The organism is Streptomyces sp. cmx-4-9, from assembly GCF_046548835.1.
Taxonomy (GTDB): Bacteria; Actinomycetota; Actinomycetes; order Streptomycetales; family Streptomycetaceae; genus Streptomyces.
Genome location: NZ_JAEBEE010000011.1, coordinates 113,914 through 325,211 on the forward strand (window position 1 = coordinate 113,914; position 211,298 = coordinate 325,211).

At 73.5% G+C, this 211,298-nt stretch carries 161 protein-coding genes, 1 tRNA gene, 1 pseudogene and 1 riboswitch (1 of these 164 running past the window's edge); of the genes and pseudogenes, 77 read left to right on the forward strand and 86 right to left on the reverse strand.

Annotated features, from left to right (window positions below):
* On the forward strand, positions 1 to 1,292 hold the 3' portion of the coding sequence (locus tag ACLJTM_RS30800) for a bifunctional salicylyl-CoA 5-hydroxylase/oxidoreductase (protein ID WP_411107055.1). The gene continues 976 nt to the left of window position 1, outside the view; 1,292 of the gene's 2,268 nt are visible here — the last part of the coding sequence; the start codon falls outside the window, past its left edge; its stop codon occupies positions 1,290 to 1,292.
* 13 nt (positions 1,293 to 1,305) lie between these two features.
* On the opposite strand, the gene ACLJTM_RS30805 is transcribed toward ACLJTM_RS30800, so the two are convergent.
* Genes ACLJTM_RS30805 through ACLJTM_RS30815 form a run of 3 tightly spaced genes read right to left on the reverse strand, consistent with a single transcriptional unit; the run spans position 1,306 to position 4,615 of the window.
* Positions 1,306 to 2,145 (reverse strand): GNAT family N-acetyltransferase, encoded by an 840-nt coding sequence (locus ACLJTM_RS30805; protein ID WP_411107056.1) that lies wholly within the window; start codon positions 2,143 to 2,145, stop codon positions 1,306 to 1,308.
* Between the two features lie 45 nt (positions 2,146 to 2,190).
* Positions 2,191 to 2,988, reverse strand: coding sequence for a PaaX family transcriptional regulator C-terminal domain-containing protein (locus tag ACLJTM_RS30810; RefSeq protein WP_411107057.1), 798 nt, complete (start codon positions 2,986 to 2,988; stop codon positions 2,191 to 2,193).
* Positions 2,989 to 2,992: 4 nt separating this feature from the next.
* Positions 2,993 to 4,615, reverse strand: coding sequence for an AMP-binding protein (locus tag ACLJTM_RS30815; protein ID WP_411107058.1), 1,623 nt, complete (start codon positions 4,613 to 4,615; stop codon positions 2,993 to 2,995).
* 118 nt (positions 4,616 to 4,733) lie between these two features.
* On the opposite strand from ACLJTM_RS30815, the gene ACLJTM_RS30820 reads away from it, so the two are divergent.
* Together ACLJTM_RS30820 and ACLJTM_RS30825 are read left to right on the forward strand one after the other, a co-directional pair.
* The gene (locus tag ACLJTM_RS30820) at positions 4,734 to 5,861 is read left to right on the forward strand and encodes an acyl-CoA dehydrogenase family protein (RefSeq protein WP_411107059.1); all 1,128 of its coding nucleotides are present in this window, start codon (positions 4,734 to 4,736) and stop codon (positions 5,859 to 5,861) included.
* Positions 5,858 to 6,256: a RidA family protein gene (locus tag ACLJTM_RS30825; protein ID WP_411107060.1), complete on the forward strand. Its 399-nt coding sequence runs from the start codon at positions 5,858 to 5,860 to the stop codon at positions 6,254 to 6,256. Before ACLJTM_RS30820 ends, ACLJTM_RS30825 begins: the two co-directional genes overlap by 4 nt.
* Positions 6,257 to 6,332: 76 nt before the next feature.
* Here ACLJTM_RS30825 and ACLJTM_RS30830 read toward each other — a convergent pair whose 3' ends face one another.
* Positions 6,333 to 7,634 carry an aminopeptidase P family protein gene (locus ACLJTM_RS30830; RefSeq protein WP_411107061.1) on the reverse strand — a complete coding sequence of 434 codons (1,302 nt, stop codon included), beginning with the start codon at positions 7,632 to 7,634 and terminating at the stop codon, positions 6,333 to 6,335.
* Positions 7,635 to 7,935: 301 nt separating this feature from the next.
* Between ACLJTM_RS30830 and ACLJTM_RS30835 the strand changes: the two genes are divergently transcribed.
* From ACLJTM_RS30835 to ACLJTM_RS30900, 14 genes are all read left to right on the forward strand, one after another.
* A complete protein-coding gene (locus ACLJTM_RS30835) occupies positions 7,936 to 10,347 on the forward strand; it encodes a collagenase (RefSeq protein WP_411107062.1) in 2,412 nt (803 codons plus the stop codon).
* An 80-nt stretch (positions 10,348 to 10,427) separates the two neighbouring features.
* A complete protein-coding gene (locus tag ACLJTM_RS30840) occupies positions 10,428 to 11,600 on the forward strand; it encodes an NAD(P)/FAD-dependent oxidoreductase (protein ID WP_411107063.1) in 1,173 nt (390 codons plus the stop codon).
* Positions 11,600 to 11,926: a (2Fe-2S)-binding protein gene (locus ACLJTM_RS30845; RefSeq protein ID WP_411107064.1), complete on the forward strand. Its 327-nt coding sequence runs from the start codon at positions 11,600 to 11,602 to the stop codon at positions 11,924 to 11,926. The genes ACLJTM_RS30840 and ACLJTM_RS30845 overlap by 1 nt, the downstream gene beginning before the upstream one ends.
* Positions 11,907 to 13,385: an FAD-dependent oxidoreductase gene (locus tag ACLJTM_RS30850; RefSeq protein WP_411107065.1), complete on the forward strand. Its 1,479-nt coding sequence runs from the start codon at positions 11,907 to 11,909 to the stop codon at positions 13,383 to 13,385. Before ACLJTM_RS30845 ends, ACLJTM_RS30850 begins: the two co-directional genes overlap by 20 nt.
* 74 nt (positions 13,386 to 13,459) lie before the next feature.
* Positions 13,460 to 14,377 (forward strand): dihydrodipicolinate synthase family protein, encoded by a 918-nt coding sequence (locus ACLJTM_RS30855; protein ID WP_411107066.1) that lies wholly within the window; start codon positions 13,460 to 13,462, stop codon positions 14,375 to 14,377.
* 20 nt (positions 14,378 to 14,397) lie between these two features.
* Positions 14,398 to 15,402 (forward strand): proline racemase family protein, encoded by a 1,005-nt coding sequence (locus tag ACLJTM_RS30860; protein ID WP_411107067.1) that lies wholly within the window; start codon positions 14,398 to 14,400, stop codon positions 15,400 to 15,402.
* Entirely contained in the window at positions 15,399 to 16,427 is a 1,029-nt protein-coding gene (locus tag ACLJTM_RS30865; protein ID WP_411107068.1) for a proline racemase family protein, read from the forward strand. The genes ACLJTM_RS30860 and ACLJTM_RS30865 overlap by 4 nt, the downstream gene beginning before the upstream one ends.
* Positions 16,424 to 17,404 (forward strand): ornithine cyclodeaminase family protein, encoded by a 981-nt coding sequence (locus ACLJTM_RS30870; RefSeq protein ID WP_411107069.1) that lies wholly within the window; start codon positions 16,424 to 16,426, stop codon positions 17,402 to 17,404. The genes ACLJTM_RS30865 and ACLJTM_RS30870 overlap by 4 nt, the downstream gene beginning before the upstream one ends.
* A 57-nt stretch (positions 17,405 to 17,461) precedes the next feature.
* On the forward strand, positions 17,462 to 18,172 hold the full coding sequence (locus ACLJTM_RS30875; RefSeq protein ID WP_411107070.1) for a GntR family transcriptional regulator: 711 nt from the start codon (positions 17,462 to 17,464) through the stop codon (positions 18,170 to 18,172).
* A gap of 164 nt (positions 18,173 to 18,336) precedes the next feature.
* The gene (locus tag ACLJTM_RS30880) at positions 18,337 to 20,082 is read left to right on the forward strand and encodes an ABC transporter substrate-binding protein (protein WP_411107071.1); all 1,746 of its coding nucleotides are present in this window, start codon (positions 18,337 to 18,339) and stop codon (positions 20,080 to 20,082) included.
* A gap of 27 nt (positions 20,083 to 20,109) precedes the next feature.
* Complete coding sequence (locus ACLJTM_RS30885; RefSeq protein WP_411107072.1) at positions 20,110 to 21,150, forward strand: ABC transporter permease; 1,041 nt, start codon at positions 20,110 to 20,112, stop codon at positions 21,148 to 21,150.
* The gene (locus ACLJTM_RS30890; protein WP_411107073.1) at positions 21,147 to 22,133 is read left to right on the forward strand and encodes an ABC transporter permease; all 987 of its coding nucleotides are present in this window, start codon (positions 21,147 to 21,149) and stop codon (positions 22,131 to 22,133) included. The genes ACLJTM_RS30885 and ACLJTM_RS30890 overlap by 4 nt, the downstream gene beginning before the upstream one ends.
* Positions 22,133 to 23,152: an ABC transporter ATP-binding protein gene (locus ACLJTM_RS30895; protein WP_411107074.1), complete on the forward strand. Its 1,020-nt coding sequence runs from the start codon at positions 22,133 to 22,135 to the stop codon at positions 23,150 to 23,152. Before ACLJTM_RS30890 ends, ACLJTM_RS30895 begins: the two co-directional genes overlap by 1 nt.
* The gene (locus tag ACLJTM_RS30900) at positions 23,149 to 24,129 is read left to right on the forward strand and encodes an ABC transporter ATP-binding protein (protein WP_411107075.1); all 981 of its coding nucleotides are present in this window, start codon (positions 23,149 to 23,151) and stop codon (positions 24,127 to 24,129) included. The genes ACLJTM_RS30895 and ACLJTM_RS30900 overlap by 4 nt, the downstream gene beginning before the upstream one ends.
* A 71-nt stretch (positions 24,130 to 24,200) precedes the next feature.
* On the opposite strand, the gene ACLJTM_RS30905 is transcribed toward ACLJTM_RS30900, so the two are convergent.
* A complete protein-coding gene (locus ACLJTM_RS30905; RefSeq protein WP_411107076.1) occupies positions 24,201 to 26,276 on the reverse strand; it encodes a prolyl oligopeptidase family serine peptidase in 2,076 nt (691 codons plus the stop codon).
* Positions 26,277 to 26,359: 83 nt separating this feature from the next.
* Here ACLJTM_RS30905 and ACLJTM_RS30910 point away from each other — a divergent pair, with 83 nt between their 5' ends.
* Positions 26,360 to 27,907, forward strand: a complete 1,548-nt coding sequence (locus tag ACLJTM_RS30910; protein WP_411107077.1) for an MFS transporter — start codon at positions 26,360 to 26,362, stop codon at positions 27,905 to 27,907.
* 16 nt (positions 27,908 to 27,923) lie between these two features.
* Here ACLJTM_RS30910 and ACLJTM_RS30915 read toward each other — a convergent pair whose 3' ends face one another.
* From ACLJTM_RS30915 to ACLJTM_RS30925, 3 genes are all read right to left on the reverse strand, one after another.
* The gene (locus ACLJTM_RS30915) at positions 27,924 to 28,145 is read right to left on the reverse strand and encodes a hypothetical protein (RefSeq protein ID WP_411107078.1); all 222 of its coding nucleotides are present in this window, start codon (positions 28,143 to 28,145) and stop codon (positions 27,924 to 27,926) included.
* Positions 28,146 to 28,258: 113 nt separating this feature from the next.
* Positions 28,259 to 29,788: a helix-turn-helix domain-containing protein gene (locus tag ACLJTM_RS30920; protein WP_411107079.1), complete on the reverse strand. Its 1,530-nt coding sequence runs from the start codon at positions 29,786 to 29,788 to the stop codon at positions 28,259 to 28,261.
* 335 nt (positions 29,789 to 30,123) lie between these two features.
* A complete protein-coding gene (locus ACLJTM_RS30925; RefSeq protein ID WP_411107080.1) occupies positions 30,124 to 30,561 on the reverse strand; it encodes a nuclear transport factor 2 family protein in 438 nt (145 codons plus the stop codon).
* Positions 30,562 to 30,650: 89 nt separating this feature from the next.
* Here ACLJTM_RS30925 and ACLJTM_RS30930 point away from each other — a divergent pair, with 89 nt between their 5' ends.
* Together ACLJTM_RS30930 and ACLJTM_RS30935 are read left to right on the forward strand one after the other, a co-directional pair.
* Positions 30,651 to 31,220, forward strand: coding sequence for a PadR family transcriptional regulator (locus ACLJTM_RS30930; RefSeq protein WP_411107081.1), 570 nt, complete (start codon positions 30,651 to 30,653; stop codon positions 31,218 to 31,220).
* Complete coding sequence (locus tag ACLJTM_RS30935) at positions 31,207 to 32,031, forward strand: SGNH/GDSL hydrolase family protein (protein WP_411107082.1); 825 nt, start codon at positions 31,207 to 31,209, stop codon at positions 32,029 to 32,031. The genes ACLJTM_RS30930 and ACLJTM_RS30935 overlap by 14 nt, the downstream gene beginning before the upstream one ends.
* Before the next feature lie 30 nt (positions 32,032 to 32,061).
* On the opposite strand, the gene ACLJTM_RS30940 is transcribed toward ACLJTM_RS30935, so the two are convergent.
* A complete protein-coding gene (locus ACLJTM_RS30940) occupies positions 32,062 to 32,910 on the reverse strand; it encodes a transglutaminase domain-containing protein (protein WP_411107083.1) in 849 nt (282 codons plus the stop codon).
* Between the two features lie 477 nt (positions 32,911 to 33,387).
* On the opposite strand from ACLJTM_RS30940, the gene acnA reads away from it, so the two are divergent.
* From acnA to ACLJTM_RS30960, 4 genes are all read left to right on the forward strand, one after another.
* Positions 33,388 to 36,102: an aconitate hydratase AcnA gene (gene acnA / locus ACLJTM_RS30945; RefSeq protein ID WP_411107084.1), complete on the forward strand. Its 2,715-nt coding sequence runs from the start codon at positions 33,388 to 33,390 to the stop codon at positions 36,100 to 36,102.
* Between the two features lie 298 nt (positions 36,103 to 36,400).
* Entirely contained in the window at positions 36,401 to 37,852 is a 1,452-nt protein-coding gene (ngcE, locus tag ACLJTM_RS30950; protein WP_411107085.1) for an N-acetylglucosamine/diacetylchitobiose ABC transporter substrate-binding protein, read from the forward strand.
* A 70-nt stretch (positions 37,853 to 37,922) separates the two neighbouring features.
* Positions 37,923 to 38,867: a carbohydrate ABC transporter permease gene (locus ACLJTM_RS30955; RefSeq protein ID WP_411107086.1), complete on the forward strand. Its 945-nt coding sequence runs from the start codon at positions 37,923 to 37,925 to the stop codon at positions 38,865 to 38,867.
* Between the two features lie 13 nt (positions 38,868 to 38,880).
* Positions 38,881 to 39,816, forward strand: a complete 936-nt coding sequence (locus ACLJTM_RS30960) for a carbohydrate ABC transporter permease (protein ID WP_411107087.1) — start codon at positions 38,881 to 38,883, stop codon at positions 39,814 to 39,816.
* 40 nt (positions 39,817 to 39,856) lie between these two features.
* Here ACLJTM_RS30960 and mgtA read toward each other — a convergent pair whose 3' ends face one another.
* Positions 39,857 to 42,577 carry a magnesium-translocating P-type ATPase gene (mgtA, locus tag ACLJTM_RS30965; RefSeq protein ID WP_411107088.1) on the reverse strand — a complete coding sequence of 907 codons (2,721 nt, stop codon included), beginning with the start codon at positions 42,575 to 42,577 and terminating at the stop codon, positions 39,857 to 39,859.
* A gap of 604 nt (positions 42,578 to 43,181) precedes the next feature.
* Between mgtA and ACLJTM_RS30970 the strand changes: the two genes are divergently transcribed.
* From ACLJTM_RS30970 to ACLJTM_RS30995, 6 genes are all read left to right on the forward strand, one after another.
* A complete protein-coding gene (locus tag ACLJTM_RS30970; protein ID WP_411107090.1) occupies positions 43,182 to 44,396 on the forward strand; it encodes an ROK family protein in 1,215 nt (404 codons plus the stop codon).
* Between the two features lie 117 nt (positions 44,397 to 44,513).
* The gene (locus tag ACLJTM_RS30975) at positions 44,514 to 45,629 is read left to right on the forward strand and encodes a sugar ABC transporter substrate-binding protein (protein ID WP_411107091.1); all 1,116 of its coding nucleotides are present in this window, start codon (positions 44,514 to 44,516) and stop codon (positions 45,627 to 45,629) included.
* Between the two features lie 171 nt (positions 45,630 to 45,800).
* On the forward strand, positions 45,801 to 46,589 hold the full coding sequence (locus tag ACLJTM_RS30980) for an ATP-binding cassette domain-containing protein (protein WP_411107092.1): 789 nt from the start codon (positions 45,801 to 45,803) through the stop codon (positions 46,587 to 46,589).
* A 26-nt stretch (positions 46,590 to 46,615) separates the two neighbouring features.
* Positions 46,616 to 47,905, forward strand: coding sequence for a sugar ABC transporter permease (locus ACLJTM_RS30985; RefSeq protein WP_411107218.1), 1,290 nt, complete (start codon positions 46,616 to 46,618; stop codon positions 47,903 to 47,905).
* A gap of 277 nt (positions 47,906 to 48,182) precedes the next feature.
* Positions 48,183 to 50,099 (forward strand): 1-deoxy-D-xylulose-5-phosphate synthase, encoded by a 1,917-nt coding sequence (dxs, locus tag ACLJTM_RS30990; RefSeq protein WP_411107093.1) that lies wholly within the window; start codon positions 48,183 to 48,185, stop codon positions 50,097 to 50,099.
* Between the two features lie 102 nt (positions 50,100 to 50,201).
* A complete protein-coding gene (locus ACLJTM_RS30995) occupies positions 50,202 to 51,698 on the forward strand; it encodes an amino acid permease (protein WP_411107094.1) in 1,497 nt (498 codons plus the stop codon).
* A 43-nt stretch (positions 51,699 to 51,741) separates the two neighbouring features.
* Here ACLJTM_RS30995 and ACLJTM_RS31000 read toward each other — a convergent pair whose 3' ends face one another.
* The 6 genes from ACLJTM_RS31000 to ACLJTM_RS31025 form a co-directional block, all read right to left on the reverse strand.
* A complete protein-coding gene (locus ACLJTM_RS31000) occupies positions 51,742 to 52,779 on the reverse strand; it encodes an LCP family protein (protein ID WP_411107095.1) in 1,038 nt (345 codons plus the stop codon).
* A 92-nt stretch (positions 52,780 to 52,871) separates the two neighbouring features.
* Positions 52,872 to 55,010 (reverse strand): 3-hydroxyacyl-CoA dehydrogenase NAD-binding domain-containing protein, encoded by a 2,139-nt coding sequence (locus tag ACLJTM_RS31005; protein WP_411107096.1) that lies wholly within the window; start codon positions 55,008 to 55,010, stop codon positions 52,872 to 52,874.
* A complete protein-coding gene (locus ACLJTM_RS31010) occupies positions 55,007 to 56,233 on the reverse strand; it encodes a thiolase family protein (RefSeq protein ID WP_411107097.1) in 1,227 nt (408 codons plus the stop codon). The genes ACLJTM_RS31005 and ACLJTM_RS31010 overlap by 4 nt, the downstream gene beginning before the upstream one ends.
* A 307-nt stretch (positions 56,234 to 56,540) precedes the next feature.
* Positions 56,541 to 57,821, reverse strand: coding sequence for an HRDC domain-containing protein (locus ACLJTM_RS31015; protein WP_411107098.1), 1,281 nt, complete (start codon positions 57,819 to 57,821; stop codon positions 56,541 to 56,543).
* A 149-nt stretch (positions 57,822 to 57,970) separates the two neighbouring features.
* Positions 57,971 to 58,633 carry a helix-turn-helix transcriptional regulator gene (locus tag ACLJTM_RS31020; protein WP_007267191.1) on the reverse strand — a complete coding sequence of 221 codons (663 nt, stop codon included), beginning with the start codon at positions 58,631 to 58,633 and terminating at the stop codon, positions 57,971 to 57,973.
* Between the two features lie 273 nt (positions 58,634 to 58,906).
* Positions 58,907 to 59,563, reverse strand: a complete 657-nt coding sequence (locus ACLJTM_RS31025) for a DUF3000 domain-containing protein (RefSeq protein ID WP_411107099.1) — start codon at positions 59,561 to 59,563, stop codon at positions 58,907 to 58,909.
* A 91-nt stretch (positions 59,564 to 59,654) separates the two neighbouring features.
* On the opposite strand from ACLJTM_RS31025, the gene hemE reads away from it, so the two are divergent.
* From hemE to ACLJTM_RS31045, 4 genes are all read left to right on the forward strand, one after another.
* Positions 59,655 to 60,719 carry a uroporphyrinogen decarboxylase gene (hemE, locus tag ACLJTM_RS31030; protein WP_411107100.1) on the forward strand — a complete coding sequence of 355 codons (1,065 nt, stop codon included), beginning with the start codon at positions 59,655 to 59,657 and terminating at the stop codon, positions 60,717 to 60,719.
* A gap of 205 nt (positions 60,720 to 60,924) precedes the next feature.
* Positions 60,925 to 61,902, forward strand: coding sequence for a hypothetical protein (locus tag ACLJTM_RS31035; RefSeq protein WP_411107101.1), 978 nt, complete (start codon positions 60,925 to 60,927; stop codon positions 61,900 to 61,902).
* A gap of 303 nt (positions 61,903 to 62,205) precedes the next feature.
* On the forward strand, positions 62,206 to 64,068 hold the full coding sequence (locus ACLJTM_RS31040) for an HSP90 family protein (protein WP_411107102.1): 1,863 nt from the start codon (positions 62,206 to 62,208) through the stop codon (positions 64,066 to 64,068).
* Complete coding sequence (locus ACLJTM_RS31045) at positions 64,069 to 67,089, forward strand: hypothetical protein (protein WP_411107103.1); 3,021 nt, start codon at positions 64,069 to 64,071, stop codon at positions 67,087 to 67,089.
* Between the two features lie 54 nt (positions 67,090 to 67,143).
* Here ACLJTM_RS31045 and ACLJTM_RS31050 read toward each other — a convergent pair whose 3' ends face one another.
* Positions 67,144 to 68,526: an FAD-dependent oxidoreductase gene (locus ACLJTM_RS31050; protein WP_411107104.1), complete on the reverse strand. Its 1,383-nt coding sequence runs from the start codon at positions 68,524 to 68,526 to the stop codon at positions 67,144 to 67,146.
* Positions 68,527 to 68,620: 94 nt separating this feature from the next.
* Entirely contained in the window at positions 68,621 to 69,646 is a 1,026-nt protein-coding gene (locus tag ACLJTM_RS31055) for a DUF4349 domain-containing protein (RefSeq protein ID WP_411107106.1), read from the reverse strand.
* Between the two features lie 139 nt (positions 69,647 to 69,785).
* Here ACLJTM_RS31055 and hemG point away from each other — a divergent pair, with 139 nt between their 5' ends.
* Both hemG and hemQ read left to right on the forward strand, forming a co-directional pair.
* On the forward strand, positions 69,786 to 71,243 hold the full coding sequence (gene hemG / locus ACLJTM_RS31060; RefSeq protein ID WP_411107107.1) for a protoporphyrinogen oxidase: 1,458 nt from the start codon (positions 69,786 to 69,788) through the stop codon (positions 71,241 to 71,243).
* 23 nt (positions 71,244 to 71,266) lie between these two features.
* Complete coding sequence (hemQ, locus tag ACLJTM_RS31065) at positions 71,267 to 71,980, forward strand: hydrogen peroxide-dependent heme synthase (RefSeq protein ID WP_411107108.1); 714 nt, start codon at positions 71,267 to 71,269, stop codon at positions 71,978 to 71,980.
* Positions 71,981 to 72,093: 113 nt separating this feature from the next.
* Here the strand turns inward: hemQ and ACLJTM_RS31070 are convergent, their stop codons facing one another.
* The 4 genes from ACLJTM_RS31070 to ACLJTM_RS31085 form a co-directional block, all read right to left on the reverse strand.
* Positions 72,094 to 73,767 carry an alpha/beta hydrolase gene (locus ACLJTM_RS31070; RefSeq protein WP_411107109.1) on the reverse strand — a complete coding sequence of 558 codons (1,674 nt, stop codon included), beginning with the start codon at positions 73,765 to 73,767 and terminating at the stop codon, positions 72,094 to 72,096.
* Positions 73,768 to 73,901: 134 nt separating this feature from the next.
* On the reverse strand, positions 73,902 to 74,933 hold the full coding sequence (locus ACLJTM_RS31075; RefSeq protein ID WP_411107110.1) for a TIGR04222 domain-containing membrane protein: 1,032 nt from the start codon (positions 74,931 to 74,933) through the stop codon (positions 73,902 to 73,904).
* Positions 74,930 to 76,237 carry a DUF692 domain-containing protein gene (locus ACLJTM_RS31080; protein WP_411107219.1) on the reverse strand — a complete coding sequence of 436 codons (1,308 nt, stop codon included), beginning with the start codon at positions 76,235 to 76,237 and terminating at the stop codon, positions 74,930 to 74,932. Before ACLJTM_RS31080 ends, ACLJTM_RS31075 begins: the two co-directional genes overlap by 4 nt.
* A 131-nt stretch (positions 76,238 to 76,368) precedes the next feature.
* Entirely contained in the window at positions 76,369 to 77,118 is a 750-nt protein-coding gene (locus tag ACLJTM_RS31085; protein WP_411107111.1) for an aminoacyl-tRNA hydrolase, read from the reverse strand.
* A gap of 71 nt (positions 77,119 to 77,189) precedes the next feature.
* On the opposite strand from ACLJTM_RS31085, the gene ACLJTM_RS31090 reads away from it, so the two are divergent.
* From ACLJTM_RS31090 to ACLJTM_RS31100, 3 genes are all read left to right on the forward strand, one after another.
* A complete protein-coding gene (locus tag ACLJTM_RS31090; RefSeq protein ID WP_411107112.1) occupies positions 77,190 to 77,861 on the forward strand; it encodes an AIM24 family protein in 672 nt (223 codons plus the stop codon).
* A 128-nt stretch (positions 77,862 to 77,989) separates the two neighbouring features.
* A complete protein-coding gene (locus ACLJTM_RS31095; RefSeq protein ID WP_411107113.1) occupies positions 77,990 to 78,412 on the forward strand; it encodes a GAF domain-containing protein in 423 nt (140 codons plus the stop codon).
* 55 nt (positions 78,413 to 78,467) lie between these two features.
* Complete coding sequence (locus ACLJTM_RS31100) at positions 78,468 to 78,659, forward strand: hypothetical protein (RefSeq protein WP_411107114.1); 192 nt, start codon at positions 78,468 to 78,470, stop codon at positions 78,657 to 78,659.
* Positions 78,660 to 78,685: 26 nt separating this feature from the next.
* Here ACLJTM_RS31100 and ACLJTM_RS31105 read toward each other — a convergent pair whose 3' ends face one another.
* The 5 genes from ACLJTM_RS31105 to zapE all read right to left on the reverse strand — a co-directional run bounded on the left by ACLJTM_RS31105 (position 78,686) and on the right by zapE (position 83,811).
* Entirely contained in the window at positions 78,686 to 79,591 is a 906-nt protein-coding gene (locus ACLJTM_RS31105) for a polysaccharide deacetylase family protein (RefSeq protein ID WP_411107115.1), read from the reverse strand.
* Between the two features lie 17 nt (positions 79,592 to 79,608).
* The gene (locus tag ACLJTM_RS31110) at positions 79,609 to 80,439 is read right to left on the reverse strand and encodes a PPK2 family polyphosphate kinase (RefSeq protein ID WP_411107220.1); all 831 of its coding nucleotides are present in this window, start codon (positions 80,437 to 80,439) and stop codon (positions 79,609 to 79,611) included.
* 222 nt (positions 80,440 to 80,661) lie between these two features.
* Positions 80,662 to 82,005 (reverse strand): alkaline phosphatase PhoX, encoded by a 1,344-nt coding sequence (locus ACLJTM_RS31115; RefSeq protein ID WP_411107116.1) that lies wholly within the window; start codon positions 82,003 to 82,005, stop codon positions 80,662 to 80,664.
* A gap of 208 nt (positions 82,006 to 82,213) precedes the next feature.
* On the reverse strand, positions 82,214 to 82,639 hold the full coding sequence (locus tag ACLJTM_RS31120) for an OsmC family protein (protein WP_411107117.1): 426 nt from the start codon (positions 82,637 to 82,639) through the stop codon (positions 82,214 to 82,216).
* A gap of 62 nt (positions 82,640 to 82,701) precedes the next feature.
* A complete protein-coding gene (zapE, locus tag ACLJTM_RS31125; protein ID WP_411107118.1) occupies positions 82,702 to 83,811 on the reverse strand; it encodes a cell division protein ZapE in 1,110 nt (369 codons plus the stop codon).
* A gap of 36 nt (positions 83,812 to 83,847) precedes the next feature.
* Here zapE and ACLJTM_RS31130 point away from each other — a divergent pair, with 36 nt between their 5' ends.
* The 6 genes from ACLJTM_RS31130 to ACLJTM_RS31155 all read left to right on the forward strand — a co-directional run bounded on the left by ACLJTM_RS31130 (position 83,848) and on the right by ACLJTM_RS31155 (position 90,759).
* Positions 83,848 to 84,621 carry a pyrimidine reductase family protein gene (locus ACLJTM_RS31130; protein WP_411107119.1) on the forward strand — a complete coding sequence of 258 codons (774 nt, stop codon included), beginning with the start codon at positions 83,848 to 83,850 and terminating at the stop codon, positions 84,619 to 84,621.
* A 134-nt stretch (positions 84,622 to 84,755) separates the two neighbouring features.
* Complete coding sequence (locus tag ACLJTM_RS31135; protein ID WP_411107120.1) at positions 84,756 to 85,223, forward strand: indole-3-glycerol phosphate synthase; 468 nt, start codon at positions 84,756 to 84,758, stop codon at positions 85,221 to 85,223.
* Positions 85,224 to 85,277: 54 nt separating this feature from the next.
* Complete coding sequence (murC, locus tag ACLJTM_RS31140) at positions 85,278 to 86,675, forward strand: UDP-N-acetylmuramate--L-alanine ligase (protein ID WP_411107121.1); 1,398 nt, start codon at positions 85,278 to 85,280, stop codon at positions 86,673 to 86,675.
* 15 nt (positions 86,676 to 86,690) lie between these two features.
* Complete coding sequence (msrB, locus tag ACLJTM_RS31145) at positions 86,691 to 87,098, forward strand: peptide-methionine (R)-S-oxide reductase MsrB (protein ID WP_411107122.1); 408 nt, start codon at positions 86,691 to 86,693, stop codon at positions 87,096 to 87,098.
* A gap of 645 nt (positions 87,099 to 87,743) precedes the next feature.
* Positions 87,744 to 89,804 carry a phosphocholine-specific phospholipase C gene (locus ACLJTM_RS31150; RefSeq protein ID WP_411107123.1) on the forward strand — a complete coding sequence of 687 codons (2,061 nt, stop codon included), beginning with the start codon at positions 87,744 to 87,746 and terminating at the stop codon, positions 89,802 to 89,804.
* Between the two features lie 199 nt (positions 89,805 to 90,003).
* Positions 90,004 to 90,759, forward strand: coding sequence for an alpha/beta fold hydrolase (locus ACLJTM_RS31155; protein WP_411107124.1), 756 nt, complete (start codon positions 90,004 to 90,006; stop codon positions 90,757 to 90,759).
* A gap of 70 nt (positions 90,760 to 90,829) precedes the next feature.
* On the opposite strand, the gene ACLJTM_RS31160 is transcribed toward ACLJTM_RS31155, so the two are convergent.
* The 5 genes from ACLJTM_RS31160 to treY all read right to left on the reverse strand — a co-directional run bounded on the left by ACLJTM_RS31160 (position 90,830) and on the right by treY (position 99,916).
* Positions 90,830 to 90,902 (reverse strand) — tRNA-His (locus ACLJTM_RS31160).
* Between the two features lie 184 nt (positions 90,903 to 91,086).
* Entirely contained in the window at positions 91,087 to 93,684 is a 2,598-nt protein-coding gene (rph, locus tag ACLJTM_RS31165; protein WP_411107125.1) for a rifamycin-inactivating phosphotransferase, read from the reverse strand.
* 236 nt (positions 93,685 to 93,920) lie between these two features.
* The gene (gene treZ / locus ACLJTM_RS31170; RefSeq protein ID WP_411107126.1) at positions 93,921 to 95,681 is read right to left on the reverse strand and encodes a malto-oligosyltrehalose trehalohydrolase; all 1,761 of its coding nucleotides are present in this window, start codon (positions 95,679 to 95,681) and stop codon (positions 93,921 to 93,923) included.
* Between the two features lie 163 nt (positions 95,682 to 95,844).
* On the reverse strand, positions 95,845 to 97,239 hold the full coding sequence (locus tag ACLJTM_RS31175) for a M14 family zinc carboxypeptidase (protein ID WP_411107221.1): 1,395 nt from the start codon (positions 97,237 to 97,239) through the stop codon (positions 95,845 to 95,847).
* Between the two features lie 283 nt (positions 97,240 to 97,522).
* Complete coding sequence (treY, locus tag ACLJTM_RS31180) at positions 97,523 to 99,916, reverse strand: malto-oligosyltrehalose synthase (RefSeq protein ID WP_411107127.1); 2,394 nt, start codon at positions 99,914 to 99,916, stop codon at positions 97,523 to 97,525.
* 82 nt (positions 99,917 to 99,998) lie between these two features.
* Between treY and ACLJTM_RS31185 the strand changes: the two genes are divergently transcribed.
* Complete coding sequence (locus ACLJTM_RS31185; RefSeq protein WP_411107128.1) at positions 99,999 to 101,306, forward strand: MFS transporter; 1,308 nt, start codon at positions 99,999 to 100,001, stop codon at positions 101,304 to 101,306.
* Here ACLJTM_RS31185 and glgX read toward each other — a convergent pair.
* Positions 101,291 to 103,405, reverse strand: a complete 2,115-nt coding sequence (gene glgX, locus ACLJTM_RS31190; RefSeq protein ID WP_411107129.1) for a glycogen debranching protein GlgX — start codon at positions 103,403 to 103,405, stop codon at positions 101,291 to 101,293. The two genes, ACLJTM_RS31185 and glgX, sit on opposite strands and share 16 nt — an antisense overlap.
* Before the next feature lie 282 nt (positions 103,406 to 103,687).
* On the opposite strand from glgX, the gene ACLJTM_RS31195 reads away from it, so the two are divergent.
* Together ACLJTM_RS31195 and ACLJTM_RS31200 are read left to right on the forward strand one after the other, a co-directional pair.
* Complete coding sequence (locus ACLJTM_RS31195; protein WP_411107130.1) at positions 103,688 to 104,962, forward strand: SAV2148 family HEPN domain-containing protein; 1,275 nt, start codon at positions 103,688 to 103,690, stop codon at positions 104,960 to 104,962.
* A 218-nt stretch (positions 104,963 to 105,180) separates the two neighbouring features.
* Positions 105,181 to 105,894, forward strand: a complete 714-nt coding sequence (locus ACLJTM_RS31200; RefSeq protein ID WP_411107131.1) for an exonuclease domain-containing protein — start codon at positions 105,181 to 105,183, stop codon at positions 105,892 to 105,894.
* A 106-nt stretch (positions 105,895 to 106,000) separates the two neighbouring features.
* On the opposite strand, the gene ACLJTM_RS31205 is transcribed toward ACLJTM_RS31200, so the two are convergent.
* On the reverse strand, positions 106,001 to 106,864 hold the full coding sequence (locus ACLJTM_RS31205; RefSeq protein ID WP_411107132.1) for a phosphotransferase enzyme family protein: 864 nt from the start codon (positions 106,862 to 106,864) through the stop codon (positions 106,001 to 106,003).
* A 71-nt stretch (positions 106,865 to 106,935) separates the two neighbouring features.
* On the opposite strand from ACLJTM_RS31205, the pseudogene mgt reads away from it, so the two are divergent.
* The 3 genes and pseudogenes from mgt to ACLJTM_RS31220 all read left to right on the forward strand — a co-directional run bounded on the left by mgt (position 106,936) and on the right by ACLJTM_RS31220 (position 109,489).
* Positions 106,936 to 108,254, forward strand: a pseudogene (mgt, locus tag ACLJTM_RS31210) (macrolide-inactivating glycosyltransferase).
* Entirely contained in the window at positions 108,251 to 108,835 is a 585-nt protein-coding gene (locus ACLJTM_RS31215; protein ID WP_411107133.1) for a DUF1697 domain-containing protein, read from the forward strand. The pseudogene mgt and the gene ACLJTM_RS31215 overlap by 4 nt, the downstream one beginning before the upstream one ends.
* A 228-nt stretch (positions 108,836 to 109,063) precedes the next feature.
* The gene (locus ACLJTM_RS31220; RefSeq protein ID WP_411107134.1) at positions 109,064 to 109,489 is read left to right on the forward strand and encodes a lipocalin/fatty-acid binding family protein; all 426 of its coding nucleotides are present in this window, start codon (positions 109,064 to 109,066) and stop codon (positions 109,487 to 109,489) included.
* A gap of 30 nt (positions 109,490 to 109,519) precedes the next feature.
* Here ACLJTM_RS31220 and ACLJTM_RS31225 read toward each other — a convergent pair whose 3' ends face one another.
* On the reverse strand, positions 109,520 to 110,365 hold the full coding sequence (locus tag ACLJTM_RS31225) for an aldo/keto reductase (protein WP_411107135.1): 846 nt from the start codon (positions 110,363 to 110,365) through the stop codon (positions 109,520 to 109,522).
* Positions 110,366 to 110,410: 45 nt separating this feature from the next.
* Between ACLJTM_RS31225 and ACLJTM_RS31230 the strand changes: the two genes are divergently transcribed.
* Positions 110,411 to 111,412, forward strand: coding sequence for a ketopantoate reductase family protein (locus tag ACLJTM_RS31230; protein WP_411107136.1), 1,002 nt, complete (start codon positions 110,411 to 110,413; stop codon positions 111,410 to 111,412).
* 65 nt (positions 111,413 to 111,477) lie between these two features.
* Here the strand turns inward: ACLJTM_RS31230 and ACLJTM_RS31235 are convergent, their stop codons facing one another.
* The 14 genes from ACLJTM_RS31235 to ACLJTM_RS31300 all read right to left on the reverse strand — a co-directional run bounded on the left by ACLJTM_RS31235 (position 111,478) and on the right by ACLJTM_RS31300 (position 125,154).
* Entirely contained in the window at positions 111,478 to 112,251 is a 774-nt protein-coding gene (locus tag ACLJTM_RS31235) for a sirohydrochlorin chelatase (protein WP_411107137.1), read from the reverse strand.
* Between the two features lie 5 nt (positions 112,252 to 112,256).
* Positions 112,257 to 113,159 carry an ABC transporter permease gene (locus ACLJTM_RS31240; protein ID WP_411107138.1) on the reverse strand — a complete coding sequence of 301 codons (903 nt, stop codon included), beginning with the start codon at positions 113,157 to 113,159 and terminating at the stop codon, positions 112,257 to 112,259.
* Positions 113,146 to 113,943, reverse strand: coding sequence for an ABC transporter ATP-binding protein (locus ACLJTM_RS31245; RefSeq protein ID WP_411107139.1), 798 nt, complete (start codon positions 113,941 to 113,943; stop codon positions 113,146 to 113,148). The genes ACLJTM_RS31240 and ACLJTM_RS31245 overlap by 14 nt, the downstream gene beginning before the upstream one ends.
* Before the next feature lie 34 nt (positions 113,944 to 113,977).
* Entirely contained in the window at positions 113,978 to 115,129 is a 1,152-nt protein-coding gene (locus ACLJTM_RS31250; RefSeq protein WP_411107140.1) for an aliphatic sulfonate ABC transporter substrate-binding protein, read from the reverse strand.
* A 214-nt stretch (positions 115,130 to 115,343) separates the two neighbouring features.
* On the reverse strand, positions 115,344 to 116,684 hold the full coding sequence (locus tag ACLJTM_RS31255; RefSeq protein ID WP_411107141.1) for a sulfate adenylyltransferase subunit 1: 1,341 nt from the start codon (positions 116,682 to 116,684) through the stop codon (positions 115,344 to 115,346).
* Between the two features lie 2 nt (positions 116,685 to 116,686).
* Entirely contained in the window at positions 116,687 to 117,628 is a 942-nt protein-coding gene (cysD, locus tag ACLJTM_RS31260; RefSeq protein WP_411107142.1) for a sulfate adenylyltransferase subunit CysD, read from the reverse strand.
* The gene (cysC, locus tag ACLJTM_RS31265) at positions 117,625 to 118,170 is read right to left on the reverse strand and encodes an adenylyl-sulfate kinase (RefSeq protein ID WP_411107222.1); all 546 of its coding nucleotides are present in this window, start codon (positions 118,168 to 118,170) and stop codon (positions 117,625 to 117,627) included. Before cysC ends, cysD begins: the two co-directional genes overlap by 4 nt.
* A gap of 53 nt (positions 118,171 to 118,223) precedes the next feature.
* Positions 118,224 to 118,925, reverse strand: coding sequence for a phosphoadenylyl-sulfate reductase (locus tag ACLJTM_RS31270; protein WP_411107143.1), 702 nt, complete (start codon positions 118,923 to 118,925; stop codon positions 118,224 to 118,226).
* Positions 118,922 to 119,101, reverse strand: a complete 180-nt coding sequence (locus tag ACLJTM_RS31275) for a hypothetical protein (protein ID WP_411107144.1) — start codon at positions 119,099 to 119,101, stop codon at positions 118,922 to 118,924. Before ACLJTM_RS31275 ends, ACLJTM_RS31270 begins: the two co-directional genes overlap by 4 nt.
* Positions 119,098 to 120,801 carry a nitrite/sulfite reductase gene (locus ACLJTM_RS31280; protein WP_411107145.1) on the reverse strand — a complete coding sequence of 568 codons (1,704 nt, stop codon included), beginning with the start codon at positions 120,799 to 120,801 and terminating at the stop codon, positions 119,098 to 119,100. Before ACLJTM_RS31280 ends, ACLJTM_RS31275 begins: the two co-directional genes overlap by 4 nt.
* A gap of 185 nt (positions 120,802 to 120,986) precedes the next feature.
* On the reverse strand, positions 120,987 to 121,070 hold the full coding sequence (locus ACLJTM_RS31285; RefSeq protein WP_323181889.1) for a putative leader peptide: 84 nt from the start codon (positions 121,068 to 121,070) through the stop codon (positions 120,987 to 120,989).
* 234 nt (positions 121,071 to 121,304) lie between these two features.
* Positions 121,305 to 121,868, reverse strand: coding sequence for a GNAT family N-acetyltransferase (locus ACLJTM_RS31290; protein ID WP_411107146.1), 564 nt, complete (start codon positions 121,866 to 121,868; stop codon positions 121,305 to 121,307).
* A 5-nt stretch (positions 121,869 to 121,873) separates the two neighbouring features.
* Positions 121,874 to 123,163: a GAF domain-containing protein gene (locus ACLJTM_RS31295; protein ID WP_411107224.1), complete on the reverse strand. Its 1,290-nt coding sequence runs from the start codon at positions 123,161 to 123,163 to the stop codon at positions 121,874 to 121,876.
* A 347-nt stretch (positions 123,164 to 123,510) separates the two neighbouring features.
* Positions 123,511 to 125,154 (reverse strand): acyl-CoA dehydrogenase family protein, encoded by a 1,644-nt coding sequence (locus ACLJTM_RS31300; RefSeq protein ID WP_411107147.1) that lies wholly within the window; start codon positions 125,152 to 125,154, stop codon positions 123,511 to 123,513.
* 17 nt (positions 125,155 to 125,171) lie between these two features.
* Between ACLJTM_RS31300 and ACLJTM_RS31305 the strand changes: the two genes are divergently transcribed.
* Complete coding sequence (locus tag ACLJTM_RS31305; RefSeq protein ID WP_411107148.1) at positions 125,172 to 126,287, forward strand: YihY/virulence factor BrkB family protein; 1,116 nt, start codon at positions 125,172 to 125,174, stop codon at positions 126,285 to 126,287.
* A 91-nt stretch (positions 126,288 to 126,378) separates the two neighbouring features.
* Positions 126,379 to 127,113, forward strand: a complete 735-nt coding sequence (locus tag ACLJTM_RS31310; RefSeq protein ID WP_411107149.1) for a helix-turn-helix domain-containing protein — start codon at positions 126,379 to 126,381, stop codon at positions 127,111 to 127,113.
* Here the strand turns inward: ACLJTM_RS31310 and ACLJTM_RS31315 are convergent.
* Positions 127,044 to 127,445 (reverse strand): VOC family protein, encoded by a 402-nt coding sequence (locus ACLJTM_RS31315; RefSeq protein ID WP_411107150.1) that lies wholly within the window; start codon positions 127,443 to 127,445, stop codon positions 127,044 to 127,046. The two genes, ACLJTM_RS31310 and ACLJTM_RS31315, sit on opposite strands and share 70 nt — an antisense overlap.
* Before the next feature lie 166 nt (positions 127,446 to 127,611).
* Between ACLJTM_RS31315 and ACLJTM_RS31320 the strand changes: the two genes are divergently transcribed.
* A complete protein-coding gene (locus ACLJTM_RS31320; RefSeq protein ID WP_411107151.1) occupies positions 127,612 to 128,106 on the forward strand; it encodes a very short patch repair endonuclease in 495 nt (164 codons plus the stop codon).
* 150 nt (positions 128,107 to 128,256) lie between these two features.
* A complete protein-coding gene (locus ACLJTM_RS31325; RefSeq protein ID WP_411107152.1) occupies positions 128,257 to 130,269 on the forward strand; it encodes a DUF262 domain-containing protein in 2,013 nt (670 codons plus the stop codon).
* Between the two features lie 43 nt (positions 130,270 to 130,312).
* On the opposite strand, the gene ACLJTM_RS31330 is transcribed toward ACLJTM_RS31325, so the two are convergent.
* The 3 genes from ACLJTM_RS31330 to ACLJTM_RS31340 are packed head-to-tail and all read right to left on the reverse strand — an operon-like array spanning position 130,313 to position 134,401.
* On the reverse strand, positions 130,313 to 131,137 hold the full coding sequence (locus ACLJTM_RS31330; protein WP_411107153.1) for a DUF3883 domain-containing protein: 825 nt from the start codon (positions 131,135 to 131,137) through the stop codon (positions 130,313 to 130,315).
* 19 nt (positions 131,138 to 131,156) lie between these two features.
* Positions 131,157 to 132,989, reverse strand: a complete 1,833-nt coding sequence (locus ACLJTM_RS31335) for a DEAD/DEAH box helicase (RefSeq protein WP_411107154.1) — start codon at positions 132,987 to 132,989, stop codon at positions 131,157 to 131,159.
* Positions 132,989 to 134,401, reverse strand: a complete 1,413-nt coding sequence (locus ACLJTM_RS31340) for a transposase (RefSeq protein WP_411107155.1) — start codon at positions 134,399 to 134,401, stop codon at positions 132,989 to 132,991. Before ACLJTM_RS31340 ends, ACLJTM_RS31335 begins: the two co-directional genes overlap by 1 nt.
* A 123-nt stretch (positions 134,402 to 134,524) precedes the next feature.
* Here ACLJTM_RS31340 and ACLJTM_RS31345 point away from each other — a divergent pair, with 123 nt between their 5' ends.
* Positions 134,525 to 135,214: a hypothetical protein gene (locus ACLJTM_RS31345; protein ID WP_411107156.1), complete on the forward strand. Its 690-nt coding sequence runs from the start codon at positions 134,525 to 134,527 to the stop codon at positions 135,212 to 135,214.
* A gap of 238 nt (positions 135,215 to 135,452) precedes the next feature.
* Positions 135,453 to 136,811 carry a DNA cytosine methyltransferase gene (locus tag ACLJTM_RS31350; RefSeq protein WP_411107157.1) on the forward strand — a complete coding sequence of 453 codons (1,359 nt, stop codon included), beginning with the start codon at positions 135,453 to 135,455 and terminating at the stop codon, positions 136,809 to 136,811.
* A gap of 33 nt (positions 136,812 to 136,844) precedes the next feature.
* Here ACLJTM_RS31350 and ACLJTM_RS31355 read toward each other — a convergent pair whose 3' ends face one another.
* Complete coding sequence (locus ACLJTM_RS31355) at positions 136,845 to 137,432, reverse strand: hypothetical protein (protein ID WP_411107158.1); 588 nt, start codon at positions 137,430 to 137,432, stop codon at positions 136,845 to 136,847.
* A gap of 97 nt (positions 137,433 to 137,529) precedes the next feature.
* A complete protein-coding gene (locus tag ACLJTM_RS31360) occupies positions 137,530 to 138,963 on the reverse strand; it encodes a PIN-like domain-containing protein (protein WP_411107159.1) in 1,434 nt (477 codons plus the stop codon).
* 330 nt (positions 138,964 to 139,293) lie between these two features.
* Between ACLJTM_RS31360 and rsgA the strand changes: the two genes are divergently transcribed.
* Positions 139,294 to 140,409 (forward strand): ribosome small subunit-dependent GTPase A, encoded by a 1,116-nt coding sequence (rsgA, locus tag ACLJTM_RS31365; protein ID WP_411107160.1) that lies wholly within the window; start codon positions 139,294 to 139,296, stop codon positions 140,407 to 140,409.
* 227 nt (positions 140,410 to 140,636) lie between these two features.
* Here the strand turns inward: rsgA and ACLJTM_RS31370 are convergent, their stop codons facing one another.
* From ACLJTM_RS31370 to ACLJTM_RS31380, 3 genes are all read right to left on the reverse strand, one after another.
* A complete protein-coding gene (locus ACLJTM_RS31370; protein ID WP_411107162.1) occupies positions 140,637 to 141,065 on the reverse strand; it encodes a VOC family protein in 429 nt (142 codons plus the stop codon).
* Positions 141,066 to 141,159: 94 nt separating this feature from the next.
* On the reverse strand, positions 141,160 to 141,645 hold the full coding sequence (locus ACLJTM_RS31375) for a DUF456 domain-containing protein (RefSeq protein WP_411107163.1): 486 nt from the start codon (positions 141,643 to 141,645) through the stop codon (positions 141,160 to 141,162).
* A 24-nt stretch (positions 141,646 to 141,669) separates the two neighbouring features.
* Positions 141,670 to 142,647 (reverse strand): helix-turn-helix domain-containing protein, encoded by a 978-nt coding sequence (locus ACLJTM_RS31380; protein WP_411107225.1) that lies wholly within the window; start codon positions 142,645 to 142,647, stop codon positions 141,670 to 141,672.
* A gap of 209 nt (positions 142,648 to 142,856) precedes the next feature.
* Between ACLJTM_RS31380 and ACLJTM_RS31385 the strand changes: the two genes are divergently transcribed.
* The 4 genes from ACLJTM_RS31385 to ACLJTM_RS31400 all read left to right on the forward strand — a co-directional run bounded on the left by ACLJTM_RS31385 (position 142,857) and on the right by ACLJTM_RS31400 (position 150,598).
* Entirely contained in the window at positions 142,857 to 146,621 is a 3,765-nt protein-coding gene (locus ACLJTM_RS31385) for a S8 family peptidase (protein WP_411107164.1), read from the forward strand.
* A gap of 102 nt (positions 146,622 to 146,723) precedes the next feature.
* A complete protein-coding gene (locus tag ACLJTM_RS31390) occupies positions 146,724 to 148,199 on the forward strand; it encodes a protein phosphatase 2C domain-containing protein (RefSeq protein WP_411107165.1) in 1,476 nt (491 codons plus the stop codon).
* 88 nt (positions 148,200 to 148,287) lie between these two features.
* Entirely contained in the window at positions 148,288 to 150,030 is a 1,743-nt protein-coding gene (locus ACLJTM_RS31395; protein WP_411107167.1) for a pyruvate dehydrogenase, read from the forward strand.
* Between the two features lie 196 nt (positions 150,031 to 150,226).
* The gene (locus ACLJTM_RS31400) at positions 150,227 to 150,598 is read left to right on the forward strand and encodes an ATP-binding protein (protein ID WP_411107226.1); all 372 of its coding nucleotides are present in this window, start codon (positions 150,227 to 150,229) and stop codon (positions 150,596 to 150,598) included.
* Positions 150,599 to 150,629: 31 nt separating this feature from the next.
* On the opposite strand, the gene ACLJTM_RS31405 is transcribed toward ACLJTM_RS31400, so the two are convergent.
* Together ACLJTM_RS31405 and ACLJTM_RS31410 are read right to left on the reverse strand one after the other, a co-directional pair.
* Entirely contained in the window at positions 150,630 to 151,697 is a 1,068-nt protein-coding gene (locus ACLJTM_RS31405; protein ID WP_411107168.1) for a DUF2637 domain-containing protein, read from the reverse strand.
* Positions 151,698 to 151,888: 191 nt separating this feature from the next.
* Positions 151,889 to 152,761 carry a (2Fe-2S)-binding protein gene (locus ACLJTM_RS31410; RefSeq protein ID WP_411107169.1) on the reverse strand — a complete coding sequence of 291 codons (873 nt, stop codon included), beginning with the start codon at positions 152,759 to 152,761 and terminating at the stop codon, positions 151,889 to 151,891.
* 110 nt (positions 152,762 to 152,871) lie between these two features.
* Between ACLJTM_RS31410 and ACLJTM_RS31415 the strand changes: the two genes are divergently transcribed.
* On the forward strand, positions 152,872 to 153,537 hold the full coding sequence (locus ACLJTM_RS31415; protein WP_411107170.1) for a GntR family transcriptional regulator: 666 nt from the start codon (positions 152,872 to 152,874) through the stop codon (positions 153,535 to 153,537).
* A gap of 107 nt (positions 153,538 to 153,644) precedes the next feature.
* Here ACLJTM_RS31415 and ACLJTM_RS31420 read toward each other — a convergent pair whose 3' ends face one another.
* Together ACLJTM_RS31420 and ACLJTM_RS31425 are read right to left on the reverse strand one after the other, a co-directional pair.
* Positions 153,645 to 154,415: a hypothetical protein gene (locus ACLJTM_RS31420; RefSeq protein ID WP_411107227.1), complete on the reverse strand. Its 771-nt coding sequence runs from the start codon at positions 154,413 to 154,415 to the stop codon at positions 153,645 to 153,647.
* Between the two features lie 180 nt (positions 154,416 to 154,595).
* The gene (locus tag ACLJTM_RS31425; RefSeq protein ID WP_411107171.1) at positions 154,596 to 156,275 is read right to left on the reverse strand and encodes a PucR family transcriptional regulator; all 1,680 of its coding nucleotides are present in this window, start codon (positions 156,273 to 156,275) and stop codon (positions 154,596 to 154,598) included.
* A 254-nt stretch (positions 156,276 to 156,529) separates the two neighbouring features.
* Here ACLJTM_RS31425 and ACLJTM_RS31430 point away from each other — a divergent pair, with 254 nt between their 5' ends.
* The 6 genes from ACLJTM_RS31430 (at position 156,530) to ACLJTM_RS31455 (ending at position 164,839) form a co-directional block, all read left to right on the forward strand.
* Positions 156,530 to 157,423, forward strand: coding sequence for an FAD binding domain-containing protein (locus tag ACLJTM_RS31430; RefSeq protein WP_411107172.1), 894 nt, complete (start codon positions 156,530 to 156,532; stop codon positions 157,421 to 157,423).
* Positions 157,424 to 157,425: 2 nt separating this feature from the next.
* The gene (locus ACLJTM_RS31435) at positions 157,426 to 158,034 is read left to right on the forward strand and encodes a (2Fe-2S)-binding protein (RefSeq protein WP_411107173.1); all 609 of its coding nucleotides are present in this window, start codon (positions 157,426 to 157,428) and stop codon (positions 158,032 to 158,034) included.
* Between the two features lie 2 nt (positions 158,035 to 158,036).
* On the forward strand, positions 158,037 to 160,439 hold the full coding sequence (locus ACLJTM_RS31440) for a xanthine dehydrogenase family protein molybdopterin-binding subunit (RefSeq protein WP_411107174.1): 2,403 nt from the start codon (positions 158,037 to 158,039) through the stop codon (positions 160,437 to 160,439).
* 318 nt (positions 160,440 to 160,757) lie between these two features.
* Positions 160,758 to 162,221, forward strand: coding sequence for an NCS2 family permease (locus ACLJTM_RS31445; RefSeq protein WP_411107175.1), 1,464 nt, complete (start codon positions 160,758 to 160,760; stop codon positions 162,219 to 162,221).
* An 82-nt stretch (positions 162,222 to 162,303) separates the two neighbouring features.
* Positions 162,304 to 163,455: an XdhC family protein gene (locus tag ACLJTM_RS31450; RefSeq protein WP_411107176.1), complete on the forward strand. Its 1,152-nt coding sequence runs from the start codon at positions 162,304 to 162,306 to the stop codon at positions 163,453 to 163,455.
* 139 nt (positions 163,456 to 163,594) lie between these two features.
* Entirely contained in the window at positions 163,595 to 164,839 is a 1,245-nt protein-coding gene (locus tag ACLJTM_RS31455; protein WP_411107177.1) for a YncE family protein, read from the forward strand.
* Between the two features lie 78 nt (positions 164,840 to 164,917).
* On the opposite strand, the gene ACLJTM_RS31460 is transcribed toward ACLJTM_RS31455, so the two are convergent.
* The 5 genes from ACLJTM_RS31460 to cobN form a co-directional block, all read right to left on the reverse strand.
* On the reverse strand, positions 164,918 to 167,143 hold the full coding sequence (locus tag ACLJTM_RS31460) for a terpene synthase family protein (RefSeq protein ID WP_411107178.1): 2,226 nt from the start codon (positions 167,141 to 167,143) through the stop codon (positions 164,918 to 164,920).
* A gap of 236 nt (positions 167,144 to 167,379) precedes the next feature.
* Complete coding sequence (locus tag ACLJTM_RS31465) at positions 167,380 to 168,522, reverse strand: hypothetical protein (protein WP_411107180.1); 1,143 nt, start codon at positions 168,520 to 168,522, stop codon at positions 167,380 to 167,382.
* Complete coding sequence (locus tag ACLJTM_RS31470; RefSeq protein WP_411107181.1) at positions 168,519 to 169,103, reverse strand: sigma-70 family RNA polymerase sigma factor; 585 nt, start codon at positions 169,101 to 169,103, stop codon at positions 168,519 to 168,521. Before ACLJTM_RS31470 ends, ACLJTM_RS31465 begins: the two co-directional genes overlap by 4 nt.
* Positions 169,100 to 169,351: a hypothetical protein gene (locus tag ACLJTM_RS31475; protein ID WP_411107182.1), complete on the reverse strand. Its 252-nt coding sequence runs from the start codon at positions 169,349 to 169,351 to the stop codon at positions 169,100 to 169,102. The genes ACLJTM_RS31470 and ACLJTM_RS31475 overlap by 4 nt, the downstream gene beginning before the upstream one ends.
* 226 nt (positions 169,352 to 169,577) lie before the next feature.
* The gene (gene cobN, locus ACLJTM_RS31480) at positions 169,578 to 173,186 is read right to left on the reverse strand and encodes a cobaltochelatase subunit CobN (protein ID WP_411107183.1); all 3,609 of its coding nucleotides are present in this window, start codon (positions 173,184 to 173,186) and stop codon (positions 169,578 to 169,580) included.
* Between the two features lie 53 nt (positions 173,187 to 173,239).
* Positions 173,240 to 173,318: riboswitch (cobalamin riboswitch) on the reverse strand.
* Positions 173,319 to 173,534: 216 nt separating this feature from the next.
* Between cobN and cobG the strand changes: the two genes are divergently transcribed.
* Genes cobG through ACLJTM_RS31495 form a run of 3 tightly spaced genes read left to right on the forward strand, consistent with a single transcriptional unit; the run spans position 173,535 to position 177,045 of the window.
* The gene (cobG, locus tag ACLJTM_RS31485) at positions 173,535 to 174,908 is read left to right on the forward strand and encodes a precorrin-3B synthase (protein WP_411107184.1); all 1,374 of its coding nucleotides are present in this window, start codon (positions 173,535 to 173,537) and stop codon (positions 174,906 to 174,908) included.
* The gene (locus ACLJTM_RS31490) at positions 174,905 to 175,552 is read left to right on the forward strand and encodes a precorrin-8X methylmutase (protein WP_411107185.1); all 648 of its coding nucleotides are present in this window, start codon (positions 174,905 to 174,907) and stop codon (positions 175,550 to 175,552) included. Before cobG ends, ACLJTM_RS31490 begins: the two co-directional genes overlap by 4 nt.
* Complete coding sequence (locus ACLJTM_RS31495; RefSeq protein WP_411107186.1) at positions 175,549 to 177,045, forward strand: precorrin-2 C(20)-methyltransferase; 1,497 nt, start codon at positions 175,549 to 175,551, stop codon at positions 177,043 to 177,045. Before ACLJTM_RS31490 ends, ACLJTM_RS31495 begins: the two co-directional genes overlap by 4 nt.
* Before the next feature lie 103 nt (positions 177,046 to 177,148).
* Here the strand turns inward: ACLJTM_RS31495 and ACLJTM_RS31500 are convergent, their stop codons facing one another.
* Genes ACLJTM_RS31500 through cbiE form a run of 3 tightly spaced genes read right to left on the reverse strand, consistent with a single transcriptional unit; the run spans position 177,149 to position 179,917 of the window.
* On the reverse strand, positions 177,149 to 177,928 hold the full coding sequence (locus ACLJTM_RS31500) for a cobalt-precorrin-6A reductase (RefSeq protein ID WP_411107187.1): 780 nt from the start codon (positions 177,926 to 177,928) through the stop codon (positions 177,149 to 177,151).
* On the reverse strand, positions 177,918 to 178,667 hold the full coding sequence (gene cobM / locus ACLJTM_RS31505) for a precorrin-4 C(11)-methyltransferase (RefSeq protein WP_411107188.1): 750 nt from the start codon (positions 178,665 to 178,667) through the stop codon (positions 177,918 to 177,920). The genes ACLJTM_RS31500 and cobM overlap by 11 nt, the downstream gene beginning before the upstream one ends.
* Positions 178,664 to 179,917 carry a precorrin-6y C5,15-methyltransferase (decarboxylating) subunit CbiE gene (gene cbiE / locus ACLJTM_RS31510; RefSeq protein ID WP_411107189.1) on the reverse strand — a complete coding sequence of 418 codons (1,254 nt, stop codon included), beginning with the start codon at positions 179,915 to 179,917 and terminating at the stop codon, positions 178,664 to 178,666. The genes cobM and cbiE overlap by 4 nt, the downstream gene beginning before the upstream one ends.
* A gap of 393 nt (positions 179,918 to 180,310) precedes the next feature.
* Between cbiE and ACLJTM_RS31515 the strand changes: the two genes are divergently transcribed.
* Positions 180,311 to 181,258: an oxidoreductase gene (locus ACLJTM_RS31515; protein WP_411107190.1), complete on the forward strand. Its 948-nt coding sequence runs from the start codon at positions 180,311 to 180,313 to the stop codon at positions 181,256 to 181,258.
* Positions 181,259 to 181,315: 57 nt separating this feature from the next.
* Here the strand turns inward: ACLJTM_RS31515 and ACLJTM_RS31520 are convergent, their stop codons facing one another.
* The gene (locus tag ACLJTM_RS31520) at positions 181,316 to 181,603 is read right to left on the reverse strand and encodes a hypothetical protein (RefSeq protein ID WP_411107191.1); all 288 of its coding nucleotides are present in this window, start codon (positions 181,601 to 181,603) and stop codon (positions 181,316 to 181,318) included.
* Between the two features lie 343 nt (positions 181,604 to 181,946).
* On the opposite strand from ACLJTM_RS31520, the gene ACLJTM_RS31525 reads away from it, so the two are divergent.
* Entirely contained in the window at positions 181,947 to 183,512 is a 1,566-nt protein-coding gene (locus tag ACLJTM_RS31525; protein WP_411107192.1) for a hypothetical protein, read from the forward strand.
* A 242-nt stretch (positions 183,513 to 183,754) separates the two neighbouring features.
* Positions 183,755 to 185,170 (forward strand): NAD(P)/FAD-dependent oxidoreductase, encoded by a 1,416-nt coding sequence (locus ACLJTM_RS31530; protein ID WP_411107193.1) that lies wholly within the window; start codon positions 183,755 to 183,757, stop codon positions 185,168 to 185,170.
* Between the two features lie 56 nt (positions 185,171 to 185,226).
* Here ACLJTM_RS31530 and ACLJTM_RS31535 read toward each other — a convergent pair whose 3' ends face one another.
* Positions 185,227 to 186,183, reverse strand: a complete 957-nt coding sequence (locus ACLJTM_RS31535; RefSeq protein WP_411107194.1) for a trypsin-like serine peptidase — start codon at positions 186,181 to 186,183, stop codon at positions 185,227 to 185,229.
* Between the two features lie 450 nt (positions 186,184 to 186,633).
* Here ACLJTM_RS31535 and ACLJTM_RS31540 point away from each other — a divergent pair, with 450 nt between their 5' ends.
* Positions 186,634 to 186,912 carry a hypothetical protein gene (locus ACLJTM_RS31540; RefSeq protein ID WP_411107195.1) on the forward strand — a complete coding sequence of 93 codons (279 nt, stop codon included), beginning with the start codon at positions 186,634 to 186,636 and terminating at the stop codon, positions 186,910 to 186,912.
* Positions 186,913 to 187,020: 108 nt separating this feature from the next.
* Here ACLJTM_RS31540 and ACLJTM_RS31545 read toward each other — a convergent pair whose 3' ends face one another.
* From ACLJTM_RS31545 to ACLJTM_RS31610, 14 genes are all read right to left on the reverse strand, one after another.
* Positions 187,021 to 187,773 (reverse strand): 4'-phosphopantetheinyl transferase family protein, encoded by a 753-nt coding sequence (locus tag ACLJTM_RS31545; protein ID WP_411107196.1) that lies wholly within the window; start codon positions 187,771 to 187,773, stop codon positions 187,021 to 187,023.
* A 10-nt stretch (positions 187,774 to 187,783) separates the two neighbouring features.
* On the reverse strand, positions 187,784 to 189,058 hold the full coding sequence (locus ACLJTM_RS31550) for an MFS transporter (protein WP_411107197.1): 1,275 nt from the start codon (positions 189,056 to 189,058) through the stop codon (positions 187,784 to 187,786).
* A 74-nt stretch (positions 189,059 to 189,132) separates the two neighbouring features.
* Positions 189,133 to 189,339, reverse strand: coding sequence for a hypothetical protein (locus ACLJTM_RS31555; protein WP_411107198.1), 207 nt, complete (start codon positions 189,337 to 189,339; stop codon positions 189,133 to 189,135).
* 440 nt (positions 189,340 to 189,779) lie between these two features.
* Entirely contained in the window at positions 189,780 to 191,093 is a 1,314-nt protein-coding gene (locus ACLJTM_RS31560) for a glutamate synthase-related protein (protein ID WP_411107199.1), read from the reverse strand.
* Positions 191,090 to 192,073 (reverse strand): asparagine synthetase A, encoded by a 984-nt coding sequence (locus ACLJTM_RS31565; protein WP_411107200.1) that lies wholly within the window; start codon positions 192,071 to 192,073, stop codon positions 191,090 to 191,092. The genes ACLJTM_RS31560 and ACLJTM_RS31565 overlap by 4 nt, the downstream gene beginning before the upstream one ends.
* Positions 192,074 to 192,174: 101 nt before the next feature.
* The gene (locus ACLJTM_RS31570; RefSeq protein ID WP_411107201.1) at positions 192,175 to 193,485 is read right to left on the reverse strand and encodes a methylaspartate mutase; all 1,311 of its coding nucleotides are present in this window, start codon (positions 193,483 to 193,485) and stop codon (positions 192,175 to 192,177) included.
* On the reverse strand, positions 193,482 to 193,910 hold the full coding sequence (locus ACLJTM_RS31575; protein WP_411107202.1) for a cobalamin B12-binding domain-containing protein: 429 nt from the start codon (positions 193,908 to 193,910) through the stop codon (positions 193,482 to 193,484). The genes ACLJTM_RS31570 and ACLJTM_RS31575 overlap by 4 nt, the downstream gene beginning before the upstream one ends.
* A 141-nt stretch (positions 193,911 to 194,051) precedes the next feature.
* Positions 194,052 to 194,258 (reverse strand): MbtH family protein, encoded by a 207-nt coding sequence (locus ACLJTM_RS31580; RefSeq protein WP_411107203.1) that lies wholly within the window; start codon positions 194,256 to 194,258, stop codon positions 194,052 to 194,054.
* The gene (locus ACLJTM_RS31585) at positions 194,255 to 201,394 is read right to left on the reverse strand and encodes an amino acid adenylation domain-containing protein (protein WP_411107204.1); all 7,140 of its coding nucleotides are present in this window, start codon (positions 201,392 to 201,394) and stop codon (positions 194,255 to 194,257) included. Before ACLJTM_RS31585 ends, ACLJTM_RS31580 begins: the two co-directional genes overlap by 4 nt.
* 180 nt (positions 201,395 to 201,574) lie before the next feature.
* Complete coding sequence (locus ACLJTM_RS31590) at positions 201,575 to 206,869, reverse strand: condensation domain-containing protein (protein WP_411107205.1); 5,295 nt, start codon at positions 206,867 to 206,869, stop codon at positions 201,575 to 201,577.
* A 4-nt stretch (positions 206,870 to 206,873) separates the two neighbouring features.
* Positions 206,874 to 208,709, reverse strand: a complete 1,836-nt coding sequence (locus tag ACLJTM_RS31595; protein ID WP_411107206.1) for a non-ribosomal peptide synthetase — start codon at positions 208,707 to 208,709, stop codon at positions 206,874 to 206,876.
* A 5-nt stretch (positions 208,710 to 208,714) separates the two neighbouring features.
* Positions 208,715 to 209,755 carry a TauD/TfdA family dioxygenase gene (locus ACLJTM_RS31600; protein ID WP_411107207.1) on the reverse strand — a complete coding sequence of 347 codons (1,041 nt, stop codon included), beginning with the start codon at positions 209,753 to 209,755 and terminating at the stop codon, positions 208,715 to 208,717.
* 87 nt (positions 209,756 to 209,842) lie between these two features.
* Positions 209,843 to 210,637 carry a thioesterase II family protein gene (locus ACLJTM_RS31605; protein ID WP_411107208.1) on the reverse strand — a complete coding sequence of 265 codons (795 nt, stop codon included), beginning with the start codon at positions 210,635 to 210,637 and terminating at the stop codon, positions 209,843 to 209,845.
* Positions 210,634 to 211,298, reverse strand: a 665-nt coding sequence (locus ACLJTM_RS31610) for a phosphopantetheine-binding protein (protein WP_411107209.1), incomplete at its 5' end; no start/stop codon positions are given. The genes ACLJTM_RS31605 and ACLJTM_RS31610, both read right to left, overlap by 4 nt.

Sequence of the window (211,298 nt, forward strand, 5' to 3'; positions counted from 1 at the left end):
GCACCCAGCGGGCCGCGGCCGCCAGCATGCGCTGGTTCGAGGAACTCCAGGGCTACGTCGGCCAGAGCGCCCGGCAGTTCGCCTTCAACCTGCTCACCCGCAGCCGCCGCGTCACCCACGACAACCTCCGGCTGCGCGACGAACGCTTCACCCGCGCCGTGGAACGCGACTTCGGCTGCCCGGACGAGCACACCCCGCCGATGTTCACCCCCCTGACCCTGCGCGGACTGACCCTGCGCAACCGGGTCGTGGTCTCCCCGATGGACATGTACTCGGCGCAGGACGGGGTGCCCGGCGACTTCCACCTCGTGCACCTCGGCGGACGCGCCCTCGGCGGCCCCGGCCTGGTCATGACGGAGATGGTCTGCGTCAGCGCCGAGGGCCGGATCACCCCCGGCTGCACCGGCCTGTACACCGAGGAGCAGGCGGCGGCCTGGCGGCGGATCACCGGCTTCGTCCACACCGCCTCCCCCGGCACCGCGCTCGGCGTCCAGCTCGGGCACGCGGGCCGCAAGGGCTCCACCCGGCTCATGTGGGAAGGCATGGACGACCCGCTCCCCACGGGCAACTGGCCGCTGCTGGCCGCTTCCGCCCTGCCCTACCGGCCGGGCGTCTCGGCCGTCCCGCGCGCCGCCACGATCGAGGACCTCGCCGCGGTCCGGTCCGACTTCGCCGCGGCCGCGGTCCGCGCCGCCGACTGCGGCTTCGACCTGCTGGAACTGCACTGCGCCCACGGCTACCTGCTGTCCGGCTTCCTGTCCCCGCTGACCAACCGGCGCACCGACGCCTACGGGGGCTCCCTGGAGAACCGGCTGCGCTTCCCGCTGGAGGTCTTCGACGCGGTCCGCGCCGTCTGGCCCGAGGAGCGGCCCATGACGGTCCGCCTGTCGGCCGCCGACTGGGCCCCCGGCGGCACCACCCCCGAGGAGGCCGTGCGGATCGCGGCCGCCTTCGCCGCCCGCGGCGCGGACGCCGTCGACGTCTCCACCGGCCAGGTGGTCTCGGACGAGGCCCCCGAGTACGGGCGCTCCTACCAGACCCCGTACGCCGACCGGATCCGCAACGCGCTGGGGATCCCCGTCATCGCCGTCGGCGCGATCTCCTCCTGGGACGACGTCAACTCCCTGCTGCTGGCCGGACGCGCCGACCTCTGCGCCCTCGCCCGCCCGCACCTCTACGACCCGCACTGGACCCTGCACGCCGCCGCCGAGCAGTCCTACGAGGGCCCCGCCGCACCCTGGCCCGCGCCCTACCGGGCCGGCAGCCGCCCCCCGCCGACCGGCCGCGGCTGACGCCCGGACCCGGTCAGGCGGCCAGCACCTCCGTACGGTCCTCCACGGCGACGAAGCCCAGGCGCAGGTAGACGCCGTTGCTGGTGGCGTTGGCCAGGTCCGTGAAGAGCAGCACCTGCCCCGCGCCGGCCGCCATGGCCGCCCGGCTCGCCGCGTGCGTGACCGCGGCCGCGTAGCCGCGGCGGCGGCAGGCGGGCGGGGTGTACACCGGGCCGATGCGGCAGCCGCGGCCGCCCGGCCGGGTGAAGGAGGCCAGCGCCACGGGCGCACCGGCGTCCTCCCACAGCAGCGCCCCGCCGTACCCGATCCGCTCGCGCAGGGCCGCGGGCGAGGCGGCCCCGGGCTGCCCCGCCTCCCGGTTGAAGGCCTCGACCCACTCCAGCAGCAGCGGCAGGTCGCCCTCGCCGGCGGCCCGGGCCCGCCCGGCCGGCGCCGGGTCGGGGTCCGTGAGGCGGCCCAGCCGGTACAGGCGGTTGCGCACCGCGACCCGGGAGGGCCGCCGCCAGGCCGCGGCCAGTACCCCGGCGTCGGCGCGCCGGGCGTTGAACCCGCTGATGTCCGCGAGCAGCGGTTCGGTGTCCAGGCACGCGGCCAGCGCCCGCACCGCCCCCTCCGGCAGCGCCCCGACCAGCAGGGGGAACGGCGGGGTGCACAGCAGGCCGCCGGCGACGGACCCGTCCGGCCCGGTCCACCAGCCGAAGAAGGGGTCCGCGCGGCCGAATGCACGGGGGCCGCGCCGCTCCAGGGCGTCGGCCGTGGTCAGCAGCACGGTGTTCGACACGGGCTGCGCGGCCACGCACGGGCCCGCCGCGCTCAGGTAGGCCGCCAGGTCACGGGTGAAGGTCCAGGTCATGGCCCATCCTGGCGCCCGCGCGGGCTGCGCGCACCCGGTTTGCGCTCAGGGGCGGGCGAAGGTGGCGCCCCGGTCCCGCAGCCGCGCATGGAGCTCGGCGAACACCGCCGCCGCCCGGTCGCCCGGCCAGTCCGCGGGCAGCAGTTCGCGCGGCAGCCCCGGATCGGCGTACGGCAGGCGCCGCCAGCTGTCCAGGGCGAGGAGGTAGCCGCGGTAGGCCTCCTCCGCCGTCGGCTCCGGGCCCGACTGCAGGGCGCGCAGGGCGGGTTCGTGCAGGTCGAGGAATTCCTCGTGCTGCTTGGCCAGGGAGGTCAGGTCCCACCAGCGGGCCACCGCCTCGGCGGTCGGGGCGAAGCCGAGGTGGGCGCCCCGGAACAGCTCCACGTACGGGGTCAGCTGGAGCCGCTCCAGGGTGTGCCCGGTCTCCAGCGACAGCTGGGCCGGGGCGATCCACACCCCCGGGGCCACCGCGCCGAACCCGAGCCGCGCCAGCCGGGAGCGCAGCAGGTGGCGCTTGCTGCGCTCCTGCTCCGGCACGGAGAACACCGCCACCAGCCACTCGGGGGAGCGCTGCGGGGAGCCGTAGATCCGCCGGTCGCCGTCCTCCAGCAGCCGGCGGGCCTCCCGGGACAGCTCGTACGCCGCCGACCCGTCCGCCGCGCGGCCGGGCAGCAGGAAGCCGCGCCGCTTCAGCCGGGACACCGACGAGCGGACCGACGGGGCGTCCACACCGGCCGCGCCGAGCAGCCGGATCAGGGCGGACACCGGCACCGGGCCCTCGAAGGCCCGCCCGTAGGCGCCGTAGAACGTGACGATCAGGGATCGCGGGGTGTGCTCGACCACGGATTCACTCTAGATCCCTCAGCCGGAAGCGCTGCAGTTTGCCCGTGGCCGTGCGGGGGAGGGCCGGCAGGAAGACGAAGGAGCGCGGGCACTTGTGGGGGGCCAGCTCGGCCCGCATGAAGGCGCGCAGCTCCTCCTCCGCGAGCGTCACGCCCTCCCGGGCGACGGTGTAGGCCACCACCACCTGCCCGCGCCGCTCGTCGGGCCGCCCCACCACGGCCGCCTCCACCACGTCCGGGTGGCGCAGCAGGGCCTCCTCCACCTCCGGGCCCGCGATGTTGTGGCCCGCAGAGATGATCATGTCGTCGGCCCGGGCGACGTAGCGGAAGTAGCCCTGCGCGTCCCGTACGTAGGTGTCGCCGGTCAGGTTCCAGCCGTCCCGCACGTAGTCGGCCTGCCGCGGATCCGCCAGGTAGCGGCAGCCCACCGGGCCGCGCACGGCCAGCAGCCCCGGCTCCCCGTCCGCGACCGGCCGCCCGGCGCGGTCCACCACCCGGGCCTGCCAGCCCGGCACCACCCGGCCGGTCGTACCGGGCCGGATGTCCTCGTCGGCGGCGGAGATGAAGATGTGCAGCAGTTCCGTGGCCCCGATGCCGTTGATGATCCGCAGGCCGGTACGGGCGTACCAGGCCTGCCAGGTGGCCTCGGGCAGGTTCTCCCCCGCGGACACGCAGCGGCGCAGCGCGGAGAGGTCGTGCGTGCCCACGTCGTAGGGGCCCAGCGCGTCCAGCATGGTCCGGTAGGCGGTCGGCGCGGTGAACAGCACCGACACCCGGTGCTGCGCCAGCGCCGGCAGCAGGGCGCGCGGCCCGGCCTCCTCCAGGAGCAGCGCGCAGGCCCCGGCCCGCAACGGGAAGACGACCAGCCCGCCCAGGCCGAAGGTGAAGCCGAGGGGCGGGCTGCCCGCGAAGACGTCGTCGGGGCGGGGGCGCAGCACCGTGCGGGAGAAGGTGTCCGCGACGGAGAGCAGGTCCCGGTGGAAGTGCATGCAGCCCTTCGGCCGGCCGGTGGTCCCCGAGGTGAAGGCGATCAGCGCGACGTCGTCGGCGGAGGTGTCCACGGCGGTGAACGGCTCCGCCGTAACGGCCTCGGCCAGACGCAGCAGGTCGTCCTGCGCGCCGCCCCCGTACACGGTGGTCCGCAGCCCCGGCACCTCCGCCTTGACCAGGTCGTCGAGGACGTCGGCGTGGCACAGTGCGTGCCCGATCCGGGCCATCGCGCAGACCGTGGCCAGCTCCTGCGCCCGCTGCCGGGGCAGGACGGTCACGGCGACCGCGCCCGCCTTCACCACCGCGAGCCAGCACGCCGCGAGCCAGGGGCCGGTGGGCCCGCGCAGCAGCACCCGGTTGCCGGGGACGACGCCCAGATCGACAGTGAGCACGTGGGCCAGCCGGTCCACGCGCTCGCGCAGCACCCCGTACGTCCACACCTCGCCCGCGCCGGTCCGGAAGGCCGGCCGGTCGGGGCCGAACCGGGCGATGGTCGCGTCGAGCAGCTCGGCTGCACAGTTCAGCCGGTCCGGATAGGCGAGTTCGGGCAGCTCGAAGAGGAGTTCCGGCCACGAGCCGACGGGCGGCAGATGGTCGCGGGCGAAGGTGTCGGTGTGAGCGGAGGGCTTGAGGTCCAAGGCGTTCGCCCCTTTGCGACGGTCCGGATTGGGGTGGAGCCGGCCGTGCGACAGCGGTACGAGCGTATCGTGATGGTGACGGCAGTCAACAGGACGCGATAGATGCGGGGACATTCGGATGACCGGATTCGCGCTCGGGGCGGACCAGGAAGAGTGGTGCGGGCAGTTGCGCGCACTGTCGGCACGGGAGCTGAGGCCGCTGGCCGGGAAGGGGGAGCCGGGCCGGGTCAACCGGCCGCTGCTCACGGCACTGGGGGAGGCGGGTCTGCTGGAGCGGGTCTTCGCCGCGGGCGCGCTGGAGCTGTGCCTGCTGCGCGAGTCCCTCGCCTACGGGTGCACGGAGGCCGAGACGGCCCTCGCCCTGCAAGGGCTGGGCGCCTACCCGGTGCTGCAGGCGGGCAGCGAGGCGCAGCGCGAGCGCTGGCTGCCCGCGGTCCGCGCGGGCCGCGCGGTGGCGGCCTTCGCGCTGAGCGAGCCGGGAGCCGGATCGGACGCGGCGGCGCTGGCCCTGGAGGCGGCCCCGGACCCGGCGGGCGGCTGGCGCCTCAGCGGCGAGAAGCGCTGGATCTCCAACGCCCCGGAAGCGGATTTCTACACCGTGTTCGCCCGGACGGGTGAAGGGCCGGGCGCCAAGGGGGTGTCGGCCTTCCTCGTCCCGGCGGACCGCCCCGGCCTGTCCGGCGAGCCCTTGGACATGCTCTCCCCGCACCCCATCGGGGCACTCGCCTTCGACGGGGTCCCGGTCGCCCGCCGGGACCTGCTCGGCGGGCCCGGGCAGGGCTTCCGCGTCGCGATGGACACCCTCAACCGCTTCCGGCCCAGCGTCGGCGCGTTCGCGGTGGGCATGGCCCGGGCCGCACTGGACGCGACCCTCGCCCACACGGCCGGCCGGTCCGCCTTCGGCGGGGTGCTGCGCGACCTCCAGGCGGTGGCGCACCGGGTGGCCGAGATGGCCACCCGCACGGAGGCGGCCCGCCTGCTGGTGTACGCGGCCGCCGGGGCCTACGACCGGGGCGCACCGGACGTGCCCCGCCGGGCGGCCATGGCGAAACTGCTGGCCACCGAGACGGCCCAGTACGTGGTGGACCACGCGGTCCAGCTGCACGGGGCCGTCGCCCTCCAGCGGGGCCACCTGCTGGAGCACCTCTACCGGGAGGTCCGCGCCCCGCGGATCTACGAAGGGGCCAGCGAGGTCCAGCGCACGATCATCGCCAAGGAGCTGTACCGGGAGGCGGATGCCCGATGAGCCTGGAGCGGATCAACCCGGCGCAGCTGTCCCCGCCGACGGGCTTCTCCCACGCCGTCGCGGCGACCGGTTCGCGGCTGGTGTTCCTCGCCGGCCAGACCGCGCTCGACGCATCGGGCACGGTGGTGGGGGAGAGCCTGCCGGAGCAGTTCGAGCAGGCCCTGGGCAACCTGCTGGCCGCGCTGGCCGCATCCGGCGGCACCCCGGCGGACCTGGCCCGGGTGACGGTGTACGCGGTGGACGTGGCGGCGTACCGGGACTGCGCGGCCGAACTCGGCCGCATCTGGCACCGGTTGGCCGGGCGCGACTACCCGGCGATGGCCGTCGTCGGCGTGGCCCGCCTGTGGGACGTCCAGGCGCAGGTCGAACTGGACGGGGTCGCGGTCCTGCCCTGAACCGGTCCTGCCCTGAGCCGGCCCTGCCCTGAGCCCGTCCCGCCCCGGGGCGAGACGGGAGGCCCGGCAGCCCGGCTCAGCGGGCGTCGAGGAGACGTCCCATCCACTCCTCGATGCCCGCCACCGTCCTCGGCAGGGCGCCCGACATCAGCCGGGCCCCGTCCGCGGTCACCACCAGGTCGTCCTCGATGCGCACGCCGATGCCGCGCAGCTCCGCCGGGAGGGTCTCGTCGTCGGGCTGCAGGTAGAGGCCCGGCTCCACGGTGAGCACCTGGCCCTCCTCCAGCACCCCGTCCAGGTAGGACTCCGCGCGCGCCTTCGCACAGTCGTGGACGTCCAGACCGAGCATGTGGCCGCTGCTGCACAGGGTGTAGCGCCGGTGAAGGTCGCCCTCCGCGTCCTTCAGGACGCCCCAGTCCGCGAGCCCCTCGGCGATCACCCGCATGGCTGCGCCGTGGAAGTCGCGGAAACGGGCACCCGGCCGCAGCGCGGCCATGCCCGCGTCCTGGGCCGCCAGGACCAGTTCGTAGACCCGGCGTTGGACGGGGGAGAAGCGGCCCGACAACGGGAGCGTGCGGGTGATGTCGGCCGTGTACAGGCTGTCCGTCTCCACACCCGCGTCCAGGAGCAGCAGTTCGTCCCCGGCCAGCCGGCCGTCGTTGCGGGTCCAGTGCAGGACGCAGGCGTGGGCGCCCGAGGCCGCGATGGTCTCGTAGCCGGTCCCGTTGCCCTCGGCGCGGGCGCGCAGGCCGAAAACCCCCTCGATCCACCGCTCGCCGCGCGGGTGCTCCAGGGCGCGGGGCAGGGCCCGTACGACGTCCTCGAAGCCGGCCGTCGTGTGGTCCACCGCGAGCTGGAGCTGTCCGACCTCCCAGGCGTCCTTGACCAGGCGCAGTTCCGCGAGGGCGGTGGTGAGCGCCGTGTCGTCGCCGGCCCGCCGGCCCGCCGGGGTGCCGAGGGCGTCCAGGTGCGTGCAGCGGATCCCGGTGAGGCGCTCGGCCTCGGCGAGGTCGGGGCGGCGGCCCACCCAGAACTCCCCGTACCGGCGGTCCCGGTAGAACTCCTCGCTCCCGTCCGTCCGCGGCGAACGGGGCCGCAGGTACAGCACCGCCTCGTGGCCGTGCGGGCCCGACGGCTCCAGGACCAGGACATGGCCCGCCTGGTCCTCCCCGGTCAGGCCGGTCAGCCAGGCGTAGGCGCTGTGCGGGCGGAAGCGGAAGTCGCAGTCGTTGGAGCGGACCCGCAGCTCCCCGGCCGGGACGATCAGGCGTTCGCCGGGGAAGAGCGCCGAGAGCCGGGCGCGGCGGGCCGGGGTGAGCGCGCGGACGGCCGGGGCCGCGGACGCGGGCAGCGGGGAGGCCGCCCAGCCGCCGGCCATGGAGCGGGACAACTCCGTTGAAGCGGGGAGGTCATGGCTGCCCGTGTGGAGGCGGGAGGAGGTGTCGGTCACGGGGTCTCCCTCAAGAGGATGCGAACTGGTGGGCGCACAGGGCTTGTCAGTGCAATTTCACATTACTATGTTACAGCTCACACCGCGGCACGTTAATCCCCGTCAAACGCCGTGTGACGCAGGCCGGTTCGCGCGGCACGGCGCAGACGTGCGCCGTCCTCGGCCCCGGACCTCCTGCGTGCCCCTCCCGCGCCATGTCCCCCACCTCCCCTTCCCACAGGAGTCCTTGGTGTTCCAGCACAGAGCTGTGCGTTCGTCCCTCCTCTCCGCCGCCGTGGCGGTCACCCTCCTCGCCACCGCGGGACAGGGCGTGACCCAGGCCGCCGACACCGGGACCGGCACCACCGCGGCAGGCCCGTCGGCGCCCGGCACCTTCTCCTCCGGGGCCCCCGCCGTGAACCCCTTCGACGAGGTCGACCGCCTCGCCGACGCCGCGGACGCCACCCCGGCGCCCGCGCCCGCCCCCGGCGCGGGCCAGACCGCCGCCGGCGCCGGAGCCGAAGCCTCCGGCCGGGTCCCCGGCCCCGCCCGGTCCGCCGCGACCGCCGCAGACCGCCGCAGCGAGAAGTACGGCACCGGGCAGGCCGCGCCCACCGCGCGGAGCCTGGCCGCCGCCGTCCCCTGCACCCTCGACGGGATCACGGGCCTCGGCCCGGAGCAGTTCGCCGACTTCCTCGCCGACCGGGCCGTCACCGCCGACGGCTGCCTGCGCGGCCTGATCTGGACCTGGGACGCCCGGCTGACCCCCGTCATGTCCGATGCGCACGTCCAGGCCGTCTCCCGCCGGATATCCGCCCTGGCCGCCGCCCACGACGGCCAGAACTCCTCCCACCTGGAGGAGATGTTCACCTACCTGCACGCGGTGGCCTACCACGACTACGCGCGCTCGGAGATCGACGTCACCGACGCCCCGACCGTGAACGCGATGCGCCAGGCCGTCGCCGACTTCGGCGCCGCCGCCCGCACCTTCGACGCCACCGCCTCCAACGCCCGCACCCTGCGCGAGGCCCTCTACGCGGCCAGCGCCCCCGGCCTGCGCCACCACCAGCTCGGCCTGGTCAAGAAGGTCCTGGCGACCATGGACCCGGCCCACCCGGCCACCCACCTCGACGCCTCCTGGGCGGGCGCCGCCCTCGCCGCGCTCTCCGTCAACTACCTCGGCGTCTACCCGGGCAACCAGGACGCCGCCTTCCACGCCGCGGTCGCCGCCGACCCCTCCTACCGCGCCGTCTTCAAGGCCTTCGCCACCTACACCCACCTCAAGGGCACCGGCAACGCCTGGGTGGTGCGGGACGCGCTCAGCGAGTTCGGCCGCTTCGGCCAGGTCGACGGTCTGCGCGCGCAGACCACCGCCGACCTCGGGGCCCTGCTGGAGCCGGTCAGGGCCGCCTTCGGCGACGGCAGCCAGCCGTGGGCCAAGGTCGTCACCTGGCTGAACTTCTACGAGGCCTGCAAGCCCTACGGCGTGTGCAAGGAGGACATCGAGAAGCGGATCTTCCCCCACACGTACACCTACGACAGCGGCGCCATCAAGGTCCGCACCGGCCTCGACCGGGCCACCGTCGACCAGCTGTACTACGCCAGCAAGCAGGTCAAGGCCCAGTTCCACCGCGTGCTGGGCACCGAGCAGCCGCTCGCGGGCGACCCCAACACCACGCTGAACATCGTGCTCTACGCCTCCCGCGCCGACTACGAGAACTACCACCCGATCCTGACCGGCTACGACACCAACAACGGCGGCATCTACATCGAGAACGGCGCCACCTTCTACACCTACCAGCGCCGCGTCCCCCAGGACTCCTCCCTCACCCTCGAAGAGCTCTTCCGCCACGAGTACACCCACTACCTCAACGGCCGTTACGCGGTGCCCGGCTTCTTCGGCGAAGGCCCCTGGTACGAGGGCGACCGCACGACCGCCATGGACGAGGGCACGGCCGAGTTCTTCGACGGGGCCACCCGCGACAACGGCATCGCCGTCCGCAAGTCCCTGGTCAAGAGCATCATCGGCGACACCGCCGGCGGCGGCCCCCGCATGACGGTGGAGCAGCTGCTGAACGCCACCTACGACGGCGACGGGTTCCGCTTCTACAGCTACGCCGGCACCTTCTTCGAGTTCCTGTGGACCGAGAAGCCCTCGCTGCTGCGCGAGATGTACACCCACCTGCGCAACAACGACGTGGCGGCCTTCGACGCCTGGCGCCACCGCACGGGCGCCGACAGCTACCTCCAGCGCGACTACAACCGCTTCCTGGACGCGCAGATCGCCAAGGTGGACCAGCTGTACGTGCCGAACACCACCTTCACCCCGACCGACCGGCTGAAGGACTCCGTGCTCTCCTCGGTGAAGTCCTCCTTCGCCGCGGCCACCTACAACACCCCGGACTGCGTGGAGAACGGCGAGCCCGGCAAGCGCCGCTTCACCTGCACCGGCAGGATCAGCGCGAACCTGAAGAACTGGCGCAGCGAGGACCAGAACTTCAAGGACATGTCCGAGACGGTCGACTACTTCATCCTCGACCGCGCGGGCGCCGCCTCCGACAACCTCGCCGACATGAACTGCTCCTTCAGCCCGGTGGAGGTCTGGACCGACAAGAAGGCCGGCTCGTCGAACTACCGCTGCGAAGGCCCGCTGCGCGGCTGATCCCGACCGGACCGGTCCCGCCGCCGCGAAGGTGCGGGACCGGTCTGGGCAGGTACTAGAGAATGTGACATATTACTGCCGTGCTCAAGAGACATCCTCTGGACGCCGTGATCATCGGCGCCGGCGTCGTCGGGGCCGCTTGCGCCCACCAGGCGGCCCGGGCCGGCCTGCGCGTGGCCGTCGTCGACCGCGGCCCCGTCGCGGGCGGCACGACCGGCGCGGGCGAGGGCAACCTGCTCGTCTCCGACAAGGAAGCGGGACCCGAGCTCGACCTCGCCCTGCTGTCGAACGGGCTCTGGCGCGAACTCGCCGCGGACCTGCCCCGGGAGGCCGAGTACGAGGCCAAGGGCGGCCTGGTCGTCGCCCCGGACGAGACCACCCTCACGGCCCTGCGCGGCTTCGCGGACCGCCAGCGCGCAGCCGGCGCCGAGGCGGTGGAGGTGGCCGCCGGGGAGCTGCGCGAGCTGGAGCCCCACCTCGCCCCCGGCCTCGCCGGGGCACTGCACTACCCCCAGGACGCCCAGGTCCAGCCGGCCCAGGCGGCGGCCCGGCTGCTGGCCGCCTCGGGTGCCGAGGTCCACCTCGGCGAGGAGGTCACCGCCGTCCTGCTGGACGCTTCGGGAGCCGTACGGGGCGTGCGCACCCCGCGCCGGGACCTGCTCGCACCGGCCGTGGTCAACGCGGCCGGGACCTGGGGCGGACGCATCGCCGACCTGGCGGGCGTGCACCTGCCGGTCCTGCCGCGCCGCGGGTTCGTCCTGGTCACCGAGCCGCTGCCGCGCGTGGTGCGGCACAAGGTCTATGCCGCCGACTACATCGCCGACGTGGCCAGCGGCTCCGCCGCCCTGCAGTCCTCGGCCGTGGTCGAGGGGACCCCGGCGGGCCCGGTGCTCATCGGCGCCACCCGGGAACGCGTCGGCTTCGACCGGTCCTTGTCCACCGAGGCCCTGCGCCGGCTCGCCGCGCAGGCGGCCGCCCTGTTCCCGGTCCTCGCCGGCGTCCGCGTCCTGCGCACCTACCACGGCTTTCGGCCCTACCTGCCCGACCACCTGCCGGCCATCGGCGCGGACCCGCGCCGCCCCGGGCTGCTGCACGCCTGCGGGCACGAGGGCGCGGGCATCGGCCTGGCCCCGGCGACGGGCCTGCTGATCGCCGCCGCGCTCACCGGGGCCCGGCCACCGCTGGACCCCGCCCCCTTCCGCCCGGACCGCTTCGCGCGGTCCGCGCCCGACACCCCCGAGGAGCAGCGCTGATGGGCCACCGCACTGCCAGGACGCCCCGTTCTCTGGTCGGCGGCTCCCCGGCGGCCACGTACGCCGTCACCTTCGACGGCCGCGAACTGACCGCACAGGACGGCCAGTCGCTCGCCGCCGTGTTCTGGACCGCCGGGATCCTGTCCTGGCGCACCACCCGCGGGGACAGCGCCCCGCGCGGGGTGTTCTGCGGCATCGGCAGCTGCTTCGACTGCCTCGTCACCGTCAACGGCGTCCCGAACCAGCGGGCCTGCCTGGTCCCGGCCCGCCCGGGCGACGCCGTCACCACCCAGGAGGGGACCGGCCGTGCCGACCTCGCCGTCTGACCCCCGCGCCGGCGCCGCGCTCGGCCGCCTCCCCGCCGCCGACGCCGCCGACACCGCCGAGCCCGCGGACCTCGCCGTCGTCGGCGCGGGACCCGCCGGGCTGGCCGCCGCCGTCACCGCCGCGGACCTCGGGCTGACCGTCGCCGTCCTGGACGCGGGGGACCGTCCCGGCGGCCAGTTCTACCGCCACCCCGCCCCCGGCCTGGGCGCCGCCCGCCCCGAGGCCCTCCACCACGACTGGCAGGCCTTCACCGCACGCGAGAGGGCCCTGCGGGCCCACATCGCAGCGGGCCGCGTCACCCACCTGCCCGGCCACCACGTCTGGTCGGTGGTCCAGGACGGCGGCGCCGGGCCCGGCCGCGGCCGCTGGGTGCTGCACGCCACCGCCGGCCACGGAGCCGCGGAACGGTCCGCGGCCGTCCGGGCGCGGGCCGTGCTGCTCGCCACCGGCGCCCACGAGCGGCACCTGCCCTTCCCCGGCTGGACCCTGCCCGGCGTGGTCGGCGCCGGCGGGGCGCAGGCCATGGTCAAAGGCGGCCTCGTGCTGCCGGGCCGGCGGGTGGTCGTCGCCGGGAGCGGGCCGCTGCTGCTCGCCGTGGCCGGCACGCTCGCCGCCGCCGGGGCGGCCGTGCCCGCAGTGGTGGAGGCCGGCTCCTACCCCGCCTACGCGGGCCACCTGCCCGCCCTGCTGCGCAACCCGGGCAAGCTCGCCGAGGCCGCCGCCTTCGGCGGGGGACTGCTGCGCCACCGCGTCCGGCTCCTGACCCGCAGCGCCGTCCTGGAAGCCCACGGCACCGACCGGGTCGAAGCGGTCACCGTGGCCCGCCTCGACCGGGACTGGCGGCCGCTGCCGGGCACGGCCCGCCGGATCCCCTGCGACGCCCTGGCCGTCGGGCACGGGCTCCTGCCGCAGCTCGAACTCGCCACCGGCCTCGGCTGCGCCACCGTCCGCGGCCCGGACGGGACGCCCGTCCTCGACCTGGACGCCCGGCAGGGCACCTCCGTCCCCGGGGTCTGGTCCGCGGGCGAGACCGGCGGCACCGGCGGCGCCCGACTGGCGCTCGCCGAGGGGGAGATCGCCGCGTACGCCGTCGCCGGACGGCCCGCCCCCGCGCGCACGGCCCGCCGGCGCGAGCGGCTGCGGGCCTTCGCCCGGGCGATGGCCGCGGTGCACCGTCCCGGCCCCGGCTGGACCGCGTGGCTGGGCGAGGACGACCTGGTCTGCCGCTGCGAGGAGGTCCCGGCCGGCCGCATCAGGGAGGCCGTGCGGGACCTGGGGGCGCGGGACGCCCGTACCGTCAAACTGCTCACCCGCGCGGGGATGGGCTGGTGCCAGGGGCGGATGTGCGGACCGGCGGTCTCGGCCCTGGCCGGTGAGGAGCCGGGACCCGACCGGCGTCCGCTGTCCTGCCCGGTGCTGCTGCGCCACCTCGCCGAACTTCCGCCCGCGGACGGCTGATCCGCACCGCCGCGGCCCTTGTGGCCGCATCGCGTCCGCTAGTAAAATGTCACACACTATACGAGGGAGTTGTCATGACCCACGCGCACACCCCCGCGCCCGTCCGCACCCGCCCCTGGCACGGCATCATGGTCGCCACCACGCTGCCCCTGCGCGAAGACCTCAGCGTCGACCACGACGCCTACGCCGAACACGTCGCCTGGCTGATCGCCAACGGCTGCGACGGCGTGGTCCCCAACGGCTCCCTCGGCGAGTACCAGACCCTCACCGACCAGGAGCGGGCCCGCGTCGTGCGCACCGCCGTCGAAGCCGCGGGCGACGGCGCCCGGGTCATGCCCGGCGTCGCCGCGTACGGCAGCGCCGAGGCCCGCCGCTGGGCCGACCAGGCAGCCGAGGCCGGCGCCGGGTCCGTCCTGCTGCTGCCCCCCAACGCCTTCCGGGCCGACGAGGCAGCCGTACGCGCCCACTACGCCGAGGTCGCCCGAGCGGGCCTGCCCGTCGTCGCGTACAACAACCCCGTCGACACCAAAGTGGACCTGACCCCCGCCCTGCTCGCCCGGCTGCACGCCGACGGCTCGGTCGTCGCCGTCAAGGAGTTCAGCGGCGACGTGCGCCGCGCCTACGAGATCGCCGAACTGGCTCCCGGGCTCGACCTGCTGGTCGGCGCCGACGACGTCCTCCTCGAACTCGTCCTCGCCGGCGCCGTCGGCTGGATCGCCGGCTACCCCAACGCGCTGCCCCGCTCCTGCGCCACCCTCTACCGGGCCGCCGCGGCCGGCGACCTCGCCACCGCCCTGCCGCTCTACAAGTCCCTGCACGCGCTGCTGCGCTGGGACTCCAAAACCGAGTTCGTCCAGGCCATCAAGCTCTCCATGGACCTGGCCGGCCGTCCCGGCGGCCCCACCAGGCCGCCGCGCCTGCCCCTCGCCGGGGAGGCCGAAGCCGCCGTCCGCGCCGCCACCGGGAAGGCCCTCGCCGAGGGCCTCAACTAGCCGCCACCAGGGGATACTCCATGCGCACGCGCCACGTCTACCACGCGGTGGACTCGCACACCGAGGGCATGCCGACCCGGGTGGTCACCGGCGGGGTCGGCGTGATCCCCGGCGCCACCATGGCGGAGAAACGGCTCCACTTCGCCGAGCACACGGACCACGTCCGGACCCTGCTCATGTACGAGCCGCGCGGCCACGCGGCGATGAGCGGCGCGATCCTGCAGCCCCCCACCCGGCCCGACGCCGACTTCGGCGTCCTGTACATCGAGGTGTCCGGCCTGCTGCCGATGTGCGGGCACGGCACCATCGGGGTGGCGACCGTCCTCGTCGAGACCGGCATGGTGCCCGTCGTCGAGCCGGTCACCACCGTCCGGCTCGACACCCCGGCCGGCCTGGTCAGCGTCGACGTCCGCGTCAAGGACGGCGCGGCCACGGCCGTCACCCTCACCAACGTCCCCTCCTTCTGCGTCGGGCTCGACCTCACGGCGCAGGTACCGGGCCACGGCACGGTCACCTACGACCTCGCCTACGGAGGCAACTTCTACGCCTTCGTCGAACTCGACGCCCTCGGCCTGCCCTTCGACCGCGCCCGCAAGGACGACCTCCTCGCCGCCGGACTCGCCCTCATGGACGCCGTCAACGCCTCCGACGACCGGCCCGTCCACCCCGAGGACCCGTCCATCGCCGGACTCAAGCACGTCTACCTCGCCGCCCCCGGCTCCGACGCCCGCCGCTCCCGGCACGCGATGGCCATCCACCCCGGCTGGTTCGACCGCTCTCCCTGCGGCACCGGCACCAGCGCGCGCATGGCCCAGCTGCACGCCCGCGGCCTGCTCGGGCTCGGCGCCGACTTCGTCAACGAGTCCTTCATCGGCACCGAGTTCACCGGCCGGCTGGTCGCCCGGACCACCGTCGGGTCCCGGCCGGCCGTCGTCCCCACGGTGACCGGCCGGGCCTGGATCACCGGCACCGCCCAGTTCTTCCTCGACCCCGCCGACCCCTTCCCCGGAGGCTTCCTCCTGTGACCGGCCGCCCCCTCGTCCGCACCACCGACTACCACACCGCCGGCGAGCCCTTCCGGATCGTCGACACCGCCGCCGGGGGCCTGCCGCCCGTCCCCGGCGACACCGTCGCCGAACGCTGCGCCACCGCCGTCGGCCCCGGGGGGTCGGGTACGGCTCCGCGCCGGGGCCCGCTGGACGACGTACGGCGCCTGCTGGTGCAGGAGCCGCGCGGACACGGCGGGATGTACGGCGGGTTCGTCGTCCCGCCCGACGACGACGGGGCCCATTTCGGCGTGCTGTTCTGGCACAAGGACGGCTACTCCACCGCCTGCGGCCACGGCGCCATGGCGCTCGGGGTCTGGGCCGTGGACACCGGCCGGGTCCCCGCCCCCGACGAGGGGGACGTGCCCGTGCGCATCGACGTCCCGTCGGGGCGGGTCACCGCCACCGTGCACCGCGGCGGCGGCCGCACCACCGGGGTCACCTTCCGCAACGTCCCCGCACGGGTGGCCGCCCGCGCGGTGCCCGTCGCCACCTCGCTGGGAGTCGTCGAGGCGGACCTCGTCCACGCCGGGGCCTGCTACGCCTCCGTCCGGGCCCGCGACCTCGGCCTGGAGGTGTCCCGCGCGGCACTGCCCGACCTGGTCCGCGCCGGCCGGGAGGTCCGGGCCGCGCTGGCCACCCACCCGGCCACCTGGCACCCCGGCGGGGCCCTGCTCTCAGGGGTCTACGGCGTGGTCCTCCACGAGGAGCTGCCCGACACCCCGTTCGGGCCGCACCAGCGCAACGTCACCGTCTTCGCCGACGGGCAGGTCGACCGCTCGCCCTGCGGCTCCGGCACCTCGGCGCGGCTCGCCCTGCTCGCGCAGGACGGGCGGCTGGGACCGGGGGAGGACCTGCTGCACGAGTCGGTCACCGGCACGGTGTTCACCGGCCGCATCCTGCCCGGCGGGGTCACCGAGGTCACCGGCACCGCGTACCGCACCGGCGAACACGCCTTCCTGGCCGACCCGTACGACCCCCTCGGCGCCGGATTCCTGCTGTGAAAGCGGCCGGCGCGCAAGCCCCCCGGGCCCGGCTCCCGCAGCTGGGCGCCGGGGAGATCGCCCGGCTGCTCTCCCCGGCCGGGGCGGCCGACGCGCTGGCGGCGGCCCTGCTCGGCGGCCTCGACCCGGAGAACTGCCCGCAGCGCACCGCCCTGCCCGTGCCGGGCGGGGGCGAACTGCTCCTGATGCCGGCCGCGTCCGGTACCCACGCCGGAGTGAAGATCGCCGGGATCGCGCCCGGGAACCCCGCCCGGGGCCTGCCCCGCATCACCGGGTCCTACCTGCTGCTGGACGGGCCCACGCTGAGCCCGCTCGCCCTGCTCGACGGAGCCGCGCTCACCGCCCTGCGCACCCCGGCCGTCTCCGCCCTCGCCCTGCGCCACCTGGCCCCGGCGGGGCGCCCGCTGCGGATGCTGCTCTTCGGCTCGGGACCGCAGGCGTACGGGCACCTCGAAGCGGCGTTGTCGGTGCGGGAGTTGGCCGAGGTGGTGGTCGTCGGCCGGAATCCGGCCGGGGCGCGCGGCCTCGTCGCCCACGCCCAGGGCCTCGGCGTGCCGGCCCGGACCGGCAGGGCCGCGGAGGTGGCCGAGGCCGACCTCGTCGTCTGCTGCACCACCGCCCGCGAGCCGCTCTTCGACGGACGCCTGGTCAGCTCCGGCGCCACCGTCGTCGCCGTCGGCTCGCACGAGCCGACGGCCCGTGAGACGGACACGGAGCTGGTGCGGCGCTCGGCCGTGTACGTGGAGTCGCGGGCGGCGGCCCTGCGCGAGGCGGGGGACCTGCTGGTGCCGCAGGCGCAGGGGGCGATCGGGCCCGGTCATATCACCGGTACCCTCGGCGACCTGGTGTCCGGCCGGACGCGCGTGGGCGCTGAGCCGAGTTGTCCACAGCTCTTCAAGAGCGTGGGCATGGCCTGGGAGGATCTTGCCGTGGCGGTCGCGTTGTGCGAGGCCGCCGGGGTGAGCAGCGCAACGTGACATTGTACGCTGTTCCTCTGCTCGTCAGCAGGTGTCGGGGGTCTCGGAGGAAATGCAATGGGTGACCTGAAGCAGCACAGTCTCATCAAGGCCCAGGAACGGCTCCGCGACCAGGTCGGCCACGCCCTCCGAGCAGCCCTGATAGCGGGAGAGCTGCGTCCCGGCAGCGTCTACTCCGCGCCCGGCCTCGCGGCCGAACTCGGCGTCTCGGCCACGCCGGTGCGCGAGGCGATGCTCGACCTGGCCCGCGAAGGCCTCGTCGAACCGGTCCGCAACAAGGGCTTCCGCATCACCGAGGTCAGCGAGCGCGACCTGGACCAGTACACGGAACTGCGCACCATGATCGAGGTGCCGACCATCGGCCGGATCACCCGGACCGCCACCGCCGAGCAGCTGGAAGCCCTGCGCCCCGTCGCGCAGGAGATCGTCACCAGCGCCCGCGAGCACAACCTCATCGGCTACCTGGAAGCCGACCGTCGCTTCCACCTCTCGCTGCTCGCCCTCGCGGGCAACGACCGCCTGGTGGAGACCGTCGGGGACCTGCGCAAGCGCTCCCGCCTGTACGGGCTGACCGGCCTGGACGAGGCGGGCAAGCTGGTGTCCTCGGCGGAGGAGCACATCGAGCTGCTCGACCTGATGATCAGCGGCGACGCGGACGCGGCGCAGGCCTGCATGACCCGCCACCTCGGCCACGTCCGCTCCCTGTGGGCCCAGGGCCGCGACGAACCGGTGGGCCGCCCCCAGACGGGCCTCGGCTCAGGCGTCTAGGCCACCCCGCCCCGGCCTTCGCCGCCGGCGCCCCCAACCGCCCTGCTCGCGGGCGGGATTTGGCTACGGCTGGATAACGGGGGCGCCTGGCTCTTGTCAGTGCAATTTCACATTACTATGTTACCGGTCACATCATAGAGCGCAGCCCTCCACTGGAGTGACCCATGAACAAGCGCACCCACATCGCCCTCGCCACCGCCCTGGTGGCCGCTCTCGCACTCGGCGCCTCGGGCTGTACCGGCGCCGCGACCCCGGGCAAGGGCGGCGCGGGCGCCGAGAACCCGGCCGCCGCCAACGACGGCAAGGTCCTCGGCGGCACCCCGGTCAAGGGCGGAACCCTGACCGTCCTGTCCAACCAGGACTTCGCGCACCTCGACCCCGCCCGCAACTGGGTCATGCCGACCATGGACTTCGGCACCCGGCTGCTCTACCGGACGCTGGTCACCTTCAAGGCCGAGCCCGGCAAGGCCGGCAGTGAGCTCGTACCCGACCTCGCCACCGACCTCGGCACCCCCTCCAACGGCGGCCGCACCTGGACCTTCACCCTCAAGGAAGGCGTCAAGTACGAGGACGGCTCACCGGTCAGAGCCCAGGACATCAAGTACAACGTCGAACGCTCCTTCGCCCCCGACCTCACCGGCGGCCCCGACTACGCCGCCCAGTACCTGGCGGGCACCGAGGGCTACAAGGGCCCCCTGGACGGCAAGCACCTCGACTCGGTCAAGACTCCCGACGACCGCACCCTCGTCTTCGAACTCAAGCGGCCCGTCGCCGAGTTCTCCGCCACCGCCACCCTGCCCACCTTCGCCCCGGTGCCCGAGTCCCAGGAGAAGGGCACCCGGTACGACGCCCGCCCCTTCTCCTCGGGCCCGTACAAGATCGAGTCGTACGACCGCGACAAGAAGCTGGTCCTGGTCCGCAACGAGCACTGGGACGCCGCCACCGACCCGGTCCGCAAGGCCTACCCGGACCGGTTCGTCGTCGTGATGGGCCTCAAGGGAGGCCAGATCGACGACCGGATCATCGCCGGGGAGGGCGTGGACGCCTCCACCGTCCCGTACGCGGACATGCGGCCCGAGAGCGCCCCGAAAGTGCTGCCCAAGCCGGAGGTCAAGGCCCGCCTGCTCGCCGAGTCCCAGGGCTGCACCGAGATGCTCCACCTGAACAACTCCCGGGCCCCCTTCGACGACCCCAAGGTCCGCGAGGCCATGCAGTACGCCGTCGACAAGGAGGCCGTGATCACCGCGGGCGGCGGACCGGCCCTCAACGAGGTCGCGACCGCCTACCTGCCTCCGGCCCTGTCCGGCGGCAAGCAGGCCGACACCCTGAAGATCGCCCCGGCGGGCGACCCCGCCAAGGCCAAGGAACTCCTGAAGGCCGCGGGCAAGGAGAAGCTGAAGGTCTCCCTCGCGGTGTCCACCGGGGACAAGGCCAAGGCCGAAGCCCTTCAGCAGGGCCTGTCCCGGGCGGGCATCGAGGTCGTCGTCGACACCGTCGACCCCGGCGCCTACTACGACGTCATCGGGGACCTCTCCACCACCCCCGACATGAGCCTGTCGGGCTGGTGCCCCGACTACCCCTCCGGCTCCACCTGGATCCCCTTCGTCTTCGACGGCCGCACCATCAAGGAGAAGGGCAACCAGGGCAACTACAGCCAGTTCCGCGACGAGGCCACCATGAAGCGGATCGACGAGATCAACGCCATGGCGGACGCCGGGGAGGCCGCCCGGGCCTGGGCGGACCTGGACGCGGAGCTGATGAAGAAGTCGCCGGCCGTGCCGGTCCTCCTGGAGCGCAAGCCGCTGCTGGTCGGCACCAACATCGCGGGGGCCTTCGGCCACCCCGTGTGGACCGGCACGATCGACTACGCCACGATCGGCCTCAAGGACCCCGCGAAGGGCCAGGGCTGAGGCCGGACGAGCCACCCGCAGCCCGTCATGGCCACCACCGCATCCGGAGCCCCGACACCCCGGGCCTCCGCCCCCGGAACCCCCGGCACCCCCGCCCCGCCCGCCCCCTCCGATCCCGGCACCCCCGGCGCCGGAGCAACCGCCCCCGGCGGCCCGGCGACGGTTGCGCCCGGCAGCAGCCCCTGGCAGCTCGCCCGGCGGGAACTGCGCCGCCGCCCCGCGGTCCGCGTCAGCCTCGGCCTGGTCCTCCTCTTCGTCCTGATGGCCGTCACTGCCCCCTGGCTGAGCGCGCTGGGCGGGTGGTCCCCCGAGGAGTTCGACAAGACCGCCGTCGACCCCTACCTCGGCGGCCGGCCCCTCGGCCCGCTCGGCGGGATCAGCGCCGAGCACTGGCTGGGCGTCGAACCCGTCACCGGCCGCGACCTGTTCGCCCGGGTGGTGCACGGCGCGCAGGTCTCCCTCCTCATCGCCTTCGCCGCCACCGCGATCGTCGTGGCCGCGGGCACCGCCGCCGGGATCGCCGCCGGGTACTTCGGCGGCCGCACCGACACGGTCCTGTCCCGGCTGACGGACCTGACCATGTCCTTCCCCTCGCTGATCTTCATGATCGCCATGCTGTCCGTGGCCAAGGACGTCAACCGGATCGTCCTGATGACGGCCGTCATCGGGGTCTTCGGCTGGCCCGGGGTCGCCCGTGTGGTGCGCGGCCAGACCCTCTCCCTCAAGCACCGCGCGTACGTGGACGCCGCCCGTGTCGGCGGCGCCGGCCCCTGGCGGATCCTCACCCGCGAGATCCTCCCCGGCGTTTCGGGCCCCGTCATCGCCTACACCACCCTGCTCGTCCCCGGCATGATCAGCACCGAGGCCGCGCTGAGCTACCTCGGCGTCGGGGTCCGCCCGCCCACCCCGTCCTGGGGCCAGTTGATAGCCGAGTCCGTCGCCTTCTACGAGACCGACCCCATGTACTTCGTCGTCCCGAGCCTCTTCCTCTTCCTCGCCGTGCTGGCCTTCACCCTCCTCGGCGACGCGCTGCGCGACATCCTCGACCCGAAGGGCGGCCGCAGTTGATCCTCTACCTCGCGCGCCGCCTGCTGGGCGTCGCCGGCGTGCTGCTCGCCATCGCCGCCGTCACCTTCCTCATCTTCCACGTGCTGCCCGCCGACCCGGCTGCGGCCGCCTGCGGCAAGACCTGCAGCCCCGAGCGGCTGGCCGACGTCCGTGCCCACCTGGGGCTCGACCAGCCCCTGGGGCACCAGTTCGGCGGCTTCCTCTCCGGCATCTTCACCGGCCGCACCCTCGGCACCGGCCCGTACGCCGTCCGGTGCGACTTCCCCTGCCTGGGCTACTCCTACGAGAACTCCCTGCCCGTCTGGGACCTGCTGACGGACCGGCTCCCGGTCTCCGCCTCCCTCGCCGCCGGGGCGGCCGTACTGTGGCTGCTCCTGGGCCTGGGCGCCGGGGTCACCGCCGCCCTGCGCAAGGACACCGCCACCGACAAGGCCCTGATGGTGGGCGCGGTCGCCGCCGCCTCCCTGCCGGTCTACTTCACCTCCGTGATGCTGATCCACGGGGTCATCCGCACGGCCGGCCTCCTGCCCTACCCCAGCTACCGGCCCCTCACCGAGGACCCGCTCGGCTGGGCCTCGAACCTGCTCCTGCCCTGGACCGCGCTCGCCCTGCTCTACGCCGCCATGTACGCACGCCAGAGCCGGGGCTCGATGATCGAGGCGATGGCCGAGCCGTACATCCGCACGGCCCGCGCCAAGGGCATGCCCGAACGCACCGTCGTCGTCAAGCACGGCCTGCGGTCCGGGATGACCCCGGTCCTCACCCTCTTCGGCATGGACCTGGGCGGCCTGCTCGCCGGAGCCGTCATCACCGAGTCCCTCTTCGGACTCCCCGGCGTGGGGCGGCTGTTCTACGGCGCGCTGGTCAGCTCCGACCAGCCGGTGGTCCTCGGGGTCACCCTGCTCGCCGCGTTCTTCATCGTCGTCGCCAACCTCGTCGTCGACCTCCTGTACGCCGTCATCGACCCGAGGGTGAGGTACTGATGGGCGCCCCCCTGCTCGCCGTACGCGACCTGCACGTCACGTTCACCACACCCCGAGGGACCGTCCGGGCCGTCGACTCGCTCGCCTTCACCGTGGAGGCCGGGCGCACCCTGGGCATCGTCGGCGAGTCCGGCTCCGGCAAGTCGGTCACCTCCCTGGCCGTCATGGGCCTGCACCGGGGCGCCGCCCAGGTCACCGGCTCCGTGGCGCTGGCCGGACGCGAGCTGACCGGGCTCGGCGAACGGGAGCTGGCCACGGTGCGCGGCCGCCGGATGGCCATGGTCTTCCAGGACCCGCTCTCCAGCCTCCACCCCTACTACACGGTCGGCGAGCAGATCGCCGAGCACTTCCGGGTGCACTTCAAAGCCGGCCGGGCCGCGGCCCGCAGACGGGCCGTGGACATGCTCGGCGAGGTGGGCATCCCGGAACCGGCCCGCCGCGCGGGGGAGTACCCCCACCAGTTCTCCGGCGGCATGCGCCAGCGCGCCGTCATCGCCATGGCCCTGGCCTGCGAACCCGAGCTGCTGATCGCCGACGAGCCCACCACCGCCCTGGACGTCACCGTGCAGGCGCAGATCCTGGAGCTGATCGCCCGGCTCCAGCAGGAGCGCGGGCTCGGCGTCGTGATGATCACCCATGACCTGGGAGTCATCGCCCGCGTCGCCCACGAGGTGCTGGTCATGTACGGCGGCCGGGCAGCCGAACAGGGCGCGGTCGAGGCCCTGTTCGCGGAACCGGCCCATCCCTACACCCGGGGCCTGCTCGACTCGCTGCCCCGCCTCGACACCCCCGACGACCAGCCGCTGCCCTCCATCCCCGGGACACCTCCCTCGCTGCTCGACCCGGCCCCCGGGTGCGCCTTCGCCCCGCGCTGCCCGCGGGTCCGGGCGCGCTGCGGGGAGCAGCGGCCGGAGTTCGCCGCGTACCCGGACGGGCCGGGCGGCGGGGCGGGCGGCCACCGGCGGGCCGTGGCCTGCCACTTCCCCGGAGCGCGCACCCCCGAGGAGGCCTCGCGATGACCACCGCCGAGCCGCCGCTCCTGTCCGTCCGGGACCTCGCCATGTCCTTCCCCGGGAAGCGGTCGGCGACCGGGCGCCGGGGGGCGCCCGTGCGCGCCGTGGACGGGGTCTCCTTCGACCTCGCGCAGGGCCGGACGCTGGGCCTGGTCGGCGAGTCCGGCTGCGGGAAGTCCACCACCGGCCGGATGCTGGTCCGCCTGCTGGAGCCCACCGCCGGCCGGATCTCCTTCGACGGCCGGGACATCACCCGGCTCTCCCAGGGCGCCCTGCGGCCGCTGCGCAAGGACGTCCAGATGGTCTTCCAGGACCCGCACTCCTCCCTCAACCCCCGGCAGACGGTGGCCCGGATCATCTGCGACCCGCTGCTGGTGCAGGGCTGGAGCGCCCGGGACGCCCGCCACCGCGCGGCGGAGCTGATGGAACTCGTCGGCCTGATCCCCGAGCACGCCGACCGCTACCCGCACGAGTTCTCCGGCGGCCAGGCGCAGCGCATCGGGATCGCCCGGTCGCTGGCCACCGCGCCTCGGCTGATCGTCGCCGACGAACCGGTCTCCGCGCTGGACGTCTCCGTACAGGCCCAGATCGTCAACCTGATGGAACGGCTGCGCGCAGAGCTGGGACTCGCGTACGTGTTCATCGCGCACGACCTGTCCGTGGTCAAACGGGTCAGCGACCGGGTCGCCGTCATGTACCTGGGCCGGATCGTCGAGATCGGCGACAAGGGGTTGCTGTACGAGGACCCCCAGCACCCGTACACCCGGGCCCTGCTGTCCGCCGTACCGCTGCCCGACCCGGTGGCGGAGCGGCGGCGGGAGCGGATCGTGCTGCTCGGCGACCCGCCGAGCCCGGCCGCGCCTCCGCCGGGCTGCGCCTTCCACCCGCGCTGCCCCAAGGCCCGGGAGCTGTGCCGTACCGAGCGGCCGCTGCTGCGGCCCGCCGCCTCGCGCGAGGTGGCCTGCCACTTCCCGGGTGACTGACGGGGATCACGGGAAGAGGAAGGGCCCCGCAGCCGATGGCGTCTGCGGGGCCCTTCCGCGCGCACCGGCCCCTACGCCGAGGCCAAAGCCTGCCGGAAGAAGTCGAGTTCCTGCGCCATCACCTTCTCGGCGGTGCCCCCGGGGGTCATGTGGGTGACGCCCGGCAGGGCCAGCAGCCGGTGCGGGCGGCCCGCGTCCGTCAGGGCCCGGGACAGGCGCAGGGTGTGCGAAGGGTGCACGTTGTCGTCGGCCAGGCCGGTGACCAGCAGGAGGGGCCGGGTCAGCCGCGGGGCGTCGGAGAGCAGGCAGTCCCGCTCGTAGGCCTCGGGGTGGTCCTGGGGCAGGCCCAGGTAGCGCTCCGTGTAGGCGGTGTCGTAGTGCCGGAAGTCGGTGGGGGCGGCTCCGGCGGCCGCCGCGTGGTAGACGTCGGGGCGGCGCAGCACCGCCATGGCCGACAGGTAGCCGCCGTAGGACCAGCCGCGTATGCCGACCCGGCCGAGGTCGAGGTCCGGGTGCCGGTCCCCGAGTGCGCGCAGCGCCGCGACCTGGTCGGTCAGCGTGACCTCGGACAGGCCCCGGTACACGGCGTGGGTGAAGGCGGGGGAGACGTACGGGGTGCCGCGGTTGTCGACGGTGACCACGGCGAAGCCCTGGTCGGCCCACCACTGCCTGGCCTGCCAGCGCCGCGGTTCGGCGCTGACGTCCTGGTGTCCGGGGCCGCCGTACGCGTCCACCAGGACCGGGAGGCGGCGGCCGGGGACGTGGCCGCGGGGCAGGACGAGGGCGGTGGGCACGCCGTGCTCGGTGACCCGCTCCAGGACGGGCACGACCCGGTGGGGCAGCGGCTGGGAGAGGTCGCGGGGGACACTCTCGCGCCCGTCGGCGGTGCGTACGGTCCGGCGGATCCCGTCGGCGTCGGCCGAGGTCAGCAGCAGCGCACCGGCCGAGGCCAGGACGGTGTGCACGCCGGGTCCGTCGGCGAGGGCGGTCCGCTCGCCGGTGGCCGGGTCGAGGAGCAGGACCTGCTGTTCGGCGGGGTCGCGCTGCCCGGCCTCGACCAGCAGCCGGCCCTTGTGCAGACCGGCGAACCGGCGGACCTGGAGGTCCTCCCCGGTGAGCAGGCGGCCGTCCACGGCGAGGGCGCGGGCCGCGCCGCCCGGGGTGTCGGCGGCGGTCAGCATCCGGCCGTCGGGCAGGCGGGCCGGGGTTCCCGGCACCATCGGGTCCACCCACTGCGGGTGCGTGGTGCGGGACAGCTCCCGGGAGCGCCCGGTGGCCGGGTCGGCGCAGAGCAGCAGCACGGTCTGCTGGAGCCGGTCCTGCACGGTCAGCAGGACCTCCCCGGCCGACTCCCAGCCCGCGTCGGAGAGGTAGGGGTACTCCTCGGCGTCCCAGGACAGGCGTACGGGGTCGCGGCCGGGGCCGAGCACCCACAGCTGCACCTCGGCGTTGGGCCCGCCCGCCTCGGGGTAGGCGAAGTCCTCGGGCGGGAGTTCGGGGTGCGCGGGGTCGGTGAACCAACGGCGTGGCAGGGCGCTCTCGTCGACCCGGGCGGCCAGCAGGCGGGTCCCGTCGGGGGACCACCAGTGGCCCCGGCCGCGGCCGAGCTCCTCGGCGGCGGCGAATTCGGCGAGCCCCCAGCGGGCCCCGTCGTCGGGGCTGATCCGGCCGCCCGGGGCCAGGTGGAGGGCGTCTTCGCAGACGTAGGCGGTGCGGGACCCGTCGGTGTCGGCGCGGGGGTCGACGGCCGGCCCGGCGGCCGGGACCGCTTCGGGCGCCCCGGCCGGCCGGCCAGGACCCGCGTAACGGACCCGGTAGAGGCGCCCGTACAGGGCGAAGACCGCGCCGAGGCCGTCGCCGGTGAGCGCGTACGAGCCGATCCCGTCGGCGGTGAGCCGCATCCGCTCGCGCAGCCGGCGTTCGGCGGCGGGGAGGGGGCCGGGGACGGGGCACAGGACGCGGGGATCGGCCAGCCGGACCTCCGTGCCGGTGGCGGTGTCGAGCACCCAGAGGCTGTCGAAGGGGTCGGCGGGACCGTCGGAGCGCAGGAACCAGAGCAGCCGGCCGGCATCTCCGAAGGCGAAGGCGCGGGGGGCGCCGCGGGTGAAGCGGGCGGTGCGCGCGGAGAGGCTGAGGAAGTCATCCATCCTCGAAGTGTGACATGTGAAATGTCACTGGGATTAGGCTGTTCGAGTGGTGACCCCCGGAGTGCGGGCTTAGCGTCGTGAGGGTGGACCGGAACGCATCGCCGACCAGAACCGGGACCGACGGCAAGGTCCGAGGGGGCGGGAACGGGCTTGCACTGTTCGTCATCGCCTCCTGCCAGCTCATGGTCGTTCTCGACATCACCATCGTGAACATCGCGCTGCCGCACATCCAGACCGCCCTCGGCTTCTCCACCGAGAGCCTGTCCTGGGTCGTCAACGCCTATACCCTCACCTTCGGCGGACTGCTGCTGCTCGGCGGCCGGACCGGCGACATCCTCGGCCGCAAACGCGTCTTCATCTTCGGCGTCCTGCTCTTCGGACTGGCCTCGCTGCTCGGCGGGTTCGCCCAGAACGAGGGCCAACTGCTGGCCGCGCGCGCCCTCCAGGGCGTCGGCGGAGCCATCGCCTCCCCGACCTCCCTCGCGCTGATCACCACCACCTTCCGCGAGGGCCCCGAACGCAACCGGGCCTTCGGCGTGTTCGCCGCGGTGTCGGCGGGCGGCGGCGCGATCGGCCTGCTCGCCGGCGGGATGCTCGTCGAATGGCTGAACTGGCGCTGGGTGCTCTTCGTCAACGTCCCCATCGCGGTGCTCATCGCCCTGGTGGGCTCGAAGGTGATCCGCGAGTCCGAACGCCACCCCGGGCACTTCGACTTCCCCGGTGCGCTGCTGTCCACCCTCGGCATGGTCTCGCTGGTCTACGGTTTCATCCGCGCCTCCCAGGAAGGCTGGCGGGACGCGATCACCCTCGGCTCCTTCGCGGCGGCCGTGGTCCTGCTGACCCTGTTCGTCCTCAACGAACGCCGCTCGCCCCAACCGATCACCCCGCTGCACATGTTCGCCGACCGCAACCGCGCCGGGACCTACGGGATGATGCTCTTCCTGGCCTGCGCGATCTTCGGGATGTTCTTCTTCCTGACCCTGTTCGTGCAGAACGTCCTCGGCTTCAGCCCCCTGCGGGCCGGCCTGGCCTTCCTGCCGATCAGCGTCATGATCGCGCTGGCCGCCGGGGTCACCTCCCAGCTGCTGCCGAGGTTCGGGCCCAAACCCTTCATGGTCACCGGCGCGCTGTGCTGCGCGGCCGGGCTGGCCTGGCTGACGCAGACCGACATCCACTCCACCTACCTGGGCAGCATCCTCGGCCCGATGCTCGTCTTCGCCACCGGCATGGGCCTGCAGTTCGTCTCGCTGACGCTGATGGCCCTGTCCAACGTGCCCGACCGGGAGTCGGGCGCGGCGTCCGGGCTGCTCAACACCATGCAGCAGGTCGGCGGTTCCCTCGGCCTGTCGATCCTGGTGACCGTCTTCGGCACGGCCAGCCGCAACGAGGCCAAGGAGCAGGTCCCGTCCTTCCTGCGCTCGGCCACCCCCGAACAGCTGGCCTCCTTCCGGAGCACCGGACAGCTGCCGAAACCATGGGCCGACCAGGTGCTCACCTCCGGCGTGAGCGCGGCCTTCGTGGTGGCGGCCGCGTTCACCCTGGTCGCGGCGGCCATCGCGGTGTTCGCGATTCAGGTCCGCCCCTCCGACCTCGCCCGCCTCCAGGGCAGCCACGCGCCGACGGCGGTGTAGCCCGGCGCCACGGGTGTCAACTGCCGCGGAGCTCGCCGGTCCGCGCGGCCTTCCCGACCACGCCCACCACCTGCTGCACGTCCTCGGGCTCCGGCACCACCTGCGCGGCCACGGCGCCGGAGTCGGCCAGCGGCTTCGCCAGCCCGGCGAGGGGGCCGTCGGCGACGGCGGGCGAGGAGAACGCGGCAGCGGCGCCCCCGGCGAGCAGGGTCAGGACCAGCTTCTTCGTGATCGTCACACCCACCCCAACGATCCCCCGCCGCGCCGGTACCGGGAGCGCGGCCCTCCCGTCCGCGGAGCGCGGAGCCCCGCCCGCCCGACCGGGGCGGACGGGGCTCGGAGAGGGATCCGCTAGATGTCGCGGAAGATCTCGATCTGGGCGCCCACCGAGTTGAGGCGCTCGGCCAGTTCCTCGTAGCCGCGGTTGATGACGTAGACGTTGCGGAGCACCGAGGTGCCCTCGGCGGCCATCATCGCGAGGAGGACGACCACCGCGGGGCGCAGGGCCGGAGGGCACATCATCTCCGCCGCGCGCCAGCGCGTCGGGCCTTCGACCAGGACGCGGTGCGGGTCCAGGAGTTGGAGGCGGCCGCCGAGGCGGTTCAGGTCGGTCAGGTAGATGGCCCGGTTGTCGTACACCCAGTCGTGGATCAGGGTCTGGCCCTGGGCGGCCGCGGCGATGGCCGCGAAGAACGGGACGTTGTCGATGTTCAGCCCGGGGAACGGCATCGGGTGGATCTTGTCGATCGGGGCTTCGAGCTTGGACGGCCGCACGGTCAGGTCCACCAGTCGGGTGCGCCCGTTGTCCGCGGGGTACTCCGCCGAGCGGTCGTGGTCCAGGCCCATCTCCTCCAGGACCGCGAGCTCGATCTCCATGAACTCGATCGGCACCCGGCGGATGGTCAGCTCCGACTCCGTCACCACGGCGGCGGCGAGCAGGCTCATCGCCTCGACCGGGTCCTCGGAAGGGGAGTAGTCCACGTCCACGTCGATGTTCGGGATGCCGTGGACGGTCAGCGTGGTGGTGCCGACGCCCTCGACCCGGACCCCGAGCGCCTCCAGGAAGAAGCACAGGTCCTGGACCATGTAGTTGGAGGAGGCGTTGCGGATGACGGTGACGCCGTCGTGGCGTGCGGCGGCCAGCAGCGCGTTCTCGGTGACCGTGTCCCCGCGCTCGGTCAGCACGATCGGCCGGTCGGGGGAGACGCCGGGCTCGACCTTGGCGTGGTAGATGCCCTCGGTGGCCGTGATGTCCAGGCCGAAGCGGCGCAGCGCGATCATGTGGGGCTCGATGGTGCGGGTGCCGAGGTCGCAGCCGCCCGCGTACGGCAGCCGGAAGCTGTCCATCCGGTGCAGCAGCGGTCCCAGGAACATGATGATGCTCCGGGTCCGGCGTGCGGCGTCGGCGTCCATGGCCGCCATGTCCAGGCGGGCCGGCGGGATCAGCTCCAGGTCCACGCCCCCGTTGATCCAGCGGGTCCGGACGCCGATGGAGTTCAGGACCTCCAGCAGGCGGTAGACCTCCTCGATGCGGGCCACCCGCCGCAGGACCGTACGGCCCTTGTTGAGCAGGGAGGCGCAGAGCAGGGCGACGCAGGCGTTCTTGCTCGTCTTGACGTCGATGGCGCCGGAGAGGCGACGGCCGCCCACGACCCGCAGGTGCATCGGGCCGGCGTAGCCCAGAGAGACGATCTCGCTGTCGAGCGCTTCGCCGATGCGGGCGATCATCTCAAGGCTGATGTTCTGGTTGCCGCGCTCGATCCGGTTGACGGCGCTCTGGCTGGTGCCGAGCGCCTCGGCGAGCTGACTCTGTGTCCAGCCCCGGTGTTGCCGGGCGTCACGGATGAGCTTGCCGATGCGTACGAGGTAGTCGTCTGCCATGGGTGCACGGTATCTCAGATATGAGATGTGGTTCGCGTCGGGTGTGGCGGACGGGTGTTACCGACCGTCAGCTCCCATGGTGGGGCGGCGTGCCGAGCGGGGCGCGGCGGGGCGGCCGTGCGGGTGAACGGCTGCCATCCGGCGCCCTCGGCGGCAGCCGGGGGAACTCCCGGTGTGCGGCGCGGCCTTCGGGGAGCGCGCAGGTGCGCGAGCCGGAAACCGGACAGAGTTTCCTCCGGCGCGCAGGGGGAGGCTCTGTCCGGTTCGCGGGGGTACGTACCTCCGAACGGGGGAGGGGCGGGCCCTGCGGTCCGCCCCCCCCTGAACGCCACGTCTCAGGCGGCGTCCTGCGGGACGTCCGGAGCGAGTCCGTCCGCGACCAGGCCGGCGAGGACCGCCTGGCCGAGGGCGTGCACGGCCGACTGCGGGCGCACCATCACGGTGAACTCCCGGACCCGGCCCGCCCCGTCGAACTGGAGCAGGTCGATGCCGTGGATCTGCTTGCCGTCGACCGTGGCCCGGAAGGGCAGGATCACGCCCGGGGCCTCCTCGCCGTCGCTGCTGGTCTCGGCGGCCCCCTCGAAGCGGCCGACGTAGCGCAGATCCTCGAAGACCCGCAACAGGACCCCGAAGAGCCCCAGCACGGCGGGCCTGCCCTCGAAGGGGGTGAACTTCACCGGGCTGTACAGCCGGATGTCCTCGGTGAAGAGGTCCTCCAGTGCCGCGAGGTCCCGCTTCTCCACGGCGGCGCGGAAGCGTTCGGCAGTCTCCATGACCGGTTCTCCTCATAGTCAAGAATGTGACTAGTCAATTGCATGAGTATGATGCAGGCGCGATCGACAAAAGGGAACGGCGGCTTCCGATGGCCTTGCGGCATGCGGTACTGGCAGCGCTGCTGGACGGCGAGTTCAGCGGCTATGAACTGGCGAAGTCCTTCGACATCGGCGTCGCGAACTTCTGGCACGCCCTGCCCCAGCAGCTCTACGCCGAGTTGGCCAGACTGGAGCGCGACGGGCTGGTCGAGGGCCGCCAGGTGGTCCAGGAGACCCGGCCCAACAAGCGCCTCTTCCGCGTCACCGAGGCCGGGCGTGCGGAGTTGGAGGAGTTCGCCGCGGCCGCATCGAAGCCGTCCGTCATCCGCGACGACCTCCTCGTCAAGGTCCAGACGGCCGACCGGATCGGGAGCGCCGCGGTGATCGGACAGCTGGAGGAGCGGGCGTCCGCCGCCGACGCCAAGATCGAGCTCCTCGGCAAGGTGCTGCGCAAGATGCGCGGCGACAGGGACGAAGCAGAGTTCCTGCTCCGGGGCGAGCGGATCGGCGGGTACCTCACCTGCCTGCGCGGCATCGCCTTCGAGCAGGGCCACCGGGACTGGTGCCGCCGTAGCGCGGCCGTCCTCAGGGAGAGGCGGACACATCGTGACGAACCGTGAAATCCTGCGCTACGTCGCCCTGGGCGACAGCCAGACCGAGGGCCTCGGCGACGGGGACGACACCGTGGGCCTGCGCGGCTTCGCCGACCGGCTCGCCGCCCTCCTCGCGGAGGCCCATCCCGGCGTGCAGTACGCCAATCTGGCCGTCCGGGGGCGTCTCGCCGGCCAGGTCCGCGCCGAGCAGTTGGGCCCTGCCCTGGCCCTGCAACCCGACCTGGCCACCGTCGTCGCCGGGGTCAACGACGTGCTCCGCCCCCGGTTCGACGCCGCGGAGGTCGCCGGGCACCTGGAGGCGATGTTCGCCGCGCTGACGGAGGCCGGGGCCCAGGTCGCGACGGTGACCTTCCCGGACCTGGGCAAGGTCGTCCCGATCGCCCGGCCCGTCAGTGCGCGGGTGGCCGGCCTGAACGAGCGGATCCGCGCCGCGGCCGCCCGGCACGGGGTGTTCGTCGCGGAGACCGCCCTGCCCGCCGCGGTCGCCGACCCGCGGATGTGGACCACCGACCGGCTGCACGCCAGCCCGATCGGCCACGAGCGGATCGCCGCCGCCCTTGCGCACGCCGTCGGCCTGCCCGGCAGCGACGACAGCTGGACGCTGGCGCTGCCGCCGCAGCAGGCCCTGGCGCGCCGGGCTGCCGTGGCCGCCGAACTGCGCTGGGCCGCCGCGTTCCTCGGCCCGTGGCTGGGGCGCCGGCTGCGCGGCCGCTCCTCCGGCGACGGCCGGACGGCCAAGCGCCCGCTGCTGCTGCCGCTGGACAACCCGGCTCCCGCCGGGGACATGGGCGACCCCGGGGCCGTGCGTACGTCCTGACGGGGGTACTGCGCCGCGCCGGCGGGTGTACTACGCCGCGCCCGCCGCGCGGCGGCCCAGGACCGGCTCCGCGACCAGCCTGGCCACGGCGCACAGGGTCTGCCCGTGCCGCGCGAACAGCGCGTCCCGCGAGTCGTGGTGGCCGAGGTCCGCCAGGACGTACGCGGACAGGTCGCAGGCGGGGCCTGCTCCGGCGCCCGCCGGCCCGGGCGCGGCGGCGGAACCCGCGGCGGGGCAGGCCGGCGGCGCGTCCCAGTCGATGGCCGTCCGGGACAGTGCCTCGAAGAGGGTCTCCGTCCCGGCGTTGGTGAATCCGCCGCCGGCCGCCTGCGCCGGGCGCAGCCCGCCGAAGAGCTCCGAGACCGTCAGCCAGCCCCCGGACTCCCCTGCGAGCCGGAACTCCGGCCAGGCCAGCAGCACCTGGTCCGGGACGATGCGGCGCAGCCGCGGGAAGCGCGGGTACCAGAACGCGCCGTCCACCAGCAGGCCGCGCACCCGGGTGGGCACCCCGCCGGCCCGGGCGACCGCCTCCAGCACGGCCAGCCGCTGGCTGCACGACCCCCGGCCGCGGCGCAGCACCTGCGAGACGGGCCGCTCGTCCTGGACCGAGTACACCGGCCGGACGGCGGCGGAGATCCACCGGTGGGCCCGGTGCAGTGCCTCGACCTGCCGGGCGGGGTCGGCCGGGTCCCCCGGGGCCGGGGCCGCGCCCAGCCCGCGGACCAGCGCGGCCACGCGCGGGTCCGGCCAGTCGAGGATCCGGGTCGGGGCGGTGCTCCCCTCCGGCGCCGCCCCTCCCGCACCGGCGCCCGCACCCGCGGCGGCGCGGGCGACGGCGGCGCGGGACCGGCCCCGCGGTCGGAGCAGTGGGCTCGTCATGGCGGGAGTCCTCTCGTCGGGCCGCCCCCCGGGCGGGTCGGATGCATCCTGACAGAGAATCTGAACGCGTTCAAGAGTGCGTCCGGCCAGGCCTGCGGGGTAAGGGACCGAGGGAGAGGCGAGGCTGTGGCCCCTCCCGGGCGGCCGGCAAGGCGGCCTCGGGCCGCCCGCCACCGTTCACGCCGCCAACGCATTCCGGGCGCAACCGGACAGAGTGCTGCCGCAATCCGGGAGGAACCGGAGCAGGGGGCAGCCGCCCCCGGAGCGCGGACCCGGGCGGGCGCGCAGGCGCGCCTCGTCCCCAGGCCCGGTCATGTACTAGAGTTATCTCGACATCGAGATATCTGCCGAAGGCGAACCGCAGCCGCCCCCGCTGGTAAGGGCTACCTAACTTAGCCTGACCTCAGCGGATTGGCCAAGGGGCGTGGCGGCAGGATTGCGGCAATACGCGCGAATTCATGCATGAAGGAGACTGTCGTGTCGGCGAACAGCTTCGACGCCCGCAGCACGCTGCAGGTGGGCGACGAGTCCTACGAGATCTTCCGGCTGGACAAGGTCGAGGGCTCTGCCCGCCTTCCCTACAGCCTGAAGGTTCTGCTGGAGAACCTGCTCCGTACCGAGGACGGCGCGAACATCACCGCCGACCACATCCGGTCGCTCGGCTCCTGGGACTCCCAGGCCCAGCCCAGCGAGGAGATCCAGTTCACGCCGGCACGCGTGATCATGCAGGACTTCACCGGCGTGCCCTGCGTCGTGGACCTCGCCACCATGCGCGAGGCCGTCAAGGCCCTGGGCGGCGACGCCTCCAAGATCAACCCGCTGGCCCCGGCCGAGCTGGTCATCGACCACTCGGTCATCGCCGACAAGTTCGGCACCCGCGACGCGTTCGCCCAGAACGTGGAGCTGGAGTACGGCCGCAACAAGGAGCGCTACCAGTTCCTGCGCTGGGGCCAGACCGCCTTCGACGAGTTCAAGGTCGTCCCCCCGGGCACCGGCATCGTCCACCAGGTCAACATCGAGCACCTGGCCCGCACGGTCATGGTCCGGGGCGGCCAGGCGTACCCCGACACCCTCGTCGGCACCGACTCCCACACCACGATGGTCAACGGCCTGGGCGTGCTGGGCTGGGGCGTCGGCGGCATCGAGGCCGAGGCCGCGATGCTCGGCCAGCCGGTCTCCATGCTGATCCCGCGCGTCGTCGGCTTCAAGCTGACCGGCGAGCTGCCGGCCGGCACCACCGCCACCGACCTCGTGCTGACCATCACCGAGATGCTCCGCAAGCACGGTGTCGTCGGCAAGTTCGTCGAGTTCTACGGCGAGGGCGTCTCCGCGACCTCCCTGGCCAACCGCGCCACCATCGGCAACATGTCGCCGGAGTTCGGATCCACCGCCGCGATCTTCCCGATCGACGACGAGACCCTGAAGTACCTGCGCCTGACCGGCCGCGACGCCCAGCAGGTCGCGCTCGTCGAGGCGTACGCCAAGGAGCAGGGCCTGTGGCTGGACCCGGCCGCCGAGCCGGACTTCTCCGAGAAGCTGGAGCTCGACCTCTCCACGGTTGTCCCCTCCATCGCCGGCCCGAAGCGCCCGCAGGACCGCATCGTCCTCGCCAACGCCTCGCAGCAGTTCGCGCAGGACGTGCGCAACTACGTCAGCGACGACGAGGAGGCCGGCAAGGAGTCCTTCCCGGCGTCCGACGCCCCGGCCTCGGCCAACGGCGTACCGACCAAGCCCACCCTGGTCACGCTGGCCGACGGCACCTCCTTCGAGATCGACCACGGCGCCGTCACCGTCGCCGCGATCACCTCCTGCACCAACACCTCGAACCCCTACGTCATGGTCGCCGCGGCGCTCGTGGCCAAGAAGGCGTCCGAGAAGGGCCTGACCCGCAAGCCGTGGGTCAAGACCACCCTGGCCCCGGGCTCGAAGGTCGTCACCGACTACTTCGACAAGGCCGGCCTGACCCCGTACCTCGACAAGATGGGCTTCAACCTCGTCGGGTACGGCTGCACCACCTGCATCGGCAACTCCGGTCCGCTGGACGAGGAGATCTCGAAGGCGATCAACGAGGCCGACCTGGCGGTCACCTCGGTGCTCTCCGGCAACCGCAACTTCGAGGGCCGCATCAACCCCGACGTCAAGATGAACTACCTGGCCTCCCCGCCGCTGGTCGTCGCGTACGCCATCGCGGGCTCCATGAAGGTGGACATCACCCGGGACGCGCTGGGCACCGACACCGACGGCAAGCCGGTCTTCCTGGCCGACATCTGGCCGTCGGAGGCCGAGGTCAACGACGTCGTGGCGAACGCCATCGGCGAGGACATGTTCAACAAGTCCTACCAGGACGTCTTCGCAGGCGACGCCCAGTGGCAGGCGCTGTCGATCCCGACCGGCAACACCTTCGAGTGGGACCCGCAGTCCACCTACGTCCGCAAGCCCCCCTACTTCGAGGGCATGACGATGGAGACCACCCCGGTCTCCGACATCGCCGGCGCCCGCGTGCTGGCGAAGCTGGGCGACTCGGTCACCACCGACCACATCTCCCCGGCCGGTGCGATCAAGGCCGACACGCCGGCCGGCAAGTACCTCACCGAGCACGGCGTCGAGCGCCGCGACTTCAACTCGTACGGTTCCCGCCGCGGCAACCACGAGGTCATGATCCGCGGAACCTTCGCCAACATCCGCCTGCGCAACCAGATCGCGCCGGGCACCGAGGGCGGCTTCACCCGCGACTTCACGGTCGACGGCGCGCCGGTCTCCTTCATCTACGACGCCTCCCAGAACTACCAGGCCGCCGGCATCCCGCTGGTCATCCTGGCGGGCAAGGAGTACGGCTCCGGCTCCTCCCGCGACTGGGCGGCCAAGGGCACCGCGCTGCTCGGCGTCAAGGCCGTCATCGCCGAGTCCTACGAGCGCATCCACCGCTCGAACCTGATCGGCATGGGCGTCCTCCCCCTCCAGTTCCCGGAGGGCGCCACGGCCGCCTCCCTGGGCCTGACCGGCGAGGAGACCTTCGCCTTCACCGGTGTGGAGGAGCTGAACAACGGCACCACCCCGCGGACCGTCAAGGTGAGCACCGACACGGGCGTGGAGTTCGACGCGGTCGTCCGCATCGACACGCCGGGTGAGGCGGACTACTACCGCAACGGCGGCATCATGCAGTACGTGCTGCGGAACCTCATCCGCGGCTGAGCCTGACCTTCGGCACCAAAGGGCCGTATCCCCGTTAAGGGGGTACGGCCCTTCCGCTTTTCGTGGTGCCGGTGTCAGATGACGGACAGGTCTCAACTCGGAAAAGCCGGTGGCCATCCTTGCGCATGATCTTGCTCACACCAGCCGGAGTGGACTATACCTGTGCCCGTCCGGATCACCGCGGAACGAGCGGCCCCGGGCCGGGGGAGAGCGGGGACCTGCGGCGTTGCCCGCATGTGCGGCAGCTGCCTGACGGTCCTTCCTCCCTCACACCCCTGACGAAGGCGAGGACTTGAGCATGGGATCCACCTCAGCCCACGGCGTGAAGGGCAACGGCACCGGCCTCGGCCGCCGCGACCTGATCAAGCGCTCCGCGGCACTCGGCCTCATCACCGTGCCGACCATGGGCTTCCTGTCCGCGTGCGCCTCCGGCGGCGAGGAGAACTCCACCAAGGGACCGGACAAGGGTGCGGTCACCAAGGAGAACCCCTTCGGCGTGGCCAAGGGCGGCAAGCTGGACGTCGTCGTCTTCAAGGGCGGCTTCGGCGACGACTACGCGAAGGCCTGGGAGGCCGCCTTCGACAAGAAGTGGGGCACCACCAGCTCCCACCTGGGCACCCAGGAGATCACCGCCAAGCTGCAGCCCCGCTTCAACGGCGGCAACCCGCCGGACGTGGTCGACGACGCCGGCGCCCAGCAGATCAAGCTCGACGTGCTCGCCAAGGGCGGCCAGCTCGCCGACCTCGCCGCGGTCCTCGACGCACCCTCGCTCGACGACCCCGCCAAGAAGGTGCGCGACACCCTCATCGCCGGGACGGTGGAACAGGGCACCCAGGGCGGCAAGTTCGTCGCGCTGAACTACGTCTACACCGTCTTCGGGTTCTGGTACTCCGGCAAGCTCTTCAAGGAGAAGGGCTGGGCGCCCCCCAAGACCTGGGACGAGTTCCTCGCGGTCTGCACCAAGGCCAAGGAGGCGGGCCTCGGCGGCCTCGCCCACCAGGGGAAGTTCCCGTACTACATCAACGTCGTCATCATGGACCTGATCGCCAAGAAGGGCGGTCTGGACGCCATGAAGGCGATCGACAACCTGGAGCCCAACGCCTTCGAGGGCAGCGCCGCGGCCCTCGCCGCGGTCGAGGCGGTCTACGAGGTGGTCGAGAAGGGCCTGCTGATGCCGGGCACCAACGGCCTCACCCACACGGAGTCCCAGACGGCCTGGAACCAGTACAAGGCCGCCTTCATCCCCTCCGGGTCCTGGCTGGAGAACGAGCAGCTGAAGCAGACCCCCGAGGACTTCGACATGAAGTTCCTGCCGGTGCCCGTGCTGGCCGACAGCAAACTGCCCGTCGAGGCCATCCGGGCCGGCGCCGGCGAGCCGTTCATCGTCCCGGAGAAGGCCGCCAACAAGGCGGGCGGCCTGGAGTTCCTCCGCTCGATGCTCTCCCGCGAGTGGTCGACGATCTTCGCCCAGCAGGCGAACTCGCTCACCGTCGTCAAGGACGGCGTGGACCCGACCGTCAAGCTCCGGCCGGGCACCCAGTCGGCGGTGGAGGCGCTCAAGGGCGCCGGTGACCACACCTTCAACTACTTGTACACCGAGTGGTACAGCGAGATGGGCACCGAGATCGAGAACGCGTCCAATGAGCTGATGGCACAGCGGATCCAGCCCAAGGAATGGATCAAGCGGGCCCAGGCTGCGGTAGACAAGGCGGCGAAGGACCCGAACGCCAAGAACAACCGCCGCAGCTGACGCCGCGTCCACCGGTCACCCCGGTGGGGGCACCACCCGGCGCCAGCCGGGGGAACCAGGGACGGACACCATGAGCCACGTAGCCTCGGGGAGGGGGAAGGGCGGCTTCATCGCCGGCTTCCTCATCGCCCCCCTCGCGCTGTACCTGACCTTTGTGACCTGGCCGTACATCCAGACGTTCGGCTACTCCTTCACCAACTGGACGGGCCAGTCCCCGACCTTCGACTTCGTCGGACTGGACAACTACTCGACCCTGCTGGAGGACGAGGTCTTCCGCGGCGCGCTCTGGCACAACCTGCTGCTCCTGGTGTTCGTCCCGGTGGTCACCATCCTGCTGGCCCTCTTCTTCGCCTTCATGGTGAACGCGGGAGGGCGCAGCGGGGCCGGCGGGGTCCAGGGGGTCGCCGGCTCGCGCTTCTACAAGGTCGTCTACTTCTTCCCGCAGGTCCTCTCCCTCGCCATCCTCGCGGTGCTCTTCGGCGCCGTCTACCGCAGTGACGAGGGCGGCCTGCTCAACGGCTTCCTCATCAAGACCGGCCTGGTCTCGGCGCAGCACCCCGTCGAATGGCTCAACGAGCCCGCCTTCGTGCTGTGGTGCCTGCTCTTCGTGGTCGTCTGGTCCGGCGTCGGCTTCTACCTGGTCCTGTTCTCCGCGGCCATGCAGTCCGTGCCCAAGGACATCTACGAGGCCGCGCTGCTGGACGGCGCCGGACGCGCCCAGACCTTCTTCAAGGTCACGCTGCCCCTGCTGTGGGATTCTGTGCAGACCGCCGCGGTCTACCTGGGCATCGCCGCGATGGACATGTTCGTCCTGGTGTCGACCATGACCTCCGGCCAGTTCGGCGGCGGCCCCGACCACCACAGCGAGGTCATGGCGACGGTGCTGATGCGCAACTTCCTGTACTTCGGCAAGAGCGGCTACGCCTGCGCCATGGGCGTGGTCATGCTCGTCCTGACCATGGCCCTCTCCGTCATCACGCTGCGCGCCACCCGCCGCGAGCGCATCGAGTTCTGAGCGGAGTACCACGATGACCGCAGAGTCCACAGTCACCAAGGTCGAGAACGAGCCGGCCGCGCGGCGGTCCGCCGGACCGGGACGGGACGGGGAACGCGACGGGCGCCGCTCCGAGGGCGTGGTCCTCAACGTCTTCTCGCACGGGTTCCTCGCCCTCTGGGCGATCATGATCGTCCTGCCCCTGATCTGGCTCGTCCTCGGCTCCTTCAAGACCGACGCGCAGATCGGCGGCTCGGCCCTGAGCTGGCCCGCCAACTGGCACTTCGACGCCTTCTCGCGGGCCTGGACCAAGGGGATCGGCGGGTACTTCGCCCACACGCTGATCGTGCTGGTCTTCTCGGTGCCGCTGACGATGCTGTTCGGCTCGATGGCCGCGTACGTGCTGGCCCGCTACCCCTTCCGGGGCAACCGGGCCGTCTACTACTTCTTCGTCAGCGGGGCCATGTTCCCCGTCTTCCTGGCGCTGGTCCCGCTGTTCTTCATGGTCAAGCGCTTCGACATGCTGAACACGTACCACGGCCTGATCCTGGTGTACGTCGCCTACTCGATGCCGTTCACCGTCTTCTTCATGCACTCCTTCTTCCGGACGCTGCCCACGGCGGTCCACGAGGCGGCGGTCATCGACGGGGCGTCCGACACCCGGATCTTCTTCCAGGTGATGCTGCCCATGGCCAAGCCCGGCCTGATCAGCGTCGGGATATTCAATGTCCTGGGGCAGTGGAACCAGTACATCCTCCCCGCCGTGCTGATGCAGCCGCAGACGAGCGGGGACCCCGAGCGCTACATGCTCACCCAGGGCCTCATCCAGCTCCAGCAGCAGATGGGGTACGAGACGGACCTGCCGGTGCTGTTCGCCGGCGCCACCATCGCGATCATCCCCATGCTGGCCGTGTACCTGTCCTTCCAGCGGCAGATCCAGGCCGGCCTGACCTCGGCCACCCTGAAGTAGCGCCGCCGGGCACCCCGGCGGCGAGGAGGCGACGGGGTTCCTACAGCCAGGTCTTGAACCTGCGGACATAGGCGCTCTTCACGAGCTGGGTGAGCGTGCAGTAGGCGAGCAGGACGCCGGCCAGCCACGGGAAGTAGGCCGCGGGAAGCGCCGTGAAGCCCAGCGACGGGGCCAGCGGGGAGAACGGCAGCCACAGCCCGGCCAGCACCGCGAGGACGGTGGTCAGCAGCACCGGCCAGGAGGCGCGGGACTGAAGGAAGGGGATCTTCCGGGTACGGATCATGTGGACGACCAGGGTCTGCGAGAGCAGGCCCTCGACGAACCAGCCGGACTGGAAGAGCGCCTGGTGGGCCTCGCTGTTCGCCCCGAACACGTTCCACATGATCGTGAACATGGCGATGTCGAAGACCGAGCTGACGGGGCCGATGGTGACCATGAAGCGGAGGATGCCCCGGGCGTCCCAGTTGCGGGGCGTGCGCAGGTACTCCTCGTCCATCCGGTCCCACGGGGTGGCCAGCTGGGAGATGTCGTAGACCAGGTTCTGCACCAGCAGCATGATTGCGAGCATCGGCTGGAAGGGGATGAACGCACTCGCCACCAGGACGGAGAACACGTTCCCGAAGTTCGACGAGGCCGTCATCTTGATGTACTTGACCGTGTTGCCGAAGGTGGTCCGGCCCTGGACGACGCCCTGCTCCAGGACGGTCAGGTCCTTCTCCAGCAGGATGATGTCGGCGGACTCCTTGGCGATGTCCACGGCCGTGTCCACCGAGATGCCGACGTCCGCGGTGCGCAGGGCGGCCGCGTCGTTGATGCCGTCGCCGAGGAAGCCCACGGTGTGCCCCTCGGCCTGCAGGGCCCGGACGATCCGGGCCTTCTGGACCGGGTTGGCCTTCGCGAAGACCGTCGTACGGGCGGCCAGCGCGCGCAGGTCCGCGTCGTCGAGGCCGTCGATCGCGGGGCCGCAGACCACGCGGCCCACGTCGATGCCGACGTCGGCACAGACCCGGGCGGCGACGAGCCCGTTGTCGCCGGTGACCACCTTCACCGCCACGCCCTTGTCGGCCAGGCCCCGCAGGGCCCGGGCCGCATCGGCCTTCGGCGGGTCGAGGAAGGCGAGGAAGCCGACCAGGGTCAGCCGGTCCTCGTCGGCGACCGTGTAGGCCGCCCGCGGGGAGGTGAGCGTGCGGGTGGCGACGGCCAGGACCCGCAGCCCCCGCCGGTTGTGCTCCTCGGCGGTCCGCAGCGCGGCCCGGCGCCGCTCCTCGGTCAGCTCCACCGTCCGGCCGCGGTCCGCCATGCGGGTGCACAGGCCCAGGACCTCCTCGACCGCACCCTTGGTGATCATGACGTGCCCGGGGCGGGCGTCGCCGGCCACCAGGGGGTTGCGGCTCAGGACCACGGACATCCGGCGCCGGGCGAAGTCGAAGGGGATCTCGTCGACCATCGAGAACCGTGCGTCGACGACAACCTCCTCGGCCTCGTCGACGCGGTCGATGACCGCCTGGTCCATCAGGTTGCGCAGCCCGGTCTGGAAGTGCGCGTTGAGGTACCCGTACTCCAGCACCTCGCCGTCCTCGCTGCCGTGCACGTCCAGGCAGCGGTCCAGGGTGATCCGGTCCTCGGTGAGGGTGCCGGTCTTGTCGGTGCAGAGCACGTCCATGGCGCCCAGGTTCTGGATCGCGTTGAGCCGCTTGACGACCACCTTGCGCCGGGACATGGCGACGGCCCCGCGCGCCAGGTTCGCCGAGACCACCATCGGCAGCATCTCGGGGGTCAGGCCGACGGCGACGGCGATCCCGAACAGGAAGGCCTGGTTCCAGTCGCCCTTGGTGAACCCGTTGACCACGAAGACGACCGGGACCATGACCAGCATGAAGCGGATCAGCAGGAAGCTGATCTTGCGCACGCCGTGGTCGAAGTTGGTCGGCGGGCGCTCGCCGACCAGGGAACCGGCCATGGAGCCGAAGTAGGTGTCGGCGCCGGTGGCGACGACGAGCCCGGTGGCGGTGCCGGAGATGACGGAGGTGCCCGTCAGGCACAGGTTGTCGGCCTCGACGGGGTCGGCGCTCTCCGGCCGGCCGAGGTCCTCCGTGAGGGTGTCCGCCTTGGCGACGGGCAGGGACTCGCCGGACAGTGCGGCCTGGCTGACCATCAGGTCCTTGGAGCCGAGCAGGCGCAGGTCGGCCGGGACCAGGTCGCCGGCGGCCAGCCGGACGAGGTCGCCCGGGACGACCTGGTCCATGGGCACCTCGAAGGTGGTCGGGGCCGAGCCGCTGTCGGCCCGCCGCTGCACCGCGCAGGTGGTGGTGACGAGGTCCTGCAGCGCGTCCGCGGCCCGGCCGGAGCGGAACTCCTGCCGGAAGCGCAGCAGTCCGCTGATCCCCACCATCGCGCAGAGGATGACGACGCCCGGGTCGGCGGGGTCCTGCCAGTACATGACGGCGGCCAGGAAGACCAGGACGCCGATGAAGGGGTTCCAGAACGCCTTGCCCAGCTGGACGAACCAGCGCGGGGCGCGCTCCCGGGCGACGGCATTGGGGCCGCAGCGCTCCAGGCGCAGCGCGGCCTCGGCGTGCGTGAGGCCGCTCCGCGAGGAGTCCACCTGCTGCAGGGCGCGCACCGCCGGACCGGCGCTGACGGCGGCGAGCCGCTCACCGACGAGCCGGGTACGGGCCTCCAGCTCGGCGGCCTTGCGCTCACGGCGGCCGCGGCCCGGCGGTGCCAGGGTGGCCGGGGGGCGAGGGGTGAGCATGGTCATGACGACTACCTCCTTCCACGGGTCCGGACGGCACGGAGCCGGGCGGTCACGCGGAGTGGTCACGGGTCGGCGCGCGGCGGCGCGGGAGGCCGCCGGGCACGCCGAGGACATGGATGACGCACGCCCGGCGAGGAGGCCCGGGCATGCGGAAGGAGAGGGGCGGGGCGCAGCTGCCGGACGCGCGCAGGACGAGGCGGACAGCGGAGTACCGCGGTCGGTGCACAGCCGTGCGGACGGTCAGCCGGTCACCGGGACGGGCTGATCAGGCGATCAGCGGACGCGTGCGCTGCAAAGACTTCGATCGGGACTCATCCCGAACACCTCCTTGCGTCGCGCCGGTCATCAGGGGCGCCCGGTCCGGCCGGAAAGGCCGCAGAGGACCGGCGCCTCAGCGACCGTAGCACGATCTCGTGGGGGGCTCCCTCCCTCTTTCGGCGGATAGTGTCCGATTCGCGCTGTGTCAGCCTCTTGACGTCTGGAGGCCCAAAGGCTCGACTTAAGGTTCACAAGTTGGAGAGACGCCGGGGTCTCGGAGTGTGCAGCCGCGACGGCCCGGCCGGGGGGCGACGGCTTGCCGTCGCTTATGGGCAGGAGTGGATGAGTCGTGCAGACTCCCGGATCGCAGTCCTCGCTGCATCGGGCGAACCTCGAACGGGTCGTGCGTGCGGTACGGATCGAGGGTTCGCTGACCCAGGCGGAGATCGCGCGGGCCACCGGCCTGTCGGCGGCCACGGTCTCCAACATCGTCCGCGAGCTCAAGGACGCCGGGACCGTCGAGGTCACCGACACCTCGGCCGGCGGCCGCCGCGCGCGCAGCGTCTCCCTCAGCGGGGATGCGGGCATCGTCATCGGCGTCGACTTCGGCCACACCCACCTGCGGGTCGCCGTCGGCAACCTCGCCCACCAGGTCCTGGCGGAGGAGTCCGAGCCGCTGGACGTGGACGCCTCCTGGGCGGAGGGCTTCGACCGGGCCGAGGCGCTGGTCGGGCGGCTGATCGCGGGCATCGGCGTGAGCCTGCAGAAGGTCATCGGGGTCGGCCTCGGCGTCCCCGGCCCCATCGACGTGGAGTCCGGGACCCTCGGCTCGACCGCGATCCTGCCGGGCTGGGCCGGCATCAACCCCCGTCAGGAGCTCTCGCAGCGCCTCGGGGTGCCGGTGTACGTGGACAACGACGCGAACCTCGGCGCGCTGGGCGAACTCGTGTGGGGGAGCGGCCGGGGAGTGAAGGACCTGGCCTACATCAAGGTCGCCAGCGGCGTCGGCGCGGGCCTGGTGATCAACGGCCGGATCTACCGCGGACCGGGCGGCACGGCGGGCGAGATCGGGCACATCACGCTGGACGAATCGGGCCCGGTGTGCCGCTGCGGCAACCGCGGCTGCCTGGAGACCTTCGCCGCCGCCCGGTACGTCCTGCCGCTCCTGCAGGGCACGCACGGACCGGAGTTGACGATGGAGCGGGTGGTCGAGCTGGCCCGCGACGGTGATCCGGGCTGCCGCCGGGTGATCACGGATGTGGGCCGCCACATCGGCAGCGGAGTCGCCAGCCTGTGCAACCTCCTGAACCCCAGCCGGGTGGTCCTGGGCGGCTCGCTCGCGGACGCCGGTGAACTCGTCCTGGCCCCCATCCGTGAATCAGTGGGGAGGTACGCCATCCCGAGCGCGGCCCGCCAACTGTCGGTGCTCACGGGGTCCCTGGGCGGCCGGGCCGAGGTGCTGGGGGCACTGGCCCTGGTGCTCAGTGAAATGGGCGATTCGACGCTTTTGTCGGATCATGGAAGTGGAGTGCGAGCACCAGCCGTCTTGTCTTCAGGTAGATAACGGATGGCACCGTTGTCATCTCGTTAAGGATTCACTCCTTGACGGCAAAACGCGGCCGGGGTTGACTCACATCCACCTCGGCCGCAGTGTTGCGGCCTCGTCAGGGAGGTTCAAGTAATGAACACGCGTATGCGTAGAGCCGCCGTAGCCGTCGCCGCCGGTGCCATGGCCGTTTCCCTCGCCGCCTGTGGCAGTGCGAAGGAAGCCGGAGACAAGACCAAGGAGTCGGGCGCCCCCGCCGCGGGCGACGCGATCAAGGTCGGGCTGCTCCTGCCGGAGAACCAGACCGCGCGCTACGAGAAGTTCGACAAGCCGCTCATCGAGAAGAAGGTCGCCGAGCTCACCGGCGGCAAGGGCGAAGTGGTCTACGCCAACGCCAAGCAGGACGCCACCACGCAGAACTCCCAGGTCGACACGATGATCACCAACAAGGTGAACGTCCTCATCGTCGACGCGGTGGACTCGAAGGCGATCGCCGGCGCGGTCAAGCGGGCGAAGGACGCCGGCATCCCGGTCGTCGCCTACGACCGCCTGGCCGAGGGCCCGATCGACGCCTACACCTCCTTCGACAACGAAGAGGTCGGCAAGGTCCAGGGCAAGGCGCTCCTGGAGGCGCTGGGCGACAAGGCCAAGGACGGCCAGATCGTCATGATGAACGGTTCGGTCACCGACCCGAACGCCAAGCTCTTCAAGTCCGGTGCGCACTCCGTCCTCGACGGCAAGGTGAACATCGGCAAGGAGTACGACACCGTCGAGTGGAAGCCGGAGAACGCCAACACCAACATGGCGGCCGCGCTCTCGGCGATCGGCAAGGACAAGGTCGTCGGCGTCTACTCCGCCAACGACGGCATGGCGGGCGGCATCATCACCGCCCTCAAGGCGGCCGGCCTGGCCACCCTGCCCCCGGTCACCGGCCAGGACGCCGAACTCGCCGGTGTGCAGCGCATCGTGGCGGGCGAGCAGTTCATGAGCGTCTACAAGCCGTACGCCCCCGAGGCGGAGGCCGCCGCGAAGATGGCCGTCGCCCTCGCCAAGGGCGAGAAGGTCACCGGCGTCACCACCTCCACGGTCGACAGCCCGACCGCCAAGGGCGTCCCGTCCGTGCTCATCCCGGTCGTCTCGCTCACCAAGGCCAACATCAAGGACACCGTCATCAAGGACGGTGTCTACACGGCCGACGAGATCTGCAGCGACAAGTACGCGGCCGCCTGCTCGGCCGCCGGCCTGAAGTAGGGCCCCCCGTCGCCCTCCGAGGCGACCCCCGCGCCTGCCCGGCGCCCCGCCACTCCTTTCCCCGCCACCTGCGGGGCGCCGGGCAGAAACGATGCACCCCCTGCCTTACCCCCCATTCGCCCCGCTCCTGCTCTTTTGCACGACATCCCCGCCGGTCAGGCGGCGAAGGAGATGGTTCATGTGTCCGCTGCGCCCGTGCTGGCGTTGCGAGGGGTCTCGAAGCGGTTCGGCGCCGTCCAGGCCCTGACCGACGTAGAACTCGAGATCCACTCCGGTGAAGTGGTCGCCCTTGTCGGCGACAACGGCGCCGGCAAGTCCACGCTGGTCAAGACGATCGCCGGCGTGCACCCCATCGATGACGGCGTCATCGAGTGGGAGGGCCGCCCGGTCTCCATAGGCAAGCCCCACGACGCCCAGAACCTGGGCATCGCGACGGTCTACCAGGACCTCGCGCTGTGCGACAACATCGATGTCGTCGGCAACCTCTTCCTCGGCCGCGAGCTCAAGCGCCGCGGCATCCTGGACGAGGTGGAGATGGAGCGCCGCGCCCGCGAGCTCCTGACCACCCTGTCCATCCGGATCCCCAGTGTCCGGATCCCCATCGCCTCGCTCTCCGGCGGTCAGCGCCAGACCGTGGCCATCGCCCGCTCGATGCTCGGCGAGCCCAAGCTCGTGATCCTCGACGAGCCCACCGCCGCCCTCGGCGTCGAGCAGACCGCACAGGTCCTCGACCTCGTCGAGCGGCTGCGCGAGCGCGGCCACGCCGTGATCCTCATCAGCCACAACATGGCCGATGTGAAGGCCGTCGCCGACAAGGTGGCGGTCCTGCGGCTCGGCCGCAACAACGGCGTCTTCACCGTCGCCGACACCTCGCAGGAAGAGATCATTTCCGCCATCACCGGAGCCACGGACAACGCCGTGACCCGCCGGGCGGCCCGCACCGGGGAGGCTCGCAAGTGAGCACCGAGAACCCAGCCGCCGACCCGCTGCGCAAGGCGGCCGAGAACGACGCGGCGGGCCACGAGGTCGTGAACCCGGCCGCCGCGGCGGACGCCATCCCCGCCGTGGACCCCCGCCTGCTCGTCCGCGAAGAGGGCCTGTCCGGGTACCGGCGCGAGTTCGGCCGCAAGATGAAGGCGGGTGACCTGGGCTCCATACCCGTCGTCATCGGTCTGATCATCATCTGGTCGATCTTCCAGGGCCTGAACTCGAACTTCCTCTCCCCGGAGAACCTGACCAACGTCGCGATCACGATGGTCGCCACCGGCATGATGGCCGTCGGCATCATCTTCGTGCTGCTGCTCGGCGAGATCGACCTCTCGGTCGGCTCGGTCAGCGGTGTCTCGGGCGCGATCGTGGCCGTCCTCGCCGTCACCCACGGCGTGAACGAATGGCTGGCCATCCTCGCGGCCGTCGCGGGCGGCGCGCTGATCGGCTCGATCCACGGCTTCTTCTTCGCCAGGATCGGCGCCCCGGCCTTCGCGGTCACCCTGTCGGGCCTGCTCTTCTGGTCCGGCGCGATGCTGCAGATCCTCGGCAGCAACGGCACGATCAACCTGGACTCCGAGGGCGTCGTCGGCCAGCTGACCACGTACTTCTTCTCCGACGTGGCCATCGGCTACGGGCTGGCCGCGGTCGCGGTGGTCGGGTACTTCCTGGCCTCCTTCTTCGACGCGCGCCGCCGCGAGGCCGCCGGGGTGCCCTCCCGGCCGCTCACCGAGATCCTGCTGCGCAGCGGCCTGCTCGCGGTGTTCACCTTCGGCCCCGCCGTCGTGTTCAACCAGTACAAGGGCCTGCCGCTCGCGGTGGTGCTCTTCCTGCTGGCCCTGGTGCTCACGGACTTCGTGCTCCGCCGCACCACCTTCGGCCGCCAGGTCTTCGCCCTCGGCGGCAGCGTCGAGGCCTCCCGGCGCGCGGGCATCAACGTCAACCGGGTCCGGATCACGGTCTTCGCGATCGCCGGCACCTTCGCCGCCATCGGCGGGCTCTTCTGGGCCTCGAAGATCGCGGCGGCCAACCAGAGCGCCGGCGCCGGCGACCTGCTGATGAACGTCATTGCCGCGGCCGTCATCGGCGGCACCAGCCTCTTCGGCGGCCGGGGGCGCACCTGGAACGCCCTCCTCGGCGTCATGGTGATCACCTCGATCCAGTACGGTCTGGCACTGGAGGGCATCGCGACCCCGATCCAGTACATGATCACCGGAGCGGTGCTGCTGGCCACCGTGGTGATCGACTCGATCACCCGCAAGACGCAGAAGTCGGCCGGCCGCGCCTGACCGCGGGCCCGCCCCGCGGGCCCGCGTCCCGGTCCGCATCCGCGGACCGGCGGTAAGACCGGTCACAGTGCCCGGTGCCACTCCCTGTGGCACCGGGCACCTGTGCGTACGTGGACAGGTACGTCTGTGCGGGTATACGCCCGAATGAGATGTGTGGGTTCGTCCCCGGGCGTACATGTATGACAAAGGTGTGACCCGCTCGGGACGGCCCGATGACGGGTCCCGCGAGCGGAACATTAGACTCGACAGACCAGCAAGCAACTGCAAGGAGGCACGGGTGCTGCTGACCCGCATCAAGGGACCGCGCGATCTGGACCGGCTCAGCCTGGACGAGCTCGACCAGCTCGCCGCGGAGATCAGGTCCTTCCTCGTCGACGCCGTCTCCAAGACCGGCGGGCACCTCGGCCCCAACCTCGGGGTGGTCGAACTGACCATCGCGCTGCACCGGGTCTTCGACTCGCCGAAGGACAAGGTCCTCTTCGACACCGGCCACCAGGCCTACGTGCACAAGCTGCTCACCGGCCGCCAGGACTTCTCGGACCTGCGCTCCAAGGGCGGCCTGTCCGGCTACCCCTCGCGCGCCGAGTCCGACCACGACGTGATCGAGAACTCGCACGCCTCCACCGTGCTGGGCTGGGCCGACGGCATCGCCAAGGCCAACGAGGTGCTGGGCCGCGAGGACCACCACGTCGCCGCCGTCATCGGCGACGGCGCCCTGACCGGCGGCATGGCCTGGGAGGCGCTGAACAACATCGCCGCCGCCAAGGACCGCCCGCTGGTGATCGTCGTCAACGACAACGAGCGCTCGTACGGCCCCACCATCGGCGGTCTCGCGAACCACCTGGCGACCCTGCGCACCACCGACGGCTACGAGCGCTTCCTGGCCCGCGGCAAGGACCTGCTGGAGCGCACGCCGGTCGTCGGCAGGCCGCTCTACGAGACCCTGCACGGCGCCAAGAAGGGCCTGAAGGACTTCATCGCCCCGCAGGGCATGTTCGAGGACCTGGGCCTGAAGTACATCGGGCCCATCGACGGCCACGACATCGAGGCCCTGGAGTCCGCCCTGCAGCGCGCCAAGCGCTTCAGCGGCCCGGTCATCGTCCACTGCCTCACCCAGAAGGGCCGCGGCTACACCCCGGCCCTGGAGCACGAGGCGGACCGCTTCCACGCGGTCGGCGTGATCCACCCCGACACCGGCCTGCCGGTGAAGACCGCGGCCGCCAGCTGGACCTCCGTCTTCGCCGACGAGATGGTCAAGCTCGGCCACGAGCGCCCGGACATCGTCGGCATCACCGCGGCGATGCTCCACCCCGTCGGCCTGAACAAGTTCGCCGACGCCTTCCCGGAGCGCACCTTCGACGTCGGCATCGCCGAGCAGCACGGCGCGACCTCGGCGGCGGGCCTGGCGACGGCCGGGGTCCACCCGGTCTTCGCGGTCTACGCAACCTTCCTGAACCGCGCCTTCGACCAGGTCCTGATGGACGTGGCCCTGCACAAGTGCGGAGTCACCTTCGTCCTGGACCGCGCCGGGGTCACCGGCGACGACGGCGCCTCCCACAACGGCATGTGGGACATGTCCATCCTCCAGGTCGTCCCCGGCCTGCGCCTCGCCGCCCCGCGCGACGCCGAGCAGCTGCGGGCGCAGCTGCGCGAGGCCGTCGAGGTCGAGGACGCCCCCACCGTCGTGCGCTACTCCAAGGGCGTCGTCGGCCCGGCCGTCCCGGCCGTGGGCCGCATCGGCGGCATGGACCTGCTGCGCACCCCGGCCGCCGAGGTCACCCGTCCGGACGTACTGCTCGTCTCGGTCGGCGCCCTCGCCCCGATGTGCCTGGAGATCGCCGACCTCCTCGACAAGCAGGGCATCTCCACGACCGTGGTCGACCCCCGCTGGGTCAAGCCGGTGGACGAGGCCCTGCCGCCGCTCGCCGAGCGCCACCGGGTGGTCGTCACCGTCGAGGACAACGGCCGCACCGGCGGTGTGGGCGCGGCCGTCGCGCAGGCCCTGCGCGACGCGGGCGTCGACGTACCGCTGCGCGACTTCGGCATCCCGCAGCGCTTCCTCGACCACGCGCTCCGCAAGGAGATCATGGCCGAGATCGGTCTGACCGCCCCGGACATCGCCCGGCAGGTCACCGGCCTGGTCGCGAAGCTGGACGGGCGCTACGACAGCGAGCCGGCCGCCACGGTCGACTAGCCCCGGCGCCGATGCGCGGTTGCACGGCACGGGCCGGGAGATCACCCTGTAGGGGGTGGGCCTCCCGGCCCGTTCGTGCGTCGTCACCTCTCGGAGGCGTCGGTGAGCAAGGATCTGAACAGCCCGTTCCGTACCAAGACGGTGGAGCAGTCCATCCGCGACACGGAGGAGCCGGAACACGCGCTCCGCAAGTCGCTCTCCGCCTGGGACCTGACGGTCTTCGGTGTGGGCGTCATCATCGGCACCGGCATCTTCGTCCTCACGGGCATCGCCGCCCGCAACAATGCCGGTCCCGCCACCGCCCTGGCCTTCGTGGCGGCGGGCGTCGTCTGCGCCCTGGCGGCGCTCTGCTACGCCGAGTTCGCGTCCACCGTCCCGGTGGCCGGTTCGGCGTACACCTTCTCGTACGCCTCGATCGGCGAACTCCCCGCCTGGATCATCGGCTGGGACCTGGTGCTGGAGTTCGCGCTCGGCACCGCCGTCGTGGCCGTCGGCTGGTCGGGCTACGTACGCCACCTCATGCACACCAACCTCGGCTGGGACCTGCCCGTCGGGCTGTCCGGGCCCGATGCCGGCGGCACCTTCGACCTGCTGGCCTTCCTGCTGGTCCTGGTGCTCACCGCGATCCTGGTGGTGGGCACGAAGCTCTCCGCCCGGATCACCGCGGTCGTCGTCGCCATCAAGGTCACCGTGGTGCTGCTGGTCATCATCGCGGGCCTGTTCTTCATCAAGGCCGACAACTACAGCCCGTTCATCCCGCCGGCCCGGCCGCAGGAGACGGGCGGCGGACTGCACGCGCCCCTGGTCCAGCTGCTCTTCGGCTACGAGCCGACCAACTTCGGCGTCATGGGCATCTTCACCGCGGCCTCGCTCGTCTTCTTCGCCTTCATCGGCTTCGACGTCGTGGCCACGGCCGCCGAGGAGACCAAGAACCCGCAGCGGGACATGCCCCGCGGCATCCTCGGCTCGCTCCTCGTCTGCACGGTGCTGTACGTGGCGGTGACGCTGGTAGTCACCGGCATGCAGAAGTACGCGGAGATGTCGCCGACCGCGCCGCTCGCCGAAGCCTTCAAATCGGTGAACCAGCCGTTCTTCGCCGGCGCCATCAGCCTGGGCGCGTCCGTCGGGCTGATCACGGTCTGCATGATCCTGCTGCTGGGCCAGACCCGCGTGTTCTTCGCGATGAGCCGCGACGGACTGCTCCCGCGCGTCTTCTCCGTCACCCACCCGAAGTACCGCACCCCGTACCGGGCCACCCTGCTGCTCGGCTGCATCATCGCCGTGGTGGCCGGCTTCACCAGCCTGGAGAAGCTCGCGGAACTGGTGAACATCGGCACGCTGTTCGCCTTCGTGGTGGTCGCGCTCGGCGTGATCGTCCTGCGCAGGACCCGCCCCGACCTGCACCGGTCCTTCCGCACCCCGTGGGTGCCGGCGGTCCCGATCCTGTCGATCGCGGCCTCCCTGTGGCTGATGCTCAACCTGCCGGCCGAGACGTGGATCCGGTTCGGCATCTGGATGGTCATCGGCTTCGTCGTCTACTTCGCCTACGGCTACCGCAACAGCCGGCTGCACAAGGCGGGCCAGGACGCACGGTTCTGACCGCGGGCCGCGGGCCACAGGCCCCGGGCCGCGGGCCGTGCCGTCAGCCCTTGGCGGGGGAGTCCTTCGCGGACGCCGGGATCTTCCGGTCGTTGCGCAGGGCCTCCCACAACTGCCCGGCCTGCGGCTCGGCCACGACCACGCGGTTCGGGTCGACCTTGTCGTAGGCCACCGGCAGCATGATCGTCTCCATCGTGTCCGGGTCCACGCCCTGCATGCTCCGGGCGAAGTCCGACAGGGCGGTGAGGGAGGCGAGGTCGGAGTCGGTGGTGAGCGACCGGGTGGCGGAGTCGGCGAGCTTGTACAGCCGCGCCGGGTTGCCGAAGGCGTCCTGCTTCTTGATCTCGGACAGCATCGCCATCATGAACTGCTGCTGCAGACCTATGCGCCCGAGGTCGCTGCCGTCCCCGTAGCCGTAGCGGGTGCGGACGAACTTGAGCGAGTCGGTGCCGTTCAGCCGGTGCGTGCCCGCGTCCAGCTTCAGGCCGCCCTTGGCTCCGCTCATCGGCTTGTCCAGGGTGACGGTGACCCCGCCCAGGGCGTCGACCAGGTCCTTGAAGCCGGCGAAGTCCACCTCGACGAAGTGGTCCACGCGGACCCCGGACAGCTGCTCCACGGTGTTGACCACGCAGGCGGGCCCGGCCAGCGAGTAGACCGAGTTGAACATGACCCGCTTCGCCGGGGGAACGGTCTTGCCGTCCTCGCCCCTGCACTCGGGCCGGGTCACCAGGGTGTCGCGGGGGATGCTGACCGCGGTGGCCTTGGCCCGGCCCTCGGGTATGTGCACCAGCATCGCGGTGTCCGAGCGGGCACCGCTGACGTCCCCGTGGTCGAGGTCGCCGTTGGCCCCGGCGCGCGAGTCGGAGCCGAGCACCAGGATGTTCTGGGCGTTGGCGACGACCTTCGGCGGCCGGTTGTCGCCGATCGCCCGGTCGAGGTCGACGCTGTCGATGTTCCCGTTGAGGTGGCTGTACGCCCACCAGCCCGCCCCGGCCGCGCCCAGGATCAGCACGGCGACCAGCAGCAGAGTGATCCGCAGAATGCGGCGGCGGCGCCTGGGCCGCGCGTGCTTGTCCGTCATGGGGGTGAATCTTAGACACGTATGCGAATGGCCGAAGCCCGCCCCCGGGAAGGGGGCGGGCCGGGCCGCCACGCGCCTGTCTGCGGGCCGTACTAGGCGGGAACGCTCGCCAGTCCGGGAGCCAGGAACTTCTTGCCGTTCACGCGCTCCGAGACGCCTTCACGGTCCAGGTACGGGGTGATGCCGCCCAGGTGGAAGGGCCAGCCCGCACCGGTGATGAGGCAGAGGTCGATGTCCTGGGCCTCGGCCACGACACCCTCCTCCAGCATCAGACCGATCTCCTGCGCCACCGCGTCCAGGACGCGGTCGCGGACCTGCTCCTCCGTCAGGACGGAGTCGCCCTGGACCAGGAGCGCGGCGACCTCGGGGTCGAGCTCCGGCTTGAAGCCGTTCTCCGCGTTGTAGACGTAGAAGCCGCGCTTGCCGGCCTCGACCACGCGCTTGAGGTTCGGCGAGACGGTGAAGCGCTCCGGGAAGGAGCGGTTCAGGGTCTCGGAGACGTGCAGGCCGATCGCCGGTCCCACCAGCTCCAGCAGCACCAGCGGGGACATCGGCAGGCCGAGCGGCTCGATGGCCTTCTCGGCGGTGGCCACCGGGGTGCCCTCGTCGATGACGTTCTGGATCTCGCCCATGAAGCGGGTCAGGATGCGGTTCACGACGAACGCCGGGGCGTCCTTGGTGAGGACCGCGGTCTTCTTCAGCTTCTTGGCGACGCCGAAGGCCGTGGCCAGCGAGGCCTCGTCGGTCTGCTCGCCGCGGACGATCTCCAGCAGCGGGAGGACCGCCACCGGGTTGAAGAAGTGGAAGCCGACCACGCGCTCCGGGTGACGGAGCTGGGAGGCCATCTCGGAGACCGACAGCGAGGAGGTGTTGGTGGCGAGGATCGCGTGCGCCGGAGCGACCGCCTCGACCTCCGCGAACACCTTCTGCTTGACGGACATCTCCTCGAACACGGCCTCGATGATGAAGTCCGCGTCCGCGAAGCCCTCGGCCTTGTCCAGGACACCGCTGACCAGGGCGGTCAGGCGGTTCGCCTTGTCCTGGTTGATGCGGCCCTTGCCGAGCAGCTTCTCGATCTCGGCGCGGACGTAGCCCACGCCCTTGTCCACGCGCTCCTGGTCGATGTCGGTGAGGACCACCGGCACCTCCAGGCGGCGCAGGAAGAGCAGCGCCAGCTGCGAGGCCATCAGGCCCGCGCCGACGACGCCGACCTTGGTGACCGGGCGGGCCAGGGACTTGTCCGGGGCGCCGGCCGGGCGCTTGCCGCGCTTCTGGACCAGGTTGAAGGCGTAGATGCCCGAGCGCAGTTCGCCGCCCATGATGAGGTCCGCCAGGGCGGTGTCCTCGGCGTCGAAACCGGCCTGGAGGTCGCCGTCCTTGGCCGCGGCGATGATGTCCAGCGCGCGGTAGGCGGCCGGGGCGGCGCCGTGCACCTTGGAGTCCGCGAAGGCGCGGCCCTTGGCGACGGCCGCGTCCCAGGCCTCGCCGCGCTCGACCTCGGCGCGGACGACCTCGGTGGTGCCGTTGAGGACGTTCGCCGTCCACAGGAGCGACTGCTCAAGGAAGTCGGCGCCTTCGAAGAGGGCGTCGGCGATGCCGAGTTCGAAGACCTGCTTGCCCTTGAGCTGGCGGTTCTGGTTCAGCGAGTTCTCGATGATGACCGAGACCGCGCGCTCCGCACCGATCAGGTTCGGGAGCAGGGCGCAGCCGCCCCAGCCGGGGACCAGGCCGAGGAAGACCTCGGGCAGGGAGAAGGCCGGGATGGCCTTCGAGACGGTGCGGTAGGTGCAGTGCAGGCCGACCTCGACGCCACCGCCCATCGCCGCGCCGTTGTAGTAGCCGAAGGTCGGGACCGCGAGGGCCGCCAGCCGCTTGAAGACGTCGTGGCCGCCCTTGCCGATGGCGAGCGCCTCGTCGTGGTTCTTCAGCAGCTCGACGCCCTTGAGGTCGGCGCCGACCGCGAAGATGAAGGGCTTGCCGGTGATGCCCGCGCCGACGATGGAGCCCGCGATGGCCTCCTGCTCGACCTGGTCGATCGCCGCGTTCAGGTTGGCGAGGGACTGCGGGCCGAAGGTGGTCGGCTTGGTGTGGTCGAAGCCGTTGTCCAGCGTGACGAGCGCGAAGCGCCCGGCGCCGAACGGCAGGTCGAGGTGGCGGACGTGCGCGGACGTGACGACCTCGTCCGGGAACAGCTCGGCCGCGCCCTTCAGGAGCTCAGCGGTGGTGCTCACTTGGAGTCTCCCTCGGCGTTGAAGTTCGGGTTCTCCCAGATGACCGTGGCGCCCATGCCGAAGCCGACGCACATGGTCGTCAGGCCGTAGCGGACGTGCGGCTGCTCCTCGAACTGGCGGGCCAGCTGCGTCATCAGGCGCACGCCCGAGGAGGCGAGCGGGTGGCCGAAGGCGATGGCCCCGCCGTACTGGTTCACGCGGGAGTCGTCGTCGGCGATGCCGTAGTGCTCCAGGAACGCGAGGACCTGGACCGCGAAGGCCTCGTTGACCTCGAAGAGGCCGATGTCGTCGATGGTCAGGCCGGCCTGGGCGAGGGCCTTCTCGGTGGCCGGGATCGGACCGTAGCCCATGACCTCCGGCTCGACGCCCGCGAAGGAGTACGAGACCAGGCGCATCTTGACCGGGAGGTTGTTCTCCCGGGCGAAGTCCTCGGACGCGATGATCGCGGCGGTGGCGCCGTCGTTGAGACCGGCGGCGTTGCCCGCGGTGACCCGGCCGTGCGTACGGAACGGGGTCTTGAGGCCGGACAGGTTCTCCAGCGTGGTGCCCGGGCGCATCGGCTCGTCGGTGGTGACCAGGCCCCAGCCCGTCTCACCGACCTCCGCGTTGGTGTTGCGCACCGAGATCGGCACCAGGTCCTGCTGGATCTTGCCGTCGGCGTACGCCTTGGCGGCCTTCTCCTGCGAGCGCACGGCGTACTCGTCGGCGCGGAGCTTGGTGATCGTCGGGTACCGGTCGTGCAGGTTCTCGGCGGTCATGCCCATGAACAGAGCGGACTCGTCGACCAGCTTCTCGGAGACGAACCGCGGGTTCGGGTCCACGCCCTCGCCCATGGGGTGGCGCCCCATGTGCTCGACACCACCGGCGAGGGCGACGTCGTACGCACCGAAGGCCACCCCGCCCGCGACGGCGGTCACGGCGGTCAGCGCGCCGGCGCACATGCGGTCGATGGAGTAGCCCGGGACGGACTGCGGGAGGCCCGCGAGGATGCCGGCCGTACGGCCCAGCGTCAGGCCCTGGTCGCCGATCTGCGTGGTCGCGGCGATGGCGACCTCGTCGATCTTCTTGGGGTCCAGGTCCGGGTTGCGGCGCAGCAGCTCCCGGATCGCCTTCACGACGAGGTCGTCGGCGCGGGTCTCGTGGTAGATGCCCTTCGGGCCCGCCTTGCCGAACGGGGTGCGGACGCCGTCGACGAAGACGACGTCCCTGACGGTACGAGGCACGTTGGCTCTCCTCCAGGTGCGGGGGTGCACTGCTGCGCGGGGGGCGTGCTCGGCATGCATTGCTGAGCGCCCGCTCACCCGGCCCATGCTACTTGCGGGTAACCCTTGTGCACACCCCCTCCCCGAGGAGCGGCGAAGGTCACACTGCCGCAGACGCCGCCGCGGGTTCGCACGCCGGGCCGTCCGCCCGGCGCGGGCCACCGGTCCGCAGGAGCGGACCACCGGACCCGCGTGCGGTCCGGCCGGGCCCCGGCCGCATGCAAAGACCCCCGGCCGGGGCCGGGGGTCCGTCGTTGCGTCTGCGGTGTCAGGCGGTCGCGGCCAGCGCCGTGACCAGCGCCTGCGTCACCTGTTCGATCTGCCAGGGGCGGGCGCCGTAGCCCGCCAGCGCCTCTGCCACCGCCTCCGGCTCCAGCCGCCGCGGGGGCTCCCAGCAGAGCCGGCGGACGGTGTCCGGGGTGATCAGGTTCTCCTGCGGCAGGTTCAGCCCCTCCGCGAGCTCCGAGACGGCCGCGCGGGCCGCCGACAGCCGGGCCGCCGCGGCCGGGTCCTTGTCGGCCCAGGAGCGCGGAGGCGGCGGACCGGACGGGCTGGCGCCCGGCTGCGGCAGTGCGTTCTCGGGCAGGGCCTTCGCCCGGTCCACGGCCGCCATCCACTGCTCCAGCTGGCGCCGCCCCATGCGCTGCCCGTATCCGGGCAGGGCGGACAGGGCCTGCGCGTCGGCCGGCAGGGCGAGGGCCGCCTCGACGATGGCCGCGTCGCCCAGCACCTTGCCGGGGGACACGTCGCGGCGCTGCGCGATCCGGTCCCGTGCCTCCCACAGCTCCCGTACGACCGCCATCTGGCGGCGCCGGCGCACCTTGTGCATGCCGGAGGTACGCCGCCACGGGTCCTTGCGCGGCGGGGCGGGCGGGGCCGAGGCGATGGCCTCGAACTCCTGGCGGGCCCAGTCCAGCTTGCCCTGCCGGTCCAGCTCCTTCTCCAGCGCGTCCCGCAGGTCCACCAGCAGCTCGACGTCCAGGGCCGCGTAGCGCAGCCAGGGCTCGGGGAGCGGACGGGTGGACCAGTCGACGGCGGAGTGGCCCTTCTCCAGCGCGTAACCCAGCACGCCCTCGACCATGGCGCCGAGGCCGACCCGCGGGAAGCCCGCGAGGCGTCCGGCCAGCTCGGTGTCGAACAGGGAGGTGGGCACCATGCCTATGTCGCGCAGGCACGGCAGGTCCTGGGTGGCGGCGTGCAGGATCCACTCGGTGCCGGACAGGGCTTCGCCCAGCGACGAAAGGTCGGGGCAGCCCACCGGGTCGATCAGCGCCGAGCCCGCGCCCTCGCGGCGCAGCTGCACCAGGTAGGCGCGCTGGCCGTAGCGGTATCCGGAGGCGCGCTCGGCGTCGACGGCGACGGGGCCGGTGCCCGCGGCGAAGGCCGCGACCACCTCGGCGAGCGCGTCCGCGTCGGCGACCACCGGGGGGATTCCCTCGCGCGGCTCCAGCAAGGGGATCGGCAGCCCATCGGACGGAGCTTCGTCGTCCGGGGGGCCGCCCCCGGTGGTGGTGCGCAGGTGTGCTGCGGTCTCTTGGGCGTCGGTCACCGGTCAAGGGTATCCGTGGATGCGACGCGCCCGTCGCCGGAACGTTCCGTCGACGGGCACGCGGTGGAGGTGCGGGCGTCACCCGGGGTTCTCCCGGGCCTACCGGCGGGCGGCGGCCGGCGGAGTGCGCCCGGCAGCCGCGGGCGGGGTCAGTGGATGATCCCGGTCCGCAGCGCGACGGCGACCATCCCGGCCCGGTCGCCGGTGCCCAGCTTGCGGGCGATGCGGGCCAGGTGGGACTTGACGGTGAGGGCGGACAGGCCCATCGAGACGCCGATGGCCTTGTTGGACTGGCCCTCCGCGACGAGGCGCAGGACCTCGACCTCGCGGCCGGAGAGCTCTCGGTAGCCGCCCGGGTGGCTCGGGGCACCCGGGGGGCGGCGGTGCATACGGGCGGCGGCAGCGCCGATGGGGGCGGCGCCGGGCCGGGTGGGGAGCCCGATGTTCGTCCGCGTACCGGTGACGACGTAGCCCTTCACTCCGCCCGCGAGGGCGTTGCGCACGGCACCGATGTCGTCGGCGGCGGACAGGGCCAGGCCGTTGGGCCAGCCGGCGGCGCGGGTCTCGGAGAGCAGGGTGAGACCGGAACCGTCGGGCAGGTGTACGTCGGCCACGCAGATGTCGCGCGGGCTGCCGACGCGGGGGCGGGCCTCCGCGATGGACGACGCCTCGATCACGTCACGTACCCCGAGGGCCCACAGATGGCGGGTCACGGTGGAACGCACGCGCGGGTCGGCCACGACGACCATGGCCGTCGGCTTGTTCGGGCGGTAGGCGACCAGGCTTGCGGGCTGCTCGAGAAGAACGGACACCTAGGCCTCCTGGGGGAGTGGCGGGACGGCCGGCTGGGGGAAGGGAGCCGGTGCGAACCGTGCGGATGGTCACTGACTCCTTCGGCACGTCACCCGCCCGGCTTTAGGGAATGATCACGATTTGGTGAGTAACAATTCGGGCAATTCGGACGCACGATCGATCATAGGGTGATCAGAAGCCCGCAACGGAGGCCTCGATCCGACACATGGTCGTGTCCTTCGCTCGTCCGTTCCTGCTTCCGGCCGCCGGCCTGCGGCCGTACGGCCCCGCGGCTACGGGTGGTGCGGACCCCGCCGCTGTGGCAGGGAGACCACGCCCGTGGCGGTGTCCGTGGGCCCGGCCGGGGGCAGCCCCGCGATCTGGCACAGCAGCTCGCACCAGGCCGCCAGGTGCGAGGCGGTGTCCGGGACCCCGCCCACCGCCTCGCGGGGCGTCCAGGAGGCCCTGATCTCGATCTGCGTCGCGGGCCGCCGCTCCGCGAGCCCGCCGAAGTAGTGCGAGCCGGCCATGGTCACGGTCCCGCTCGCCTCCCCGTACGCCAGCCCGCGCGCGTCCAGCGCGCCCTTGAGCCAGGACCAGCACACCTCCGGGAGCAGCGGGTCCGCGGCCATCTCCGGCTCCAGCTCCGCCCGGACCAGCGTCACCAGCCGGAACGTCCCGTGCCAGGCCTCGTGGCCGGCCGGGTCGTGGAGCAGGATGAGGCGGCCGTCGGCCAGGTCGTCCTCGCCGTCGACGACCGCCGCCTCCAGCGCATAGGCGTACGGCGCCAGTCTCCGCGGCGGCTTCGTGGGGTCGATCTCGATCCCCTGGCGCAGCCGCGCCTTCTTCAAACCCTCGACCGCCCGGCGGAAGGGGAGCGGGACGGAGTCCTCCTCCGCGCTGTCCATACCGTCAGCGCCATCTGAAAATCGTCCCTGAGCCGCAGCCATGCGGGGAAGACTAGGCGGAACGAGCGGCCGTACGGCGCAGGGACACCCGCACCGGGCCGGGCACTTCTTCATACGTGCGAAGATTTGGGTCGTGAGCGCCAACCACCGCCCCGCGGGCCCGCCGAGTCAGACGTACGATTCCGCCTTCCTGAAGGCGTGCCGACGCGAGCCGGTGCCGCACACGCCGGTGTGGTTCATGCGGCAGGCCGGCCGCTCGCTCCCCGAGTACCGCAAGCTGCGCGAGGGCACCCAGATGCTCGAGTCGTGCATGCGCCCCGACCTGGTCACCGAGATCACCCTGCAGCCCGTACGCCGCCACAAGGTGGACGCGGCGATCTTCTTCTCCGACATCGTGGTCCCGCTGAAGGCCATCGGCATCGACCTGGACATCAAGCCGGGCATCGGGCCGGTCGTGGCCCAGCCGATCCGCCGCCGCGAGGACCTCGCACAGCTGCGCGACCTCACCCCGGAGGACGTCTCGTACGTCACCGAGGCGATCGGCATGCTGACGGGTGAACTCGGCTCCACGCCGTTGATCGGTTTCGCGGGCGCACCGTTCACCCTTGCGAGCTACCTCGTCGAGGGCGGCCCGTCGAAGAACCACGAGCACACCAAGGCCCTCATGTACGGGGACCCGGAGCTCTGGGCCGATCTGCTGGACCGCCTCGCGGAGATCACCTCCGCCTTCCTGAAGGTCCAGATCGAGGCGGGGGCCTCCGCCGTCCAGCTCTTCGACTCCTGGGTCGGCGCGCTGGCCCCGGCGGACTACCGCCGCTCGGTGATGCCCGCGTCGGCGAAGGTCCTGGAGTCCGTCGCCTCCTACGGAGTCCCCCGCATCCACTTCGGCGTGGGCACGGGCGAGCTCCTCGGCCTCATGGGCGAGGCCGGCGCGGACGTCATGGGCGTCGACTACCGGGTCCCGCTGGACGAGGCCGTCCGCCGGGTGGGCCCGGGCAAGGCGCTCCAGGGCAACCTGGACCCCGCGGTGCTCTTCTCCACCCCCGAGGCGGTCGCGGCCAAGACCGACGAGGTCCTCGCGGCCGCGGCCGGCCTGGAGGGACACGTCTTCAACCTGGGCCACGGCGTCCTCCCGACGACGGACCCCGACGCACTGACCCGCCTGGTGGACCACGTCCACACCCGGACCGCCCGCTGAGCCGGACGGGGCCGGGCAGGACCGCAGACGACACGCCGGTGGGCGGGACCTTCGGGTCCCGCCCACCGGCGTTCGCGTCGGCCGCCTCGCCGGGGCGACCGCACGACAAACGGCTGTGCGAATGTCGGTCGCGCGTGATAGTCACTACCTTCACGTGGGAGTGATCAACAGCCTCCCCGTTCGCAGGCATCAAGGGGTGGGGGAGATGGCGTTGCTCCGTGACTGGGGGCTCGCCCTGGGGAAGTGGGCCGGTCGGCCCCTTGCGCAGGTGCAGAAGGATTCCGGGGATCCCGAGGTGCAGCGCGTGCGGCACGCGGCCGCCGCGGGCGACTGGAGCGCCGTACGGCAGGTGCTCGAAGCGCGCCCGGAGAGCGAGGACCGCACGGAACTGCTGTGGGCCGTCGGCGACACGGCGGGCGTCGAGCGGTGGATCGACACGGTCCTCGAAGCGGAACCCGACGCCGCGCTGCCCCGGCTCGTCGCCGGAGTCCGGTACATCAGCTGGGGGTGGGAGGCCCGGACGGGGGCGCGGGCGCAGCACGTCTCCCGCGAGAAGTTCGAGGTGTTCCACGCGCGGCTGCGCACGGCCGAGCAGTGGCTGTACGAGGCGGCGGAGCGCGAGCCGCAGTGGACCTCGCCCTGGTGCGGCCTCCAGACCACCGGGCGCGGCCTCCAGGTGGGCCAGAGCACCGCCCGACGCCGCTTCGAGGCGACCGTACGGCGCGATCCGCACCATCTGCGGGCCCACCAGCAGCAGCTGCAGCAGGTCTGCGACAAATGGGGCGGATCGCACGAAGAGATGCACGCCTTCGCCCGTACCTCCGCCTTCGGCGCGCCCGGCGGCACGCTCCTGGGCCAGCTGGTCGCGATCGCGCACCTGGAGCACTGGCTCTCCCTCGACGCGGGAGCGGACCGCGTGTACATGCACCGCTCCGAGGTGGCGGACTCCCTGCACGAGGCCGCCGAGCACTCCTTCCGCCACCCGGACTTCGTCCGCCGGGGCGCATGGATCCAGGTCCTCAACACCTTCGCCATGGCCTTCTCGCTGGCCGGGGAGCGCGGCGCGGCCCGGGAGTGCTTCCGGGCCACCGAAGGCCGCGTCACCGAGTTCCCCTGGTACTACCTGAACGGGGCCGACCCGGCTGCCGCCTACCGGCAGCACCGGTCGGCCACCGGACGCTGACACCGGGCCCCCACAGCGCCGCGCACGGCGGACCGGCCCGTCCGCGCCCCCGCGGCGCAGCCGGCAGGCGACCCCGCCCCGTCCGCGGGCCGTCCGGGCCGCACGCCCGGGGGACCCGGACCGTCCGCAGCGCCCGGCCCTCTCCGGCGCCGGGGCCGGCCCCGCTTCCCGACCGCGGTGCACGGCCCGGCGCGGCCCCCGGTGCAGTCGCCCGACGGCACCCCTTCGTATCCGCACCCTCCCGTCCGTCTTCCCGCCGGCGTCGTCCTCGGCGCGGGCGCGCCCACCGAAAGGCGCCACCAGGTGCCCCCTGCCGAATCCGCCCACACCTTCCAGGTCGACCTGCGCGGCCTCGTCGACCTGCTCTCCCACCACCTCTACTCCAGCCCCCGCGTCTACCTCCGCGAACTGCTGCAGAACGCCGTCGACGCCATCACGGCCCGGCAGGCGCTCTCGCCGGGCTCCCCCGCCGCCATCACGGTGCACACCGGTGACACCCTCACCGTCACCGACACCGGCATCGGCCTGACCGAGGCCGACGTGCACCGCTTCCTCGCCACCATCGGGCGCAGTTCCAAGCGGACCCCCGACGGAGTCCTGGACGGCGCCGGGCTCGACGCCGCCCGCGGGGAGTTCATCGGCCAGTTCGGCATCGGCCTGCTCGCCTGTTTCGTCGTGGCGGACGAGATCACCGTGCTCAGCCGGTCCGCGGCCGACCCGGCGGCGCCCGCCGTCGAATGGCGCGGCCACAGCGACGGCCGCTACACCATCCGCACCCTGCCGGCCTCCGCCGTGCCCGAGCCGGGCACCACCGTCCGGCTCGTCCCCCGCGCGGACAACGCCGAGTGGACCCGGCCCGACCGGGTGGTCTCCCTGGCCCGGCACTACGGCGGCCTCCTGCGGTACGAGGTCAACGTCGTCGGACCGCGCGGCGAGACCCACCGGGTCGACGAAACGCCCCCGTGGGAGCAAACCCACCGCTCCCCCCTGGCCCGTCGTGAAGCGCTGACCGCCCACTGCCGCACCCTCTTCGACTTCACCCCGCTCGACACCATCGAGCTGGACCTTCCCGCAGCCGGGCTCCGCGGCGTCGCCTACGTCCTGCCCACGGCCGTGAACCCGGCGCAGCGCGCGGGCCACCGGGTACACCTGAAGGGCATGCTGCTCACGGACCAGGCACCCGAACTGCTCCCGGAATGGGCCTTCTTCGTCCGCTGCGTGGTCGACACCACCAGCCTGCGCCCGACCGCCTCCCGGGAAGCCCTGTACGAGGACGGCACCCTGTCCGCCGTACGGGACGCCCTCGGCGACCGGATCCGGGACTGGCTCACCGGCCTCGCCGCCAGCGACCCCTCCCTGCTGCACCGCTTCATCGACACCCACCACCTCGCGGTCAAGGCCCTGGCCCGCTACGACGACGAACTGCTGCGCATCGTGCTGCCGTGGCTGCCCTTCGAGACCACCGACGGCAACGTCACGCTGGAGGAGTTCGCCCGGACGCACCCGACACTGCTGGTCACCCGCAGCGTCGAGGAGTTCCGCCAGGTCGCCCCCATCGCCTCGGCCGCCGGACTCGGCGTCGTCAACGGCGGCTACACCTACGACCGCGACCTCGTGCACCGGCTTCCCGAGGTCCGCCCCGGCACCAGCGTCACCGACCTCGACCCGGCCACCGTCACCGCGCACCTCGACGGCGTCGACCCGGCCGCCGAACTGCGGGCGGCGGCCTTCCTCGCCGTGGCCCGGGAGACGATGGCCGGCCACGACTGCGACGTCGTCCTGCGCGACTTCCAGCCCGTCACTGCTCCCGCGCTCCTCCTCGACAACCGGGAGGCGCGCCACGAGCGGACCCGGTCGAGCGTGGCCGCCGACAGCGACGGCCTGTGGGCCGACATCCTCGGATCCCTGCGCCAGGAGACCCCGAGGGCCCAGCTCGTCCTCAACCACCTGAACCCGCTGGTCCGCCAGGCGATCACGATCGCCGAACGCGGACTGGCCGTCACGACCGCCGAAGCCCTCTACGGCCAGGCCCTGCTGCTCAGCCGCCGCCCGCTGCGGGCGAGCGAGAGCGCCCTGCTCAACCGGGCCTTCATGGGCCTGCTCACCCACGCCATGCACCACCCCGGCACGGCGGCACCCGGCTCCGAGCCCCGGAAGGAACTGTAGATGCTGGACACCCCCGAGGCCGTGGTCGAAGCGCTCCGCGAGAACGACGAGCGCCCGCACGGCCTGCTGCGAACCGTCACCGCCGAGGAACTCGTGCTGGGCGCCGAGCCCTTCGAGCAGCCCGACGTCCTCGTCACGGCCCTGCTCGAACTCATGACCGCGTACGAGTTCACCGGCGAGCACCGCAAGTCGCCCGTCGTCTTCGCCCGGCTGCTCCAGCTGTGGGACACCGCCCCCGAGTCCTTCAGCCAGTGGGAGGCCCACCAGGTCTTCTGGCGCTTCAAGTGGGTGACGACCTCGCTGCTGCAGGTGCCCGAGGTGCCCCTGGACACCGTCCGGGGGTGGATCGACCGGATGCGCACCCGCTACGCGGAAGCCGGCCACGCCATGCAGCCGGTCGCGGCGATGCACTACCACCTCGCCTTCCACACCGGCTCCGCCGTCGACGACGCCTACGACCTGTGGGTCACCCGCCCCCGCAGCGAGCTGAGCGACTGCGAAGCCTGCGAGATCCGGCACCTGGCCTGGCACCAGGTGGCGTCGGGTGACGACGCCGCGGCGCTCGACACCTGGCGGCCGGTCCTCGCCGGGAGCCTCGCCTGCACCGAGGAACCGCAGATGAGCCAGGCCCGGGCGCTGCTGCCGCTGCTGCGCTCCGGCCGGGCGGACGAGGCCCGGTCCCACCACCTCACCGGCTACCGGCGGGTCCGGGGCAACACCGGCATGCAGGACGAGGTCGGACTGCACCTGGAGTTCTGCGCCCTGACCCGCAACGAGGGCAGGGGCCTGGAGATCCTCGCCGAGAACCGCCCGCTGTTCGAGTCGACCGGCGCGCCGCTGGCCCGCCTGGGCTTCCTCACCGGTGCGCAGGTGCTGCTGACCCGGCTCGTCGAGGACGGACACGCGGACACCGCCGTCGCCGGGCCGCCCGGACGGCACTGGAACGCCGGCGAACTCCTCGCCCACGTACGGGCCGACGGGGACCGGCTGGCCGCTGCCTTCGACGCGCGCAACGCCACCACGGCCGTCGGTGACCACCGCCGGACGCGCCTCGCGCGGCGCCCGCTGCTCGACGAGCCGCTGCCCCTGGGGCTGCGGACCACCGTCCCCTCTCCCTCCGCGGCGGGCAGCGCGGTACCCGCCGTGCCCGGCCCCGCCGGGCAGGAGGTCCCCGAGGACTTCGCCGACCTGGTCCGCGAAGCGCGCCGGACGGCGGCGGCCGGGCATCCCGGGGCGAACAGGCTGTGGAGCCTCGTCGCCCGGCGCATGGCCGACGACCCGGCCGCGCACGACGACCGGCTGGGCCCGGAGGAGCTCCTGCACGCCGAACTGGCCGAACACCGCGCGGACCGGCTCCTCAGGGAGGACCGGGAGGCGGAGAGCGCCACCGAGCTGACCCGGGCCGCCGGGCTGTACGCGCAGCTCGGCATGGACTGGCACGCGCTCTCCGCCCGGGCCCGCGTCCTCGCCTGGTCGGGCTTGCCGGAAGGGGAATCCGACGGCGCGGCCGACGGCCCGGCCGCGGACGCCGCGCCGGACGCCGGGCGGTCCGCCGCGGACGCGGCCCGCACCGGCCTCGACGACATCCTGAAGGAAGCGGAGCACCTGAAGGCACGGGTCCCGCTGACGGGGGAGGACCCCGCCGAGGGCGAGTCGGCAGCCGGCACCGAGGTGCGGACGCAGCGGGTCACGGAATACCTCACCGTGCTCTTCTCCTGCACCTACGCCGCCTACCGGCAGGCGCGGCAGGAGGGGCCGCAGGCCCCGGAGCACGTCGTCGAGCGCTTCGAGGCGAGGGCCCGGACCCTGCACGCCGAGGCCGAACGGCTGGGCGTACCCCACCACGTGGCCAACGCGCGCCAGTTCGTCGCGGACCTGGCCGCCGTACGCGGGGACACCGGCCGCGCGGAGGCCGAGCTCCGTGCCGCCCTGAAGGACGTGGACGCCTCCGAACGGCCCTGGCGGGGCTCACGCGTACGGGCCCTCCTCGCCCAGGTCCTGCTGTCCGAGGGCGAGCCGGCGGAGGCGGTCGAACTGCTGCACCGGGCGCTCGCCGATGCGGCCCGCCACGACGACACGGACTTCGCCCAGGCCCCCACCCACGCCCTGCTCGGTCACGCGGCCTCCCACCTCGGGGACTCCGGCAGCGCCGTGCGCCACTTCTCGGAGGCGGCCGCCCGCTTCGACCGTGACGGGTCGCACGACGAGGCAGCGGACATGCGGCTGCAGCTCGCCGGCGTCCTGACGCGCAGCGGACAGCAGGCCGACGCCGTCGCGGTGCTGGAGTCCGTCGTCTCCGACGAGGCGGCCGGTGTGCTCGACGAACGCCTGCTCGCACAGGTCCGGCTGTCCCTGGCCCGGGGGTTGCGCGAGCTCGGGGAGCACCTGGCCTCGGCAGAGGAGTTCCTGCGGCTGGCGGACACCGTCGCCGGCTGGGACGACGACCGGGAGGTCCGGACCCTGGTGGCGGCGGAGGCGGCCACCACGCTGGCGATGGCGGACCGCTGGGACGCGGCGGCCACCGCCTACGAGCGCGCCGTCGCCGCGCACGCGCAGGCACCGCACACGCATCTGATCCTCCACATGATGTGCGAGTTCGCGCGTCTCACCGTGCACTCCCGGGGCGCGGACGGACTCGCCGCGGCGCTGGACCACCTCGCACAGGCCGACGCGGTCCTCGCCGCCGTGCCGGAAGACACCGAGGACCTGCTGCCCTGGTACGAACAGGGCACCGTCCACTACCGCCGCGCCCGGGTCCTGGCGGAGGCGGAGCGCTTCCCGGAGGCCCTGGCCGAGGCAGAGGCCGCCGTCGCCCTGCACGAACGGGGCGGGGAGCAGGGCGAGGTGCCCCGAGCCGAGGCGGTCCGGATCGCCGCGCTGATCGAGGGCAACGGCCTCGGCCGCCACAAGGAGGCCGTCGCCCGGCTGGAGACGGCCGCGGCCCGCTGCCGCGCGGCGGACCTCCCCGAAGCCGCCGGCATCCTGGACGCGCTGCGGCAGGACTACACGACCCGGCGGTGACCGGGCGCCGCCGGCCCCGCTTCCCGTACCCGGCCCCGGCCGGTGGAACGCTGTTCAGACCCCCGCCGAGCGGACCGCGGTGACCGCCTTGCGGGCCGCCACCAGGACCGGGTCCCAGACCGGGGAGAACGGCGGGGCGTAGCCCAGGTCCAGGGAGACGACCTGTTCCACCGTCATGCCCGCCGTGAGGGCCACCGCCGCCACGTCCACCCGCTTCGCCGACCCCGCGCCGCCGACGATCTGCACGCCGAGCAGGCGGCCCGTACGGCGCTCCGCCAGCATCTTCACCGTCATCTCCACCGCGCCGGGGTAGTACCCGGCGGTGTTGGTGGAGGTGATGGTGGCGGTCACGAAGCGCAGGCCCGCCTCCCGCGCGTCCCGTTCGCGCAGGCCCGTACGGGCGATCTCCAGGTCGCAGACCTTGCTCACCGCCGTCCCGACCACGCCGGGGAAGGTGGCGTAACCGCCGCCCACGTTCGAGCCGATGACCTGGCCGTGCTTGTTGGCGTGCGTGCCCAGCGGGATGTGCCGGGGGCGGCCCGCGACGAGGTCCAGGACCTCCACGCAGTCGCCGCCCGACCAGATGTTCTCCTGGCCCCGGACCCGCATCGACAGGTCGGTCAGCAGGCCGCCCGCGGTCCCGAGCGGAAGTCCCGCGCTGCGGGCCAGCGCCGTCCGGGGCTCCACGCCGAGGCCGAGCACCACCACGTCCGCCGGGTACTCCTCGCCCGCCGCCGTGGCCACCGACCGGGCCCGGCCCTCCTCGTCGGTGAGGATCTTCGTGACCTCGGCGCGGGAGACCGTACGGATCCCCATGCCGTTCATCGCGCGGTGCACCAGCCCGCCCATGTCCGGGTCGAGGGTGGCCATCGGCTGCTCGCCGCGGTGCAGGACCGTCACCTCGTAGCCCCGCAGGACGAGGGCCTCCGCCATCTCCACGCCGATGTAGCCCGCGCCGACGACCACCGCCCGGCGGCCCTGCGTGCGCTCCAGGGTGTCCATCAGCCGCTGGCCGTCGTCCAGGGTCTGGATGCCGTGGACCCCGTGGGCGCCGATGCCCGGCAGCCGGGGGCGGACCGGGCGGGCGCCCGTCGCCAGGACCAGCTTGTCGTAGCCCGTCCAGGACTCGGATCCGCCGTCCAGATCGCGGGCGCGGACCCGGCCGCCCTCGACGTCCACCTCCAGGACCTCCGTCCCGGTCCGCAGGTCGATGCCGCGCTCGCGGTGCTCCTCGGGAGTGCGGGCGACCAGGTCGTCGCGTCCGGCGACCTGCCCGCCGACCCAGTACGGGATCCCGCACGCCGAGTACGAGGTGAAGTGCCCCCGCTCGAAGGCGACGATCTCCAGCTCCGCCGGGCCCTTGAGCCGCCGGGCCTGGGACGCGGCGGACATCCCCGCCGCGTCACCGCCGACCACCACCAGTCGTTCCGTCGCCATCGTCCGCACCGTCCTCCGCCGTCGTCGTGTCGGGGACACGCTACGGGCCCGGTGACCGTCCGCCGGAGCAGCGTCCGGCCCGGGCGCCGCGGGCTCAGCCGCGGGGGCCGCCCTCCTGGTCCCCCGGGGCCTCCTGCGCGGCAGGCTCCGCCGGCGGTGCGGCGGGCCGCGACCCGGCCCGGGCGGCCGGGACCGTACGCGGTACCGGGCCGGTCCGCGGCTTCGCCGGCCGCAGCCGCCGGTACAGCCGGAACGCCAGCGCCAGTACGGCGGCGGCCGCGGCGAACGGCAGGACCGCGCCCAGCGCCAGCGTCAGCAGGCGCACGGACGTGGTGAAGACCTCCCAGCCGCCGCGCAGGGCGTCCGTGAAGGACGGCTCCTCCTCCTTCTCCTTCACCGGCTCCCGGGCCGGCTCCGAGACCTCCAGCGTGATCGTGCCCAGCGAGGTCTGGTCCTTCAGGGCGTTCTGCTGGGCCTGGAGCGACTCCAGGTCGGACTGCCGCTTGCTCAGCTCGCCCTCCAGCATGACCACGTCGCCCAGCGCCGTGGCCTTGTCCATCATCTCGCGCACCCGGACCACGCTGGCCTGCTGCGACGCGACCCGGCTGCCGATGTCGGCGACCTTCTCCGTCACGTCCTGCGCGTCCACCGTGCGGTGCAGGAGCTTCCCACTGCCCTCCATGGCCCCGAGCACGGAGTCGTAGCGCTCGCCGGGCACCCGCAGGGTCACCGTCGAGGTCACGCGGCCGTCCGCCCCGCGCCGGGTGGACTCGTTGCCCACGTAGCCGCCCGCGCCGTCGGCCGCGGCGCGGGCCGCGGCGAGGGTCTTCTGCACCTCGGCGGTCTCGATGCCCAGCGTGGCCGTGCGGATCACGTTCGGGCGCACGGCGGCCGGCGGCGGGGCGTTCTTGTCCGTCCCGGCGGAGCCCGCCGAGGGAGCGGCGGCGGCTCCCGGCGCCCCCTCCTGGGCCTTGCCGCCCTGCGCGGGCGCCACCGCCGCCTTGTCGGCCGAGGAGGACCCGCTCCCGCCGTCGGCGCCGCAGCCGGTGAGCGCGACCGCCCCGGCCAGGGAGAGCGCGGCCAGGGCGGCCGCCGAACGGTGTCTGTTCACGGTGTGCATCGCGGTAAACCCCCGGAGTTCGGCTGGTGTTGCCGGTTCGACGTACAGGGTCCCCGCGGGGGTTTCACCTCCACGGTTCCGGGCCGGTTCCGAAGCGGTCACGGTCCGGCCTCGCCCGACGGTCTGCGACGATGTGTCCATGGACGAAGCGGACATGCGTACGGACCGGCCGGCGGCCGGCGGGGCCCCCCGCCACGTCGTCGTCATCGGCGGCGGCATCGCGGGCCTCGCGGCGGCGCACCGGCTGCTCGCCGGCGGTGTCCGCGTCACCCTGATCGAGGCGGGCCCGCGGCTCGGCGGCAAACTGCGCGCAGGCGAACTCGCCGGGCTCCCCGTCGACCTCGGAGCCGAGTCGGTGCTGGCCCGCCGGCCCGAAGCCGTGGACCTCGCCCGCTCCGTGGGTCTCGGCGCGGCCCTGCAGCCGCCCGCCACCGCCACCGCCCACCTGTGGACCCGCGGCGCGCTCCGGCCGATGCCGCGCGGGCACGTCATGGGCGTCCCCGGGGACCTGGGCCCGCTCGCGGCCTCCGGGGTGCTCTCCGCCGAGGGCCTGGCCCGGATCGGGGCCGAACGCGACCTGCCGCCCGCCGAGATCGGCGAGGACGTCGCCGTCGGCGCGTACGTCGCCGCCCGCCTCGGCCGCGAGGTCGTCGACCGGCTGGTGGAGCCGCTGCTCGGCGGGGTGTACGCCGGCGACGCCTACCGCATCTCCATGCGGGCCGCCGTGCCCCAGCTCTTCGAGGCCGCCCGGACGCACGCCCTCCTCGGCGACGGCGTACGCGCCCTGCAGAGCCGGGCGCAGTCGGCGCCCCAGTCGGCCGGACCGGTCTTCGCCGGCATCGACGGCGGCATCGGACGGCTCCCGCTCGCCGTGGCCGAGGCCTGCCGGGCGGCCGGGGCGCGGATCCTCACCGACACCCCCGTCCGCGAGCTCGTCCGCACGGCCGGGGGCTGGCGGGTGGTGGCCGGCGCCGAAGCCGTCGAGGCCGACGGGGTGGTCCTGGCCACCCCGGCCGGTCCGGCCGCACGGCTCCTGGAGCGGCCGGCGCCCGCGGCGGCGACCGTGCTGCGCGGGGTCGAGTACGCCTCCATGGCCCTGATCACGATGGCTTTCCGCCGCCGCGACCTGCCCGAGGCCGTCTCCGGTGGCGGGACCAGCGGATTCCTCGTGCCGCCGGTCGACGGGCGCACGATCAAGGCCTCCACCTTCTCCAGCAACAAGTGGGCCTGGGCCGGGGCCGACCCCGAGCTCTTCCTGCTGCGCACCTCGGTGGGCCGCCACGGCGACGAGGCCGAACTGAAGCGTGAGGACGGCGAACTCGTCGCCGTGTCGCTCGCGGACCTCGGCGAGGCCGTCGGCCTGTCCGCCCGGCCGGTCGCCTCCACCGTCACCCGCTGGGACGGCGGACTGCCCCAGTACCCCGTGGGGCACCTGGACCGGGTGGCCCGGATCCGCGCCTCCGTCGCCGCCCTGCCGGGCCTCGCCGTGTGCGGGGCGCTCTACGACGGAGTGGGCATCCCGGCGTGCATCGCGAGCGCCCACGCGGCCGCGGACGCGGTGACCACGGCTTTCGGCACCCCTGGCACCGACCACTGATCAGCACACGGGACAATGGGCACATGACTGCACCAGAGAAGATTCCCAACGCGGGGAAGAAGGCGAAGGACCTCAACGAGGTCATCCGCTACACCCTGTGGTCCGTCTTCAAGCTGAAGGACGTCCTCCCGGAGGACCGCGCCGGTTTCGCCGACGAGGTCCAGGAGCTCTTCGACCAGCTGGCCGCCAAGGACATCACCGTCCGCGGCACCTACGACGTCTCCGGCCTGCGCGCCGACGCGGACGTCATGATCTGGTGGCACGCCGAGACGGCGGACGAGCTGCAGGGTGCCTACAACCTGTTCCGCCGCACCCGCCTGGGCCGCGCCCTGGAGCCGGTGTGGTCGAACATGGCCCTGCACCGCCCGGCCGAGTTCAACAAGTCGCACATTCCGGCCTTCCTGGCCGACGAGAACGCCCGCGACTACGTCAGCGTGTACCCCTTCGTCCGCAGCTACGACTGGTACCTGCTGCCCGACGAGGACCGCCGCCGCATGCTCGCCGACCACGGCAAGATGGCCCGCGGCTACCCCGACGTGCGCGCCAACACCGTCGCCTCCTTCTCCCTGGGCGACTACGAGTGGCTGCTGGCCTTCGAGGCCGACGAGCTCTACCGCATCGTGGACCTCATGCGCCACCTGCGCGCCTCCGAGGCCCGTATGCACGTCCGTGAAGAGGTGCCCTTCTACACCGGGCGCCGCAAGTCCGTCGCCGACCTGGTCGCCGGACTCGCCTGATACCTCCCCCGGGGGGAAGTGCCGGAGGACGACCGCACCGTCAGGTGAGTTCCTCCGGCGGATCGGGAGGCCCTGCCCCCGAGACGACGCAGCCGGAGATCCCGCCCGGAAGTTCAGACGACAGGCGGCAGCAGCGCCCCGCGGGCGCCCGCTGCCCGGTCGTCCAGCGACACCGGTGCGGGCTCCGGATGCGGCGCACACGCGGCCGCGCGGCCCGGGGTCCGGCCCGTCAGCAGGTAGTGCTCGACGTGGCGGTCCACACAGGCGTTGCGCCCGCCCACCACCCCGTGGCTGCCGGCTCCCTCCTCCGTCACCAGTGAGGCCCCGGCGCCGAGGCGCCGCTGCAGTTCCAGGGCGCCCGGATACGGGGTCGCCCCGTCCCGCTCCGCCGCGACCACGAGCGTCCGCGGCAGCGCGCCGGGCGCGGCGCCCACCTCCACCGGCTGCTGCCGCCGGTGCACCGGCCAGTACGCGCAGGGCAGGTGCAGGAAGGCGTCGGCCCAGGCCGCGAAAGGGGCCGTCCGGGCCAGTTCCGTGTGGTCGCGGTCCCAGGTCTCCCAGTCCCCGGGCCAGGGGGCGTCGTTGCACAGCACCGCCGTGTAGACAGCCGTGGCGTTCTCGGCCTCCGCCGCCGGGGCCGGGCCCGGGGCGGCCTGCTGCACCAGCGGGCCCGGATCGCCGCGCAGGAAGGCGGCCAGGGCCGCGGCCAGCTCCGGCCAGGTGTCGTCGTGGTACACGGCCCGGACGTAGGCGGAGTGCAGCTCGCCGGTGCCGACTTCCCCGCCCGCCGGGTCCGCGGCCACCGAGGCCCGTACCCGTTCCCAGCTCGCCCGGACGGCCGCCGGGGAGGCGCCGAGCCGGTACGTGCCGTGGTGCCGGGCCACCCACGCGCGGAAGTCGTACCAGCGGCGCTCGAAGGCCGGCCCCCGGCCGAGGGTGTTGCGGTACCAGATGCGGCGCGGGTCCGGGTCGACCGCCGAGTCGAGGACCATCCGCCGGACACGGTCCGGGTACAGCGTCGCGTAGACCGCACCGAGGTAGGTGCCGTACGAGCCGCCGGCGAAGTTCAGCTTCGGCTCGCCGAGGGCGGCGCGCAGGACGTGCAGGTCGCGGGCGTTGTCCCGGGTCGTGTAGTGCGCCAGGGCCGCGCCGGCCCGCCGCGCACAGCCCTGCGCGTAGGCCCGGGCGGCGGCGATCCGCTGCTGCTTGTACGCCGCGGAGGGATCGGCCGGGAGCCGGGTGGGGCCCGTGGCCGGGGCGGCCGGGTCCCGGCAGGTCAGCGGGGCGGGGCCGGCGACCCCGCGGGGGGCGTAGCCGACGAGGTCGTAGGCGGCGGCGATGCGTTCCCATCCGGGCATGCCGGCGACGAGCGGGAAGGCCGTGCCGGAGGCACCGGGACCGCCGGGGTGGTGGACGAGCGCGCCCTGGCGGGCGGCCCGGCCGGCGCCGGTTGCGGCCATCCGGCTCACGGTCAGGGAGAGCTGCGGGCCGTCGGGGCGGGCGTAGTCGAGCGGGACCCGCAGGGCGGCGCAGCGGACGGGGGAGGGCAGCCCCTCGGCGGCCGGGCAGGCCTCGAAGCGCAGGGCCGGCCCGGAGCCGCCCGCAGCGGCTGCCGCCGCGGCGGCGCGGCGGGCGACGCGCTCGGCCCCGGCGTCCTCGGCCGCGGAGCGGGTGCCTCCCTCGACCTGCGGCCGGGCGGCCTGCGCGGCGCGGGCCGGGGGAGCGGCGCACAGGAGGAGGGAGAGCGCCGCGGCGGCGGCGGCGCGACGTGCGAGCGTCCCGGGCATGGCGGGCCCTGCCTCTCATCGGATGGACCGATGAGATCCCCGGGCGGGGAGGCTGTAAAGGACCGCCGCCCGGTGTCGGCGCGCGTACCCCGGTTGCCGCACGCCGCGGCCCGGCCGCCGGGCCTGACAGGCGCTCAGGAACTGCTGGAGCAGCTGGAACCGGAGGAGCTGCTGCAACTCGAACCGCTACTGCTGCAACTGCTGCCGGATGAGGAGGAGCAGCCGGAGCCGGAGGACCCTGCGCAGCCCGAACCGGAGGAGCAGCTCGTACCGGATCCGCAGGTGGAACCGCCCCCGCAGCCGGACCCGCCCGAGCCGTCGCTGCCTGCGCACCACAGCACCGGCAGGTACGCGGCGCCCGGCGTGTGCCCGGAGTCCGTGCCGTGCGGCCGCGACCGTGACTGGGCCGCCGCCAGCCGGGTCCCGCGGGCCGCCGGCACCAGCTGCGCGCGCAGGAAGGGGTCGCGCAGGCCGCGCAGCCCGGACAGGGCGGTCTGCACGGACGGGTCGGGGTCGTGCAGGCGCCCGGCCCGCACCTCGCGCAGCGCCCGCCGGCCCGCCGCGGTGATCGGCCGCCCGGCCCGCCTCGCGCCGACCACGCCCACCGCGACGCCGCCGATCAGCACGGGCAGCACCTTGACGACGAACGGCACCTGCGCGCCCGGGTCCAGGGCGAAGGAGACGATGGTGGCCACCACCGCCATCGGCACCATGAACCCGCACACCAGGGCCTGGGTGATCGCCCAGCGCCGCAGCGGCCGGCCGGAGCCGGGCCTGCGGACCAGCCCGCGCTCGGCCAGAGCCTCCCCGGTCTCCTGCACGGCCGGGTCGCGCATGGCGGCGTACCGCACCTGGTAGAGCCACCCCGAGGGGGCGCCCGCGCAGGCCTGGAGCACGGCCCGCTCGGCGTGGTCGCGGGCCCGGGCCCCGGGGCGCACCTGGACGATGCCCGGGCCGCCGACGATCAGCCGGCCGTCGCCGAGCAGGGAGACGAGCGCGGCGTCCACCACATTGCCGGGGCCGCCCGCGAGGAAGGCCGCCTCGGACAGGTCGTGGAGCTGCCCGGCGGCGCCGTGCGATGCGGGCCGCGACCGGCGCAGGGCGAGCAGCAGCAGCACGCAGGAGGCGAGGACGGCGGCCCAGACGGCCAGGGCCAGCAGGTTCATGCCGCTCTCCCGGTCAGCGCGCGGGCCCAGCGGACGATCCGGTGCGGCGGCCGGGCCCCTGCCCGGTCCTGCCACCAGCGGGTGAGCCGGCGGCGGGCGGCCGGGTCGGCCGGGAGGTCCCGGACCAGCAGGTGCTCGGCGAAGTCCAGGGCCTCGCGCCGGTATCCGGCGGCGGCCATGGGGCGCCCCCTGGCGTAGCGGAGGTAGGCCTCGCGGTACGGTCCTTCGCCGCCCAGGATCTCGGGCAGCTCGGGAGCCAGCCCGGCCACCACTCCGGCCCGCTTGGCGGCCAGCGACCGGGCCTGCACCCGGATCCGCTGCCGGTCGAAGCCCTCGGGCACCGGGGTCCCGGCCACCAGCGCCGACAGCAGTGCGGCCTGGCCCAGCGCCACCCGGGTGCGGGCCGCCTCGCCGGCGGCCTCCGGCCCGGCCGCCCCGCCGCTCCCGGCCGCCGGGGGCCGGGGCGTGGCGCGGCGGGGCGCCGTGGCCCGGTCCGGTGCGGCGCCCGCCACGGCCCGGATCCGGGCCAGTTCGTCCGCCAGCTCCGTCTCCGGCGGGAAGGCGTCGTCCCGTTCCAGGAGCACGCCGGGCGGGTCGACCCGCGCGCGGAGGCCGGCCAGGACGTCCAGGACCACGGCGGGAACGGGGTGCGCGTGCGTGTCGTGCCAGACGCCGCCGCGTTCCACCCCGCCCGCCACGTGCACGTAGGCCAGCGCCTCCAGCGGGATCGCGTCGAGCACGGCCGCGGGGTCCTCGCCGCGGTTGACCCGGTTGGTGTGCAGGTTGGCCACGTCGACGAGCAGCCGCACCCCGGTCCGCTCGACCAGCTCCGTCAGGAACTGCCCCTCGGTGAGCTCCTCGCCGGGCCAGGAGATCAGGGCGGCGATGTTCTCCAGCGCCAGCGGCACGGGCAGCGCGTCCTGGGCGATGCGCACGTTCTCGCACAGCACGGCCAGCGCGTCCCGGGTCCGCGGCACGGGCAGCAGGTGGCCGGCCTCCAGCGCGGGCGAGGAGGTCCGGACGAAGGCGATGTGCTCGGTGACCAGCGGCGCCCCCAGCGCCACCGCCCGCTCGCCGAGCGCCGCCAGCTTCGCCGGGTCCGGCCGGTCGGCGCCGCCGAGACCGAGCGAGACCCCGTGCGGCACGACGCGGGTGCCCCGGTCGAGCAGCCGCTGCAGGGCTGCCGGCAGATGGCCGGGGCAGATGTTCTCGGCCACCACTTCGACCCAGTCCAGGCCGGGCAGCCGTTCGACGGCGTCCGCGATCTCCGGCCGCCAGCCGATCCCCACCCCCAGGTGTGCCATGGGCTTCATGTCCCCCCGCCCCCTCTCTTCGGACCGTGTGCCGGTGTGATGGCCCCGGCGGGGTCCGGCCAACCGCACGGGGCGGCGTTTCAGAGCAACATTTGAGGTTCGGGCGCAGCCGCGGGACGGTCTCAGAGCCGGGTGCGCAGCGCCGGATGGTCGGCGACCACGGTGGCGCTGCCGGGGGCGACCTCGGTGAAGCCCGCGTCGCGCACCACCGGCAGACCGCTCCCGCTCAGCTGCGCCCACTGCTGCCCGGTGGCCGTACGGACGGCCAGCCGGAAGCCGGAGTCGCGCCACCGCTCCCGCTCCGGGGCGCTCAGCTCCCACCAGGCCAGCTGCGCCGCGTGGCCGGCCTGGGCCATCGACTTGCCGGCCGACATCCCGACCCCGGGGTTGAACCACAGGACGGGCAGGCCCGGCCCGGGCGGCCCGGCGGGAGCGGGGTCGTCCAGGTCCGTGCCCGACACCTGGAGCTTCGCCAGCTCCTTGGGCCAGCCGTCCAGCGGCACCGGCGGGAAGACCCGTACCTCGGCCGTGTCTCCGTGCACCGTGATCCCGGGCAGCGTTCCCGCCTTGTGCCACTCCGCCCCGCGCGCCCGGCGGACCACCTTGCGGATCCGGGCGTCCTGCCAGTCCCGTACGGCGCCGGCCCATTCGCCCTCGCCCTGCGCCCGCTCGTCCGTCAGGAGGAGCAGTACGGCGCGGGCCGCCGTCTCCAGCGCATCCGTCCGGGCGGGCGGTCCGGTCTTCTCGATCCGGACCACCAGCGGCAGGACGAACTGCGGGGCCTCGTCGCGCGCGCGGTGCTCCTGCCGGAAGGGGCTGTCCGCACCGACCGCGGGGGCCTCGGCGGAGTCGGGGGTGTGCTGGCTGCTCATCGGGCCAAGGATGCCAGCCTCCGCCTTCAGGATGATGCCGCGGGGGTCGGCCGCGGGCGAGGATCGGGCCCATGAAGAGTGATCTGTTCGCGTCCGAGAACCTCGCCGGGGCAGCCGTCGCCCCGGGCATGGTCCTGCAGAACGCCAAGTCCGTGAAGTACACCGTCAACGGCGAGGTGCTGGCCCGCCAGGGCTCGATGGTCGCCCACCGGGGCAGCCTCCGGTTCGAGCGCAAGGGCCAGGGCATAGGGGGCATGCTCAAGCGCGCCGTCACGGGCGAGGGCCTGGCGCTGATGTCGGTGCGCGGGCAGGGCGAGGTCTGGTTCGCCCACCAGGCGGGCAACTGCTTCATCGTCGACTTCGAGCCCGGCGACGCCCTGACGATCAACGGCCGCAACGTGCTCTGCTTCGACCCGACCCTCTCGTACGAGATCAAGATGCTCAAGGGCGCCGGCATGACCGGCGGCGGCCTCTTCAACAGCCTCTTCACCGGCACCGGCAAACTCGCCCTGGTCTGCGACGGCAACCCGATCGTCATCCCGGTCACCGCCCAGGCCCCGGTCTACGTCGACACGGACGCGGTGGTCGGCTGGAGCGCCCGCCTGGAGACCGGGCTGCACCGCTCCCAGTCGGTCGGCTCGATGATCCGGGGAGGCTCCGGGGAGGCCGTGCAGCTGGAACTGCGCGGAGAGGGCTTCGTCATCGTCCGCCCCAGCGAGGTCACCGAGACCGCCGCCAACTGAACCCCACCGCGCCGCCCGTCCGGTCGGACCGGACAGGCCCGCGGTCGGCTGCACGGCCGCCGCAGGAGGGGTGGAGGCCGGCTCGAAGGCGCGGGGCGGCGGCCGGGGGCGGTGGCACACTCCCGCCCATGAGCGCATCGGAGAAGACCGGGACCTGGCTGCGGCAGTGGATCGAGGCCCACGGCGGGGCGGCGGGCACCGTCCACGTCCGCCGCGGCGAGGACATGGTGCTGGCCGCCGCCGTGAACATCCCGCCGCCGGTTGTGGAGATCGTCCGGGTCGTCCCGCGCGGCAAGGGCATGGCCGGCCTCGCCTTCGAGCGCGACGAGCCCGTGTCGACCTGCAACCTGAAGACCGACACGAGCGGTGACGTCCGGCCGGGCGCCCGCGCGGTCGATGCGCACGCGGCCGTCGCCATTCCGGTCCACGACGGATCCGGGCAGGTCCAGGGCGTCGTCGGCATCGCCTACGCGGGCGAACGCGCGATGGACGAGCAGGAGCTCGCCGTGCTGACGGGCGAGGCCGAGGCCGTGCCCCTCAGCACGGGCTGACCCCGGCCGGGGCCGGACCGCCGCGGACTGCTGGTCCATGCGTACCCTCGTACGCATGGACCAGCAGCAGGACAGCCCGTCGTACTGCCCCGCCCCGGGGGCCCCGGCGGTGCGGGCCGAGGGGCCGCCGTGGGCGGACTGCCTGGAGTGCGGCAAGCCCACCGAGTACGGGAGCGCCACCCCGGGCGTGGTGCTGTGCCCGGTCTGCGAGTGGCAGGAAGCGCAGCGCACGGCCTGCTCCGGCTGACCCGCCGGGCCCGGCCGGTCACCGCACTAGGTGCCGATCAGCTCCGAGACCTTGACGAAGCGGTAGCCGCGCCTGCGCAGCTCGGGGACGACCTTGCGGACGGCCTCCTCGGTGACGGGGGCGGCGCTGCGCGTGCAGTGCATGACCACCACGGAACCGGGTTTCACCCCGGCCAGCACCTGCTCGGCCACCGCGTCCGGGTCCTTCGCGAAGGCGTCCCCGCTGACCACGTCCCACTGGACGGCCGTCACCTTCGCCTGGGCGAGGGAGCGCAGGGCCTGGTCGTCGTAACAGCCGCCGGGGAAGCGGAAGTAGGGGACGGTGTTGACGGCGCCCGCGGTGCGGAAGGCGGCGAAGGCCTGCTCCACGTCGGCCCGCGCCTGCTCGCCGTCGAGGGCCGGCAGCCCGTAGCACGGGGTCGTGAAGGCGTGGTGGCTGTACGAGTGGTTCGCCACCTCGAAGTTCGGGTCGGTCCCGATGGACTTGGCCTGGTCCGGGTACTCCTGCGCCCACCGGCCCGTCATGAAGACCGTCGACGGGACCTTCAGGGCGCGCAGGGTGGCGATGAGCCCGGGGTTGTCGAAGCGCTCCCCGCCCGCGGCCCGCGGGCCCTGGTCGGAGGTCATGTCGGCGTCGAAGGTGAGCGCCACGGTCTTGTCCGTGGTCTGCTTCGCCCGCTCGAAGACGGCGGTCAGGCCGTTCGGTCCGGGCGCCACCGTCGGGGCCCGGCCGGGAGCCCCGGGCTGCGGGCTCGACTGCGGGGCGGCGGAGTGGCCCGGGAGTGGGGCGGAGGAGGCGGCCCCGGGGGAGCCGAGGCGGGCTTCGCGGCCGGCCTCCGACGGGCCGGCGCCGCCCCCGCATCCGGTGAGGGCGGCGGTGAGGGCGGCACTGAGCGAGGCTGCGGCCACTACTTTGCGCACAGGGATGGTCACGTACGCAAAATATATGACTATGTGGCAATCAGACGTGCACGGCACTCGTCCACGTCGAAGTCACCCTCGGGATAGCGCGGGGCCAGCTCCTCCAGGTGCTCCAGCAGGAGCTGAGCAATGGCCCAGTTGCGGTACCACTTGCGGTCGGCGGGGACGACGTACCAGGGCGCGGCCGCGGTGGAGCAGCGCTCCAGCGCCAGCTCGTACGCATGCCGGTACTCCGGCCACAGGGCGCGCTCGTCGATGTCCCCGGGACTGAACTTCCAGTGCTTGTCCGGGTTGTCGAGCCGCTCCAGCAGCCGGGCGCGCTGCTCCGCGCGGCTGATGTGCAGGAAGGCCTTCACCACGGTCACGCCCTCGTCGGCGAGGGACTGCTCGAAGCGGTTGATCTGGCCGTAGCGGCTGCCCAGCCGGCTGCGCGGCACCAGCTCGCGGACCCGGGCGATCAGGACGTCCTCGTAGTGCGAACGGTCGAAGATGCCGATCTCCCCCGGCCGGGGCACCGCCCGGGCGATGCGCCAGAGGAAGGGGTGGGCGTGCTCCTCGGGCGTGGGCGCCTTGAAGGCCGTGATGCGGCACCCGGAGGGGTTGAACATGCCGATCACGTGCTTGACGGTGCCGCCCTTGCCGCTGGTGTCCATCCCCTGGAGCACCAGCAGTACCCGGCGGCCGTCACCCGCCGTGCTCGCCGCGTAGAGCCGCTCCTGGAGGGAGGCGAGCCGCTGCTCCATCGGGCCGGCCGCGGCGAGGGCCGCCGCCTTGTCCCGAGGGCCGCCCGGGGTCGCACGGGGGTCGAAGCGGCGCAGGTCGATCCGGTGGCCCTGCGGAACGCGCAACAGCTCCCGCAGGCCGGGCCCGGCCTCCTGCCCGCCCCGGCCGGCCTTCGCCGTCTTGTCCGGCTTCCCCTCCTTCCCCTGCTTCTTCCCCTTCTCCCTTTCCTTCTTCTTCTCCTTCGTCTTCCGGTCCCCGCCCTCGTCGCCGCTCCGCTTCCCGGCCACTGGTGACCACCCCAATCCCGTCGGTTGCGTCGATCCTCCAGGAGATCGTGCGCAGCCGCGACGCGACCGGGGTCAGTGCCAGGGGCCGGTCACCGCGAAGGTGGTCCCCGGGGCGTAGGCGTTGACGTACATCGTCCGGGTGTCGGGGGAGAAGGTCACCCCGGCGAACTCGCCCCACTCCGGGGCGCCGGGCAGGCCGATGTCCTGGGCGTTGCGCGCCATCGGGTAGACCGTCCCGTCCGGTGTCACACCGAAGACGTACTGGGCGCCGCCGCCGTCCTCGCAGACCATCAGCCCCCCGTCCGGAGCCAGGCAGATGTTGTCGGGCGAGTCCCCGGGCAGCCGGATGTCGGCCGCCGGGCCGAACAGCACGTCCAGCCGGAGCCGGCCGCGCCGCGGGTCGTAGTGCCACACCTGCCCGTGGTGGTCGGCGGCGGCGCCCTCGCCGCTTCGGGCGAAGCTGGACACGAAGTGCACGCCGTCCCCGCCCCAGTAGCAGCCCTCCAGTTTCTGCGCGTGGGTGATCCCGCCCGGGCCGAAGTCCTGGAGCCGGATCGGGGTCCCGGCGGCCGAGGGGTCCGGCACGGGCACCCACCGCGCCGGGAACTCGGCGCCGGGCTCGTCCACCTCCGCGAGGTCCGCCACCCCGGGCACGCGCAGCGCCTCCAGGGCGCCGCCGGCCCGCAGTGAGCCGGGCCCCCCGAGCGGGCGGTTCGGCAGGAAGCGGTAGAACAGCCCGAAGGGCGCCACGAAGGCGTCCTCGGTCTCGTAGACGACCCCCCGGTACGGGTCCACGGCGACGGCCTCGTGGGCGAACCGGCCGAGGGCGGTGAGCGGGACCGCGCCGGAGCGGTGCGGGTCGGCCGGGTCCACCTCGAAGACGTGGCCGTGGTCGCGCGTGTAACCGGAGGTGCCGGCCCGGTCCTCGGTCTCCTCGCAGCTCAGCCAGGTGTTCCAGGGGGTCCGCCCGCCCGCGCAGTTGACGGCCGTACCGGCGAGGGCGACGCGCTCGCCGGTCACCGAGCCGTCCGCGGCGAGGTCCAGGACCGTGCAGCCGCCGAGGGCCCCGGGATCGTAGGTCAGACCCGGTACGGCGGGGACGCGCAGGGCGGCGGTGGTGCGGTTCTCGTGGTTGCGGACCAGCCGGACCCGGCCCCCGCCCGCCGCGAAGGCGGCCATCCCGTCGCAGTTGGCCGGAACGGTCCCCTCGCCGGAGCGGAGCGGATCGCCGGCGCGGGAGAGCACCCGGTAGGAGAATCCCTCGGGCAGGTCGAGCAGTCCGCGGGGATCCGGTAGCAGGGGCCCGTACCCGAGGGTGCTCCGGGCGGCGCCGGCGCTGCCGGAGAAGAGGGCGCCGAGCGCCCCGCTGAAGGCGATCGTGCCGGCGGCGAGCAGGCTGCGGCGGGGGACGGACATCGGCAACTCCCGGCGGCGGAGGCGGGGACGGGACCGGCCCGTCGTACCACGGCCCCGCGCCCCGGACGCGCCGACGCGTGCGCACCGGCCGAGGTGTCACACCACCGGGTCGCCCGCGGGCGGCGGCTCGCCGTCCCCCGCCCGGTCGATCCCGCGGGAACGGCCCGGGCAGGCAGACGGGGAGCGGGCCCCGCAGGGGCGCCGCGGATCAGACGAGCTCGGCGCTCAGGGTGATCGTCGTACCCGTCAGCGCCTGGCTGACCGGGCAGTTCTTCTTGGCGTCCTCGGCGGCGGCGGTGAAGGCCTCCGCGTCCAGGCCGGGGACCTCGGCGCGCACGCTCAGGTGGATGCCGGTGATGCCCTCACCGGGCTGGAAGGTGACGTCGGCCTTGGTCTCCACGCGGGTGGGAGGGGTGCCCGCGCCGGCGAGGCCGTGGGAGAGGGCCATCGAGTAGCAGCTGGAGTGCGCGGCGGCGATCAGCTCTTCCGGGCTGGTCTTGCCGTTCGCCGCCTCGGCGCGCGAGGGCCAGGAGACGTCGAACGAACCCTGGCCCGAGGAGTCCAGGGAGACGACGCCGGAACCCTTGAGCAGGTCGCCTTCCCAGACGGTGTGGGAGGAGCGCGTGGTGGCCATGGTGGATCCCTTCGCAGAAGTGGAAACGGCCGCGCCGCGAAAGCGACCCGGCCGTGCCCAACCTACTGGGAGACCAGGGGCTTTGCGTCGCGTGCCAGGGCGGTGAGCCGCGATATGGCGCGGAAGTATTTCTTCCGGTAGCCGCCGTTCAGCATGTCGTCACTGAACAGTCCGTCGAAGGGGGCCCCGGAGGCCAGGACCGGGATCTCGCGGTCGTACAGCCGGTCGGCGAGCACCACCAGCCGCAGCGCCGTCGACTGGTCGGGCACCGGGCCGACGCCGGTCAGGCAGACGGCCGTGATCCCGTCGGTCAGCGCGCCGTAGCGGCTGGGGTGCACCCGGGCCAGGTGTTCGAGGAGGCCGGGGAAGTCGTCCAGGCTCGCGCCCTCGGTGGCGTACGCGGCCTTGGTGACCTGCTCGTCGGAGAAGGGCGCGGGAGCCTGCGGCAGGCCGCGGTGGCGGTAGTCCTGGCCGTCGATCCGCAGCGGCCGGAAGTGCGCCGAGAGGCCCTGGATCTCCCGCAGGAAGTCGGCGGCGGCGAAGCGGCCCTCGCCGAGCTTGCCGGGCAGCGTGTTGGAGGTGGCGGCCAGCGCCACGCCCTGCTCGACGAGGCGGCTGAGCAGGGAGGACACCAGGACGGTGTCGCCCGGGTCGTCCAGCTCGAACTCGTCGATGCACAGCAGTCGGTGGTGGCCGAGCGTCTGCACGGTCTGCTGGAAGCCGAGCGCGCCGACCAGGTTGGTCAGCTCCACGAAGGTGCCGAAGGCCTTGAGCGCCGGCTCGGCGGGGGTGGCGTGCCACAGCGAGGCCAGCAGGTGGGTCTTGCCGACACCGTAGCCGCCGTCGAGGTAGACCCCGCGGGGGCCGGCCGCGGCGGCGGGCTTGGCGCCCCTGCCGAACCAGCGACGCTTGCCGGAGCCGCTCGCGTGGGCGCCGCCGAGTCCGGCGGCGAAGCCGCTGAGCACGGTGACGGCCTCGGCCTGGCTCGGCTGGGCCGGGTCGGGCTCGTACGTGTCGAAGCGCACCGCGTCGAAACGGGGTGGCGGCACCATCTCGGCGACCAGCCGTTCGGCGGGCACCCGGGGCTCGCGGGCACACAGGGCCAGGGGCCCCGCATCGGCTGTCAGGGGCCGGCCGGAGGCGGCGCCGGGAGCGGAGAGAGATGTCGACACAGCTCTTCACTCTACGGGGCGTGGCACACTGCATCGATGCGACGCCTGTTCCCTGTGACCGATCAGACACCAGCCGCCCGGGCCGACCGGGAGTGGTCGCTGGACGAGCTGGCCGAGGCCTACGCCTACCCCGAGCAGGCCGCCCCGGCTTCCTGGCTGCGGGCGAACATGGTCTCGACCCTGGACGGCGCGGCCCAGCACGACGGCCGCTCGCAGCCGATCTCCGGCGAGACCGACATGCGGATCTTCGGCACGCTGCGGGCCCTGGCCGATGTGGTGGTGGTCGGCGCGGAAACGGTTCGCCAGGAGGGCTACCGCCCGGCCCGGGCCCGCGAGGCCTTCGCGGCGCGCCGGGCGGCCGCCGGGCAGGGCCCCGCCCCCGCCGTCGCGGTGGTCACGGCCGGCCTGGACCTGGACTTCTCCCTCCCCCTCTTCACCTCCCCCCTGGTGCCGACCCTGGTGGTCACCGGCGCGGGCGCACCGGCCGACCGGGTCGCCGAGGCGGTCAAGGCGGGGGCCGAGGTCGTGGTGGCGGGCGACGGCGCGGCCGTGGACCCCGCCCGCGCCCTGCGGGAGCTGGCCGGGCGGGGGCTGCGCCGCCAGCTCACCGAGGGCGGGCCCCGGCTGCTGGGCCAGTTCGTGGCCGCGGACGTCCTGGACGAGCTGTGCCTGACGATCTCGCCGATGCTCACGGCCGGTGGCGCCCAGCGCATCGCCGGCGGCCCGTCCGTCGCGGTTCCGCAACGGCTCGTGCCCGCCTGCGTACTGGAAGAGGCCGGGTTCCTGTTCACGAGCTACCGTCGGATCTGACAAGGGGCGGAATTTATCGTTCCGCTTAGCTTCCGCTGGGCACATATACCTGCGCAGGCCCCGTGCGACAGCGGGGCAGGATGGTTTCCGCAGGGGCCGCCAGCCGGCCTCGGCCCATGAAGGAGAGGGCGTCCGTGTTCACGAGCGTATTGATGATCGAGCAGCCGCTGACCACGGTGGACGTGGACTTCGTCACGACCCTGCACGGGGACGACCAGGTCTCCTTCGTCGTCCTCATGCAGCCCCGGGGAGACCAGGACCGCCTGCTGCGCGCCATCGACGACGTCGCGCTCGGTGAGCTTCCCGAAGCCGTCCACGAGGGCGAGGAGCCCGAGGGCGATGCCGCGCGAGGGCCTGCCGCGCAGGCCCTCGCGCACTCCCTGAACGCCCTGCGCGGCAAGGGGGCCAACGCCACCGGTCACATCGTCGGCCGCCACCCCCTCGACAAGCTCAAGGCGGTGGTGGAGGAGACCGGCGCCGACGAGGTGATCGTCCTGACCGCTCCGCACTTCGTGGAGGAGTTCTTCCACCGCGACTGGGCCTCCCGCGCGCGGCACAAGGTCGGGGTTCCGGTGCTCAAGCTCTTCGCCCACAACGAATAGGCTGGGGCCAGACCGACGCGTACAAGCACCGCACTCGATCCTGGAGCGACCTGAATGAAGCCCGGCCTGCCGACCGCGATGGAACGGCCCCACTTCATCGGCATCGGCGGCGCCGGCATGTCCGGCATCGCCAAGATCCTCGCCCAGCGCGGCGCGCAGGTGGCCGGCAGCGACAGCCGCGGCGACTCCGAGACCGTTCAGGCGCTGCGCGCCCACGGCGTCGTGGTCCACGGCGGGCACGCCGCGGACCACCTCGACCCCGCGACCACCTGCGTGGTCGTCTCCAGCGCCATCCGCGCCGACAACCCCGAGCTGGCCCGCGCGGCCGAGCTCGGCATCCCCGTCGTGCACCGCTCCGACGCCCTCGCCCGCCTGATGGACGGCCTGCGCCCCATCGCGGTCGCCGGCACGCACGGCAAGACCACCACCACCTCCATGCTGGCGGTCTCCCTGTCGGCGCTGGGTCTGGACCCCTCGTACGCCATCGGCGGCGACCTGGACGCCCCCGGCTCCAACGCCCACCACGGCGACGGCGACATCTTCGTGGCCGAGGCCGACGAGAGCGACCGCACCTTCCACAAGTACGCCCCGCAGGTCGCGATCATCCTCAACGCCGAGCTCGACCACCACGCGAACTACGCCTCGATCGAGGAGATCTACGAGTCCTTCGAGACCTTCGTCTCCAAGGTGGTGCCCGGCGGCACCCTCGTCGTCGCCCACGGCCAGGCGGGCGCGGCCGAGATCGCCGCCCGGGTCGGCGGCAACCCCGACCTGGAGATCGTCACGTACGGCGAGGAGGACACCGCCGACGTCCGGATCGTCAAGATCGTCCCGCGCGGCCTGACCAGCGAGGTCACCGTCCTCCTGGCCGGCCGGATGCTCACCTTCACCGTCTCCGTGCCCGGCCGCCACTACGCGCACAACGCGGTGGCCGCCCTCGCCGCCGGCGTCGCCCTCGGCATCCCGGTGCACAACCTGGCCTCCGCCCTCGGCAAGTACACCGGTGTCAAGCGCCGCCTCCAGCTCAAGGGCGAGGCCGCCGGCGTGCAGGTCATCGACTCCTACGCGCACCACCCGACCGAGATGGCCGCCGACCTGGAGGCCATCCGCGGCGCCGCCGGGGACTCCCGCATCCTGGTCGTCTTCCAGCCCCACCTCTTCTCCCGCACCCAGGAACTCGGCAAGGAGATGGGCCAGGCCCTCGCCCTCGCGGACGCCTCCCTGGTCCTGGACATCTACCCGGCCCGCGAGGACCCGATCCCGGGCGTCACCAGCGAGCTGATCATCACCGCCGCCCGGGCGGCGGGCGCCGACGTCACCGCCGAGCACGCCAAGGACGCCGTCGCCGACGTCATCGCGGGAATGGCCAAGCCCGGTGATCTCGTTCTCACCATGGGCGCGGGAGACGTCACGGACCTCGGTCCGGCCATCCTCGCCCGTCTGGCGAACTGAGGGAGCGGAAGAGTCATGGCGTACGAGGTCCAGAAGACGGACGAGCAGTGGCAGGCGGAGCTGACCCCGTCCGAGTACCAGGTGCTGCGCCTCGCGGGCACCGAACCGGCGTTCCGCGGTGAGTACACGGACACGCGGACGGAGGGCGTCTACTCCTGCCGGGGCTGCGGGGCCGAGCTGTTCCGGTCCTCGGAGAAGTTCGAGTCGCACTGCGGCTGGCCGTCCTTCTTCGACCCGAAGGACACCGAGGCCGTCGAACTGATCGCGGACACCTCGCACGGCATGGTCCGCACCGAGGTGCGCTGCGCCAAGTGCGGCTCCCACCTGGGCCACGTCTTCGAGGGTGAGGGCTACCCCACGCCCACCGACCAGCGCTACTGCATCAACTCGATCTCACTGCGGCTGGTCCCGGCCGAGGGCTGAGCCCCCCGGCGGGCCCCCGAGCACCGACGGGATCGCCGCCGCTGCCTGCGAGAACCTGCCCGGCCGCCCCGCCCCGGCGGCGGCCGGGCGGCCTCGACTGCATCACCACGCCCCCGACGGGAAGCCGTTCGGCCCGGACGGGACCGCCTGTGCCTCGCGTACGGCGTCGGGGCGGACGGGCGCCGGCGCAACGGGTTCACCGTCCGCGCGTCACCGTCCGCGTGCCCGCCCGGCTGCTGCGCCCGCTGCCCCGGCCGGGGAGCCGGCCACCGCACGGGTGCGCTGCGCCGCGGCATGCCACAGGCGGGCGGGGACGGGCCGGTCGGTAGGGAGCCGGCGGGGCCGGACAGCCGATCCCGCCGTCGGGGCGGGACCGGGCGGCAGGCGTCAGGGGGAAGGGGGCTGATCGCGGGTGGCGGGAACCCGCCCCCGTGCCCCGTGGCGGGTTCCCGGGGCCTGTTGTGCGCAGGCGCGGGCCCGTACCCTCCCACCAGCCGCCGGCGGGGGAGGTCCGGGGCCGGCCGGGAGGGCCTTTCGTTCTCCAGCTGTACGGCGAGGTGTCACCGGCCCACCCCCGCCCGGTACCCCGGGACCGCTGTCCTTGGGGCGCCCCTGACACCCCCGACATCCCAGAGGTCGTCACCCATGACAGAACTCAACCGCCGCAGGTTCCTGCAGATCGCCGGAGGCACCGCGGCCCTCTCGATGCTGAACGAGAGCATCGCGAAGGCCGCCGCCATCACGGCGCAGGGCAGCACGGGAACGATCCAGGACATCGAGCACGTCGTCGTCCTGATGCAGGAGAACCGTTCCTTCGACCACTACTTCGGGGCGATGAAGGGGGTACGGGGCTTCGGGGACCCCCGGCCGGTGCTCCAGGACAACGGGAAGTCCGTCTTCCACCAGTCCAACGGGACCAAGGACATCCTCCCCTTCCACCCGCAGGCGGCCGACCTGGGCATGCAGTTCCTGGAGGGGCTGGACCACGACTGGGCCGGCGGCCACCAGGCGTACAACAACGGCAAGTACGACAAGTGGGTGCCGGCCAAGACGGCCACGACCATGTCGTACATGACGCGGAACGACATCCCGTTCCACTACGCGCTGGCCGACGCCTTCACCGTGTGCGACGCCTACCACTGCTCGTTCATCGGGGCCACCGACCCCAACCGCTACTACCTCTTCTCGGGCCACACCGGCAACGACGGCGCCGGCGGCGGCCCCGTCCTCGGCAACCAGGAAGCCGGCTACGGCTGGAAGACCTACCCCGAGCGGCTGGAGGCGGCCGGGATCTCCTGGAAGGTCTACCAGGACATCGGCGACGGCCTGAACGCCGCCGGCTCCTGGGGCTGGATCAGCGACGCCTTCCGCGGCAACTACGGCGACAACTCCCTCCTCTACTTCAACGCCTACCGCAACGCCCAGCCGGGCAGCGCCCTGTACGAGAAGGCCCGCACCGGCACCAACGTGAAGGCGGGCGGCACGTACGTCGACAAGCTGCGCGCGGACGTGCAGAACGGGACGCTGCCCGCGGTCTCCTGGATCGCCGCCCCCGAGGCCTTCAGCGAGCACGCGAACTGGCCCACGAACTTCGGCGCCTGGTACATCTCGCAAGTCCTGGACGCGCTGACGGCGAACCCGGCGGTGTGGGCGAAGACCGCCCTGTTCATCACCTACGACGAGAACGACGGCTTCTTCGACCACGTGGTCCCGCCGTACCCGCCGGCCTCCTCCGCCTGGGGCCTGTCCACGGCGGACGTGACCCGGGACCTGTACGCGGGCGGCGGGGGCTACGCGGCCGGGCCGTACGGCCTCGGCCCCCGCGTGCCGATGATCGTGGTCTCGCCGTGGAGCAAGGGCGGCTACGTCTGCTCCGAGACCTTCGACCACACCTCGGTGATCCGCTTCATGGAGAAGCGCTTCGGGGTGCAGGAGCCGAACATCTCGCCGTGGCGCCGCGCCGTCTGCGGCGACCTGACCTCGGCCTTCGACTTCACCCGCGCCGACGCCGCGCCCGCCGCGCTGCCCTCCACGGCCGGTTACCTGCCGCCGGACAGGAACCGCCACCCCTCCTACCACCCCACCCCGCCGGCCACGGGCACCCTCCCCCGTCAGGAGGCGGGCGCCAAGCCGACCCGCGCCCTCGGCTACCAGCCGTACGTCGACGGCCGCGCCACCGTCTCCACCGGCAAGTTCACCCTCACCTTCGCCGCCGGACCCGCCCTGGGCGCCCACTTCCACAGCACCTCGGGCAACCGCACGGACGGCCCCTGGCCCTACACGGTCGAGGCCGGCAAGACCCTTTCGGACACGTGGAGCACCAGCAGCTCGACCGGCAACCGGATCGACCTGACGGTCTGGGGCCCCAACGGCTTCCTGCGCACCTGGAAGGGCCCGGCGAAGAAGGCCGGCCCCGAGGTCACCGCCCGGCATGTGGCGGCCACCGGCAATCTGGCGCTCAGCATGACCAACTCCGGCGCGGCCGCGGTCAACCTGACGGTGTCCCACGCGTACGGCGGCGCGGCCCAGACCTTCAAGGTCAACCCCGGCGCGACCGTCTCCCACACGGTCGACCTGCGCGCCTCCGGCCGCTGGTACGACGTCACGGTGGTCTCCGACGCCGAAGCCGCCTTCCTGCGCCGCTTCGCCGGCCATGTGGAGACCGGCGCACCGGGTGTCTCCGACCCTGCGATCAAAACCGTCTGAGCCCTTCCCGGACGGGTACATCCGTTCGCCCGGACCGCCCGCGAAGCCACTGCCTGCCGTGACTTCGCGGGGGGACGGGCCTCGGCCCGGACGCCGGGTGCACGGTGGCCCGAGGTTCCGTCGTGACGGTGTGATGGTAGGCCCGGTGGGCAGAACGTACGGCGTCGGTTCTTCCGCCTTCGTCACCGAGGGAGAATGCATGGCCATCGCCCACCGCAGGATCGGCACCGGACCCGTCCGCGTCATCGTGCTGCACGACTGGTTCGGCTCCTGTGCCAACTGGGGTTCCGTGCTGGACTACCTCGACCCCGAGGGCTTCTCGTACGCCTTCCTCGACTACCGCGGCTACGGCGGGCGCCGGGACGTCCCCGGCCGCTACGACCTCGCGGAGATCGCCGACGACGTCCTCGAACTCGCCGACCAGCTGGGCTGGGACACCTTCTCCCTGCTGGGCCTGTCCATGGGCGGCAAGGCGATGCAGCAGGTCCTGATCCGGGCGCCCGAGCGCATCGAGAAACTGGTCGGCGCCGCCCCCGTCCCGGCCTCTCCCTACGAACTGGACGACGCCGGCCGCACCCTCTTCTACGGCGCACCCCAGGACCCCGGCAAACGGCGGACGATCATCGACCTCGTCACCGGCCACCGCGTCAGCCGCCACTGGCTGTCCCGGATGGTCGCGCACTCCGTGGCGGACTCCCGGCCCGAGGCACTCGCCGGGTACCTCGCCGGCTGGCAGCCCGTGGACCTGTCGGCGGCGGTGAAGGGCAGCACGGTCCCGGTGCTGGTCCTCGTCGGGGAGCACGACCTCGCGCTCACCGCCGATGTGATGCGCGCCACCTGGCAGGTCTGGTATCCGAACTGCCGGGTGACCACGCTGCCCGGCGCCGGCCACTACCTGCCGCACGAGAGCCCGGTCGCCTTCGCCACCGAGGTCGAGGCCTTCCTCCGGACGTGACCCGCGGGCGGCGAACGCATGAAAAAGACCCGTGGGGTACGAGGAGACCTCGTACCCCACGGGCCGGCAGGGTGAGTGACGGGACTTGAACCCGCGGCCACCTGGACCACAACCAGGTGCTCTACCAACTGAGCTACACCCACCACGAAGGGCGGCGGACCACCCGTTCGACGTGCAAGCACAGCATAGCCGATCAGCGGGGTGGTCCCGCGACGCGCGGCGCCCCGCCCGCGTCGGCCGCGGCTGGCGTCCCGACCCCCGGCCCCGGCCGTGACCCCGGGCTCCGGCCCCGGCCCCGGGCTCCGGCCCCGGGCCCCGGCGCGGAGGTCAGGGCAGGATCTCGACGTACCCGTCGGTCCCGTGCACGCGGATCCGCTGCCCGTCCCGGATCAGCCGGGTGGCCCGGTCCACGCCCACGACGGCCGGCAGGCCGTACTCCCGGGCGATCACCGCACCATGGGTCATCAGCCCGCCCACCTCCGTGACCAGGCCGGCGATCCCGACGAACAGCGGGGACCAGCTGGGGTCCGTGAAGGTGGTGACCAGGATGTCGCCCGCTTCGAGGTCGGCCTGCGCCATGTCGAGGATGACGCGGGCCCGCCCCTCGACGGTCCCCGCGGAGACCGGCAGCCCGGTCAGGGCGCCGGCCGGCACGTCCTCGCGCCGGTAGGCCCCGGTGAGGGCCTCACCGTCCGAGGTGAGCACCCGGGGCGGGGTGAGGGCGTGGTACGACCGGAACGCCTCCTCGCGCTCCCGGATGAGCCGGGCGTCCACCCGCTGCGTGCGCACGGCCTCGTGGAACTCCTGGAAGGTGAGGTGGAAGGCGTCCTCCTCCGCGGCGAGCACGCCGGCCGCAACCAGGCGCCGGGCCTCCTCCAGGAGGGCCTGCTTGTAGAGGAAGTAGCGGCTGATGATGCCGTACTTGGGGTACTCCCGGTACCCGATGAAGGTCCTGACCCGGTCGATCATCCGCTTGGTCTCGTCGGCTTTGCGGTCCCCGTCCGGCAGCGCCCGCAGACGCTCCAGGACGTCCCGCTCCTTCGCCTCCGCCTTTCGCCGCCCCTCCTCGAAGCGCCGCGCGGCGGCGCCCGGCTCGAAGATCCTGACGTTGTCGAGGATCACGGGCACGAGAGTGCCGGGGCGCTCGCGCCAGCGAGGCCGCGTGATGTCGATCTCGCCGACGCAGCGCATCCCGTACCGGTCGAGATAGGCCTCCAGGGCGTCGCGGGCCTCGGCTCCGCCGGGGAGCTTCGCGAGGTCGTCCAGGAAGTCCCCCTCCCCGACGCCCTGCAGGAACGCCACCACCTCCGGGTGCGGGCGGACCACGTCCGCGACGTCCAGCAGCGCCAGTCCCATCTCCGACGTGATGTTGTCGGGGGCGGACAGCGTCAGCGTGTCCGCCGCGTTCTTCTCGCCGAGCCACTCCTGCAGGGTGTCGTTGAGCCACCAGGTGGCCTCCATCCCCGCCATGACCGCCTGCATGCTCAGCGGATCGCCGAGAACGCGCTTGTGCTCCTCGAAGGCCTCCAGCAGGAAGTCGAACAGCGCCGGACCGCTCTTCGTCCGGATCTCACGCTCCAGGGCGGCGACGGACGCCCGGCTCCGCTCGATCAGTCCGGTGACGAGGGCCGGATCGGTGGCGACCGGTGCGGGCGCACCGCCGGGCGGCGGTCCGCCGGGAGCCGGGTCGGGAACCGTCGGGACGAAGTCCTCGCGGCTGAGGACCGTCTCCAGCGCATCCCTGACCAGCGGGTCCTGCTTCCCCAGGGCGTCCAGCAGCCCGGCCCGGCTCGCGGGCGAGGCCAGCCGTGGGGTGACGTCGACGAACAGCCTCCCGCCGGCCTCGTGCATCGCCACCATGGCCGTCAGCTGCCACATGGAGAACCCCAGGGACCGCATGGGGTCGGTCATCATCTGCCCGTGGCCGACGGACACGTAGACGCGGCTCTCGTCGTCGGCGGCCGCGGGGACGGGGAACAGCGTGGTGACGGGCCGGCTCTGGACGATCTCGAAGCCGTCGTCGACCAGGCACCACTCGATGTCCTGCGGGCGGCCGAAGTGCGCCTCGATCCGCCGCCCCAGCCGCACCAGCCGCACGGCCTGCTCGTCCGTCAGCGCCGGCTGCCCCTGCTGCCCGGCCTCGACCGCCACGTCCCGGGTGCCGCCCCCGGGCACGGCGCGGACGGCACGCTCCTTGACCGCGACGGTCCGGGCGACGACGCGGCCGTCGCGCACCGTGAAGACGTCCGGGTTCACCAGGCCGGAGACCAGGGCCTCGCCGAGGCCGAGGCCGGCGTCCACGGTCGCGACCTTCCGGTTGCCCGTGACGGGGTCGGCCGTGAACAGGACCCCGGCCGCGTGCGGGACCGCCATCCGCTGCACGACCACGGCCATCCGCACCGTGCGGTGGTCGATGCCGGCCCGCTGGCGGTAGGCCACCGCCCGCTCGGTGAACAGCGAGGCCCAGCAGCGGCCGATGTGCCGCAGGACCTCCGCCGGCCCGATGACGTTCAGGTACGTGTCCTGCTGGCCCGCGAAGGAGGCCGTCGGCAGGTCCTCCGCCGTCGCGCTGGACCGGACCGCGTAGGCGCAGTGCGCGCCGAACCGGCCCAGGGCGGCGGTGACCTCCGCCGCCACGTCGTCCGGGACGGCGATCCCCTCGACGGTCCGGCGGACCTGCGCGCTGAGCGCGCGGACCGCCTCCCGGTCGTCCGGGTCCACCTGCGCCAGCCGGTCCAGCTCCTCGCCGGCCGACGGCGACTGCGCCATGATCCGCCCAAACGCCTCCGTCGTCACGCAGAAGCCGTCCGGCACGCGGACGCCCTCGATCCGCGACAGCCCGCCCAGCTGGGCGCCCTTCCCGCCGACCAGGGCGACCTGCGTCTCGTCCACCTCGCGGAGGTCCCGTACGTACGTCCCGGTCACTGCGACACCTCCGCGGCGGCCGATCGGGTCACCGGCGTCCCCGCCCCCGGCCGGAAGGCACCGCGTGCCCCGTACGTCGACAACAGCACATGCACGTCGCGCCCCGTTTCTGCAGGTTGTGGCTCAGGCCGACGATTCTGCGCCGTCACGGGGGGCTTGTGGCAAGCCCCCCGGTGCGCTATACGTTGAGAGTGGCAAGGAGAGGCGTCTCTCCTTGCCTTCGTCGTTTCCCGCCCCTAGGGGCTCAGGAGCACCGCGGACTCGCCGGGGACGTGCAGCCGGCCGTCCTGACCCGGGTGGTGCACGGGCTCCCAGGAAGCCAGCACGCGGACCCCGTTGCGACCCAGCGCGATCGTCGCCGGCTCCGGGGCGAAGTTCACCACCACCCGTACGTCGCCCCGGCGGAAGGTCAGCCAGCGCCGCTCCTCGTCGTAGGCCACCCGGACCGCCGCGAGGTCCGGGTCGCGCAGGTCCGGGTGGGAGCGGCGCAGGGCCACGAGAGTGCGGTACCAGGCCAGCAGCCGTGCGTGGCCGGGCTGTTGCGGTTCCCCCCAGTCCAGGCAGGAGCGGTCCCGGGTGGCGGGGTCCTGCGGGTCCGGGACCTCCTCCGCCTTCCACCCGTGCTCCGCGAACTCCCGGCGGCGGCCGGTGCGCACCGCTTCCGCCAGCTCCGGGTCCTGGTGGTCGGTGAAGTACTGCCAGGGCGTGCCCGCGCCCCACTCCTCGCCCATGAACAGCATCGGCACGAACGGGCCGCTCAGCGCCACCGCCGCCGCGCAGGCCAGCAGGCCGGGGGAGAGGGAGGCGGCGAGCCGGTCGCCCAGCGCCCGGTTGCCGATCTGGTCGTGGGTCTGGGTGTAGCCGAGGAAGCGGTGCGCCGGGGTCCGCCGGCGGTCGACCGGTCGGCCGTGGGTGAGGCCGCGGAAGGAGGACCAGGTCCCGTCGTGGAAGAACACCCGGGTCATGGTCTTGGTGAGGGCGGCCAGCGGAGCCTGCGCGAAGTCCGCGTAGTACGCCTGGGATTCACCGGTCAGCACGCAGTGCAGGGCATGGTGGAAGTCGTCGTTCCACTGGGCGTGCAGGCCCAGGCCGCCGGCGGCCCGCGGGGTGGTGGTGCGGGGGTCGCACCGGTCGGACTCCGCGATCAGGAACAGCGGACGGCCGGTCTCGACCGCCAGTTCGTCGACGGCCGCGGCCAGTTCCTCCAGGAAGGAGAGCGCCCGCCCGTCGACGAGTGCGTGCACGGCGTCCAGGCGCAGGCCGTCGATCCGGTAGTCCCGCAGCCAGGCCAGGGCGCTCCCCAGGAAGTAGGCGCGCACCTCGTCGGAGCCGGGCGCGTCCAGATTGACCGCGGCGCCCCACGGGGTGTGGTGGGTCTCGGTGAAGTACGGGCCGAAGGCGGGCAGGTGGTTGCCGGAGGGGCCGAGGTGGTTGTGGACCACGTCCAGCACCACCCCGAGACCCGCGGCGTGCGCGGCCTCCACGAACCGGGCGAGGCCGGCCGGGCCGCCGTACGGCTCGTGCACCGCCCACGGCGCCACCCCGTCGTACCCCCAGCCGCTGCGGCCGGGGAAGGGGCAGACCGGCATCAGCTCCACGTGCGTGACGCCCAGGGAGACCAGGTGCCCCAGACGGCCGGCCGCGGCGTCGAAGGTGCCTTCGGGGGTGAAGGTGCCGACGTGCAGCTCGTACAGCACGGCGTCCTGCAGCGGCGTACGCGGCCCGGGCGTCGGATCCTCGAACAGCGCCGCCGTGTCGACCACGGCGGACGGCCCGTCGGGCCCGGTCGGCAGCCGCCGCCCCCGCGGATCGGGACGGACCACGCCGCCCGCGCTCGAACCGCCGTCCAGCAGGAACCCGTAGTGGCTCCCGTCGCGGGCCGGGGCCTCCACGACCCACCAGCCGTCCCGGTCCGGATCGCGCGCCATCTCGTACGTCCCGTCGTCCAGTCGCATGGCGACCTGACCTGTCAGCGGTGCCCACACCTCGAACTGCACGGACGGTCCCCTCGTCTCCCGCGGTGTCCAGCATGCGTATCCTGCCCATCATTGCGGGCGCGGCGGGGGAGTTCCGGACACTCCGGCCCCGACGGGCCGACCATCACCCGGGGACGTCGAGTCCCTGCGACCGCCTCGGCGCCACCGCCCGCCCCACGCTCCGCTACGGGCTGCCCGTGGACCCCGCGCTGTCCTGACCGGGCCGTACGCCGGCGGCCGGCCGGCCCGCGCCGCCGTACCGGGGGTCCACGAGGCGCTCGTAGGCGGCCAGCACGGTCCGGGACTGGTGCTCCACCTGGGTGACCACCGGGACCCAGCGCGCCTGGAACCGGGCCGTGAACTCCTCGCACCAGCCGGTGACGAGCCGGTCGAGGCCCGGCGCCGCCGGGTGGCGGCGGGTGCGCAGCACCCGCAGCAGCATCGCGGCGGCGCGCAGCGACAGCCGGCGCCCGAAGGCGTCGATGCCCGCGATGTACGCCGCCGTGGCCTCCGCGGGCGCCCCGTCCCCGGCCCACTCCGCGGCGATCTGCGGGATCAGGGCCAGGGTCCAGTCCACCGCGCGGAGCAGCGGGGCGGTGTCCGGCTCCGGGTACGGGGGCCGGCCGGCGGCCTCGGTCAGTGCCCGCACCGCGGCCACCAGCGCGGCGTCCTCGGTGAGCCGCCCGGCCAGCACGCGCAGGGCGCCGCGCGGATCGGGATGCGGGGCCGGATCGTCCACCAGGTCGGAGGCCCACATCGGGACTTCGACGATGGCGGTGGTGCCTGCGTACCGGTGGGCGTGGTACCAGGTGCTGAGCCGGGTGTCCTCCGGGTGGAAGGCCCCGGCGGCGCCGCTCCCGGGGTCCGGGATCACGTAGATCCCCGGCCCGGGGGAGGGCCAGCCTGCGGCGTCCGAGGCACCCGTCTCCACGGGGATGCTCAGCTCGGCGGCCGATTCGGCGAACGGCTCCGCGAGGCCCGGTATGTCCCGGGTCAGCTGGACCCAGGACCCGCCGAGATCCGTCGCGTGCAGCGAGACCTGCAGGACGGGCCGCAGCTCGTCGATGAGGGCGGTCAGGGCGAGGGTCTCCGGCGGCAGCCGGTCCGCCGGCAGTAACGAGGGCGCCCACTCGGGCTGTTCGGGCCCGGGCGGCCGGAAGAAGTTGCGGTGGTAGTCGAGCAGCGAGTCCGGGAGCGGCGTGCGGTGCAGGGCCGCGCCGTCCGGGTCGGCGCACAGCAGGAAGTGCCAGCCGCAGCCGGCCCGGGGCGCCGGGTCGTGGACGAGGCGGCGGGCCAGGGACAGCGCCGTCGCACCGCCCACGGGCTCGTTCGCGTGGGCCCCGGCGACGACCAGGACGTTGCGCGCGGGCCCCGGCGGGAGGGGCCCCGCCGTCCCGTCGGAGGAGCGGGCGTCCGGCCCCTCCGACGGGGCGACGGACAGCACCCAGAGCGGCCGCCCGGACCGGGAGCTGCCGGCCCGGCGCAGGAGCACCTGGCCGGGATGTTCTTCCGCCAGCGCGCGGCCGGCCAGGGCCAGTTCACCGGGGGTGGGGTAGGACGTGTCGCGGAGGAGAGTCACAAGGGATGCCATGCCCGCCGCACGCTGCCCCTACTGCTCCGCACACACCACAGTTCGGGCACGTCGTGCCGGGCCGCGCCGGCGGGTCCGGCGCCCCGCCGCACGATCGACGGACGTGCGGCGGGCGGCTGCCGGGGTCGGCGTCGTCCTCGCCCCGGCGCCCCCGGCCCGTGGCGCCGTCGGCGAGGACGGTGCGCCGCGGCCCCCGGACCGCCGTGGCACCGGCCCCCCGGGGGTCTTTTCCCGGGTCGCGTCGACCGGTGCCGCGACGGCCTCTGCGCGGCTATGCGTCCGGGAGGCCGCCTCCGTCCGCTCGGCGCAGGCGGCCCGCGTTCCCGCCACTGTCTCCGTCCCCGTCGGCGTCCGGGTCCCCGGCGCGGACGAGCACGGCCACCGGCAGCACATCGAGCAACGCGGCCAGCCGGACCTCCCCCTCGTACGGGCCCCCGGCCGCCCCGCCGGCCCACGCCAGCGGGGTCCACCGCCCCGGCGGCAGCGGCAGGACGGTGTCCCGCCAGCCGCCCGCCCCGGCCAGCCGGTGCGAGAGCCGGGTGGCCACCGCGACCAGCCCGGCCGGGCGGGCGAAGGCCAGGCAGTGGCCGGCGGCCGCGCCCCGGGCCGCCAGGGGCGCGTACCCGGTGAACAGCCCGGGCCGGCTCCGGCGCAGCCGCAGCAGGGCCGCGGTCAGGGCCAGCTTCTCCTCGGCCGGGCCGGCGGGCGCGCCCCCCGCGTCCAGCCGGGCCAGCGCCCGGCGCGGGAACTCCACCGGACGGCGGTTGTCGGGGTCGACCAGGGCCCGGTACTCCGTCTCCGCGCCCTGGTACACCTCCGGGACCCCGGGCATCGCCAGGTGCAGCAGGGCCATGCCCAGCAGGTTGGCGCGCGCCGCCTGCGCCGGGCCGGGCGGCAGGTCCGCCGCGGGCGGGACGTATCCGGTGACCGCCGCCTCGTAGGCCTCGTCAGGATCGGTCCAACTGGTGTGCAGCGCGGCCTCGCGGGCCGCCTTGAGCAGGGCGTCGGCCAGCCGGGGCGCGGCCTGCGGGACCGGGCCCAGCCCGAGGGCGCTCTGCCGGGCCACCCAGGCCAGCTGGGGGTCCGCGGGGGCGGCGCCGTCCGGTCCGGTCCCGTCCGGCAGTTCCTCGCCTCCGGGCGGGTCCATCAGCTCCGGCGCCTGGGACAGGACGGAGATCCGGGCCCGGACGTCCGCGCTGCGCTTGGTGTCGTGCGTCGAGAGCACCGTCCCGGAGCCGGGCCAGTCCTCTTCGAGCGCGGCGCAGTAGGCGTGGAACTCCGCGACCGCCACTGCCGGCCGGCCCGGTTCCCCGCCCACCTCGGTGGCGGAGAGCAGCGGGGCGTGGCGGTAGAAGGCGCGGTCCTCCAGGGACTTCGCGCGCAGGGCCGCCGAGGTCTGCGCGAAGCGGGCGGCGAACGCCGCGTCCGACAGCAGCAGTTCGCGTACGGCCGCCACCGCGGCGGGCCCGCAGACCGCGGAGGCCCGCTCCACGGCCTGCGGCGCGGGCTCCGGAGCCTCGGGGTAGGGCCGGTAGACGGGGTAGGCGACGAGCAACTCCGTAATGGCCGGCTTCAGTTCACTTCCGGCGCGGCGCTCCAGCGCGGCCAGTTCGGCGGCCAGGTCGCCGGTGAGCACTTCGCGGGCCGCGGCCTCGGCGGTGGCCTCCCAGTCGGGGAGCCCGGTCCTGCGGGCATAGGAGCGGGCCAGTTCGGCCGCGCCGTCCGGGTCGGTGAACACCCCGTCCACCCGGCGCAGGGCGTCGTAGCCGGTGGTGCCCGCCACCGGCCAGCCGGACGGCAGCCGTTCCTCGTGGCCGAGGATCTTCTCCACCACCACCCAGCAGTCCTCGCCCGCCGCCGCGCGCAGCCGGCGCAGGTACCGGCCGGGGTCCGCCAGGCCGTCGACGTGGTCGATCCGCAGCCCCTGCGCGATCCCGTCGCGGACCAGTTCCAGCACCTTGGCATGGGTGGCCGTGAACACCTCCGGATCCTCCACCCGGACCCCGATCAGGTCGGAAATGGTGAAGAAGCGGCGGTAGTTGAGGGAGGTGCGGGCCTCCCGCCACCAGGCCGGGCGGTACCACTGCGCGGCCAGCAGCTCGGAGGGCTCCAGGGCGGCCGTGCCCTCCCGCAGCGGGAACTCCTGTTCCCCGTAGCGCAGGACGTCCCCGTCGGCCTTCAGCTCGCAGGAGTCCGCCGGGCCGGCCAGCACGGGCAGCAGCACCTGGCCGCCGCCCGCCTCCCAGTCGATGTCGAACCAGCGGGCGTAGGGGGAGTCCGGTCCGTGGCGCAGCACGTCCCACAGCGGCCGGTTCAGCCGCAGCGGGGTCGGGACCGCCATGTGGTTGGGCACGATGTCCAGGACGAGGCCGAGCCCGTGGGCCCGGGCGGTGCGGGACAGCTCGCGCAGGCCCGTCTCGCCGCCGAGCTCGGCCCGCACCCGGGCGTGGTCGGTGACGTCGTAGCCGTGCGTCGAGCCGGGGACCGCCTCCAGGACGGGGGAGAGGTGGAGGTGGGACACGCCGAGGGAGGCCAGGTACGGGACGGCCTCGCCGGCCTGCGCGAAGGTGAATCCGGGGCCGAGCTGGAGACGGTAGGTCGACGCCGGAGCGACAGATTTCGGAACATCAGATTCCGATTGCTTGCGTGACAGCGGCTGGCTCATGAGAACGTACGTACCCAGCCTGCCGGATTCCGTGCCATTACCCAATGCATCCGGGTGACTGCACCGGGTTAACGTGCCTCAAGTGGTTGGAACCGTCAACACCTATCGAAGTGTCATCGCCCTGACCGGGCCCCTACTCCCCCTCGTCTCGTTCCTCGCCCGACTGCCCGTGGCCATGTCGCAGTTCGGGAGCGTCCTCCTGGTCGCCCAGACCAGCGGCTCCCTGGCCACCGCCGGCATCGTCGGCGGCGTCCTCTCCGCCGGCCAGGTGGTCTTCGGACCCGTCCTCGGCCGGCTCTCCGACCGGCACGGCCAGCGGCCCGTGGTGCTGGCCGCCGCCGCCGTGAACGCCCTCGCGACGGCCGCGCTCGTCGCGGGAGCCCTCGGCGGCCTCGCCCCCGTCCCGCTCGCCGCGATCGGCGCCGTCACCGGCGCCTCCGTGCCGCTGATCGGCCCGCTCGCCCGGACCCGCTCCGTGGCCCTGGCGCACCGCGCCGGAGCCGACGAGAGGGTGGTCGGCGCCGTGCACTCGCTCGAAGGCACCCTGGACGAGGTCTCGTTCGTCCTCGGCCCCGCCCTCGTCGGGCTCGCCGCGCTCGCCGCGCACCCGGCCGTGGCCCTCGGCGGGGCCGCCGCGCTCGTCGCCGTCTTCGCGAGCGCCTACGCCCTGCACCCGACCGCCGAGGTCACGGCCGGGACCCCGGCGCAGGGGCGCGCCAAGGCGGGCCGCCCCGCCGGGGCGGGCCGTGTCCGCCAGCCCGGGGTGGTCCACGCCGTCCGGGGTTCCCTCGCCCTGCAGGGCGCCATGTTCGGTGCCTGCCAGGCCGGGATCGCCGCGCTCACCGCGCAGTTGGGCGTCCCCGGCCAGGCCGGGATCGTGTACGCGGCCATGGGCGTGGTCAGCGCCGCCGTAGGCCTCGCCCTCGGGGCGCTGCCCGCCCGCTTCGGGCTGCGGCTGCGCTGGCGGGCGGCCACCGCCGCTGCGCTGGTGCTGTCGGTGCCGCTGCTGTTCACCGGGAGCCTGTGGCCGCTGTACGCGGTCGTCACCGTCCTCGGGGCCGCCTACGCCCCGCACCTGATCACCGCCTTCGCCCTCACCGAGCGGGCCGTGGAGCCCGCCCGGCTCGCCGAGTCGATGGCCTTCGCCGCCAGCTCCCTGGTCGCCGGCCAGGCGGTGGCCCTCGCCGCCGCCGGACGCCTCGCCGAGTGGTACGGGCCCTCCGGGGCCTTCGCAGTGGCGGTCGGAGCCGCCGCGCTGGCCCTGGCCCTCGCCCTGGCCACCCGGGTGCCCGCGGCCCGCACCCACGCCGCGGGGCTCCTCCCCGCACAGCGGACGCAGTCCCCCGCCGTGGACCCGGTGGGCGGCCCCACCGCCTACGCCGGCCGCTGAAGCACCACCAGGCACCGTCCCGTCACCGCCACCCGGTCCCCGGCCGCGAACTGCGGCCCGGTGCCGGGTGGCAGCACGTCCGTCCGCGCGGTGTCCACGATCAGCCGCCACTGGGCCCCGTGCCCCGCCGGGATGGTGAACTCCTGGCCCTCCGGCGCCGCGTTGAACATCAGCAGGAAGGAGTCGTCGGTGATCCGCTCACCCCGGGTCCCCGGCTCCGAGATCGCCTCGCCGTTCAGGAACACGGTCAGCGCCCGGGCGTGCTGCGCCTGCCAGTCGCGGGCCCGCATCTCCTCGCCGTGCGGAGTGAACCAGGCGATGTCGGAGAGCTCGTCGTGGGTGCCCTCCACCGGACGGCCGTGGAAGAAGCGGCGCCGCCGGAACACCGGGTGGTCCCGGCGCAGCCACACCATCTGGCGGGTGAACTCCAGCAGCGAGGGCGCTGGTTTGCCCGGCTCCGGCCAGTTCACCCACGACAGTTCGTTGTCCTGGCAGTAGGCGTTGTTGTTGCCGCCCTGGGACCGCGCGAACTCGTCGCCGTGGCTGAGCATCGGCACGCCCTGCGACAGCATCAGCGTCGCCGTGAAGTTGCGCATCTGGCGTTCGCGCAGCTCCAGGATCTCCGGCTCCTGCGTCGGCCCCTCGGCCCCGCAGTTCCAGGACCGGTTGTGGGTCTCGCCGTCCCGGTTGCCCTCCCGGTTGGCCTCGTTGTGCTTCTCGTTGTACGAGACGAGGTCGTGCAGGGTGAAACCGTCGTGGCAGGTGGTGAAGTTGATGGAGGCCAGCGGCCGCCGGCCGTCGTCCTGGTAGAGGTCCGAGGACCCGGTCAGCCGTCCCGCGAACTCCGCGAGCGTGCGCGGCTGCCCCCGCCACAGGTCCCGTACGGTGTCCCGGTACTTGCCGTTCCACTCGGTCCACAGCGGCGGGAAGTTGCCCACCTGGTAGCCGCCCTCGCCCAGGTCCCACGGCTCGGCGATCAGCTTCACCTGGCTGACCACCGGGTCCTGCTGCACCAGGTCGAAGAACGAGGACAGCCGGTCCACCTCGTGGAATTGGCGGGCCAGCGTCGCCGCCAGATCGAAGCGGAAGCCGTCCACGTGCATCTCGGTGACCCAGTACCGCAGCGAGTCCATGATCAGCTGGAGCACGTGCGGGGAGCGCATCAGCAGGGAGTTGCCGGTGCCGGTGGTGTCGGTGTAGTGCCGCATGTTGTCCGACAGCCGGTAGTACGAAGCGTTGTCCAGCCCGCGGAAGGACAGCGTCGGACCCAGGTGGTTGCCCTCGGCCGTGTGGTTGTACACCACGTCCAGGATCACCTCGATCCCCGCCTCGTGCAGTGCCCGGACCGCCGACTTGAACTCCAGCACCTGCTGGCCGCGGTCGCCCGAGGCGTAGCCGTTGTGCGGGGCGAAGAAGCCGATGGTGTTGTAGCCCCAGTAGTTGCTCAGGCCGTCGTTGGCGAGCCGGTGGTCGTGCACGAACTGGTGCACCGGCATCAGCTCCAGCGCCGTCACGCCCAGCTTGGTGAGGTGCCCGATGACCGCCGGGTGGGCGAGCGCCCCGTACGTGCCGCGCAGCTCCTCCGGGAGGTCCGGGTGCCGCATGGTCAGGCCCTTCACATGGGCCTCGTAGAGCACGGTGTGGTGGTACTCGTGCCGCGGCGGCCGGTCGTTGGCCCAGTCGAAGTACGGGTTCACCACGACCGAGCTCATCGTGTGCGGGGCCGAGTCCAGGTCGTTGCGGGAGTCGGGCCGGCCGAAGTGGTAGCCGTACACCGCCTCGCTCCAGTCGACGTTGCCGCTGATGGCCCGCGCGTACGGGTCCAGCAGCAGCTTCGCCGGATTGCAGCGCTGACCGCGCTCGGGCTCGTAGGGCCCGTGGACCCGGAACCCGTACCGCTGGCCCGGCATGATGCCGGGCAGGTACGCGTGCCGGACGAAGGCGTCCGTCTCGCGCAGCTCGACGGCCGTCTCCGAGCCGTCGTCGTGCAGGAGGCACAGCTCGATGCGCCGGGCGGCCTCCGAGTAGACCGCGAAATTGGTGCCCGCGCCGTCGTAAGTGGCGCCGAGCGGATACGCCTGTCCAGGCCAGACCTGCATGGCAACGACTCTTCCCTTGGTGTCGGAGGATGTCCCGGCGGACCCGGCGTACCACGTCACTGGCAGATCTTCCCCGAAAGAGGGTCCCCACGCGTGGACTTGCAATGCTCCTGCCGGGTGACCCGGAGACCTGATAGGCGGGTCAGCGGACTGTCGGCGCATCGGATAATGGGTCAACGGACAGCCGGTGTACGAGCCATCGGGCTGCACCGGGCCGCACGCGCGGAGTACCCTTCCGTGATCACTGGAGACGGGCGTCCAGACGCAGAAGGCGGTGCACGGGTGAGCTCGGGAGGTCTGGAGCTGCCCCCTGGTGACCACGGTCACGAGGGCGGCCCGGCGGACGCCCCAGGAGGTGCTTCGGGGGCGGTGCCGGCCGGGGCGGTCTCCCTGGCGGGCGGCCCGGAGCCGGCGGGGGGCGCCGAGGGCGCACGGACCGGGGCCGAGCTGGACTGGGGCGCGGACGCCTGGAGCGAGGTCCGCACCCGGGCGCAGCGGGCGGGCCGGGCCTACATCTGGCTCAACCTGATCGAACAGCGGCTGCGGTCGGTGGTGGGCGCGGTGCTGCGCCCGGTCTACGAGCCGGTGCACGGCGGGGACGACTGGGTGGTCGCCGCCGCCGGGCCGGCCGGGCAGGAGTGGGTGCAGCGGGCGGTGGCCGTGCGCGAGGTCAGCCGGCGCAAGGGCTACCTGCTGGACTCGGCCGACGACAACGTGCTCAGCTTCCTGACGCTCCCCCAGCTGCGGGAGCTGATGGTCCAGCACTGGCCCTGCTTCGAACCGTACTTCGACGACCGGCGCGAGATCGAGCAGGCCCTCGACGAGCTGGAGGTCACCCGCAACGTCGTGTCCCGCAACCGGGCGCTGTCCCGCGCGGTCCTGGAGCAGGCGGAACGGGCCTCGGCGCGGCTGCTGGGCGTCCTGGGCGGGGGAGCGGGCAGCCCGTCGGCGGACCGGCTGCCCATCGACGCCGTCGAGGACCTGGTGGGCGACCGGTACGCGGACGTCGTCTCGGTCCACCCGGACCGCGTACGGCTCCAGCGGCAGCTCCCGGCCGAGGACCTCTTCGGCGGCGCGCGACGCCTCGACGCCATCGGCATAGGCCTGAACCTGCTGGTGCAGAACTTCTCGGGCCGAAGACTCGTCCGGCTCTCCGAGGCCGGATGCCGGGTCCGGCTGCTGTTCCTGAACCCGGCGAGCAGCGCGGTGAAACGGCGCGAGCGGGAGCTGGGGCTGCGCAAGGGTGAGCTGAGCCGCTCGGTCGAGATGAACATCCTGCACGTGCGCCGAGTCCGGGCGGGGCTGCGGGACCCCTCGCGCTTCGACATCCACGTCTTCGACGAGACCCCGCGCTTCACCGCCTACCTGGTGGAGGGGCAGTCCTCGGGCATCGCGGTGGTGCAGTCGTACCTGCGCCGGGCCCGGGGCATGGAGGCCCCGGTGCTGGTCCTGCGCGGTGGGGGGCGGGGCGTGCCGAAGGACGCCGACCACGGGCTGTTCACGACCTACCGCGAGGAGTTCGAATCGGTCTGGGAGGACTCCCGGCCGGTCTCCTGAACCGCCTCCGCGGGTCGTGCGAGGGGGGCGTCGTCCGGCATGTCAGTGGCCCGTGGCAGGCTGAAACCCGTTGACCGGCAGGTACGGGGGGAAGGGCGCGGCATGGGGGACTGGCACGGCGGTGGGCCGGACAGGGGCGGGAACCGGGCCGTGGACGGGGCGCAGCCGGACGGGGTGCGACGGGCCGCAGGCGGCCGCGGCCGGCGGGAGACCGCGCGATGAGCTGGACCAGCGGACCGTTGACCGCCTTCGACCTGGAGACCACGGGGACCGACGTCGAGACCGACCGGATCGTGACGGCCGCGGTCGTGCGGCTGGACCCGGACGGACGCATCGCCGAGGAGCGCACCTGGCTGCTCGACCCCGGAGTGGCGATACCCCAGGAGGCCTCGGCGATCCACGGCATCTCCACGGAGCACGCCCGCACCCACGGGCTTCCGGCCGCAGCGGCGGTCGAAGAGATCGCCCGGGCCGTCGCCGAAGGTCTGGGCGCCGGGACGCCGTTGGTGGTGATGAACGCCCGGTACGACCTGTCCCTGCTGGACCGGGAGTGCCGGCGGCACGCCGTGGCCTCGGTCAGCGAGCGGCTGGGCGGCGTACCCGCGCCGGTGATCGACCCGCTGGTGATCGACAAGCACGTGGACAAGTACCGCAAGGGCAAGCGGGCCCTGTACGCCCTGTGCGCCCACTACGGGGTACCGCTGGACGACGCGCACGACGCGCGGGCCGACGCGGTGGCCGCCGCCCGGGTGGTGCGGCGCCTGGCGGAGCGGCACCGGCCCGTCGGCGCCATGGCCCTGACCGACCTGCAGGACCTCCAGACCCGGGCGGCCGCCGAGCAGTCGGTGTCCCTCCAGCGCTACCTTCGGCGCACCGCGGACCCGGCGGCCGTCGTCGAGCCGGCCTGGCCGCTCATCCCCCGCCCCCGCTGACCGGGGGCGGAAACCGGGCCGCGCAGGGACCACCACCGCAGGCGCAGGACCCCGTCGCGATCGGTCAGGACACCGCGCCCCGCGGCTGGCGGGATGTCCGGTCCTGTCAGAAGGGATGCCAGCGCAGTTCGCGGTCCCCGTCCCGGAGGGAGGCGACCCGGCGGCGGAATTCGGCCAGGGCGGCCGGGTTGGCCGGCGCGTGCTGGGCGACCCAGGCGCAGCTCGCCGTCTCCCGGGCGCCGCGCAGGACCGCGCACCCCTGCCAGTCGCGGACGTCCCAGCCGTACGCCGCGACGAAGGCCCCGTACTCCTCGGCGGGCAGGCCGTACCGGTCGCGGGAGAGGGCCATCACCACCAGGTCGTGCTCGCGCAGATCGGCCGAGACCGTCTCCAGGTCGACGAGGACCGGGCCGTCCGGACCCACGTGCACGTTGCGCGGCAGGGCGTCGCCGTGCACGGTGCCCGGCGGCAGGTGCGGGGTCAGGGCGGCCAGTTCGCCGGCGTAGGCGTCGCGGCGGGCCCGCAGGTACGCCGCGTCAGCCGGGTCGACCGCCCCGCCGGCCAGCCGCAGCCAGCGCTCCACCCCGCCCAGCAGGTCCCGCGGCGGCAGGGCGAACGGTGGCGCGGGCAGGGCGTGGACCTGCCGCAGCAGCTCTGCCAGGTCGGCGGACCGCGCCGGCCGTACCGCTTCCGGAAGCCGGTGCCACAGGGTCACCGGATGCCCGTCCACCAGCCGCGGCGCCGGTTCGGCGGCGCGGACCGCGGGCACGCCGTACTCCGCGAACCAGGCCGCCACCGCGAGCTCCCGGGCCGCCCGCGCCAGCAGCTCCGGGTCCCGGCCCACCTTCACCACCAGCTCGCCGACCGCGAACACGGCGTTCTCGCCGAAGGCGAGGAGTTCCGGCTCCCGCCCCGGGCCCGCGGTGAGGCCCGCTGCCGTCAGTACGCCCCTGGCCTGCGCCTCGTCCATGCCGCTCGTCTCGTCCTTCGCCGGTTCGCCGTGAATCCGCCAAGTCTCGCACCCCGGTGTGCGCTGCCTTGATGCGCCATCAGGGCCGGCCCGGTGACCGTGCCGGCGGGAGGGCCCGCCGCACCAAGGCATTGCACGAGACGTATCGTCTCGTTAGAGTCGGGGCATGACCTCAGCCCAGTCCGCGCACCTCGCCATGTTCTCCATCGCCGCCCACGGGCACGTGAACCCGAGCCTCGAAGTGATCCGGGAGCTCGTCGTCCGCGGCCACCGGGTCAGCTACGCCGTCCCCGCCTCCTTCGCACCCCAGGTCGCCCGGACCGGAGCCACCCCGGTGGTCTACACCTCGACCCTGCCCACCGACGAGGAGCCGGAGGCCTGGGGCACCGAGCTCATCGACCACCTGGAGCCCTTCCTCGACGACGCCATCCAGGCCCTGCCCCGGCTGGCGGCCGCCTTCGAGGGCGACGAGCCGGACCTGGTCCTGCACGACATCACCTCCTACCCGGCGCGCGTCCTCGCCCACCGCTGGGGCGTGCCCGCCGTGTCCCTCTCCCCGAACCTGGTCGCCTGGGAGGGGTACGAGGAGGAGGTGGCCGCGCCGATGTTCGCCGAGCTGAAGGCCTCCGAGCGGGGGCGCGCGTACTACGCGCGGTTCGCCGCATGGCTCACCGCGAACGGCCTCGACGGCGACGTCGACCGCTTCCAGGGCCGCCCCCGCCGCAGCATCGTGCTGATCCCGGAGGCGCTCCAGCCGCACGCCGACCGGGTCGACCCCGCCGTCCACACCTTCGTCGGTGCCTGCCAGGGCGAGCGCGCCGAACAGGGCCGCTGGCAGCGGCCCGGAACGGCCGCGGGCAAGCGGGTCGCCCTGGTCTCGCTCGGCTCCACCTTCACCCGGCAGCCCGCCTTCTACCGGGCCTGCATGGACGCCTTCGCAGAGCTCCCCGACTGGCACCTCGTCCTGCAGATCGGCAGGTTCACCGACGAGGCCGACCTCGGGCCGGTCCCGGCCGACGTGGAGGTGCACCGCTGGGTGCCGCAGCTGGACGTCCTGCGCCAGGCCGACGTCTTCGTCACCCACGCGGGCGCGGGCGGCAGCCAGGAAGGCCTCGCCACCGCCACCCCGATGGTCGCCGTCCCCCAGGCCGTGGACCAGTTCGGCAACGCCGACATGCTGGTCTCCCTCGGAGTCGCCCGGCACGTCCCGAAAGAGCAGGCCGACGCCGAGACGCTGCGCGCGGCCGTCCTCGCCCTGGCGGCCGACCCCGAAGTCGCCGCCCGCGCACAGCAGATCCGCACCCGGATGGCCGGCGAGGGCGGAGCCCGCCGGGCCGCCGACCTCATCGAGGCCGAACTGTCCGAGGCAGGTCCTAGGGTGCCCTCATGACGAAGAAAGCCACCGGGCAGGCCACGCAGCAGGCCGTGAAGACGTACGCGGCGCTGCTGCGCGGGATCAATGTCGGCGGGAACAAGAAGGTCCCCATGGCCGAACTGCGCGCCGTGCTGGAAGGGCTCGGCCACGACGGGGTGCAGACGTACCTGCAGAGCGGCAACGCCGTCTTCAGCACGGCCGCCGCGGATCCGGTGGCGCTCGCACGCGGACTGGAGGCGGCCGTCGAGGCGCACTTCGGCTTCCGGGTGCCGTGCCTGGTGGTGGACGGCGCCTACCTGCGCGCCGTCGTGGACGCCTGCCCGTTCCCGGCCGCGGAGCTGGAGGGCAGGCAGCTGCACGCCGTCTTCTTCTCCGAGCAGCCCGGGGCCGAGCGGTTCGCCGCGCTCGACGAAGCCGCGTACCTGCCGGAGGAGTACCGGCTCGGCGACCGCGTCCTCTACCTCTACGCCCCGGACGGCCTGGGCCGTTCGAAGCTGGGCGAGGCGCTGGCCAGGCCGGCCGTCGTCAAGGGCATCGACGTGACCAGCCGGAACTGGAACACCGTCGTGAAACTGGTCGAGCTGACCGGCGCCTGAGCCGCCGCCGGGCCGACTCGGCGCGCATCGCGGCGGTGCGCATCGCGGCGGCTCGCGGCGGCGCGGCTCGGTTCGCGGCGCGGCTCGGTTCGCGGCGCGGCTTGGTCCGCGGTGCGGTGCGCCTCGGTTCCGGCTCCACCGCAGCTCCGGTCCGGCCTGCGTGGATGGTCCGCGGTGATCAGCGCGGGCCGCCGGCCCGCCGGCCCGCCCGGACAGTGAAGGCACCCCATGACGGACCACGACGCCGCGCCCGCCCTCGCCGCCAAGGCCGCCGGCAGCTGGAGGATGGTCTCCAGCGAGAACTTCGACGCCTACCTGCGGGCCGTCGGGGTGGGCGCCCCCGCCCGGACCACCGCGACCACGACCGACCCCGTCCAGACCTTCTCGTACGAGGACGGCCTCTGGACCCTGGAGACCGTCACCGGCCTGCGCAACACGGTGGACGAGTTCCGGCTGGGCCAGGAATTCGCCCTGGCCACCCCCGACGGGCGCACGGCGACCTCCCTCGTGACCGCCGACGGGGACCGGCTCGTCGAGGTGCGCAGCATCGACGGGGGGACGGCCACCATCGTCCGGGAGTTCAGCCCCGGGGAACTGGTCGTCACCTACTCCGCGCAGGGAGTCAGCGCCGTGCGCGTGTTCACGAAGGTCTGACCGGCCCGGGCCCGGGACGGCGGCGCCCGCCTAGGCCAAGGCGTCCAGCAGGGCCATCTCCCGAGCCGTCAGGCGCAGGGCCGCCGCGTCCAGGTTCTCCGTCAGGTGGGCGGACGAGCCGGTGCCCGGCGTCGGGCACAGCACCCGGGAGTGGTGCAGCAGCCAGGCCAGTGCGACCTGGCCCGGCCCCGCGCCGTGCGCGGCGGCCACCGCGGTCACGGCCGCCGCGCTCTCCCGCGTCAGGGCGCCGCTGCCCAGCGGGTGGTACGGGAGGAAGGCGATCCCGTGCGCCTCGCACAGCCCGAGCACCTCCGCCGAACTGCGGTCCAGCAGGTTGTACGGGTTCTGCACCGAGGCGACCGGCACCGACTCCCGCGCCTGCCGCAGCTGTTGGGCCGTCACCGTGTCCAGGCCGATGTGCCGGATCTTGCCCTCGGCCCGCAACTCGGCGAGCGTCCCCAGCTGTTCCGCCATCGGGACCGCCGGGTCGAAGCGGTGCAGCTGGTACAGGCCGATCCGCTCCACCCGCAGCCGCCGCAGGCTCGCCTCGCACATCGCGCGCAGCTGCTCCGGGCGCCCTGCGGCGTGCCACCGGTCCGGCCCGGTGCGCACCACCCCGCCCTTGGTGGCGACGACCAGGTGCTCCCCGTACGGGTGCAGGGCCTCCGCGATGAGCTCCTCGGCCAGTTCGGGACCGTAGTTGTCGGCGGTGTCGACGAGGGTGACCCCACGCTCCACCGCCGTGCGCAGCAGGGCCCGTGCCTGCGCCCGGCCGCCGCGCGGCCCCCAGAAGCCGGGGCCGACCAGACCGCCCGTACCGAGGCCGAGCCGCCCTACCGGAAGGTCGCCGCCGAGAAGGAACACCGTGTCCGCCATGCCCCGACGGTAGCGCAGGGCCCGGCGTGTGCCAGGCTCGTGCCCATGCGGTACATCATCATCGGCGCGGGCGCGGTCGGCGCCACCATCGGCGGACGTCTTGCGGAGGCGGGCGGCGAGGTCGTCCTCGTCGCCCGCGGGGACCACGCCGAGGCCCTGCGGGCGGACGGACTGCGGCTCACCACGGCCGCCGGGACCCGGGTGCACCGGCTGCCCGTCGTGGGCGGACCGGCAGAACTGGGCGAACTGCGGTCCGCAGACGTCCTGTTGCTCGCGGTCAAGACCCAGGACGCGGTGGCCGCCCTCGACGCCTGGGGTGCTGCGGAGGTCGCGGGCGGCGGAACGGCCGCACAGCGGCTGCCGCTGCTGTGCGCCCAGAACGGCGTGGAGAGCGAACGGCTGGCGCTGCGCCGCTTCGACCGGGTGTACGGGGTGTGCGTGTGGCTGCCCGCCACCTTCCTGGAGCCGGGCGTGGTCTCGGCGCTGTGCTCGCCGCTCACCGGCATCCTGCACCTGGGCCGGGCCGCCGGCGGCGCGGACGAGCGGGCCCGGCGGATCGCGGCCGACCTGGAAAAGGCCGGGTTCGAGGCGCCGGTGGTCGAGGACGTGATGCGCTGGAAGTACGCGAAGCTGCTGGGCAACCTCGGCAATGCCGTACAGGCGACGACCGGGCCGGAACCGGACCCGGCGAAGACGGCGCTGCTGCTGCGGGCGGTCCGTGAGGCGAAGGCGGCCTTCGCCGCCGCGGGGATCGCCTACGCCTCCGAGGCCGAGCAGGCGGCGGCGCGCGACGGCAAGGTGGAACAGCCGCCGGGCATCCGCGGCGGATCGTCCTGGCAGAGCCTGGCCCGGGGCACCGGCTCGGTGGAGGCGGACTACCTCAACGGGGAGATCTCCCTGCTGGGCCGGCTGCACGGCGTCCCGACCCCCGTCAACGACGTCCTGCGGCACGCGGCGAACATCTTCGCGCGCGAGGGGCTGCCCCCGGGCGCGATGTCCGCCGAGGACCTCACGGCCCCGGCGGACGAGGCCGCGGCCCGCAGCTGAGCCGTCTCACTGCCGGCCCTCCCGGATCGCGCCGGCCCGCGCGCCGCTCCCGCGCGGCGGGCGGGTCAGGCCGTCAGGGCCGGGCGTCCCGCGGGGGCTTCGGCGGCCGCGTCGAAGCGGCGCAGCAGCAGGCGGGCCAGCTCCGGGGCGGCCCCCAGGACCCCGGCGACGAGGTCCGCGCCCGCCGCCCCGGCCCCCGCCGCGATGCGGTCCGGCAGCCGCCCGGGAGCGATGACGTACGGGGCCACCGCCACCCGTGCCCAGCCCTCGGCGCGCAGGGCCCGTACGGCGTCCTCGGTACGGGGGAACCCTGCGGGAGAGGCTCCGGAGGCGAACGCAGGCCGCACGGCACACCAACCGGTGCGCCGCCACTCCCGCGCGGTTTCAGCGATCACTGCGATCGCCTCCGGGTCCGTGGAACCGGCGGACGCGAGCACCACCGCAGTGGTGGCGCGGTCCGCCGGGGTGAGGCCGGCTTCGGCGAGCCGGCGGTCGAGGGCCGAGAGCAGCAGCGGGGACGGGCCGAGCACGTCCGCCACCCGCACCGACAGCCCCGGCAGGCGCGCGGCCGACTCGGCCAGCGCGGCCGGGATGTCGGACTTCGCGTGGAAGGCCCGGGTCAGCAGCAGCGGCAGCGCCACCACCTGCCGTGCGCCGGAGAGGTACAGGGCGCGCAGGGCCTGTCCCACCGTCGGCGTGTCGAAGTCCAGGAAGGCCGTCTCGACCCGCAGCCCCGGCCGCAGCCCCCGCGCCCGCCGGACCAGGGCGTGCACGGTCGCCGCGTGCCGCGGGTCGCGGCTGCCGTGGGCGATGACGAGCAGGGCGGGTGCGCTGGACACGGGAATCAGCTCTTGACCAGCAGGCCGCGGGTGCGCAGCACCCACCGCTCGAGCGGGCTGAAGATCAGCAGGTCGATGGCGATGCCGACGACCAGGATCAGGATGATCGCGAGGAACACGCCGGGCAGGTCGATGTTGTTGCGGCCGTTCTCCAGCAACTGGCCCAGTCCCAGGCCCAGATCGGGGGAGCTGGCGATGATCTCGGCGGCCATCAGGGAGCGCCAGGAGAAGGCCCAGCCCTGCTTCAGGCCGGCGAGGTAGCCCGGCAGCGCGGCCGGCATCACGATGTGCCGGGCGCCGCGCAGTCCGGTGGCGCCCAGGGTGCGGCCGGCCCGCAGGAACAGCGGCGGGATCTGGTCGATGCCGGAGACGAGGCCGTTGGCGATGGAGGGGACCGCGCCGAGCAGGATCACCGTGTACATCATGGCGTCGTTGAGGCCGAACCAGAGCACCGCCGGCGGCACCCAGGCGACCGAGGGCAGGGACTGCAGCCCCTGGAGGATCGGGCCGATCGCGGCGCGCACGAACTTCACCCGGGCCACCAGCAGGCCCAGCGGGGTACCGATGGCCAGGGCCAGCAGGAAGCCGAGCATGCCGCGGGAGACGCTGGTCCAGATGACCTCCAGCAGGGTGCCCTTGACCCACATGCCGGACAGGCTGTCCCACACGTCGGCCAGCGGCGGCAGCTTGGTCTCGTCGGTGACCTTCAGCGCCACCAGGAGCTGCCACACCAGCAGTACCAGGCCCACGGCCAGGAGCGGCGGCAGGACCTTCTTGACGAGGACCTCGCGGACGGGCGTGCGGTGGGTCTGGACCGCGTCCAGGGCGTCGAGGCCCGCCTCCAGGCCGGCCAGGTCGTCCTGCTTGCCCCCGGCCGCGGCCTTCGGGGTGGTGTCAGTGCTGGCCATGGCGACGGATCTCCCCACGCAGGTGTTCAGTGATCTCAAGGGACAGCTCGGCGACGTCCGCGTCCTCGATGCGGCGCGGCTGCGCAATGCCCACGGTCCATTCCTTGGCGACCCGGCCGGGCCGGGAGGAGAGCAGGACCACCCGCTGGGCCAGGCGGACGGCCTCGCGCACGTTGTGGGTGACGAACAGGACGGAGAGGTTCGTCTCGGCCCAGATGCGGGTGAGTTCGCCGTGCAGCACGTCCCGGGTGATGGCGTCGAGCGCGGCGAACGGCTCGTCCATCAGCAGGAGTTGGCTGTCCTGGGCCAGAGCCCGGGCCAGGGCCACGCGCTGGCGCATGCCGCCCGACAGCTCGTGGACGCGCTTGCCGTACGAGCCGCCGAGGCGGACGAGGTCCAGCAGCCGCTCGGCCTCCGGGCGCCGCTCGGCCTTGGCCACCCCGCGCATCCGCAGCGCGAGTTCGATGTTCTTGCCCGCGGTCAGCCACGGGAACAGGGCGTGCTCCTGGAACATGAGCGCCGGACGGCCGCCGGGGGTCGTGATGGACCCCGCGGACGGCTTGTCCAGTCCGGCGACCAGGTTCAGCAGGGTGGACTTGCCACACCCCGAGGCCCCCAGGATGGTGACGAACTCGCCGGGAGCGACATCGAGGCTGATGTCGTCCAGGACGAGCTGCGATCCGGCCGGGCCGGAGAAGGACTTCGAGACGTGCTCGATGCGGGCGGCGTGCGTGTGCTGCTCCGCTACGGTGCCCTCGGCAGCCTTGGCAAGCGTGGTGGCCATGGTCGTCACCTCCTGGGTTCGCTGGACTACGGGATTACTTGGCGCCGAGACCGGCGTCGGAGACCTCGGGCTTGCCCGCGGCCTTGAGGACCTTGTTCAGGAGCGACAGGTCGTAGATGCCGGACAGTTCGGGCTTCTCGATGAGCTTGGCCTTGACCGCCCAGTCGGACTCGGTCTTCAGCGTCGCGGCCAGCGGGTCGTCGGTGACCAGGATGCTCTTCCAGGCCGGGTCGATGACCTTGGCGTCGAGGGCCTTGCCGCTCTCCGCCTCCAGCTTGGCGTTGGCCGAGGCCTTCGCCTTGTCCGGGTTGGCGTTGATCCACTCGTTGGTCTTCACCGTGCCCTTGAGCACGGCCTCGACCACGTCCGGGTGCTCCTTGAGGAACTTCTGCGACACGATGATGTTCGTGATCACGAACTTCTTGTCGGGCCACAGGTCGGTCTCGTCGAGGAGGACGGCCGCGCCGTCCGAGACGAGCTTGGAGGCCGTGGGCTCCGGCACCCAGGCGCCGTCGATCGAACCCTGCTTGAAGGCGTCCGGGGTGACCTTGTTGTCGGTGCGGACGACGGAGACGTCGCCCTTGCCGGACTCCGGGTCGACCGTCCAGCCCTTCTCGGAGATCCAGTTGAGGAACGCGACGTCCTGCGTGTTCCCCTTCTGCGGGGTGGCGATCTTCTTGCCCTTGAGGTCGTCCAGGGTCTTGATCTTGTCCGGGTTGACGACGAGCTTCACGCCGCCGGAGGCGGAACCGGAGATGATCCGCAGGTTGCTGCCCTTGGACTTGACGTAGCCGTTGATCGACGGCGAGGGGCCGATGAAGCCGATGTCCAGGGAGCCGCCGTTGAGGGCCTCGATCTCGGACGGGCCCGCGTTGAAGGACTGCGGCTTGATCTTGGTGCCGTTCAGCTCCTTCTCGATCAGGCCCTCCTGGAGGCCGACCAGAGCGGTGGCGTGGGTCAGGTTCGGGAAGTACCCGATGCGGACCTCGGACGCGGAGAGCTTCTTGCCCGCGTCGGCCGAGTTCGCCGCGTCGGCGGCCTTGGGCTCGGACTTCTCGGCCTCGGAGCCGTAGCCGCAGGAGGCGAGCGCGCCGATCAGGAGCGGCAGGGCGGCAGCGGCGACGGCGCTGCGGCGCAGGGTGGTGCGGGGACGCGCGTTACGGGTGGTGGTACCGGTGGCAGGCACGGGAGGACTTCCTCTCGGAGCGCCGTGGGGTCACGACGCAGGTCTTCGTCTGTGGAGCAGGGCCGGGTACAGCTCGTGGGGGGTGAGGGCGCGCATGCGGTGCGCGTACGTCATCGCGCACATCGCGCCACCCCTCCCTGGCCGCTGCCGAGGCGGCCGCTGCCCACGCGGCCGCCTTCCTTGGCGAAGGTGGCGTAGATGTCGGTCGCCATGTCTAGAAGTCCCACCCTTCCTCGTCTGCCTGGACGGTCGTCTCGGCCTGGGAGGCGAAGGACTCGCCCGCCATGCCCGCCGCCAGGGTGGTTCCGTCAGCCGGGTCGATCAGCAGGAAGGACCCGGTGCGCCGCGAGTCGGCGTACGCGTCGAGCGCCAGCGGCTCGGCCGTGCGGACGACCACCCGGCCGATGTCGTTGGCCACCAGCTGCCCGGGGTCCGGGTGCTGGGACAGGTCGTCCAGGGTCAGCCGCGAGGGGATCTCCTTGACGATCGCCTTGACCGTGCGCGTGGTGTGCTTCAGCAGCACGCGGGCGCCGACGGCCAGCGGCTGGTCGGCCACGTGGCAGACCGTCGCCTCGACGTCCTGCGTGGTGGCCGGGGCACTCGCGGACGGCGCGATCAGGTCGCCGCGCGAGATGTCGATGTCGTCCCGCAGGCGCAGCGTCACCGACTGCGGCGCCCACGCGATGTCCACGGACTCGCCCAGCGCGTCGATGCCCGCGATGACCGAGGTGCGGCCCGACGGCAGGACGGTGACGGCCTCGCCGACGCGCAGCACGCCGGAGGCGATCTGGCCCGCGTAGCCGCGGTAGTCGGGGTGCTCGGCGGACTGGGGCCGGATCACGTACTGCACCGGGAAGCGCGCGGGGCAGGCCGTCAGGTCGTGGCTGACCGGGACCGTCTCCAGGTGCTCCAGGACCGTCGGGCCGCCGTACCAGTCCATGTTCGCGGACGGCTCCACCACGTTGTCCCCGGCCAGGGCCGAGATCGGGATCGCGGTGATCTCCGGGACGCCCAGGTCCGAGGCGTACGCGGTGAACTCCTCGGCGATCTTCGCGAAGACCGGCTCCCGGTAGTCCACCAGGTCCATCTTGTTGACGGCCAGGACCACGTGCGGGACCCGCAGCAGGGCCGCGACGGCCGCGTGCCGGCGGGTCTGCTCGATCACGCCGTTGCGGGCGTCGACCAGGACCACGGCCAGGTCCGCGGTGGACGCGCCGGTGACCATGTTGCGGGTGTACTGCACGTGCCCCGGGGTGTCCGCGAGGATGAACCGGCGGCGCGCGGTGGCGAAGTAGCGGTAGGCGACGTCGATGGTGATGCCCTGTTCCCGCTCGGCCCGCAGGCCGTCGGTGAGCAGCGCGAGGTCGGGAGCCTCCTGGCCGCGCTGGGCGGAGACGGCCTCGACGGCCTCCATCTGGTCGGTGAGGACCGACTTGGAGTCGTGCAGCAGGCGGCCCACCAGGGTGGACTTGCCGTCGTCGACGGAACCGGCGGTCGCGAAGCGCAGCAGCGTGGTGGCCGACACGTCGGCGAACTGCTCGGTGGTGCTGGTCATCTCTAGAAGTACCCTTCGCGCTTGCGGTCTTCCATCGCGGCCTCGGACATCTTGTCGTCGGCGCGGGTCGCACCCCGCTCGGTGAGCCGGGAGACGGCGATCTCGGCGATCACGGCGTCGAGCGTGACGGCGTCGGAGTCGACGGCGCCGGTGCAGGACATGTCGCCGACCGTGCGGTAGCGGACGAGGCGCGTCTCGGGCGTCTCACCCTCCTTCGCGCCGCCCCAGTCACCCGCGGTCAGCCACATGCCGTTGCGCTGGAAGACCTCCCGCTCGTGGGCGAAGTAGATCTGAGGCAGTTCGATGCCCTCGCGGGCGATGTACTGCCACACGTCCAGCTCGGTCCAGTTGGACAGCGGGAAGACGCGGACGTGCTCACCCGGGGCGTGCCGGCCGTTGTACAGCTGCCACAGCTCGGGGCGCTGGCGGCGCGGGTCCCACTGGGAGAACTCGTCGCGCAGGCTGAACACCCGCTCCTTGGCGCGGGCCTTCTCCTCGTCGCGGCGGCCGCCGCCGAAAACGGCGTCGAACTTGAGCTGCTGGATCGCCTCGGTGAGCGGGACGGTCTGCAGCGGGTTGCGGGTGCCGTCGGGGCGCTCGCGCAGCTTGCCCGCGTCGATGTAGTCCTGGACGGACGCCACGTGCAGGCGCAGACCGTGCCGGGCGACGGTGCGGTCGCGGTACTCCAGCACCTCGGGGAAGTTGTGCCCCGTGTCGACGTGCAGCAGCGTGAAGGGCACCGGCGCCGGCGCGAAGGCCTTCAGCGCCAGGTGCAGCATGACGATGGAGTCCTTGCCGCCGGAGAAGAGGATCACCGGCTTCTCGAACTCGCCCGCCACCTCGCGGAAGATGTGCACGGCCTCCGACTCCAGCGCGTCCAGGTGCGACAGCGCGTACGGGGCGTCGGAGCCGGAATCGGTGTGCAGGTGTGCGGCCGTGGTCATGCCAGACCCCTCTCGGTGAGCAGCGCGTACAGGGCCGAAGCCGACTCCTGCACCGACTGCGTGTGCGACTCGATACGCAGGTCCGGGGACTCCGGGGCCTCGTACGGGTCGTCGACTCCGGTCAGACCGGATATCTCGCCCGCCGCCTGCTTGGCGTACAGGCCCTTGACGTCACGTGCGGAGCAGACCTCGACCGGGGTGGCCACGTGGACCTCCAGGTACGAGGTGCCCTCGGCGGCGTGCCGCTTGCGGACGGCCTCACGGCTGTCGGCGAACGGCGCGATCACCGGGACCAGTGCCTTGACCCCGTTGGCCGCCAGGAGTTCGGCGACGAAGCCGATGCGCTGCACGTTGGTGTGCCGGTCCTCGCGGGAGAAGCCCAGGCCGGCGGAGAGGAACTCGCGGATCTCGTCCCCGTCGAGGACCTCCACGCGGTGGCCCTCGGCGCGCAGCCGCTCGGCCAGCGCGTAGGCGATGGTGGTCTTGCCCGCGCTCGGCAGCCCGGTCAGCCACACGGTGGCGCCCTGGTCGCTCACGCTCATCTGCTTCTTCTCCGTCGGTTCCGTCGGTGCCGTGGTGTTCGTGGTGTCCGCCATCAGCCGTGCAGCCCGCACTCGGTCTTCCCGAGCCCGGCCCAGCGGCCGGACCTGGCGTCCTCGCCGGGCGCGACGCGGCGGGTGCAGGGGGCGCATCCGACGGAGGCGTAGCCGTCCGTCAGCAGCGGGTTGGTGAGGACGCCGTGTTCGGCGACGTAGGCGTCCACGTCGTCCTGCGTCCAGCGGGCGATCGGGGAGACCTTGACCTTCTGCCGCTTCTCGTCCCAGCCGACGACCGGGGTGTTCGCCCGGGTCGGGGACTCGTCGCGGCGCAGCCCGGTCGCCCACGCGCGGTAGCCGGCCAGGCCCTCCTCCAGCGGCTTGACCTTGCGCAGCGCGCAGCACAGGTCGGGATCGCGCTCGTGCAGCCTCGGGCCGTACTCGGCGTCCTGTTCGGCCACCGACTGGCGGGGGGTGAGCGTGATGACCTTGACGTCCATCACGGCCTCGACCGCGTCCCGGGTGCCGATGGTCTCCTCGAAGTGGTAGCCCGTGTCGAGGAAGACCACGTCCACCCCGGGCCGGACCCGGGAGGCCAGATGGGCGACGACCGCGTCCTCCATGGAGGAGGTCACGGCGAACGCGTCGCCGAAGGTCTCGGCCGCCCAGGTGAGGATCTCCAGCGCGGAGGCGTCCTCCAGGTCCCGGCCCGCCTGCTCGGCCAGTTCCTTCAGGTTCCGGGTGTCCTGAACCGTCGTCATCTCTCGTCCCCTCCAGCGCTGTCGGACCGGACACCCCGGGACAGCAGCCCGAGGTACTTCAGCTGGAAAGCCCGGTTGCAGGCCCGGCATTCCCACGCGCCGTGACTGCTCTCGTGGGGAAACAGGTCCTCGTCGCCGCAGTAGGGGCAGTGGAACGGGGCGGCGCGCTCGCTCACGAGAGGCTCTTCTCGTCGGCGCGGGAGACCCAGGCGGCGAACCGCTCGCCGTCCTCGCGCTGGTCCTGGAAGCGCGTGACGACCCGCTCGACGTAGTCGGGCAGGCCCTCGGCGGTGACCTTGAGCCCGCGGACCTTGCGGCCGAAACCGGCCTCCAGGCCGAGGGCCCCGCCCAGGTGGACCTGGTAGCCCTCCACCTGGTTGCCGTCGTCGTCCAGCACGAGCTGGCCCTTGAGGCCGATGTCCGCGACCTGGATGCGGGCGCAGGCGTTCGGGCAGCCGTTGATGTTGATGGTGAGGGGCTCCGCGAAGTCGGGCAGGCGCCGCTCCAGTTCGTCGATCAGCGAGGCTCCGCGCGCCTTGGTCTCGACGATGGCGAGCTTGCAGAACTCGATGCCGGTGCAGGCCATCGTGCCGCGGCGGAACGGGGAGGGCGTGACCCGCAGGTCCAGCGCCTCCAGGGCCGCGACGACCGAGTCGACCTGGTCGGCCTCGATGTCGAGCACGATCATCTTCTGCTCGGCCGTGGTGCGCAGCCGACCGGAGCCGTGCTGCTGCGCCACGTCCGCGATCTTGGTGAGGGTGGCGCCGTCGACGCGGCCCACCCGGGGTGCGAAGCCGACGTAGAAGCGGCCGTCCTGCTGCTGGTGGACGCCCACGTGGTCGCGCCACTGGCCCGAGGGCTCGGCGGGCGCGGGACCGTCGGTGAGCTTGCGCTTGAGGTACTCCTCCTCCAGCACCTGGCGGAACCGGGCCGGGCCCCAGTCGGCGACGAGGAACTTCAGCCGGGCGCGGGTGCGCAGGCGGCGGTAGCCGTAGTCACGGAAGATCGAGATGACGCCCTCGTAGACGTCCGGGACCTCGTCCAGGGAGACCCAGGTGCCCAGGCGCACGCCGAGCTTGGGGTTGGTGGAGAGCCCGCCGCCGACCCAGACGTCGAAGCCGGGGCCGTGCTCCGGGTGCTCCACGCCGACGAAGGCGACGTCGTTGATCTCGTGGGCCACGTCGAGCAGCGGCGAACCGGAGACGGCGGACTTGAACTTGCGCGGCAGGTTCGAGAACTCGGGGTTGCCGACGATGCGGCGCTGGATCTCGTCGATGGCGGGCGTGCCGTCGATGATCTCGTCCTGCGCGATGCCGGCCACGGGGGAGCCGAGGATGACGCGGGGCGTGTCGCCGCAGGCCTCGGTGGTGGAGAGGCCGACGGCCTCCAGACGGCGCCAGATCTCCGGGACGTCCTCGATCCGGATCCAGTGGTACTGCACGTTCTGGCGGTCGGTGAGGTCGGCGGTGCCGCGCGCGAACTCCTCGGAGATCTCGCCGATGACCCGCAGCTGCTCGGTGGTCAGCCGGCCGCCGTCGATGCGGACGCGCAGCATGAAGTACGTGTCGTCCAGCTCCTCCGGCTCCAGGATCGCGGTCTTGCCGCCGTCGATCCCGGGCTTGCGCTGGGTGTAGAGGCCCCACCAGCGCATGCGGCCGCGCAGGTCGTTGGGGTCGATCGAGTCGAAACCGGCCTTGGAGTAGATCGTCTCAATGCGTGTCCGCACGTTGAGACCGTCGTCGTCCTTCTTGAACTGCTCGTTGCCGTTGAGGGGCGTGTGGTGTCCGACGGCCCACTGGCCCTCACCGCGGTGACGGCCGGTCTTGCGGCGCGCTGCGGCAGGGGCTGCTGCGGGCGTTTCGGGGGTGGCGGCCATGACGGTACGTCCTTCTTCAACGGCTCAAGGCAAGGGCAGGGGGAGCGGCGGCGGGACCCCTGGTCCGGCGGTGACCTGCGAGGGCGGCAGGCGGGTGCGGCCGGGCGCCGCCGTTCTGCCGGGTGGGCACGGCGGTGTCCTGCCTCAGGGGGCTTTCGGGGTGTCTACGGCTGTGGCTGGTTCCGTCAGCAGGCCGGACACATGGCGCTGGACATGCGGCCGAGGTCGACGTGCCGCCGACTCACCAAGGCAATTCCAGCTCCATTCATGGCGGAAGCGTGTCATGTGCCGATTGGAGGAGTCCACTACTGTCCATCATGCGGACGAACTCGTCCCGGATGGTGGGACAACGTGACGGCGGTCACGCGTTTTGCGCCGCGCCGCGGCTTCCGTCCCCCGTGCAAGGGTCTCAGCACGGGCCCGCCGCCCGGCCGGGGCGTCGGGCCGGGCCGCGGGCCGGGCGTCGGGAAGGGCCGCGGCGGGGCCTCGGGCCGGGCGGCGGGTTACGCGCCCGGCCAGGGGCCGGGAGTCGGGGCCTCCTGGGCCTCCTCCGTCTCCGTACGGAACAGCGTGAACCCGCGCCGCCGGTAGTTGCCCATCGCGGTCGGCCCGTCCAGGCTGCAGGTGTGCAGCCACACGCGGCGCGTGGGCTCGCGGCCGGGCCAGCGGTCCGCCAGCGACCAGGCGCGTTCGACGCCCACCGACAGCAGGTGGCCACCGATGCGGCGGCCGCGGAAGTCGGGCAGGAGGCCGAAGTAGACGATCTCCACCACGCCGTCGTCCTGGGGGTCGAACTCCACGTACCCGGCCGGGGTGCCGCGGTCGTAGGCGACCCAGGTCTCCACCCCCGGCCTGTCCAGCTGCTCCAGCCACTGGGCGCGGGTCAGCGACAGCCGGTCCGTCCAGTGGATGTCGCCGCCCACCGAGGCGTAGAGGAAGCGGCTGAACTCCGGGGAGGGGACCGCGGCGCGGGCGACCGTGATCTCAGGGCCCGGGACGGCCGCCGGTACGAGGTCCGCAGCCGAGGTCATTTCCAGGGACCAGGTGGTGAGGGTGATGGTGCTCATGCACGTCAGGGAACCATGCCCGGTCCCGGGCGGCCCAGGCGGGCCCGGAGCACCGCAGGAGCCGTGGAGTGCGGGAGCAGCGCGCCCGCATCCTGCGGACGGATCAGCTCCACCTCCACGTCCTGGGCGAAGCGGTACGGGCGGTGGGTCAGCACGCCCGCCAGGTGGCGCCGTACCCGCGACATCTCCGCGCGCACCGTCACGGTCCGGGTCGGGTCGCCGAACAGCTCGGCCGACAGCTCCGCCGCCGAACGGCCCCGGGGGCTCTCGACGAGCAGGAACAGCAGCTCCGCATGGCGCGGGCTCAGCTCGTGGGACCAGCTGCCCGCCGCCCCGTAGACCGTCGCCGACCAGGACCCGTTCCGGCTCAGGTCCAGGACGAGGCGGGTCGCCGGGGCGTCCGCACGGTCCTCGGCGATCCGCAGCAGCCACCCCCCGGGCAGCGGCTCCACCGTGCAGTCGCCGAGGGGGGGCACCCAGGTCCGGCCCGGCCCGAAACCCCTGGGCAGGGGTATCCGCTCCGCCGGAGCCACCCCGGCGACCGCCGCCGTCCAGCCGTGCGGGTCCACGGCCAGGGCCCGGCCCGGCAGGCGCGCCAGCAGCGGGGAGGCCACCGTCCGCAGCCGCTCCAGGGACTCCAGGTGCCGGATCCGCAGCTCCCGCTCCGCGAGCCGCGCCACCGAGGTCACCCAGGCCAGCGTCGCCGGATGCATGGTGGCCAGCGGCCCGCTCACGTCGATCACGCCCAGCAGCCGCCCGTCCCGCGGGTCCCGTACGGGCGCCCCCGCGCAGGTCCACTCGTGGTGGCTGGAGACGAAGTGCTCCGCGGAGAAGACCTGCACCGGCCGCCGCGCCACCAGGGCCGTGCCGACCCCGTTCGTGCCGACCACCCTCTCGCCCCAGTCGGCCCCCACCGAGAAGCCCAGCCGGTCCGCCTTGCGCAGGATGGAGCGGTGGCCCTCCCGCCACAGCAGCCGCCCCTCCGCGTCGGCGACGACCATGATGTGCAGGGCCTCGTCCAGAGCGGGCAGCAGGCCCTCCCGCAGCACCGGCAGGACCTCCCGCAGCGCCGACACCTGCCGCCGCTCCTCGGTCTCGGCCGCGGAGAGCATCCGCGAGCGCGCGTCCCGGTCCGGGTGCACCCCCTGCGCCATCATCCGGCGCCAGGACGCGGCGATCTCCGGACGCGGTGCCGCCGGAGGCCGGTCCCCGGCCAGCGCGGCCGCCCGCACCCCCTTCAGCAGCCGAGCCGCCTCCCGTGCGTCCATGGCCGAGATGCGCGCCACATCGACCATGCTGCCTGCGGTGTCGGCCACCGGAACCCCCCCCCTAGCGAACAGGACCTGCGTCCGGCGCCGCCCGCACTCCTCCCGGGGACGCCGTTCCCCCGGCGCCGCCGGCGGACGACCGCCGAGTCAAAGGGTGCAACGGTTTGCAACTCTCGCCAAGTCCCGGTCGGCCGACTGAAACTGTCCGGACGCCGCCCAGCGGCGTGGCAGCTCCTCCTCGGGGCTTCTCGGACCAGGGGTGGTGCCGAGTCGGCGCGGCGCCACCCCTGATCCAGGTCAACGGGCCCGGATCCCGGATCCGGGCCGTTTGGGGACCGCCCGGGGGTGCTCCGGCCCGACCGCCGGACGCCCGCTCACTCCGTGATCCGCGCCCGTTCCACGATCGAGCCCAGACCCAGGCTGTGCGGCAGCGTGCCGAAAGCCGCGCCCCAGTCGCCCCCGAGCCGGGAGGCGCAGAAGGCGTCCGCCACCTCGGACGGGGCCCACCGCACCAGCAGCGAGCCCTGCAGCACGAGCGTCATGCGCTCCACCACACGGCGGGCCCGCGCCTCGATGCCCGCCAGGTCCGCCAGCTCCGTCAGCAGGTCCTTGATGGCCGCATCCAACCGGTGGTCGGCGCCCCGGGCCAGGCCGACCTCCTGGAGGAAGGCGGCCAGCGCCTGCGGCTCCCGCTGGAGGGCGCGCAGCACGTCCAGCGCCTGCACATTGCCCGAGCCCTCCCAGATGGAGTTCAGCGGGGACTCGCGCAGCAGCCTCGGCATCCCCGACTCCTCCACGTAGCCGTTGCCGCCCAGGCACTCCAGGGCTTCGGCGACCATCGGCGTACAGCGCTTGGTCACCCAGTACTTCGCGGAGGGCACCGCGAGGCGCAGGAAGGCCTTCTCCTGCTCGGTGCCGGAGTCCTGGGCCGCCGCCAGGCGCAGCGCCAGCGTGGTGGCGGCCTCCGACTCCAGGGCCAGGTCGGCCAGCACGTTGCGCATCAGCGGCTGGTCGACGAGCGGCGCTCCGAAAGCAGAGCGGTGCTCCGCATGGTGGACGGCCTGCGTGAGCGCCTGCCGCATCAGCGCGGCCGACCCGACGACGCAGTCCACCCGCGTCGCGGCGACCATCTCGATGATGGTCCGCACCCCGCGGCCCTCCTCGCCCACCCGCTGCGCCCAGGTCCCGTCGAACTCCACCTCGGCGGAGGCGTTCGAGCGGTTGCCCAGCTTGTCCTTCAGCCGCTGGATCGCGAAGGCGTTGCGGGTGCCGTCGGGCAGCACCCGCGGCACCAGGAAGCAGGTCAGACCGCCCGGGGCCTGCGCCAGCACAAGGAACCCGTCGCACATCGGCGCCGAGCAGAACCACTTGTGCCCGGTCAGCAGGTACTCGCCCGACGCGTCCAGCGGCACCGCGGCCGTCGTGTTCGCCCGGACGTCGCTGCCGCCCTGCTTCTCCGTCATCCCCATCCCGAAGAGCACGCCGCCCTTCTCCGCGGCCGGCCGCAGCCCCTGCTCGTACAGGTGCGAGGTCAGCCGCGGCTCCCACTCGGCGGCCAGCTCCGGATCGGTGCGCAGCGCCGGCACGGCGGCGTGCGTCATGGAGACCGGGCAGCCGTGCCCCGCCTCGGCCTGCGACCACACGAAGAACCCGGCGGCCCGGCGCAGGTGCCCGGCCGGACGCCCCCAGGCGTCCGTGAGCCCGTTCGTCACGGCGTGCCCGAGCAGCCGGTGCCAGGCCGGGTGGAACTCCACCTCGTCGATGCGGTTGCCGTACCGGTCGTGCGTCCGCAGCCGGGGCGGACACTCGTTCGCCTGGGTACCCCATTCCTGTGCCTGCGCGGACCCCGCCGCGCGCCCGAGGGAGGTCAGCTCCTCCCGTGCCAGGGCGAGGAGTTCGGGCCCTGCCCCGGCGAGATGGCGCTCCACGCCCTCGCGAAGGGCCCGGTCGCCGCCGTAGACGTCGTGGCCCACGAGCGGCGGGGCCTGATTGCTGACTGTGTGGGTGGTGGCTGCCATGCGGATACCGTAAGGACGTGCAGCCAGCAAAAGAAACACCCGAGCGGATCCCAGGGCGGCTCCACCGGGCCCGCGCCCTCTACCGCAACGTCTCCAAGCGCAAGATGGCCTGGCTGCTGCTGAAGGACACCGTCAACTCGTGCATCGAGTACCGCATCCTCGGACTGGCGGCCGAGGCCGCCTTCTTCACCCTGCTCTCCCTGCCGCCGCTCTTCCTCGGTCTGCTCGGCCTGCTGGGCTACGTGGACAACTGGACCGACACCACCACCGTGGCCAGCATCGAGGAGAACATCCTGCGGGCCGTCGGCACGGTCCTGTCCGACCGGGGCGTCAACGACATCGCCAAACCCCTGCTCGACGACGTGACCCGCCGCGGCCGCCCGGACCTGATCTCCCTCGGCTTCGCCTTCGCCCTGTGGTCGGGCTCCCGGGCGGTGAACGTCTTCATCGACACCATCACCGTGATGTACGGACTCGACGGGCACCGCGGGATCGTGAAGACCCGGCTGCTGGCCTTCCTGCTGTACGTGATCGCCCTGCTGATCGGCGCGATCGTGCTGCCGCTGATGGTGGTGGGACCGGACGCGGTGGTGCGGCTGGTGCCCTGGGGCACCGAGGTCATCGCGGTGCTGTACTGGCCGACGGTGACCCTGCTGTCCATCGCCTTCCTGACCACGCTCTACCACGTGTCCGTACCGGTGCGCTCGCCGTGGATCGAGGACGTGCCGGGCGCCCTCGTGGCCCTCGCGATGTGGGTCCTCGGCTCCTTCCTGCTGCGGATCTACCTGACGAACACCGTCGAGGGGCCCACGATCTACGGGTCCCTGGCCGCCCCCGTGGCGGTCCTGCTGTGGATCGGCATCTCGGCCTTCGCGGTGCTCGTCGGCGCGGCCGTCAACGCGGCCATCGACCGGGTCTGGCCCTCCGTGGCCACGGCCTCCGCCCGCGAGGCCAACGAACGGGCCCGGGAGGCGGAGGCGGCGCAGCTGATCGCGCGGGCCGCCGCCTGGCGTGCGATGGCGGAGGGCGAGTCCGAGGACGACGAGGACGAGGGCATGCCCTCGGAGTTCCCGGAGCGCTGGTCGAAGTTCCTGCCGCCGGAGGACTACACCTCGCGGCTGCGCAAGCACTGAAACGTTCCGCGGCCCCGCCCGCCGACCCGCCACCGCCCGCCCGCTCGCCCTCCGCCCGTCCCTTGCGCCACCCACCCCCTAGGCTGGAGGGATGTACCAGGAGAGGCCGTCGCGGGCCGTGGCGGGAGCCGTCCTGTGGCGGGCCACGGGCGGGGGCGGGGTGGTCCTGCCCGACGGCTGCATGGACCTGCTGTGGACCGGCGGCCGGCTGCTCGTCGCCGGCCCCGACACGGGCCCGCACCCGGCCGGCGAGGTCCCGGGCGACACCGTCGCGGGCATTCGCTTCGCGCCCGGCGCCGCCCCCGCCCTGATCGGCGTACCGGCCCACCTGCTGCGGGACGCACGCACCGAGCTGACCGCGCTGTGGCCGGCCCGCGAGGTGCGCCGCCTGACCGGGCAGCTCGCGCGGTACGCCGACCCGGCGGCCGGGCTGGAGGCGCTCGCCGTCCGCCGCGCCGCCGAGACCGGCCCGCCGGACCCCTTCCCCGCCGAGGTGGTGGCCCGGCTGCGCGCCGGGGAACCGGTCGCCTCCATCGCCGCGGCGGTCGGCTTCGGCGAGCGCCGGCTGCGCCGCCGCTCGCTGGACGCCTTCGGGTACGGGGCGCGCACGCTCGGCCGCATCCTGCGGCTGCGCCGCGCCCTCGGCCTGGCCTGCGCCGGGATGCCGTACGCCGAGGTGGCGGACGTCGCCGGGTACGCCGACCAGGCGCACCTCGCCCGCGAGGTCCGCGCGCTGGCCGGAACCACGCTGGGCGCCTACGCGGCGGGGTCCGCCGGGGCGAAGAGGGAGACCCCGCAGCCGTCCGGGTCGAGGACCACGGCGTAGCGCTGGCCCCAGAAGGCGTCCCAGGGCTTCAGGTGCCCCCGGTACCCCGCCCCGGTCAGCTCGGCGTACAGCGAGTCCACCTCGGCGGGGGAGCCGCACAGGAACGCCAGACCGACCCGGCCGTCGCCCGGGGGGCGGGTCCAGGACGGGTCGAAGGAGCGGATGGTCTCCTCGGTGTCCCAGGCGATCCGCAGGCCGCCGGGCAGGGCGGCCTCCACGTGCGGCTGGTCCTCGGACCCGGCGGGCACGTCCAGTCCGAGGCGTCGGTAGAAGGTGAGGGAGGCGGCCATGTCGGAGACGATCAGGCCGATCACATCGAGTCGGGGAGTCATGGCAGCAGGCTAGGCAGCCCGCGGTCCCGCCGTCTTGAAAGAAACGGACACCGCCCTCCCGCCACCGGGCAGCCACCGGCCACCCCGGCCCGCGACCCCGCGGGGCCAGAGCGGAAAAAGAAGTGGCCCGGCCGCGGGGCAGCAGCGGCCGTATACTCGTGGGCCGATGAACGATCTCCCGCGAGACCCCGTCGTAGGCGACTGGTCGCCACCGGACGGTTCCTGGGCGTCCTCAGCCGCGAACCGCCGCAGCATGCTGGGGAACCGCAGCCGGGACACCACCCCGGAGCGGGCGCTGCGCTCCCTCGTGCATGCCGCAGGGCTCCGCTACCGGGTGGCGGCCAAGCCGCTCCCGGGAATGCGCCGTACGGCCGACCTCGTCTTCCGCCCGACCCGCGTCGCAGTCTTCGTCGACGGCTGCTTCTGGCACGGCTGCCCCGAGCACTTCGTACCGCCGAAGACGAATCCCGCCTACTGGCGGGAGAAGATCGGAAGGAACGTGCAGCGCGACAGGGACACGGATGCGCGCCTGGCGGAAGCCGGCTGGCTGGTGCTGCGGTTCTGGGAGCACGAGTCCGCCGAGGCGAGTTCCGCCGTCGTCCGCGCTGCGGTCGCGTCCCGGCGGCGCGCGCAGGCGGATTGGGCCGGACCGCAGGCGTAGCCCCGACGCCCGCCTCCCGGAGACGAGCTCATGGACCCGGGCGTGGAGCCCCGTCGTCTCGTCTACCGTATCGGTCAGCGCAGCCACGACTGCGCTGGCCCGGGTCGAACGCGGCTTGGTCCGGAAAAGCAGGGGCGGGGGCACCAACCTATGGCAGTCGAACGTACGAACCGGGACGTCGCGACACTCATCGGCCAGATCGCTGACGGGGAGATCATGCTCCCGGAGATCCAGCGCGGCTATGTCTGGCGGGCGTCCCAGGTCGCAAAGCTCGTGGAGTCGATGTACCTCGGCTACCCGGCCGGCACGCTCCTGCTGTGGAAGACGGACGAGGGCGCCGAGACCCGCGCCGCGGAGATCGGCGCAGGACAGGGGCTCCCGAGTGTCATGCCCCTGTACCTCCTCGACGGTCAGCAGCGGCTCACCTCGCTGTACCGGGTATTCAACGACCACCCCACGGCGCAGATCGTCTTCAACATCGAGACGGAGGCGTTCCAGAACCAGAGCAATGCCACGCTCAGGAGCCCGAAATGGGTCAGGGTCTACGACGTCGTCGGCCCCGGTGCCGATCCGTTTGCGCTGCAGATGCAGCTCCGCTCAGCGGGACTGTCCATCGACGGCGCGGAGATCGGGCGCCGCCTGAAGGCGCTCGAATCGATCGCTCAGCGCGACTTCCACATGGAGGTCCTCCACGGCTTCAGCTATGAGGAGGTCACCCAGATCTTCGTGCGGGTCAACAGCGGCGGCCGCCCCCTGAAGACCACCGATCTTGCGATGGCGACCCTCTCGGCCCGCTCACCGGGATTCCTCGGAGAGCTGGAGAAGGAGTCGGCACGGTGGGCTGAGCGCGGCTACCGGGCGGTCGACGTCACCTTCCTCATCAAGGCCATCACCCTCAGCCTCTCCATCTCGGGTAAGCGGACCTCTTCCGTGTCCAGGCTGACGACCGCCAGTCCGGAGTCCGTCACCGAAGGCTGGGAGCGAGTGCGCCGAGGCCTCGAGCGCGTCGTCCCCCTCCTCTCCGGGCAACTGCTCGTCCCGACCACGGCGCTCCTTTCGTCCGTCACCGCCCTCCACCCCCTCATCGTCTTCTACGGGCGTCTGCCCGAGGGCGCACCGGTGGACCCGGAGGTTGAGAAAGGCCTGCTCTACTGGTTCCTGGCCGCGAGCGGGAGCAACCGCTACGGCGGAGCGACCGACAGCGCGCTGACCCAGGACGTCAACGCACTGGACTCCGCAGAGCCCGTACGCGCGCTCCTCGCCAACCTGCGGTTGGACGAGAAGGGCTTCACGGTGACGCCCCGCGATCTCTCCGGCCGCACCATCCAGAGCCCGTACATCATGCTCTCCTACCTGGCGGCCGCCCACTCCGGTGCAGAGGACTGGTGGGCCGGCGGGCCGATCTCCATCACCGCCGAGGGCAGCGACAGGCTGCAGTACAGCACGCTGCACCCGGCCGCGCAGCTGCGCAACCACAGGAACAGGTACTCGTCCGCGGAGATCAACGAACTGGCCAACATCGTCTTCGTCTCGCAGCAGACGGCCAAGAACATGATCGGCAGCCGGTCCCCTGCCGAGTACATCAGGGAAGTGCAGAAGCACGACCTGGCAGCCCACGCCGTTCCGACCGACCCCCGGGTGCTCGAAGCCGACGGGTTCAGGGACTTCCTCGTCGCCCGCCGGACGCTGCTTGCGGAGCGGATCTCGGCGCTGCTCGACCGCTTCCGCCCGGCGTTCATCGATGCTGGCGGTGCCAGCGTCCCTCGCTCCGAAGCGCCCTCCCGCAGGTCTCTGGCGCTCACGGGGTACGCCGCGGGGAGCCGCACACTGCTGCTCGCGGAGGCACAGTCCGGCGCGAAGCACTGGACCGGGCGGATCGACACGGCTGAGTTGGACGCCGCGCTGGACGCAGCCGCCAGCGGCCTCGACAGCGACGTCACCGTGGCCGGGGAGACAGCGCCTCTGAAGGTCGACGAGGACGGTGTGACCCTGCCGGTCGGCCCGTTCAGGCTCCGCGGCACTGCGGACCAGTGGCGGGCAGCGCTCAAGGATGCCTTCTCCGACGCCCTGCCCATGGGCGACTGCCCCGAAGCAGAGTCACCGGCCTGGGCCGGGGAGGCTGAGGAGTTCCTGTTGGCCGACACCGGCTTCCAGCGGGCGTAGGCACGCCGGAGGGGAGGGAGCGCCGACGCGGCGCTCCCTCCCCTCACTGGTTCCGCCCGCCCGGCAGCAGCAGCCTGGCCGCTCCTGCCCGGAGCAGGGGGGCAAGCCGCGGGATGCCCGGCACGAGTGCGTCGGGCGGAACGTCGATCCGGCACGCTTCCCAGCGCCCGAAGGAGCCCCTGTCCTGCGGTACCTGGGCGCTGATCCACCGGGCTGGAACAGAAGAGACCGCAGCCACGGCGTGGCCGGGAGTGAGTTGTACGGCCACCAACTGCCAGGCCGGGTCGCAGCGCATCGTCTCGTACTCGTTCCGGGACAGGTAGAAGCCGGTCCGCCCACGCCGCACCGTGCTCTTCACCTCGATGTGCAGGGGGTGCTGCCTCGCGTGTACGGCGATGTCGTAGCCGAAGCCGTCGGAGTATGCGGCGACGTGTTCGACCCGGGCAAGGGCGGCCTCGGCGATGAGGCCGAGGAGGGCCAGCTCGCCGGCACGGCCGATTACGGCCCGTGCCTCCGTGTCCACTTTGCCGAAGACTGCTTTGAGCTGCCCGTACGCCTCATCCTCCGGGATGCCCAGTGCCTCAGCCGCCCGGAGGGCGTCTTGCGGGAGCTCCGCCGGGCCGCGGACCAGGACGTCTGCGTCCGGCAGCCACGCCGCGCCGCTGGAGGCGAGCGCGGCACGGAAGACGCGTTCGCCGACGGCGCCGCTGCCGCTGCCGACACCGTTCCCGAGCAGGCCGTTCTCCCCGAGCCACGCGTAAGCCGCTTCGTACTGGGTGGGGGTGAGGTCGCTGAAATCGGCATGGTTCGTGAACAGTGCGCGGCACCGTGCGGTGCTGGAGACCGGAAGCCGTTCCAGCCACCGCACGGCGGCACGCAGGACAGGACTAGGCGGAACGGGCACGGAGGTGGCCCATCAGCGCCTGCAGGTCCCGCTGGTCGAGGCCGCCGCCCACGGCGGGCTCCTCATCGAGGTCTGCGAGCTCCTGCACGGCGGGGTCGTCGAGGATGCGCCCCATGAAGAGCAGCTTGTCACTCAGCCGCTGGTCCACGACCTCGTCGATGCTCCCTTCGGAGGCCAGCACGGTGATACGGGTCTCCGTCTCCGGAGCGAGGCCGAGCCGGTGGATGCGGTCGAGGCTCTGCAGGAAGCGCCCAGCCGCGAAGTCCCGGTCGACGTACACCGCGTCGTGGCAGGCGTGGTGCAGACTGATGCCTTCGCCGAGCGTGGCCGGGTTGGACAGCAGCACCATGCAGTCCGGGTCGTTCCGGAAGCGCTCGATCTCGGCGCTGCGGTCTTCCGTGCCTCCGTGGACCAGGGCAGGACGGAATTCCTTGAGGACCCTCTCCAGGGTGTACAGGCTGCGGATGAACGTGGACCACACGAGGGTCTTGCGTCCACTGGCCGCGTTCTCCGCAACGATGGCCAGGACCTCGCGGTACTTCGGCGACATCTCGTAGCTGGGGAGGTCCCGCATGAGGTCGAAGAGCGGGCTCCCCTCAGGAACGGCCAGGGGCGGGACCCGGTACGCCAGCGGTTCGTACCGTGTGGTGCCGACCGCGAGCAGGGCAGGGCTGGTGGCCGCCATCAGCATGTAGACGATGATCTTGCCGAGGGCCTGGAAGTCGCCTTCAGCCCCGGCGGCCCGGGCCGAGAACCTGCCGACCAGCGCCTCGTACACCTCCTGGTGCAGCGGAGGCATCGGCAGCGTCCGGAGGGTCGTCTTCACTGGGGGCAGCCCCAGTTCACCCTTGGTGGTGCGGGTGAACAGCGGGCGCAGGACCCGGCTCGCCTCGGCGAGGTCGCCGCCGGCCACTGCCTGCGTCACCTTCTGGCGCCCGTGCCCGGGCCACACGAATCCCAGCAGGTTCTCGATGTCCTTGACGCCGTTCGGAGCCGGGGTGCCGGTCAGGATCAACCGGTGCCGGGCCCGCGGGCCGAGGGCGAGGCAGGAAGCGCCGTACGTCCCTTCGGCGCCGAGCTTCATCCGGTGCGCCTCGTCTAGGAGGATCATGGAAGGGCGGGCCGTGAGCCACTGGCCGAGCTCGTCCACAGAGGGGCTGAGACGCTCGTAGTTCACGATGAGCACGTCAGCCGCAGGGTCGACCTCCCGGGACAGGACCTCCATGCGCAGGGGCTCGCTGAGGCACTTCGCGTTCTCCTCCTGCCACGACTCGTAGCAGGACTTCGGACCGACCACCAGCAGCCGCTCGACACCCTTTGTACGGCGTAGCGCCTGGAACACAGCGAGGCCCACGCGCGTCTTGCCGGCGCCCGGGACGGAGAAGTTGGCCCCGTGGCGCAGCGAGAGGAGTTTGGCGATGTCCCGGCGCTGGAAGGCGGTGAGGCCAGCGGTCCAGGCGGGTCCGAGCAGTCCGTCGACCTCCTCCGGCCGTACTCCGCCGGCGCCGCCCGCCATCGGGTCTAGGCGTTCGGCTACCGTCTGAGCATCCATGGCCGAATCCGTTGCCAGGGAGGCCAGTTGGCCGTCCCATGCCACGCCCGACTGCTCAGGCCAGGTCGTCAGCGCCACGAGGTTCGTGAGCAGGTCGTCGATGTCCACGTCCACGCTCCCGGGGGAGCGCTGCACGCTGCTGCGGAAGCGCAGGGCGAGGCGGCGCAGGTCTCCCTCGTGGTCGGCGCCCGCCCGCAACCGGGCCTTCGCCACGCTGTCCCCGAAGCCGATCTCCAGGCTCGGCGTGCCCGCGGTCGCGGCCATCAGCCCTCCCGCGTGGCGTTGAGCAGCCACTCGACCCCGTCCCCGGGCGAGCTGAACGTACGGCCCGCCTGCTTGGCCAGGCGCGTAAGGCTCGCACGGAGGGTGAGGAGGGCATCGTCGAAGGAGTCCTCGTCGAGCGCGCGCTTCGACTTGGCCTCGGCGAACTCCGCCGCGCACTGGTTCACGTAGTCGGCTGCGTCCGTCAGACGCTCCGGCACCGCGATTTTGCGCTTCTGCAGTGAGGCACTCTGGCCCGCCAGCTTGACGGCGGTGTCGAAGGTGCCGCGGGCAGCCTTGATCCTTGCGGCGGCCTGCGTCACCTCGGCGGGCGTGAGCTTGTCGCCGGCCAACGACGCGGCCTTCGCCTGCAGCAGGCTGTCGGTGAGGGCCCGGGCCGTCTTCACGGCAGCAGTGGCGTCCGGGACCGCGATGCCCGGCAGGCCGGGGATGGACACGGCGGCGGATGCCTGCGCGGCAGGGCGCAGGTCGTCCGGCAGCCGCTCGTCGAGGTAGCGCGCGTGGAAGTCGGCCTCAGCGAGCCGCACCGAGGTCTTCGGGTAGTTCAGCACCACCATGGCGAGCCGGGACTCCTTCAGCTGCTCGGCGGCGTCCGGGTCCGTCTTCGCCAGCTTCGTGTAGTCGCGCTGCAGTTCGCGGAGCTTCTCCTGGTGGTCCTCGAAGTCCACCAGCCGCAGGCCGACGCCGCGGGCACGGCCCTTGCTGCGCTCGATGGCGTCGTTGACCAGCTGGTAGACCCAGCGGTCCTGGTAGAGCGTCGTCGCCTTGATGTTGAAGTCCCGTGCCACGTCCTCGACCCGGCGGCCGTTCGCCAGCTCCTCCTCGATCGCGATGAGACGGTTGATGTAGGAGTACTCGCGCCGCTTGTCCCGCCGCAGCTGCAGTGCGAGCTCGACGCTGTTGATGTCGCGCCGCGAGGTGTCCGCGGGGAGGACTCCCACGCGGATGTCCTTGATGCCGAGTTTGCGGAGGGCAGCGCAGCGGGTGTTCCCGTCGACGAGGATGCCGTCGGGGCTGATGATCCCGGGCTCCTTCTGCCCGAAGTCGTCCAGCTCGTCCTGCAGCGCGGTGAAGTCGGGGTCGGTCTGGTGCGGGTTGGAGGGGCTGCGGCTCAGGAGGTGGCCGAGGTAGTCCTGGGCGGCCTCGCTCCAGGGCTGCTCCTCGAGTTCCCGGTTCCGCTCAGGGTCCAGAGTGCGCTGCGCACGGATGCGGTGGGTGTCGGGGTTGAAGTAGAGGAGGTCCACGGGCATGGAGATGACGCTCAGGTGCTTCTGCTCACCGCGCCACTCGACCGTGATCTTGGCGCCGTTGTCGGCCATGGCCTGCCGGAGCCGCTCCTCGACCATGGACCGGATCCGCTCACCCTCGGGCGGGACACCGAACTTCACAGCCATAGCCAGAACCTCTCCTAGGCGACAATCGCACTCACTGCTCAGGAATAATGGCAGGAACTGCTGACAACCGGACTGGTGATCACCCAGACTCGGACATCTGAAGAACCGACGAACGGAGCAGAGGTGACCCTCCCCGCCTGGAACGACCCGGAACTCAAGGGTGGAACCATGATCAGGGGCGCGCTGTGGCTCCTCCAGGAAGTCGGCGAAGGCAACACCTTCACCAAGGAGCAGCTCCGAGACGCATTCCCCGGCATCGCCCAGGCCGACCGCCGCCTGCGCGACCTCCGGGACTTCAAGTGGGTCATCCTCACGAACACCGAAGACGCCTCGCTCCTGGCTGAGGACCAGCGGTTCGTGGAGGCGGGGGTACCGGTCTGGGACCGGGCCGCCCGGCGGGCGGCGGCCCCGCAGAAGTCGGTATCGGCCAAGCAGGCCCAGGCCGTGCTCGCCCGGGACCACTACATGTGCACGGTGTGCGGGATCGGGGGTGCGGAGCCGTACCCCGACGACTCGAACCAGACAGCCGTCCTGTCGGTCAGCCGCCGTCCCACGGTGCTCCTGGACGGCCGCGAGGAGACGCTGCTCGTTACGGAGTGCAAGCGGTGCCGTGCCGGGGGTGACGGAGGTGCGGCGCGGGCCGACGAGGTCGCCGCGGAGATCAGGAGTCTGGACCCCGCCGACCAGCGGCGGCTGGTGCGCTGGGCGGAGCGCGGTCGCCGTGGCTCGACCCCGATCGAACGGGCGTGGAACGCCTACCGCCGCCTCCCCGGGGACGCCCGGGAGGAGGTCCGCGCGGCGCTGGACCGCTGACCAGCGCCGGAACCGCCGCTGGGGTTACCGGTCTCCAAGGTGATCCTGTCAGTCGTGCCGCGTAGACTGCACACCCTTGTCCGGCTTGCAGTGGCGAATCACCGCTGCTCTGCCGCCACCTGCGACTATGGTGCTGCTGCGGAGCCTGTGCTACCGGATGCCTGTGTCTACTCAGGCGGTGGCAGCAGCACCGCCGGTTCTGCGCTGGAGAGCCTGGCGTGCCTGGAGGGAGATCGCTATGCCGGCCATCGAGCCTGGACAGCAGCTTGAGGTCGTCGAGATCTGCGCGGGCGCGGGCGGCCAGTCCCTGGGACTGGAGCGGGCGGGGTTCCGCCACCGCCTTGCCATCGAACTCGACGGCCAGGCCGCCGAGACCCTGCGCCGCAACCTCGTCGAGTTCCTCGGGTACACCGAAGAGGAGGCGCAGGAGTCCGTCAGGGTCGGCGACGTCGCCGACCCCTCTGTCTGGAACCCGGCCCTCGATGCGGCGAAGCTCGACCTCCTCGCCGGCGGGGTGCCCTGCCCTCCTTTCAGCATCGCCGGGAAGCAGCTGGGGACGGGTGACGAGCGCGACCTGTTCGCCTGGGCGATCGAGCTCTGCGGCAAGGTGCAGCCGAAGGCGCTGCTCCTGGAGAACGTGCGCGGACTCAGCGCCAACCGCTTCGCGGGCTACCGCCAGCACGTGCTCGACCGGCTCAAAGAGCACGGCTACATCGCCGAGTGGCAGCTCCTCCAGGCGGATGACTTCGGCGTCTCCCAACTGCGTCCGCGCTTCGTCCTGGTAGCCCTCCAGAAGGAGTTCGCCCCGTACTTCGCGTGGCCGGAACGCCGCCCGGGCACAGCCAAGCCGGTGGGCGAGCTCCTTGTGGACCTCATGGAGCAGAACGGTTGGAAAGGCGCCCGGGAATGGGCCGACTCAGCCGGCGGAATCGCGCCGACCATCGTCGGAGGGTCGAAGAAGCACGGCGGTGCCGACCTCGGTCCCACGCGCGCCAAGCGCGCATGGGCAGAGAAGGGTGTGGATGCGATGGGCGTCGCCGATGACGCGCCTCCTGCCGGCGGGCCCCCCGTCATCGACGGCCGTCCGCGTCCGAAGCTGACCACGGCCATGGTCGCCCGGATCCAGGGCTGGCACGATGCGGACGCCGAGGGCGACGGCGGCGAAGACGACTTCCGCTGGAGGTTCCACGGGCGCAAGACCAGCGTGTACCGGCAGATCGGGAACGCCTTCCCGCCGCCCGTCGCCAAGGCGCTCGGCGTCTCGATCAGGAACGCGCTGAACAAGGTCGGTGAGCCCCGTGATCTCGTTGAGACGGCCGATGCCGTTACCGATCCGGTGTACAAGCTGCTGCGCAGCAGTACGCGGGCACTGTCGGTCGACCAGATCATCGCCAAGCTGGAGGCATCGGGCACGGCAATCGACCAGCCGGGGGTCGAGCGGCACCTCAACCACTTGAAGCACGACTTCGAGATGACGGCGGTGACCCGTTCCAACGGCGTCGTCGCGTACAGCATCGGTGAGTTCAAGGCGTTCGTGGGCCAGGACGACCACCAGCGCCACGACCTCTTCAGCCAGCACCGCTCCAGGATCAGCTGACCGCGCAGGGCACGGCCCTGCGCGGTCGCACGATCACGCGTCGAGGGCGGCGACCAGCTCGGCCTGCTCCGCCTCGGGCAGCGCGGACTTCCTGATGGCCTTGACCACGAGGGCCCGAACCTGGTCGGGGTCGAGGTCGGCGGACACCAGCACGTAGCACCCGGAGCCTTCGCGCTTCACCGGCTTGATGCGGAGCCCGAGTTCACGCAGCTCGCGTATGCGGCGCTCGGTGTGGATGTCGTCGGCGTTGACAGCGCGCAGCACTGCCGTCTCCACCGGCCTGCCCATGTGCTCGTGGAGGAGCCCGAACAGGTCCTGGTTGGCGGGACTGTCGTACGGGACGGCGAGGAACCTCTGCGGGACGCGGCCGCCGAACCGCTCCTGCAGTGTGTCGCTGACGCGCGAGCGCAGCTCGGCGAATGCGGGACGGGACGGCGGCAGGGTGGAGCGGAGGAGCTCCTGCATCGAGCGGGCCAGGTCCTTCTTCGCCGCCAGGTAGGCGCCGAACACCGCCTCGGCGGACTCGTCGGCATCGCCGAGCAAGGCGGCCAACTGGCCTACCGAAAACTGGGTGTTGGGCTTGAGACGTGCCCAGGCGGCATGAGCTTCTTCGTTCTCCATGGCTCCTCTTCGGCGCTCTGCCAGGCAGCAGGGCAGGTCGGTGGTGCGGGAGTGCTGCACGGGGTCCTCTCCTGCAGCGGACCGGACAGTGCCCGGGTCACTCGGCGGCGGACCGGTTCGCTTCGGCCTGCTGCGCGGCAAGGCTGCGGAGGACCGCGTGGTCGGACTGCGGCAGGTCCTTCAGGAGCCCGACGAACCAGGACGCGATCCAAGAAGAATCACGGTAGACCCAGTCCCCCGGCTTGAACACGGTCGCCGGCTCCCACGGGCCGGGCGGGGCTGCGGATCCCCGGACAGCGGCTGCAAGGTCCACCGCGGGCTCGGCGGGGGAGGGCTCGCGCCGCCCCAACTGCGCAGTGACACCGATCAGCCACCACTGGAACGTGCGGAAGGGCGGCGCCGCCGACTCCAGCGCGGTCCGTACGCCGGCGGTGGTGAGGCCGACGGACCGGGAGGCGGCGCGGGCGAGCCCTGGAGGGGGCGCCGAATGCGCGGCGTTCCGCACGGTGACCGGGTCTGCCTCGTCGGCGGGCAGGCTCTCCTGCTCCGTCGACACCCGCTCGATCTCCTCGTACGTGGTCTCATCCAGACCGGTGTGGAGGTACTGCTTTATGCCCGCGTAGAACAGCGAAGGGGTCTCGATGCGGAGCTCGGCGCCGGCCCGTGCCCGGACCTCCTCGAAGAGCCTCGGCCAAGGGCGCTGGGTGCCTCCCGCCCCTTTCCTGGTCTCGTACCAGTCCTCCTTCGTGTCATTGGAGACGAAGAGGATGCGGCGGGATCCGGCAGGGAGGGTCTTGGCGAACTCGACCAGCTCCTCCCACAGGAGGAAGTCGCCCGCAGCCTTCATGGGGGTGTCCTTGCCGAAGTCCCGGTAGCCCGGAGGGATCTCGTTGGGGAACCGGAAGCCGACGGCCTCCTCGATCCGTGCCCGCAGCACGGCGTCACCGGGCTGGGCGCCGATGCGGTCGCCGTACATCTCGGCGACACGGAGGAGGACGGTGTCGTCGGCCTCTGCCAGGTCGGCCGGAAGGCCGTGCTGCGACTTCAGGGCGTCGAGGTGGCCCTTCATGGCGGCGCGGTACTCCTGGAGCAAGGCGTTGACAGCCGAGTCGCTGATGAGCGCGTCCAGTTGTCCGACCGCATCGGCTGCCGACCCGTACTTCGTGAGCTGCCTGGTCACCACGGTGCGCGCTGCCAGGACCGACCGCACGGCCTGCATCAGGTGCTGGTTGACCTCCTTCGCAGCTTCGGAGAGCGCGGCCTTGCGCGATTCCAGCGTGCTCCGCCTCCCCCGAACGAACTCCAGGCCCACCTGGTGCGGCATCCATAGGCGTTCCGCAACGGATTCCAGCGCCGTGAACACGTCCGTGCGCGCCGACTCCGTGTACTCGTAGAGGCTGAGCAGAATGTTCGTGTCGAGGACGACGAGCCCGTCGGTGAAGAACGGTGCCCGTGCGGCGTCCTGCGCCGAAGGCGCCGGCTGGAGCCAGGACTTGAACCGCTGGATCAGAACGGGTTCGCTCGCGTCCATTTGCTCTCCTTGCAGTCGGCCGCCCTCTGTCATGACGATCATGCTGTCATGGGAATCGGAGCCGCCGGAAATAAATCGGTGCCGTTCCGTGCCCGGCAGGGTTACAGTTCTGCTCGTTCCCGGGAAGCGGCCGTGCGCCGTGCCAGCCGGGGCACACGCCGGTTCGTTGAGCAGGACACAGGAGGTGAGGACATTGATGACTGTCGCGGTGACGGGCGCTGCCCGCATTCAGGAGTTCATCCTCGCTTCCACCTCTGCGGTCTCCGGCTGACACCCCTTTCCTTCCACGCGCCCAGCGCGTTGCCGGGGCCGCCCTTCGAAGGGCCTCCCTTGTCCAACGCTCATCCCGATCCGTCCACCGCTTCTGAAACCCAGCACACCCTCACCGCTTTCGGCTGGGACGACGCCTGGCAGGCCGCGTTCCTCCCGTACGCCGAGCAGGGGCTCCTGCCCGGCCGGGTGGTCCGGGTCGACCGCGGCCAGTGCGACCTGATGACCGCGGACGGCATCGTCCGCGCCGACACCGCCTTCGTCACCCCGCACGACCCGCTCCGGGTCATCTGCACCGGTGACTGGGCCGCCGTCGAGGCGGCCGGCAGCCCGCGGTACGTCAAGGCGTACCTGCCGCGCCGGACCGCCTTCGTACGGTCCACCTCCTCGCAGCGGTCCGAGGGGCAGATCCTCGCCGCCAACGTCGACCACGCGATCATCGCCGTGTCCCTCGCCGTCGAACTGGACCTGGGCCGCATCGAGCGGTTCCTGGCCCTGGCGTGGGAGTCGGGGGCGCAGCCGCTGGTCGTGCTGACCAAGGCGGACCTGGTGGCCGATCCGGCCACCCTCGCGCACCTCGTCCAGGACGTGGAGGCCGCTGCCCCCGGCGTGCAGGTCCTCACCGTCTCCTCCCTCAGCGGCGAGGGCACGGACGTCCTCGCGGCCGTGGTCGCCGACGGCACCAGCGTGCTGCTCGGGATCTCCGGTGCGGGCAAGTCCACCCTGGCCAACGCGCTGCTCGGGGCCGAGGTCATGGCGGTCCAGGAGGCCCGCGAGGTCGACGGCAAGGGCCGCCACACGACGACCACCCGCAACCTCCTCGCCCTGCCGGGCGGCGGCGTCCTCATCGACACGCCCGGGCTGCGGGGCGTGGGCCTGTGGGACGCCGAGACCGGCGTGGGCCAGGTCTTCTCGGAGATCGAGGACTACGCCGCGCAGTGCCGCTTCCACGACTGCGCGCACGAGGCGGAGCCGGGCTGCGCGGTGCTGGCCGCCCTGGACTCCGGGGAGCTCGCGGAGCGGCGCCTGGAGAGCTACCGCAAGCTGCTGCGGGAGAACCAGCGCATCGTGGCGAAGACCGACGCGAGGGTCCGGGCGGAGATCCGCCGGGACTGGCGGCTGAAGTCCGCGGAAGGCCGCGCCAACTACGCGGCGAAGCGCACCGGCCGGGCCTGACCCGGGCGCGCGGGCCCCGGCCACCACCCGGCCGGGCCCCGCTCCCGGCCGGGCCCGTTCCCGGCCGGGCCCGTTCCCGGTCGGGGCCCCGTTCCCGGCCGGGCCCCGTTCCCGGCAGGGCCCCGTTCCCGGCCGGGCCCCGTTCCCGGCAGGGCCCCGCTCCGTACCGGCCGCTCCGTGCCGGCTGCTCCGTACGGGCCCGCCCGGAACCGCCGTTCCGGGGGGACCTACGCGTCGACGCCCTGCCCCTCGCCCTGCAGGTTCAGCTGCCAGGAGACCCCGAAGCGGTCGTTCACCCAGCCGAACCTGGCGCTGAAGCCGTACGAGCCCAGCGGCATCAGCTCCTCGCCCCGGTCGGCGAGCGCCGCGTAGAGGCGTTCCAGCTCCTCGTCGGTGTCGCACTCGACGAACAGCGACACCGCCGGGGTGAAGCCGAACGCGTGCTGGACGTAACTGTCGATGCAGGTGAACCGCTGGCCGGCGAGCGCGAACGTGGCGCGCACGACCTTGCCCTCCTCGCCGGGGCCGTCCGCCCCGTACCGGGTGATGTCGACGACCTCGGAGTCCTCGAACAGCGAGGTGTAGAAGTCCAGGGCCTCCTCCGCCCGGCCCTCGAACATCAGGAACGTGGTGATCTTCTGCGGCATCGAGGCCATGGCGCGCCGTCCTCCGGGTGCTGGGTGAGCCCTTCGGCACCGAGGCTAGGACAGGCCTGTGACACCGGCCCCCCGAAACGCCCTCCCGGGCCGCCTACACCCCGGCCAGCACCGCCCCCACCCACGCGCCCAGCACCAGCAGGCACGCGAACAGCTCCACCAGCACGCTCGTGCCCACCGTCCGCATCACCGCGCGCATCGACGCCCAGGCCTCGCCATGCGCGCCGAGCCGGAGCCGTTCGTGCAGGTAGACGCCGCCCACGAAGCCGGGGACCGCGCCCAGGACCGGGACCACGACAAAGCCCAGCACCGCGCCGGCAGCCGCGTACGCCGCCATCCGCGGGGTGGCCCCGGCCCCGCGCAGCTTCCGCGGCGGCAGCTGCCACGTCACCACCTGCACCACCAGCAGCAGGGCCGTCGCGGCGACCAGCAGGGTCCAGGCGGGCGTGGACCGCTCGTGCAGCGCCCACCACAGCAGCCCCGCCCACACCAGCCAGGTGCCCGGAACACCCGGGACCATCACCCCCAGCACCCCGAGCAGCAGCACCAGCCCCACCAGGAACAGCTGAGGCCCGTCCATCTGCTCAGCGTGACGGACCGGGGCCTACCGGGCCACCCAGCCCCGCTCGTACGCGTGCCACCCCAGCTGCAGCCGGGTCGTCACCCCCGACAGCTCCATCAGGCCTTTCACCCGCCGCTGCACCGTCCGCAGACCCAGATCCAGGTGCTTCGCCACGCTGGCGTCGGTCATCCCCGCCAGCAGCAGGGACAGGATCTCCAGGTCCGTGGCGTCCGGGCTGCCGCCCGACTCCTCCGCCGAACCGGTCGACCCCAGGCGCAACGGCAGAGCCTCCCGCCACACCGCCTCGAACAGCCCCGTCAGGGACTCCAGCAGCCCCGAGGCGTGCACCACCAGCGCGGCCGGCTCCGCGCCGCGCGCCGTCAGCGGGACCATCGCCAGGCTCCGGTCCGCGATCACCAGCTTCGTCGGGACCTGCCCGGTCACCCGGACCCGCTCGCCGCGCGCCAGGGCCGTCGACACCTCCCGGATCCCGCGCGGCAGGGCCAGGACCTCCCGCTCGATCACCACCCGGTACGCCACGCCCCGTACGGAGGCCCGGTCCTCGGCCTCGTTGTCGGTGCCCGTCACCACCTGCGGCCGGCCGGTGACCAGCGCACACACCTCCTCCGCCGCCCCCAGCTGGAGCTGGTGGAAGCGGTGCGCCACCGCGCTCGCTCCCTGGACCACCTCCACCAGGTCGTGGACCGCGGGCTCCGCCGCCTCCGCCCGGTACTCCTCCGCCAGCAGCACCGCCGCCAGCTCCGCCTGCTCCAATTCGTGCCGCTGCTGCGTGAGCAGCGCGCCGAGGGCCACCCCCGGCGGCGCGGCCACCCAGCGGCCCGGCCGGGCCGAGGACTGCGCGGCGAGGCCGTGGCGCTCCAGGTGCCGCAGCGCCCGTTCCGTCTGCGGCACCGGCAGCGCCAGCCGGTGGGCGAGGTCCGGCACCTCCGCCGCGCCCAGCGCCACCAGCGCGCGGTACGCGCCCTCCTGACCCTCGTCCAGGCCTATCGCACCCAGCAACCCGTCCACCCCCGCACTCAGCATTCCGCTTGCCGCCCCGTGGCGGGAAGCGGCCACGGCGCAAACCCGCCGCGGACATCATCGCCGCACCCCCCGCCACTCTGCCAAGGTCATGCCACCGCAGCACCACATCCGCCGGCCACATGCAGTGTGAGCGGCGGCTTTGCCGCGCACCACAGCAGTTGGCCGGAATTCACCTGGGGAGAGCGATGCGCCCGATATCGCGTACGGCACTCGGCGCGGCCACCGCGGCCGTCCTTGCCGTCACGGCCGTGGGCCCGTCCACGGCGCAGCCGAGTGCCGGAGGGCCGGAGGGCAGACCCGTCGTCGGGAGCGGGGCCGCCGCACGGCAGCCCGCCGCCCCCGTCACCGTCACCCTGGTCACGGGGGACCGGATCCTGGTCTCCACGGACGCGGCCGGCCGCACCGCCGCCACCGCCATGCCGCGCAAGGACGGCTCGCAGCCGCTCGTACAGACCCGCCAGTCGGGCAAGGACCTGTACGTCTACCCCGAGAGCGCCGTCCAGGCGCTCGCCGCGGGCCGGGTCGACCAGGAGCTCTTCAACGTCACCGGCCTCATCCGGCAGGGCTACGACGACGCGCACGCCGCGAAGCTCCCGCTGATCGCGGTCTACGACGGCTCCGTGAACGTGGCCCGCAGCGCCCCGCCCGCACCGCGCGGAGCCGAACGCTCCCTCGTGCTGGACTCCATCGGCGGGGTGGCCCTCGCAGCCGACAAGGAGCAGGCCGCCACCTTCTGGGCCGACGTCACCGGTACCGACGCCCGTGCCCGCTCCGCCTCCGGCGCCCTGAGGAAACTGTGGCTGGACGGCAAGGTCCAGGCGAACCTGGAGCGTTCCACGAGGCAGGTGAACGCCCACGCCGCCTGGGCCGCCGGATACGACGGCGCGGGCACGAAGGTCGCCGTCCTGGACACCGGGACCGACCTGGAGCACCCCGACCTCAAGGGCCGCGTCACCGCGTCGAAGAACTTCACCGACTCGGACACCGACGCGGACCGGCAGGGCCACGGCACCCACACCATCTCCACCGTCGGCGGTTCCGGGGCCGAGAGCGGCGGAGCGAAGAAGGGCGTCGCGCCCGGCGCCGCACTGCTCAGCGGCAAAGTCCTGAACGACCAGGGCTACGGCCTCGATTCGTGGATCATCGCCGGTATGGAGTGGGCCGCGGAGAGCAAGGCCGACGTGGTCTCCATGAGCCTCGGCGACCCCACCCGGACCGCATGCGACGACCCGCTGGCCGCGGCCGCCGAACGGCTCTCGCAGCAGGGGCCGCTCTTCGTGGTCGCCGCCGGCAACTCCGGTCCTGGCAACAACACGGTGTCCTCTCCCGGTTGCGCCGCCGACGTGCTGACGGTGGGCGCCGTCGACCGCGACGACAGCACCGCCTCCTTCTCCAGCCGCGGCCCGGCCGGGCTCCGGCACACCCTGAAGCCCGAGATCGCCGCGCCCGGCGTCGGGATCTCCGCCGCCGCGGCCGGCGGCCGCGGGGTCTACGCGTACCAGTCCATGTCGGGGACCTCCATGGCCGCCCCGCACGTCGCGGGGGCCGCCGCCGTCGTCAAGCAGCGCCATCCCGACTGGAGTGGACAGCAGATCAAGGCGGCCCTCGTGGGCTCCGCGAACACCCGCGTCCCCGGGGACGTCCGGGAGACGGGCGCCGGCCGCCTCGACGTGAAGGCCGCCGTCGACGCCACCGTCACCGGCGCCCCGGCCGTGCAGGGCGGCAGCCACAACTGGCCGCAGGACCGCAGCGACCGCACCACCGTCGAGGTCCCGTACACCAACACCGGCACGGGCCCCGTCACCCTGGACCTCGCCGTCGAGAAGGTCACCGGGAACGACGGCTCCGCCGTCCGCAGTCCGATCGCCCGCCTGGGCCGGCGCACGGTGACCGTCCCGGCCGGCGCCACCGTCAGGGTGCCGCTCGCCCTGGACCCGGCCGCGAAGCTGGAGCGCTCCCAGTACGGCGATGTCACCGGCCGCGTCGTCGCCACCGCGCACGGCGTGCGCGTCTCCACCCCGTTCGCCCTGTACGTCGAGCCGCAGACGGTGACCCTGCGCGTCAAACTCGTCGACCGCGCGGGCAAGCCGGCCGCCGGCCCCTCCTCGCTGGACGTCATCGGCACCGACGACGCCACCGGCGAACGCCGCTTCAACGAGGGATCGGTGGACCAGGTCTACCGGGTCCGGCCGGGCGCCTACTTCCTCTCCGCGTTCGTCGGCACCCCGGACTCCGGGGCGGGCGCCGAGCTGATCGACTCCCTCACCTACCTCGGCCGGCCCCAGGTCGAGGTGAGGAAGGACACGACCGTCGTCCTGGACGCCCGCACGGCCGGCCGCCTGGAGATCGCGGCCGACCGGCCGGTCGAGGCCCGCAGCACCACCCTCGGCTTCGCCCGCAGCTGGGACGACGTCTGGCTGCACGCGGGCACCGCCATGGGCGGCCGGACCATCCGCGGCTACTACGCCTCGGTCGAAGGCCGGGCCCGTGACGGCGCGTTCGAGTTCGGCAGCTACTGGCGGGCCGGGGCGCCGGTCCTGTCCGAGCTGAAGGTGGCCGGCGGCCCCGCGCTGCACCCGCTGACCTCGTCCACGGGCAGCGACAACCTCGACGGGACCGGCGGCGCACCGCTGGTCGACGCGGGCACGGGCACCCCCGGGGAGCTGGCCGCGGCCGGCGCCAAGGGGGCGATCGCCCTGGTCAAGACCACCGACGGGGCGCTGTACGAGGCAGCCCGGGACGCCGCGGCGGCCGGCGCGGTCGCCGTACTCGCGCACCGCGACGCCCCCGGCCGCTGGGTGGCCGGCACCGGCTTCGCCGCGGCCCCCGTACCCGTCCTCGCCCTCCCGGCGGACGAGGGCAGGGCCCTGCTCGCCCGGCTCACCGCCGGCCCCGTGTCGCTGACCTGGAAGGGCACCGCGAAGAGCCCCTACCTCTACTCCCTGGCCTTCCCCGAGACCGGCGAGGTCAAGAAGGGCCACACCTACCGGGTCCGCGACCGCGGCCTCGGCCGGGTGGACGCCACCTACCACTCCATGGGCGTCGCCGCCGACTTCGTCGACCTCGCCGGGGCGTACCGGCCCATCGGCAGCGCCGTCGCCTTCGGCTCCGTCGAGACGGTCGCCGCCCCCGGCAAGCGGACCGAGTTCTACTCCGCCGGGGACACCGCCTGGGACCAGATGCTCTCCAGCAGCTTCCCGTGGGGCGAGTTCATGACGGGCGGGCAACGCACGTACGCCGAGGGCCGCACGACCACGGCCGCCTGGTACGACGGCGTCACCGGCCCGGTCGCACCGCGCGACGGCGCGGGCCGTGAGCAGCTGGCCGCCGAGCGGCAGGGCAACCTGATCGGCTTCGCCGCCGCGATGTGGGGCGACAGCAGCCACTTCGCGCAGCCGGGCTCCTTCGGCGACATCGGCAACGTGGTACTGGAGCGGGACGGCGAGCTCGTCGGCGAGAGCCCCTACCCGTTCGGGGTCTTCGAGGTCCCGGCCGCCGAGGGGCGGTACGAACTCACCCAGACCACCGAGAAGATCGGGCCGCCGGCCCGTACCTGGCAGCGCTCCACCGGGGTCCGTACGACCTGGGGCTTCACCTCGAAGCAGGACGCCGCCGTGTACTCCCAGGGACTGCCGCTCCTCTTCCCGAGGTACACCGCCCCGCTGGACGGCCTGAAGACGGTGGCCGCCGCCGACGGGCAGGTCATCGGGCTCGCGGCCACCGGGCACGCGGGCTACACGCCCGGGGTGCTCGCGTCGGCGAAGCTGTCGTACTCCTACGACGGCGAGCACTGGACGCAGGCGAAGGTCAGCCGGAACGGCGGCGCGTGGAGTGCCGTCGTCGACCACGCCGGGATGTCCGGCAAGCCGGTCACGCTGAAGGTCGAACTGACCGATGCGAACGGCGCCAAGGTCACCCAGACGGTCGCGCGGGCGTACGACGTCCGCTAGACCGTCCGGGTAGAGCGGAAAGGGTCCACCGGGCGGCGGCCCGGTGGGCCCTTTTCGCGTGTTCCGCGTTTTCCGGCCCTGCCGGAGGCCGACAATGAGGGCATGAGTCAGCAGGGCGCGGACGACTGGTGGCAGAAGCTGTACGAGGACCCGGACGCGGGACCGGAGGCGGATCCGGGGGACACCCTGGACCACCGGTTCCGCTCGGCGGCCGTCCTGGTGACGCAGGCACAGGACCCGCCCGGGGCACCGGGCGCCCCGCCCGGGGCCCCGCCCGGACCACCCGCCGGGGAGCACCCCCCGCAGGACGCCCTGCTCCCGTCCCCCCGCCGCTCCCTGCCGCCCGAGCCCCGGGTGGCCCCGGCGCCGGCGCCCGCGCCCGTACCGCCGCCCCCTCCGCTGCCGCCGGCCCCGGCCGTTGCTCCGGCCGTTGCTCCGGGCGCGCCTCCCGCCGCGCCCCCGCCGGTTTCACCGCCCCCGCCCGTACCGCCGCCCCCGCCCGTGCGGTCGCCCGCGGCCCCGGAGCAGCAGGGGGCGCTGCCACCGCCGCGGGATCCGCGGGCGGGCGGGGCCACCGGGTATGCGCTCGGGGGCGTCGACGTGCCGCCGGTGCCTGCGCCGCGACCGTCCGCTCCGCGGGGGCGCGCGCCGCAGGAGGAGGCTCCGGCCGGGGCGCCGCCCGTACCGGCCCCGCCGCCCCCGCCCGCCGCCCCGACAGACCGGCACCGGGTGCAGCACCTCGGCGACCGCGCCCCCACCTACGCGGCCGAACCCGGCGCGCTGCCGCCCGCCGATCCCGCCGCGCTCGACGGCCTGGTCCCCGACACGGTCCTGGAGGGGGCCCGCTACGGCACCTACACCCTGCGCGCCGCCTCCCTGCGCGGGGACTCCGCCCGCTTCCGCGGCGAGGCCCGCCGGGACTTCCTGCTCACCGCCCGCTTCGGCGCCGGGGACGAAGCCCTCGTCCTCGTCGTCCTGGCCGGCGGGGACCGGGCCGCCCCCGGGGCCGCCGAGGTGTGCCGCACGGTCGCCGCCGCCGTCGGCCGCAGCCGGGAGCGGCTCGCCGAGGACATCAGGGCCGGGCGCCGCGACGCCCTGCGCTCCGGGCTCCAGCGGCTCACCGACCGCGGCTACGGACGGCTGCGCGCCCGCGCCGCCGAGCTGGGGCTGCCGCAGGAGGCGTACACCGCGGGGCTGCGCGGGCTGCTGCTGCCGGTGGACCCCCGCTGCCGGACCCGGGTGAGCTTCGGCACGGGCGCCGGCGGCCTGTTCCGCCTCCGGTCGGGCCAGTGGCAGGACCTGGAGCCGCAACCTGCCGCAGCACCGCCCGGACCGGCCGGCGACGCGGGGGCGGAGTTCCGCTTCCGGGCCTCGGTGGCCCGGCCCGGGGACGCCCTGCTGCTGTGCTCCGGCGGCCTGGCCGAGCCGATGCGGGAGGAGGCCGGCCTGCCCGCGGCACTCGCGGCGCGCTGGTCCGAGCCGGAGCCGCCGGGCCTCGCGGCCTTCCTCGCCGACACCCAGCTGCGCCTCAAGGGGTATGCCGACGACCGCACGGCCGCCGCCGTCTGGGAGGCGTAACCGGCGCGGACGTGGCTGGATGGGAGGCACACACAGCGCAGGACCGGCCGGCAGGCACCGGACGGAGACCGGGAAGGGCGCACCCCCCATGGCCAAGCAGAACGTGGCGGAGCAGTTCGTCGACATCCTTGTGCGCGCCGGTGTGCGCCGGATGTACGGAGTCGTCGGCGACAGCCTCAACCCCGTCGTGGACGCGATCCGCCGGACGGACGGCATCGACTGGATCCAGGTCCGCCACGAGGAGACGGCCGCGTTCGCGGCCGGCGCCGAGGCACAGGTCACCGGCCGCCTCGCGGCCTGCGCCGGCTCCTGCGGACCGGGGAACCTGCACCTGATCAACGGGTTGTACGACGCCCACCGCTCGATGGCCCCGGTCCTCGCGCTCGCCTCGCAGATCCCCTCCTCGGAGATCGGCCTGGGCTACTTCCAGGAGACGCACCCCGACCGGCTGTTCACCGAGTGCAGCCACTACAGCGAACTGATCTCCAACCCGCGGCAGATGCCGCGGGTGCTGCAGAGCGCCATCCAGCACGCCGTCGGCCGCAGCGGGGTCGGCGTGGTCGCGCTGCCGGGGGACATCGCGGCCCAGCCCGCCCCGGACAAGACGGTGGAGCACGCCCTGGTCACCACCCGGCCCTCGGTGCGCCCGGGCGAGAGCGAGATCGAGAAGCTGGTCCGCCTCGTCGACGAGGCGGACAAGGTCACCCTGTTCTGCGGCAGCGGCACCGCCGGAGCCCACGCCGAAGTGATGGAGTTCGCCGGCCGGGTCAAAGCGCCCGTCGGGCACGCACTGCGCGGCAAGGAATGGATCCAGTACGACAATCCGTACGACGTCGGCATGAGCGGCCTGCTCGGCTACGGAGCGGCCTACGAGGCCACCCACGAGTGCGACCTGCTCGTCCTGCTCGGCACGGACTTCCCCTACAACGCCTTCCTCCCCGACGACGTGAAGATCGTCCAGGTGGACATCCGCCCCGAGCACCTGGGCCGCCGCTCGAAGCTGGACCTCGCCGTCTGGGGCGACGTACGGGAGACCCTGCGCGCCCTGAACGCCCGGGTGAAGGCCAAGACGGACCGGCGGTTCCTGGACCGGATGCTGAAGAAGCACGCCGACGCCCTGGAGGGGGTGGTGAAGGCCTACACGCGCAAGGTGGAGAAGCACACGCCCCTCCACCCCGAGTACGTGGCGGCCGTGCTCGACGAACTCGCCGACGAGGACGCCGTGTTCACCGTCGACACCGGCATGTGCAATGTCTGGGCCGCGCGCTATCTTTCGCCGAACGGCAAGCGCCGCATCATCGGCTCCTTCAGCCACGGCTCCATGGCGAACGCCCTGCCGCAGGCCATCGGCGCACAGTTCACCGACCGGGGACGTCAAGTGGTGTCGATGTCCGGTGACGGCGGCTTCTCGATGCTGATGGGAGATTTCCTCACCCTGGTGCAGTACGACCTCCCCGTCAAAGTGGTCCTCTTCAACAACTCCTCGCTCGGAATGGTCGAGTTGGAGATGTTGGTTTCCGGCCTCCCCTCGTACGGGACCACGAACCGGAATCCCGACTTCGCGGCGATCGCCCGCGCGGCGGGCGCCTACGGTGTCCGCGTCGAGAAGCCCAAGCAGCTCACTGCGGCATTGAAGGATGCGTTCCGGCACCCGGGACCCGCTCTCGTGGACGTGGTGACGGACCCCAACGCCCTGTCCATTCCGCCGAGGATCAGCGCGGAGATGGTGACCGGATTCGCCCTGTCCGCCAGCAAGATCGTGCTGGACGGGGGAGTGGGCCGCATGGTCCAGATGGCTCGATCCAACCTGCGCAACGTCCCGCGCCCCTGAGTCCGAAGGAGTGCGGAACGGCTCAAGGGGCAAGCATCCCGTAGAGCTGTTCGAGTGCAATGACACGGGGGAGGGCATCGCCGTGCGGGTGGGGGCGCAGACCGGGAAGCTGTGGAAGAGGGGCAGGCCCGTACCGCGGGAACCGTCGACGGGCGAGGACGGGGCGGTGGCGGGCACGGCGCGGATCACCCGGAGCGTGCGCCGCTCCGATCTCACCGCGGTCGCCGACGTACGCAGGGCGTTACGGGAGTTGCTGGGCCGCCACCGCTGCGACGGGGACACCGCCGCGGTGGCGGAACTGCTGATCACCGAACTGGTCACCAACGCCCTCGTGCACACCGACCGGGGTGCAGAGGTGTCCGCGAGCCTGGCCGCCACCCGGCTCCGGGTGGAGGTCCGGGACCGTTCCGCATGCAGGCCCCGGCCGTACGTACCGACCGCCGACGACGGTACGCACGGCCGGGGCCTCATGCTGGTGCAGGCGCTCGCCGACGCCTGGGGCGTGGACGCACCGCCCCTGGGCAGCGGGAAAGTGGTGTGGTTCGAACTGGACGGCGGGCCCGCCTGAACGGCGGGCCCTGCGCGGCCGGTCGGCCGGTTCAGCCGAACTGCTGCTCCAGGTCCTTCAGTTTGCGCTCCAGGGAGTCGAGCCGGGGGATGGTCTGGGTGTCGTCCTCGGCGGTGAGGTCCACCGTCCGGGGGCCGGTGACGGCCGGGTCAGCGGATTCGGTCCCGCTGACGGCCTGCAGGGAGGGCCGGCGGCGCAGGGGTGGCAGAAGTCCCGGTTCCGCTATGGCCGGCTCCGCGCCGACCGGCGCGGAGCCCGAACCGGGGGCCAGCCCCGGCATGTCGCCCTCGCGGGCACGAGCCCGCCCGAACGCCCGGTTCTGCCGGCCCAGTGCCTTGATGTGGGCGCGGTCCAGACGGTGCTGCTCGCGCCGGCGGTGCCGGTCGTTCTCCTTCTCCTTCTTGTCCTCGCGTACCTCGTCCACGGCCTCGTCGAGGGTGCGCACCCCCTCCAGCAGCATGAGCGACCACGCGCCGAAGGTCTCCCGGGGCGCCCGCAGCCAGCGGACCATCCGGATCTGGGGCAGCGGACGCGGGATCAGGCCCTGCTCGCGCAGTGCCGCCCGGCGGGTCTGCTTGAGGGCCCGGTCGAAGAGGACGGCGGCCGAGAGCGACATCCCCGCGAAGAACTGCGGCGCCCCGTCGTGGCCGAGGCCCCGCGGCGCGTGCACCCAGTTGAACCAGGCGGCCGCACCGGCGAACAGCCAGACCAGCATGCGGGAGCCGAGGGCCGCGTCGCCGTGGCTCGCCTCACGGACGGCGAGCACCGAGCAGAACATGGCGGCGCCGTCGAGCCCGAAGGGGACGAGGTACTCCCAGCCCCCGGAGAGGTTCAAGTTTTGCCGGCCGAAGCCGACCAGGCCGTGGAAGGAGAGGGCGGCGGCGACCGCCGCGCAGCAGAAGAGCAGGACGTACGAGGCCGTCCCGTAGACGGCCTCCTTGCGGCGCCGCCGCTCCTCGCTGCGTTCCCAGCTGTCCTCGGCGGCGGCCTTCTCGCTCTCGCGCTTGCCCCGGGCCAGCACTGCAACTGCCGCAAGCACGCCCAGGATCAGCAGGCTGCCGGGCAGCAGCCAGTCCAGCGATATGTCGGTCAGTCTCATGCGGATGTCCCTTGCCTCGCGAATGCGGCGTTCCGGGCGCCATAGTGGCGCAGCCGGTCCGCCGTGCACGCGGGTTTCGGTGCAAGTGGACGCCAACGGGGGGCGGGGCCCGCCGGATAGGGTGTTGTCTCTCGAACTGGCGCCCGTACGAGCCGAGTTGTGTTCGACTGTGGTCACCCGACCGGGTGGGTTCAGCCGGTGGCGGCCCCCGTGAGGCGGGCGATGCGGTCCGCGTCGCAGGTCCGGGGGCAGGTGCCGCAGGTCTCCTCCGGCCGGATCGTGTAGAAGAAGCAGCAGCTGGCCCGGTCCCGGGTGGGCAGTTCGGAGCCGTCGGGGGCGGTCAGGGCGCGGAAGCCCGCGCCCCCCGTGAAGGGCGCCGTGGACCCGGGCAGCAAGGCCTCCAGTTCGGCCATGGCGCCCCGCTCGTCGCCGAGCAGCTGCCCGATGTACCAGAGCCCCTCGACCACGTCGTCGGTGACCATGCCCCACAGGGCGCGCCGGCCGCGCCGCATCCGCGGGCCGAACCCCTCCAGCACGGGCGTGAGGTGCCCGGCCAGCGCGACCCGCACCTCCGCCCGCAGCGCCTCCTCGTCCGGCACCACCCGGGCCCCGGGCAGGTCGGCCGCCGGGTCGTCCGGCAGGCAGGCGAATTCCTCGACGCGCACCGCCATGCGGCCGAGGGTCCGGTGGTGGGCCACCTGGGTGACGGGGAGCCGGGGGACCCGCCTCAGCAGCAGCCACGGGACGGTGATCAGCAGGCAGGCCGGCCATGCGTACCGGTGCAGGCCGAAACCCGCGATCACATCGGGGCGGCCCTGCGTGCCGTAGTCCCTCAGCACCTGGGCCTCGTCCCAGGCGAGGAAGGCGTCGAGGGCGGGCCCGCCCCCGGCGAGTTCGTCCGCGCCGACCCACCCCGCACCGCGAGGGGCCGGGTCGTGCGCGGCGAGCTCGACGACCTGCAGTCCTCCGTACGCCTGCGCCAGGCGGGCGTAAGCCTCCGCCACCGGAGAGCCGGCCGGGGCGGAGGGGACGTCCAGGGCGGGGGGCACGAGAGTGACGGTCATGCGAGGACCACCGAATCCACGATCGTTAACAGGTAAGCCTTACCTTACCCGATCTCCGTGAGGCCGTATCCTCGGGGCAGCCCGAGACCCGCACCCCGGAGGAGTACCGCGTGCACGACACGGCCCGAGCCCCCCTGCCGGGACAGCGGCGGAAGGTGTTGCGCCATTCGGTGCGCGGACAGGTCCTGGACGCCCTGCGCACGGCCCTGCTGGAGGGCGAGCTCGCCCCCGGGGAGATCCACTCGGGGCCCGCGCTGGGGGAGCGCTTCGGGGTCTCGGCCACGCCCGTCCGGGAGGCCATGCAGCAGCTGGCGCTGGAGGGGGCCGTGGAGTGCCTGCCCAACCGGGGCTTCCGGGTGCTGGCCCGCACCCCGCGGGAGCGAGCGGAGCTGGCCGAGGTCCGCGCCCTGTTGGAGGTGCCCGTCCTGCTGCGGCTGGCCGCCGCACTGCCCGCGCAGGCCTGGGAGGCGCTGCGCCCCGCGGCCGCCGCGGCTCACGACGCGGCCGCGGCGGGGGACCTCGCGGCGTACCTGGAGGCGGACCGGGCCTTCCACCGCGAGGTGCTGGCGCTCGCGGACAACGGGCAGCTGGTCGAGGTGGCCGAGCAGCTCCACCGCCGCGCGCAGTGGCCCCTGCCGGGCGCGGCACGGGTCCGGCAGGCCGAACTGGTAGCCGATGCGGCGCAGCACTCGGCGCTGCTGGCGGCCCTCGCCGCCCGGGACCTGCCGGCGGTGGAGTCCCTGCTCCGGGTCCACTACGCGGGCGCCGCCCGCTGACCCCTGCCGCAGACCCGCGCCGGGACTCCCCGGGCGGGAGCCCGGCAACGCGCCGAGGCGCCGTACCGGGCGGGCGGGGCCCGGCGCGATCCGACGGCGACGGGCGCCTACGCGACGGGCGACGGGGCCGGAGCCTGGAGCTGGTCGGCGAGCCAGGTCGGGATGCCGCCCAGCAGGTGGAACAGGCGGCGAGCCTCCGCCCGCAGGCGGGCGGCCTCCGGTTCGGGCTCCGCCTCGGCCAGGGCGGCCAGTGCGGGCGCCGTGCCGACCAGGAAGCCCAGCTCCTCGCGGATGCGCAGGGACTCCGTGAAGCCCTTGCGGGCCTCCGCCACTTCGCCGTCCCGCAGGGCCAGCGCCGCCAGGTGCCGCCAGGTGAACGACAGCAGCAGGGTGTCCCCGTGCTCCACCGCGCCCGCATGGGCCCGGCGGTACGCCGGACGCGCCGACTGCGGGGCGTCCGCCAGGTGCTCGGCGACCAGGCCCCGGCGGAAGTCCAGCAGCGGCCGGGTCCGGGAGCCCGGTGACAGCAGGGCGGCCGCCCGGCCCAGCGCCGAACGGGCCTCGTCCGCCCGGTCGCGGACCCCGAGCACGGTGGCGGCGTAGGCCAGCTGACCCCGCTCGCACGCGGCTGCGCCCCGGTCGTCGTCGTTCCGGGCGACCGCCTCGGCGGTCCGCAGCGCGTCCTCGGCCTCGGACCAGCCCTGCCCGGTGAACAGACACCGCTCGACCAGCAGCGCGGTCCGCTGCACGGCCGCTCCGGCGTCGTGCACATGCGGCGTCAGCAGCGCCGCGGCGTCGGTCCAACAGCCACGCGAACGCAGCCGCCATATCGCCCGCTGGAGGGGGTCGTCTCCCCCGGTAGATCCGGCACCGGACATGGCGGTGTCCGCCACATTGCCCTCCCCAAAGCAACCAAGCCGCACATCATTGGGCCCTGGGGCGAAATGAGAGCACGGATCGGCGGCTCCGGCCAAGGGGTCGGGTGAACTCTTTCACAAAGTCCGGACGGATCATCAGCGGCCCCCGGTCCCGCCCGTGCGGCCGGGGGGCGGATCTGCTCAGCTCATCCGCAGTGCGAGGAAGAAGTCGAGCTTGTCCTCCAGCCGGGACAGGTCCCGGCCCGTCAACTGCTCGATTCGCCCCACCCGGTAGCGCAGCGTGTTGACGTGCAGGTGCAGGCGGGTCGCGCAGCGGGTCCACGACCCGTCGCAGTCGAGGAAGGCCTCCAGTGTCGGGATGAGCTCCGCCCGGTGGCGGCGGTCGTAGTCCCGCAACGGGTCCAGCAGCCGGGCGGTGAAGGCGCGCCGCACGTCGTCCGGCACGAACGGCAGCAGCAGCACGTGCGAGGCCAGCTCGTGGTGGCCGGCGGCGCAGACCCGGCCCGGGCGGGCCGCGGCGACCCGGCGGGCGTGCCGGGCCTCCTCCAGCGCCCCCCGCAGCCCCTCCGCGGAGTGCACGGCCGCGCTGACGCCCAGGGTCAGCCGGCCGTCGTCCGCCAGACCGGCCGCCAGGGGGTCCCGTACGCCCGCCAGCAGCACGTCGGCGTGCAGGGCCGAATCCGGTCCCTTGTCCTCCCCGGCTTCCCCGGAGAGCGCGGGCAGCGGTACCAGGGCGATGGCCTCGTCACCCGCATGGGCCACCGCGATCCGGTCCGAGGGCTCGGGCCCGGAGACCGACGGGTCGACGAGGATCTCCTCCAGCAGGGACTGGGCCACCGGGCCGCCGGCGATGTCGCCGTTGTCCCAGTCCACCCGGGCCACCACGACCTGCCAGTGCGGCGCGGTGCCCAGCCCGGGCAGCAGCACCGGGGCGGCCACCCGCAGACGGGCGGCGATCTCGGCGGGCGGCGCACCCGTCTGGACCAGCTCCAGCACCTCCTGCGCCAGGCGGCGCCGCACCGTGCGGGCCGCATCGCGCCGGTCGCGCTCCACGGCGATCAGCTGGGTGACGCCCTGGAGCAGGTCCAGGCGCTCGGCGGGCCAGTCGCCCGCGTCGGCCTCGACGGCCAGCAGCCAGTCGGAGAGGACCGTCTCGCGCACGTCCCGGGCCACGGTCCCGGCCGCGCCGCGGCCGTGTCCCCTGATCGGGAAGAGCGAGTAGGTAATACCCTGAATGGAGATCCGGTGCGGGCCCCTGCGGCCGGTCCGGACCGCCGCGAGGTGTTCGCTCGCCAGGGCCGCGCACACGCCCGGAGCCAGCGGCTCGCCCGCCCCGGCGATCTGCCGGCCCGTGGGGGAGAGCACCCAGGCCCGGAGATCGAGGTCGGTGGTGAGCAGATCCAGCACGACGTCGGGGCCACCGCCCGCGGGACCCGAGGTCATGAGGCGGCGGTGGCGGTCCACGACGGCCGCGAGATCGCCTGCCCGCTCACCGGACACCTGGCGCACGACGTACTCGGTGATCGTGGCGAATGCAACGTCTTCGTTCACGGCGAACAACGGCAGCCGGTTGCGCACGCAGGCCGAGACCAGGTCGTCGGGGATGTCGCCCAGCTCCGCCTCGCCCGCGGCCAGCCCCGCCACGCCCGCGCCCGCCAGGATTCGTACGAACGGCTCGGAGTCGGCCGAATTCCTACGCCAGGCCAGCCCGGTGAGGACGAGCTCGCCCCCGGACAGGTACCGGCTGGGATCGCGCAGGTCGGTCGTCATGACCCCGCGGACCGTCCGGTCGAGTTCTTCCTCGCCGCCGAGCAGCCGCAGCCCCAGCGCCTCGGTTTCCAGCAGTGCGCGCAGCCGCATGGTGTCGCCGCCGATCTGTCTCGAATGTTGCCGTTGGAAATCGGGCAGGTCGTCGCATCCTGCCTTTCATACGAATCTACAAGACGAGGGAGGCCGCCAGCCAACTCCTTCATGGTTTCGGTGACTGCACCCGGGGGACGCGCGGCTTGTGTACTGACTCCACACCGCGTTAACAGCACGTGAACGACCAGTCGAGGGCCGTTGGGCCTCCTGGCTTGAAGTGAACGACACGATGAAGAAGAAGAGAGCCGCTCATGGACTTCCTTCGCCCCGCCAGCTGGGAGGAGGCGCTCGCCGCTAAGGCCGAGTTCCCCACAGCTGTGCCGATTGCGGGTGGCACCGACGTGATGGTCGAGATCAACTTCGACCACCGCCGGCCGGAGTACCTCCTGGACCTGAACCGCATCGGTCTCCTGCGGGAGTGGGAGGTCGGCGAGGACGTGGTCCGTCTGGGCGCCTCCGTCCCGTACACGCAGATCATGGAGAACCTCCGCACGGAACTGCCGGGTCTCGCGCTCGCCTCGCACACGGTCGCGTCCCCCCAGATCCGCAACCGCGGCGGTGTCGGCGGCAACCTCGGTTGCGCCTCCCCGGCGGGCGACTCGCACCCGGCGCTGCTCGCAGCGGGCGCCGAGGTCGAGGTGGAGTCCGTACGCGGCTCCCGCCTGATCCCGATCGACGAGTTCTACACCGGCGTCAAGCGCAACGCGCTCGCCGCCGACGAGCTCATCAAGACCGTCCACGTCAAGAAGGCGGACGGACCCCAGCAGTACTCCAAGGTCGGCTCCCGCAACGCGATGGTCATCGCGGTCTGCGCGTTCGGCCTGGCGCTGCACCCGCAGACCCGCTCCGTGCGCACCGGAATCGGTTCGGCCGCGCCGACCCCGATCCGGGCCAAGGCCGCGGAGGAGTTCCTGAACGCCGCGCTCGAGGAGGGCGGCTTCTGGGAGTCCGGCAAGGTCATCACCCCGTCGATCGCCAAGCAGTTCGGTGACCTCGCCTCCGGCGCGGCCAACCCGATCGACGACGTCCGCGGCACGGCGAAGTACCGCCGTCACGCGGTTGGCATCATGGCTCGCCGCCAGCTCGTCTGGACCTGGGAGCAGTACCGCGGCACCACCGGCCGCTCGCTTGAAGGGGCTGCGTAATCATGCGCGTCAATTTCACTGTCAACGGCCGTCAGCAGGAAGCGGACGACGTCTGGGAGGGCGAGTCCCTCCTGTACGTCCTGCGCGAGCGCATGGGCCTGCCGGGTTCGAAGAACGCCTGCGAGCAGGGCGAGTGCGGTTCCTGCACCGTCCGCCTCGACGGCGTGCCGGTCTGTTCGTGTCTGGTGGCCGCCGGCCAGGTCGAGGGTCGCGACGTCGTGACCGTCGAGGGCCTGGCGGAGTTCGCCAAGCAGCGCGAGGAGCACGGCCACGGCGGTGCCTGCGGCACCGGCGGCGGCTGCGGCAGCAAGGGCGGCGTCTCCCTGGACGCGGCCAAGCAGTGGCAGGCCAAGCCGGGCGACTCGCAGACCGGCGAGGGCGTCGAGCTGTCCACCATCCAGCAGGCGTTCATCGACGCCGGCGCCGTCCAGTGCGGTTTCTGCACCCCGGGCCTCCTGGTCCAGGCCGACGCCCTGCTGGAGGAGAACCCCTCCCCGTCCGACCAGGACATCCGCGAGTCCCTCTCCGGCAACCTGTGCCGCTGCACGGGCTACGAGAAGATCCTCGACGCGGTCCGCCTCGCGGCCGCCCGTCAGTCAGAGGCGGTCTGACCATGGCTCAGAACACCCGCACCGTGCCCGCCGGCGCCCCGACGAACGTCAGCCAGAAGCACACCAAGGGCGGCATCGGCGAGTCCACGCTCCGCCCGGACGGCACCCTCAAGGTCACCGGCGAGTTCGCGTACTCCTCGGACATGTGGCACGAGGACATGCTGTGGGGCCAGACCCTGCGCAGCACCGTCGCCCACGCCGAGATCGTCTCCATCGACATCTCCGAGGCGCTGGCCATGCCCGGCGTCTACTCGGTGCTGACGTACGACGACCTGCCGGCCGAGATGAAGAACTACGGCCTGGAGATCCAGGACACCCCGGTGCTCGCCAACGGCCGGGTGCGCCACCACGGCGAACCGGTCGCCCTGATCGCGGCCGACCACCCGGAGACCGCGCGCCGCGCGGCCGCCAAGATCAAGATCGACTACCGGGAGCTGCCGCTCGTCACGGACGAGGCCTCCGCCCTCGCCGAGGGCGCGCCGCTGATCCACGAGAACCGCGACGACCACCACATCGGCCACGTCCCGCACCCGAACATCGTGCACCGCCAGCCGATCATCCGCGGCAACGTGGAAGAGGCCCGCAAGCGCGCCGATGTGATCGTCGAGGGCGAGTACACCTTCGGCATGCAGGACCAGGCCTTCCTCGGCCCGGAGTCCGGCCTGGCCGTGCCCTCCGAGGACGGCGGCGTCGAGCTGTACGTGGCCACCCAGTGGCTGCACTCGGACCTCCAGCAGATCGCCCCGGTCCTGGGCCTCCCGCCGGAGAAGGTCCGCATGACGCTCTCGGGCGTCGGCGGTGCCTTCGGCGGCCGCGAGGACATCTCGATGCAGATCCACGCGTGCCTCCTGGCGCTGGCCACCAACAAGCCGGTCAAGATCGTCTACAACCGGTTCGAGTCCTTCTTCGGCCACGTGCACCGCCACCCGGCGAAGCTCTACTACGAGCACGGCGCCACCAAGGACGGCAAGCTCACGCACATGAAGTGCAAGATCGTCCTGGACGGCGGCGCGTACGCGTCGGCCTCCCCGGCGGTCGTGGGCAACGCCTCCTCCCTCTCGGTGGGTCCCTACGTCCTGGAGGACGTGGACATCGAGGCGATCGCGCTCTACACGAACAACCCGCCCTGCGGCGCGATGCGCGGCTTCGGCGCCGTCCAGGCCTGCTTCGCGTACGAGGCCCAGATGGACAAGCTCGCGGCGAAGCTGGGCATGGACCCGGTCGAGTTCCGCCAGCTCAACGCCATGGAGATGGGTACGGTCATGCCGACCGGCCAGGTCGTGGACGCCCCGGCGCCCGTCGCCGAGCTGCTGCGCCGGGTCAAGGCCCGCCCGCTGCCGCCCGAGCGCCAGTGGGAGTCGGCCGGCGAGGGCGCGGACGTCCGCGCGCTGCCCGGCGGCCTGTCCAACACCACGCACGGCGAAGGCGTCGTCCGGGGCGTCGGCTACGCGGTCGGCATCAAGAACGTCGGCTTCTCCGAGGGCTTCGACGACTACTCGACCGCCCGCGTGCGGCTCGAGGTCATCAACGGCGAGGCCGTCGCGATGGTCCACACGGCCATGGCGGAGGTCGGCCAGGGCGGCATCACCGTCCACGCGCAGATCGCCCGCACGGAGCTGGGCGTCACGCAGGTGACCATCCACCCGGCCGACACCCAGGTCGGCTCCGCCGGTTCCACGTCCGCCTCGCGGCAGACGTACATGACCGGCGGCGCGGTGAAGAACACCTGTGAGGCGGTCCGCGAGGCCCTGCTGGAGATCGGCCGCCGCAAGAACGGCTCGTACCACCCGGCCTGGGCCACGGCCGAGCTGCTGCTCGAAGGCGGGAAGGTCGTCACCGACGGCGGCGAGGTCCTCGCGGACATCGCCGACATCCTCGAGGACGAGGCCATCGACCTCGAACTCGAGTACCGCCACCACCCGACCGTCCCCTTCGACCTGGTCACCGGCCAGGGCAACGGCCACGTCCAGTACACCTTCGCCGCGCACCGCGCGGTGGTCGAGGTGGACACCGAGCTGGGCCTGGTCAAGGTCGTCGAGCTGGCGACCGCCCAGGACGTCGGCAAGGCGCTGAACATGCTCTCCGTGGTCGGCCAGATCCAGGGTGGCACCACCCAGGGCCTCGGCGTCGCGATCATGGAAGAGATCATCGTGGACCCGAAGACCGCGAAGGTGCGCAACCCCTCCTTCACGGACTACCTGATCCCGACCATCCTCGACACCCCGACCATCCCGGTCGACGTCCTGGAGCTCGCCGACCCGAAGGCGCCGTACGGCCTGCGCGGAATGGGCGAGGCCCCGACCCTCTCGTCCACCCCGGCGGTCATCGCGGCGATCCGCCAGGCGACCGGTCTGGACATCACCAAGACGCCGATCCGTCCGGAAGCCCTCACCGGCACCCTCTAGGACGGCGTGGTCCGGGGGCCGCGAGGCCCCCGGACCCCCACGGACTCTCCGGGCGGTGCGACATGGGAACGTCACACTTCGCAGGCACCGCCCGGAGTACACGGAGTACCGCACCGCTCGCGGTCCGCTTCACGGCAGTACCCCTGCAAAAACCCGCCAGAGTACCAAGCGGTAACCCCCGCAGTACCCGCAGTACACGCAGTGCACATCTCGCGTCGCCTCGGGCCGTCACCCCGGGTCGTGCAGCCAACGCAACCCAAATCCCGCAATCTCCAATCCCCACGCGGGTGCCCCTTTGAACCTTGGGAGTTAGGCACCATGACCCAGTCGTCTGTGGAGCCCAAGACCACCGCGGAAGAGGCCGGCGACGGCTCTCTCACCCCCGCGGGCCGCTCTTGGCTCGACCGGTACTTTCACATAACCCACAGAGGATCCAACGTCGGCAACGAAGTGCGTGGCGGTATCACGACCTTCATGGCCATGGCGTACATCCTCCTGCTCAACCCCCTGCTGCTGTCGGGCAAGGACGTCGCGGGCACCGTGATGGACGGATCGGCGATCATCACCGCCACCGCCTTCGCCGCGGCCGTCACCACACTGCTCATGGGCTTCGTCGGCAAGGTGCCGCTCGCCCTCGCCGCCGGCCTCTCCGTGTCCGGCGTGCTCGCCTCGCAGGTCGCCCCGCAGATGACCTGGCCGCAGGCCATGGGCATGTGCGTGGTGTACGGCGTCGTGATCTGTCTCCTGGTCGTCACCGGCCTCCGCGAGATGATCATGAACGCGATCCCCCTCGCGCTCAAGCACGCCATCACCATGGGCATCGGCCTCTTCGTGGCCCTCATCGGCTTCTTCAAGGCCGGCTTCGTGGGCAAGGGTCCGGAGTTCGGTCCCCCCGTCCAGCTCGGTGCGGTCGGTGAGCTGTCCGGCTGGCCCGTGCTGCTCTTCGCCCTCACCCTGATCGCCATCTTCATGCTCCAGGCCCGCAAGGTGCCCGGCGCGATCCTGATCGGCATCGTCGGCGGCACCGTGCTGGCCGCGATCCTCAACGCCATCGTCGACATCGACCCCAAGGCCTGGAAGAACGGTCCGCCGGAGCTCGACGGCTCGGCGATCTCGATGCCGAACTTCTCCCTCTTCGGCGATGTCTCCTTCGGCGGCTGGGGCGACGTCGGCTACATGACGGTCGGCATGATCGTCTTCACCCTGGTGCTGGCCGGCTTCTTCGACGCCATGGCGACCATCATCGGTGTCGGCACCGAGGCCAAGCTGGCCGACGACAAGGGCCGTATGCCGGGTCTGTCGAAGGCGCTCTTCATCGACGGCGCCGGTGGCGCCATCGGCGGCGTCGCGGGCGGCTCCGGCCAGACCGTGTTCGTGGAGTCCGCGACCGGTGTCGGCGAGGGCGCCCGCACGGGCCTCGCCTCCGTGGTCACCGGCCTGTTCTTCGCCGCCTGCCTCTTCTTCACCCCGATCACGCAGATCGTCCCGGGTGAGGTCGCCTCCGCGGCCCTGGTCGTCATCGGCGCGATGATGATGCAGAACGCCCGCCACGTGGACTGGGCCGACAGCGCGACCGCCATCCCGGTCTTCCTGACGGTCGTGATCATGCCGTTCACCTACTCGATCACCGCAGGTGTCGCCGCGGGCGTCATCTCCTACGTCGCCATCAAGGTCGCTCAGGGCAAGGCCCGGGAGATCGGCGGCTTCATGTGGGCGCTGACCGGCATCTTCCTGGTGTTCTTCGCGCTCCACCCGATCGAGGGCTGGCTCGGGGTCGGCTGACCCGGACCGACCTGACCCGTACGAAGTACCGCATTCTCCACGTATCCGATACTGGACACCGAACCTCTCCGAGGAGGCCCCCATGCTGGACATCGCCGAAGAACTGAACCGGTGGGTCGAGCAGGGACGTGACTTCGCCGTCGCCACGGTCGTGGCGGTCGGCGGGAGCGCGCCCCGGCAGCCCGGAGCGGCCCTCGCCGTCGACAGTGAGGGAACCGCCATCGGCTCGGTCTCCGGCGGATGCGTGGAGGGTGCGGTGTACGAGCTGTGCCAGCAGGCGCTGGAGGACGGCGAAACCGTCCGGGAGCGCTTCGGCTACAGCGACGACGACGCCTTCGCCGTGGGCCTGACCTGCGGCGGCATCATCGACATCCTGGTGACCCCGGTCCCGGTGGACTCTCCCGTACGGGAGGTGTTCACGGCCGCCCTGGCCGCCGCCGCCGGCGGCGAGGCCGCCGCGGTGGCCCGGATCGCCGAGGGCCCGGCCGAGCTGATGGGCCGCGCGGTGCTCGTCCGTACCGGGGGCCCGTACGAGGGCGGCTTCGGCGGACACCCCGAGCTGGACCGCGCCGTCGCCGAAGAGGCCCGCGCCATGCTCGACGCGGGCAGGACCGGCGTGCTGGAGATCGGCGCCGACGGGCGGCTCTGCGGAGAGCCGCTGAAGGTGCTCGTCGAGTCCAGCGTCCCGCCCCCGCGGATGATCGTCTTCGGCGCCATCGACTTCGCGTCCGCCCTGGTGCGGATCGGCAAATTCCTCGGCTACCGGGTGACCGTGTGCGACGCGCGGCCCGTGTTCGCGACGAAGAACCGTTTCCCCGAGGCGGACGAGATCGTCGTCGACTGGCCGCACCGCTACCTCCAGGACACGGAGGTCGACGGCCGGACCGTCCTGTGCGTCCTCACCCACGACGCCAAGTTCGACGTGCCGCTCCTGGAGACGGCGCTGAAGCTGCCCGTCGCCTACGTCGGCGCCATGGGCTCCCGCCGCACCCACGAGGACCGCAACAAGCGGCTCCGCGAGGTCGGCGTGACCGAGCTCGAACTGGCCCGCCTGCGCTCCCCGATCGGCCTGGACCTCGGCGCCCGCTCCCCGGAGGAGACCGCGCTGTCCATCGCCGCCGAGATCGTGGCCAACCGCCGCGGCGGGAGCGGCGTGGCCCTCACCGGCGCGCACACCCCGATCCACCCCGACGTCTCTAACGCGGTGGTCGGCCGGATCGGCTCCGTCGCATGAAGAACACCGTCCGCTGACCGCGGCACGTGACCAAGGGCGCGCCCCCGCAGGGGTTGCGCCCTTGCGGCGTTCCGCCTATTTTACCGGCCGGTAACAGGAGGCAGTCTCTCCATCCCTTCCCCACAACGGAGTTGAACGGATGTCACGTACCCTCCGCACACTCGGCGTGCTCGCCGCGGCCGCCCTGCTCGCCGCAGCCGTGCCGGCCGCCGCAGCCCCCGCCCCCGGCGAAGGCCTGCGCGAGGTGCTGTTCGTCGGGAACAACTGGGAGGGGACCGCCGACGTCCTCGCCTCCACCGGGGACCTCGCCCGCGTAGGCCGGGTCAATGTGATCCCGGACAAGGCGGAACGCCTGTGGGAGATCCACCTCAACCCCGTCAAGCTGGCCTACTTCCTGGGCATCCGCGAGTCCGCCGGTGAGGGCCACGACCAGTTCGTGGACGACATGTTCACCACTCCGGACGGCTCCGCGGTCGTGGTCTCCCGGCCCAGCTTCGCCGATGTCGTCTCCATCGACCTCGCCTCCGGCCGCATCAACTGGCGCTTCCCCGTCGCCGGTTACCGTTCCGACCACATGGCCGTCTCCCCGGACGGCAAGCGCGTCGCGGTCTCGGCCTCGACCGCGAACACGGTGCACGTCCTGGACATCGCCGACGGCCGGCAGCTCGGCTCCTTCCCGACCGGCGACAAACCGCACGAGAACACCTTCAGCCGGGACGGCGCGCTCCTGTGGAACAGCTCGATCGGCGAGGTGAACACCGCCCTGGACGCGCCCTGGCTGGACTGGACGAAGGGCGACCGGAAGATCACCGTGGTCGACGCCCGGACCTTCCGCACGGTACGGGTGATCGACATGCGCCAGCGCCTCGACGCCTTCGGCCGCCCCGACCTGTCCGACGCGGTGCGCCCGGTGTCCTTCAGCCCCGACGATTCCACGCTGTACTTCCAGGTGTCGTTCTTCAACGGCTTCCTGGAGTACGACGTGGCCACCGACCGGATCACCCGCATCAAGACCCTCCCCGCGAACCCGGCCACCAGCTCCGACCGCACCACGTGGGTCAACGACTCCCGCCACCACGGCATGTCCATGAGCCCGGACGGCAGCAGACTGTGCGTGGCGGGCACGATGGACGACTACGCCACGGTCGTCGACCGTGCCACGCTCAGCGAGGGGCCCCTCGTGCCCGCGGTCAAGCCGTACTGGGCGACCGTGAACGGTGACGGGACGGCCTGCGTGATCTCCGAGAGCGGAGCCGACCGGGTCACCGCCATCGACTTCGCCACCGGCACCGCACGGGTCTCGGTTCCCGTGGGCGACCACCCCCAGCGGGTCCGCCTCGGCCGCGTCCCGGCGAACTGGACCGGGAGCGGGACGCGATCCTGAGTCCGGAGCCGGGACCCTGGGTACGGGGCCGGCTCCGGGGCCCGGAGCCGGCGCCCGGCCCGGGCCCGCCCGTTCGGATCAGAGGCTGCTGCCGGCGTACGCGATCTTCGCCGCGGACATGCCGAACCCGGGCGCCCGACCCGCCCGGACCGGCCCGGCAGGGGACCGGTACAGGTCCTGCTCGCGGTAACGGGCCACGCTGCGGTGCCAGTGGAAGATGCCGGCGAGCCAGTCCCGGAGTTCGCCCACGTAGGCGTCGAGGCCGGCCCGGGCCTCCCGGTCCAGCTTCCAGTCGTCGTACAGCACCGGCAGCTGGGTGGCGACGATGTGCTCGAACTCCTCGGTGCGCTGGGTCATCAGGGCATGGCAGATGTGCAGCGCCTCGGGGTAGCCGATGTCGAAGAAGTTCCGGGTGACGAGGATGTGGTTGTGCACCTCGCCCTCGACCTCGATCTCCTTCTGGTAGGAGAAGATGTCGTTCAGCAGGCAGGCGGTGTCCATCGCCGCGTTCTCCAGCGAGCGGACCACCCCGGCGGCGTAGACCTCCTGCGGGATGCCCCGGCCGGCCAGCCCGAGCCGGCACAGGTACATGGTCAGCTCACTGCCGAAGGTGCGCCGGCGCATCTCCGCATAGTCCACCGGGTCGGGGATCCGGTGGGCGATGGAGTTGTCCACCTCCCACACCCAGCTCTCCAGCATGGTGACCAGGCAGGCGCGGAACTCCGCCCGGTGCTCCGGCGCCATCGCGGTGGTGGTGCGCACCCACAGGTCGCCCAGGGCCCGTTCCATCGCGGTGAGCGGTTCCGGCAGGTCACCGTGGTCCACCGGGACCATGGCGATCAGCCGGGCGGTGGCCGCCTTGGCCGCGGCCAGGTCCTTGGTCCGGGCGAAGGCCACCGGGTAGTAGTCGTCCCCGTACGTGCCCCAGGTCAGCCAGCAGGCGTTCAGGGTCAGCTGTTCCGCGGTGGCGTCCGGGTCGATGCCCGCCGAGCAGAGCGCGAAGTCGAAGCCCCGCAGGCGCTGTTCGTCCCAGATGGCAGAGGCGGGGTCGCCGGCCTGCACGTCGAGCAGGCCCATCCGGCGGGCCCAGGCGACGGACTCCTCCAGGGCGTGCCCGTGGTGCGGGCTGAGGGTCAGCGGGAACGGCAGGTGGATGTCGGGGATCACGGAGGGGCCGGTCTTCTCGAACGGCACGTGCGTGAAGGACCGGTGGCGCAGTTGCGCCGCCCGGGGCGCGAACACCGCGCGCGGGTCCACGGCGGCGGTACCCAGCCCTGCGGGCAGGAACGGCAGGGTCACCGGCGCGGCGGTCCGGGCCTCCTTGTTCATGTACCGGCTGGAGACCATGTGCCAGGCGTGGCCGCCGGACTGCCAGTCCTGCAGACCCTTGGCGTAGGCCAGGATCGCGGCGGCCTCGGCGGGGTCCAGCCCGTGGTCGGCGATCAGCTGCGGGATCTCGGTGAGCGCGGTGTGCTCGAACTGCTGAAGGCGGGAGGTCAGCAGGTCGTTGGAGGCCTCGGCGGCCTCCTGGGTGGAGCAGCCGAGGAAGGTCTCCAGGACCAGTACCGCATTGGAGAGCTCACCCTCGTCGGCGACTTCCCGCTGGTAGGAGAAGAGGTCGTTCCTGATGTGCACGGCGTCGGAGAAGGCGTCGCGCAGCACCGCCAGCGGGCGGGTGTGCGCGATCCGGGCCGGGACCTCCGCGGACACGTACTCGACCAGACCGGCCGACCAGGGTGCGCCGCCCACCTTGCGGCGCATCTCGATGTACTCCAGCGGGTTCGCGATCCGCCCGATGTGGATGTTGGCGAGTTCCCACATGGACTCGTTGAGCAGGTTCCGGGTGCTCTCGGCGAATCGTTCCCGCCAGTGCACCGACATGGCCGGCACGGTCCGCGCCCACAGGTCGGCGAGTCCGGCCTCCACCGGATTGGTGGCCTGCGGGAATCCGGCGGAGAGGTCCATCGGCATGAACGCGGCCAGCCGCTCCAGGTAGTCCCGGGCGCCCTCGCGGTCCTGGGAGCGCTTGTACATCTCCAGGAAGTGGTCGTCGAAGAAGAAGACCCACACGTACCAGTCGGTGACCAGGTCCAGGGCGGCGGCGTCGCAGTCCGGATGGGTGTGGGAGCACAGCAGCGCGTAGTCGTGCGCGTCGAGGTCGCGCTCCTCCCATACGCCGGAGCCCTCCAGCATCCCGAGGTCGCGCGCCCACTGTTTCGTGTGGGTCCTGGCCCCCTCCAGGTGGGGGTTCAGTCGCGCCGGATGGGGCACGTAGAAATCCGGCAGGTGAAACGGCTGCGTCACGTCTGGTCGGGCCTTTCGTCCGAGGTGCGGGGAACCGGTGCACCCCGGCCCCCCGCACGAGATCAGCAGTGCCCTACCCCCGATGGCGTGGGGATAAGGGGTGGTTCACTGCTTCAGGTGACGAAGGGGTCGTTCCGCGGCGCGAGGGTCCCGCCGGGGGATAGAAGGGCCCGCGGAAGCGGTGTGGAGCGGTGGGAGAGCGCTGGGAGACCGCTGTGGGGACCTCCCCACCGCCGTCACAGGGTGGCGAACTCGCGGAACTCCGCCCCTCCCCAGCGGACCACCCAGATGTGGCTGCCCGCCGGGGCCTCCACCGACCGCTGCCTGAGCTCGTCCACGTCCAGGGCCGCCGGCCACCGGGTCCCGTACTCGGACCAGTGCACCCCGCCGAGGTCGACGCCCTTGAGTTCGGCGGCGCGCAGGTCGGCCGCGGTGAAGTCGTGCAGGAAGGTCAGTGCCGCGTCCTCGTCGAGCGGGGGCGGTTCCCGGCGCAGTACGAGGGCGAGGGCCCGGCCGACCTGTTCGGTGCGGATGCCGACGAGGATCCCGGCCAGGTCGGACGCGGCCTGATCGGCCTGATCGGCCCGATCGGCCTGATCGGCGTGCTCGGCGGGGCCGGAATCGGCGCCGACGAGGCGGACGGCGAGGAGGCGGGCGAGGTCGAGGACCCTGGTGAGGTCGCGGGCGCGGGCGCGGGCGGTGTCGAGTCCCCGGGCCCGGGCCAGGTTGAGGTCTTGGGCGATGGCGAGGTCCCGTTCGAGTTCGGCGGCCCCGGGCAGGCCGAGTTCGCCGAGGGGCCCGGTGGACTCCAGGGCCTGCCGGAGGCCGCGTCCCAGCTCCGGGTCGAGGCTGAGGACGATGTCGAAGTCCAGGTCGCGGGCCCGGGACAGGTCGAGGGCGAGGTCCCGGGCGAGGTCGACGGCCCGTTCGAGCACCGCGTGGCCGCCGTCGGGACGGCGGATCAGCTCCACCGCGCGGTCGAGGGCGCGGCCGGCCGCCGTGACCTCGGGATGGGCGCGTGCGGCGAGGCGGTCCGCCGGGCTGACCGAGTGGAGGAACTCCTGCGCTGCCGTACGCGGGTGAGGTGCGGAGCCCCGCTCCTCCCGGCCGGTCGAGGGCGAGGGCGAGGGAGCGAACGAGGGCGGGGGAGCGGCGAGCACGATCGCGCCGAGCCCGGCTTCGACGTCCAGGACGGCTTCCAGCCGCCCCTCGGCCTCGTCGTGCCGCGACTGGACGAGGACCTCGCGCAGGCCGGCCTCGACGTCGAGCACGTCGCCCAGAGCGTCGGCCAGGGCGCGCCCGTGCCGGTCGAACCACTGGTCGACGGGGTCGGGGCGACCACCGGCGGCGGGCCGTCGGGGTCCGTGGCGGCGGGTCACAGCTCCTCCTCCCGCGTCGTGAGGTAGGCGGACGCGGCCCGGCGGGCCTTGCGCAGGTTGGCGCGTACGGTTTCGGCCGGCAGGCCCAGCTGGTCCGCGATGTCGCCGGGGGTGAAACCGGCCAGGGTCCAGGCCATCACCTGCTGCTGCCGGGGAGGCAGGCTCCGCAGCAGCGGAAGCACCCGGTGGCGGGCCTCCCATTCCGCGATGGCGTCCGGACGGGCCAGCAGCGACGTCGGTTCGGGAACCTCGGCGACGGGGGCCTCCTCCACGTCGGCGATCCTGCGCAGGAGGGCGCGGGAAGCGACCTTGTAGGCCCAGGCCTTGGGTGCGTGCAGGTCGCTCCAGCGCCGGTAGGCGGTGGTCATCGTCTCCTGGGCTATGTCGGAGGCGGTGTGCACACCGGCGCCCTGGTTGATCAGGAAGGCCACCAGGGGGCGGACGGTGGTGCGGTAGAAGGCGGAGAACTCGGCGTCCGTCACCTGCCGTAAGCGCTGGTGCCCGTCCAGGGGCCCGCGCCCGACGGCGGGTCGCGCCGTCGTGGGCAGATCGGTGCGGTCCAGGGGGTCGTGGTCGTTCACGCCGCACGGTCCTCCGTGCACGCCGCGGCGGGGGTGATCCGCATGCGGAGCCGGCAGTCGGGGCCGCGCTGGTCGTCGAGTTCCAGCCGGGCCCCGCCCTCCAGCGCCTCCGTCACCCCGAGGAGGTACGGCTGCCGGGCCTGTTCGTGGCGGACGCGCCAGCGCAGCCGCCATCGCAGTGCCAGCAATGCGGAGGCTTCGGCGATGACGAGCGAGCCGATGGTGATGACGGCGGTCGAGGTGTCCACCGGTGTCCCCTTCCCTGCGACGGGTGCGCTCGGAGCGAGCGTTCACGAACTGAGAGCACGGACGGCCCTTGATCGTGAACCCGCAGGGAGAAGAACCGGGAAGAGGCCGTCCTCCCCGCCCGGTCAGTGGGCGAGGAGGACGGCCTCGTGCTCGGCGGCGGACTCCCTGATCAGCGGGAGCCGGCGGCTGCCGCAGAAGTGGAACGTGCCCGCCGCGGGCAGCAGTTCACTCCGCCTCGCCCTCCAGGTTGCCCTCCGTGTCCAGGTACACCTGGCGGAGGGCTTCGAGGACCTGGGGGTCCGGCTTCTCCCACATGCCGCGGGACTCGGCCTCCAGGAGGCGCTCCGCGATGCCGTGCAGGGCCCAGGGGTTGGCCTCCTCCAGGAAGGCGCGGTTCTCCGGGTCCAGGACGTATGCCTCGGTCAGCTTGTCGTACATCCAGTCGGCGATCACGCCCGTGGTGGCGTCGTAGCCGAAGAGGTAGTCCACCGTCGCCGCCAGCTCGAAGGCGCCCTTGTAGCCGTGGCGGCGCATCGCCTCGATCCACTTGGGGTTGACCACGCGGGCGCGGAAGACCCGCGAGGTCTCCTCGACCAGGGTGCGGGTCTTGACCGTCTCCGGGCGCGTGGAGTCCCCGATGTACGCCTCCGGGGCCGTGCCCCGCAGCGCGCGGACCGTGGCCACCATGCCGCCGTGGTACTGGAAGTAGTCGTCCGAGTCGGCGATGTCGTGCTCGCGGGTGTCGGTGTTCTTCGCGGCGACCGTGATGCGCTTGTACGCCGTCTCCATCTCGTCCCGGGCGGGTCGCCCGTCGAGCCCGCGGCCGTACGCGTACCCGCCCCAGACCGTGTACACCTCCGCGAGGTCCGCGTCGGTGCGCCAGTCCCGGGAGTCGATCAGCTGGAGGATGCCCGCGCCGTACGTGCCCGGGCGCGAGCCGAAGATGCGGGTGGTCGCACGCCGCTCGTCACCGTGCTCGGCCAGGTCCGCCTGGGCGTGGGCCCGGACGAAGTTCTGCTCGGCCGGCTCCTCCAGGGAGGCCGCGAGCCGCACCGCGTCGTCCAGCAGGCCGATGACGTGCGGGAACGCGTCGCGGAAGAAGCCCGAGATGCGCAGGGTGACGTCGATGCGCGGCCGGCCCAGCTCCCCGAGCGCAATCGCCTCCAGGCCGGTGACGCGGCGCGAGGCCTCGTCCCAGACCGGGCGGACGCCCAGCAGGGCCAGGGCTTCCGCCACGTCGTCGCCCGAGGTGCGCATCGCGCTGGTGCCCCACAGGGACAGTCCGACGGAGGCCGGCCAGCCGCCGTTGTCCGTGCGGTAGCGCTCCAGCAGGGACTCGGCGAGGGCCTGGCCGGTCTCCCACGCGAGGCGGGAGGGGACGGCCTTCGGGTCCACCGAGTAGAAGTTCCGGCCGGTCGGGAGCACGTTGACGAGGCCGCGGAGCGGGGAGCCGGAGGGGCCGGCCGGAACGAACCGGCCGTCCAAGGCGGCGACCACGTGGGCGATCTCGTCGGTCGTGCCCGCCAGGCGCGGGACCACCTCGCGGGCCGCGAAGGACAGGACCTCGGCGACCCCGTCCGGGCGGCCCGCCGCGACGGCGGCCACCGCGTCGGGGGACCAGCCGGCGTCCTCCATCGCCTGGACCAGGGCCCGGGCCTGCTCCTCCACGGTGTCCGCCGCGGTCCGGGTCGCCGCGGACTCGTCCAGACCGAGCGCCTCGCGCAGCCCCGGCAGGGCCGTCGTACCGCCCCAGATCTGGCGGGCCCGCAGGATGGCGAGCACCAGGTTGACGCGGGCCGGTCCGGTCGGGGCGCCGCCCAGCACGTGCAGGCCGTCGCGGATCTGGGCGTCCTTGACCTCGCACAGCCAGCCGTCGACGTGCAGCAGGAAGTCGTCGAAGCCCTCGTCGTCCGGGCGCTGTTCCAGCCCCAGGTCGTGGTCGAGCTTCGCGGCCTGGATCAGCGTCCAGATCTGCGCGCGGATCGCCGGCAGCTTCGCCGGGTCCATGGCGGAGATCTGCGCGTACTCGTCCAGGTGCTGTTCGAGCCGCGCAATGTCCCCATACGACTCCGCGCGCGCCATCGGCGGCACCAGGTGGTCGACGAGGGTGGCGTGCACGCGCCGCTTGGCCTGCGTGCCCTCGCCCGGGTCGTTGACCAGGAACGGGTAGACCAGCGGCAGGTCGCCGAGGGCGGCGTCCGGGGCGCAGGAAGCGGACAGGCCCGCGTTCTTGCCGGGCAACCACTCCAGGTTTCCGTGCTTGCCCAGGTGGATCATCGCGTCGGCGCCGAAGCCGCCGTCCTCGGCGCGCGCCTGGATCCAGCGGTACGCGGCCAGGTAGTGGTGCGAGGGGGGCAGGTCGGGATCGTGGTAGATCGCGATCGGGTTCTCGCCGAAGCCGCGCGGCGGCTGGATCAGGATCAGCAGGTTCCCGCGCCGCAGGGCCGCCAGGACGATGTCGCCCTCGGGGTTCGCGGAACGGTCGACGAACATGCTGCCCGGCGCCTTGCCCCAGTGCTCCTCCACGCTCGCGCGCAGGTCCGCCGGGAGTTCGGCGAACCAGCGGCGGTAGTCGGCTGCCGGGATGCGGACCGGGTTGCGGGCCAGCTGCTCCTCGGTGAGCCAGTCCTGGTCGTGGCCGCCGGCCTCGATCAGGGCGCGGATCAGCTCGTCGCCGTCACCCGAGACCAGTCCCGGGATCGCGTCGGCGGGACCGAAGTCGTAGCCGCCCGCGATCAGGGTGCGCAGCAGCTCCACGGCGCTGGCCGGGGTGTCGAGGCCCACGGCGTTGCCGATGCGGGAGTGCTTGGTGGGGTAGGCGGACAGGACCAGCGCGATCTTCTTGTCGCGGCGGTCGATGTGCCGCAGCCGGGCATGGCGTACGGCGATCCCCGCGACCCGGGCCGCCCGTTCGGGATCCGCCACGTACGCGGGCAGGCCGTCCGCGTCGAACTCCTTGAAGGAGAACGGGACGGTGATCAGCCGGCCGTCGAACTCGGGCACGGCCACCTGGGTCGCGGCGTCGAGCGGGGACAGCCCCTCGTCGTTCTCCTCCCAGGTGCTGCGCGAGCCCGTCAGGCACAGCGCCTGCAGGATCGGCACGCCGAGGGAGGCGAGGGCGCCCGCGTCCCAGGACTCGTCGTCCCCGCCCGCCGAGGCGGTGGCCGGCTTGGTGCCGCCGGCGGCGAGCACGGTGGTGACCACCGCGTCCACGCCCTCCAGCGCTGCCAGCAGCTCCGGCTCGGGGGCGCGCAGCGAGGAGACGTACAGCGGCAGGGCCTGGGCGCCCTGGGCCTCGACGGCCTCGCACAGGGTGTGCACGAAGGCGGTGTTGCCGCTCATCTGGTGGGCGCGGTAGTAGAGCACGGCGACCCGGGGACCCTCGGTCCGCTGCGGGGTGCGCTCCAGCGGGCCCCAGGTGGGGGCGGCGGCGGGCGCCTCGAAGCCGTGGCCCGTCAGCAGCACGGTGTCGGACAGGAACCGGGCCAGCTGCTCCAGGTTGGCGGGACCGCCGTGCGCGAGGTAGCCGTGGGCCTCGGCCGCGATGCCGATCGGGACCGTGGAGGCCTCCATCAGCTGGGCGTCCGGGGCCTGTTCGCCGGTCAGGACCACGACTGGGCGCGGCTGCCCGGGGGCCAGGAGCAGGTCGAGGCCGTCCTGCCAGGCGCGCAGTCCGCCGAGGAGGCGTACGACGACCAGGTGGACGCCGTCGAGGAGGCCGGGGAGGTCGTCCAGGGGAAGGCGGGAGGGGTTCGCGAACCGGTACGGCACGGGGCCGTCCGCGGCGCGGGCGCTGAGCAGATCGGTGTCGGACGTCGACAGCAGCAGGATCATGCGGCGGCAGGCCTTCCTCGGGGTTTCCGCGCCCCGGGCAGTGAGGACAGCGGGAGTTCCTGACTCACCCTGCGGATCGCTCCGCGGGGTTCACAGTGGCGGGACCGCGCCGGAGTCTCACCGGGCTTCCTCCCATGTCGCCGTCCTCGGCGACGACGGGCCGAACGGTCCGTCGGAAGGTCATCCTAGGTGGGGTCGGCCCAGGGCGGGAGCCGGGGTGGCGGTAGCGCTGCGGTCGCGCCGGGCCGGGCCGGGCGGGGCCGGGCCGGGGGCTTCGGGGCGGAAGGGCTGGTCGGGGTGGTGGCGGACACAGGTCCGGGCGGAGGAATCGTGGGTATGCTCGCCGCCATGCCCCAGCCCCCTTCCGCCGCATCGCGGGACGAACCCGTCATACGGGACCGCGGCGACGCCTGCCCGGGCGCGCTGCGCCTGCACGCCGCCGACGACGGGTTGCTCGCGCGGATCCGGATCCCGGGCGGCGAGCTGACCGGCGAACAGGCCGCCCTGCTGGCCGGCGCCGCCGACCGGTTCGGCGACGGCCGCCTGGAGCTGACCTCCCGCGGCAACGTCCAGCTGCGCGGCCTGGCCGACGGGTGCGGGGCGCAGCTCGCCGAGCTGCTGGACACCGCCGGGCTGCTGCCCGCCCCCGGACACGAACGCATCAGGAACATCGTCGCCACCCCGCTGTCCGGCTGCGACGATCCGACGCGGCCCGACGTGCTGCCCTGGGTCCGGGAGCTGGACCGGCTGCTCTGCGCGAACGCCCGCGCGGCCGCCCTGTCCGGCCGCTTCCTCTTCGCCTTCGACGACGGCCGCGGAGACGTGGCCGCGCTCCGCCCCGACGTGACCGTGCTCGCCCAGGGCGGCGGCCGGGCGCTGGTGCGGCTGGGACCCGCCGCCGACGCGGTCTCCGTACCGGCACAGGACGCCCCGGCAGCGGCCCTCGCCGCCGCGGAGCTCTTCCTCGACGCCGCCGACGCCGCCGGCACCCGGGCCTGGCGGGTACGGGAACTGCCCGCCGAACACACGCTGTGCGAGCGGGAGTTCGTCCGGCTACTCGCCGAGCGCGGGATCACCGGCCGGCCGGTGACCGCCGTACAGTGGCCGTACGCACCGCCGCCCGCGCCCCGCGCCACCGGGGCCGCCCTGTGCGCGCTGCCCCCGCTGGGCCGGCTCGGTTCCGGCCAGCTGCGGACGCTGGCCCGCATCGCCCGACAGGGCCGGGGGATGCGCATCACCCCCTGGCGCACCGTCGTCCTCCCCGGGGCCCCCCTCCTGCGCCCGGTGGACGCCCCGGCCCTGCTGACGGCGGCCGGACTGGTCGTCACCCCCGGCAGCCCCTGGCAGGGCGTCACCGCCTGTACGGGACGCCCCGGTTGCGCCAAGGCGCTGGCCGACGTACGCGCCGACGCGGCGGCCGTCGCCGACCGGGCCGCGGGACCGCTGCCCGTGCACTGGTCCGGCTGCGAGCGCCGCTGCGGGCATCCGCAGGGCACGGCCTGGGTCGACCTCGTGGCCACCGGCCCCGCCCCGGCCACCGGCCCCGCCCCGGCCACCGGCCCCGCGCCGGGGGCCGGCTCCGCCCCGGCCACCGGCTCCGGCTACCGCCTCTCCGTGCACGGGCGGCCCGTACCGCCCGGCCCCGACCTCGCGAGCGCCCTCACGGCCGCACGCCACACCCCTTCCGAAGCAGCACCGTCCGCAGACGCAGTGAAGAAATGAGCGAGTACACCGTGTTCGAGTACGAGAAGGACGGCGCCGCGATCTACCGCCAGTCCTTTGCCACGATCCGCGCCGAGGCGGACCTCTCCCGGCTGCCCGCCTCGGTCGCCCAGGTCGCGGTGCGCATGATTCACGCCTGCGGCATGACCGACCTCCCGCAGGACCTCGGCTACACCCCCGAGGTCGTGCTGCGCGCCCGCGCCGCCCTGCAGGCCGGCGCGCCGGTCCTGTGCGACGTGCAGATGGTCGCGAGCGGGGTCACCCGCAAGCGGCTGCCCGCCGGCAACGAGGTCGTCTGCACCCTCTCCGACCCGGCCGTGCCCGAGCTCGCTGCGAGGATGGGCACCACGCGCAGCGCCGCCGCGCTCGAAGTGTGGCGTGACCGGGGCCTGTTGGAGGGCTCGGTCATCGCGGTCGGCAACGCGCCGACGGCGCTCTTCCGGCTGCTGGAGATGATCGAGGAGGGCGCTCCGCGCCCGGCCGCGGTCATCGGCGTGCCCGTCGGCTTCATCGGGGCCGCCGAGTCCAAGGACGCCCTGGCCGCACACCCGTCAGGGCTCGACCATCTGATCGTGCGGGGCCGACGCGGCGGCAGCGCCATCGCGGCCGCCGCCGTCAACGCGATCGCGAGCGAGGAAGAATGAGCGACACCGCCACCGGACGGCTCTACGGGGTCGGGCTCGGCCCCGGCGACCCCTCGCTGATGACCCTGCGCGCCGTCCAGGTCATCGCGGAGGCCGATGTCGTCGCGTACCACAGCGCCCGCCACGGCCGTTCCATCGCCCGCTCCATCGCCGCCGGCCACCTGCGCGCCGACCACATCGAGGAGCCGCTGGTCTACCCGGTCACCACCGAGACCACCGACCACCCGGGCGGCTACCAGGGCGCGATGGAGGAGTTCTACGAGTCGGCTGCGGCCCGCCTCGCCGCGCACCTCGACGCGGGCCGGACCGTGGCCGTGCTGGCCGAGGGCGACCCGCTCTTCTACAGCTCGTACATGCACATGCACAAGCGGCTCGCCGACCGGTACGAGACCGAGGTCATCCCCGGTGTCACCTCCGTCAGCGCCGCCGCCGCCCGGCTCGGCACCCCGCTCGTGGAGGGCGAGGAAGTGCTGACCATCCTGCCCGGCACCCTGCCCGAGGAGGAGCTCACCGCCCGCCTCGCCGCCACCGACTCGGCGGTCGTGATGAAGCTGGGCCGTACCTTCCCGGCCGTGCGCGCCGCGATGGAGGACAGCGGCCGGCTCGCCGAGGCCCGCTACGTGGAACGCGCCACCATGCCCGGCGAGCGCACCGGCGTACTGGCCGACACCGACCCCGGAAGCGTCCCGTACTTCGCCGTCGCGGTCGTCCCCAGCCGGATCGGCAACCCCGGCAGCGTACCGTCCGGCCCCGGCGAGGTCGTGGTCGTCGGCACCGGTCCGGCCGGCCCGCTGTGGCTCACCCCGCAGACCCGGCGGGCCCTGGCCGACGCCGAGGTGCTGGTCGGCTACACCACCTACCTGGACCGGGTCCCCCTCAAGCCCGGCCAGACCCGGCACGGTTCCGACAACAAGGTCGAGTCGGAGCGGGCCGAGTTCGCCCTGGACCTGGCCCGGCGCGGCCGGCGGGTGGCCGTGGTCTCCGGCGGTGACCCGGGCGTCTTCGCCATGGCCACGGCCGTCCTGGAAGTGGCCGGGCAGGCCGCGTACAAGGACGTGCCCGTACGGGTCCTGCCGGGGGTGACGGCCGCCAACGCGGCGGCCGCCGCGGCGGGCGCGCCCCTCGGCCACGACTACGCCACCGTCTCCCTGTCGGACCGGCTCAAGCCGTGGGAGGTCATCGCGGAGCGGCTGCGCGCGGCTGCCGCGGCCGACCTGGTCCTCGCCCTGTACAACCCCGGCTCACGCAGCCGTACCTGGCAGGTGGCCCAGGCCCGCGAACTGCTGCTGGAGCTGCGCTCGCCGCAGACCCCGGTGGTCGTGGCCCGCGACGTGGGCGGCCCGGAGCAGTCGGTGCGGATCGTGACCCTCGCCGAACTGGAACCCTCGGAGGTCGACATGCGCACGATCCTGCTGGTCGGCTCCTCGCAGACCCAGGTCACCGAACGGGCCGACGGCTCGCGGATCACCTGGACCCCGCGCCGCTACGCCTGACCGGCGGCCGCCCTGCCGCAGCGGCCCCGACCCGGCCTCCGGGACCGAGGTCCTGCCGGTGTCCGGGCGGCGCTGCACCCGGCGCCGGGTGCAGCACCGGGGTTCAGGTCCTGCCGGGTCGGGGATGGTCCAGCCAGCGCAGGGCCGCGTCCACCGAGGCGGCCTGCGCCACGCCCTCGGGGGCCGGGGGGCGGCGTACGACGAGGACCGGGATGCCGGCCTCGCGGGCCGCGATGAGCTTCGGGGCGGTGGCCCGGCCGCCGCTGTCCTTGGTCACCAGCACATCGATCCGGTGCCGGGCCAGCAGCTCCCGTTCGCCCTCCAGGCCGAACGGCCCCCGGTCCAGGAGGACTTCGAGGCGCGGCGGCACCGGCGGCGAGGGCGCGTCCACCGAACGCACCAGGAACCACGTGTCGGTGAGGTGCGCGAAGGCGTGCAGCCCCATCCGCCCGGTGGTCAGGAACGCCCGGCTGCCGAGCGCGGGCAGCAGCGCGGCCGCCCCCGCGAGGGAGTCCGCGAAGGTCCAGGCGTCGCCGGGCCCGGCCGTCCAGCCGGGACGGCGCAGCGCCAGCAGCGGGACCCCCGTCCGCACCTGCGCCCCCGCGGCGTGGAAGCTCATCTGCTCGGCGAAGGGGTGGGTGGCGTCGACCACGTGCGTGACGCCGTGGCCGGTGATCCAGTCCGCGAGCCCCCCGACCCCGCCGAACCCCCCGATCCGGGTCCCGCCCGGCGGGAGCACGGGCGCCGCGACCCGGCCCGCGAGGGAGGTGGTCACCCGGCATCCCGGATCTCCGGCCAGCGCCTCCGCGAGCTCCCTGGCCTCCGTCGTACCGCCCAGGACCAGGACGTGGCGGGCCCCGGCGGCATCCGGTTCAGCAGGCATGCCGGTCGCGTTCGGCGGAGTACAGGTGGCTGTCGCGGAACTGCTCGGCACCCAGGGTGCGGCCCACCAGGATCACCGCGGTCCGCACCAGACCCGCCGCCTTCACCTGGCCGGCGATGTCGGCGAGGGTGCCGCGCAGCACCAGCTCGTCGGGGCGGCTGGCCATCGCCACCACCGCCGCCGGGCAGTCCGCCCCGTAGGACGGCAGCAGTTCGTCCACGATCCGGTCCACATGGCGGGTGGCCAGGTGCAGCACCAGCAACGCACCGCTGCGCCCCAGGGTCGGCAGGTCCTCACCGGGCGGCATCGGGGTGGCCTGCTGGGCGATCCGCGTCAGGATCACCGTCTGGCCGACCGTGGGCACCGTCAGCTCCCGCTTCAGCGCGGCCGCCGCCGCGGCGAAGGCCGGCACCCCCGGGACCACCTCGTACGGGATGCCGGCCGCGTCCAGGCGCCGCATTTGCTCGGCCACCGCACTGAACACCGACGGGTCTCCGGAGTGCAGCCGCGCCACGTCCTGGCCCGCCGCGTGGGCCCGTACGCACTCGGCGACGATCTCGTCGAGGTTCAGCTGCGCGGTGTCCACCAGGTGCGCGTCCGGCGGGCACTCGGCGAGCAGCTCGCGCGGCACGAGGCTGCCCGCGTACAGGCAGACCGGGGCCGCGGCCAGCGTCCGCGCACCGCGCACCGTGATCAGGTCGGCGGCGCCGGGGCCCGCACCGATGAAGTACACGGTCATCTCTGATCCATCTCCGTCTCTTTGGTCACCGACCACTGCGTGACCGGCATCGCCTGCCGCCAGCCCGTGAAGGCGCCGACCGGTACGGCCTGCGCCACGGACAGCTTCACCAATTCGCCGCCGTGGCGCCGGTAGCGGTCGGCGAGGACGGCCTCCGACTCCAGGGTGACGGTGTTGACCACGAGCCTGCCGCCCGGGCCCAGCGCCGCCCAGGCGGCGTCCAGCAGTCCGGGCGCGGTCAGTCCGCCCCCGATGAACACGGCGTCGGGGGCGGGCAGTCCGGCCAGCGCCGCCGGGGCGGCGCCGGTGACCACGCGCAGGCCCGGCACACCCAGCGCCGTCGCGTTCCGGGTGATCCGCGCGGCCCGCTCGGCCTGGCGCTCCACCGCGACCGCCCGGCAGGAGGGGTGCGTACGCATCCACTCGATGCCGATGGAACCGGAGCCGCCGCCGATGTCCCACAGCAGCTCGCCCGGGGCGGGCGCCAGCGCGCACAGGGTCGCGGCGCGGACGCGGCGCTTGGTGAGCTGCCCGTCGTGGTCGTAGGCGCTGTCCGGCAGCCCCGGGGTCGCGCCGAGACGCGGGCCGGCCGCCGCCGGGTCCCGGCGGCAGTCCACGGCCACCACGTTCAGCGGATCGCCGGGCGGGTGGTCCCAGTCCTGCGCCAGGCCCTCGTACGCGTCCTCGCGTGCGGAGCCGAGCTGCTCCAGCACCCGCATCCGGCTCGGGCCGAAGCCGCGGTCCCGCAGCAGCGCCGCAATCTCGGCCGGGGAGTGCGCGCCCGCGCTCAGCACCAGCACCCGCCGGCCCTCGTAGAGGGCGGCCGCCAGCCGGGCCACCGGGCGGCCGACCACGGTGACCACCTCGGTGTCCTCCACCGGCCAGCCCAGGCGGGCGCAGGCGTACGACACCGACGAGGGGTGCGGGTGGACCAGCAGGGCCCCGGGTCCCAGCTCCTCGACGAGGGCCCGGCCGATGCCGTGGAACATGGGGTCGCCGCTGGCCAGCACCGCGATGCGGCGTCCGGCGTGCTGCGCCGCCAGCCGCGGTACGGCGGGCCGCAGCGGGCTCGGCCAGGCCACCCGCTCGCCCGGGCACTCGGCGGGCGGCAGCAGGTCCAGCTGGCGCGGCCCGCCGATCAGCACCTCGGCGCCGGCCAGCGCGGACCGCGCGGCGGCGGTGAGCCCGGCCCAGCCGTCGGCGCCGAGGCCGACGACCGACACGGGCAAGGGGGGCGGTGCGGAGCTCACTGCGCGGTACCTCGGGAGGGGAGGGGGCGGGTGGGGGACGGGAGGGTGCGGAGGGTGCGGGATGGGGACGGGAAGGGGACGGGACAGGCGGCGGGCCGGACCCGCAGCCTACTGGCCGGGCCGGACGGCCCCCTCTCCCGCCCCTGGTCAGGACTCGGGCGGGGCCCCGGCTGGGACCGGGGCGGGGTTCCGAGCGGGGTCCCGGGTGGGCCCTCGTGCAGGGCTGTGGCCGGCTCGGGTGGGGCTCCAGCGGGCTCCTGGCGGCGTGGGCGGTGCGGGGCGGTGCGGGACGGGTTCCCGGGGGTGCGCGGCGGCGCGGACCCTCGCGCTGCCTACGGGAGGGTCCCGGTCTACGCTCGGTGGCCCACAGCACATTGCCGTGAGGGAGCTGCCATGCCCGGCTGGAACGCCACGAACATCCCCGACCAGAGCGGCCGCACCGCCGTCGTGACCGGGGCCAACAGCGGGATCGGCTACGTGACCGCGCGGGAGCTCGCCCGGCGCGGCGCCTTCGTGGTGCTGGCCTGCCGCAGCGCCGCGCGCGGCAAGGCCGCCGAGGTCCGCATCCGCACCGAAGTCCCGGACGCCCGCGTGGAGTTCGCGGCGCTCGACCTCGCCGATCTGGCCTCCGTACGGGAGTTCGCCGCGCGCTACGCCCAGCGTCACGAGGCACTGGACCTGCTGGTGAACAACGCCGGGGTGATGGCCCTGCCGTACGGGCGGACCGCCGACGGGTTCGAGACCCAGTTCGGCGTCAACCACCTCGGCCACTTCGCCCTGACCGGCCTGCTCCTGCCCAGGCTGCGCGCGGCGCCGCCCGGCGCCCGGATCGTCACCGTCTCCAGCGGCTTCCACGCCCTCGCCGACGTGGACCTCGAAGCGCTCGCGGCCCTCGACACCGGCGGCGCGGACGGGTACCGCCGCTGGATCGCCTACGGCCGCTCCAAGACGGCCAACCTCCTCTTCACCCACGAACTCTCCCGGCGGTTCGCCGCAGCGGGCTCCACCATCACCGCGGCCGCGGCCCACCCCGGCTACGCCTCCAGCAACCTGCACGCAGGAGCGGCCCGCCTGGAGGGCCCCGGCCTCACCTCGCGGATCGCGGCCGCCGGCAATGCCTTCCTTGCCCAGCCCGCAGCCAAGGGCGCCCTCCCCACCCTCTACGCGGCCACCGCCCCCGGAGTCGGCCCGGACGAGTTCATCGGCCCCCGCTTCGGCTGGCGCGGCGCCCCGGTACGCTCCTGGCGGGCCGGGCGAACCCTGGACGACACCGCGGCCGAACGCCTGTGGAAGGCCTCGGAATCCCTCACGGGTGTCTCGTACGCCTCACTGCCACGCTGAGGGCGGGGGACAAGCCCCCGGGCAGGACCTGAGAAGGGCCTGCAGGTGTGGGCCGGATCAGACCGCCACCGCCGCGCCGAGGGGGGCCGGCGCGGTCTGCGTCATGCGCGCCCGGTGCGCCTGACGGCGGGCCGCGTGCACGCTCCTCCGGGCCAGGCAGAGCTCGCCGGCGGGAACGTGGCAGGTGGGGCACGACTCGGCGTACGCGCCGTGCCGGAAGCGCCGGTGCGTCTCGTAGGCCGCATCCAGCATTGCGTCGAGCGCCGAGTGCGGGAGGACGCCGGGCAGGCGGGCGGCGGCCTGCGACGGACGGTGACGGGCGGTCAGGGCCGGGGCGGTGCTCACGGGCGGGCCTTTCCTTGTGCGGCGGGGACGCGCGGCGTAGGTCCTCACGCGCCCTACGCCGAACGGCGGTTCCTGTCACGTTCCCGCGTTTGCGCAGTTCAGACGTACTCCCTGGGATTGTCTTCTGTCCGGATGCGTCACGGCCGCCCCGTGGTGCCGGGACCGGACGAGACGGGACGGGACGCACGGCCCCCGGAGGGGTTGTCAGCCGGTGGGCGGACCCTTCCGGCGTCGGGTGCGGCCGGTAAGGTCGTGGGCCGTTGGCCCCAGGAGTCGGGCCGTTGGCCCGGGGTCGGGCCCATTGGCCCCAGGGGGCCACGTGATACACGGGGGGTCGTGACACATGCCCACGCCTGAGCAGATCTGGGAGGACGCCGATCCGGTCGCGCGTCGGCTCGCCGGAGTGGCTCTCAACCCGTCCTCGCCGCAGGACGTCCTGCTGCGGCTGCTCGCCGACGGCCCGCCGGCCGTACACATGGTGCTGTGCCGGGACCGGACACTGCCCGCCGCCGTGGTCCGCGCCGTGCTCCGGCACCCCGACCCCCGCACCCGCGCGTTCTTCGTCCGCAACCCGCACGTCGATCCCGCCGACCGGGCCCGGCTCGTCGACGACCCCGAGTGGTTCGTCCGGGCCCATCTCGCCGACGGGCCCCGGATGCCCGTCGGCGACCTGCCGAGGCCGCTGCCCGACGCGACCGTCGTGCACATGATCCGTACCTATGATGCCGACCTCCTCGGCGGCACCTTCGACCAGCAGATCTCCCCGGGGCTGCTGCGGGCCATGCCCACCCACCCGGTCGCCAAGGTCCGCTGCCGGGGCGTCGGCAAGTGGAGCCGGCTGCCCGCCGACACCCGGGCCGCCCTGCTGGCGGACGCCGACGAGGAGGTACGGGAGCAGGCACGACGGCGCGCCCTGTCCGAGGACTCGGCGCGCATCGAGCACGAACTGCCCGACCGCCTGTGCCATGCACGCTGGGACATCCTGATGTACCGGGGCCTCGGCAGGGCTGCCGTGGAGGGCGTCCTCAACGCCCCGCTCGCCGAGGGGGAGCGGGCGGCGGTCGCCGGCAACCCCAGCCTGCCCTCCGACCTGGTGGTCCTCCTGTCCACCGACCCGGACCCGGCGGTGCGCGAGGCCGTCGCCGGCCGAGCGGACCTCGGACCTGCGGACCTGGTGGTCCTCCTGTCCACCGACCCGGACCCGGCGGTGCGCGAGGCCGTCGCCCGCCGCGTGGACCTCGGACCTGCAGAGCGCCGCGCGCTCGCCGTGGATCCCGACCCGGAGGTCCGGCTGGCCCTGTCCCTGCACCCCGCGCTGACCGAAGCGGAACGGGCCGGGATCGACTACGAGGTCCCCGTCGAGGACAGCTTCCCCGTCCTTTGCGCCCTCCGCTGGCCCCGGGACCCCCAGGACGTGCGCCGGTACGCGGACTCCGGCCATCCGCTGCTGCGCCGCAGGGCCGCCACGGAGCGCCTCCTGCCCGCCGACCTCGTGGAACGCCTGGCCGACGACGATGATCTCGGCGTACGCGTCCTGCTGGCCCAGCACCACCCGGACGCCCCGGCCCGGCTGCTGCTGCGCAGCTTCCTGGAGTACGAGGGCCCCGAGCGGGCGCGCCTGACCACCCGGCCGAACTTCCCCACCGCGGGGCTGGCCGCCTTCGCCGACCACGACGACCCCCAGGTACGGGCGCTGGTCGCCCGCGATCCCCGGGCCGCGCCGGAGACCGTGGAGCGGCTCACCCGGGACCCGCACCCCGCCGTACGAGCCGCGCTGGCACGCCACCCGAACCTTCCGCGGCCCCGGCTGACGGAACTCCTCGACGACGAGGAACTGTCCCACGCCGCCGCCGCGAACCCGGCCTGGGAGGGCGAGGCGCTGCGGCGGATGGCAACGCCGGGGCGGTAGCGGTGGCGGTGGTGGTCGCGGTGGAAGCGGCGGTGGCGGCGGTGGCGGTCGCGGTGGAAGCGGCGGTGGCGGCGGTGGCGGCGGTGGCGGGACCGACCCTGAAGCCGACCTTGAGGCCGCCCCGTGGCCGCCCGGGTGGGCGCCCCGTAGTGAGCCCGTCCGCCCCCGTCCGCCCCCGGGTGCCTCCGTCCGCCCCGGCCGGGACCTGACCGGGGCGGTGGGCGGGCCGGACACTCGGCGGCATGGAAGACGACGATAAGGACAACCACTTACCGCCTCATGAGCACGCCGTGGTCCTCGGGGCGGGGCTGGCCGGACTGCTCGCGGCGCGGGTGCTCGCGGACCGGTTCGCCCGGGTGACCCTGGTCGAGCGGGACGAGCTCTCCGACGCAGGACCGGTGTTCAGGCCCGGAGTACCGCAGTCCCGGCACGTCCACGTGCTGTGGTCGAAGGGCGTGGGGCTGCTGGAGGAGATGCTCCCCGGGGTCACCGGGGAGCTGCTCGGGGCCGGTGCAGCCCTGTTGGAGTCGCCGGGCGACTTCCTCTGGCTGAGCCCGGCCGACTGGTTCCGGGAGGTCCCCGGGACCGAGGTGCTGCTGGCCGGCCGCGAGGTGATCGACTTCACCGTCCGCACGGAGGTGCTGCGCCACCCCCGGATCCGGCTGCGGGCCGGGACCGCGGCCGCCGGGCTCGTCGGCACGGCGGACGGGCGGGCGGTCACCGGGGTGCGGCTGCGCGACGGGGAGTGCCTCGCCGCGGGCTTCGTCGTCGACGCGACGGGGCGCACCTCCAAGGCCCCCGCCTGGCTGGCGGCTCTCGGCTTCCCCGCACCGGAGGTCACCCGGTACGACGCCCGGCTCGGCTACGCCAGCCGCTACTTCGCCATCCCGCCGGACGCGGCGCGGCGCTGGCACGGGGTGTACGTCCAGAGCCGTCCGGACGGGCCGCGCGGGGGTGTGCTCGTACCGGTGGACCGCAGCCGGTGGCTGGTGACCCTGATCGGCAACGGCGAGCACGCCCCGAGCACGGCCGACGAGGACTTCCTCGGCTTCGCCCGCAGCCTGCGCAGCCCGGCGCTGCACGACGCCGTCCGGGGGGCGGAGCCGCTCTCCGCGGTCGCCGGGTTCCGCTCCACCGCGAACGAATGGCTGCACTACGAGCGCCTGGAGCGCTGGCCCGAGGGCTTCGTGGTGCTGGGCGACGCGGCCTGCCGCTTCAACCCGGTGTACGGGCACGGGATGACGGTCGCCGCCCTGGCGGCGGACGCCCTGCGCAAGGAGCTGCGCGGCCTGGACACGGGCGGCGTGCCGGCGGCTGCGCGGCGCATCCAGCGCCGGACGGTGCTGCAGGCCCGGACGGCCTGGCAGATCGCCACCAGCGAGGACCTGCGGTACGCGCAGACCGAGGGCCCGCCGCCGGACCGGGCCACCCGCGTCCTCCAGCGCTACATGTCACGGGTCATGGTGGGCGCCAACGCCGACCCGGCCGTCTCCCGCCGTTTCTTCGGGGTGCTGTCCCTGTCGGCTCCGCCGAGCACCCTGCTCGCCCCGGCCACGGCCCTGCGCGTGCTGTCCACGTGGCGTCTGCCGTCCACCCCGTCCGCCGCCGCCTACCCACCCCACCACGGCCCGCCCACCGCCGCCGCCGACAGGACCTGAACCCACTGTCAGGCCCACCCCTTCGGGAAGACCGGCCGTTCGTGCGTGCCGCGGGATCAGCCCGCCGGGGTGCTGCCCCGGGTGGCGCGTCCGTACAGGGACCGGATGCCCTCGTCGAAGTAGACGCTGTACGAGGTCTCGTCGTCGCCGCCCCCGTCGCGGCCGCCGATCACGCCGATCAGGACATGGCCGTCGGTGAGCACCGGGCCGCCGCTGGTGCCGTTGGGCACGTCCGCGCAGTCCAGGCGCAGCTGCGTCGGTCCTGCGGGGCGGGCGGTGGTCCGGCAGTCCAGCGGCTGCTCCTGCCCGTTCGGGTAGCCCATGAGCCGGGCGGGCGCCGGCAGTTCGGCGCTGAAGAGGATCGTGGCGGAACCGGTGACGTCCTCCAGCCGCTGCCCGGGGTGCCCGGGCCGGCGCATCCGGAGGAAGGCCACGTCGTGGTCGGGGTCCTGGTCCTCTGCCCAGCGCGGGTCCAGGTCGATCCGGGTGGGCACCCAGACCCCGTACGGGGCCATGCCGTCGTGGTAGCCCGGGGCGAAGGCGAGGTTGGTGCGGAAGCCGCCGCGGTACACGCAGTGCGCGGCCGTCACGACGAGGTCGCCGCCGGGGGAGTGCACCACGCCGCCCGAGCAGTGGTGGTCGTCGTCCCCGTCGGCCCCGGGGGAGAAGAGGGCGCCGATCGCGGGCTCGGCCGGTGCGGGGCGGGCCTCCAGCGGCTCGGAGGGCTGCCATCCGGCGGTCCGCCAGTGCGCCGGCGCGTCCCCACCGAAGGCCTGGGTGTCCATGGGCGGCTCCGGGGCCTCCCGGGCGATGCCGTCGAGCACGGCGGACGCCGTCCGGTCGGCCCGCTCGGGGTCCTGCTGGTAGGTGCCCTGCGCCGCGTCCCCGTCGGCCCGCAGGGCCGTGATGTCCCGCATCTCCCAGGCGAACCGGGCCCCCACGACGAGGAGCGCTCCGAGGACGCCGGCGAACAGGGCGAGCCCCACGGTCCTCCCGCGAACCTTCCTGAACATCCTGCGCTCCCACCCCACTGCTGCACCCGGACCGATGCTTCCGACCCTTGTTCGATGGCCGAGCGGCAGCGGGGGTTGCCCCGGAGGGACGTGTCCGTGCTCACATCCCGGAACCCGTTGCCGATGGAGTTGCGGCCGTCGAAGCTTCCGCCAGGTGTGCGCGTCCCCCGGCGCAGAACTGGGCGAACTTCCTTCCGCCGGTGCCAGCAGCAGCCATGTACCGGTTCACGCAGCCGGTGGAGCGCGTGGCTACAGTGCGACCGACATCAGAACGCCAGATGAAGGGCAAGCTCCTTGACCAGTCGCGCTCCAAGGTTCGTGGGTCTGCTCCTGGCCGGTGCTGGATTGTGCGTGGCGGCAGTTGCCTCCCTCGCGGACGGCGGTGAAGGAGGCCCGCCCCTGGGGACTGCGGACGTCGTGGGGTCGTGGTCGGCCGTCGCCGGAGGAGGTATGACGGTCCGTGCCGACGGATCTGCGGAATTGGAGCTGCTGGCGGAGCCGACGGCGCGGTGCGGGCTGTCCAACGACTTCTACAGCGGGCCGGCGACATGGGTGTTCGACACCTTTCCCGACGAGTCGCCCGGTATCAGGTTCGACTTCTCAGGTCCTGAAACCGGCGACTCATGCAAGATCTACCTCATGGTATTCACCGACGAGGACGGCACCAGGGGATACCTCCAGCACAACGCTGCCGTGCGCTACGTACGTTCGGCCGTGCCTGCCGGCTGACCGGCACCCCCTCTCTGCATCCGCGAGACGCTCGGTGGCGTTCTTGCGAGCTGTTCGCCAGCAGGGGTGCGGGGTGTCCTGGTGAAGTCCTCCGCCCCGCCTGTGGCTTCACCCGGCGGGTGTGCGCAGGGCCACCGCACCGCAGTGTCCGTCCGGGACCAGGACGTCCGTCAGGGTCCAGCCCGGGACGGGGGCCGGGAGGGGGCCCGAACCCACGTAGTCCGCGGCCGGGTTCTCCGACAGCCCGACTCCCAGGCCCTTCAGGTACGCCTCCTTGCGGGTCCACACCCGGGTGAACGCGACGGGCCGCTCGCCGGCCGGCAGCAGTGCCAGCTCGGCCGCCTCCCGCGGGTGCAGGACGTCCGCGGTCTCCGCGATGGTCTGCGGCAGCACGATCTCCTCGACGTCGACGCCCACCGGGGCGGTCGCGAACGCCAGCAGGCTGATCCCGGTGCAGTGCGAGAGCGAGAAGTGCAGGGCGCCGCCCGGCAGTACGGGCCGCCCGTGCGGCTCGTCGCAGTGCGCGCAGGGCGCCCGTTCCACGACCACCTCGCGCGGGGCCGTACCCAGGTACGCGCCCAGCAGCCGGCGCAGCGCCACGTGGGCGCAGACGTACGCGTCCCGGTCGGCGGCCCGGACGAATTCGGCGGCCCGGGCGAGCTCCTGGGCGTCCAGGGTGCCCGGGGCGTGCCGGGCCGCCTGGGCCCGGTACTCGGTGGTGTCCACGAGCCACAGCTGCGGGCTCGCGGCGACGAGGGCCGCGCCGGCCGGCTCGGGGCCGGACAGCCGCTCGGGTACCAGGAGCGGGTGACCGGCCCGCGCCGTGGCGGGTGGGCCGAGGGTGGGTGTCGCGAGCGTCATGGGGGCCTCCTCACACGGTGACGGGGACGGGGAGCTCCACCGGCGCCGGCTCCTCGGCCTTGGCCGGCTGGCGCAGGGCCAGTACGGCCGCCACCGGCGAGACGAAGGCGATGGCACCGCACAGCAGCCAGGTGGTCTGCACGCCGAGGACCAGGGACAGGGAGCTGAACACGGCGATCGAGATCGGCGCGGTGCCGATGCCGGCGAGGGAGAGCGTGGACATGGCCGCGCCCATCCGGTCCTCGGGCGCCGACTGCTGGTACAGAGTGACGATGGCGGGCCCGTTGAGCCCCGACAGCAGGCCCACCCCGGCGGCGACGGCGGTCAGAGAGGCCACCGAGGGCATCAGGGCCATCACGAGGATGCCGGCGGCCAGGCCGGCCCCGGTCACCACGAGCCGTACGAACATGGGGATCCGGTGGGCCAGTGCGGCGCCCACCGCGCTGGAGCCGAGCGCGCCCACGCTGAACGCGGCCAGGACCACGCCCACCGCGCCGACCCCCCAGCCCCGTTCGGAGACCAGAAGCGGCAGGGCGACCTCGGCGGGCCAGCTGAACGCCATGTCCAGGCACAGGGCGGCGATGAACATCCAGCGGAGCCGGGGGTGGCGGGCCAGCAGGCGGAAGCCGTCACCGGACCGCTTGACCAGGGACACGCCGGGCTCGGGCTCCGGACGGACGAACCCGTGGGTGACGTGCAGCAGGCAGCCCAGCCAGATCGCGCCGGTGACCGCGCCGACCAGCATGGCCAGCCACAGTTCCCCGACGGTGATCAGGAAGGCCCCGGCGGGGGCGCCGAGGATGGGGGCGACGCGCAGCACCATCGCGTACAGGGAGTTGGCGCGGGCCAGTTGGTCGCCGCGGGCGAACATGGGGAGCAGGACTCCGGAGGCCGGCCCGGCCAGGCCCAGGAGGATGCCCTCGACCAGCGCGATCAGCACCAGCGGCCACAGTTGCTGGGTGGTGGCGGTGACCACGGCTCCGCCCGCGAGGAGGACCACCCGGGCGGTGGTGGTGCGCAGCAGGACGAAGCGCGGGCCGAGGGTGTCGGCCACGGCACCGCCGAAGATCAGCATCAGGGCGCGGGGGACCGTCGCGGCGAGCATCAGCAGGGTCACCGCGCCGGTGCCGCCGATCTGGACCGCGGTCCAGTTCATGGCGATGAGCAGGGCGAAGCTGCCGAGCTGGACGGCGGCCTGGCCGCCGACCAGGGAACTGACCCGGCCCCACTGGACCTGGTCCGGTGCCTTCGGCTGGGCGGGTGCAGTGGGTTGGGGGGTGTCCATGGGGCACCTGGTTTCTGTGAGTCGTGTGCGAAGAAGGAGGTGGGTGGGGAGGGGCGCAGGCCTCGGTGGCCGGTTCAGGCCCGGTACGGGTCAGCCGGCCGTGGCCGGGCCGCCAGTGCCGCGGCCACGGCCCGCCGGGCGGCGCGGACGAGGTCGCGGGCCCGCGGCGCCGGCCCGGGCGCGTCCAGCCGGAGGTGGCCGCCGAGGTGGCCGAAACCGGCCTGGGCCAGGGCCCGGTGGGCAGCGGCCGCGGCGGGGCCGGCGCCCCGCGTCTGGGTCACGGTGACCCCGGGGGTGTCCGCGAGGTGGAACCGGGCCCGTACCGGGCGGGGAACCGGGCCCGCGGGTCCGCGGCCGCCTTCCCGGCCCGCCGGCCCGCTGCCGCGACCGCTGCCACGGCCGCCGTCCCGGCCAACCGGCCTTCGGCCGGACCCCCCGCGCCGCCCGGGCCGCTCGCCCCCGCCGGGCCACTCGCGGCCGCCGGACCCGTTGCGCCGCCCGGGCCACTCACCCCCGCCGGACCCGTCACGCTGCCCGGACCCGTCGCGCTGCCCGGACCCCCCGCGCCGCCCGGGCCACTCACCCCCGCCGAGCCACTCGCGCCCGCCGGGCCTCCCGCGTTGGCCGGCCCGTACCGCGTCGGGAACGGGTCCCGCGGCGGGGCGCCGGGCGGGGGACCCGTCCCGGCCGGCCGGTCCGCCATCGCCGCCCGTCGGGGGCGTCATGCGCGGCCGCCGACCGGGACGGCCTGCGCCGGGGCAGGGGTGTCGGGGGACCACAGGTCCTGCCGGTCCAGGTCGGCCGCGCGGTACTTGCCCAGCGCGCTGACCAGGAGCCGGGTTTCCAGTGCCAGGGCCTCCACCAGCCGTACCAGGCCCTCCTGCGGGTCCTCGTCGACGGCGAGCAGCGCGGCCCGCCCCAGTCCCACCGCCGTGGCGCCCAGCGCCAGGGCCCGGACGGCCCGGCCGCCTTCCCAGATCCGGCCGGTGGCGAGGAGGTCCCCGCCGGGGCGGCCGATCCGGTGCAGGCACTCGCCCAGCGGCAGCCCTACCTGGTCGAGGAAGACCCGCGGGGCCCAGCCGGTGCCGCCCTCCGCGCCGTCCACGGTGACGGCGTCGGCGCCGGCCGCCCAGGCCGTGGCGGCGGCGTGCGCGATGTCCCGGCCGGGGTGGAACTTCACCCAGGTCCGGGCGAGCGGGAAGTTGTTCCGCATGAAACGCAGCTGCTGCCGCACGATCTCCTCGGTGAAGGTGCCGGGCGTGGCGCACCGCAGCCGCCGGCCGGGGTCGCCCAGCAGCTCCCGTACGGCGAACTGCCCGCCGAGGCGCTGGGCTTCGGCCGTGTCCACGACCGTCATCCCGCCGAGCCCGGGCTTGGCGCCCTGGCCCACCTTCAGCTCGAAGCCGAGCCGTCCGGAGTCGCGCAGGGCGCGGGTGCCGGGATCGCTGTAGAGCAGGTTCCACACCTCGGAGTCGGCGTCCTCGGTGGACTGCTGCACCACGACACCGCCGGCGCCCTCCGCGACCGCTTCCGCGTACGCCCCCACCCGCGCCAGCAGCGCCGAACGGGCGCCGTCGTCGGCGCGCCGGTAGCCGTGGACCGGCACCATGTTCTCGCCGACCACCATGGGGATGCCGAGCCGGGCGGCCTGCCGTGCGGCGGCCGTGCCGAGATCGCCGTTGCCCGCGCGGGTGGAGCCGAACGCCGAGAGATAGAAGGGGAGTTCGGCGTGGAAGCCGCCCACCGCGGTGCGCAGGTCCACGTCCTCGTACGAGGGTTCGCGGCCCAGCTCGATCAGCTTCTCCAGCCGGCGCGGCATGAACACCGGCGGCGCGATCCGCAGTGCGTCCAGGCCGTCGGGTGCCTGCGTCACCGCATGAAGGTCCGGCCCGGCCCCGTACAGCTGCGTGCCGTAGCCGTCCGCCGCCGGGAACACCTCGGCGGTCCCCGCCCGGGCCCGGGCCCGTACGGCCTGCTCCGGGAAGCCGGCTGCCCGCAGTCCCTGCGCCGCGTCCGATCCGGTCGCCCCGCTCACGGCGCGATCACCCCCGGCAGCTTCGGGTAGGCGCTGACCTGCCACAGGGCGTCCAGCCCGGTCAGGAAGCGGACGAGGCGCTGCAGGCCCATCCCGAAGCCCGCGCTGGCCTCGATGCCCTCGCGGGCCAGGTCCAGGTACCAGGCGTACTTCGCGGGGTTCTCCCCGCTCTCCCGCATCCGGGTGACGATCGTCGCGTAGTCGGACTCCCGCTCGCTGCCGCTGACCAGCTCCCCGTAACCGCCGTGCGCGATCAGGTCGAAGTTGCGCAGCACGCCGGGGCGTTCGGGGTCCTCCCGGTCGTAGAACCCGCGGGAGCCCTTGGGGTAGTCGTTGATGAAGAACGGCCGGTCGGACTCCAGGGAGAGCACCTTCTCGCCCTCCCAGTCGATCTCGGCGTCCGGGCTCTGCGGGTGCCCGTGCCCCAGCAGGCGCGCCACCGCCTCCCCGTGGGTGCAGGCGTCGAACTTGCCGGACCGCAGCTCCGCGAAGTCCAGTTCCTCCCGGCCCAGTTCGCGCAGCACCTCCGGGACCGCCGTCCACACGTGCTCCACCACGTGCGTCAGCAGTCCGGCGGCGATCTCCTGGACGTCTCGGCGGGACGCCCCGGCCATCTCCACGTCGATCTGGTGGAACTCCACCAGGTGCCGTCCCGTGGACGCCGTCTCCGGGGGTTCGACCCGGACGTTCGGTGCGATGTAGAACAGCCGCGGGAAGCCCTTCAGTGAGGCCTGCTTGTAGAGGATGGCGCTGGTCATGAGCTTGTACGGCTGGCCGTAGTAGTCGACGTCCAGCGCCTTCGCGCCGCGCCCGCCCGGGTCCGTGACCGGTCCGACCAGCGGCGGCAGCAGCTCCACGAAGCCCTCGCCGCGCAGGAACTCCCGCGCGCCGTACAGGGCTTCCTGCTGCACCAGCATCGCGGACCGCAGCTGTGGCGAGCGCAGGTGCGCGCCCAGCGGGGGAGGGGTGTGGATGTCCATGTCGGCTCCTGTGGGTGTCGGTGTGGGGTGGTCGAAGCTCTGTGCGGGCACGCGGAGGGGTGGCCGTGCGGGTGCGGGGCCGCCCGGGCGCCCGCGCCCGCTCACTCGTCCGGCCCCGGCGCGTCGTAGCGCCGGGCCAGTCCGTGCAGGGCCTCCAGCAGGCCGTCCGAGGTCATGGCGCGCCGCCCGCCCGGGGTGGTGTGCGCGGCCGCCGGCATCGCGCCCACCTGCGACCAGCGCAGCCGTCCGCCCGCGTCCACGAAGCTGCGCGAACGGCCGGCGTTGTCCGGGTGGAGGCAGTACGGGACGTCCAGTACGCCCCGCGCGAAGGCGGCGCGCAGGGCCCGCCCGAGGTCCTCCCCGAGGTCCAGGACGGCCTCCACGAAGGCCCGCGCCTCGGCGTACACCTCGCTGTCGGCCGGGTCCGGAGGTGCGGGCAGCCGCTCGGTCAGGGCCGCGGTGGCGGCCGCCGTCTCCAGGGCCCGGACGTTCTCCGGCACGGTCGGGATCCGGTGCGCCTCCGCGGCGGTCTTCACGATCAGCCGCTGCGCCCCGGCGCCCACCGCCAGCCGCGCCGAGGCCTCCAGCAGCCGGGTCGCGCCCCGCGTGGTGGCGGGGAAGACCCCCATGTACGTGTAGAGGACGACGTGCCGGTCCACGGTGGGCGGCAGGAACTCCTCGGCGAGTCGGCGCAGCGCCCGTACCGCCTCGGTGTCCTGCTGGGGGTCGGTCTGCTGGGCGTAGCTGAGGGAGACGCTGCGGATGCCGTGCTGGGCGAAGAACATCCCCTCCAGCAGGCTGAGTGCCACCAGCAGCCCGGGCGGGCAGAGCTGGCCGAGCAGGCAGCCGCCGAAGCTTTCCAGGTGGGGCACCCGGGGCGGCGGTGCCAGCGCGGAGAGCAGTTCGCAGCAGCGGGCCCAGTTGTCGACCGACTCGGCGAGCGGGGTGCGGCCGTAGGGCAGGCAGTACGAGACCGGCCCGCCTTCGGTGGCGTCGAGCCCGGCGGCGGTCAGCGCCCGGACGATGGCCTCGGGCCGGGAGGAGCCGTGCCGGACCTGTACGGGGAACCGGTCGTCGAGGACCCCGTCCAGCAGCCGACGGGTCCGCGCGGCGGAATGGGTGGCGATGGGGTAGCCGTTGAGCGGGGCGCCCTCGGCGAGCGCGGCGCGGGCGGCGGCGTGGGCGCCGACCCGGGTGTAGCTGTCGATGGTGAGGGTGCCGGCGGTGGTGGCGACGGCGGACTTGGTGCACTCCAACCCGGCCCGCATCCGGCGCGGATCGCTGAAGCCCATGCGGGGCTGGACGACGAGCTGTCCGGCCGCCGCGGCGCGGGCGACGAAGCTGCCGAAGGAGGGGGCGGCCCCCTGCTGCGCCGTGGCGGCGGCCGGCGGGCGCAGTGCGGTGGCGGTCATGCGACGGCCCGCGTGTCGGCCGCGGAGAACGAGCCCAGGAAGGCGCGGAAGGCGCCCACGTCACCGCCGTCGAAGACGGCGTCGCAGCCGGCGTCGAGGAGGCGGCCGCGTTGCTCCGGGTCGGCGGCGCCGGCGACGCCGAGCTTGCCGCCGATGACGACCCGGCCGGTGAAGCCCGCCCGGCGCAGCGCGCGGACCGCGCTCAACCCGTCCCGGTAGCCGTGCCCGTTGACACTGCTGATGACCACGAGAGCGGGCTCGTCCGCCGCACACACGGCGGTCAGCAGCTCGTCCGCCACACAGGGCCCCAGGTTGTGGACCGGGTGCCCGAGCTCCTCCAGCAGGAGCTGGAGGTAGACGAGATTCCAGGTGTGGGAATCCGATTCCGTGCCGGTGAGCAGGATGTTCACATTCCGTCGTCGCATACGCCGAATATAGAAAACCCCGAGGCCGCCGAGGGGAAGTTGGAGCGGCAGTATGGAGGAATTCGACGGCGTGACCCGGACCATCGAAAAAGCCGTGCCCCGCGGGTGCGGGGCACGGCTTCACAGGTGCTTGCCGGAAATTCAGGCGTACTGGGCGACCAGGCTCTTGGGGCGGATGTCCGTCCAGTTCTGCTCCACATAGGCCAGTGCGTCGGCCCGGCTGCCGGCCCCCCACACCGCGTCCCAGCCTGCGGGAACCGTGGCGAAGACGGGCCACAGGGCGTGCTGGCCCTCGGCGTTCACCACGACGTGGAAGGTGCCCTCGGTGTCATCGAAAGGATTGGTCATGACAGACTCCTCAATTTCTCGGAAAGGATACGGCCGATCAGTGCGAGGGGTTCCGGCTCACCCATTCTGGTGTGCGGGACCCCGATGACGTGATTCTCCACACGGCCCTCGACGTAGGGAATCCAGTGCTGTGCGAGAGTGTTCTCCGTCTCCCCGTCCTCGATGGCCGCCAGGAACAGCATGTCGGTGGCGACGCGGCGCGGGGCGTACAGGTTCATGATTTCGGCGTGGTTGATGGAGGCGCCGATGACGGAGCGGATCTCCCCGTCGGTGAAGGCGCCGAGCACCGGGTCCTTCAGGCGGACCAGGCCGATGAGGGCGTCCACGTCGAAGGGTGCGTCCGCCGGCTCGTCGGTGGCGTCCCCCACCAGCATGTCCCGTTTCTGCGCGGGGGTCATGCGGCGCCGCTGCGGCTCGGTGGGCAGCAGGTGGACGTCCATCATGCCCAGCAGCTCGGTGCGTTCCCCCAGCTCTGCGAGCCGCACGGCCAGCGCGTGGGCGACCGTGCCGCCGAAGGACCAGCCGAGGAACCGGTAGGGGCCGTGCGGCTGGACCTCGCGGATCAGCGGCAGGTAGTCCGCCACCATCTCCTCGACCGTCCCGGGCGAGTGGCCGAGCTCGCTCAGGGCCCGGGCCTGGATCGCGTACAGCGGCTGGTCCGGCCCCAGGTGCTGGGCCAGGCCCGCGTAGGGCCAGCCCACCCCGGTGCCGGGGTGGATGCAGAACAGCGGCCGCTGCGCGCCCCGGGGGTTGAGCGGGAGCACCACCCCCATCGGGTCGAAGCCGCTGGGCTCGTCGCCCAGCAGACCGGCCACCGTCGGTGTGCGGAACAGGTCCCGTACGCCGCGCTCCAGGCCCAGGACGCTGCGCATCCGGCTGACCAGGCGCACCCCGAGGAGCGAATGCCCGCCCAGGGCGAAGAAGTTGTCGTCGATGCCGATCCCCTCCACCCCGAGGACTTCGGCGAACAGCCCGCACAGGACCTCCTCCCGCGGGGTGCGGGCGGTGCGCCCCGCAGCGCGGACGGCGACGGCGGGCGCGGGCAGCGCCGCCCGGTCGGGCTTGCCGTTGACGGTCAGCGGGATGTCGTCCAGCAGCACCGCCGCCGAGGGCACCATGTGCTCGGGGAGTTCCTGCGCCGCCCACCGCAGCAGCGCGGCCTCGTCGAGGGTGTGGTCGGCGCGCGGGACGGCGTACGCCACCAGCCGCTTGCCGCCGGGCCCGTCCTCGAAGACCACGACGGCGATCCGGCCGACCCCCGGGTGGCGGGCCAGGGTCTCCTCGATCTCGCCGGGCTCGATCCGGAACCCGCGGAGCTTGACCTGGCCGTCGGCCCGGCCGATGAACCGCAGTTCACCCGCCGGGGTCCAGTGCACCAGGTCGCCGGTGCGGTACATCCGGCCGCCGTCCGCGGCGAACGGGTCGGCGACGAACCGTTCCGCGGTCAGCCCGGGCCGCCCCACGTATCCGCGGGCCACCTGCGTGCCGGCCAGGTACATCTCGCCGGCCACCCCGACCGGGACCGGGCGCAGCCGCTCGTCCAGGACGTGGACGCGGGTGTTGTCGAGGGCCGCGCCCAGGAAGACGCCGTCCACGACGCGCCGGTCGAGGGGGAAGCGCTGCTGGTGCGAGGCGAAGGTGGTCTCGGTCGGCCCGTACGAGTGCACCAGCACCGTGTCGGGGCAGTGGTCCAGGACCCGCTGCAGGGCGCTCGGCGAGGCGACGTCGCCGCCGGTCCACACCTCGTCGAGGAGCTTGAGGGTGTCCAGGCCCTCGTCGGCCATGATGTGGAAGAGGCCCATGGTGAAGTAGGCGGCGGTGACGCCGTAGGTGCGGACGGTGTGGTCGAGTTCGGCCACGTCCGTGCCGTCGCCGGGCGCGATGACGAGCCTGCCGCCGCCCAGCAGCGGCACCCACAGCTCGTACGTCGAGGCGTCGAAGCCGATCGCCGAATGGACCAGCATCCGGCGGTGGTTGGCGCGGTCCCAGCAGCGGTCCGTGACCAGCTCCACCACATTGCGGTGGGTGACGCCGACGCCCTTGGGGCGGCCCGTGGAGCCCGAGGTGAACATGACGTACATCAGTGCGTCCTCGCCCACCGCCACCCCCGGGTCGGTCTCCGGGTACCCGGGCGCCGGTGTGTCGACGGACAGCACCCGGGCGCCCGCGTCGAGCTGGCGGCGCACCGGCGCCGCACCGGCGTGCGCCTCCTGCGTGAGCAGGACCCGTGCCTGCACGTCCTCCATGACCATGGCCACGCGGGCGTCCGGCAGCCGCGGGTCCAGCGGGACGTACGCGGCCCCGCACTTGAGCACGGCCAGCGCCGCCACCAGCAGGTGGGGGCTGCGGTCCAGGAGCAGCCCCACCGCACCGTCCCGGACCACCCCGGCCTCCAGCAGCCGGTGCGCCAGGGCGTTGGCGCGGGCGTCCAGGTCCGCGTAGGTGAGGGTCTCCTCCTCGTACGAGAGCGCGATCCGGTCCGGGGTCCGCCGGGCCTGCTCCGCGAAGCGTTCGTGCACCAGCCCGCAGGCGGCCTGCGGCACCGAGGTGTCGTTGTACTGCGTGACCAGCCGGAACTCCTCCTCCGGCGACAGCAGCGGCAGGTCCCCGATCCGCAGCCGGGGGTCCTCGGCCACCGCCTCCAGGATGCGGGCCAGATGAGCGGCGAGCATCCGCGCCGTCGCGGCGTCGTAGAGGTCCGTCGCGTACTCCAGTACGCCGGCGAGCCCGCCCGGGCCGCCGTCCGCGGCCCGCAACTCCCGCAGCGACACCGTCAGGTCGAACTTGGTGAACCCGGAGGCCGCGCCGAGCGGGGTCCCGGCCAGGGCCGTGCCCGCGGGGGCCGGCGGCTCGTCCGGCTGGACCTGCACGATCGCCTGGACCAGGGGGTGGTGGGCGGTGGACCGCACCGGGTTCAGCTGCTCCACGACCAGGTCGAAGGGCAGGTCCTGGTGGGCGTAGGCCGCAAGGTCGGTGTCCCGGACCCGGTCCAGCAGTTCGGAGAACCGGGGGTCGCCGGAGGTGTCGCAGCGCAGCACGAGGGTGTTCACGAAGAAGCCCACGAGCTCGTCGAGCGCCTCGTCGTCCCGGCCGGCGACCACCGTGCCCAGCGGCAGGTCGGTGCCCGCGCCGTGCCGGGTCAGGGCGGCGGCGAGCGCGGCCTGGACCACCATGAACAGGGTCGCGCCGTGCTCGCGGGCCAGTGCCTCCAGCCGGGCGTGCGTCCTGGCGTCCAGCTCCAGCACGGTCGCCTCGCCGCGGTGCGAGGCTTCGGCGGGCCGGGTGCGGGCCGCGGTCAGCTCCAGGGCGGGCGGGGCGTCCGCCAGGGTGTCCTTCCAGTACGCGGCGTGCGCGGCGGCCGCGTCCCCGTCCAGGGCGGCCCGCTCCCACAGCGTGTAGTCCGTGTACTGCACCGGCAGGGGCGCCAGGGTGGGCGCCGAGCCCGCCAGCCGGGCCTCGTAGGCGGCGGCCAGGTCGCGGATCAGCGGCCCGGTGGACCAGCCGTCGGCGGCGATGTGGTGGACCAGCAGGACCAGCACCTGACCGGTGGGGCCGGCGCCGGGGCCGACGGGGTCGGCGGGGTCTGCGCCGTCGGCGCTTCCCGCGGCGACGGTGTCGATCAGCGCAGCACGCAGCGGGATGTCAGCCGCGAGGTCGAAGACGTGCCCGGCGGCCGCGTCGATCGCCGCCTCCAGCCCTTCCGGGGTGCTGGTGACCTGCTCCAGTACCGGCCTCGCCCCCGGCAGAACCCGCTGGTACGGCTGCCCGTCCACGGCCGGGTACACCGTCCGCAGCACCTCGTGTCGCGCGGCCACGTCCGCGAGCGCCTGCGCCAGCACGGCCGGCTCCAGCGGCCGCTCCAGCCGCAGGGCGAAGGGGATGGTGTAGGAGCGGCTCGGTCCCTCCAACTGGTCCACGAACCACAGCCGGCGCTGCGCGTACGACAGCGGGATCCGCTCGGGCCGCACCTGCTCGGGCACCTTCACCAGCGCGGGGCGTCCGGCCGGCGCGCTCTCCCGGACCAGCCGCACCGCCAGCTCGGCAGGGGTCGGGGCCAGGAACAGGTCCCGGATCCGCGCCTCGACGCCCAGCACGGCCCGGATCCGGTTGACCAGCCGCACCCCCATCATCGAATGCCCGCCGACCGAGAAGAAGTTGTCGTCCGGTTCCACCCGGTCCAGGCCGATGACCTCGGCGAAGAGCCCGCACAGCACCTCCTGGGCGGGGGCGGGCCCCCCGGCGGCGGCCGCCCCGGCCGACCGGGCCCGCTCCTGCTCCCGGCGGGCCGCCTCCTGGGAGGCCCGCAGCCCGGCGATCCGCAGGCCCTCCGCCTCCGTGAGCAGCGGGAGCGCGCCGGCGGGCGCGTACGGGTCCTGCGCGGCCCGGGCCAGCGCCCGCAGGAACAGGTCCAGCAGCAGCTGCGCCGTCTGCGCGTCGAACAGGTCCGCCGCGTACTGCCACCACACCTCCAAGGCACCGTCCGGACGCTGCACACAGGACACGTTGAGGTCGAACTTGGCTCCCTCCAGGCCGGGTTCGGCGAACCGGCCGGTGAGCGCGCCCCCGCCCAGCGAGAGGGCGGCGGCGCCGTCCTCCTCCTGCGCGGTCAGCATCACCTGGAAGAACGGGTTGACGGCCAGGGCCCGTTCCGGGGCGAGGTGCTCCACCAGCAGGTCGAAGGGGAGCTCCTGGTGCGCGTAGGCCGCCAGGTCCGCGTCCCGGGCCCGGTCCACCAGCTCCGCGTAGGGGGCGTCGCCGCTCGCGTCGGTGCGCAGCACCAGGGTGTTCACGAAGAAGCCCACGAGGGCGTCCAGGGCCTCGTCCCCGCGACCCGCGACCGGGGTCCCGATCGCCACGTCCGTACCGGCGCCCACGGCGGCCAGCGCCAGCGCCAGCGCGGGCTGCAGCACCATCAGCAGGCTCGCGCCGCGCTCCTCGGCCAGGGCGCCGAGCCGGCCGAGGGCCTGCGCGTCGAGCCGGGCCACGAGGGTCGCACCTTCCCCGGTGGGCTCCGCGGGCCGCAGCCGGTCGGCCGGCAGGTCCAGTACGGTCGGCATCCCGTCCAGGGCGGCCCGCCAGTGGTCCAGCAGCGCGGCCGGGTCGGCGAGCAGCTCCTGCTGCCACAGCGTGTAGTCGGCGTACTGCACCGGCAGCGGCTCCCAGCCGGGTGCGCCGCCCGCCAGCCGGGCCGCGTAGGCCTCCCCGAGGTCGTGCAGGAGCGGGGTGACCGACCAGCCGTCGGTGGCGATGTGGTGGGTCAGCAGCGCCAGGGTGGCGGAGCCGTCGCCGGGCAGGAACAGCCGGGCGCGGACCGGCAGGTGGCTGCCGAGGTCGAAGGTGCCCGCGCAGAACGCGGCCACCCGTCCCGCCACCTCCTGCGGGGCGCACTCCTGCACCACCAGCGGTAGCGGCGGCGCCGCCAGCACGTGCTGGTACGGCTCGGAGTCCACGGCCGGGTACACCGTCCGCAGCACCTCGTGGCGCTCCAGGACGTCGCCGAGCGCGCTCTCCAGGGCGGCCGTGTCGGGCACCGCGTCCAGGCGCACCACCACCGGCAGGTTGTAGGTGGCCGACGGCCCCTCCAGGCCCGCCAGGAACCACAGCCGCCGCTGCGCGAAGGACAGCGGGACCCGGTCCTCGGGGGGCAGCACCGGCCCGGCGAAGACGGCGTCGGCGTCCGGCGGGGTCCCGCCGCCCGCAGCCCGCAGCGAGGTGCGGTCGATCTTCCCCGAGGAGGTGCGCGGCAGCGGCTCCGTGCGCAGCACGACCGTGCCGGGGACGGCCGCGGCGGGCAGCTCGGCCCGGGCCAGCGCCCGCAGTTCCGCCGCGCCCACCCCGTCGTGCGCGACCACGAAGGCCACCAGCCGCTTGCCGCCGCCGGGGGTGTCCTGCGGGACGACGGCCGCCTCGCGGACCCCCGGGTGCGAGGTCAGCACCGACTCCACGGACGCCGGGTCCACCCGGTGCCCGTTGATCTTCACTTCGTCGTCGGCCCGCCCCTGGAAGCCGAGCTGTCCGTCGGGGCGCAGGGTCACCAGGTCGCCGGTGCGGTAGGCGCGCTCCCCGCCCAGCGAGGTGAAGCGGCGGCCGGTCAGTTCCGGCCGGCCCAGGTAGCCGTCGGCCAGCGCACCGCCCAGCAGCCACAGTTCCCCGTCGACCACCGCGGCCCGGACGCCCGGCAGCGGCGTCCCGATGGGGACCGGGCCGCCCTCGTACCCGGAGAGGTCGGCGACCGTGGCGACCACGGTCGCTTCCGTCGGCCCGTACGTGTTCAGCAGGCGCACCCCCGTCCCGTCCACGGAGCGCCGCCACTGCGCCACCCGCTCGGGCAGGGCCGCTTCCCCGCCGATGACCACCGTGCGCAGGGTCGGCGGGAGTTCGGCGACCCCGACGGCCAGGGCGTGGGCCAGCTCGTGCCAGTAGGCGGTGGGCAGGTCGAGCACCGTGATGCCGTGCTCCCCGCACCCGGCCAGCAGCCCCGGCACGTCCAGCATGTCCTCGTCGCGCAGGACGAGCACCGCGCCCGAGCAGAGGCTCAGGAAGACCTCCTCGACGCTGGCGTCGAAGTGCAGCGGTGCGAACTGCAGGACCCGGTCGGCGGAGGTGACCCCGTACCGCTCGCCCGCCCCGGCCGTGAAGTGTGCCAGCGCCCCGTGTCCGACGACCACGCCGTTCGGCGTGCCGGTCGACCCGGAGGTGTAGATGACGTAGGCGCAGTCCTCGGGGACCCCCGGCCCGGGGAGCACGAACTCCCCCTCGGCCGCCTCGACGGCGGTGCCCGCGCAGTCGGCGAGGATCGCGGCGTTGCGGGCGGGTGGCGCCGCGGGGTCCAGGGGCAGGTAGGCGGCACCGGCCCGCAGGGCGGCGAGCAGCCCCACCACGGCCTCGATCCCGCGCGGCCTGCTGACCGCGACCAGCCGGCCCGGCCCGGCCCCTTCCCGGGCGAGCTCGTCGGAGCGCAGGGCCACCGCCAGCGCGAGCTGCCCGTACGTCATCCGGCGCGCACCGTGCACCAGCGCGGTCCGCTCCGGCCCGGCGAGTACCTGGGCGTCGAACCGGTCGAGTACGTGCGGTGCCGGGCGGATCGCCGGGCCGCCGTCCAGGACGGCGGCGGCGGTGGGGGCGGTCGAGGGCATCGCGGGGCCTCCATGCGAGGGGACGGGGTGCGGAGCGGACTCCGTGGCTTCCACGCTAGGTACGCCCGGCGCCCCCGGAGGGCAGTCGCCCCGGCAGCTCCCGGCGCCCGTCCTGCCGCCTGCGACTGCCGCCCCCGCCGCCATGGCTGCACGGCCACGGCTGCCCGGCACGCCGGCCGCTCAGGAGCGGACCCGGGCGCCCCCGTGCGTGCGCCGCCGCAGGGCGGGGGCCGGGGCGGCCGGGGCGGCGGGAGCCGCCACCAGGAGGGCCGCCAGCTTCGCCGGCGTCGGGTGCCGGAACACCTCGCGGAGGGTCAGCTCCCGGCCCAGCTCCGCCCGCACCCGGTTGACCAGGCGCACCGCCAGCAGCGAATGCCCGCCGGACTTGAAGAAGTTGTCGTCCGGGCCGAGGCCCCCGCTGTCCAGCACCTCCGCGAACAGCCGCAGCACCGTCGCCGCCACACCGGCCTCCCGGTCCGCCCGCCCCGAACCCGCCGGATCCGGGGCGGGAACCGCCGCCGGGGCCGCCCGCGGCAGGCGCACCGTCGCGGGCACCGCGTACTCCGGGAGGCGCTCCGCCGCCCAGGCCTGCAGGTCGGCCTCCGTGACCGCGCCGCCCTGCACGTGCGCCGTCAGCCGGCCGTCGACCACCTCGGCCCGCGCCCGGGTCACCGCCGGATGGGCCGACAGGACCGCCGCCACGTGCTCCAGGTCGATCCGGTACCCGCCGGCCGACGGGCGCTCGCCCCGGACGTCGGCCGGGGCGGGCAGCTCCGAGACGCGGCGCCCCGGATCCGCCGAGAACAGCTCCAGGGCCGACACCAGCAGGGCCGCCAGCCGCTCGGCGCCCGCCGCCCCGTACAGGTCGGTGGCGTACTCCAGCACCCCCGCCAGCCCGCCGCCCGGGACCTCGGTCAGCGCGAACGTCAGGTCCGACTTGGCGGTGTGCGACCCGTGGGGGAGCTCCGCGCCGGCCAGCGGCCCGGACCCGTCGGCGGCCACGGCCGCCGGATTGACCTGGAGCATCACCTGGACCAGCGGATGGTGGGCGGAGGACCGGTGCGGGTTGAGGTGCTCCACCAGCCGGTCGAAGGGCAGGTCCTGATGGGCGTACGCGGCCAGGTCCGCCTCCCGCACCCGGTCCAGGAGCTCCCCGAAGGCCGGGTCCCCGGCCGTGTCCGTGCGCAGGACCAGGGTGTTGACGAAGAAGCCGACCAGTGTGGACAGCGCGTCGTCCGAGCGGCCCGCGACCGTGGTGCCCAGCGCGAGGTCGCTGCCCGCGCCGAGGCGGGTCAAGGACGCGGCGAGCGCCGCCTGCACCACCATGAACAGGGTGGCTCCGTGGGCGTGCGCGACCCGGGTCAGCCGCCGGTGGACGCCCGCGTCCACGGTGAAGGCGGTGACCGCGCCGCGCCCCGAGGGCTCCGCCGGACGGTGCCGGTCCGTCGGCAGGTCCGTCAGCGGGGCCAGCCCCGCCAACGCCTGCCGCCAGTGCTCCAGTTCGGCGTCCGCGTCGGCCAGCAGCGCCCGCTGCCACAGGGTGTGGTCCGCGTACTGCACGGGCAGCGGGGACCAGCCCGGCTCCCGGCCGGCGAGCCGCGCCGTGTACGCCGCCGCCAGGTCGGCGAGCAGCGGGCCCGTGGACCAGCCGTCCGCTGCGATGTGGTGCAGCAGCACCACCAGCGTCTGCGGCCCCTCACCGTCCGGAAGGAACAGCCAGGCCCGCAGCGGAAGGTCCCGGGCCAGGTCGAACACGTGCCCGGCGGCCTCGTCCACGGCCGCCGCCACGTCCGCGGGCCGCGCGAGCTCCAGCTGCGGCCGGGCCCCGGACAGCACCCGCTGGTACGGCTCGCCGTCGCAGCCCCCGTACACCGTCCGCAGCACCTCGTGCCGCTCGGCGACGTCCGCGAGGGCCGCGGCCAGCGCCGCCGGGTCCAGCGGCCGCTCAAGGCGCCGCACCAGAGCGATGTTGTACGCCGGGGACGGGCCCTCCAGCTGGTCCACGAACCACAGCCGGCGCTGCGCGTACGACAGCGGGATCCGCTCCGGCCGCTCCCCGGGCGGTACGGGCACCAGGGCGGGCCGGGTCACGGCCGCACCGCCGGGCTCGCCGAGCCGCCGGTGCAGGGCGGCCGGGGTCGGCGCCAGGAACAGGTCCCGGATCCCCGCCTCGACTCCGAGGACCGCCCGGATCCGGTTGACGAGCTTGCTGGCGAGCAGCGAATGGCCGCCGCTGCGGAAGAAGTTGGCGTCCACGGCCACGCTCTCGCGGCCCAGCAGCTCGGCGAAGAGCCCGCAGAGGATCTCCTCCCGCGGGGACGGCGCCGGTGCGGCGGAGCCCGCCGCCCGGCCCGCTGCCGCGGCGCGTTCCTGCTGCGCCGCCCGCTCCCGCTCCGCGGCCTCGGCGAGGGCGGCCCGCTTCGACGCCAGGACGTCCTGCTCCGCGGCGCGGACCAGCGCCAGCTCGCCCAGCCTGGCCTCCGGGGCGTCCGCGAACGCCTCCAGCGCCCGCACGTACACGTCGAGCAGCAGCCGCGCCGTGTCCGCGTCGAACAGGTCCTGCGCGTACTGCACCTGCACGTCCAGCCCGGCCGGAGCGCCGTCCCCGGCGCGGCGCTCCGCGCAGTGGAAGCTCAGGTCGAACTTGGCGGCGCCCAGGTCGGTGCTGCCCGCGCGGCCGGTGAGCCCGCCGAGGCGGAACCGGTCCTGCGCCGCCTCCTGCACGGTCAGCATCACCTGGAAGAAGGGGTGCTCGCCCAGCGCGCGGCCGGGCTCCGCCAGCTGTTCCACCAGCAGCGCGAACGGCAGGTCCTGGTGGTCGAAGGCGGCCAGGTCCGCGTCCCGGACCCGGTCGACGAACGCGCCGACGGCAGGATCGCCGGACAGGTCGGTGCGCAGCACCAGGGAGTTGACGAAGCAGCCCACCAGATCGTGCAGGTCCTGGTCGGAGCGGCCCGCGACCGGGGTGCCGATCGCCAGGTCGGTCCCCGCGCCGGCCGCCGACAGGGCCGCGGCCAGGGCGGCCCGGGCCACCATGAAGAAACTGGCCCGCCGGCCGCGCGCCAGCGCCACCAGACCCCGGTGCGCCTGCGCCCCCAACCGGGCCTGCTCGGCGCCGGCCCGCCCCGAGGGCTCGGTCGGACGCGGCCGGTCCGCGGGCAGCTCGGTCCGCGCCGGCATGCCGTCCAGGGCCGCCCGCCAGTGGTCCAGCAGCCCGGCCGGATCGGCCAGCAGCTCCTGCTGCCACAGCGCGTAGTCGGCGTACTGCACCGGCAGGGGCCGCCACTGCGGGGCGTGGCCCGCGCACCGGGCCGCGTACGCCTCGCCCAGGTCCCGCAGCAGCGGGGCGAGCGACCAGCCGTCGGTGGCGATGTGGTGGACCAGCAGGACCAGGACCGCGCCGTCGCCGCCCGGCAGCAGCAGCCGCGCCCGGAACGGCGGACGGGCGGCCAGGTCGAACGTCTCCCGGCCGAGGTCCGCGACGAGGTCCTCCAGCTCCCCGGGGGCGCACTCGGACACCTCCAGCAGACGCTCCGGCACGGGCACCACCTGCTGGTACGGCTCCCCGCCCGCCGACCCGTACACCGTCCGCAGCACCTCGTGCCGCTCCAGCACGTCGGCGAGCGCGGCCGCCAGGGCCGCCTGCTCCGGCACGGCGTCCAGGCGCAGCACCAGCGGGGCGTTGTAGGCGGCCGAAGGCCCCTCGATCCGTCCCACCAGCCACAGCGCCCGCTGCGCGGCGGACAGCGGGACCCGCTCCGGCCGGGCGCCCGGCGGCACGGCCGCCAGCGCGGGCCGGGCGGCCGCCGCGCCGCCGCTCTCCGCGAGGCGCCGGTGCAGGGCGGCCGGGGTCGGCGCCAGGAACAGGTCGCGGATGCCCAGTTCCAGGCCGAGGGAGCCGCGGACCCGGTTGACGAGCTTGCTGGCGAGCAGCGAATGGCCGCCGCTGCGGAAGAAGTTGGCGTCCGTGTCCACACCGTCGCGGCCCAGCACCTCCGCGAAGAGCCCGCACAGGATCTCCTCCCGGGGCGACAGCACGTCCCGCCGCACGGGCCCGGCCGCCGCGGGAGCCGGCGCCGGCGCGGCCCGCAGCCGCTCCCGCCGCCCGGCCAGGGCCTGCGCCTGTCCGGCGTCCAGCAGCGCCAGGTCCCCGACCCGCCGCTCGGGGCCCTCGGCGAAAGCCGTGAGGGCGCGCCCGTACACGTCCAGCAGCAGCCGGGCCGTGTCCTCGTCGAACAGGTCGGTGGCGTACTGCAGGGCGACGTCCAGGCCGTCCGGCCGGCCGTCCGCGGCGTGCCGCTGCGCGCAGTACCAGGTCAGGTCGAACTTGGCCGCGTCCAGGTCGACTTCGCCGAGCCGGCCGCGGATGCCGCCCAGGGACACCGGGCCGGCTGCGCCGCTTCCCGCGTCCACGGTCAGCATCACCTGGAAGAACGGGTGGTGGCCGAGGGTCCGTTCGGGGCTGAGGTGCTCCACCAGCAGGTCGAAGGGCAGTTCCGCGTGCTCGTACGCCGCCAGGTCGGCCTCCCGGACCCGGCGCAGCAGCTCCCCGGTGTCCGGGTCCCCCGACACGTCGGTGCGCAGGGCCAGGGAGTTGACGAAGAACCCGACCAGTTCGTACAGGTCCTCGTCGGGCCGGCCGGCGACCGGCGCGCCGATCACCACGTCCGGGCCGGCGCCGACGGCCGACAGGGCGGCCGCCAGAGCCGCGCGGGCCACCATGGTCAGGCTCGCCCGGTGGGTGCGGGCCAGGGCGAGGAGACCCCCGTGCACGGCCGCGTCCAGCCGGGTGGTCACCGTCGCCCCGCGCCCCGACGGCTCGGCGGGGCGCGGCCGGTCGGCCGGCAGGTCGATGGAGGCCGGCGCCCCGGCCAGGGCCTGCCGCCAGTGCTCCAGTTGCTCCCGGGCCAGGCTGTCCGGGTCGGCGGGGTCACCGAGGAGTTCTTGCTGCCACAGGCTGTAGTCCGTGTACTGCACGGGCAGCGGCTCCCACCCGGGGGCGCGGCCCGCCAGCCGGGCCTCGTACGCCCGGGACAGGTCGCGCAGCAGCGGGCCGGTGGACCAGCCGTCGGTGGCCACATGGTGGATCAGCAGGACCAGGACGGAGGTCCCGTCGCCGGGCAGCAGCAGCCGGGCGCGCAGCGGCGGTTCGACGCTGACGTCGATCGCCCGGCGGACGAACGCGGCGACGGCCGCCCCGACCTCGCCCGGCGCACACCGGACGGTACCGGGGCCGGGCACGGCGGACGCGTCCAGCACCTGCTGGTACGGCTCCCCGTCGGCGCCGGCCGCCAGCACGGTGCGCAGCACCTCGTGCCGCTCCACCACGTCCGCCAGGGCCGCAGCGAGCGCGGCGGCGTCGGGCTCCGCGTCGAGGTGCAGCACGACGGGGGCGTTGTACGTGGCGGACGGCCCCTGGAGGCGGCCCAGGAACCACAGCCGGCGCTGGGCGAACGACAACGGGATCACGGTCATGTCCTTAGCGGTCCTGGCTCGCGGTGGCGGCCACGAGCGTGTCGAGGTGGGCGGCGAGGTCGCGCAGGCGCGGGTTGGCGTACACGGCCTTCACCGGAAGGGAGACGCCCAGTTCGGCGCGGACCCGGGACACCAGCTTGATCGCGAGCAGCGAATGGCCGCCCAGCTTGAAGAAGTTGTCGTCCGGGCCGACCTGCGCGGCCCCGAGGACGGCCGCCCAGACACCTGCGATCAGCTGCTGCGAGGACGTCATGCCGGCCCCGGCGGTGCCGGCCGCGGACGGGGCGTCCGCCGGTTCGGCCGGGGCGGGCAGGGCCGCCCGGTCCAGCTTGCCGTTGGTGGTGGTCGGGAAGCGGTCGAGGGCGACGAAGGCGGCCGGGACCATGTAGCCGGGCAGCACCGCGCCGAGCCCGTCCCGCAGGTCGGCCGCCGTCGCCGGGCGGTCGCCGGCGGCCCGGTGGTAGGCCACCAGCCCGGGGGCCCCGTGCACGTCCTCGCGCAGCACGACGGCTGCCTCGGCGACGCCCGGCAGAGCGGTCAGCGCCGCTTCGATCTCGGGGAGTTCGATGCGGAACCCGCGCAGCTTCACCTGCCCGTCGGCCCGCCCCAGGTACTCCAGCCGGCCGTCCGGCAGCAGCCGCACCAGGTCGCCCGTCCGGTACATCCGGCCGCCGTGCAGCGGAGCGTCCCCGCCGAGGTCGGCGACGAACCGCTCCGCCGTCAGGCCCGGCCGGCGCCGGTAGCCGCGGCCCACCCGCGGGCCCGCCAGGTACAGCTCCCCGCTGCCCCCGGCCTGCACCGGGTGCAGCTTCTCGTCCAGGACCCGCATCCGCAGGCCGGGGAGGACCGCGCCGATGTGCGGGTCCTCGCCGGGGGAGACCCAGCCCGCGGTGGAGTCCACGGTGCACTCGGTGGGCCCGTACAGGTTCACCGTGCGCAGGACGCCCTGGGCGGCCCGCTCCCCGAGCCGGCGCCACAGCGCCGGGCTGACCGCCTCGCCGCCGATCAGCAGGGTCAGCGGCCGAGGGCCGCCGTCCGCCGTGAGCAGGTCCAGCAGCGGGTCGGCGTGCGAGGGGGTGATGTCCAGGTCCGTCAGGGCCTGCTCGTCGACGAGCCGGGCCAGCAGCGCCGGGTCCGCGCGGGTCTCGTCGTCGATCATCACGAGGGTGTCGCCGCGGCAGATCCGCACCCACTGCTGCACCGACGCGTCGAAGGACGGTGAGGCGTTCCAGCCCACCCGCCCGCCGTCGGTCACGGCAATGCCCGCTCCCTCCAGCTCGGCCAGCAGCGCCGAGGCGGCCGCCCGGCCGATCTCCACGCCCTTGGGGCGGCCGGTGGAGCCGGAGGTGTAGATGACGTACGCGAGGGCGTCCCCGGACACGGCCACGGGGGCGTACGCCTGCCCGTCCGTGCCCGGGCCGGCCAGCTGGGCCATGCTCAGGTGCGCCGTGCCCGGCGCGAGCGGCGCGGCTGCGGCGTCCGCGGTGACGACCAGGTCGGCGCCGGCGTCCTCGACGAGGTAGCGGCGCCGCTCGGCGGGCAGCTTCGGGTCGACGGGCAGGTAGGCGGCGCCCGCGGTGAGCGTTCCGATCAGCGCGGCGACCAGGTCGGCGCCGCGCGGCAGGCACAGGGCCACCACGCTTTCCGGTCCGATGCCGCGGGCGGCGAGCCGCTCGGCGATGCGCATGGCCTCGGCGCGCAGCGCACCGAAACTCAGCTCGCGGTCGGCCGCGACGACGGCGGTGCGGGCGGCGGGCACGAGGGCGAGGCGCGCCAGCAGGTCGGCGGGGGCGTCCGGGGCGGTACGGGTGCGGGGACGCTCGGGAAGGACAGCGGTCACGGTGGTCACTCCCCGGTGAAGACGGTGGTGGACGGCTGGGTCTGGGGGGCGCAGTCGGCCAGCGCGACCGGCTCGCCCATGGCGACGAGGATCTTCCGGTCGCCCTTGTAGGCCTCGCGGCCGTGCGCGCACAGGATGTTGTCGACGAGCATCAGGTCGCCCTCCTGCCAGGTCTCCCGTACGGTCACCCGGTCGTAGACGGCGTTGATCGCGTCGACCTCGGCGTCGGTCAGCCGGGTCCCGTCGCCCAGGTAGGTGTTGAAGGGCAGCCCGTCCTCCCCGTAGGTGTCCACCAGGACCTCGCGGATGTCGGGGTCCAGGGTGCGGCTGTTCCAGAAGGCGAAGTGGTTGAACCAGGTCTTCTCCCCGGTCACCGGATGCGTGACGATCGCCGACCGGCGCTGCCGGGTGATCATCGAGTCGTCCTCCTCGACCCACTCGTAGCCGACGGTGTTCTCCTCGCAGTACGCCTCGGCCACAGCCTTGTCCTCGGTCGCGAACGTCTTGTACCAGGGCAGCCCGGCCAGTTCCGAGTAGTTGCGCACGAGCAGCCAGCCGGCCCGCGCGAACCGCTCGACCAGCTCCGGCGGCAGCAGGCGCAGCGCCTCCCGCATGTCGCCGACGGTGGTGGCGCCGCCCTCGGCGGGAGCCGTCACGCAGCCGAAGAGCAGCACGCCGGGGAAGTCGAGGGTGTAGCTGTTCTCGTTGTGCAGCCGGATCGGCTGCACAGCCGGCAGGTCGGTGGAGGAGAACACGCCCTCGCCGAAGTCGGTGCGCGGGGTGGCCTTCTCCTTGTACCCGGCGCGCCGGACGATCAGGGCGTCGCGGGCCGCCGCGAAGGAGGCGGCGTCCTCGACGGGCAGCCCGCGCAGCAGGACGGCGCCGCTGCGGTGCAATTCGGCCTGGATGGCGGCGCGGTGCGCGGTCAGCCAGGCGACGGCCGTCTCCAGGTCGGCCCCGGCCGGGGTGGCGACGACGACGGGCTTGCCGGGCTCGCGGACCGGGCTGATCCCGGTCTCGGCGGGGGCCTCTGCGAACGTGGTCATGACAGTCCTCACAAGGAAGGCAGAAGGGAAGAAGGGCAGGAGCGGAGAAGGGGAGCGGAGACGCGAAGGGGAGGGCCGGCCGGAGGGTCAGGCCGCGGCGGCCGCCGTGCGGCTGCCGACCACCGGGTCCAGCAGGGCGAAGAACTCCGGCAGCTGCTGCTGGAAGTAGAAGTGCCCTCCCGGCAGGACGTACGAGGAGAACGGCGCGTCGGTGATCTGCGCCCAGCGGCCGAGCGAGGCCGCGGGGGCCACCGGGTCGGCGTCCCCGCCGATCACCGTGACCGGGCAGGACACCCGGGCCGCGGACTCGGCGCAGCAGTACACGTCGTCGATGGCGAAGTCCGCACGGATGGACGGCAGGATGATCTCGCGCAGCTCCGGCTCGTCGAGGATCCCGTCGTCGGTGCCGCCCCGCTCCTTGATCGCGGCGACCAGCTCGTCGTCGCTCAGCCGCTCCGGGTACACGGCGCACGGGTTGGCCAGGAACGGCGCCCGGCAGGCCGAGACCACCAGCGCCCGCGGCGCACGGCCGGCCGCCTCCAGGGCCCGTACCACCTCGAAGGCGACGAGCGAGCCCATGCTGTGGCCGAGGACCACCAGGTCGTCCGCGGCCCCTTCCGGCAGCGCGGCGACCACCGGGCCGGCCAGGTCGGCGATGTCCCGCGGCAGGTCCTCGGCGAAGCGGGCGCCGCGGCCCGGGTACTGGCCGATGAGGAGCCGTACATCGGCCGGCAGGTGGGCGCGCCACTCGGAGTACGCGTGGGCGTTGCCGCCGGCGTGCGGCAGGACCAGCAGCGAGGTGCGCTGCGGCCCCTCGCCGGGCAGGTCCCAGACCACGTCGTCGGGGGCGGGGGTGAAGGTCTGGGGCTGGTCGTGGCTCATGAGGAACTCCGTTCCTGTTCGGTGCGGCGGCGCAGCGCGGGCCTGGCCCGCCGGGGTGCGGGCCGGTCCCCCTGCAGCTGCGTCCCGATGTGCTGCGCGAGGGTGGCGGGGGTGGGGTGCTGGAAGACGTCGCGGAGGGTGAGGGTGACGCCGAGGGTGGTGGAGATGCGGTGGGTGAGGCGGGCGGCGAGGAGGGAGTGGCCGCCGTGGTCGAAGAAGCTGTCGTCGATGGACAGCGGGCCCGGCACGTTCAGCGCCTCGGTGAAGAACGTGCACACGGACGCTTCGAGCGGGGTCCGCGGGGTTCGCCCGCCGACCGTGGTCACCGCTTGCGGCGCGGGCAGGGCCCGCTTGTCGATCTTCCCGTTGGGGGTCAGCGGCAGCCGGTCCATCATCACGACGAAGGCGGGGACCATGTGGTCCGGGAGCAGCGTGCGCAGCCAGAGGCGGACGTCCTGCGGGGAGAGCTCGGGGGCGGTGGACACCACGTACGCCGTCAGCTGCGGGGTGCGGTGGTGGTCGGGATGGGTCGTCAGGGTGGCTTGGGTGAGGTGGGGGTGGGTGGTGAGGACGGTTTCGATTTCGGTGGGTTCGATGCGGAAGCCGCGGATTTTGATTTGGGTGTCGGTGCGGCCGGTGTAGTGGAGGTTGCCGTGGGTGT

Coding starts and splice junctions, on each gene's coding strand:
- ACLJTM_RS31315 (WP_411107150.1), bottom strand. CDS start 127,445: ATGACTCCCCGACTCGATGTGATCGGCCTGATCGTCTCCGACATGGCC.
- ACLJTM_RS30960 (WP_411107087.1), top strand. CDS start 38,881: ATGACCGCAGAGTCCACAGTCACCAAGGTCGAGAACGAGCCGGCCGCG.
- ACLJTM_RS31155 (WP_411107124.1), top strand. CDS start 90,004: ATGGCCATCGCCCACCGCAGGATCGGCACCGGACCCGTCCGCGTCATC.
- ACLJTM_RS31220 (WP_411107134.1), top strand. CDS start 109,064: ATGACGGACCACGACGCCGCGCCCGCCCTCGCCGCCAAGGCCGCCGGC.
- ACLJTM_RS31440 (WP_411107174.1), top strand. CDS start 158,037: ATGGCTCAGAACACCCGCACCGTGCCCGCCGGCGCCCCGACGAACGTC.
- ACLJTM_RS30895 (WP_411107074.1), top strand. CDS start 22,133: ATGGGCGCCCCCCTGCTCGCCGTACGCGACCTGCACGTCACGTTCACC.
- ACLJTM_RS31130 (WP_411107119.1), top strand. CDS start 83,848: ATGCGACGCCTGTTCCCTGTGACCGATCAGACACCAGCCGCCCGGGCC.
- ACLJTM_RS31225 (WP_411107135.1), bottom strand. CDS start 110,365: ATGGCGGACACGGTGTTCCTTCTCGGCGGCGACCTTCCGGTAGGGCGG.
- ACLJTM_RS31605 (WP_411107208.1), bottom strand. CDS start 210,637: ATGAGCCACGACCAGCCCCAGACCTTCACCCCCGCCCCCGACGACGTG.
- ACLJTM_RS31545 (WP_411107196.1), bottom strand. CDS start 187,773: ATGACGCTCGCGACACCCACCCTCGGCCCACCCGCCACGGCGCGGGCC.
- treY (WP_411107127.1), bottom strand. CDS start 99,916: ATGAGCCAGCCGCTGTCACGCAAGCAATCGGAATCTGATGTTCCGAAA.
- ACLJTM_RS31600 (WP_411107207.1), bottom strand. CDS start 209,755: ATGACCACGTTCGCAGAGGCCCCCGCCGAGACCGGGATCAGCCCGGTC.
- ACLJTM_RS30875 (WP_411107070.1), top strand. CDS start 17,462: ATGGGTGACCTGAAGCAGCACAGTCTCATCAAGGCCCAGGAACGGCTC.
- cobN (WP_411107183.1), bottom strand. CDS start 173,186: ATGATCCTGCTGCTGTCGACGTCCGACACCGATCTGCTCAGCGCCCGC.
- ACLJTM_RS30845 (WP_411107064.1), top strand. CDS start 11,600: ATGGGCCACCGCACTGCCAGGACGCCCCGTTCTCTGGTCGGCGGCTCC.
- ACLJTM_RS31445 (WP_411107175.1), top strand. CDS start 160,758: ATGACCCAGTCGTCTGTGGAGCCCAAGACCACCGCGGAAGAGGCCGGC.
- ACLJTM_RS31390 (WP_411107165.1), top strand. CDS start 146,724: ATGAGTCAGCAGGGCGCGGACGACTGGTGGCAGAAGCTGTACGAGGAC.
- ACLJTM_RS31215 (WP_411107133.1), top strand. CDS start 108,251: ATGACGAAGAAAGCCACCGGGCAGGCCACGCAGCAGGCCGTGAAGACG.
- ACLJTM_RS31570 (WP_411107201.1), bottom strand. CDS start 193,485: ATGACCGCCACCGCACTGCGCCCGCCGGCCGCCGCCACGGCGCAGCAG.
- msrB (WP_411107122.1), top strand. CDS start 86,691: ATGGCGTACGAGGTCCAGAAGACGGACGAGCAGTGGCAGGCGGAGCTG.
- ngcE (WP_411107085.1), top strand. CDS start 36,401: ATGGGATCCACCTCAGCCCACGGCGTGAAGGGCAACGGCACCGGCCTC.
- ACLJTM_RS31535 (WP_411107194.1), bottom strand. CDS start 186,183: ATGTTCAGGAAGGTTCGCGGGAGGACCGTGGGGCTCGCCCTGTTCGCC.
- ACLJTM_RS31425 (WP_411107171.1), bottom strand. CDS start 156,275: ATGCGGCTGCGCGCACTGCTGGAAACCGAGGCGCTGGGGCTGCGGCTG.
- ACLJTM_RS30920 (WP_411107079.1), bottom strand. CDS start 29,788: ATGGCAGACGACTACCTCGTACGCATCGGCAAGCTCATCCGTGACGCC.
- ACLJTM_RS30900 (WP_411107075.1), top strand. CDS start 23,149: ATGACCACCGCCGAGCCGCCGCTCCTGTCCGTCCGGGACCTCGCCATG.
- ACLJTM_RS30980 (WP_411107092.1), top strand. CDS start 45,801: ATGGTTCATGTGTCCGCTGCGCCCGTGCTGGCGTTGCGAGGGGTCTCG.
- ACLJTM_RS31055 (WP_411107106.1), bottom strand. CDS start 69,646: ATGCACACCGTGAACAGACACCGTTCGGCGGCCGCCCTGGCCGCGCTC.
- hemG (WP_411107107.1), top strand. CDS start 69,786: ATGGACGAAGCGGACATGCGTACGGACCGGCCGGCGGCCGGCGGGGCC.
- ACLJTM_RS31255 (WP_411107141.1), bottom strand. CDS start 116,684: ATGACCAGCACCACCGAGCAGTTCGCCGACGTGTCGGCCACCACGCTG.
- ACLJTM_RS31310 (WP_411107149.1), top strand. CDS start 126,379: ATGTACCAGGAGAGGCCGTCGCGGGCCGTGGCGGGAGCCGTCCTGTGG.
- ACLJTM_RS30880 (WP_411107071.1), top strand. CDS start 18,337: ATGAACAAGCGCACCCACATCGCCCTCGCCACCGCCCTGGTGGCCGCT.
- ACLJTM_RS31490 (WP_411107185.1), top strand. CDS start 174,905: ATGAGCGAGTACACCGTGTTCGAGTACGAGAAGGACGGCGCCGCGATC.
- ACLJTM_RS31245 (WP_411107139.1), bottom strand. CDS start 113,943: ATGGCCACCACGCTTGCCAAGGCTGCCGAGGGCACCGTAGCGGAGCAG.
- ACLJTM_RS31075 (WP_411107110.1), bottom strand. CDS start 74,933: ATGAACCTGCTGGCCCTGGCCGTCTGGGCCGCCGTCCTCGCCTCCTGC.
- hemQ (WP_411107108.1), top strand. CDS start 71,267: ATGACTGCACCAGAGAAGATTCCCAACGCGGGGAAGAAGGCGAAGGAC.
- ACLJTM_RS31270 (WP_411107143.1), bottom strand. CDS start 118,925: ATGACGACGGTTCAGGACACCCGGAACCTGAAGGAACTGGCCGAGCAG.
- glgX (WP_411107129.1), bottom strand. CDS start 103,405: ATGCAGGTCTGGCCTGGACAGGCGTATCCGCTCGGCGCCACTTACGAC.
- ACLJTM_RS31370 (WP_411107162.1), bottom strand. CDS start 141,065: ATGGCCTCGATGCCGCAGAAGATCACCACGTTCCTGATGTTCGAGGGC.
- ACLJTM_RS31540 (WP_411107195.1), top strand. CDS start 186,634: ATGACGGTCCGTGCCGACGGATCTGCGGAATTGGAGCTGCTGGCGGAG.
- ACLJTM_RS31230 (WP_411107136.1), top strand. CDS start 110,411: ATGCGGTACATCATCATCGGCGCGGGCGCGGTCGGCGCCACCATCGGC.
- ACLJTM_RS31240 (WP_411107138.1), bottom strand. CDS start 113,159: ATGGCCAGCACTGACACCACCCCGAAGGCCGCGGCCGGGGGCAAGCAG.
- ACLJTM_RS31420 (WP_411107227.1), bottom strand. CDS start 154,415: ATGTCCGGTGCCGGATCTACCGGGGGAGACGACCCCCTCCAGCGGGCG.
- ACLJTM_RS30955 (WP_411107086.1), top strand. CDS start 37,923: ATGAGCCACGTAGCCTCGGGGAGGGGGAAGGGCGGCTTCATCGCCGGC.
- ACLJTM_RS31385 (WP_411107164.1), top strand. CDS start 142,857: ATGCGCCCGATATCGCGTACGGCACTCGGCGCGGCCACCGCGGCCGTC.
- ACLJTM_RS31150 (WP_411107123.1), top strand. CDS start 87,744: ATGACAGAACTCAACCGCCGCAGGTTCCTGCAGATCGCCGGAGGCACC.
- ACLJTM_RS31025 (WP_411107099.1), bottom strand. CDS start 59,563: ATGGCTGCGGCTCAGGGACGATTTTCAGATGGCGCTGACGGTATGGAC.
- cobG (WP_411107184.1), top strand. CDS start 173,535: ATGCCCCAGCCCCCTTCCGCCGCATCGCGGGACGAACCCGTCATACGG.
- ACLJTM_RS30855 (WP_411107066.1), top strand. CDS start 13,460: ATGACCCACGCGCACACCCCCGCGCCCGTCCGCACCCGCCCCTGGCAC.
- ACLJTM_RS31045 (WP_411107103.1), top strand. CDS start 64,069: ATGCTGGACACCCCCGAGGCCGTGGTCGAAGCGCTCCGCGAGAACGAC.
- cobM (WP_411107188.1), bottom strand. CDS start 178,667: ATGACCGTGTACTTCATCGGTGCGGGCCCCGGCGCCGCCGACCTGATC.
- ACLJTM_RS31100 (WP_411107114.1), top strand. CDS start 78,468: ATGGACCAGCAGCAGGACAGCCCGTCGTACTGCCCCGCCCCGGGGGCC.
- cysD (WP_411107142.1), bottom strand. CDS start 117,628: ATGACCACGGCCGCACACCTGCACACCGATTCCGGCTCCGACGCCCCG.
- ACLJTM_RS31435 (WP_411107173.1), top strand. CDS start 157,426: ATGCGCGTCAATTTCACTGTCAACGGCCGTCAGCAGGAAGCGGACGAC.
- murC (WP_411107121.1), top strand. CDS start 85,278: ATGAAGCCCGGCCTGCCGACCGCGATGGAACGGCCCCACTTCATCGGC.
- ACLJTM_RS31375 (WP_411107163.1), bottom strand. CDS start 141,645: ATGGACGGGCCTCAGCTGTTCCTGGTGGGGCTGGTGCTGCTGCTCGGG.
- ACLJTM_RS31580 (WP_411107203.1), bottom strand. CDS start 194,258: ATGACCAATCCTTTCGATGACACCGAGGGCACCTTCCACGTCGTGGTG.
- ACLJTM_RS31300 (WP_411107147.1), bottom strand. CDS start 125,154: ATGGCAGCCACCACCCACACAGTCAGCAATCAGGCCCCGCCGCTCGTG.
- ACLJTM_RS31450 (WP_411107176.1), top strand. CDS start 162,304: ATGCTGGACATCGCCGAAGAACTGAACCGGTGGGTCGAGCAGGGACGT.
- ACLJTM_RS31350 (WP_411107157.1), top strand. CDS start 135,453: ATGCCGGCCATCGAGCCTGGACAGCAGCTTGAGGTCGTCGAGATCTGC.
- ACLJTM_RS31530 (WP_411107193.1), top strand. CDS start 183,755: ATGGAAGACGACGATAAGGACAACCACTTACCGCCTCATGAGCACGCC.
- ACLJTM_RS31295 (WP_411107224.1), bottom strand. CDS start 123,163: ATGGTCGATGTGGCGCGCATCTCGGCCATGGACGCACGGGAGGCGGCT.
- ACLJTM_RS31525 (WP_411107192.1), top strand. CDS start 181,947: ATGCCCACGCCTGAGCAGATCTGGGAGGACGCCGATCCGGTCGCGCGT.
- ACLJTM_RS31000 (WP_411107095.1), bottom strand. CDS start 52,779: ATGACGGACAAGCACGCGCGGCCCAGGCGCCGCCGCCGCATTCTGCGG.
- ACLJTM_RS31590 (WP_411107205.1), bottom strand. CDS start 206,869: ATGACCGTGATCCCGTTGTCGTTCGCCCAGCGCCGGCTGTGGTTCCTG.
- ACLJTM_RS31410 (WP_411107169.1), bottom strand. CDS start 152,761: ATGACCGTCACTCTCGTGCCCCCCGCCCTGGACGTCCCCTCCGCCCCG.
- ACLJTM_RS31115 (WP_411107116.1), bottom strand. CDS start 82,005: ATGTCCGTCCCCCGCCGCAGCCTGCTCGCCGCCGGCACGATCGCCTTC.
- ACLJTM_RS31280 (WP_411107145.1), bottom strand. CDS start 120,801: ATGGCCGCCACCCCCGAAACGCCCGCAGCAGCCCCTGCCGCAGCGCGC.
- ACLJTM_RS31090 (WP_411107112.1), top strand. CDS start 77,190: ATGAAGAGTGATCTGTTCGCGTCCGAGAACCTCGCCGGGGCAGCCGTC.
- mgtA (WP_411107088.1), bottom strand. CDS start 42,577: ATGACCATGCTCACCCCTCGCCCCCCGGCCACCCTGGCACCGCCGGGC.
- ACLJTM_RS31335 (WP_411107154.1), bottom strand. CDS start 132,989: ATGGCCGCGACCGCGGGCACGCCGAGCCTGGAGATCGGCTTCGGGGAC.
- ACLJTM_RS30830 (WP_411107061.1), bottom strand. CDS start 7,634: ATGGCCGGCGGCTGGGCGGCCTCCCCGCTGCCCGCGTCCGCGGCCCCG.
- ACLJTM_RS31455 (WP_411107177.1), top strand. CDS start 163,595: ATGTCACGTACCCTCCGCACACTCGGCGTGCTCGCCGCGGCCGCCCTG.
- ACLJTM_RS31395 (WP_411107167.1), top strand. CDS start 148,288: ATGGCCAAGCAGAACGTGGCGGAGCAGTTCGTCGACATCCTTGTGCGC.
- ACLJTM_RS31050 (WP_411107104.1), bottom strand. CDS start 68,526: ATGGCGACGGAACGACTGGTGGTGGTCGGCGGTGACGCGGCGGGGATG.
- ACLJTM_RS31405 (WP_411107168.1), bottom strand. CDS start 151,697: ATGAGACTGACCGACATATCGCTGGACTGGCTGCTGCCCGGCAGCCTG.
- ACLJTM_RS30940 (WP_411107083.1), bottom strand. CDS start 32,910: ATGACGAGCCCACTGCTCCGACCGCGGGGCCGGTCCCGCGCCGCCGTC.
- ACLJTM_RS31095 (WP_411107113.1), top strand. CDS start 77,990: ATGAGCGCATCGGAGAAGACCGGGACCTGGCTGCGGCAGTGGATCGAG.
- ACLJTM_RS31495 (WP_411107186.1), top strand. CDS start 175,549: ATGAGCGACACCGCCACCGGACGGCTCTACGGGGTCGGGCTCGGCCCC.
- ACLJTM_RS31080 (WP_411107219.1), bottom strand. CDS start 76,237: ATGGCACACCTGGGGGTGGGGATCGGCTGGCGGCCGGAGATCGCGGAC.
- ACLJTM_RS30860 (WP_411107067.1), top strand. CDS start 14,398: ATGCGCACGCGCCACGTCTACCACGCGGTGGACTCGCACACCGAGGGC.
- ACLJTM_RS30930 (WP_411107081.1), top strand. CDS start 30,651: ATGGCCTTGCGGCATGCGGTACTGGCAGCGCTGCTGGACGGCGAGTTC.
- ACLJTM_RS31360 (WP_411107159.1), bottom strand. CDS start 138,963: ATGGACGCGAGCGAACCCGTTCTGATCCAGCGGTTCAAGTCCTGGCTC.
- ACLJTM_RS31550 (WP_411107197.1), bottom strand. CDS start 189,058: ATGGACACCCCCCAACCCACTGCACCCGCCCAGCCGAAGGCACCGGAC.
- ACLJTM_RS31500 (WP_411107187.1), bottom strand. CDS start 177,928: ATGCCTGCTGAACCGGATGCCGCCGGGGCCCGCCACGTCCTGGTCCTG.
- ACLJTM_RS30925 (WP_411107080.1), bottom strand. CDS start 30,561: ATGGAGACTGCCGAACGCTTCCGCGCCGCCGTGGAGAAGCGGGACCTC.
- ACLJTM_RS30905 (WP_411107076.1), bottom strand. CDS start 26,276: ATGGATGACTTCCTCAGCCTCTCCGCGCGCACCGCCCGCTTCACCCGC.
- ACLJTM_RS31085 (WP_411107111.1), bottom strand. CDS start 77,118: ATGAGCAGCCAGCACACCCCCGACTCCGCCGAGGCCCCCGCGGTCGGT.
- ACLJTM_RS31340 (WP_411107155.1), bottom strand. CDS start 134,401: ATGGCTGTGAAGTTCGGTGTCCCGCCCGAGGGTGAGCGGATCCGGTCC.
- cysC (WP_411107222.1), bottom strand. CDS start 118,170: ATGAGCGTGAGCGACCAGGGCGCCACCGTGTGGCTGACCGGGCTGCCG.
- ACLJTM_RS31035 (WP_411107101.1), top strand. CDS start 60,925: ATGGCGTTGCTCCGTGACTGGGGGCTCGCCCTGGGGAAGTGGGCCGGT.
- ACLJTM_RS30825 (WP_411107060.1), top strand. CDS start 5,858: ATGAGCCTGGAGCGGATCAACCCGGCGCAGCTGTCCCCGCCGACGGGC.
- ACLJTM_RS30885 (WP_411107072.1), top strand. CDS start 20,110: ATGGCCACCACCGCATCCGGAGCCCCGACACCCCGGGCCTCCGCCCCC.
- ACLJTM_RS31070 (WP_411107109.1), bottom strand. CDS start 73,767: ATGCCCGGGACGCTCGCACGTCGCGCCGCCGCCGCCGCGGCGCTCTCC.
- ACLJTM_RS31355 (WP_411107158.1), bottom strand. CDS start 137,432: ATGGAGAACGAAGAAGCTCATGCCGCCTGGGCACGTCTCAAGCCCAAC.
- ACLJTM_RS31205 (WP_411107132.1), bottom strand. CDS start 106,864: ATGGACGAGGCGCAGGCCAGGGGCGTACTGACGGCAGCGGGCCTCACC.
- ACLJTM_RS31200 (WP_411107131.1), top strand. CDS start 105,181: ATGAGCTGGACCAGCGGACCGTTGACCGCCTTCGACCTGGAGACCACG.
- ACLJTM_RS30805 (WP_411107056.1), bottom strand. CDS start 2,145: ATGACCTGGACCTTCACCCGTGACCTGGCGGCCTACCTGAGCGCGGCG.
- ACLJTM_RS31565 (WP_411107200.1), bottom strand. CDS start 192,073: ATGGACATCCACACCCCTCCCCCGCTGGGCGCGCACCTGCGCTCGCCA.
- ACLJTM_RS31325 (WP_411107152.1), top strand. CDS start 128,257: ATGGCAGTCGAACGTACGAACCGGGACGTCGCGACACTCATCGGCCAG.
- ACLJTM_RS31120 (WP_411107117.1), bottom strand. CDS start 82,639: ATGGCCACCACGCGCTCCTCCCACACCGTCTGGGAAGGCGACCTGCTC.
- ACLJTM_RS31285 (WP_323181889.1), bottom strand. CDS start 121,070: ATGAATGGAGCTGGAATTGCCTTGGTGAGTCGGCGGCACGTCGACCTC.
- ACLJTM_RS31430 (WP_411107172.1), top strand. CDS start 156,530: ATGGACTTCCTTCGCCCCGCCAGCTGGGAGGAGGCGCTCGCCGCTAAG.
- ACLJTM_RS31320 (WP_411107151.1), top strand. CDS start 127,612: ATGAACGATCTCCCGCGAGACCCCGTCGTAGGCGACTGGTCGCCACCG.
- ACLJTM_RS31515 (WP_411107190.1), top strand. CDS start 180,311: ATGCCCGGCTGGAACGCCACGAACATCCCCGACCAGAGCGGCCGCACC.
- ACLJTM_RS31575 (WP_411107202.1), bottom strand. CDS start 193,910: ATGCGACGACGGAATGTGAACATCCTGCTCACCGGCACGGAATCGGAT.
- ACLJTM_RS31585 (WP_411107204.1), bottom strand. CDS start 201,394: ATGCCCTCGACCGCCCCCACCGCCGCCGCCGTCCTGGACGGCGGCCCG.
- ACLJTM_RS30975 (WP_411107091.1), top strand. CDS start 44,514: ATGAACACGCGTATGCGTAGAGCCGCCGTAGCCGTCGCCGCCGGTGCC.
- ACLJTM_RS31290 (WP_411107146.1), bottom strand. CDS start 121,868: ATGAGCACCATCACCCTCACCACCTGGTCCCTGGAAATGACCTCGGCT.
- ACLJTM_RS30820 (WP_411107059.1), top strand. CDS start 4,734: ATGACCGGATTCGCGCTCGGGGCGGACCAGGAAGAGTGGTGCGGGCAG.